This is a genomic window from Duganella sp. GW821-FHT07F09 (assembly GCF_059418705.1).
Window position 1 is genome coordinate 1 of the sequence record NZ_JBWKQJ010000002.1, and the last position, 230,686, is coordinate 230,686.

General features: G+C 64.3%; 195 protein-coding genes, 4 tRNA genes, 1 pseudogene and 2 riboswitches (1 of these 202 cut by a window edge). Of the genes and pseudogenes, 51 read left to right on the forward strand and 149 right to left on the reverse strand.

The window, feature by feature from the left end; genetic code table 11:
- Nucleotides 1-94 precede the first annotated feature (94 nt).
- From AC07P1_RS05065 to clpP, 5 genes are all read right to left on the reverse strand, one after another.
- Nucleotides 95-1,330 carry an ABC transporter permease gene (locus AC07P1_RS05065; protein WP_494694802.1) on the reverse strand — a complete coding sequence of 412 codons (1,236 nt, stop codon included), beginning with the start codon at nucleotides 1,328-1,330 and terminating at the stop codon, nucleotides 95-97.
- Nucleotides 1,327-2,559: an efflux RND transporter periplasmic adaptor subunit gene (locus AC07P1_RS05070; RefSeq protein WP_494694803.1), complete on the reverse strand. Its 1,233-nt coding sequence runs from the start codon at nucleotides 2,557-2,559 to the stop codon at nucleotides 1,327-1,329. The genes AC07P1_RS05065 and AC07P1_RS05070 overlap by 4 nt, the downstream gene beginning before the upstream one ends.
- A complete protein-coding gene (locus tag AC07P1_RS05075) occupies nucleotides 2,556-4,580 on the reverse strand; it encodes an HlyD family secretion protein (RefSeq protein WP_494694804.1) in 2,025 nt (674 codons plus the stop codon). The genes AC07P1_RS05070 and AC07P1_RS05075 overlap by 4 nt, the downstream gene beginning before the upstream one ends.
- Nucleotides 4,577-5,284 (reverse strand): ABC transporter ATP-binding protein, encoded by a 708-nt coding sequence (locus tag AC07P1_RS05080; protein WP_494694805.1) that lies wholly within the window; start codon nucleotides 5,282-5,284, stop codon nucleotides 4,577-4,579. Before AC07P1_RS05080 ends, AC07P1_RS05075 begins: the two co-directional genes overlap by 4 nt.
- A 66-nt stretch (nucleotides 5,285-5,350) precedes the next feature.
- A complete protein-coding gene (clpP, locus tag AC07P1_RS05085) occupies nucleotides 5,351-5,965 on the reverse strand; it encodes an ATP-dependent Clp endopeptidase proteolytic subunit ClpP (protein WP_494694806.1) in 615 nt (204 codons plus the stop codon).
- A gap of 159 nt (nucleotides 5,966-6,124) precedes the next feature.
- Between clpP and AC07P1_RS05090 the strand changes: the two genes are divergently transcribed.
- Complete coding sequence (locus tag AC07P1_RS05090; protein WP_494694807.1) at nucleotides 6,125-6,826, forward strand: sigma-70 family RNA polymerase sigma factor; 702 nt, start codon at nucleotides 6,125-6,127, stop codon at nucleotides 6,824-6,826.
- 72 nt (nucleotides 6,827-6,898) lie between these two features.
- Here AC07P1_RS05090 and AC07P1_RS05095 read toward each other — a convergent pair whose 3' ends face one another.
- The 8 genes from AC07P1_RS05095 to AC07P1_RS05130 form a co-directional block, all read right to left on the reverse strand.
- Entirely contained in the window at nucleotides 6,899-10,480 is a 3,582-nt protein-coding gene (locus tag AC07P1_RS05095) for a M1 family aminopeptidase (RefSeq protein WP_494694808.1), read from the reverse strand.
- Nucleotides 10,481-10,489: 9 nt separating this feature from the next.
- Nucleotides 10,490-11,389, reverse strand: coding sequence for an ABC transporter ATP-binding protein (locus AC07P1_RS05100; protein ID WP_494694809.1), 900 nt, complete (start codon nucleotides 11,387-11,389; stop codon nucleotides 10,490-10,492).
- 370 nt (nucleotides 11,390-11,759) lie between these two features.
- The gene (locus AC07P1_RS05105; protein ID WP_494694810.1) at nucleotides 11,760-12,659 is read right to left on the reverse strand and encodes a hypothetical protein; all 900 of its coding nucleotides are present in this window, start codon (nucleotides 12,657-12,659) and stop codon (nucleotides 11,760-11,762) included.
- A gap of 169 nt (nucleotides 12,660-12,828) precedes the next feature.
- On the reverse strand, nucleotides 12,829-14,832 hold the full coding sequence (locus tag AC07P1_RS05110; RefSeq protein WP_494694811.1) for an FAD/NAD(P)-binding protein: 2,004 nt from the start codon (nucleotides 14,830-14,832) through the stop codon (nucleotides 12,829-12,831).
- Nucleotides 14,833-14,905: 73 nt separating this feature from the next.
- Nucleotides 14,906-18,061 (reverse strand): efflux RND transporter permease subunit, encoded by a 3,156-nt coding sequence (locus AC07P1_RS05115; protein ID WP_494694812.1) that lies wholly within the window; start codon nucleotides 18,059-18,061, stop codon nucleotides 14,906-14,908.
- Between the two features lie 3 nt (nucleotides 18,062-18,064).
- Entirely contained in the window at nucleotides 18,065-19,237 is a 1,173-nt protein-coding gene (locus AC07P1_RS05120; protein WP_494694813.1) for an efflux RND transporter periplasmic adaptor subunit, read from the reverse strand.
- Between the two features lie 150 nt (nucleotides 19,238-19,387).
- Nucleotides 19,388-20,740 (reverse strand): ATP-binding protein, encoded by a 1,353-nt coding sequence (locus AC07P1_RS05125; protein WP_494694814.1) that lies wholly within the window; start codon nucleotides 20,738-20,740, stop codon nucleotides 19,388-19,390.
- Nucleotides 20,737-21,465, reverse strand: a complete 729-nt coding sequence (locus AC07P1_RS05130) for a response regulator (RefSeq protein WP_463453824.1) — start codon at nucleotides 21,463-21,465, stop codon at nucleotides 20,737-20,739. The genes AC07P1_RS05125 and AC07P1_RS05130 overlap by 4 nt, the downstream gene beginning before the upstream one ends.
- Nucleotides 21,466-21,707: 242 nt before the next feature.
- Between AC07P1_RS05130 and AC07P1_RS05135 the strand changes: the two genes are divergently transcribed.
- Nucleotides 21,708-22,184 (forward strand): Spy/CpxP family protein refolding chaperone, encoded by a 477-nt coding sequence (locus AC07P1_RS05135; protein ID WP_494694815.1) that lies wholly within the window; start codon nucleotides 21,708-21,710, stop codon nucleotides 22,182-22,184.
- 162 nt (nucleotides 22,185-22,346) lie between these two features.
- Here AC07P1_RS05135 and dsbD (AC07P1_RS05140) read toward each other — a convergent pair whose 3' ends face one another.
- Entirely contained in the window at nucleotides 22,347-24,245 is a 1,899-nt protein-coding gene (gene dsbD / locus AC07P1_RS05140; protein ID WP_494694816.1) for a protein-disulfide reductase DsbD, read from the reverse strand.
- A gap of 275 nt (nucleotides 24,246-24,520) precedes the next feature.
- Between dsbD (AC07P1_RS05140) and AC07P1_RS05145 the strand changes: the two genes are divergently transcribed.
- Nucleotides 24,521-26,197 carry a M28 family peptidase gene (locus AC07P1_RS05145; protein WP_494694817.1) on the forward strand — a complete coding sequence of 559 codons (1,677 nt, stop codon included), beginning with the start codon at nucleotides 24,521-24,523 and terminating at the stop codon, nucleotides 26,195-26,197.
- A 199-nt stretch (nucleotides 26,198-26,396) separates the two neighbouring features.
- On the opposite strand, the gene rplQ is transcribed toward AC07P1_RS05145, so the two are convergent.
- From rplQ to AC07P1_RS05305, 32 genes are all read right to left on the reverse strand, one after another.
- On the reverse strand, nucleotides 26,397-26,795 hold the full coding sequence (gene rplQ, locus AC07P1_RS05150) for a 50S ribosomal protein L17 (RefSeq protein WP_090325907.1): 399 nt from the start codon (nucleotides 26,793-26,795) through the stop codon (nucleotides 26,397-26,399).
- 242 nt (nucleotides 26,796-27,037) lie between these two features.
- Nucleotides 27,038-28,015 carry a DNA-directed RNA polymerase subunit alpha gene (locus AC07P1_RS05155; protein WP_008444343.1) on the reverse strand — a complete coding sequence of 326 codons (978 nt, stop codon included), beginning with the start codon at nucleotides 28,013-28,015 and terminating at the stop codon, nucleotides 27,038-27,040.
- Between the two features lie 109 nt (nucleotides 28,016-28,124).
- Entirely contained in the window at nucleotides 28,125-28,748 is a 624-nt protein-coding gene (rpsD, locus tag AC07P1_RS05160; RefSeq protein ID WP_363503864.1) for a 30S ribosomal protein S4, read from the reverse strand.
- A 235-nt stretch (nucleotides 28,749-28,983) separates the two neighbouring features.
- Nucleotides 28,984-29,388: a 30S ribosomal protein S11 gene (gene rpsK / locus AC07P1_RS05165; RefSeq protein ID WP_008444339.1), complete on the reverse strand. Its 405-nt coding sequence runs from the start codon at nucleotides 29,386-29,388 to the stop codon at nucleotides 28,984-28,986.
- A gap of 14 nt (nucleotides 29,389-29,402) precedes the next feature.
- On the reverse strand, nucleotides 29,403-29,768 hold the full coding sequence (rpsM, locus tag AC07P1_RS05170) for a 30S ribosomal protein S13 (RefSeq protein ID WP_019923475.1): 366 nt from the start codon (nucleotides 29,766-29,768) through the stop codon (nucleotides 29,403-29,405).
- Between the two features lie 27 nt (nucleotides 29,769-29,795).
- Entirely contained in the window at nucleotides 29,796-29,909 is a 114-nt protein-coding gene (gene rpmJ / locus AC07P1_RS05175) for a 50S ribosomal protein L36 (RefSeq protein ID WP_005663407.1), read from the reverse strand.
- 20 nt (nucleotides 29,910-29,929) lie between these two features.
- Nucleotides 29,930-30,148: a translation initiation factor IF-1 gene (infA, locus tag AC07P1_RS05180; protein WP_005663428.1), complete on the reverse strand. Its 219-nt coding sequence runs from the start codon at nucleotides 30,146-30,148 to the stop codon at nucleotides 29,930-29,932.
- An 18-nt stretch (nucleotides 30,149-30,166) separates the two neighbouring features.
- On the reverse strand, nucleotides 30,167-31,501 hold the full coding sequence (gene secY / locus AC07P1_RS05185) for a preprotein translocase subunit SecY (protein ID WP_494694818.1): 1,335 nt from the start codon (nucleotides 31,499-31,501) through the stop codon (nucleotides 30,167-30,169).
- A 32-nt stretch (nucleotides 31,502-31,533) separates the two neighbouring features.
- Nucleotides 31,534-31,965: a 50S ribosomal protein L15 gene (rplO, locus tag AC07P1_RS05190; RefSeq protein ID WP_090325894.1), complete on the reverse strand. Its 432-nt coding sequence runs from the start codon at nucleotides 31,963-31,965 to the stop codon at nucleotides 31,534-31,536.
- Between the two features lie 27 nt (nucleotides 31,966-31,992).
- Nucleotides 31,993-32,175: a 50S ribosomal protein L30 gene (rpmD, locus tag AC07P1_RS05195; RefSeq protein ID WP_090325890.1), complete on the reverse strand. Its 183-nt coding sequence runs from the start codon at nucleotides 32,173-32,175 to the stop codon at nucleotides 31,993-31,995.
- A gap of 10 nt (nucleotides 32,176-32,185) precedes the next feature.
- Nucleotides 32,186-32,704 carry a 30S ribosomal protein S5 gene (gene rpsE, locus AC07P1_RS05200; protein ID WP_026334874.1) on the reverse strand — a complete coding sequence of 173 codons (519 nt, stop codon included), beginning with the start codon at nucleotides 32,702-32,704 and terminating at the stop codon, nucleotides 32,186-32,188.
- Between the two features lie 9 nt (nucleotides 32,705-32,713).
- A complete protein-coding gene (gene rplR, locus AC07P1_RS05205; RefSeq protein ID WP_090325886.1) occupies nucleotides 32,714-33,076 on the reverse strand; it encodes a 50S ribosomal protein L18 in 363 nt (120 codons plus the stop codon).
- A gap of 13 nt (nucleotides 33,077-33,089) precedes the next feature.
- Nucleotides 33,090-33,623: a 50S ribosomal protein L6 gene (rplF, locus tag AC07P1_RS05210; RefSeq protein ID WP_494694819.1), complete on the reverse strand. Its 534-nt coding sequence runs from the start codon at nucleotides 33,621-33,623 to the stop codon at nucleotides 33,090-33,092.
- Between the two features lie 10 nt (nucleotides 33,624-33,633).
- Entirely contained in the window at nucleotides 33,634-34,029 is a 396-nt protein-coding gene (gene rpsH, locus AC07P1_RS05215) for a 30S ribosomal protein S8 (protein WP_008444325.1), read from the reverse strand.
- Between the two features lie 14 nt (nucleotides 34,030-34,043).
- Complete coding sequence (rpsN, locus tag AC07P1_RS05220) at nucleotides 34,044-34,349, reverse strand: 30S ribosomal protein S14 (RefSeq protein WP_008444324.1); 306 nt, start codon at nucleotides 34,347-34,349, stop codon at nucleotides 34,044-34,046.
- Between the two features lie 7 nt (nucleotides 34,350-34,356).
- The gene (rplE, locus tag AC07P1_RS05225) at nucleotides 34,357-34,896 is read right to left on the reverse strand and encodes a 50S ribosomal protein L5 (protein ID WP_090325878.1); all 540 of its coding nucleotides are present in this window, start codon (nucleotides 34,894-34,896) and stop codon (nucleotides 34,357-34,359) included.
- Between the two features lie 6 nt (nucleotides 34,897-34,902).
- Nucleotides 34,903-35,217, reverse strand: coding sequence for a 50S ribosomal protein L24 (gene rplX / locus AC07P1_RS05230; protein WP_090325875.1), 315 nt, complete (start codon nucleotides 35,215-35,217; stop codon nucleotides 34,903-34,905).
- 9 nt (nucleotides 35,218-35,226) lie between these two features.
- Nucleotides 35,227-35,595: a 50S ribosomal protein L14 gene (gene rplN, locus AC07P1_RS05235; RefSeq protein ID WP_008444317.1), complete on the reverse strand. Its 369-nt coding sequence runs from the start codon at nucleotides 35,593-35,595 to the stop codon at nucleotides 35,227-35,229.
- Nucleotides 35,596-35,861: 266 nt separating this feature from the next.
- On the reverse strand, nucleotides 35,862-36,134 hold the full coding sequence (rpsQ, locus tag AC07P1_RS05240; protein ID WP_090325872.1) for a 30S ribosomal protein S17: 273 nt from the start codon (nucleotides 36,132-36,134) through the stop codon (nucleotides 35,862-35,864).
- Nucleotides 36,131-36,322, reverse strand: coding sequence for a 50S ribosomal protein L29 (gene rpmC / locus AC07P1_RS05245; protein ID WP_090325867.1), 192 nt, complete (start codon nucleotides 36,320-36,322; stop codon nucleotides 36,131-36,133). The genes rpsQ and rpmC overlap by 4 nt, the downstream gene beginning before the upstream one ends.
- Before the next feature lie 12 nt (nucleotides 36,323-36,334).
- The gene (gene rplP, locus AC07P1_RS05250; protein ID WP_090325864.1) at nucleotides 36,335-36,754 is read right to left on the reverse strand and encodes a 50S ribosomal protein L16; all 420 of its coding nucleotides are present in this window, start codon (nucleotides 36,752-36,754) and stop codon (nucleotides 36,335-36,337) included.
- A 2-nt stretch (nucleotides 36,755-36,756) separates the two neighbouring features.
- Entirely contained in the window at nucleotides 36,757-37,575 is an 819-nt protein-coding gene (gene rpsC / locus AC07P1_RS05255) for a 30S ribosomal protein S3 (RefSeq protein WP_090325859.1), read from the reverse strand.
- Nucleotides 37,576-37,586: 11 nt separating this feature from the next.
- Complete coding sequence (gene rplV, locus AC07P1_RS05260; protein ID WP_176362469.1) at nucleotides 37,587-37,919, reverse strand: 50S ribosomal protein L22; 333 nt, start codon at nucleotides 37,917-37,919, stop codon at nucleotides 37,587-37,589.
- On the reverse strand, nucleotides 37,916-38,191 hold the full coding sequence (gene rpsS, locus AC07P1_RS05265) for a 30S ribosomal protein S19 (RefSeq protein ID WP_008444295.1): 276 nt from the start codon (nucleotides 38,189-38,191) through the stop codon (nucleotides 37,916-37,918). The genes rplV and rpsS overlap by 4 nt, the downstream gene beginning before the upstream one ends.
- Before the next feature lie 10 nt (nucleotides 38,192-38,201).
- Nucleotides 38,202-39,029, reverse strand: coding sequence for a 50S ribosomal protein L2 (gene rplB, locus AC07P1_RS05270; protein WP_090325854.1), 828 nt, complete (start codon nucleotides 39,027-39,029; stop codon nucleotides 38,202-38,204).
- On the reverse strand, nucleotides 39,029-39,343 hold the full coding sequence (gene rplW / locus AC07P1_RS05275; RefSeq protein WP_090325850.1) for a 50S ribosomal protein L23: 315 nt from the start codon (nucleotides 39,341-39,343) through the stop codon (nucleotides 39,029-39,031). Before rplW ends, rplB begins: the two co-directional genes overlap by 1 nt.
- Nucleotides 39,340-39,960, reverse strand: a complete 621-nt coding sequence (gene rplD, locus AC07P1_RS05280; RefSeq protein WP_090325845.1) for a 50S ribosomal protein L4 — start codon at nucleotides 39,958-39,960, stop codon at nucleotides 39,340-39,342. Before rplD ends, rplW begins: the two co-directional genes overlap by 4 nt.
- A gap of 3 nt (nucleotides 39,961-39,963) precedes the next feature.
- Complete coding sequence (gene rplC, locus AC07P1_RS05285) at nucleotides 39,964-40,620, reverse strand: 50S ribosomal protein L3 (protein WP_090325842.1); 657 nt, start codon at nucleotides 40,618-40,620, stop codon at nucleotides 39,964-39,966.
- Nucleotides 40,621-40,950: 330 nt separating this feature from the next.
- Complete coding sequence (relB, locus tag AC07P1_RS05290) at nucleotides 40,951-41,346, reverse strand: type II toxin-antitoxin system RelB family antitoxin (protein WP_494694820.1); 396 nt, start codon at nucleotides 41,344-41,346, stop codon at nucleotides 40,951-40,953.
- Between the two features lie 97 nt (nucleotides 41,347-41,443).
- On the reverse strand, nucleotides 41,444-42,289 hold the full coding sequence (locus AC07P1_RS05295; protein WP_494694821.1) for a DUF817 domain-containing protein: 846 nt from the start codon (nucleotides 42,287-42,289) through the stop codon (nucleotides 41,444-41,446).
- Nucleotides 42,290-42,642: 353 nt separating this feature from the next.
- The gene (locus AC07P1_RS05300; RefSeq protein WP_494694822.1) at nucleotides 42,643-43,638 is read right to left on the reverse strand and encodes a cupin-like domain-containing protein; all 996 of its coding nucleotides are present in this window, start codon (nucleotides 43,636-43,638) and stop codon (nucleotides 42,643-42,645) included.
- Nucleotides 43,639-43,709: 71 nt separating this feature from the next.
- Nucleotides 43,710-46,700: a TonB-dependent receptor gene (locus AC07P1_RS05305; RefSeq protein WP_494694823.1), complete on the reverse strand. Its 2,991-nt coding sequence runs from the start codon at nucleotides 46,698-46,700 to the stop codon at nucleotides 43,710-43,712.
- Between the two features lie 318 nt (nucleotides 46,701-47,018).
- On the opposite strand from AC07P1_RS05305, the gene AC07P1_RS05310 reads away from it, so the two are divergent.
- Nucleotides 47,019-48,263, forward strand: coding sequence for an ROK family transcriptional regulator (locus AC07P1_RS05310; RefSeq protein WP_494694824.1), 1,245 nt, complete (start codon nucleotides 47,019-47,021; stop codon nucleotides 48,261-48,263).
- Between the two features lie 92 nt (nucleotides 48,264-48,355).
- Here AC07P1_RS05310 and rpsJ read toward each other — a convergent pair whose 3' ends face one another.
- From rpsJ to rpsL, 5 genes are all read right to left on the reverse strand, one after another.
- Nucleotides 48,356-48,673, reverse strand: a complete 318-nt coding sequence (gene rpsJ / locus AC07P1_RS05315; RefSeq protein ID WP_005663509.1) for a 30S ribosomal protein S10 — start codon at nucleotides 48,671-48,673, stop codon at nucleotides 48,356-48,358.
- A 129-nt stretch (nucleotides 48,674-48,802) separates the two neighbouring features.
- Nucleotides 48,803-49,993 (reverse strand): elongation factor Tu, encoded by a 1,191-nt coding sequence (gene tuf, locus AC07P1_RS05320; protein ID WP_090325678.1) that lies wholly within the window; start codon nucleotides 49,991-49,993, stop codon nucleotides 48,803-48,805.
- A gap of 72 nt (nucleotides 49,994-50,065) precedes the next feature.
- Complete coding sequence (gene fusA, locus AC07P1_RS05325; protein ID WP_494694825.1) at nucleotides 50,066-52,171, reverse strand: elongation factor G; 2,106 nt, start codon at nucleotides 52,169-52,171, stop codon at nucleotides 50,066-50,068.
- Between the two features lie 114 nt (nucleotides 52,172-52,285).
- The gene (rpsG, locus tag AC07P1_RS05330; RefSeq protein WP_090325819.1) at nucleotides 52,286-52,756 is read right to left on the reverse strand and encodes a 30S ribosomal protein S7; all 471 of its coding nucleotides are present in this window, start codon (nucleotides 52,754-52,756) and stop codon (nucleotides 52,286-52,288) included.
- A 152-nt stretch (nucleotides 52,757-52,908) separates the two neighbouring features.
- Nucleotides 52,909-53,292 carry a 30S ribosomal protein S12 gene (rpsL, locus tag AC07P1_RS05335; protein ID WP_025603541.1) on the reverse strand — a complete coding sequence of 128 codons (384 nt, stop codon included), beginning with the start codon at nucleotides 53,290-53,292 and terminating at the stop codon, nucleotides 52,909-52,911.
- A gap of 290 nt (nucleotides 53,293-53,582) precedes the next feature.
- Here rpsL and AC07P1_RS05340 point away from each other — a divergent pair, with 290 nt between their 5' ends.
- Nucleotides 53,583-55,298 (forward strand): phosphoethanolamine transferase, encoded by a 1,716-nt coding sequence (locus AC07P1_RS05340; protein WP_494694826.1) that lies wholly within the window; start codon nucleotides 53,583-53,585, stop codon nucleotides 55,296-55,298.
- 199 nt (nucleotides 55,299-55,497) lie between these two features.
- On the opposite strand, the gene AC07P1_RS05345 is transcribed toward AC07P1_RS05340, so the two are convergent.
- The 5 genes from AC07P1_RS05345 to AC07P1_RS05365 all read right to left on the reverse strand — a co-directional run bounded on the left by AC07P1_RS05345 (nucleotide 55,498) and on the right by AC07P1_RS05365 (nucleotide 61,217).
- Complete coding sequence (locus tag AC07P1_RS05345; protein ID WP_494694827.1) at nucleotides 55,498-56,454, reverse strand: TIGR01777 family oxidoreductase; 957 nt, start codon at nucleotides 56,452-56,454, stop codon at nucleotides 55,498-55,500.
- A gap of 31 nt (nucleotides 56,455-56,485) precedes the next feature.
- A complete protein-coding gene (locus tag AC07P1_RS05350) occupies nucleotides 56,486-57,019 on the reverse strand; it encodes a GbsR/MarR family transcriptional regulator (RefSeq protein WP_494694828.1) in 534 nt (177 codons plus the stop codon).
- 92 nt (nucleotides 57,020-57,111) lie between these two features.
- A complete protein-coding gene (locus AC07P1_RS05355; RefSeq protein WP_494694829.1) occupies nucleotides 57,112-58,710 on the reverse strand; it encodes a methyl-accepting chemotaxis protein in 1,599 nt (532 codons plus the stop codon).
- A 153-nt stretch (nucleotides 58,711-58,863) separates the two neighbouring features.
- Nucleotides 58,864-59,469 carry a YdeI/OmpD-associated family protein gene (locus tag AC07P1_RS05360; RefSeq protein WP_494694830.1) on the reverse strand — a complete coding sequence of 202 codons (606 nt, stop codon included), beginning with the start codon at nucleotides 59,467-59,469 and terminating at the stop codon, nucleotides 58,864-58,866.
- Nucleotides 59,470-59,696: 227 nt separating this feature from the next.
- The gene (locus tag AC07P1_RS05365) at nucleotides 59,697-61,217 is read right to left on the reverse strand and encodes a MutS-related protein (RefSeq protein ID WP_494694831.1); all 1,521 of its coding nucleotides are present in this window, start codon (nucleotides 61,215-61,217) and stop codon (nucleotides 59,697-59,699) included.
- 295 nt (nucleotides 61,218-61,512) lie between these two features.
- Between AC07P1_RS05365 and AC07P1_RS05370 the strand changes: the two genes are divergently transcribed.
- The 8 genes from AC07P1_RS05370 to AC07P1_RS05405 all read left to right on the forward strand — a co-directional run bounded on the left by AC07P1_RS05370 (nucleotide 61,513) and on the right by AC07P1_RS05405 (nucleotide 72,439).
- Nucleotides 61,513-62,781, forward strand: a complete 1,269-nt coding sequence (locus tag AC07P1_RS05370; protein WP_494694832.1) for an efflux RND transporter periplasmic adaptor subunit — start codon at nucleotides 61,513-61,515, stop codon at nucleotides 62,779-62,781.
- Nucleotides 62,782-62,812: 31 nt separating this feature from the next.
- Nucleotides 62,813-63,556 carry an ABC transporter ATP-binding protein gene (locus tag AC07P1_RS05375; RefSeq protein ID WP_494694833.1) on the forward strand — a complete coding sequence of 248 codons (744 nt, stop codon included), beginning with the start codon at nucleotides 62,813-62,815 and terminating at the stop codon, nucleotides 63,554-63,556.
- Nucleotides 63,546-64,883 (forward strand): ABC transporter permease, encoded by a 1,338-nt coding sequence (locus AC07P1_RS05380; RefSeq protein ID WP_494694834.1) that lies wholly within the window; start codon nucleotides 63,546-63,548, stop codon nucleotides 64,881-64,883. The genes AC07P1_RS05375 and AC07P1_RS05380 overlap by 11 nt, the downstream gene beginning before the upstream one ends.
- Nucleotides 64,884-64,895: 12 nt before the next feature.
- Complete coding sequence (locus AC07P1_RS05385) at nucleotides 64,896-66,131, forward strand: FtsX-like permease family protein (protein WP_494694835.1); 1,236 nt, start codon at nucleotides 64,896-64,898, stop codon at nucleotides 66,129-66,131.
- 61 nt (nucleotides 66,132-66,192) lie between these two features.
- Nucleotides 66,193-67,539 (forward strand): sigma-54-dependent transcriptional regulator, encoded by a 1,347-nt coding sequence (locus tag AC07P1_RS05390; protein WP_494694836.1) that lies wholly within the window; start codon nucleotides 66,193-66,195, stop codon nucleotides 67,537-67,539.
- Between the two features lie 23 nt (nucleotides 67,540-67,562).
- Complete coding sequence (locus tag AC07P1_RS05395; protein WP_494694837.1) at nucleotides 67,563-68,906, forward strand: sensor histidine kinase; 1,344 nt, start codon at nucleotides 67,563-67,565, stop codon at nucleotides 68,904-68,906.
- 9 nt (nucleotides 68,907-68,915) lie between these two features.
- Complete coding sequence (locus AC07P1_RS05400; protein ID WP_494694838.1) at nucleotides 68,916-69,704, forward strand: spermine/spermidine synthase domain-containing protein; 789 nt, start codon at nucleotides 68,916-68,918, stop codon at nucleotides 69,702-69,704.
- Nucleotides 69,705-69,991: 287 nt separating this feature from the next.
- Nucleotides 69,992-72,439 carry a TonB-dependent receptor plug domain-containing protein gene (locus AC07P1_RS05405; protein WP_494694839.1) on the forward strand — a complete coding sequence of 816 codons (2,448 nt, stop codon included), beginning with the start codon at nucleotides 69,992-69,994 and terminating at the stop codon, nucleotides 72,437-72,439.
- 113 nt (nucleotides 72,440-72,552) lie between these two features.
- Here the strand turns inward: AC07P1_RS05405 and pdxR are convergent, their stop codons facing one another.
- Nucleotides 72,553-74,061 (reverse strand): MocR-like pyridoxine biosynthesis transcription factor PdxR, encoded by a 1,509-nt coding sequence (pdxR, locus tag AC07P1_RS05410; protein WP_494694840.1) that lies wholly within the window; start codon nucleotides 74,059-74,061, stop codon nucleotides 72,553-72,555.
- A gap of 81 nt (nucleotides 74,062-74,142) precedes the next feature.
- On the opposite strand from pdxR, the gene AC07P1_RS05415 reads away from it, so the two are divergent.
- Nucleotides 74,143-74,847, forward strand: a complete 705-nt coding sequence (locus AC07P1_RS05415) for a pyridoxamine 5'-phosphate oxidase family protein (RefSeq protein ID WP_494695363.1) — start codon at nucleotides 74,143-74,145, stop codon at nucleotides 74,845-74,847.
- Nucleotides 74,848-74,911: 64 nt separating this feature from the next.
- Here the strand turns inward: AC07P1_RS05415 and AC07P1_RS05420 are convergent, their stop codons facing one another.
- The 10 genes from AC07P1_RS05420 to AC07P1_RS05465 all read right to left on the reverse strand — a co-directional run bounded on the left by AC07P1_RS05420 (nucleotide 74,912) and on the right by AC07P1_RS05465 (nucleotide 88,531).
- Nucleotides 74,912-76,618: a hypothetical protein gene (locus tag AC07P1_RS05420; protein ID WP_494694841.1), complete on the reverse strand. Its 1,707-nt coding sequence runs from the start codon at nucleotides 76,616-76,618 to the stop codon at nucleotides 74,912-74,914.
- On the reverse strand, nucleotides 76,615-78,729 hold the full coding sequence (locus AC07P1_RS05425) for a hypothetical protein (RefSeq protein ID WP_494694842.1): 2,115 nt from the start codon (nucleotides 78,727-78,729) through the stop codon (nucleotides 76,615-76,617). Before AC07P1_RS05425 ends, AC07P1_RS05420 begins: the two co-directional genes overlap by 4 nt.
- Nucleotides 78,713-79,774 (reverse strand): hypothetical protein, encoded by a 1,062-nt coding sequence (locus tag AC07P1_RS05430; RefSeq protein ID WP_494694843.1) that lies wholly within the window; start codon nucleotides 79,772-79,774, stop codon nucleotides 78,713-78,715. Before AC07P1_RS05430 ends, AC07P1_RS05425 begins: the two co-directional genes overlap by 17 nt.
- Nucleotides 79,775-79,800: 26 nt before the next feature.
- Complete coding sequence (locus AC07P1_RS05435; RefSeq protein ID WP_494694844.1) at nucleotides 79,801-80,712, reverse strand: DUF58 domain-containing protein; 912 nt, start codon at nucleotides 80,710-80,712, stop codon at nucleotides 79,801-79,803.
- Nucleotides 80,712-81,707 carry an AAA family ATPase gene (locus AC07P1_RS05440; protein WP_494694845.1) on the reverse strand — a complete coding sequence of 332 codons (996 nt, stop codon included), beginning with the start codon at nucleotides 81,705-81,707 and terminating at the stop codon, nucleotides 80,712-80,714. Before AC07P1_RS05440 ends, AC07P1_RS05435 begins: the two co-directional genes overlap by 1 nt.
- 2 nt (nucleotides 81,708-81,709) lie before the next feature.
- Entirely contained in the window at nucleotides 81,710-82,330 is a 621-nt protein-coding gene (locus tag AC07P1_RS05445) for a DUF4159 domain-containing protein (protein WP_494694846.1), read from the reverse strand.
- 16 nt (nucleotides 82,331-82,346) lie between these two features.
- A complete protein-coding gene (locus AC07P1_RS05450) occupies nucleotides 82,347-83,684 on the reverse strand; it encodes a TldD/PmbA family protein (RefSeq protein WP_494694847.1) in 1,338 nt (445 codons plus the stop codon).
- A gap of 3 nt (nucleotides 83,685-83,687) precedes the next feature.
- Nucleotides 83,688-85,325: a TldD/PmbA family protein gene (locus AC07P1_RS05455; RefSeq protein ID WP_494694848.1), complete on the reverse strand. Its 1,638-nt coding sequence runs from the start codon at nucleotides 85,323-85,325 to the stop codon at nucleotides 83,688-83,690.
- Between the two features lie 212 nt (nucleotides 85,326-85,537).
- The gene (locus AC07P1_RS05460) at nucleotides 85,538-86,875 is read right to left on the reverse strand and encodes a TldD/PmbA family protein (RefSeq protein ID WP_494694849.1); all 1,338 of its coding nucleotides are present in this window, start codon (nucleotides 86,873-86,875) and stop codon (nucleotides 85,538-85,540) included.
- Between the two features lie 18 nt (nucleotides 86,876-86,893).
- Entirely contained in the window at nucleotides 86,894-88,531 is a 1,638-nt protein-coding gene (locus AC07P1_RS05465) for a TldD/PmbA family protein (protein WP_494694850.1), read from the reverse strand.
- Between the two features lie 453 nt (nucleotides 88,532-88,984).
- Here AC07P1_RS05465 and AC07P1_RS05470 point away from each other — a divergent pair, with 453 nt between their 5' ends.
- The gene (locus AC07P1_RS05470; protein WP_494694851.1) at nucleotides 88,985-89,806 is read left to right on the forward strand and encodes a class I SAM-dependent methyltransferase; all 822 of its coding nucleotides are present in this window, start codon (nucleotides 88,985-88,987) and stop codon (nucleotides 89,804-89,806) included.
- 13 nt (nucleotides 89,807-89,819) lie between these two features.
- Here the strand turns inward: AC07P1_RS05470 and AC07P1_RS05475 are convergent, their stop codons facing one another.
- Genes AC07P1_RS05475 through AC07P1_RS05525 form a run of 11 tightly spaced genes read right to left on the reverse strand, consistent with a single transcriptional unit; the run spans nucleotide 89,820 to nucleotide 100,683 of the window.
- Nucleotides 89,820-91,304 carry a methyl-accepting chemotaxis protein gene (locus AC07P1_RS05475; RefSeq protein WP_494694852.1) on the reverse strand — a complete coding sequence of 495 codons (1,485 nt, stop codon included), beginning with the start codon at nucleotides 91,302-91,304 and terminating at the stop codon, nucleotides 89,820-89,822.
- A 44-nt stretch (nucleotides 91,305-91,348) separates the two neighbouring features.
- Entirely contained in the window at nucleotides 91,349-91,849 is a 501-nt protein-coding gene (locus AC07P1_RS05480; protein ID WP_494694853.1) for a chemotaxis protein CheW, read from the reverse strand.
- A 12-nt stretch (nucleotides 91,850-91,861) separates the two neighbouring features.
- A complete protein-coding gene (locus AC07P1_RS05485) occupies nucleotides 91,862-93,550 on the reverse strand; it encodes a methyl-accepting chemotaxis protein (RefSeq protein WP_494694854.1) in 1,689 nt (562 codons plus the stop codon).
- A gap of 41 nt (nucleotides 93,551-93,591) precedes the next feature.
- Nucleotides 93,592-94,665 carry a protein-glutamate methylesterase/protein-glutamine glutaminase gene (locus tag AC07P1_RS05490; protein ID WP_494694855.1) on the reverse strand — a complete coding sequence of 358 codons (1,074 nt, stop codon included), beginning with the start codon at nucleotides 94,663-94,665 and terminating at the stop codon, nucleotides 93,592-93,594.
- Complete coding sequence (locus AC07P1_RS05495) at nucleotides 94,662-95,168, reverse strand: chemotaxis protein CheD (protein ID WP_494694856.1); 507 nt, start codon at nucleotides 95,166-95,168, stop codon at nucleotides 94,662-94,664. Before AC07P1_RS05495 ends, AC07P1_RS05490 begins: the two co-directional genes overlap by 4 nt.
- 8 nt (nucleotides 95,169-95,176) lie before the next feature.
- Nucleotides 95,177-95,983: a CheR family methyltransferase gene (locus AC07P1_RS05500; protein WP_494694857.1), complete on the reverse strand. Its 807-nt coding sequence runs from the start codon at nucleotides 95,981-95,983 to the stop codon at nucleotides 95,177-95,179.
- A 28-nt stretch (nucleotides 95,984-96,011) separates the two neighbouring features.
- Complete coding sequence (locus AC07P1_RS05505; protein WP_494694858.1) at nucleotides 96,012-96,611, reverse strand: chemotaxis protein CheW; 600 nt, start codon at nucleotides 96,609-96,611, stop codon at nucleotides 96,012-96,014.
- A gap of 15 nt (nucleotides 96,612-96,626) precedes the next feature.
- Nucleotides 96,627-98,828, reverse strand: a complete 2,202-nt coding sequence (locus AC07P1_RS05510; protein WP_494694859.1) for a chemotaxis protein CheA — start codon at nucleotides 98,826-98,828, stop codon at nucleotides 96,627-96,629.
- 19 nt (nucleotides 98,829-98,847) lie between these two features.
- Nucleotides 98,848-99,165 (reverse strand): STAS domain-containing protein, encoded by a 318-nt coding sequence (locus AC07P1_RS05515; protein WP_494694860.1) that lies wholly within the window; start codon nucleotides 99,163-99,165, stop codon nucleotides 98,848-98,850.
- Nucleotides 99,162-99,530: a response regulator gene (locus AC07P1_RS05520; RefSeq protein ID WP_090325726.1), complete on the reverse strand. Its 369-nt coding sequence runs from the start codon at nucleotides 99,528-99,530 to the stop codon at nucleotides 99,162-99,164. The genes AC07P1_RS05515 and AC07P1_RS05520 overlap by 4 nt, the downstream gene beginning before the upstream one ends.
- Before the next feature lie 28 nt (nucleotides 99,531-99,558).
- A complete protein-coding gene (locus tag AC07P1_RS05525; RefSeq protein ID WP_494694861.1) occupies nucleotides 99,559-100,683 on the reverse strand; it encodes a methyl-accepting chemotaxis protein in 1,125 nt (374 codons plus the stop codon).
- Nucleotides 100,684-100,976: 293 nt separating this feature from the next.
- On the opposite strand from AC07P1_RS05525, the gene aqpZ reads away from it, so the two are divergent.
- Nucleotides 100,977-101,714 (forward strand): aquaporin Z, encoded by a 738-nt coding sequence (gene aqpZ / locus AC07P1_RS05530; RefSeq protein ID WP_494695364.1) that lies wholly within the window; start codon nucleotides 100,977-100,979, stop codon nucleotides 101,712-101,714.
- A gap of 143 nt (nucleotides 101,715-101,857) precedes the next feature.
- A complete protein-coding gene (locus AC07P1_RS05535; protein ID WP_494694862.1) occupies nucleotides 101,858-102,487 on the forward strand; it encodes a Crp/Fnr family transcriptional regulator in 630 nt (209 codons plus the stop codon).
- 66 nt (nucleotides 102,488-102,553) lie between these two features.
- Here the strand turns inward: AC07P1_RS05535 and panD are convergent, their stop codons facing one another.
- The 3 genes from panD to AC07P1_RS05550 all read right to left on the reverse strand — a co-directional run bounded on the left by panD (nucleotide 102,554) and on the right by AC07P1_RS05550 (nucleotide 106,488).
- Nucleotides 102,554-102,913, reverse strand: a complete 360-nt coding sequence (panD, locus tag AC07P1_RS05540) for an aspartate 1-decarboxylase (RefSeq protein ID WP_090326118.1) — start codon at nucleotides 102,911-102,913, stop codon at nucleotides 102,554-102,556.
- 123 nt (nucleotides 102,914-103,036) lie between these two features.
- The gene (locus AC07P1_RS05545; protein ID WP_494694863.1) at nucleotides 103,037-104,641 is read right to left on the reverse strand and encodes a serine hydrolase; all 1,605 of its coding nucleotides are present in this window, start codon (nucleotides 104,639-104,641) and stop codon (nucleotides 103,037-103,039) included.
- Nucleotides 104,641-106,488, reverse strand: coding sequence for a M1 family metallopeptidase (locus AC07P1_RS05550; RefSeq protein WP_494694864.1), 1,848 nt, complete (start codon nucleotides 106,486-106,488; stop codon nucleotides 104,641-104,643). Before AC07P1_RS05550 ends, AC07P1_RS05545 begins: the two co-directional genes overlap by 1 nt.
- A gap of 106 nt (nucleotides 106,489-106,594) precedes the next feature.
- Nucleotides 106,595-106,780, forward strand: a riboswitch (yybP-ykoY riboswitch).
- A gap of 11 nt (nucleotides 106,781-106,791) precedes the next feature.
- On the opposite strand from AC07P1_RS05550, the gene AC07P1_RS05555 reads away from it, so the two are divergent.
- Nucleotides 106,792-107,367 (forward strand): TMEM165/GDT1 family protein, encoded by a 576-nt coding sequence (locus AC07P1_RS05555; RefSeq protein WP_494694865.1) that lies wholly within the window; start codon nucleotides 106,792-106,794, stop codon nucleotides 107,365-107,367.
- A 126-nt stretch (nucleotides 107,368-107,493) separates the two neighbouring features.
- On the opposite strand, the gene AC07P1_RS05560 is transcribed toward AC07P1_RS05555, so the two are convergent.
- The 3 genes from AC07P1_RS05560 to AC07P1_RS05570 form a co-directional block, all read right to left on the reverse strand.
- Nucleotides 107,494-109,236 (reverse strand): CehA/McbA family metallohydrolase, encoded by a 1,743-nt coding sequence (locus AC07P1_RS05560; protein WP_494694866.1) that lies wholly within the window; start codon nucleotides 109,234-109,236, stop codon nucleotides 107,494-107,496.
- A gap of 122 nt (nucleotides 109,237-109,358) precedes the next feature.
- The gene (locus tag AC07P1_RS05565) at nucleotides 109,359-118,151 is read right to left on the reverse strand and encodes a GH36-type glycosyl hydrolase domain-containing protein (RefSeq protein WP_494695365.1); all 8,793 of its coding nucleotides are present in this window, start codon (nucleotides 118,149-118,151) and stop codon (nucleotides 109,359-109,361) included.
- A 351-nt stretch (nucleotides 118,152-118,502) separates the two neighbouring features.
- A complete protein-coding gene (locus tag AC07P1_RS05570; RefSeq protein WP_494694867.1) occupies nucleotides 118,503-120,605 on the reverse strand; it encodes an aminotransferase class V-fold PLP-dependent enzyme in 2,103 nt (700 codons plus the stop codon).
- Nucleotides 120,606-120,822: 217 nt separating this feature from the next.
- On the opposite strand from AC07P1_RS05570, the gene AC07P1_RS05575 reads away from it, so the two are divergent.
- The 4 genes from AC07P1_RS05575 to AC07P1_RS05590 all read left to right on the forward strand — a co-directional run bounded on the left by AC07P1_RS05575 (nucleotide 120,823) and on the right by AC07P1_RS05590 (nucleotide 126,175).
- Nucleotides 120,823-121,311 carry an Lrp/AsnC family transcriptional regulator gene (locus AC07P1_RS05575; RefSeq protein WP_494694868.1) on the forward strand — a complete coding sequence of 163 codons (489 nt, stop codon included), beginning with the start codon at nucleotides 120,823-120,825 and terminating at the stop codon, nucleotides 121,309-121,311.
- Between the two features lie 68 nt (nucleotides 121,312-121,379).
- Nucleotides 121,380-122,552, forward strand: a complete 1,173-nt coding sequence (locus tag AC07P1_RS05580; RefSeq protein WP_494694869.1) for an HPP family protein — start codon at nucleotides 121,380-121,382, stop codon at nucleotides 122,550-122,552.
- A gap of 204 nt (nucleotides 122,553-122,756) precedes the next feature.
- Nucleotides 122,757-124,562: a DUF885 domain-containing protein gene (locus AC07P1_RS05585; RefSeq protein WP_494694870.1), complete on the forward strand. Its 1,806-nt coding sequence runs from the start codon at nucleotides 122,757-122,759 to the stop codon at nucleotides 124,560-124,562.
- A 194-nt stretch (nucleotides 124,563-124,756) separates the two neighbouring features.
- Nucleotides 124,757-126,175: a sensor histidine kinase gene (locus tag AC07P1_RS05590; protein WP_494694871.1), complete on the forward strand. Its 1,419-nt coding sequence runs from the start codon at nucleotides 124,757-124,759 to the stop codon at nucleotides 126,173-126,175.
- A gap of 22 nt (nucleotides 126,176-126,197) precedes the next feature.
- Here the strand turns inward: AC07P1_RS05590 and AC07P1_RS05595 are convergent, their stop codons facing one another.
- The 14 genes from AC07P1_RS05595 to AC07P1_RS05660 all read right to left on the reverse strand — a co-directional run bounded on the left by AC07P1_RS05595 (nucleotide 126,198) and on the right by AC07P1_RS05660 (nucleotide 141,296).
- Complete coding sequence (locus AC07P1_RS05595) at nucleotides 126,198-126,803, reverse strand: ArsR family transcriptional regulator (RefSeq protein ID WP_494694872.1); 606 nt, start codon at nucleotides 126,801-126,803, stop codon at nucleotides 126,198-126,200.
- Between the two features lie 360 nt (nucleotides 126,804-127,163).
- Nucleotides 127,164-131,396, reverse strand: coding sequence for a DNA-directed RNA polymerase subunit beta' (gene rpoC / locus AC07P1_RS05600; protein WP_494694873.1), 4,233 nt, complete (start codon nucleotides 131,394-131,396; stop codon nucleotides 127,164-127,166).
- Nucleotides 131,397-131,506: 110 nt separating this feature from the next.
- Nucleotides 131,507-135,613 (reverse strand): DNA-directed RNA polymerase subunit beta, encoded by a 4,107-nt coding sequence (gene rpoB, locus AC07P1_RS05605; RefSeq protein WP_494694874.1) that lies wholly within the window; start codon nucleotides 135,611-135,613, stop codon nucleotides 131,507-131,509.
- 297 nt (nucleotides 135,614-135,910) lie between these two features.
- Nucleotides 135,911-136,285, reverse strand: a complete 375-nt coding sequence (rplL, locus tag AC07P1_RS05610; RefSeq protein WP_090325689.1) for a 50S ribosomal protein L7/L12 — start codon at nucleotides 136,283-136,285, stop codon at nucleotides 135,911-135,913.
- 103 nt (nucleotides 136,286-136,388) lie between these two features.
- The gene (rplJ, locus tag AC07P1_RS05615; RefSeq protein WP_494694875.1) at nucleotides 136,389-136,922 is read right to left on the reverse strand and encodes a 50S ribosomal protein L10; all 534 of its coding nucleotides are present in this window, start codon (nucleotides 136,920-136,922) and stop codon (nucleotides 136,389-136,391) included.
- Nucleotides 136,923-137,183: 261 nt separating this feature from the next.
- A complete protein-coding gene (rplA, locus tag AC07P1_RS05620) occupies nucleotides 137,184-137,879 on the reverse strand; it encodes a 50S ribosomal protein L1 (RefSeq protein ID WP_090325687.1) in 696 nt (231 codons plus the stop codon).
- Nucleotides 137,880-137,881: 2 nt separating this feature from the next.
- Nucleotides 137,882-138,313, reverse strand: a complete 432-nt coding sequence (gene rplK, locus AC07P1_RS05625; protein WP_090325685.1) for a 50S ribosomal protein L11 — start codon at nucleotides 138,311-138,313, stop codon at nucleotides 137,882-137,884.
- 122 nt (nucleotides 138,314-138,435) lie between these two features.
- Complete coding sequence (nusG, locus tag AC07P1_RS05630; RefSeq protein ID WP_494694876.1) at nucleotides 138,436-139,065, reverse strand: transcription termination/antitermination protein NusG; 630 nt, start codon at nucleotides 139,063-139,065, stop codon at nucleotides 138,436-138,438.
- On the reverse strand, nucleotides 139,065-139,448 hold the full coding sequence (gene secE, locus AC07P1_RS05635; RefSeq protein ID WP_471708483.1) for a preprotein translocase subunit SecE: 384 nt from the start codon (nucleotides 139,446-139,448) through the stop codon (nucleotides 139,065-139,067). Before secE ends, nusG begins: the two co-directional genes overlap by 1 nt.
- A 35-nt stretch (nucleotides 139,449-139,483) precedes the next feature.
- Nucleotides 139,484-139,559: transfer RNA gene (locus tag AC07P1_RS05640), tRNA-Trp, on the reverse strand.
- Between the two features lie 66 nt (nucleotides 139,560-139,625).
- On the reverse strand, nucleotides 139,626-140,816 hold the full coding sequence (tuf, locus tag AC07P1_RS05645; RefSeq protein ID WP_090325678.1) for an elongation factor Tu: 1,191 nt from the start codon (nucleotides 140,814-140,816) through the stop codon (nucleotides 139,626-139,628).
- Nucleotides 140,817-140,960: 144 nt separating this feature from the next.
- Nucleotides 140,961-141,035: transfer RNA gene (locus AC07P1_RS05650), tRNA-Thr, on the reverse strand.
- A 54-nt stretch (nucleotides 141,036-141,089) separates the two neighbouring features.
- Nucleotides 141,090-141,163 (reverse strand) — tRNA-Gly (locus tag AC07P1_RS05655).
- A 48-nt stretch (nucleotides 141,164-141,211) separates the two neighbouring features.
- Nucleotides 141,212-141,296, reverse strand: a tRNA-Tyr gene (locus AC07P1_RS05660).
- Between the two features lie 219 nt (nucleotides 141,297-141,515).
- Here AC07P1_RS05660 and AC07P1_RS05665 point away from each other — a divergent pair.
- Entirely contained in the window at nucleotides 141,516-144,845 is a 3,330-nt protein-coding gene (locus tag AC07P1_RS05665) for a bifunctional diguanylate cyclase/phosphodiesterase (protein ID WP_494694877.1), read from the forward strand.
- Between the two features lie 53 nt (nucleotides 144,846-144,898).
- On the opposite strand, the gene AC07P1_RS05670 is transcribed toward AC07P1_RS05665, so the two are convergent.
- Nucleotides 144,899-146,482: a DUF3369 domain-containing protein gene (locus tag AC07P1_RS05670; protein ID WP_494694878.1), complete on the reverse strand. Its 1,584-nt coding sequence runs from the start codon at nucleotides 146,480-146,482 to the stop codon at nucleotides 144,899-144,901.
- A 278-nt stretch (nucleotides 146,483-146,760) separates the two neighbouring features.
- On the opposite strand from AC07P1_RS05670, the gene AC07P1_RS05675 reads away from it, so the two are divergent.
- Complete coding sequence (locus AC07P1_RS05675; RefSeq protein ID WP_363500857.1) at nucleotides 146,761-147,237, forward strand: chemotaxis protein CheW; 477 nt, start codon at nucleotides 146,761-146,763, stop codon at nucleotides 147,235-147,237.
- Here the strand turns inward: AC07P1_RS05675 and AC07P1_RS05680 are convergent.
- Together AC07P1_RS05680 and AC07P1_RS05685 are read right to left on the reverse strand one after the other, a co-directional pair.
- Entirely contained in the window at nucleotides 147,234-148,205 is a 972-nt protein-coding gene (locus AC07P1_RS05680; RefSeq protein ID WP_494694879.1) for a J domain-containing protein, read from the reverse strand. The genes AC07P1_RS05675 and AC07P1_RS05680 overlap by 4 nt on opposite strands.
- A gap of 162 nt (nucleotides 148,206-148,367) precedes the next feature.
- Nucleotides 148,368-149,519 (reverse strand): class I SAM-dependent methyltransferase, encoded by a 1,152-nt coding sequence (locus tag AC07P1_RS05685; protein WP_494694880.1) that lies wholly within the window; start codon nucleotides 149,517-149,519, stop codon nucleotides 148,368-148,370.
- A gap of 72 nt (nucleotides 149,520-149,591) precedes the next feature.
- On the opposite strand from AC07P1_RS05685, the gene AC07P1_RS05690 reads away from it, so the two are divergent.
- From AC07P1_RS05690 to ttcA, 3 genes are read left to right on the forward strand one after another with little or no spacing between them, the layout of a single operon-like run.
- Complete coding sequence (locus AC07P1_RS05690) at nucleotides 149,592-150,392, forward strand: SDR family oxidoreductase (RefSeq protein WP_494694881.1); 801 nt, start codon at nucleotides 149,592-149,594, stop codon at nucleotides 150,390-150,392.
- Nucleotides 150,393-150,426: 34 nt separating this feature from the next.
- Nucleotides 150,427-150,825: a dihydroneopterin aldolase gene (locus AC07P1_RS05695; protein ID WP_090325667.1), complete on the forward strand. Its 399-nt coding sequence runs from the start codon at nucleotides 150,427-150,429 to the stop codon at nucleotides 150,823-150,825.
- 1 nt (nucleotide 150,826) lies between these two features.
- Nucleotides 150,827-151,786, forward strand: a complete 960-nt coding sequence (ttcA, locus tag AC07P1_RS05700) for a tRNA 2-thiocytidine(32) synthetase TtcA (RefSeq protein ID WP_494694882.1) — start codon at nucleotides 150,827-150,829, stop codon at nucleotides 151,784-151,786.
- A gap of 256 nt (nucleotides 151,787-152,042) precedes the next feature.
- Here ttcA and AC07P1_RS05705 read toward each other — a convergent pair whose 3' ends face one another.
- The 3 genes from AC07P1_RS05705 to AC07P1_RS05715 form a co-directional block, all read right to left on the reverse strand.
- A complete protein-coding gene (locus tag AC07P1_RS05705; RefSeq protein WP_494694883.1) occupies nucleotides 152,043-153,824 on the reverse strand; it encodes a M14 family metallopeptidase in 1,782 nt (593 codons plus the stop codon).
- Nucleotides 153,825-153,906: 82 nt separating this feature from the next.
- Entirely contained in the window at nucleotides 153,907-155,388 is a 1,482-nt protein-coding gene (locus AC07P1_RS05710) for a S41 family peptidase (protein ID WP_494694884.1), read from the reverse strand.
- Nucleotides 155,389-155,448: 60 nt separating this feature from the next.
- Entirely contained in the window at nucleotides 155,449-156,360 is a 912-nt protein-coding gene (locus AC07P1_RS05715) for a LysR family transcriptional regulator (RefSeq protein ID WP_494694885.1), read from the reverse strand.
- A gap of 104 nt (nucleotides 156,361-156,464) precedes the next feature.
- Here AC07P1_RS05715 and AC07P1_RS05720 point away from each other — a divergent pair, with 104 nt between their 5' ends.
- Nucleotides 156,465-157,676, forward strand: a complete 1,212-nt coding sequence (locus AC07P1_RS05720) for an MFS transporter (RefSeq protein ID WP_494694886.1) — start codon at nucleotides 156,465-156,467, stop codon at nucleotides 157,674-157,676.
- A gap of 159 nt (nucleotides 157,677-157,835) precedes the next feature.
- Here the strand turns inward: AC07P1_RS05720 and AC07P1_RS05725 are convergent, their stop codons facing one another.
- The gene (locus AC07P1_RS05725; protein WP_494694887.1) at nucleotides 157,836-160,529 is read right to left on the reverse strand and encodes a TonB-dependent receptor plug domain-containing protein; all 2,694 of its coding nucleotides are present in this window, start codon (nucleotides 160,527-160,529) and stop codon (nucleotides 157,836-157,838) included.
- 161 nt (nucleotides 160,530-160,690) lie between these two features.
- Here AC07P1_RS05725 and AC07P1_RS05730 point away from each other — a divergent pair, with 161 nt between their 5' ends.
- Together AC07P1_RS05730 and AC07P1_RS05735 are read left to right on the forward strand one after the other, a co-directional pair.
- Nucleotides 160,691-161,422, forward strand: coding sequence for a 4Fe-4S dicluster domain-containing protein (locus AC07P1_RS05730; RefSeq protein WP_494694888.1), 732 nt, complete (start codon nucleotides 160,691-160,693; stop codon nucleotides 161,420-161,422).
- A 1-nt stretch (nucleotide 161,423) separates the two neighbouring features.
- The gene (locus AC07P1_RS05735) at nucleotides 161,424-164,057 is read left to right on the forward strand and encodes a molybdopterin-containing oxidoreductase family protein (RefSeq protein ID WP_494694889.1); all 2,634 of its coding nucleotides are present in this window, start codon (nucleotides 161,424-161,426) and stop codon (nucleotides 164,055-164,057) included.
- Nucleotides 164,058-164,174: 117 nt separating this feature from the next.
- Here AC07P1_RS05735 and AC07P1_RS05740 read toward each other — a convergent pair whose 3' ends face one another.
- On the reverse strand, nucleotides 164,175-167,750 hold the full coding sequence (locus tag AC07P1_RS05740) for an indolepyruvate ferredoxin oxidoreductase family protein (RefSeq protein ID WP_494694890.1): 3,576 nt from the start codon (nucleotides 167,748-167,750) through the stop codon (nucleotides 164,175-164,177).
- Nucleotides 167,751-167,880: 130 nt separating this feature from the next.
- Nucleotides 167,881-168,999 carry a 4-hydroxyphenylpyruvate dioxygenase gene (gene hppD / locus AC07P1_RS05745; protein ID WP_363500905.1) on the reverse strand — a complete coding sequence of 373 codons (1,119 nt, stop codon included), beginning with the start codon at nucleotides 168,997-168,999 and terminating at the stop codon, nucleotides 167,881-167,883.
- 125 nt (nucleotides 169,000-169,124) lie between these two features.
- Between hppD and AC07P1_RS05750 the strand changes: the two genes are divergently transcribed.
- Nucleotides 169,125-169,646, forward strand: coding sequence for an Lrp/AsnC family transcriptional regulator (locus AC07P1_RS05750; RefSeq protein ID WP_090325644.1), 522 nt, complete (start codon nucleotides 169,125-169,127; stop codon nucleotides 169,644-169,646).
- A gap of 151 nt (nucleotides 169,647-169,797) precedes the next feature.
- Here AC07P1_RS05750 and AC07P1_RS05755 read toward each other — a convergent pair whose 3' ends face one another.
- The 12 genes from AC07P1_RS05755 to AC07P1_RS05810 form a co-directional block, all read right to left on the reverse strand.
- Nucleotides 169,798-170,139, reverse strand: a complete 342-nt coding sequence (locus tag AC07P1_RS05755; protein WP_315220325.1) for a DMT family transporter — start codon at nucleotides 170,137-170,139, stop codon at nucleotides 169,798-169,800.
- Between the two features lie 313 nt (nucleotides 170,140-170,452).
- A complete protein-coding gene (gene dsbD / locus AC07P1_RS05760) occupies nucleotides 170,453-172,324 on the reverse strand; it encodes a protein-disulfide reductase DsbD (protein ID WP_494694891.1) in 1,872 nt (623 codons plus the stop codon).
- Nucleotides 172,321-173,220 carry an FAD:protein FMN transferase gene (locus AC07P1_RS05765; RefSeq protein ID WP_494694892.1) on the reverse strand — a complete coding sequence of 300 codons (900 nt, stop codon included), beginning with the start codon at nucleotides 173,218-173,220 and terminating at the stop codon, nucleotides 172,321-172,323. The genes dsbD (AC07P1_RS05760) and AC07P1_RS05765 overlap by 4 nt, the downstream gene beginning before the upstream one ends.
- Nucleotides 173,214-174,395, reverse strand: coding sequence for a DUF3570 domain-containing protein (locus tag AC07P1_RS05770; protein WP_494694893.1), 1,182 nt, complete (start codon nucleotides 174,393-174,395; stop codon nucleotides 173,214-173,216). Before AC07P1_RS05770 ends, AC07P1_RS05765 begins: the two co-directional genes overlap by 7 nt.
- Before the next feature lie 13 nt (nucleotides 174,396-174,408).
- Nucleotides 174,409-174,624 (reverse strand): DUF4266 domain-containing protein, encoded by a 216-nt coding sequence (locus tag AC07P1_RS05775; protein ID WP_090325633.1) that lies wholly within the window; start codon nucleotides 174,622-174,624, stop codon nucleotides 174,409-174,411.
- Complete coding sequence (locus AC07P1_RS05780; RefSeq protein ID WP_494694894.1) at nucleotides 174,621-175,115, reverse strand: TlpA family protein disulfide reductase; 495 nt, start codon at nucleotides 175,113-175,115, stop codon at nucleotides 174,621-174,623. Before AC07P1_RS05780 ends, AC07P1_RS05775 begins: the two co-directional genes overlap by 4 nt.
- A 12-nt stretch (nucleotides 175,116-175,127) precedes the next feature.
- Entirely contained in the window at nucleotides 175,128-177,278 is a 2,151-nt protein-coding gene (locus AC07P1_RS05785; protein ID WP_494694895.1) for a choice-of-anchor D domain-containing protein, read from the reverse strand.
- Nucleotides 177,279-177,320: 42 nt separating this feature from the next.
- Complete coding sequence (gene mrtJ, locus AC07P1_RS05790) at nucleotides 177,321-177,707, reverse strand: JDVT-CTERM system glutamic-type intramembrane protease MrtJ (RefSeq protein WP_494694896.1); 387 nt, start codon at nucleotides 177,705-177,707, stop codon at nucleotides 177,321-177,323.
- 95 nt (nucleotides 177,708-177,802) lie between these two features.
- A complete protein-coding gene (locus AC07P1_RS05795; protein ID WP_494694897.1) occupies nucleotides 177,803-178,480 on the reverse strand; it encodes a GNAT family N-acetyltransferase in 678 nt (225 codons plus the stop codon).
- Nucleotides 178,481-178,544: 64 nt separating this feature from the next.
- Complete coding sequence (locus AC07P1_RS05800) at nucleotides 178,545-179,843, reverse strand: multifunctional CCA addition/repair protein (protein ID WP_494695366.1); 1,299 nt, start codon at nucleotides 179,841-179,843, stop codon at nucleotides 178,545-178,547.
- A gap of 5 nt (nucleotides 179,844-179,848) precedes the next feature.
- Complete coding sequence (locus AC07P1_RS05805; RefSeq protein WP_494694898.1) at nucleotides 179,849-180,565, reverse strand: glutathione S-transferase family protein; 717 nt, start codon at nucleotides 180,563-180,565, stop codon at nucleotides 179,849-179,851.
- Between the two features lie 46 nt (nucleotides 180,566-180,611).
- On the reverse strand, nucleotides 180,612-182,606 hold the full coding sequence (locus tag AC07P1_RS05810; RefSeq protein WP_494694899.1) for a lytic transglycosylase domain-containing protein: 1,995 nt from the start codon (nucleotides 182,604-182,606) through the stop codon (nucleotides 180,612-180,614).
- Nucleotides 182,607-182,725: 119 nt separating this feature from the next.
- Here AC07P1_RS05810 and AC07P1_RS05815 point away from each other — a divergent pair, with 119 nt between their 5' ends.
- Nucleotides 182,726-183,268: a 5-formyltetrahydrofolate cyclo-ligase gene (locus AC07P1_RS05815; protein ID WP_494694900.1), complete on the forward strand. Its 543-nt coding sequence runs from the start codon at nucleotides 182,726-182,728 to the stop codon at nucleotides 183,266-183,268.
- Between the two features lie 210 nt (nucleotides 183,269-183,478).
- Here the strand turns inward: AC07P1_RS05815 and metF are convergent, their stop codons facing one another.
- From metF to metK, 4 genes are all read right to left on the reverse strand, one after another.
- Complete coding sequence (gene metF / locus AC07P1_RS05820) at nucleotides 183,479-184,306, reverse strand: methylenetetrahydrofolate reductase [NAD(P)H] (protein ID WP_494694901.1); 828 nt, start codon at nucleotides 184,304-184,306, stop codon at nucleotides 183,479-183,481.
- On the reverse strand, nucleotides 184,299-184,649 hold the full coding sequence (locus AC07P1_RS05825) for a phage holin family protein (RefSeq protein ID WP_494694902.1): 351 nt from the start codon (nucleotides 184,647-184,649) through the stop codon (nucleotides 184,299-184,301). Before AC07P1_RS05825 ends, metF begins: the two co-directional genes overlap by 8 nt.
- A gap of 78 nt (nucleotides 184,650-184,727) precedes the next feature.
- Nucleotides 184,728-186,155: an adenosylhomocysteinase gene (gene ahcY, locus AC07P1_RS05830; RefSeq protein WP_494694903.1), complete on the reverse strand. Its 1,428-nt coding sequence runs from the start codon at nucleotides 186,153-186,155 to the stop codon at nucleotides 184,728-184,730.
- 26 nt (nucleotides 186,156-186,181) lie between these two features.
- A riboswitch (S-adenosyl-L-homocysteine riboswitch) is annotated at nucleotides 186,182-186,249 on the reverse strand.
- A gap of 125 nt (nucleotides 186,250-186,374) precedes the next feature.
- Nucleotides 186,375-187,541: a methionine adenosyltransferase gene (gene metK / locus AC07P1_RS05835; protein WP_494694904.1), complete on the reverse strand. Its 1,167-nt coding sequence runs from the start codon at nucleotides 187,539-187,541 to the stop codon at nucleotides 186,375-186,377.
- A gap of 199 nt (nucleotides 187,542-187,740) precedes the next feature.
- On the opposite strand from metK, the gene AC07P1_RS05840 reads away from it, so the two are divergent.
- From AC07P1_RS05840 to dapF, 3 genes are read left to right on the forward strand one after another with little or no spacing between them, the layout of a single operon-like run.
- A complete protein-coding gene (locus AC07P1_RS05840) occupies nucleotides 187,741-188,595 on the forward strand; it encodes a lysophospholipid acyltransferase family protein (RefSeq protein ID WP_494694905.1) in 855 nt (284 codons plus the stop codon).
- The gene (locus tag AC07P1_RS05845; RefSeq protein ID WP_494694906.1) at nucleotides 188,592-189,470 is read left to right on the forward strand and encodes an LpxL/LpxP family acyltransferase; all 879 of its coding nucleotides are present in this window, start codon (nucleotides 188,592-188,594) and stop codon (nucleotides 189,468-189,470) included. Before AC07P1_RS05840 ends, AC07P1_RS05845 begins: the two co-directional genes overlap by 4 nt.
- A 10-nt stretch (nucleotides 189,471-189,480) precedes the next feature.
- Nucleotides 189,481-190,344 (forward strand): diaminopimelate epimerase, encoded by an 864-nt coding sequence (dapF, locus tag AC07P1_RS05850; RefSeq protein WP_494694907.1) that lies wholly within the window; start codon nucleotides 189,481-189,483, stop codon nucleotides 190,342-190,344.
- 224 nt (nucleotides 190,345-190,568) lie between these two features.
- Here dapF and AC07P1_RS05855 read toward each other — a convergent pair whose 3' ends face one another.
- Nucleotides 190,569-192,164: a tetratricopeptide repeat protein gene (locus tag AC07P1_RS05855; protein WP_494694908.1), complete on the reverse strand. Its 1,596-nt coding sequence runs from the start codon at nucleotides 192,162-192,164 to the stop codon at nucleotides 190,569-190,571.
- A gap of 462 nt (nucleotides 192,165-192,626) precedes the next feature.
- On the opposite strand from AC07P1_RS05855, the gene AC07P1_RS05860 reads away from it, so the two are divergent.
- From AC07P1_RS05860 to AC07P1_RS05900, 9 genes are all read left to right on the forward strand, one after another.
- Nucleotides 192,627-193,685: a porin gene (locus AC07P1_RS05860; RefSeq protein ID WP_494695367.1), complete on the forward strand. Its 1,059-nt coding sequence runs from the start codon at nucleotides 192,627-192,629 to the stop codon at nucleotides 193,683-193,685.
- Nucleotides 193,686-193,835: 150 nt separating this feature from the next.
- On the forward strand, nucleotides 193,836-194,504 hold the full coding sequence (locus tag AC07P1_RS05865) for a DUF484 family protein (protein ID WP_494694909.1): 669 nt from the start codon (nucleotides 193,836-193,838) through the stop codon (nucleotides 194,502-194,504).
- Nucleotides 194,505-194,521: 17 nt separating this feature from the next.
- Nucleotides 194,522-195,457: a tyrosine recombinase XerC gene (locus AC07P1_RS05870; protein WP_494694910.1), complete on the forward strand. Its 936-nt coding sequence runs from the start codon at nucleotides 194,522-194,524 to the stop codon at nucleotides 195,455-195,457.
- Nucleotides 195,458-195,621: 164 nt separating this feature from the next.
- The gene (locus AC07P1_RS05875) at nucleotides 195,622-196,701 is read left to right on the forward strand and encodes a CobW family GTP-binding protein (protein ID WP_494694911.1); all 1,080 of its coding nucleotides are present in this window, start codon (nucleotides 195,622-195,624) and stop codon (nucleotides 196,699-196,701) included.
- Nucleotides 196,702-196,812: 111 nt separating this feature from the next.
- On the forward strand, nucleotides 196,813-197,259 hold the full coding sequence (dksA, locus tag AC07P1_RS05880) for an RNA polymerase-binding protein DksA (RefSeq protein WP_090325594.1): 447 nt from the start codon (nucleotides 196,813-196,815) through the stop codon (nucleotides 197,257-197,259).
- A 165-nt stretch (nucleotides 197,260-197,424) separates the two neighbouring features.
- The gene (locus AC07P1_RS05885; RefSeq protein WP_494694912.1) at nucleotides 197,425-198,747 is read left to right on the forward strand and encodes an STAS domain-containing protein; all 1,323 of its coding nucleotides are present in this window, start codon (nucleotides 197,425-197,427) and stop codon (nucleotides 198,745-198,747) included.
- A 70-nt stretch (nucleotides 198,748-198,817) separates the two neighbouring features.
- Nucleotides 198,818-199,360, forward strand: a complete 543-nt coding sequence (gene hslV / locus AC07P1_RS05890) for an ATP-dependent protease subunit HslV (RefSeq protein WP_315220365.1) — start codon at nucleotides 198,818-198,820, stop codon at nucleotides 199,358-199,360.
- Nucleotides 199,357-200,697 carry an ATP-dependent protease ATPase subunit HslU gene (hslU, locus tag AC07P1_RS05895; protein WP_494694913.1) on the forward strand — a complete coding sequence of 447 codons (1,341 nt, stop codon included), beginning with the start codon at nucleotides 199,357-199,359 and terminating at the stop codon, nucleotides 200,695-200,697. The genes hslV and hslU overlap by 4 nt, the downstream gene beginning before the upstream one ends.
- A 14-nt stretch (nucleotides 200,698-200,711) precedes the next feature.
- A complete protein-coding gene (locus AC07P1_RS05900) occupies nucleotides 200,712-200,918 on the forward strand; it encodes a hypothetical protein (RefSeq protein ID WP_494694914.1) in 207 nt (68 codons plus the stop codon).
- A gap of 44 nt (nucleotides 200,919-200,962) precedes the next feature.
- Here the strand turns inward: AC07P1_RS05900 and AC07P1_RS05905 are convergent, their stop codons facing one another.
- A complete protein-coding gene (locus tag AC07P1_RS05905) occupies nucleotides 200,963-201,559 on the reverse strand; it encodes an outer membrane beta-barrel protein (protein ID WP_494694915.1) in 597 nt (198 codons plus the stop codon).
- A gap of 166 nt (nucleotides 201,560-201,725) precedes the next feature.
- On the opposite strand from AC07P1_RS05905, the gene AC07P1_RS05910 reads away from it, so the two are divergent.
- Complete coding sequence (locus AC07P1_RS05910; RefSeq protein WP_494694916.1) at nucleotides 201,726-202,508, forward strand: helix-turn-helix domain-containing protein; 783 nt, start codon at nucleotides 201,726-201,728, stop codon at nucleotides 202,506-202,508.
- Between the two features lie 357 nt (nucleotides 202,509-202,865).
- On the opposite strand, the gene AC07P1_RS05915 is transcribed toward AC07P1_RS05910, so the two are convergent.
- From AC07P1_RS05915 to gpmA, 21 genes and pseudogenes are all read right to left on the reverse strand, one after another.
- The gene (locus tag AC07P1_RS05915; protein WP_494694917.1) at nucleotides 202,866-203,171 is read right to left on the reverse strand and encodes a HigA family addiction module antitoxin; all 306 of its coding nucleotides are present in this window, start codon (nucleotides 203,169-203,171) and stop codon (nucleotides 202,866-202,868) included.
- Between the two features lie 40 nt (nucleotides 203,172-203,211).
- Nucleotides 203,212-203,481: a type II toxin-antitoxin system RelE/ParE family toxin gene (locus tag AC07P1_RS05920; RefSeq protein ID WP_494694918.1), complete on the reverse strand. Its 270-nt coding sequence runs from the start codon at nucleotides 203,479-203,481 to the stop codon at nucleotides 203,212-203,214.
- Between the two features lie 58 nt (nucleotides 203,482-203,539).
- A pseudogene (locus tag AC07P1_RS05925) lies at nucleotides 203,540-203,653 on the reverse strand (IS5/IS1182 family transposase); the annotation flags it as partial.
- A gap of 13 nt (nucleotides 203,654-203,666) precedes the next feature.
- The gene (locus AC07P1_RS05930) at nucleotides 203,667-205,940 is read right to left on the reverse strand and encodes a patatin-like phospholipase family protein (protein WP_494694919.1); all 2,274 of its coding nucleotides are present in this window, start codon (nucleotides 205,938-205,940) and stop codon (nucleotides 203,667-203,669) included.
- 9 nt (nucleotides 205,941-205,949) lie between these two features.
- Entirely contained in the window at nucleotides 205,950-206,618 is a 669-nt protein-coding gene (locus AC07P1_RS05935; RefSeq protein ID WP_494694920.1) for a type II secretion system protein N, read from the reverse strand.
- A gap of 26 nt (nucleotides 206,619-206,644) precedes the next feature.
- Nucleotides 206,645-207,865, reverse strand: coding sequence for a type II secretion system inner membrane protein GspF (gene gspF, locus AC07P1_RS05940; protein WP_494694921.1), 1,221 nt, complete (start codon nucleotides 207,863-207,865; stop codon nucleotides 206,645-206,647).
- Nucleotides 207,866-207,875: 10 nt separating this feature from the next.
- Nucleotides 207,876-209,297 (reverse strand): type II secretion system ATPase GspE, encoded by a 1,422-nt coding sequence (gene gspE, locus AC07P1_RS05945; RefSeq protein ID WP_315220376.1) that lies wholly within the window; start codon nucleotides 209,295-209,297, stop codon nucleotides 207,876-207,878.
- Between the two features lie 14 nt (nucleotides 209,298-209,311).
- Nucleotides 209,312-211,621 carry a type II secretion system secretin GspD gene (gspD, locus tag AC07P1_RS05950; protein WP_494694922.1) on the reverse strand — a complete coding sequence of 770 codons (2,310 nt, stop codon included), beginning with the start codon at nucleotides 211,619-211,621 and terminating at the stop codon, nucleotides 209,312-209,314.
- 126 nt (nucleotides 211,622-211,747) lie between these two features.
- Nucleotides 211,748-212,521 (reverse strand): type II secretion system protein N, encoded by a 774-nt coding sequence (locus AC07P1_RS05955; RefSeq protein WP_494694923.1) that lies wholly within the window; start codon nucleotides 212,519-212,521, stop codon nucleotides 211,748-211,750.
- Between the two features lie 28 nt (nucleotides 212,522-212,549).
- Nucleotides 212,550-213,062: a type II secretion system protein M gene (locus tag AC07P1_RS05960; RefSeq protein ID WP_315220381.1), complete on the reverse strand. Its 513-nt coding sequence runs from the start codon at nucleotides 213,060-213,062 to the stop codon at nucleotides 212,550-212,552.
- A 34-nt stretch (nucleotides 213,063-213,096) separates the two neighbouring features.
- Nucleotides 213,097-214,347, reverse strand: a complete 1,251-nt coding sequence (gene gspL, locus AC07P1_RS05965) for a type II secretion system protein GspL (RefSeq protein ID WP_494694924.1) — start codon at nucleotides 214,345-214,347, stop codon at nucleotides 213,097-213,099.
- Between the two features lie 37 nt (nucleotides 214,348-214,384).
- Nucleotides 214,385-215,410 carry a type II secretion system minor pseudopilin GspK gene (gene gspK, locus AC07P1_RS05970; RefSeq protein WP_494694925.1) on the reverse strand — a complete coding sequence of 342 codons (1,026 nt, stop codon included), beginning with the start codon at nucleotides 215,408-215,410 and terminating at the stop codon, nucleotides 214,385-214,387.
- Nucleotides 215,407-216,024, reverse strand: a complete 618-nt coding sequence (locus AC07P1_RS05975; RefSeq protein WP_494694926.1) for a PulJ/GspJ family protein — start codon at nucleotides 216,022-216,024, stop codon at nucleotides 215,407-215,409. The genes gspK and AC07P1_RS05975 overlap by 4 nt, the downstream gene beginning before the upstream one ends.
- Nucleotides 216,021-216,398, reverse strand: a complete 378-nt coding sequence (gene gspI, locus AC07P1_RS05980; RefSeq protein ID WP_494694927.1) for a type II secretion system minor pseudopilin GspI — start codon at nucleotides 216,396-216,398, stop codon at nucleotides 216,021-216,023. Before gspI ends, AC07P1_RS05975 begins: the two co-directional genes overlap by 4 nt.
- Nucleotides 216,399-216,409: 11 nt before the next feature.
- The gene (gene gspH, locus AC07P1_RS05985) at nucleotides 216,410-216,886 is read right to left on the reverse strand and encodes a type II secretion system minor pseudopilin GspH (protein ID WP_494694928.1); all 477 of its coding nucleotides are present in this window, start codon (nucleotides 216,884-216,886) and stop codon (nucleotides 216,410-216,412) included.
- Between the two features lie 20 nt (nucleotides 216,887-216,906).
- Entirely contained in the window at nucleotides 216,907-217,350 is a 444-nt protein-coding gene (gene gspG / locus AC07P1_RS05990) for a type II secretion system major pseudopilin GspG (protein ID WP_494694929.1), read from the reverse strand.
- A gap of 210 nt (nucleotides 217,351-217,560) precedes the next feature.
- Nucleotides 217,561-219,687, reverse strand: a complete 2,127-nt coding sequence (locus AC07P1_RS05995) for an amidohydrolase family protein (RefSeq protein ID WP_494694930.1) — start codon at nucleotides 219,685-219,687, stop codon at nucleotides 217,561-217,563.
- Nucleotides 219,688-219,723: 36 nt separating this feature from the next.
- Nucleotides 219,724-220,497: a HesA/MoeB/ThiF family protein gene (locus AC07P1_RS06000; protein ID WP_494694931.1), complete on the reverse strand. Its 774-nt coding sequence runs from the start codon at nucleotides 220,495-220,497 to the stop codon at nucleotides 219,724-219,726.
- A 45-nt stretch (nucleotides 220,498-220,542) separates the two neighbouring features.
- Nucleotides 220,543-222,141, reverse strand: a complete 1,599-nt coding sequence (locus tag AC07P1_RS06005) for a S41 family peptidase (RefSeq protein ID WP_494694932.1) — start codon at nucleotides 222,139-222,141, stop codon at nucleotides 220,543-220,545.
- A 14-nt stretch (nucleotides 222,142-222,155) separates the two neighbouring features.
- Nucleotides 222,156-223,715 carry a murein hydrolase activator EnvC family protein gene (locus tag AC07P1_RS06010; protein ID WP_494694933.1) on the reverse strand — a complete coding sequence of 520 codons (1,560 nt, stop codon included), beginning with the start codon at nucleotides 223,713-223,715 and terminating at the stop codon, nucleotides 222,156-222,158.
- Between the two features lies 1 nt (nucleotide 223,716).
- On the reverse strand, nucleotides 223,717-224,463 hold the full coding sequence (gpmA, locus tag AC07P1_RS06015; RefSeq protein WP_494694934.1) for a 2,3-diphosphoglycerate-dependent phosphoglycerate mutase: 747 nt from the start codon (nucleotides 224,461-224,463) through the stop codon (nucleotides 223,717-223,719).
- A gap of 108 nt (nucleotides 224,464-224,571) precedes the next feature.
- Here gpmA and AC07P1_RS06020 point away from each other — a divergent pair, with 108 nt between their 5' ends.
- The 5 genes from AC07P1_RS06020 to AC07P1_RS06040 all read left to right on the forward strand — a co-directional run bounded on the left by AC07P1_RS06020 (nucleotide 224,572) and on the right by AC07P1_RS06040 (nucleotide 227,592).
- The gene (locus tag AC07P1_RS06020) at nucleotides 224,572-225,027 is read left to right on the forward strand and encodes a rhodanese-like domain-containing protein (protein ID WP_494694935.1); all 456 of its coding nucleotides are present in this window, start codon (nucleotides 224,572-224,574) and stop codon (nucleotides 225,025-225,027) included.
- 15 nt (nucleotides 225,028-225,042) lie between these two features.
- Nucleotides 225,043-225,303: a glutaredoxin 3 gene (gene grxC / locus AC07P1_RS06025; protein ID WP_494694936.1), complete on the forward strand. Its 261-nt coding sequence runs from the start codon at nucleotides 225,043-225,045 to the stop codon at nucleotides 225,301-225,303.
- Between the two features lie 158 nt (nucleotides 225,304-225,461).
- Nucleotides 225,462-225,941 carry a protein-export chaperone SecB gene (secB, locus tag AC07P1_RS06030; RefSeq protein WP_494694937.1) on the forward strand — a complete coding sequence of 160 codons (480 nt, stop codon included), beginning with the start codon at nucleotides 225,462-225,464 and terminating at the stop codon, nucleotides 225,939-225,941.
- 115 nt (nucleotides 225,942-226,056) lie between these two features.
- Nucleotides 226,057-226,500, forward strand: a complete 444-nt coding sequence (locus AC07P1_RS06035; protein ID WP_494694938.1) for an SH3 domain-containing protein — start codon at nucleotides 226,057-226,059, stop codon at nucleotides 226,498-226,500.
- Nucleotides 226,501-226,548: 48 nt separating this feature from the next.
- The gene (locus tag AC07P1_RS06040; RefSeq protein WP_494694939.1) at nucleotides 226,549-227,592 is read left to right on the forward strand and encodes an NAD(P)H-dependent glycerol-3-phosphate dehydrogenase; all 1,044 of its coding nucleotides are present in this window, start codon (nucleotides 226,549-226,551) and stop codon (nucleotides 227,590-227,592) included.
- A gap of 143 nt (nucleotides 227,593-227,735) precedes the next feature.
- Here AC07P1_RS06040 and AC07P1_RS06045 read toward each other — a convergent pair whose 3' ends face one another.
- From AC07P1_RS06045 to mscL, 3 genes are read right to left on the reverse strand one after another with little or no spacing between them, the layout of a single operon-like run.
- Nucleotides 227,736-228,425, reverse strand: coding sequence for a DUF2461 domain-containing protein (locus AC07P1_RS06045; protein ID WP_494694940.1), 690 nt, complete (start codon nucleotides 228,423-228,425; stop codon nucleotides 227,736-227,738).
- Nucleotides 228,426-228,434: 9 nt separating this feature from the next.
- Complete coding sequence (locus tag AC07P1_RS06050) at nucleotides 228,435-229,610, reverse strand: Do family serine endopeptidase (RefSeq protein ID WP_494694941.1); 1,176 nt, start codon at nucleotides 229,608-229,610, stop codon at nucleotides 228,435-228,437.
- A 47-nt stretch (nucleotides 229,611-229,657) separates the two neighbouring features.
- Nucleotides 229,658-230,083 (reverse strand): large conductance mechanosensitive channel protein MscL, encoded by a 426-nt coding sequence (gene mscL / locus AC07P1_RS06055; protein WP_363499349.1) that lies wholly within the window; start codon nucleotides 230,081-230,083, stop codon nucleotides 229,658-229,660.
- Between the two features lie 370 nt (nucleotides 230,084-230,453).
- Here mscL and petA point away from each other — a divergent pair, with 370 nt between their 5' ends.
- Nucleotides 230,454-230,686, forward strand: the 5' portion of a protein-coding gene (gene petA / locus AC07P1_RS06060; RefSeq protein WP_090325520.1) for a ubiquinol-cytochrome c reductase iron-sulfur subunit. 376 nt of this gene lie beyond the right edge of the window; the window shows 233 of its 609 coding nt (coding positions 1-233); its start codon is at nucleotides 230,454-230,456; its stop codon lies off the right edge, out of view.

The window sequence follows — 230,686 nt, forward strand, 5'->3', positions numbered from 1 at the left end:
CGAAGTCAGCTCACCATCGCTCTTGATGAGCTGAGATCGTTGATCCCGACATTTAAAATTTGAGGGGAAGGCTCAGGACCTGACCCCGGTGTTTTTAGCCGTCGCTGCGCAGGGCGGCGATCGGGTCGAGGGCGGCGGCCTGGCGCGCGGGGAAGACGCCGAAGGCGAGTCCCACCGCTACGCACAGCAGCACCGCCGCGATCAGGCTGAACGGGGACCATGCCACCGACCAGCCGGCCAAGGCGGCGATGCTGTAGGCGGCCACCGCGCCCAGCATCACACCCAGCAGTGCGCCGCTGACGGCGATCACCAGCGCTTCGGCCAGGAATTGCTCGACCACGTCGCGACGGCGCGCGCCCAGCGCCCGCTTCAGGCCCACCTCGCGCCGCCGCTCCAGCACGTTGGCCAGCATAATGTTCATGATGCCGATGCCGCCCACCAGCAACGATACCGCCGCGATCGAACTCATGACGATGGCGAAGATGCGCTGCGTCTGCTGGTTCTGGCGATACAGGCCCATCGGCACGATCAGGTCGGTGTCGTCGGCGCCGCCGTGGCGCCGGACGATCAGCGCCTGCAGCACGCGCGCGGCCTGGTCCGGCGCGACCTTGCCGTCGAGCCGCACGCTGATGCCGTCGACCTCGTCCTCGATGCGCTTGAAGTTAAAGCGCGCCCTGCCCGTCTCCCAGGCCACGAACAGGCGCTCGTCGTCGAGCCCCAGCTTGACGCCTTCGAACTCGGACTTGCTTTGCGCGCGGTCCTCCAGCACGCCCACCACCTCCAGCCACACATGGGTGAGCTTGAGGTGGCGGCCGAGCGCGGGCTCATTGCCGAACAAGGTACGGGCAAGACGGGCCCCCAGCACGCACACCGGCGCCAGGGTGGCGCCGTCGGCAGGCGCCAGCCAGCGGCCGGTGGCCAGGCGCAGGCCGCCGTGCTCGGCGTAGGCCGGCGAGACGGCGTAGGCGCGCGCCGGCACCACGCGCTGGCCCAGCACCAGCTGGTCGACCTTGATTTCCTTTTTCATCGACACCGACACCGCGCCCGGCACCACCGACAACGCCGCCGCGCCGTCGGCGGCCGACAGTCCCAGCGAGCGCGTGCGGATATCCTTGAGCTGCTCGGGGTCGATGGCCTTGCTCTCGATGAGCACGTTGTCCAGCCCCAGCTCGGCCACCAGGCGCAGCGCCTCGCGCTTGCTGCCCTCGCCCACGGCCAGCATGGCGACGATGGCCGCTACGCCGAACACCATGCCCAGCAACGTCAGTCCGGTGCGCAGCTTGCGGCGCTGCAGTTCGGTGACCGCTTCCCGTATCAATGCCAGATTCATGATTTCTCCGTCGGCGCCGGCGGCAGCAGCACGATGCGCGCGCCGGCGGCGACGCCGCTTTTCAGTTCGCTGCGCACCGGGCCGCGTTGTCCCAGCTCGACCTTGCGGCGCGTCTGTTTGCCGCCCTCTTCCGTGTAGACGACATAGCCGGCGCCGTCCTGCACCAGCGCGATGTTGGGTACCGTCAGCGCGGCCGGCTGCGCCACCAGTTCCACCGTGCCGCGCAGGGCCTGGCCGGGCTTGAGGCCGAGCTTGCGCGCGGTGGCGGTGTCGATGGCCGCATCGAAGTCGCTGTACTTGACCGGCGATTCCTGCGAGGTGGTGCTGGCGTTGCTGCCGACGCGCGTGACTTTGAGCATGAGCTCGGTGCCGGTGCCGGCCAGGCGCACCCGCACCGGCAGCCCTGCCTTCAGCCCGAAGACCCGGCCCTCGGCCACGCTGAAATGGGCCACCAACTGGTTCAGGTCGGGCAGCGAGCCGAACTCCTGGCCCGCCACCTGGGTCGAACCGATCTCCGCCTTGGTGCCGTCCCACTTGGCTGTCAGCAGGAACACGCCGTCGTGCGGCGCCACCAGTTCCAGCGCGGCCAGGCTGTCGCGCTGTTGCGCGGCGGTCCGCACCACGCTGTCGCGTTGCGAATGCAGCACCGCGTCCTGCGCGGCCGCGCGCGCCTGCGCCTGCCCGCCCTTCCAGTCCAGGTAAGTGCGCTTGGTGGTCAGGAAGCCGACGTCGGCCAAGGCGTCCAGTATGTCGTTGCGGGGGAAGATGCTCAGGTCGACATTGGCGTAGCGCCGGCTCAGGCCCAGGTCGTCCTCGACCTTGGCGCGGTCGCCGGCCAGTTTGTCACGCTCGACGCTGGCGGCGCTCGCGCTGGTCTGCTCGGCCAGGGTCTTGCGCAGTAGTTCGAGTTCGGCCTGCGACAACTCCATGCGCGATTGCGGCGAGTCGAAGCGCGCCACGACCTGGCCCTTTTCCACGCTGCTGCCGTCGGCCACCATGTCGACCAGGATGCGCTGGCTCCAGTTGTTGCCGGGTACGTTGAGGGGGGTGCTGGCGGCGGCCTTGATCTCGCCGTCGACGGCCAGCGTCTCCAGCCACGGACGCGGCGCCAGCGTCTCGGCGGCGGTGCCGGATGACGCCGTGTCGCCGCCGCAGGCGGTCAACAAGACGCTCACCGAGAAGGCCACCGCCAAGGTTGTTGCCATCGGCTTGCGGGTGTCGCGCCTCATCGTTTGTTCCCCGCCGGACGGGCGGCGTCGGCGACCATTACCGCCTGCACCGCCGCACCCGGTTTAAGTCCGCTGGTGCCGCTGTCGAACTGCAATTCGACATCGCGCACGATGGTCGGCTGGGCGGTCGATTTGCCGTGGAAGGCGCGGCCCAAGCCGACCACGCGCGCGTTCAGCGTCTGGTTGCTGCCCGGTACCGTCACGCGTGCCGCCTGCCCCACACGTATCCGTGACGACAGCGCCTCCGGCACGTTGGCGGCGATGTACAACTTGTCCGGATCGGCCAAGGTGGCCACCGTCAGCCCCATCCAGACTTGGCTGCCGACGCTGAACTTCTGTCCGTCGAACCCGGTGCGGTAGACCACCAATCCCCTGCGCGGCGCCAGCACCTTCAGCGCCGCCTGCCCCTTGGCCAGCGCGGCGATCTGGGTCTGCTGCTGCGCGATCTCGGCCTGCAGGCCGGCGCGCTCGGCCTGGCGGGCGCGCATTTGCGCCTGATGCTGGGTCACCGCCAGCTTGGCCAGCTGGTTTTTCTCGCCCCGCTCGATCACCAGCTTGTCGTAGTCGACGCGCCGTATCAATTCCTTCGGCATGGTGGCCTTGCGCTCGGCCTTGTCGGCGTTGCTTTGCGCCTCCGCCACGGCCAGCTCGCCCGCGCGGTCGGCCTCGGTCTGGTCGAGCTTGAGCTTGTCGAGCGCGCGCAACTTTTCGTTAAGCGTGCCCTGCTGCGTGATCAGCCGGGTGGTGACGTCGTTCGATTCGAACTGCGCGATCTGCTGCCCGGCCTCGACCATCGTGCCCTCGGGCGCAATCTGCGCCAGCTTGTACTGCCAGACATGTGGGATGCTCGGCGGCGACACCGGCAGCGCGCCGCGCGAGGCGATCTCGCCCTCGACGGTGAGCGCCTCGTCCCCCGGCGGCGGCGCCGGCGGCGACGCCTTGGCCGCGTGCGGCTCGACCAGGGCGCTCATGCCCGCCACCAGCGGCAGGCCGTGCCCGTCCGGTAGCGCGATCTTGATGCGGAAGTAGCGGCCCAGCCCCCAGCTGGCGCGCGCTTCCGGCGCGCTGGTGATGGACTTGACCGTGCCGATGACCGCGGCGGTGGCGGTGGCCGGCAAGGCGTCGAAGCGCAGGCTCACCGACTGCCCCTCGGACAGGTAGGGCCGATCGGCCTCCAGCGCCCAGGCGGTGACGGCCATCTCGCCGTTGCCCAGCACCACGCCGGCGGCGTTGCCCGGCCAGGCCGACGAGCCCTCCTCGAAGCGTTGGCCCATCCATGGGCTGTAGCCGTGCACGACGACGCCGTCGCGCGTGGCGCGCACTTCCGATTGCGCCAGCTGGGCGATCTGGAACGCCAGGTTGATCTGCAGTTTCTTGACTTCCAGCTGGCCGTCCTCGCGGCGCCGGCCGACCGCCTCGCGCGCGCTGGCGTCGGCGTCGCGCTTGATCGCCAGGTCGCGCGTGGCGTTCCCGAACGCGGCCTGGTGGCGGTCGTAGTCCAGCACCGAGATCTGCGTCTTGGGCAGCGCCGCCTCGACCTTCGCCTTGGCCAGCGCGGCCTGCGCGGTGACCAACGCCTTCTCGGCCTCGACGGCGGCCACTTCCAGGGTCGCGGTTTCCTTTTCGGCGCGCGCGCGTGCCTGCTCCAGCTCGGTTTCGAGCCGGTCGATGTTGGCGGCGCCGCCGGTTTCGATGCGCAGCACCACGTCGCCGGCTTTGACGTGGGTGCCCTCGGCAACGAAATTGCGCAGGGTCAGCGGCGCCGAGTTCGACGGCGGCACGGTGATGGTTTGCGAGTCCAGCGCCTCGACCTCGCCGGTCAGCAGGACGGGACGGCGCTGGGGCGCGGCGGCGCCGCCGGCCGCGGTGGCGGCTTCGGCCTGGATGGGGGTAGCGGCCTTGCCCTTGGCGGGCGCGGACGCGGCGGCAGGGCCGGCCGCGCCGACATCCAGACCCAGCGCGGCGGCGACGGCCAGCGCCAGCAACGCCGCACCCGACAGCGCGACGGGGGCGCGCCTCACGCCCCGCCTTCGGCGATGCGGCCGTCGCGCAAATGGATGGTGCGCTGCGCGCCGGCGGCGATGGCCGGATCGTGGGTGACCAGCACCAAGGTCTGGCCGCCGGCGTGCAATTCGCGCAGCAGCTCCAGCACGTCGGCCGCGCTGCGCGAATCGAGGTTGCCGGTCGGCTCGTCGGCCAGCAGCAGGGCAGGCTGGTTCAACAGGGCGCGGGCGATGGCGGCGCGCTGCAACTGGCCGCCCGACAACTGGCCGGGCAAGTGGCCGATGCGCTGGCCCAGGCCGATGCGTTCGAGCAGCGCGACGGCGCGCTCGGCGGCGCCGGTGTCGGCGTGGCGGGCGTAGCGCTGCGGCAACAGCACGTTCTCGAGCACGGTCAGGCGCGGCAGCAGATGGAAGGACTGGAACACGAAGCCGATGCGGCGGTTGCGCACATCGGAGGCGGCGTCGTCGTCGAGGGCGCTGATCTCGTCCTGGGCCAGGCGATAGCGGCCGGTGTCCGGACGGTCGAGCGCGCCGAGCACGTTGAGCAAGGTCGACTTGCCCGAACCGGACGGCCCCATGATGGCAACAAACTCGCCGGGCGCCACCCGCAAGTCGATGCCGTCCAGCGCGTGGATCTCGTTACCGCCCTGGCGGTAGGTTTTGCGAATATTACTGAGCTCGATCATGCCGGGAAGTATCCCGGCGGCGCGATCTTTTGTCAATTCCTTAACTTGTCATATTTTGTAAGCTCCGGGGTCAGGTCCACCATTTCTACACGGACGCAGCGGTCAGTCGCCGTCGCGCGTCGCCAGCACGCGATCGATCAGGCCGTATTCCGCCCCCTGGCTGGCGGACATGAAATGATCGCGGTCCGAATCCTTTTCGATCCGCTCCAGCGTTTGCCCGGTGCGCTCGGCATAGATGGCGTTCAGCCGGTGGCGCAGGTACAGCACCTCGCGCGCCTGGATCTCGATGTCGGACGCCACGCCCTGCGATCCGCCGTGAGGCTGATGAATCATGATGCGGGCGTTGGGCAAGGCGTAGCGCTTGCCGATCGCGCCGGCCGCCAGCAGGAAGGAGCCCATGCTGGCGGCGAAGCCCGTGCACAAGGTGGACACGTCCGGCTTGATGAACTGCATGGTGTCGTAGACCGCCATGCCGGCATACACCGAGCCGCCGGGCGAATTGATGTACAGCGAAATATCCTTGTGCGGATCCTCCGATTCGAGGAACAGCAACTGCGCGACGATCAGGTTGGCCGATTGCTCGGTCACCTCGCCCACCAGGAAAATCACGCGTTCCTTCAGCAGGCGCGAGTAGATGTCGAAGGCGCGCTCGCCGCGTCCCGTCTGTTCGACGACGGTCGGCACCAAGCCCAGTGCAAGGGGGAAATTCGCTGTCATGATCGTCCTTTTGCGTTTGAAGTAATCACCAGGTTGATTACTGTCCGCTTGACGCCCGCGCCACCGCGCCGTGTGACGGGAAAAAAATATATAGTTGGCGTGTCACATCCGAACGGTGCCGGGCGTCATGTGGCACCAGCCCCATCACAGGAGATTCCGATGCCCCCCATTACCGACCCCGACGGCGCCATGTTCGAAACGCTGCGCCCGCGCCTGAAAGCGATCAGCCGCCGCATCGTCGGTAGCGAAGCGGAAGCCGAGGACGTCGTGCAGGATTGCTTTCTCAAATGGCAAGACGTCGAACAGGCGGCGTTGGCGACCCCGGCGGCCTGGCTGACCACCGTCGTGCAACACCAGTCGATCGACCGCCTGCGCAAGCGCGCGCGGGAGATGGCGGCGGCGCGCAATGCGATGGAACTGGCGCCGGAGGCGGCGCCGGTGCCGCCGGAGGATGGCCTGCTGCGGCGCGCCGAACTGGGCGAGGCGCTGGCCCGATTGCTGGCCCGCCTGTCGCCGTCCGAGCGCCTGGCGCTGGTGCTGCATGAAGTGCTGGAATGCGAACATGCCGATATCGCTGCCGCGCTCGGCACAACCACGGTGAACGCGCGCCAATACCTGGCGCGCGCAAGGCGGCGCTTGCGGGAGGCCGGCACGGAAGCGCCAGCCAGCGAAAAGCTGTGCCGCGAATTGATCCGCCGCTTCCAGGCGGCGATCAACGGCCGCGACGTGCCGGCGATGGTGACCTTGCTCGGCGACGAGCAGCCGGTGTCGGTGATCGCCTCGCCATTGCCGCGCATGCGCACCGGCGCCAGCGCCAACGACGCCTCGTACCATTCCCATCGCCCTGCCCTGGCCGCTTAAATCCGGCGATCCGGGGTCGGGTCCACCATGGACGCACGAGCACGTGTAGAAATGGTGGACCTGACCCCGGAGTTACTCAATAACAACTTCCTTGCGGTTGTCGCGCGAGACGCGGTCGATCATCTTGTTGTACGGGTCGACGCCAACGTCGAACGGCTGCTCCTTGACCGTGACCGTGACCACCGGCTCGCTGCCCACCAGTAGCCGTTTCTCCGTGAACAGCACCCGTTCCTCGCTTTCCTTGGCGCCCGGCGCGCGGGCGAACACGGCGATCTCGACCGGCTCGTCGTAGGCGCGCGGCGTTTCCTTGCCTTTGCCGTCAGCTTCCATCTTCGCCAGGTGCAGGGTCATCGTCACGTCCCACCGGCCGTCGGCGCGTTTCTTCGCCTTGGCGTCCGTTACGCGGTTGTCGTAGAAGACGATCTTCTCGAACAGGTCGGTGATCAGCGCTTGCTTGTCCTGCGGCGCTTCGGCGCGTATGTAGGCCAGCAACTCGCGGCTGGTGGTGTACGGCGCCTCCTGATACGCCTTGTCGCGCAGGAAGCGCTTGAGCGCGCGGTTGACGGCGTCCTCGCCGATCTCGTCGCGCAGGCGGTAGAACACTAGGCTGCCCTTGCGGTAGTGGATGTATTGCTGGTTCTCGACCCGGAACAGCGGCTGCTCTTCGATCAGCTCGCCGCCACGTTCGCGCAGGTAGCCGTCCAGCTCGAAGCGCAAGAAACGGCGCAGCTTGTCGCGGCCGTATTCTTTTTCCATCACCATCAGCGCCGAGTATTGCGCCAGCGATTCGATCAGCATGGTCGAGCCCTGGACGTTGGCGCCGATCACCTGGTGGCCCCACCACTGGTGCGCCACCTCATGCGCGGTGACGTAGTAGACGTAGTCGATGTCGTCCTTGTCGCGCAGGTCGGCGATGAAGCCGAGCGATTCCGAATACGGGATCGTGTTGGCGAACGATTGCGCGAAGCCCTGGTAGTTCGGGAACTCGAGGATGCGCACCTGCTTGTGCTGGTACGGCGTGAAATTGGCGTCGAAATAGTCGAGCGACTTTTGCGTCGACGTGATCATGCGGTCGACGTTGTAGACGTGCTTGCTGTCGTAGTAGACCTCGATCGGCAGGCCGCGCCATTCGCCCTTCCTGACGCTCCAGCGCGCCGACAGGTAGGCGAAGAAGTTGACCATCGGCCGGTCCATCTTGTAGTGGAAATAGCGGCGCCCGTCCCGCTCCCAGGTCTTCTGCAGATAGCCCGGCGCGATGGCGATCTGGTCGCCGCTGGTCGAGACCGTGGTCTCGAAATTGATCCAATCGGCCTCGCCGCCGAAGGCGGTGTTGGCGCGCGCCTTCTCGTCCTCCAGCTTGGCCATGCGCTGCGGTTCGCCCAGGCCGCGCTTGCGGCGCTCGTTGCGGTCCTTCAGCTCGTAATCGTCGCGGTAGCCGAAGTGCGGGAAGAACTCGCTGTTGTTGAAGAAGGTGCCGTTCAGGTTGACGCTGTCGGCCGCGCCGCTGTTGGTGAACCCCTCGTGGCGGACATCCACGGTGAAGCCGAGGTCGACACGCGCGCCCGGCGCCATCGGCTGTGCCAGCTTGATCACCTTGAAGCCGGCGATCTTATCGTCGAGCACCACCTGGTGCGGCGGCAGATTGGCGTAGCGGGTTTCGACGTCCGGATTGATCTGCAACCGCAGTTCCGTCAGCGGCAAGCCGGTTTTGTTTTCCAGCAGATAACGGCCACGGATCGCCACCCGGCGCTCGGCCGGATAGATGTCGACGTCGGCGCGCACGTCGGTGATGCGCGGCTGCGGCAGGTCCTTGTATTTGCGGTAGTTCTTCTCGTAGTCCGCCTGGCGGTCCATGGCGAGGTCCGATGGCACATACTTGTTGAGCACATTGGTGTTGTAGAAGATCCAGGCACCGGTGCCGACGAAGCCGGCCACGCTGAGCGCCAGCGCCAGGCCGGCGCCGCTTTTCAGGCGCGCGGCGGCCAGGCGCACGCGGGCGCGCCATGGCCGCGCCAGCCCGCGCACCCAGAACGCCTGCGCCAGGATCAGCGCAGACACCGTGAACAAACTCCAGTACAAGGCATACCACGACCAGCCCTTGAGGAAGTGGCCGTAGCCGTTCATGTCCGAGTAGCGCAGGCCCGGCAGCGCGCCGAAGTTGTACAGGTTATGGTTGAAGTGCATCACGCCCAGCACGATCTGCGACACCATCAGCAGGATCACCAGCAGGTAGCCGATGAACTTGTTGTTGGTGAGCACTTGCAGCGCCAGCGCGAACAGCCCCATCAGAACGAAGAAGGCGGACTCCAGCAGCACGCCCTTGACGTACAGGCCGATCTCGATCGGCGCGCCGCCCTTGAACAGCTGGAAGCCGGCCGCCGCCACCGCGCCGGCGAGCAGGAAGCCGAAGATGACGCCCACCAGCGCGACGCATTTGGCGACCAGCGGCGCCCAGTCCGGCACCGGCATGGCGTCACCGACGTCGGAAATCTTCACCTGGCGCTCCTTGAAGATCAATTCGCCGGCGTAGAAGGTCAGCACGATGATCAGCATGAAGTTGAAGGTGCCGCTCAGGGTCTGCAGCATCAGGTGCGTGACCGGATAGACGGCGGTGCCGAAGATGTTGTCGGCCTGGCTGGCGGCGCCGATGAAGTTGAGCACGCCGAACAGCAGCATCACCAGAAAGGGCACGCTCCTGAACACGCCCTTGGCGTCGAAGGCGAGGATGTGCCAGCACTGTATCCAGCCGGTGGAAGCGTGGAAGCGCGGCGCGATGCGCGGCAGCGCCACGGCCGGCGCCGACGCCGGCGCCACGGCGGCCGGCTTGGCCTTGCCGAACAGGCGGCGGCCGGTGCCGGCGCGTTGCGGCTTGAACAGGATCAGGGTGGCGATGAAGAAGACCGCCGCGACGCCCAGCCACAGCAGGCGGTTGGCCAGCAGGTAGCCGGTGAACGGCGGCAGGCCGGCATTGGCCTCGGCCGCCGAGAAGTAGCGGGTGGCGCGCCCGAAGGCGCGCACGCCGAACGGGTCGACCAGCACGGCGATCCATTCGTTGTTGATGTCGCGCGTGAAGGCGCCGGCGACGGCCCACAACACGAAGAAGCCCAGCACGCCCACGTAGACCAGCATCATCGAGCGGGTGGTGGCCGCCAGCAGCATCAGCAGCGCGCCGACGAACAGCAGGTTGGGGATGACGAAGAAGGCGAAGCTCCACAGGTAGGCCGCGCCCGGCAGCGGACCGACGCGGGCCTCGTCCACCCACGGCATCAGCGGGCCGAGCAGCATGCCGATGGCGATCAGCACGAAGATCGCCAGGCAGGCCACCAGGCCGGCGCTGAAGCGGCCGAGCAGGTATTGGTACTTGCGCATCGGCGTGGCGAACAGCATGTCGGAGATGCCGACCTCGCTGTCGCGCAGCACGGTGCCGGCGATGAAGATGGTGACGATGAACATCGAGATCACGGTGAACGTGCCCATGATCTGCGCCACGACCGTCGGCGCGTTGCGGTGGACGTTGCCGATGGCGCCGCCGACTTGGATGGCGTCGCTGGTGGTGGCGCCGAACGCCATCAGGCCGAGGATCAGGCCGCTGACCCACAGCAGCGGCTGCCGCAGTTGGTAACGCAGGTCGAATTTGAAGAATTCAAGCAACATGGCGTCTCCTTAAGCCGCGGCGGCCGACGGCGCGGCGGCGCGCGCGGCGTTGCGCACGTGCAGGAAGTAGACGTCCTCCAGGTCCGGCTCGACGGCGATGAAGCCGTCGTCCGGCTGGCTGTCGGCGTAGACGTTGATCTGCGGCTTGCCGCCGACCAGGCGCGTGTGCAGCACGTTGAAGCGCTGCTGGTATTCCGGCAACGCCTCGGCGCTGACGCTGCGGCGCCACACCTTGCTCTTGATGGTGTCGATGGCGGCCAGCGGCTCGCCCTGGCTGAGCACCTCGCCCTTGACGATGATGGCCATGCGCGGGCACAGGTCGGTGACGTCGGCCACGATGTGGGTCGACAGGATCACCACCACCTGCTCGCCGATCTTGGCCAGCAGGTTGAGGAAGCGGTTGCGCTCGTCCGGGTCGAGGCCGGCGGTCGGTTCGTCGACGATCACCAGGCGGGGCGAGCCGAGCAGCGCCTGGGCGATGCCGAAGCGCTGGCGCATGCCGCCCGAGTAGGTGCCGAGGTTGCGCTTGCGCGCTTCCCACAGGTTGGTTTGCTGCAGCAGCGCCTCGACCGCCTCCTTGCGCTCGCCGCGCGCGGTCAGGCCCTTGAGGACGGCGAAGTGGTTGAGCAGGGTTTCGGCGCTGACCTTCGGGTAGACGCCGAAGTCCTGCGGCAGGTAGCCGAGCTGGCGGCGCAGCGCCTCGGGCCGGGCCAGCACGTCGAGGCCGTTGAAATCGATGCTGCCGCTATCGGGATCTTGCAAGGTGGCGATGGTGCGCATCAGCGAGGACTTGCCGGCGCCGTTGGGGCCGAGCAGGCCGAACATGCCGTTGGGGATGTCGAGGCTGACGTTGTTGATCGCTTTGACGCCGTTGGCGTAGGTCTTGCTCAGCTGTTTGATCGATAGCATGGAACGCATTCTCCTGATAGGGACGGACCGGGTCCGTGGCAACCTTACTATAAGGTAAAGTTGCAAACTTGGCAGGATTTTGCGATGGGCGGCAGGTTTTGCGGATGGACGGGGGATTTCGTGCGCCGGGCGGTGTGGGTGCAAGGGGGCGGTGTCGGCGGCGCGTGGCGGATTACGGCGTGCCGCCTAATCCGCCCTACGTGTCTCCGCGAGGGATTTTGAGGCCGTGCCAACGACGCCCCGCGATTGTAGATCCGTGGCGGCGATCCGCCCGATTTGCGGGCACATGACGGTGATCCGCCACGGAGATACGTAGGGCGGATTAGCGCAGCGTAATCCGCCACCGCTCCGCCCACGGCCCATGCTTGATCTACGGCCGGTACTCGGGGAACATTTCCTTGAGCAGGAAGGCGGTCAATTCCTTCTCGTCTTCCTTGCGCGCGCTCATGTGGACGGTCTTGCCCAGGCGGCGCGATTCCCATTCGAAATCGCCCGGCTTTTCCTTGCGGATGATCTTGATCATTTCCTTGACCACGGCCGTTTCGATGTCGCGCTCGCCACCCTGCTCGACGTGGATCTGCTGCAGCCAGTTGCGCTTGAAGTTGGTGTTCCAGCCACGGAATTTCACGTCGGCGCTGTTGGAGCGCTTGTCGACCGAGAATACGCCGCCCGTGTCGTCCTTGTCCACGCCGCTGGAGCGGCCCTGGGCGCCGGCGATGTTGGCCTTGGCGATGCGCAGCGCGCGGTCGTTGGCGCTCTCCTCCGGCGCCGGTGGCGCCGGCTGCGGATTGTTGGCTTCGCGCGCGGCGCGGCGCTTGGCGATCATTTCCGACATGTCCGCCTCGGGCGGCGGCGTCATCGTCGCCTGCACCGGCGGCACATAGGTTTCCAGCTTGGGCTTGACGGCGGCCGGCGTCTCGCGCGCGACACTTTGCTTGCGCGGCGGCGGCGGCTTGCTGGCCTTGGCCACCTCGGTCTTGGGCTTGGGCGTCGGTTTCGGCGTCGGCTTGGTCGGCGTGATCGGCAGCGGCTGGATGTAGACCATCTGGCCCCCCTTGGGCGGCGCCGAAGTCTTGGTCTTTTCCGGCGCCGGCGCGATGAGGTAATACAACACGGCCAGCAGGTGCAGGGCGATCGAGATGCCGATGCCGATGCGGTTGCTCTTGGCCTTGCGGTCCCACGTGGCGGTCGGCTCCCCCGCCTGCGGCAGGGGTTGCCCGCAGGTTTCGCAATATCCGGTTGCGGAAAGTATATGGGAGTCGTGGTGCAAGATACCAAACCTTGTGCGTGAAAATGCGGCCATAGTGCCAGAGTCCCGATGGTTTGGAAACATCTGTTCAGGGCCATCATACCGCGCCGTTCAAATCGGTGCGCGTATCCCAAGGTTCCACTTTACAATTTTCACGTCTTGACGGGTGTTACCGTATGTATCCAGGCCTTTACAAAATGACATGGGGAGTGTCGTTCGCCGGGACGGATACGGCCACGGCGGGACGGCGGCCGGGGTTGCGGCGGGGATAGTCGGCCATCTGCGCGAACATGGCCGTCACGCACCGGTCGGCGTCCAGCACCTGGCGCGAGCGCAGCATCGGGCGCGGCAAGGCATGGGTGTAGTAATGACAACCCTCGACCGGATAGCCGAGCGCCCAGATGTTGCGCGCCGGTTCGCCCTGGACGTTGAGCGGCTGGCTGGCCTCGTCGATCTCGATGCCGCCGGGGTGGAACACGCCGTTGTAATAGGGCCGGACCAGGCCGCGTTTTAACACATTACGGATCAGTAAGGACTCGTCCGTTTCGGGGAAAAAGGCGTCCAGCCGGGCCACGACGAGCACGTCGATCGGCCGCCGCTCGGTGCCGTTGGCGAACTTCGTGCTCAGCACATAGGTGGAATCGTTCTCGTCGGTCTCGACCACGCTGTTGGGTCCCGAGACGATGTCGATGACACCGGCGTCGAGCAGCGCCAGCAGCTCTTCGTTGCGGCGCAGCGGCGGACCGAAGGCGGCGCGGTTGATGGCCGGATGGTAGACGTTGAGGAACTTGCGGTGCGAGGCCGGCGTGAGGCCGCCGTGCTCGATGGCGGCTTGCAAGGTGGCGCGCACGTCGCGCAGCACGTCGGTGGCGGCCTTGGTCGGACTGTCGATATTGCCCAGCCGCGCCTCTTGCAGATCGGCTTGCAGCCAGTCGGTGAAGAAACCGCGGAATTCGTCGAGGTTGGCGAACTGGCGCTCGCCCAGCGGAAACAGCAGCGCGTCGATCAGCGCCTCGTCGTCGGCGTCCGGCACGAAGGTCAGCGGGTCCGGCACCCGGGCATCCCCCGGCGAGGCGGCGTGGTCGGCGGCGCCGTCGACGCGCACACTGTTGGCCGGCAGCGCGGCGGTGCGCGCCAGGGTGTTGCGGTAGACCCAGGCCATTTCGCGTTTGAGCAGCGGCAGCAGCTCGCGGTCGAAATCGAGCTGGCGGCTGCCGCGCGTGGCCAGCGCCATGCGCCGCAGCGCCTCGACCGCGTCTTGTGTGAAGTAATGCGGCTGGTGGCGGCCGTCGAGCCCCTTCTGGTTGATGCCGCGCGCGGCGTAGGGCAGGCAGTTGCGCGAGCACAAGGTCAGTTTCGGTTCGCGCCCGGAGCGCTGGTAGCGCAGCACGCCCGGCCCGCCCTGCCCGTTCGGCTGGCCGTTCGGCTGGCGCACGAAGGCGCCGCCGCGCCCGACCGTGAGCTCGGCGATCACGTCGTGCGCGCTCAGGCCCAGGCCCTGGATCGCCACGCGCGCCTCGGGGCCGATGCGCGCCAGCTTGTCGAGCGGATAGACGTGGCGCACGAACGCCAGGCGGCTGTTGTAACGCGCGTGGTCCTGTGCGAACTTGGCCAGCCAGGCATCCAGATCGCTGGGCAGGTTGCGGCCGTGGCCGGTGGTCAGGAAGACGAAATCGCTGTGGACGATGAAGCCGCTTTCGAGCTCGATGGCGGTGCGGCCGTCCTGCTGCTGCCACAGGTCGTTGGCGCGCAGGCGGTGGTGCGTGAGCGTGACGCAGGCCGGCAAGGCGGCAACCACCTGCTGGTAGGCCCACGCCAGGTATTCGCCCAGCATGCTGCGCGGCAGGTAATCGGACTCGGTGATGCCGTCGCCGGCGCCCGCGATCCTGTGATAGCTGCCGCCGAAGCGGCGGTAGCCGCTCTGGCGCGCCCACGCCGTCAGCGACGGCGTGGCGCACAGCGGCGCGTGCTGCACCGCGCCGAGCGCGGGGAACATGGTGACCTGGCTGGCCACCGTGTTGATCAGCAGGTGCTGCGGCTGGCGCGTGGTGTGGACGCCGGGACCGCATTCGCCGGGCTCGATCAACACGATGTCGAGCAGCAGCTGGCGGCTGCCGGCGATCGCCGCGATGCGTTCGAGCACGCTGAGCCCGCGCGGCCCCATGCCCACGATGGTGACACTGTAGCGTTTCATTTCCGATCGCCTCTTTTTTCATAGCCAACTTGCCTATGATAAATAAACGACCCTCAAATTAACTTGTCTCCCGTCAATGCTTGACTATGTTCACGGCCTTCAGTGGTACGGCGTGCACACTTTCATGCTGGCCGACGACGGGGGCGTCCTCGCCGGCCAGCTCGGCGTCGCTCATCGGACCGGTGCCGCTGTACTTGTCGAGGAACAAGTAGATCACCGGCGTAATGTACAGCGTGATCACTTGCGAGAAGATCAAGCCGCCCACCACGGCCAGGCCCAGCGGCTGGCGCAGTTCGGCGCCGGCGCCCAGGCCCAGCGCGATCGGCAGCGCGCCCATCAGCGCGGCCAGGGTGGTCATCATGATCGGCCGGAAGCGCAGGATGCAGGCCTCGCGGATCGCCTCGGCCGGCGTGCGGCCCTCGTTGCGCTGCACGTGCAGCGCGAAGTCGATCATCATGATGGCGTTCTTCTTGACGATACCGATCAGCATCAGGATGCCGATGATGGCGATCATCGTCAGGTCCAGATTAAACAGGCGCAAGGTCAGCAAGGCGCCGACGGCGGCCGACGGCAGGCCGGCCAGGATGGTCAGCGGGTGGATATAGCTTTCATACAGCACGCCCAGCAGCACGTAGATGACGCCCAGCGCGGCCAGGATCAGGATCAGCTGGCTGCCCTGCGAGCTCTGGAACACCGCCGCGTCGCCGCCGTAGTTGGTGATGATCGACGGCGGCAGGCGCATGTCCACGCCCATCTGGTCGATCTTGGCGGTGGCCCTGCCCAGCGGCACGTCCGGCGCCAGGTTGAACGAGATCGTGATCGCCTGCAGCTGGCCCTGGTGGTTGACGGCGGTCGGGCCGATGGTACGCTCGACGCTGGCGATGCTCGACAGCTTGACCAGTTGGCCGGTCTTGTTGCGCACCGAGATCCTGGTCAGCGCGCTGTCGAACTGGCGGTCGGCGTCGGCCGCCTCCAGGATCACGTAGTAGCTGGCGGCCGGCGAGTAGATGGTCGACACCTGGCGCTCGCCGAAGGCGAGATACAGCGCGGTGCGGATGTCGCCGATCGCCACGCCGAGGTTGTTGGCCTTGTCGCGGTCGATCTTGAGCGACGCCTGCAAGCCCTTGTTCTGCGAATCGCTGGTGACGTCGCGGAAATCGGGATCGTTGCGCATCTGGTCCTGGTATTTCTGGGCCCAGTCGTTGAGCGCGCCCGGGCTGACCGATTGCAGGGTGTACTGGTAGCGGCTCTTGGACGGACGTCCGCCCAGCTGCAGGTTCTGCACCGGGCTCAGATACACGGCGATGCCGGGCACGGCCTTGGTGGCCTTGCGCAGGCTGTCGAGCACCTGCGGCATCTTCTGCCGCTCGCCGCGCGGCTTGAGCACCAGGAACATGCGCCCGCCGTTGCCGCCGCTGACGAAGGAGACCACGTCCTGCACGTTGGGGTCGGCGCGGATCACCGCCACCACGCGGTCCTGCAGCGCCATCAGCGCGGCCGACGAGATGTCCTCGGAGGCCTCGGTGTTGACGCGGATCTGGCCCAGGTCCTCCTCCGGGAAGAAGCCCTTCGGTATGGTGACGTACAGCACCGCCGTCAGCGCGAACGTGCCCAGCGCGGCCAGCAGCACGATCGGACGGTGGCGCAGCGCCATGTCCAAGGTGCGGGCGTAGCCGTTGCGCAGCCTGGTGAAGCCGGCCTCGAACCAGCGGCCGAGGAAGTTGCCCTTGTCGTGCTCGGGATCGATGGTGTCGGCCGGCAGCATGCGGCTGGCCAGCATCGGCACCAGCATCAGCGACACGGCCGCCGACACCAGCACCGACAGCGCGACGACGACGGCGAATTCATGGAACATCAGGCCGATCACGCCGGGCATGAAGAAGATCGGGATGAACACGGCCACCAGCGAGACCGAGATCGAGATGATGGTGAAGCCCATCTCCTTGGCGCCGATCAGCGACGCCTGCAAGGGCTTCTTGCCCATCTCGATGTGGCGCACGATGTTTTCCAGCACGACGATGGCGTCGTCGACCACCAGACCGACGGCCAGGGTGATGCCCAATAGCGAAACGTTGTCGAGGCTGTAACCGAAGGCGTACAGCAAGGCCAGCGCGCCCAGCAGCGAGATCGGCATCGTGATCGCCGGGATGAAGGTGGCGGCGGCGCGGCGCAGGAACAGGAAGATCACCATGACGACCAGGAAGATCGTCAGCAGCAGGGTCAGGTTGACGTCGTGGATGGCTTCGCGGATCGACACCGAGCGGTCGTTGACGAGGTTGATGCTGATCGATTCCGGCACCTGGTTCTTGAAGCGCGGCAGCAGCGCGCGCACGCCGTCGACCACCTGCACGGTGTTGGCGTCGGGCTGGCGCTGCACCAGCAGCACGATCGAGCGCTCGCCGTTGTAGCTGCCGGCGGTCTTGACCGACTGGAAGCTGTCCTCGACGGTGGCGACGTCCTTCAGGCGCACCGGCTCGCCGTTGCGGGTGGCGACGATCAGCTCGGCGAACTCGGACGCCTTCATCAGCTGGGCGTTGCCCTGGATCGTCAGGGTCTGGCTGGGGCCGTCGAGGATGCCCAGCGGCGTGTTGGCGTTGGCCGACTTGATCGCCTGCTGCAATTCGTCGAGCGTGAGGTCGCGCGCGTTCATCAGGTCCGACTTGGCGCGCACCCGCACGGCGAAGCGCTTCTGGCCGTTGACGGTGACCTGCGCCACGCCGGGCAGGGTCGACAGGCTGGGCGCGATCAGGTTCTCGGCGTAGTCGTTCAGCTCGGCCAGGGTCATCGACGGCGACGTCATCGTCATGAACAGCACCGGCGCGTCGGCCGGGTTGACCTTGCGGTAGGACGGCAGGTCGGTCATCTCGACCGGCAACTGGCGCTGGGCGCGCAGCAGCGCCGCCTGGACGTCGACCGCCGCCTCGTTGACGTTGACGCTGGGGTCGAACTCCAGGGTCAGCGAGGTGTTGCCCAGGGTGTTGGTGGAGGTGATCAGCGACAGGCCGGCGATGGTGGAGAACTGCTTTTCCAGCGGCAGCGCGACCGACGAGGCCATGGTGTCGGGCGAGGCGCCCGGCAGGTCGGCCGAGACGTTGATGACCGGCGTGTTATAGCTGGGCAGCGCGGCGACCGGGATGTAGAAGTACGACAGCACGCCCGCCAACACCAAGGTCAGCGACAGCAACACCACCATCACCGGGCGCCGTATGCATAACTCGGAAAGGTTCATCGCCTAGCCCTTCTGCTTCGCGTTGTCGACACCCGGGTCGGCCGGCTTGTCGGCCCCGGCGATCCGCACCTTGCCGCCCGGCCGCAGGTTTTGCTTGCCGTCGACGATGATTTTCTCGCTGCCGCTCAATCCGGACACGGCGGCGTTGTCGCCAAAGGAGTGCAGCCGCTTGATGTTGACCACTTTGGCGGATTGGTCACTATCAACCGCGTAGACGAAGGTGCCGCGGGTATTGCTGATGATAGCGTTTTGCGGGATCACCGTCGCGTCTTTTATCACGTGGGAGACCAGCTGGGCGTTGACGTACTGGCCCGGCCACAGGCTCGAACCCTTGTTGTCGAACTGCGCCTTGACGCGGATGACGCCGGCCACCGGATCGACCGTGTTGTCGATGAAGCTCAGGGCGCCGTTGATCTCCTTGTCCGAGCCGCCCAGGGTGACCTTGACCGGTACCTCGCCGCGCTGCTTGGCCTCCAGCAGCGCGCCCAGCGCCGACTCCGGCAGGGTGAAGGCGACGTTGATCGGATCGAGCTGGGTGACGGTGGTGAGCGAGGTCTCGAGCTGCACCAGGCTGCCCGGATAGACGTTGATGGCGCCGACCCGGCCCGTCATCGGCGCGCGGATCGAGGTGTAGCTGGCGTCGACGCCGACCGCGCGGGCGGCGGCGATGTCGGCCTCGAGCAGCGCGCGGGCCGAGTCGACCTGGCTCTTGAGCGTATCGACGGCGCCCTGGGCGACGAATTTCTGTTCCAGCAGGTCCATCGCGCGCTGGTACTGGCGCTCGGCGTCGGCCAGGGTGGCGCGGTCGCGCGCGACCTGGGCCTGCGCCTTTTGCACGTTGGCGCGCTGGCTGCGGTCGTCGAGCGAGAACATCAGCTCGCCGGATTTGACGAACTGCCCTTCCTTGATATGCACCTTGGAGATGGTGCTGGTCGTTTGCGGATGCAGGTCGACGGTGCTGACCGGTGTGACGGTGCCGTTCGCTTGCAGCACGACGGCGACATCCTGGCGCGTCGGCGCGACGACGCTGACCGTGGTCGGGCCCTGCGGGCCGTTGCCGTTCTTCGACTGGGCGCCGGTCTGGGCCGCGCCGGAGCCGCCGTGGGTCGCGTACCAGACGCCGCCGCCAAGGATCAGGATGGCGCCCACCACATATGCTAACGAAGATTTTTTCATTTTTTAAGCCAGGGTTTTACTGATGAAGTCACTGCCAAGATTATTGCCGCCGTGCATTATGGCGAAGCATTGTCGCATGGTTTTTGACCAAAACTCGCGCTTCTTCGCTACTCTGTGGCGTTTTTGCGTGAACTGAAAGCGCCGCGCGGCTCACCGCACGGCGTAGTACTCGGGCACGACCAGGGTGACCTCCAGCCCGCCGTCGGCGTGGTTGGCCAGCACCACGTTGGCGCCGTGCTGCTCGGCGATATTGCGGGCGATGGTCAGGCCCAGGCCGGTGCCGCCGGACTCGCGCGAGCGCGACGTCTCGATGCGGTAGAACGGCTCGAACACGCGCGCCATCTGGTCGTCGGGGATGCCGGGGCCGCCGTCGCGGATGCGGATGCGCGCCGCGCCCACCAGGCGCTCGACGGTGACGTTGGCGTGGTGGCCGTATTTGACGGCGTTGTCGATCAGGTTGACCAGGCAGCGGCGGATCGCCAGCGGCCGGCCCATCAGCGCCATGCCGGCCTTGCCGTTCAGCTCGACCGGCTGGCCGCTGTCGGTGGCGTCGCTGCAGACGCTGTCGAGCAGCGAGTCCAGGTCGAGCGCCTGCATGGTCTCGGTGGTGTCCATGCTGCGCGCCAGGTCCAGGCCTTCCTTGACCATTTGCTGCATGGCCGACAGGTCGTCGATCAGGCGCTGCTGCAGGTCGGCGTTGTCGACCTTTTCCAGCCGCAGGCGCAGGCGCGTGAGCGGCGTTTGCAGGTCGTGGGTGATGGCCGCCAGCATTTGCGTGCGCTGCATGATGTGCTGGCGGATGCGCGCCTGCATGGCGTTGAAGGCGGCGCTGGCCTGGCGGATCTCGGCCGCGCCGCTGAGCACCACCGGAGGATGGTTGATGTCGTTGCCCAGGTCCTTGGCGGCCTGCGCCAGCAGCTTGAGCGGACGCATGGTCATGCGCGTGACCAGGTAGGCCAGCACCGCGACGCTGAACAGGAAAGGCAGCAGCGCCAGCATCTCGCTGTACTCGGTGGCCGGCTTTTCGGGCGGCGGCAGGATCGACAGCTTGAGCAGCTGGCCGTCGCGCAGGCGCACGTACATCGCCTCGCAGGCGCCGCCCCATTGGGACGGCGCGAAGATGTAGCTCTGGCGCGGCTGGTAGCAGGCGGCCGGGTGTTCGGCCAGCGGCACCAGCTCGATGCCGCTGCCGAGGCGGTGCTGCAGGCGGGTGGAGAATTCGGTCGGGCCGATGGTCGGCGCCAGCGGCTCCTCGGGGCGCTGCAGCAGGATGGTGCCGCGCGTGGCCATGCGCAGATAGGTCTGGCGCGACGGTTCGGTGAGCGCCTCGGCGGTCGAGATCAGCTGCTCGGCGCGCTCCATCGCGTGGAAGTCGCGGTAGCGTTCGAACGCGCGGGTGCGCTCGCCAACGGCCAGCCACTGGGTCAGCGCCGCCGAGGCGATGATGCCGAGCAGCAGGACGGCGAAGACCCGGCCGGTCATCGAGCCGAGGAAGGCTTTCAAGGGTGCGGCTCCACGGTGACCTGGCCGGCCAGCACGTAGCCGCCGTTGCGCACGGTCTTGATGATCTGCGGCACGCGCGCGTCCTCGCCCAGCTTTTGCCGCAGGCGGCTGATCTGGATGTCGATCGAGCGGTCGAACGGGTCGGCGTCGCGGCCCTGGGTCAGGTTCAGCAGCTGGTCGCGGTTGAGCACGCGGTTCGGATGTTCGAGGAACACCTTGAGCAGGCGGAACTCGGCGCCCGACAGCATGATGACGATGCCGTCCGGGTTGAGCAGGTGGCGCGCGGTCAGGTCCAGGGTCCAGTTGGAAAAGCGCATCTGCTGCGCCTTGTCGGCGCCGCTGCCGCTGGGCATGGCGTTACTGCGGCGCAGGACGCTGCGGATGCGCGCCAGCAGCTCGCGCGGCTCGAACGGCTTGGGCAGGTAGTCGTCGGCGCCCATCTCGAGGCCGAGGATGCGGTCGAGCGGCTCGCCGCGCGCGGTCAGCATGATCACCGGCAGGGTCGACTGCGCGCGCAGCTTGCGGCACAGGGTCAGGCCGTCGTCGCCGGGCAGGTTGAGGTCGAGCACGACCAGGTCGGGTTTGGCTTCGTCGAGCATCTTCCACATGGCCACGCCGTCGGCGGCGCACAGCGCGCGGTAGCTGTTCGATTCCAGATAGTCGGCCAGCAGGGTACGGATGTCGCGATCGTCGTCGACGATGAGAATAGTAGATGTGGGTTCCATGCCTTAATTATCCTTAGTTCGGACGCGCCTGACCAATCACCAATTGTATCGTCTTGTATATGACCGGCAACGGCAGGCGGTGGCATCGGCGCCAGATAACAACGCGAAACATCTGGATACAAACACTATGACACGGGAAACGTCGTGGCAATCTTCGGCTGCGAAGATGGATTCAAGCGCGGCAACAAAATGCCGCGATACCGAATGAATCACTGAACTACTCATCGATAAAGGAAATGACCATGAACATACTTCGCAAAAGCATATTGATCGGCTTCACGGTGCTGGGCATGGCCGCCGCGCACGCCCAGGACACGGCGCCGGCCGCCGGCCCGGACAAGACCGCGAACATGGAGCAGCGCCGGGCCAAGATGTCGGAGATGTACGCCAAGCGCCAGGCGAAGCTGCACGACCAGCTGAAGCTGACGACGCAGCAGGAATCGGCCTGGGCCAGTTATCAGGCCGCGATCAAGCCGGCGGCGCCGGCCGGGCCGCGTCCGCAGCGCGGCGAGTTCGCCAAGCTGACGGCGCCTGAGCGTTTGAGCAAGATGATCGAAATGACCAAGCAGCGCGAAGCCAAGATGGAGGCCCACCTGACGGCGCTGACGGCGTTCTACGGGCAGCTGACGCCCGAGCAGAAAAAGGTGTTCGATGACCGCGCGATGGGCGGCAGGCACGGCGGCCACGGCCAGCGCGGCGGCTGGCGCCATCACGGCTAAGCAAGGCCACTGTCATCAATCGTCACGAGGAGACACGTAGGGCGGATTAGGCGGAACGCCGTAATCCGCCAATGCGTGCGCCGCCGAGACGCATGCATTGGCGGATTACGCTTCGCTAATCCGCCCTACGTGGATCCGCGCGAAACCACACGCCGCCACGATCTACGGGAACGCACGGGCCAGGGAATCGTGGAACTGGCTGGCGTTCTGATACCCGATCACGCGCGAGCCCGGCACCTCCCGCCCCTTGCCGTCGAACAGGATGATCCCCGGCGGGCCGAACAAACCGAAGCGCTTCAGCATGGCCTTGTCGTCGGCGTCGTTGGCCGTTACGTCCACCTGCAGCAGCACGGTGTCGGCCAGCTTGTCGCGCACCTTGGCGTCGACGAAGGTCAGCTTTTCCATCTCCTTGCACGACACGCACCAATCCGCATAGAAATCCAGCATGGCGGTCTTGCCGCCGGTTTGCGCAAGCACCGCGTCCAGCTGCGCCACCGTCTTGATCCTCTGGAACGCCAGCGGCGTATGCTGGTTGCCGGTCAAGTGCGCCAGCGGCGCCAGCGGATCGCGTCCGCCGCTGACCACGCCGACCAGTTGCGTCAGCCCCAGCACGGCGACCAGCACGCCCGCCGTCTTGCCGATCCATGCGCCGGAGTTGAGCAGCAGGTACATGCCGTAGCCGACCAGCAGCGCGGCCCAGCCCATCATCTGCACAGCCGCCGGCAGCACCGGCGACACCAGCCACCATGCCATCGCCAGCATCAGCACGCCGAAGAAGCGTTTGACCGAGTCCATCCACTTGCCCGCCTTCGGCAGCAAGGCGCCGGCCGAGACGCCGACCAGGATCAGCGGCACGCTCACGCCGACCGCCATGGCGAACAGCGCGGCGCCGCCGATGACGACGTCGCGCGTCTGGCTGATGTAGACCAGCGCGGCGGCCAGCGGCGCGGCCACGCACGGGCCGACGATCAAAGCCGAGATCGCGCCCATGACGAACACGCCGGCCAGCTTGCCCGACGATTGGCGATTCGAGACGCCGCTCAATTTCGATTGCAGCGCGGCCGGCACCTGCAGGTCGTAGTAGCCGAACATCGACAGCGACAGGATCGCCATCAGCACGGCGAACGTGCCCAGCACCCACGGGTTTTGCAACGCGGCGGACAAGCCCTCGCCCGCCAGGCCGGCGGCCACGCCCAGCGCGGTGTAGACGATGGCCATGCCCAGCGCGTAGGTGACCGACAGCAGCAGGCCGCGGCCGCGGTTGCTGCGGTCGCCCTCGCCGACGATGATCGACGACAGGATGGGCACCATCGGCAGCACGCAGGGCGTGAACGACAGGCCCAGGCCGAGCAAGGCGAACAGCGGCAGGATGGCCAGCAGGCTGCCGGTCTTGAGCGCGGCTTCCAGCCGGCCCGATTCGCCGACCGGCGCGGCCGCCACGGCGGGTGCCGGCGGCGCTGGCGGCACGATGTCCTCGGCGGTCGGCTTGGGGATGGTGTAGATGTTGACGCCGGGGCTGATGGCGGCCGGCTTGCCTTCGCCGATGGCCTGGGCCGTTGCGGTCGCCGGCGCCGCCGCCGGTTTCGCGGCGGGCGCGGCGTCGGCCTTGGCGCCCGGCGCGGCGGGCAACGGCACCGAGCCGCTGCCGGTCAATTGCGCCTTGTAGTCTTGCGGCGAGTAGCACAGACCTTTTTCGGAGCAGCCCTGCCCGCTGACCAGCAGGGTGAACGGGCCGTCGACGTCGACCGGTATCGTGATGGTGACGTTCTGGCGGTAGGTTTCGACGTCCTTCTCGAAGGTGGCGTCGTAGTGGACTTTGCCGGCCGGGATCAAAGGCGTGCCGAGCTTGGCGCCGACGGCGCTGAACTTGAACGGTTCGCGGTACATATAGTATCCGTCGGCGATCTGGAAGCTGACCGCGATCGTGTGGCCGTCGACCATGCGCGCGGAGAACTTGAACGCCAGCGCGGGATCGAGGAAGTCCTGGGCGCGGGCGGGGCCGGTCAACAGCACGGCGATCAGGGACAACAGCGTGGCAAAAAGACGGGCGAAACGGGACATGAAAACCTTCTATCAGCGGGGATGGTCGTTGAAGCAAGTGGGATAGTACACCGAGCGTGCATTTAACGCCCGCGTGCGGCCCGGGCCTCGTAAGTTTCGAGGAAACACGTAGGGCGGATTAGGCGAAGCCGTAATCGGCCATGCATGCGTCGCCGACGGCTCGGCGATGGCCGATTACGCTGCGCTAATCCGCCCTACGTGGAACACGGGGCTGATTTTACCGACCTCGCCGTTTTATGCGAAACTCGGCTTTTACCAATCTGGAGTCCACTCCGATGTCTACGCTTCGCCCCTTGCTGTTTTCCGCTTTGGCGCTGGCCGCCGTCCCGACCTTGGCGCAGGCGCCGGCCGAGGCGTTGGCCGCCGTGTCCGCCAAGGATTTACTGACCCACATCAAGACCCTGGCTTCCGACGAATTCGAGGGCCGCGCCCCGGGCTCGGTCGGCGAAGCGAAGACGGTGGCGTATCTGGAGCAGGAATTCAAAAAGCTGGGCCTGAAACCGGGCAATCCGAACGGCAGCTGGGTGCAGCCGGTACCGATGCGCGGCATGACACCGGCGCCGTCGTTCACCTACACGATCGGCGGCAAGACCGTGGCGCTCAGCTTTCCGGACGATTATGTCGCGCATTCGACCAGCCAACCGGCCAGTGTCGGCGTGGACAAGTCCGAGATCGTGTTCGTCGGCTACGGCGTGCAGGCGCCCGAGTACGGCTGGGACGATTACAAGGGCGTCGACGTGCGCGGCAAGACCATCCTGATGCTGATCAACGATCCGGCCGTGCCCGACCCGAAGAATCCGGCCGAGCTCGATCCGGCGATGTTCAAGGGCAAGGCGATGACCTATTACGGCCGCTGGACCTACAAATACGAGATCGCCGCCAAGCTGGGCGCGGCGGCGGCGATCATCATCCATGAAACCAAGCCGGCCGCCTATCCGTGGGACGTGGTGCGCAGCGGCGGCAACAGCGAGAACTTCAGCCTGCTACGCGACGGCCCCGATCCGGACGCGCCGGCGGTGCCGGGCTGGATTCAGCTGGACAAGGCCAAGGCGATGATGGCGGCCGCCGGTTACGATTTCGACAAGCTCAAGAAGCAGGCGCTGACCAAGGACTTCCGTCCCGTCAGCCTGAAAGGCACGGCCAGCTTCAAGATCGACAACACGGCGCGCACCGTCAACTCGAACAACGTGGTGGCGATGATCCCGGGCAGCGATCCTAAGCTGAAGGATGAGTTCGTCATCTACAGCGCCCACTGGGACCATCTGGGTATCGACGAGCGCTTGCCGGGGGAGCGGACCAGGCAGATCTATCACGGCGCGCTAGACAACGCCTCCGGCGTGGCCGCGCTGATGGAGATCGCCAAGGCCTACAAGGCGCTGCCGCCGGCGCAGGCGCCGAAGCGCTCGATCCTGTTCCTGGCGACCACCGCCGAGGAGCGCGGCCTGCTGGGGGCGAAATACTACGCCAGCCATCCGCTGTACCCGCTCAAGAAGACGGTGGCGAATATCAACATCGACGGCATCAACGCCTGGGGCAAGACGGCGCAGATCGAGAACGTGACGTCCGGGCATTCGAGCATCGATGGGTTGCTGGCCAAGTATGCCAAGACCCAGGGCCGGGTGATGGATGGCGATTCTCGGCCCGAGCTGGGTAGCTTCTACCGCGCCGACCAGCTGGAGTTCGCGCGCGCAGGCGTGCCGGTGCTGTACACCAAGGCGCGCAGCCGCTATCTGGACAAGCCGGAGAATTACGCGCGCGAGAAGGTCGACCATTACTTCACCAAGGATTACCACCAGGTGACCGACGATGTGCGCGACGATTGGGATTTCGGCGGCGGCGTGCAGGACATCCAGCTGCTGTTCCAGGTGGGCCTGGATATCGCGCAGGGCGTGACGCCGACGTGGAACGCCGGGTCGGAGTTCAAGGCGGCGGGCGACAAGCGGTTGAAGTAATCGGCGTCCCGCTTGCCGCGAGGTGATTTTCGTAGGGCGGATTAGGCGGCACGCCGTAATCCGCCATGAGCCGCCGACGGAGCTTGGCGGATTACGCTGCGCTAATCCGCCCTACGTGGTTTAGACGAAAACGAACGCCGCCATAAAAAAAGCCAGGCATCGCCTGGCTTTTTCCTTAGACACTACTCAACAGCGAAGATTACTCTTCAGCGGTTGGGGCGGCGTCGATGTCGGTGACTTCTGGACGGTCCATCAGCTCAACGTAAGCCATTGGAGCGTTGTCGCCAACACGGAAACCCATTTTCAGGATGCGCAGGTAGCCGCCGTTGCGGTTTGCGTAGCGTGGGCCCAGTTCTGCGAACAGCTTCAGAACCATTTCACGATCGCGCAGACGGGAGAACGCCAGACGCTTGTTTGCCAGGGTGTCGGTCTTGCCCAGGGTCAGGATCGGCTCGATCACGCGACGCAGTTCTTTCGCTTTTGGCAGCGTGGTTTTGATGGCTTCATGACGCAGCAGGGAAACGGTCATGTTGCGCAGCATTGCCAGACGGTGGGACGAGGTACGATTCAGTTTACGGAGGCCGTGACGGTGACGCATGGTACTTCCTTTCAGGTGTTTAAATCCGAGTTCTTCGATCGCTCACGTGTGACGGTGGGCGCGGACCGGTTCTAGGGATATACGCCCGCTACGACATGTAGCGGGCGGGTGCTGCAAAATGCAAATCAGTTGGCAACAGAGCAGAACATCGCTACGCGATGTCCAGCACTGTCGCCCAATCTAGTCAGTTGGTAACGGGGCAGAACATTGCTGCGCAATGTCCAGCACCGTCACCCAATCTGTTATTTTTCCAGCCCAGCAGGTGGCCAGTTTTCCAGCTTCATGCCCAGGGTCAGACCACGGGAAGCCAGAACTTCCTTGATTTCGTTCAGGGACTTGCGGCCCAGGTTCGGCGTCTTGAGCAGTTCGTTTTCCGAACGCTGGATCAGGTCGCCGATGTAGTAGATGTTTTCCGCTTTCAGGCAGTTAGCCGAACGCACGGTCAGTTCCAGATCGTCCACTGGACGCAGCAGGATCGGATCGACCAGCGGCGCGCGCGATGGCGCTTCGGCGGCGGCTTCGGTGCCTTCCAGGGCGGCGAACACGTTCAACTGGTCAACCAGGACGCGCGCCGATTGACGGATCGCTTCTTCCGGCGAGATGACGCCGTTGGTCTCGATGTTGATGATCAGCTTGTCCAGGTCGGTACGCTGTTCCACGCGAGCGGACTCGACGAAGTAGGAAACGCGGCGCACCGGCGAGAACGACGCATCCAGAATGATGCGGCCGATGGTTTTGTTGGTGTCTTCGGACAGGCGGCGGACGTTGCCCGGCACATAGCCGCGGCCTTTTTCAACCTTGATCTGCATGTCCAGTTTGCCGCCGGCGGTCAGGTGGGCGATCACGTGGTCCGGATTGATCAGTTCCACGTCGTGTGGCAGATCGATGTCCGAGGCCAGGATGGCGCCTTCGCCTTCCTTCTTCAGGGTCAAGGTGACGGAGTCACGGTTGTGGACTTTGAAGACCACGCCCTTGAGGTTCAGCAGCAGATCGACGACGTCTTCCTGCACGCCGTCGAGCGACGAGTATTCGTGTACAACGCCTGCGATCGTCACTTCGGTTGGCGCGTAGCCGACCATCGACGACAGCAGCACGCGGCGCAACGCATTACCCAATGTATGGCCATAGCCGCGTTCGAACGGCTCCATCACTACTTTAGCGTGGCCGGCGCCGAGCGCCTCTACATCGATAATACGTGGCTTCAACAGACTGTTTTGCATGTAAATGTCCTTTTCAATACCCTCGGCGCGTTAGGCCGATAAGGCTGATGGCATTAGTGAAAACGCCCGCTGTTCACAGCGGGCGGGTTTTTTACGGCTAGACTACAGATTAACGCGAGTACAGTTCGACGATCAGCGATTCGTTGACGTCGTTGGCGATCTCGTTGCGCTCTGGCAGGGACTTGAAGGTGCCTTCCATTTTCTTGGCATCGACCGACACCCAGCTAGGCATGCCGACTTGTTCAGCCAGCGACAGCGCTTCAACGATACGCACTTGCTTCTTCGACTTTTCGCGCACGGCAACAACGTCGCCGATCTTCACTGCGTACGAAGCGATGTTGACCACTTGGCCGTTCACGGTGAACGCTTTGTGCGATACCAGCTGACGCGCTTCGGCGCGGGTCGAGCCGAAGCCCATGCGGTATGCAACGTTGTCCAGGCGGGTTTCCAGCAGCTTCAGCAGGGTTTCGCCGGTGTTACCCTTGCGACGGTCCGCTTCGGCGAAGTAGCGACGGAACTGACGTTCCAGAACGCCGTACATACGCTTGACTTTTTGCTTTTCGCGCAGTTGGTTGCCGTAGTCCGAGGTGCGGGCACCCGACTTGACGCCGTGCTGGCCTGGTTTGACGTCCAGTTTGCACTTGCTGTCGAGCGAGCGGCGTGCGCTCTTCAGGAACAGGTCAGTACCTTCACGGCGGGAGAGTTTTGCTTTAGGTCCGATATAACGTGCCACGATGCTTCCTTTTTATAAATAATAACGCCCCAGCCACAGACGGGAATTCCCGGATTGCGGTTAGGCGCTAGTCTGATCCTCAGGGTGGGCCAGACGGTGGCTTAAATACGAATAACCCGCCGAAGGTGTTCGACAGGCGACAACAGCCGGGCAGTATAACCGTTTCCGGCTTTCTGCTCCAGCGATTTCTAACAGCGGGAAGGAGGCGAAGCGAACTTCGCCGCCGACCGCGCGATTAGATACGACGACGTTTTGGAGGACGGCAGCCGTTGTGCGGTACTGGGGTAACGTCCTGGATCTCGGTGATCTTGATGCCCAGGTTGTTCAGTGCGCGCACTGCGGATTCGCGACCAGGACCTGGGCCCTTGATACGCACTTCCAGGTTCTTCACGCCGCATTCAACAGCGACTTTACCAGCCGCTTCAGCCGCAACCTGCGCTGCGAACGGGGTCGATTTACGCGAACCCTTGAAGCCAGCGCCACCGGAGGTCGCCCACGACAGAGCGTTGCCCTGACGGTCGGTGATGGTGATGATGGTGTTGTTGAAGGAAGCGTGAACGTGCGCGATACCTTCGGCGACGTTCTTCTTGACCTTCTTGCGTACGCGCGCTGCTGCTGCGCTGCTTTGTTGCTTAGCCATGTGATTTCCCTAGATTATTTCTTGAGCGATTGAGCGGCTTTGCGCGGGCCCTTGCGGGTACGTGCATTGGTGCGGGTGCGCTGACCGCGGACCGGCAGGCCCTTACGGTGACGCATGCCGCGGTAGCAACCCAGATCCATCAAACGCTTGATGTTCATGGACAGTTCGCGGCGCAGATCGCCTTCGACGATGAATTTAGCTACTTCATCGCGCAGCTTTTCCAGCTCGCTGTCGTCCAGATCCTTGACCTTTTTATCGGTCGCAATACCCGTCGCGGCGCAGATGAACTTTGCGCGTGGGCGGCCTACACCGTAGATGGCCGTCAGGCCGATAACGGTGTGCTGATGATTTGGGATATTAACCCCTGCAATACGTGCCATTCGTTATTCCTCGATAAATAACGGTTATTAACCTTGACGCTGCTTGTGACGCGGTTCGACGCAGATTACGCGAACGACGCCCTTGCGCTTGATGATCTTGCAGTTGCGGCAGATCCGCTTGACTGAGGCGTTAACTTTCATTTTGCTCTCTCTTTGGTTAGTTACTTGGTCCGGAACACAATGCGTGCTCGGCTCAGATCGTAAGGTGTCAGTTCGACCGTCACCTTGTCGCCAGGAAGAATGCGGATATAGTTCATCCGCATTTTACCCGAAATATGCCCGAGCACCACGTGTCCGTTTTCCAGCTTTACTCGAAATGTTGCATTGGGGAGATTCTCAAGAATCTCGCCCTGCATCTGTATGACGTCGTCTTTTGCCATTCGGTATGTTTACCGCGCTTATCGCGTCGGAATTCCGCCTTTGAAATTTGCTTTGCGCAGCAGCGATTCATATTGCTGCGACATCACGTAGTTTTGTACCTGGGCCATGAAATCCATGGTCACAACCACAATAATCAACAGAGAAGTACCACCAAAATAGAACGGTACCTTCCACTCGGCTTGCATGAATTCCGGCAACAAACACACCAAAGTGATGTAGATGGCGCCAGCCAGTGTCAAACGTGTCAGGATCTTGTCGATGTAACGGGCAGTCTGCTCACCGGGACGTATCCCTGGCACAAAGGCCCCGCTCTTCTTCAAGTTATCCGCTGTTTCCTTGCTGTTGAAGACCAGCGCCGTATAGAAGAAACAGAAAAACACGATCGCAATGGCATACAACAGTGCGTGGATGGGCTCGCCTGGCCCCATCGATGCTGCCAAATCTTTCAGGAACCGGACGACAGGGTTGGCCGTGTCGGCGCCCTGTGTGAACCAGCCCACGATCGTTGCCGGGAACAAGATAATCGACGAAGCGAAAATCGGTGGGATCACGCCGGCCATGTTCAACTTCAATGGCAGGTGCGACGTTTGTCCACCGTAGATCTTGTTACCCACCTGGCGCTTGGCGTAGTTGACCAGGATCTTGCGCTGGCCACGTTCGACAAACACCACGAAGAACGTCACCGCCACCACCAGCACCATGATGATGATCGCCGAGAACGCGCCGATCGAACCGTTGCTCACCGAGGCACCCAAACCGCCCAGCGCGCTCGGCAGACCTGCCGCGATACCCGCGAAGATGATGATCGAAATGCCGTTGCCCAGACCGCGTTCGGTGATCTGCTCGCCGAGCCACATGACGAACATGGTGCCGGTCAGCAAGGTGACCACGGTCACGAAGCGGAACGCGTAGCCCGGATCCAGCACCAGGCCAGGTTGCGACTCCAGCGCCACGGCGATCGACAACGCCTGGAACAGCGCCAGCACGACCGTGAAATACCGGGTGTACTGGGTGATCTTGCGACGGCCCGATTCGCCCTCTTTCTTCAGCGCTTCCATCTGCGGCGACACGATCGACACCAGCTGCATGATGATCGAGGCCGAAATGTAAGGCGTGATACCCAGCGCAAAGACTGTGAAGCGCGCCAGAGCGCCACCGCTGAACATGTTCAACATGCCCAGGATGCCGCCCTCTTGCGACTTGAACAGCGCGGCCAATTGTACCGGATCGATCCCGGGAACCGGGATGTGAGCGCCGATACGATAAACCACCAATGCACCAAGCAAGAACCAGAGCCGGTTCCAAGGGAACCCGGCTGCCGCACTTTTAGCCAATTGTGGATTAGTCGCCAATTTTCGCTCCGATCAAGCTGTTAGCGGTCAACTCAGGCTACCGAGCCGCCGGCTGCTTCGATGGCCGCTTTCGCGCCAGCGGTCACTTTCAGGCCTTTGAGGTTCACCGCTTTGGTGATCTCGCCGGACAGAATGACGCGCACGTCGCGGGCCAGCACAGCCAGCACGCCGGCTTGCTTGAGCACCAGGATGTCGACGTCGCCGACCGGCAGGTTGTTCAGGTCGGACAGGCGCACTTCAGCTTTGAAGGTGGCGTTGAGCGACTTGAAACCGCGCTTAGGCAGACGGCGTTGCAGAGGCATCTGACCGCCTTCGAAACCGACTTTGTGGAAGCCGCCCGAACGCGATTTTTGACCCTTGTGACCACGGCCCGAGGTTTTACCCAGACCGGAGCCGATACCGCGGCCGACGCGACGCTTGTAGTGCTTGGCGCCATCGGCTGGTTGAATGGTATTCAGTTCCATGATTTCTCCGTGTGTAAGCCCGAGGGCTTACGCAACTACTTTAACGAGGTACGATACTTTGTTGATCATGCCGCGCACGGATGGGGTGTCTTGCAGCTCGGAGACCGAGTTGACACGACGCAGGCCCAGACCGCGGACGGTGGCACGGTGGTCTTCACGCGTGCCGATCAAGCCCTTGACCAATTGTACTTTGACGGTTTTGGTTGTCATAACGTTCACCTTAGCCCAGGATTTCTTCTACCGACTTGCCGCGTTTCGCAGCAATTTCAGCAGGAGTACTCATTTTTGCCAGACCATCCAGCGTTGCACGGACCAGGTTGTAAGGGTTGCTCGAGCCGGTGGATTTCGCCACGACGTCGGTCACGCCCATTACTTCGAAGATCGCGCGCATTGCGCCGCCGGCGATGACGCCGGTACCCGGTTTCGCAGGCGACATCATCACTTTCGATGCGCCGTGACGGCCGGTGACGGTGTGCTGCAGGGTGCCGTTTTTCAGGTTGACCTTGATCAGGTTGCGACGGGCTTCTTCCATTGCCTTCTGCACACCGACCGGTACCTCTTTCGACTTGCCCTTGCCCATGCCGATGCGGCCATCGCCGTCACCAACCACGGTCAGCGCGGCGAAACCCATGATACGACCACCCTTGACCACTTTGGTCACGCGGTTGATCGCGATCATTTTTTCGCGCATGCCGTCATCCGGCTTGTCGCTTGCCATTTTTGCTTGCATTTTTGCCATGATCGTTCCTTAGAACTTCAGACCGGCTTCGCGCGCGGCTTCTGCCAGCGCCTTCACACGGCCGTGGTAACGGAAACCGGAGCGGTCGAACGCGACTTCGGTAATCCCTGCTTTCAGTGCTTTCTCTGCGACGCGCTTGCCGACGATCGCGGCGGCGGCGGCATTGCCACCCTTGCCCGATTTGCCAGCCAGTTCGTTGCGCACTTCGACTTCTGCCGTGGAGGCCGATACCAGTACTTTGGCATCCGGCGAGATCAGGTTCGCGTAGATATGCAGGTTAGTGCGGTGTACCGACAGGCGGTTCACTTTCTGTTGCGCGATCTTGATCCGGGTTTGGCGTCCGCGGCGCAGACGTGATTCTTTCTTGTCCATCGTCAGCCCCTAGTTACTTCTTCTTGGTTTCTTTGATCTTAACCACTTCGTCCGCATAGCGAACGCCCTTGCCCTTGTAAGGCTCTGGGGAGCGGTAAGCGCGAACTTCAGCAGCCACTTGGCCCACTTGCTGACGGTCGATGCCTTTGATGACGATCTCCGTTGGCGTTGCGGTGGCGCAGGTGACGCCGGCTGGCATCGAGTGCACGACAGGGTGCGAGAAGCCCAGCGACAGATTCAGCTTGTCGCCCTGCGCTTGCGCCTTGTAACCCACACCGACCAGGTTCAGCTTTTTCTCGAAACCCTTGGTGACGCCGGTGACCATGTTGTTGACCAGGGCGCGCAGCGTGCCGGACATGGCATTGGCTTCGCGGCTGTCATCGGCCGGGACGAAATTGAGGGTTCCTTCTTTGTTTTCCACTTTGACCTGGCCGTTGAGGACCTGGGTCAAGACGCCCAGCGGGCCCTTGACAGTGATCGCCTGTGCGGAGATGGCGACATCAGCGCCAGCTGGCACAGCGATTGGCATTTTAGCTACACGAGACATGTCTAACTCCTTATGCGACGTAGCAAATAACTTCGCCGCCGACACCGGTAGCGCGTGCTTTGCGGTCCGTCATGACGCCTTGCGGAGTCGACACGATCGCCACACCCAAGCCATTCATCACAGTAGGGATCTCGTCCTTGCCCTTGTAGACGCGCAGGCCCGGACGGGACACGCGCTCAAGGCGCTCGATGACGGGACGGCCAACATAATACTTCAAACCGATTTTCAGTTCCGCTTTGCCACCAGCTTCGGCTACGGCGAAATCTTCAATGTAACCCTCGTCCTTGAGGACGTTGGCAATCGCAATTTTGACTTTCGACGATGGCATGGCCACGGTCGTTTTTTGCACGCCCTGGGCGTTACGAATGCGGGTCAGCATATCGGCGATAGGATCGCTCATACTCATTGCATATTCTCCTATTACCAGCTTGCTTTAGTCATACCCGGAATCTCACCACGCATGGCGAATTCACGGAGCTTGATACGGCCCAGACCGAATTTACGGAAAGTGCCGCGAGGACGACCGGTGACGGCGCAGCGGTTACGCTGGCGGGTCGGAGCCGAGTTACGTGGCAGCGCTTGCAGTTTCAGGCGCGCTTCGTAACGTTCTTCTTCCGACTTCGACTGGTCATCAATGATGGCCTTCAGCGAAGCGCGCTTGGCGGCGAATTTGTTCGCCAGGTCCACACGCTTTTGCTCACGGTTAATCAGTGCGAGTTTTGCCATGATCTTCTTAGTTCCTGAACGGGAATTTAAAGGCGGCGAGCAAAGCTTTGGCTTCGTCGTCGGTCTTGGCGGTGGTGGTAATCGAAATGTTCATACCACGCAGCGCATCGATCTTGTCGTACTCGATCTCAGGGAAGATGATCTGCTCTTTGACACCGATGTTATAGTTGCCGCGGCCATCGAACGAACGACCATTGACACCACGGAAATCGCGCACGCGCGGCAGGGCCACGGTGATGAAGCGATCGAGGAACTCGTACATGCGAGCGCCACGCAGGGTGACCATGGTACCGATCGGGTAGCCTTCACGGATTTTGAAACCCGCGATAGCTTTGCGCGACTTGGTCGTCACTGGCTTTTGGCCGGCGATCTTGGTCAGGTCGCCGACGGCGTGTTCGAGGACTTTCTTGTCCGCGATTGCCTCACCAACACCCATGTTCAGGGTGATCTTGGTCAGGCGTGGAACTTCCATCACCGACTTGTAACCGAATTTCGCGGTCAGGTCGGCGACGACTTTATCTTTGTAGAATTCTTGGAGACGTGCCATGATTTCTTAAGCCTTCACTACTTCGCCGGACGATTTGAAGATGCGGACTTTTTTGCCATCCACTTCTTTGAAACCGACACGGTCTGCCTTGCCACTAGCCGCGTTGAACAACGCGACGTTGGACACGTGAATCGGCATAGTCTTGTCGACGATACCACCTTGTACGCCAGTCATTGGGTTAGGCTTGGTCGCTTTTTTAGCGACGTTGACGCCTTCAACCACGACATGCTCCGCATCTACACGACGCGAAACGACGCCACGTTTGCCCTTGTCTTTCCCGGTCAGAACGATGACTTCGTCGTTTTTACGAATCTTATCCATTACGACTCCTTACAGGACTTCCGGTGCCAGGGACACGATCTTCATGAACTTTTCAGTGCGCAGCTCGCGCGTCACTGGTCCAAAAATACGGGTACCGATCGGTTCCAGCTTGGCGTTCAACAGAACGGCGGCATTGCCGTCGAACTTCACCAGGGAACCGTCTTGGCGGCGAACACCTTTAGCGGTGCGCACAACCACGGCGTTATAAATTTCACCTTTTTTGACACGGCCACGTGGCGCGGCGACTTTAACAGTCACTTTGATCACATCGCCAATGCCAGCATAACGGCGCTTGGAACCGCCCAATACCTTGATGCACATAACTTCTTTGGCACCGGTATTGTCGGCCACTTCGAGCCGGCTTTCAGTTTGAATCATAGTATTCTCTTTCCCAACTTAAGCCGAAGAATCCACACAATGCGGACCTGCGGTCAGTCTTGGTCCCGCCAGCGCGCCCATGCAGGGCCCGATGTTTGGGTGCTTGACCTTCGTACTGCGACCGACCGCACGGTTCTGCGTCTGTGGCCAGACACTTTGCGGCGTTACATGAACGAAGCCCGCAAGTATATAACACAACTCGCGGGCTTGCAAGAACTAATTGAACACCGCCCCCGACCCGTGTGGACCGGAGGCGACGGCTTCAATTAAACGATTTGCGCGGCTTGCACCACGCGCGTCACGGTCCATGCCTTCGTTTTGGAGATCGGACGACCTTCCACGATTTCCACCGTGTCACCGGTTTTCACCTGGTTGGTCTCGTCATGCGCGTGATACTTGTTCGAGCGCATGATGATCTTGCCGTACAAAGGATGCTTGACGTGACGTTCGATCAGAACGGTAACGGTTTTGTCCATTTTGTCGGACACCACTTTACCGACCAGCGTGCGCTTGAGCGGCTTGTTCACTGTTTCGGTCATTTGGCTTCCTTGGTGTTCATTACCGTTTTTACACGTGCGATGTCGCGACGTACCTTCTTGAGCTGCGAAGTGTTGCTCAGCTGCTGCGTCGCGATTTGCATGCGCAGGCCGAACTGGGCCTTCAACAGGTCAGTCAGCTCTTTTTGCAGAGCTACCTGGTCTTTGCCGCGGAGTTCAGATGCTTTCATATTTCACTCCTGTTATTGGCCGACTTGGCGGACCACGAAGGTCGTCGCCAGCGGCAGTTTGGCAGCGGCCAGGCGGAATGCTTCGCGCGCCAAGGTTTCGTCGACGCCGTCCATTTCGTACAGGACTTTGCCCGGACGGATTTCAGCGACGTAGTACTCTGGATTACCCTTACCGTTACCCATACGAACTTCGGCTGGCTTGTTCGAAATCGGTTTGTCCGGGAAGATGCGGATCCAGATACGGCCGCCACGTTTGATGTGGCGGGTCATGGCGCGACGAGCGGCTTCGATCTGGCGTGCCGTGATACGACCACGGGCGACGGCTTTCAGACCGAATTCACCGAACGACACCGAAGTGCCGGTGCCATGCGAAATGCCGGTGTTACGGCCTTTCTGCTCTTTACGATACTTCCTGCGTGCTGGTTGCAGCATGATTATTCTCCTGCTTTCTCGGCCGGCTTGGCGGCAGCGGCGCTACGAACGCGTGCTGCGCCCGGGGCGGCTGGTTTAGCACCGGCGCCGGCGCCGGCTGGGCGCGGACGGCCAGCTGGTTTGCCGTCGTCACGACGTGGGCCACGTGGCTTCTTCTCGTCCGGCGGGGTATCGATGACTGGTGCGTCGCCGTTCGGCGCGCGGTCACCCTTGTATACCCAGACCTTGACACCGATGATGCCGTAGGTGGTCGAAGCTTCGCTGGTGCCGTAGTCGATGTCGGCGCGCAGGGTGTGCAGTGGCACACGACCTTCGCGGTACCACTCTTTACGAGCGATTTCGATACCGTTCAAGCGGCCCGACGACATGATCTTGATGCCCAGGGCACCCAGACGCATGGCGTTTTGCATGGCGCGCTTCATCGCGCGGCGGAACATGATGCGCTTTTCCAGCTGCTGGGCGATCGAATCGGCGATCAGCTGCGAGTCGATTTCCGGCTTGCGGATTTCTTCGATGTTCACGTGGACAGGCACGCCCATGATCTTGGTCAGCGCCGACTTCAGTACTTCGATGTCTTCGCCTTTTTTACCAATGACCACGCCCGGACGCGAGCTGTAGATCGTGAAACGCGCGTTCTTGGCTGGACGCTCGATGACGATGCGGCCGACCGAAGCGTTCTTCAGCTTGGTCTTCAGGTAGGCGCGCGCCTTCAAGTCTTCGTTCAGCATCGAAGCGAAGTTGCTGTTGCCAGCATACCAACGCGAGGCCCAGTTACGGGTAACCGACAGGCGGAAGCCGGTTGGGTGGATTTTTTGACCCATGCTATAGCTCCTTAGTTGCCGACGGTCACGTAAATGTGACACGATTGCTTCGAAATGCGATCACCCCGGCCCTTAGCGCGTGCGGTGAAGCGCTTGAGGATCGGACCCTTTTCGACGTAGATCGTTTTCACGAACAATTCGTCGATGTCGGCGCCATCGTTGTGCTCGGCGTTGGCGATAGCCGACTCCAGCACTTTCTTGATGATGGTCGCGCCCTTTTTCGGGCTGAATTGCAGAATGTTGAGTGCAGCGTCAACTTTCTTGCCGCGGATCTGGTCGGCCACGAGGCGACCTTTCTGATCCGACAAGCGCACACCCTTGAGGATTGCTTTGGTTTCCATTATTTCTTCGCCTTCTTGTCAGCGGCATGGCCCTTGAACGTGCGGGTCAGCGCGAATTCACCGAGCTTGTGACCAACCATGTTCTCGGAGACGTACACCGGCACGTGCAGCTTGCCATTGTGGACGGCGATCGTCAGGCCGATGAAGTCAGGCATGATGGTCGAACGACGGGACCAGGTTTTGATTGGCTTTTTGTCTTTGGCCGCTTGCGCCGCTTCGACTTTTTTCACCAGGTGGGCGTCACAGAACGGCCCTTTTTTCAATGAACGAGTCATGTGCTACCCCTTATTTCTTGCCGCGGCGCGAGACGATCATGGAAGAAGTGCGCTTGTTGCTGCGGGTCTTCTTACCCTTCGTCTGTTGGCCCCAAGGCGACACTGGATGACGACCAGCTGCGGTTTTACCTTCACCACCACCGTGCGGGTGATCGACCGGGTTCATGACCACACCGCGAACGGTAGGACGAACACCGCGCCAGCGCATCGCACCGGCTTTACCAATCTTGCGCAGGCTGTGTTCGGCGTTGCCGACTTCACCCACGGTGGCACGGCACTCGATGTGCACGCGACGGACTTCACCCGAGCGCAGGCGGACCTGGGCGTAGGTGCCTTCGCGGGCCATCAGGACGACGCCGGCGCCGGCGGTACGGGCCATCTGGGCACCCTTACCTGGCAGCATTTCGACGCAGTGCATGACGGTACCGACCGGGATGTTACGGATCGGCAGGCAGTTACCCGACTTGATCGGCGCTTCCGAGCCGTTCATGACGGTGTCGCCCACGCTCATGCCCTTGGTGGCGATGATGTAGTGACGCTCGCCGTCGGCGTAGCACAGCAGGGCGATATTCGCGGTGCGGTTCGGATCGTATTCGATACGTTCCACTTTCGCTGGAATGCCATCCTTCTGACGCTTGAAGTCGATCAGGCGATAGTGTTGCTTGTGACCACCACCGATGTGACGGGTGGTGATGTGGCCGTTGTTGTTACGGCCGGCGGTCTTCGATTTTTTCTCAACCAGGGCTGCGAACGGACGGCCTTTGTACAGGTCCGGGTTCACAACCTTCACCATGCCGCGACGGCCTGGGGAGGTTGGCTTCATCTTAACGAGTGCCATTATTTAGCCTCCTCGGAGAAATTGATTTCCTGGCCAGGCTTCAGGCACACGAAAGCACGCTTGGTATGGTTGCGGCGGCCGGTGTGGGCACCGGAACGCTTCTGCTTACCTTCGCGGTTGACGGTCTGCACCGATTCCACTTCGACTTTGAACAGCAGTTCAACGGCGGCCTTGATTTCCGGCTTGGTCGCGTCGGTGGTGACACGGAACACGATCTGCTCGTTCTTTTCCGCGACCATGGTGGCCTTCTCGGAAATGACTGGAGCTACCAGCACCTTCATCAGGCGCTCTTCGCTAAATTTCAATGCGCTCATGCCAGCATCTCCTCAATCTTGGCCAATGCGGCCTTGGTCACTACAATCTTCTTGTAGAACACCAGCGACATTGGATCTGCGTGACGTGGCTCGACAACCAGAACGTTCGGCAGATTGCGCGAAGCCAGTTCCAGGTTTTCGTTGGCGACGTCGGTGATGATCAGTACCGAGTCAAAGCCCATGCCGGTCAGCTTTTGCGACAGCAGCTTGGTTTTTGGCGCTTCGATCGCGAAATCTTCGACCACAACCAGGCGCTCTTCGCGGGCCAGCTGGGACAGAATCGAGCAGATACCTGCGCGGTACATCTTCTTGTTCACTTTGTGGGTGAAGTTCTCGTCGGGCGAGTTCGGGAAGATGCGACCACCGCCGCGCCACAGTGGCGACGACGACATACCAGCACGAGCGCGGCCGGTGCCTTTTTGGCGCCATGGCTTCTTGGTCGTGTGGTGGACTTCTTCACGGTCTTTTTGCTTACGGTTGCCGCTGCGAGCATTGGCTTGGTAGGCGACGACGATCTGGTGGATCAGGGCTTCGTTGTAGTCGCGGCCGAAAATGGTGTCGGCGGCAGCTACGTTAGAGGCGGCTTGACCTTGAGCGTTCAAGAGCTTGAGTTCCATCGTTTAAGCTCCCTTCTTTGCTTTAACTTTGACAGCAGGCGATACGACAACCTGGCCATTTTTCGCGCCAGGAATCGCGCCCTTGACCAGCAGCAGCTGACGGTCGGCGTCGATACGGGCGATTTCGAGGTTCTGCACGGTGCGGGTGACGTCACCGAGGTGACCGGTCATGCGCTTACCAGGGAACACGCGGCCTGGATCTTGCGCCATACCGATGGAACCTGGAACGTTGTGCGAACGGGAGTTACCGTGGGTGGCACGGCCCGAAGCAAAGTGGTGACGCTTGATGGTACCGGCATAGCCTTTACCGATCGTGACACCTTGAACGTCGATCTTTTGACCGACTTCGAACAGCGAAGCGGCAACGACATCGCCGGCTTTCAATTCTGCTGCCTTGGTGGCGTCGACGCGGAACTCTTTCAACAGAGTACCGGCTTCAACACCAGCTTTAGCGTGGTGACCAGCAACAGCCTTCGTTACGCGGGAAGCGCGACGTTGACCGAATGCGACCTGAACTGCGGAGTAACCATCAGTTTCAGGAGTTTTGATTTGCGCAACACGGTTGTTCGATACGTCCAACACGGTGACAGGGATCGAGTCCCCTTCATCCGTGAAGATGCGCATCATACCAACCTTGCGACCGAGGAGGCCAAGGCTCATTTTTTCTCCAATTCCCACCTACGATTGGGCGGGGATATGTTGAACTACAAAATTAGTACGGACCAATAAAAGGTCGAATCCATACCGAAGCCGGCTAGTGTAGCGTGAAAAGGGGCTTGACGCAACAACTAAGTACGGGGTATGTCGGGTTTACGCGGAATTATTTGGGCGGTGTGGCGGGACGGCGCAAAGCGAGGCGGCATGCGGGTTGCGGCGGGGTCGCCTACGAGGCGCCTGGCTTCGGCCATTGTCTGGAAGTATGCAGTATCCGCAATACATACACGCGGTCACCCACCACCTTGTATACACACGACGGCTGGCACTGTAGCCTCAGCTTAATTTCAATGCCGCACGTATCTGACGCATTGCTTCCTCATGCGGGATCGGTGGGCTTGGGTCGTCCAACGCCTCTTGCACCTGGGCCCTGAACCAATCGTCATATTCCCCATCCACTTCGGTCAAGGGCGCATCCATCGGCCTGCCGGAGCCGTTACACACTACCTCAAAGTGTGCGACACCGAGTTCCCGCAATTCCAGTTCGACGTCGGTAAGAGTCGCAAATGCTGCTGGCAAGCCTTCGGGTGTGCTGCTGAGAGCGCGCACATCGGCGCGGGTATGAATGAAAATACGCCAATTGCCATTGGCTCCGACTACCGACAGGTCGCAATCCTCGTCCGAGTCCACCAGCGCGCGCATGTCCTTAAAATTAAAAGTATTCGCGTTCATAGCCTTCACTGATTCAAACCTACCGGCCTAGCCCGCGCGGCCCACTAGGGCGCGCGCCCCAAAGAAGCCATTATATGCCTGCATCGCGCGCGCGCGATCACGCCTCGGGAACGTGGATACGGGCCTTGATGTGCTTCAGATGGGCGACGATGGTGAAGGTCATCACCACCAGCAGCGACCACGAGCTCCATTTGCTGACGTGGACCGCCGACCACGCGCCCAGTTGGTTGGGATAGCGCCAGACGCCCCAGAACGTGCTGATGTTTTCGGCCAGCCAGATGAAAAAACCGGTCAGCACAAAGCCCAGCAGCAACGGCATCTGGCGATCACGGTCGAGCGGGCGGAACACCACCGTGGTGCGCGCGTACAGGCCCAGCGCGCAGGCGGCCAGATACCAGCGGTAGTCGCCGACGTAGTGATGGGTGAAGAAGTTGGCATATATAAGTAGCGCGATCAGCACCGCCATCCAGTACGGCGGATGATGACGAATCCGCAAGTCCAGCAAGCGCCACGCCTGGATGATGTAGCTGCCGACGGCGGCGTACATAAAGCCGGAGAACAGCGGCACGCCAAGCACCTTGGTGTAGGCGAAGTCCGGGTAGCTCCACGACTGGATGCTGCCCGACACCTTGAATACTTCCAACGCGAAGCCGACCACATGGAACAGGCAGACGGCCTTGAGCTCGTCCCACGTCTCCAGTCCGGCCCACACCATCCACACCTGGATCGCCAGCGCGGCGACCAGCAGCACGTCGTAGCGCGGCAGTCCGAGGATGCCGGCGCGCGGCACAAGAAACACGGCGGCGAAGAACAGCACGACAAATAGGCACGCACGCGCCTCCTTGATGCCGAAATAAAGGAACTCAATCAGAAAACGCGGAGCGCCACGCAGTGTGTGACGAGGCGAATTGTCGAGCAAATGCAGGTCTAGCGCGGCGAGCATGGCGTATCCGGTTGGGCGATTGACAACAGCCTACCGGCGCGGACAATTTCTGTCCAGAACCTCCCTTGATATACCGGGAAGCCACTCGATTTTTCGGCGTTTTACTAAAACCTACGATTGCCTACTATCTCCTGATAGACACCGCTACTTCGCTCTGCTGACTACTATCGGCGAACTAGATCACGCTAATCGGCGCTAATACTTAAGCGGGTCACTATTAGTATGATTTAGAGTCCAGCGCAGCAACTTTAGTAAGGAAAAGCGCGTCGTAGTACAGGTTAGCGAAGATTAGCGGCGCTTAGTAAATCCCGAATTTTTCAGGAGCTCCCCATGCCTGCCTACGCGCGAGCGTACTAACGATTCAAGCGCCTGAGGATCTGCGCCCGCAGCATGCGCGCGGCGTCGTCGTCGAGCGGCGCCAACGAGTGGCGCGCGGCCGGCGGGATGTGCGCCGCCTCGCCGCCGTCGCTGTCGAACACGTAGTGGCGGAAGATCTCCTTCCACGCGGCACGCTGGGCCGGCGGCAGGTCGCGCAGGGTCATCAAGGCCAGCGACAGGGTGCTGGCCGGCGTGTCCATCCAGTCCGGCGACTGGCGCCACCAGTAATTGATCAGGATATTAAAAGGCTCGAGCCCCTCGACGTGGTGCCACCACATGCTGGGGATGAACAGCGCATCGCCCGGCTCCAGCTCGGCCGATTGCGCGTGCCGCAGCGCCTCGGCGAACAGGGGAAAACGTTCGAAGTCCGGCCGAGCGAAGTCGACCAGGCTGACCGATTGCCCGGCCGGCGTGAAGTCGAGCGGCCCGACGTACAGGTTCTTCAACTGTTCGGGCGGGAACAGTTTAAAACGGCGGCGCCCGGCGGCCACGCAAGCCAGGTTGTCCGGCACGTCGTAGTGGGCCGGAATGCGGGTGCGGTTGCCGATCCAGATGCTGGCCAGCGGATCGCGCCCGCCCAGGTCGACATCGTTTTCGGCGCGCAGGCCCGGCAGGCAGGTGTCGACCGTGGTCGAACCGACATACAGCGTGGGCGGGTCGGCCGCGTCCAGGTGCGCGAGCAGCGCGTCGAGCACCTGGTCGAAGCGCACCATCTGCGACGTGAAATTAAAGCCGCTCAGGTCGTCGTTGTAAAAGATGCGTCCGCCCGTGCCCGGCGGGCTGTGGCTGGCCAGCACGGTGGCGTCGCGGTAAAACCGGCGCAGGTAGGCGTCGGCCGCCGCCGCGCCGCCGCGCGCGGCCCGCACCAGCGGCCAGTCGGCCATCAGGCCGCGCAGCACCAGCGGCACCGGCGAGGCCAATATCTCGTCGGACAGCGGCGCGCCGCCGTCCACTTCCACTATCGCTTGCATGCACTTCCCCAATGAAAAAGGCCGTCGCATCGCGACGGCCCGTGGCCCGACTACACGCTACCGTTCAAGCATCAGAACTTGTAGCGCGCGCCCAGCATGTAACGCGGACCGGCTTGCGTCACGTTCAGGGTCGAACGCTCGGTGCGGCCGAACTGGCGCTGGGTGGCGTTGGTCAGGTTGATGACCTCGGCCTGCAGGCTCAGCTTGTCGGTGACATTGTACCCAATGCTGACGTCGGTCTGACCGTACTTGTCGGTGTAGACCGGCGCCGGGCGGCCGCCGCCGGCATCGATGGTCGAGGCCAGGAAGCTGTCGCGCCAGTTGTAGGCCAACCGGATCGACCATTTCTGGTCTTCGTAGATACCCACCAGGTTGGCCGAATTGCTCAGCCCCAGGATCGCGAACTGATCTGCGGTGTTGGCGTCGTCGTACTTGGTCGGCGAGGTCACGTACGTGTAGTTGGCCTGCACGCCGAAGCCGCTGCGTCCGAACATGTGCTGCACGTTGATCTCGGCGCCCTTGACCGTGGCCGACTTCTGGTTGGCGTACGAGGTGAGCAGGAAAGGCATCAGCGGATCGGTCGCCAGGCCGGTGATCTTGCCATCGAGGTTGCCGTCCGACTTCACGCCGATGTACTGCACGCCCGGCTGGCCGCGGAAGTTGGTCAGGATGTAGTTGCGCAGGCAGTTGGTGTCCGCCGCCGAGCAACCGGCGTTGCGCGCCGCGGTGTAATACGCGCCGCCGACCGGCGTGTGCAGGTTGTAGAGCGGCGTCGACGTGGCCGTCTGGCCGGCGTAGTTGTCCATCTTCTTGTGGAAGCCGGCGATCGACAGCACGCTCTGCTGGTCGTAATACCATTCCCACGACAAGTCCAGATTCTTCGACTTGACCGGTTTCAGGGCCGGGTTGCCGACCGAGGCGGTGCCGCCGGTGAACACGTTGCCGATGGTGCCCAAGGTCAGGCCGCCCTGCATCTGGTCGTAGCGCGGCCGGCCGATGGTGGTGCCGACGCTGGCGCGCAGCTTCATGTCGGGACGCAGGTCGGCGTCGAAGTTCAGGCTCGGCAGCACGTTGTTGTAGCTGGCCTCCTGGGTGCTGTACGACTTGCCGGCGAATTTGAGCGGCAATTCATTCTGCGATTCCCACACCACGTCGGTGCCCACCAGCACTTGCGCCACCGAGGTGACCTTGGTGCGCTCCATGCGCAGGCCGATCGACGAGTGGAACGGGATGGCGGTATCCCAGTCGGTGCCGAACGACACATAACCGGAGGTCGTTTTTTCCTTCAGCTCGCGGTCGGTGTCGGCGCCGTCGAAATTCGGCAGGTAGGTCGACAGGCCGGTGGCCGCGGCCGTGGCGGCGCGCACCTTGCCGAAGTCGAAGGTGTAGAGCGAACCAAACAGCTCCGGCGCGTTGTGGCCGCCGAACTCCTTGAAGAACGAGCCGAGCGAATTGGCCTGGAACAGGCTGCCCGGATAGTCGGAGGCCTTGGAGGCGCCGCCCCAGCTGTTGTTCTGCACGTTCGAATAGGTCGAACGGTTGGTCGAGTCGGTGTAGCCGACGCCGAAGTTCAGCTCGGACGCCTCGAACAGCTTCAGGTTACCCTTGGTCTGCGCCTGGTTGATGGTGGCCTTCTGCCAGCTGTTGTGGAACCACGAACCGGTGGCCTGGATCGGCGCGGCGGCCAGGTTGGCCGCCGGCATGCTCACCACCGGCATCTCCTTGGTGAAGTCGACCATCGTGTTGCCGCGGCTGTAGCTGGCGTTCGACAGGTTGTTCTCGGTGCCCCATGGGCTGTCGGCGCCGGATTCGGCGTTCGAATGGTGGAGGTCGAGCTCCAGGCGCAGGTCGTTGCTGGCCTTCCACACGGTGTTGAAGCCGATCGACTTGTTCTTGGTCTTGGTCGCGTAGTCGCCGCCCACCACCGAGATGTCCTGCGGCGTGTTGTACGTCTCCATATAGGTCAGCGGAGTCTGCACCTTGCCGCCCGGCCAGCTGCTGGTCGAGGTCGGGGTCTGGCCGAACCACACGCTCAGCTCGTTGCGCTTGGTCTGGATCTTCTGTTCCGAATACGTCATGTCCAGGGTCGTGGTCAGTTCCTTGACCGGACGGAATTGCAGCACCAGCTGGCCGTTGGTGCGCTGGCGCGAGATGGCGTTGACGCCGTAGCCGAAGTTCTGCGGGATCAAATACAGATCGGTCGGACCCGGACGGTTGGTGATCTTTTCCGAGCCGGGCTGGCCAGGCTGCGGCAGGGTCGAGCCCTCGGTGGTGTCGGAACCGCGGTACGGACCCTGGTAGCCGTTGGCCAGGCCGGCGCGGTTGAAGCCGGAGTCGCGGCGCTGGTGGCTAGCGCTAACAGCGATGCCGAAGCGGCCGTCCTCGCTGGTGTTGCTGTAGATGCCCGAGAACTCGGGGGTGACGCTGCTGCCCTTGATCGAGCCGGGCAGTTCGTTGTTGGAGTCGTCCTTGACGGCCTTGGCGCCGATACTGGCGCGCATGCCCGGATTGTCCAGCGGACGCGCGGTCATCACGTTGATGGTGGCGCCGATGCCGCCGGACGGGCTGTCGGCGCGGCCGGTCTTGTAGACCTGCAGCTGCGAGATCGCTTCCGACGCCAGGTTGGAGAAGTCGAACGAGCGGCCCGACAGGTCGCTCAGGTCGGTGGTCGGCATCTGGCGGCCGTTGAGCAGCACCAGATTGAAGTCCGGACCCAGGCCGCGTACGGTGACCTTCTGGCCCTCGCCATTGCTGCGGTCGATCGACACGCCGGAGATGCGCTGCAGCGATTCGGCCAGGTTGGTGTCGGGGAATTTACCGATGTCGTCGGCGACGATGCCGTCGACGATGCCGTCGGCGTTGCGCTTCATGTTCATGGTCGACTGCATGCTGGCGCGGATGCCGGTCACGACCACTTTCGGGCCGTCGGCGCCGTCGCCCGGCACGCCGGCGGTCTGGGCAAACGCTGGAACGAACGTGGCGCAGGCGCCGGCAACTGCCAGGCAGATCAACCGGCGCTGGCTCAGCGGGGACTCTGAAAACGTTTTCAAATTTTTACGCACTTACATCTCCTTAATTATATTTATCGCTCCGACGTAATCGAGCAGGGCGTAACGTCGGAAGTGGCAACACTACAAACAACCGCAAAACTGTCGATTCATCAAATAACAAATGAATAAGGCCATGCCAGAATAAGAGTAAAAAAACCATTAGTCAATTGATCGAACGAATTACCGCGCCAAATTCGTGCGGTGTTGTAAAGAAGCCCCATTTACGCGCGCGCGGCGGACCTTGGGCGCGCCAAAATGGGGCGCGAAGCGCCCGCCGCCGCCCCGGCGGGCGTATGATCCCCGGCAGCCCCCACTTTGAAGACATGACCCATGATCGTCGCCGGCGACCAACAGTTGCTCAAACAAATCAACCGCATGGCGCTGGTGCGCCAGCTGTGCGGCGCGCCCGGCCTGTCGCGCGCCGCGCTGGCCGAGGCGGTCGGCCTGACCAAGTCCACCGTCAGCCTGCTGGTGCGCGAACTGCTCGACGAGGGCTGGCTCAGCGAAAGCGAACTGGTCGCCACTGGCGCCCTGGGCCGGCGCGCCACGCCGCTGCGCATCGACACCGGCCGCCTGGCGTTGCTGGGGGCCGACCTGGGCGTCGGCGGCGCGCGCGTGGTCGCCACCGACCTGCTCGGGACGGTGCTGGCCGAGCGCGCCCTGCCCTACCCCGACCTGTCCGACCCGGCCGCCTGTGTCGGCCTCATCGCCGGCGAGCTGGTGGCGATGACGGCGGCCGGCGGCCCGCTGGCCGGGCGCGCCATGCTCGGCCTGGGCATCGGCGTGCCCGGCGTGGTCGACGACACCACCGGCATGCTGCGCTACGCGCCCCACCTGGGCTGGCGCGACGTCGACGTGGTCGGCCAACTGCGCGCGCGCTGCGCCGCCACCGCGCTGGCCGGGCTGCCGCTGTTCATCCAGAACGAGGCCAATGTCGCCGCGCTGGCCGAACTCGAATTCGCCGGCGAGGTCGGCGCCGACCCGCTGATCTACCTGAGCATCGGCTACGGCGTCGGCGCCGGCATCGTCGTCAACGGCCGCCTGCTGACCGGGCTGTACGGCTTCGCCGGCGAGGTCGGCCACACCATCCTGCAGCAGGGCGGCCCGCCCTGCTCGTGCGGACGGCGCGGCTGCGCCGACGCGCTGATCGGCATGCGGGCGGTGACGGACCAGGTGTATGGCAAGCCGGGCAAGGCGGGCACCGTCGGGGATAGCGGGCCGGAGCGGCTCGAACGCCTGTTCGCCCAGGCCGAGGCGGACGAGGCGGACGCGTGCCGGGCGGTCGAGGCGGCCGGGCGCCACATGGGCGTGCTGCTCAACAACCTGTGGGTGGCGTTCGACCCGATGTGCATCGTCGTCGGCGGCGCCGCGCTGCGCCTCGGCGAGCGCTTCCTGGCTCCCGGGCGCGAAGTGCTGCGCGACTACGCCGAGGCCACGCAATTGCCGGCGCCGACCATCCGCACGCCGCACTTCGGCGCCAACGCCATCGCCATCGGCGGCGCGGCGATGGCGCGGCATCACCTGATGCGCCCGTTCGGCGGCCAGGGCGCCGGCTGGCAGTTGCCGGCGTCGTGACGTAAAAAAGCCGGGCGTGCTCGCGTTGGCGAACAGGCCCGGCTCTTAAAAACCGTGGGCGGGAACGACCCCGCCCACCGGTTCAATAACGATTACTGCAGTTTGATTTCGACATCAACGCCAGCTGGCAGGTCCAGCTTCATCAGCGCGTCAACGGTCTTGTCGGTTGGGTCGACGATGTCCATCAGGCGCTGGTGGGTGCGGATTTCGAACTGGTCGCGCGAGGTCTTGTTGACGTGCGGCGAACGCAGAACGTCGAAACGCTGGATGCGGGTTGGCAGTGGGACCGGACCCTTGACCACGGCGCCGGTGCGCTTGGCGGTGTCAACGATTTCCAGTGCGGACTGGTCGATCAGCTTGTAGTCGAAAGCCTTCAGGCGGATACGGATTTTCTGGTTTGGTGCGGACATGATTTTTCCTTGAAAAGAGCGAACTGGCAACTATGTAGCGCCAGCAATATTTAAAAGAACGAGTTGTAACGCGTAAGGGTCGACATGGTATCACACCATGCCGACCCTGTTTCAATCACGCAAAATTAATTAGGCGATGATTTTAGCAACAACACCCGCGCCGACGGTACGACCGCCTTCACGGATAGCGAAACGCAGGCCTTCTTCCATCGCGATCGGGTTGATCAGCTTGACGGTGATCGACACGTTGTCGCCTGGCATAACCATTTCTTTGTCCGCTGGCAGTTCGATCGAACCGGTCACGTCAGTCGTACGGAAGTAGAACTGTGGACGATAGTTGTTGAAGAACGGGGTGTGACGGCCGCCTTCATCTTTCGACAGCACATAGATCTCGCCGGTGAAGTGGTTGTGCGGCTTGATCGAACCTGGCTTGGCCAGAACCTGGCCACGCTGTACGTCTTCACGCTTGGTGCCGCGCAGCAGCAGACCGACGTTGTCGCCGGCTTGACCCTGGTCCAGCAGCTTGCGGAACATTTCCACGCCGGTGCAAGTGGTCTTGACGGTGTCGGTGATACCAACGATTTCGATCTCTTCGCCGACTTTGATGATGCCGCGCTCGATACGACCGGTCACAACGGTACCACGACCCGAGATCGAGAACACGTCTTCCACTGGCATCAGGAAGGCGCCATCGACTGCGCGCTCTGGCGTAGGGATGTAGCTGTCCAGTGCATCGGCCAGGCGCATGATCGCGTCAACGCCCATTTCGCCTTCTTTGCCTTCCAGCGCCATACGGGCCGAACCTTTGATGATAGGCACGTCGTCGCCTGGGAATTCGTATTTCGACAACAACTCGCGAACTTCCATTTCGACCAGTTCCAGCAGCTCTGCGTCGTCGACCAGGTCGCACTTGTTCAGGAACACGATGATGTATGGAACGCCAACTTGGCGGGCCAGCAGGATGTGCTCGCGGGTCTGTGGCATTGGGCCGTCAGCTGCGGAGCAAACCAGGATCGCGCCGTCCATCTGTGCCGCGCCGGTGATCATGTTTTTGATGTAGTCGGCGTGGCCTGGGCAGTCAACGTGCGCGTAGTGGCGGGCAGCGGTTTCGTACTCGACGTGCGCGGTGTTGATGGTGATGCCGCGTGCTTTTTCTTCCGGTGCCGCATCGATCTGGTCGTAGGCTTTCGCTTCGCCGCCGAATTTCTTCGACAGAACGGTAGCGATTGCAGCGGTCAGGGTGGTCTTGCCGTGGTCGACGTGGCCGATGGTGCCGACGTTGACGTGCGGCTTGGTCCGTTCGAATTTACCTTTTGCCATTTTATTCTTCCTTAGAACAATGTTTTAAATATGCGGGCGGGAGGATCTCCCCCACCCGCAAAAAGTCGAAAATTACTTAGCTTTAGCAGTGACGATCGCGTCGATAACGTGCTTAGGCGCTTCCGAGTAGTGCTTGAATTCCATCGTGTAGGTAGCACGACCTTGCGTTGCGGAACGCAGCGTGGTCGAGTAACCGAACATTTCGGACAGCGGCACTTCAGCTTTGATGATCTTGCCACCGCCGCCTGGGATCTCGTCCATGCCCTGCACCATACCGCGGCGGGACGACAGGTCGCCCATCACGGTACCGGCGTAGTCTTCCGGCGTTTCCACTTCCACAGCCATCATCGGCTCCAGAATAACCGGCGACGCCTTGCGGCAGCCTTCTTTGAACGCCATCGAAGCGGCCATCTGGAACGCGTTTTCGTTCGAGTCCACATCGTGGTACGAACCGAAGAACAGCGTGACCTTGACGTCGACCACCGGGTAGCCGGCCAGAACACCGGTATTCAGCGTACCGCGCACACCCTTTTCAACCGCAGGGATGTACTCGCGTGGAACCGTGCCGCCTTTGATGGCGTCAACGAATTCGAAACCTTTACCTGGTTCTTGCGGTTCGATCTTCAGCACCACGTGACCGTATTGACCACGACCACCCGACTGCTTGACGAACTTGCCTTCGGATTCTTCGCAGGTTTTGCGGATCGTTTCGCGGTACGCGACCTGTGGCTTGCCGACGGTCGCTTCCACGCCGAATTCGCGCTTCATGCGGTCGACGATAATTTCCAGGTGCAACTCGCCCATACCACCGATGATGGTCTGGCCCGACTCTTCGTCGGTCTTGACGCGGAACGACGGATCTTCCTGTGCCAGGCGGTTCAGTGCCAGACCCATTTTTTCCTGGTCGGCCTTGGTCTTTGGTTCCACGGCCTGTTGAATCACCGGCTCAGGGAAGACCATGCGCTCCAGAATGATGATCGAGGTCGGATCGCACAGGGTTTCGCCCGTGGTCACGTCTTTCAAACCAACGGCGGCGGCGATGTCGCCGGCGCGCACTTCCTTGATCTCTTCGCGCTGGTTCGCGTGCATCTGCAGAATACGACCCAGACGCTCTTTACGACCCTTGACCGAGTTGTACACGGTGTCGCCCGAATTGACGGCGCCCGAGTACACGCGGAAGAAGGCCAGCTGGCCGACGAACGGGTCGGTCATGATCTTGAACGCCAGCGCCGAGAACTTCTCTTCGTCGGACGGCTTGCGGGTGGTCGGCTGTTCGTCCTCGTCGGTACCGCCGACGTCTTCGATGTCCAGTGGCGACGGCAGGTATTCGATGACCGCGTCCAACATGGCTTGCACGCCCTTGTTCTTGAAAGCGGTACCGCACATCATCGGCACGATTTCCGAAGCGATGGTGCGATCGCGCAGCGCTTTCTTGATCTCGGCTTCGGACAGGTCGCCCTCTTCCAGGTACTTGTTCATCAGTTCTTCGGTCGCTTCGGCGGCGACTTCAACCATCTTCTCGCGCCACTCGGCGGCCGACGCTGCCAGCTCTTCCGGGATCTCGACGTAGTCGAACTTCATGCCCTGGGACGCTTCGTCCCACAGGATGGCTTTCATCTTGACCAGATCGATGACGCCTTTGAAGTTTTCTTCGGCGCCGATCGGGATCTGGATCAGGACCGGGTTCGCCTTCAGGCGAGCGCGCATCTGCTCGTAGACCTTGAAGAAGTTGGCGCCGGTACGGTCCATCTTGTTGACGAAGGCCAGACGTGGCACTTTGTACTTGTTAGCCTGACGCCATACGGTTTCCGACTGTGGCTGAACACCGCCCACTGCGCAGTAAACCATGCAAGCGCCGTCGAGCACGCGCATCGAACGTTCGACTTCAATGGTGAAGTCGACGTGGCCCGGGGTGTCGATGATGTTGATGTGGTGCTCGGGGAAATTGTTAGCCATCCCTTTCCAGAAGCAGGTGGTCGCGGCCGACGTGATGGTGATGCCGCGCTCTTGTTCCTGCTCCATCCAGTCCATGGTGGCGGCGCCATCGTGGACTTCACCGATCTTGTGGTTCACGCCCGTGTAGAACAGGACGCGTTCGGTGGTGGTGGTCTTACCTGCATCGATGTGAGCGGAGATACCGATATTGCGGTAGCGCTCGATGGGGGTCTTGCGGGCCATAGTTATTCCTAAATCTTTGAATGGACAAAACCGAGCACCATTTTTTGGATAAAAAATGAGCCCGGCCTCGAACAACAGATAACAGCCGGACCATGAAGGATCCGGCCGATTTTATTAGAAGCGGAAGTGCGAGAACGCCTTGTTCGCTTCAGCCATGCGGTGCACTTCATCGCGACGCTTCATCGCACCGCCACGGCCTTCGGCCGCTTCCATCAGCTCACCGCCGAGGCGTTGTGGCATGGATTTTTCGCTGCGCTTGTTCGCGGCTTCGCGCAACCAACGCATCGACAGGGCCATACGGCGCACTGGGCGTACTTCGACCGGCACCTGGTAGTTTGCACCACCGACGCGACGGGATTTGACTTCAACCAGCGGCTTGGCGTTGTTGATCGCGGTAGCGAACACTTCCAGCGGATCTTTGCCGGATTTCGAAGCGATGTGCTCGAAGGCACCGTAGATGATGTTTTCTGCGACCGATTTTTTACCGGACAGCATCAGAACGTTCACGAATTTGGCGACATCCGTGTTGCCGAATTTTGGATCCGGCAGAATTTCGCGCTTGGGTACTTCACGACGACGTGGCATATCAATTCCTTTCAATCTTCAGTTGAGGTGCGCAGATATGGGATTCGCACTCTCGCGGAGGGCCATCATAGCCATCCACTTACTCGACCAGTTGCGGTCGATTACATTCACTAAGCTAGTTGCCACCGAGCGAAAACTTTTTTTAATGCAGATTACTTCTTACCAGCCTTGGCGCGCTTGGTACCGTATTTCGAGCGGGCTTGCTTACGGTCTTTGACGCCCTGGGTATCCAGTGCACCGCGAACCATGTGGTAACGCACACCCGGCAAATCTTTTACGCGGCCGCCGCGCAGCAGGACAACGCTGTGCTCTTGCAAGTTGTGGCCTTCACCGCCGATGTACGAAATGACTTCGAAACCGTTGGTCAGACGCACTTTGGCGACTTTACGCAAAGCCGAGTTAGGCTTCTTAGGAGTGGTGGTGTACACACGGGTGCAAACACCACGTTTTTGCGGGCTGTTTTCCAGCGCCGGCGATTTGCTTTTCACGGTCAGAGCGACACGTGGATTGCGAATCAGTTGATTGATGGTTGGCATCGTTCTAAACCCAACTAAATAACAACGTTGAACACCCGGACAACATGTCCGGGGACTAAAACCTAGTCTCATCTAATGTGCAGCGGAGGCGCGAATAGCCACTCACAGGGAGCGGCCTGAAACAGCGTATACGATGCGCAGACTAAATAGAGAACTCGCGAGTATAGACGTGATCCGATGACCAGTCAAACTTTTTCGCGGCAACATGCGACGTGGCGGACCGCTAAAAACTGGCCCGGAAGCAAGGAAACGGCTGATAATGGCAAACATTAACACATCTTTCCTTTGGAATGCGCCGCCTCTTCTCCGTACCGTCCCCGACCCCGCTGTTACGCCTCGCCCCGCTGTTCGTGCTCGCCAGCTACCTGCTGTTGTCGCTGGTGCCGTGCGTGCCGTTGTTGCTTGGTCGACAAGTGCCGGACCTGGGGCGCATCCTCGCCGCCGAACTGCTGGCCTGGGTGGCGGTGTGGGCCGTGTTCCAGCGCCCCGCGTGGTTCCACTGGCTGCTGCTGCCGGCGCTGCTGGCGCTGCCGACGGAAACGTACCTGATCCTGTACTACGGCCAAGGCATCTCCACCCACCACCTGGGCATCATCGCCGAGAGCAGTCCAAAGGAGGCGATGGAATTCCTGGGCAACAAGCTCTGGCTGATGGCCGGCGTCATGCTCGCCGTGCTCGGCTGGTGGCTGGCGATCCAGCTGGCGGCCCGCCGCGGCCCGGCGCTGGCGTGGCGCGGCAAAAGCCGCTGGATCGCGCTCTCTATATTAGTGGTGTTGGGCGGACTGGCGGCCAACGGCCGCTCGCCGCTCAGTTTGAACGACTTCGCCTCGTCGTGGCCGCTGGGGTTGCCGGCGCGCGGGCTGGACTTCTACAAGGAGCGCCACTACCTGGCGCGCCTCGGCGAGCGCAGCAGCGCCTTCCATTTCCAGGCGCGCCAGCCGGAGGCCAACGAACGGCCGGAAATCGTCATCATGGTGCTGGGCGAATCGTCGCGCTATGACCGCTGGGGCATCAACGGCTACGCGCGCGACACCACGCCGCTGCTGCGCCGGGAACAGAACCTGGTGGCGCTGAGCGACGTCATCACGGCGGTGTCGGCGACGCGGCTATCGATCCCGGTCATCATCTCGCGCAAGCCGGCGATGCAAAGCCTGAAGGAAGGCTTCTCGGAGAAATCCTTCCTCACCGCCTACAAGGAGGCCGGTTTCAAGACCTGGTGGCTGTCGAACCAGATCTCGTTCGGCGAGTTCGACACGCCGGTGTCGGTGTTCGCCAAGGAAGCGGACGTGATCCAGTTCATGAACCTGGGCGGCTACAAAAGCCGCTCCAACCTCGACCAGATCCTGCTCGAACCGCTGCGGCACGCGATCGCCGACCCGGCGCCGAAAAAGCTGATCGTGCTGCACACCTTGGGCAGCCACTGGAACTACGGCCAGCGCTACCCCAAGGACTTCGACAAATGGCAACCGTCGCTGTACGGCATCGACAAGCCGGCGCACACCGACATCAAGATCAAGCCGGAGATGAACAACAGCTACGACAACTCGATCCTGTACACGGACTGGTTCCTGGCGCAGGTGATCGGCCAGCTCAAGGACACGGCGCAGCTGACATCGATGATGTACGTCGCCGACCACGGCCAAACCTTGTACGACGGCAGCTGCAACCTCGCCTTCCACGGCCACAACACGCAATTCGAATTCCACGTGCCGGCGCTGGTCTGGTATTCGGACGAATACAGGGAGCGCTACCCGGACAAGGTCAGGCAACTGCTACGCCACCGCAAGGCCAGGCTGGCGACGGAAAACATCTTCCACACCCTGCTCGACCTGGGCGACATCCAATACGACGACGAGCGGCTGGAATGGAGCTTCGTCAACAAGCGCTTCAAGCCGCACAAGCGCTACGTCGACAGCTACGGCTGGAGCAACTACGACAACGCCAGCTTCAAAGGCGACTGCCGCGAAGTGATAGACAAGGGCAAGCCGCTGAAACAAGAAAAGTGAGCACCATAAACTCCGGGGTCAGGTCCTAATGCCGCTAAGTTAAGTGATGTTCGTAGGGCGGATCAGGCGGAACGCCGTAATCCGCCAGGAGCCGCCGACGGAGCTTGGCGGATTACGCTGCGCTAATCCGCCCTACGTGATTTAGATGAACGCTTAACTTAGCGGCATTAGGACCTGACCCCGGAGTTAAGCCACGGAATTAAGCCAAGCTGCGCAGCGCGCCGTCCAACGTTGGGTGGCGGAACACGAAGCCCTCTCCCGTCAGCCGCTCAGGGAAGACGCGCTGGCCTTCGAGCAGCAGGTCGGCCTGCTCCCCCAGCGCCAGCCGCATCGGCCAGCCCGGCGTCGGGAATCCGTAGGGACGCTTCAGCACCGTTGCCGCCACGCGGCTGAATTGCGCCTGGCTGAGCACTTCCGGCGCGGTGAAGTTGTACGCGCCGCCAGCGCCGCCACGGCACAGGTGGGCGATGCCGCCTATCAGGTCGTCGACGTGGATCCACGACAGCCACTGCGTGCCGCCGCCCAGCGGCCCGCCCAGCCCCAGCTTGATCGGCAGCAGCATCATCGGCAGCGCGCCCTGCGTGCCCAGCACCAGCCCGAAACGCATGCGGGCCACACGCACGCCGTGCGCCTCCGCCGCCTGCGCGGCCTCTTCCCACTCGCGGCACAGATCGGACATGAACATCGGTTGCGGACCATCCTTCTCGGTCAGCACGGTGTCGTCGCCGCGCTTTTGTATGCCGTAGTAGCCGATGGCCGACGCCGACAACAACATGGCCGGCTTGTGCTCGGCGGTGGCGATCCAGTCGGCTAGCTTGCGCGTCAGGCCGACGCGGCTGGCGCGCAAGGTCGCGCGCCGCGCCGCCGTCCAGCGCCAGCCGAGGATGCGCGCACCGGCGAGGTTGATGACCACGTCAAACACGCGCGACGGCGGCAGCTCGCCCATGGCGGCGACGCACTCGACCCGTCCGTCAAACAGCGGGGCGGCGCGCTGCGGGTCGCGGCTGAGCACGGTGACACGGTGACCGTCGGCCAGCAATACCCTCACCAGCCGCTGCCCGATGAAGCCGGTCGCGCCGGTCACCAGAAAATTGCGCGGGGCGTCGCCGAAGCGCGCGGCCTGGTAGACGGTGTCGTCTGTGGAGCGAGTGGTCATGGGAGGGCCTTGTGGGTTGGTGGTCGTCGGATCAGCGCTCGTCGCCGCCCAGCAGGCGCGCGACCTTGCCGCCCATTTTCAGGAAGCGCTGCATGGTGGCCGGCGGCAGGTGCTTGTAGTCGCCGTAGGTGGCGGTGAGCATTTCAAGGAAAGCCAGCACCTGGTCCATCTTGACCTTGGTGGCCGGCTCCAGCGCCGGGTCGTGCTCCGCCTCGAGCGCGCATTCGCGCAGCACGGTCAGGGTCGGGTCGATCTCGCGCTTTTTACGCTCCTCGACGATGACGCGGAAGATTTCCCACACGTCCTGCAGGGCGACGAAGTGGTCGCGCCGGTCGCCGGCGAGGTGGGTGATGCGCACCAGCCCCCAGCTTTGCAGCTCCTTGAGGCTGTTGCTGACGTTGGAGCGCGCCACGGTCAGCGTCTCGGCGATCTCCTCGGCCGGCAGCGGCTGGTTCGACAGGAACAGCAGCGCGTGGATTTGCGCCACCGTGCGGTTGACGCCCCAGCGCGTGCCCATCTCGCCCCAGTGCAGGATGTATTTCTGGATGGTCGGCGCGAGGATCATGGAATTCTTTCATTTCTGTCGTTACAGAAATAATAGAATTCCCCGCGCCGGATGTCAAGCGGACATCCGCGCGCGACCCCGACAACCCCGGTTCAAGCCAGCGCCAGCCGCCGCCCGGCCGGACCCGCGGCAGCGCTGCCGGCGTCGATCTTAAAGATGCTGACCGTCTGCGCCAGCTCGCCGGCCTGGTCCTGCAGCGACTGCGTGGCGGCCGCCGCCTCCTCCACCAGCGCCGCGTTTTGCTGCGTGACCTGGTCCATCTGCGCGATCGCCTGGTTGACCTGGTCGATGCCCTCGCTCTGCTCGCGGCTGGCGATGGCGATCTCGCCGACGATCTGCGTGACCTGGTGGACGTTGCCCACCAGCGTGTTCATCGTCGTGCCGGCGCGCTCGACCAGATCGGTGCCCAGCTGGATGTTGGCCACCGATTTATCGATCAGCAGCTTGATCTCCTTGGCGGCGGCGGCCGAGCGCTGCGCCAGGTTGCGCACTTCGCTGGCGACCACGGCGAAACCGCGTCCCTGCTCGCCGGCGCGGGCCGCCTCGACCGCCGCGTTCAGCGCCAGGATGTTGGTCTGGAAGGCGATGCCGTCGATCACGCCCGTGATATCGACGATCTTGCGCGACGATTCGTTGATGTCGTTCATGGTCGTCACCACCTGGTGCATCACCTCGCCGCCCTGGGCGGCGGTGCTGGAGGCCTCCTCCACCAGCGAGCGCGCGTGCTGGGCGTTTTCCGAGTTCTGCTTGACGGTGCTGGTCAGTTCCTCGATCGACGCGGCGGTCTCCTCGAGCGAGCTGGCCTGCGTCTCGGTGCGCGACGACAGTTCCATGTTGCCCGCCGCCAGCTCCTGCGAACCGGTGTTGATCACCTCGGCGCCGCGCCGCACGCGCGACACGGTCGACAGCAAATCCTGCTGCATGCGCCGGATCGCCGCCAGCAGGCGCTGGATCTCGTTGTCGCCGGATTGGTCGATTTGGGCGGTCAGGTCGCCATGCGCGACCTCGTCGAGCAGCGCCACCGCGCGCTCGAGCGGACGCAGCACCACGGACTTGAGCAGCAGGTGCACGCCGACCACCAGCGCCAGCGCGGCGGCCAGGCCGAGCGCGACCAGCCACATGACCAGCGTGTATTCGCGCGCGCCGGCGTCCATCAGCCCGGTGATCTGCTCGTCGCTGAGCTTTTGGTACTTCTCCAGCTGGGCCGAGAAGGCGGCGCCGGTCGGCGTCAGCTCCTTGGTGTTGATCGCAGTGTAGGTGTCGGTGTCGTCCGCCGCCAGCGCGGCGGCGGCGCGCTCGAGCACGCGGGACTGGGCGCGGCCGGCCTCGATCAAGCCCGCCTTCAGTTGCGCGTCCTGGCCCGCATAGGAGGGCGCCTTTTCATACTTGTCGATGAAATCCAGCGTGCGCTGGTAGGATTTCCTGGCGCTGGCTAATGCCGAGTCGCGGTCTTCCTTGCTGCCACCCTCCTTGACGGTGGTATAGCCGCGCGTCAAGGCAGAGCGGGTGCGCGTCGTATCCTTGTAGGCGTCGTTGATGACGATGACCTGCGAGCCGATCTGGTGTACCGTCGCGATCGCGTGGTTCGACTGCTTCAACGCATAGATACCGAGCCCCGCTCCGATCACCAGCATGCCCGCAAATAACAGCAGCACACCCAACAAACTCGCCCGCACAGTCAGATTGTTCATCATTTCCCCACATTCATCGAATTATCATTGCCTCTTAGCAATAATGTGAATCCGAAATATACCAAGAAATTGACATTCGGGCGATGAAAAATGCGTTTCCCCACCCATAATGGTGTTGCGGCGGGGATAACCGGGACGTGGGGTGGTTTTAATTTAACAGTTCTTGTACTTCCAATGGCGCCGCTTGCCCTCGGCAATCCATTCCACCGCCTCCTCCAAGCGGCGCAGGCGGGTCACCTCGGTCTTGGCTTCCGTCAGCCAATCCACATACTCGCGCATGGCGCTGGGCGGGAAAGCGTTGAAATGTTCGACGGCGCCGGCTTTGCCTTCCAGCGCGGCGATGAAATAATCCGGCACCAGCAATTCGCGCGCCGCCGAGGGGCGGGCGCGCGGCGGCGCCTTGACGCCCTGCGCGTTCAGCGCCATCGCCTTTTTGATGTAGCCGGCCAGCGCCTTCTTGGCCGGCAAGTCCTTGACGGAGGTGAGGCGGCCGAACTGGCCCATCGCCTCGCGCCCCTTGTCATCCTCCTGCGCCACCAGCAGATCGCCCTTCCAAAAGCCGAACGCGCAGTGGGCCTTGAACGAGGCCATATTGCACAACATGCCGTGATACAGGAAGAACGGCATGCTCCATTTGATGGTCTCCTCCACCTCGGGGCAGGCGTCATGCACCATCTGGCGCAGGTGGTTGAGGATCGGCTGGGCGAAGTCGGCCGAGTTGGCGACGTACTCGTCGATGCGCGGGTCGAGGATGGGCATGCGGGGCTCCGGGATCAGGTGGCATGATCGATAAGAATACTCCAGCCGCCAGGCCGCACCGGAAGTTTAACGAGGAAAGTGCGCGTCTTCGGGCGGACGCCCGGCTCATTAATAGTGATAACGGCAGACCGCGACGCAGACGATGTCATCGGCTACCGCATAAACCAACCCCTGCTTTTTGTTGCTTGCTTTGGTTTTTTTCATTCCGGTGGTACACAGTAAGCGGTTTATTCCAGCACCGCCTCGCAATCGGTCGGATGGGCCATGTAGTCGCTGAGCCAGTCGTGGACGCGGTTGGCCTTGGCCGAGATGGCGGCGTCGAAGCCGCGGTCCGCCAGCAGCGCGATGCCGTTGGTTTCCTTCAGCACGCCGGGCGCCAGGCGCAGCTGCCCGTCCACGCGGCCGACGCACCACGGCGCCAGCGCCCCGCCCAGCAAAGGCGCCAGCACCAGGTTGTGCGACGAGACGATGACCCGGCCCGACGCCGACAGCGTATGCAGCACGGCGGCGGCGGCCGATATCGATTCCAGATGGTTCGTGCCCCTGAAGATCTCGTCGATAATGAAGATCGCCGGCGCCCGGTCGGCCAGCGCCAGCAGCTCCCGGGCACGGCGCAACTCGGCGATGTACAGGCTCTCGCCGCCTTCGAGCGCGTCCTCGTTCTGCATGCTGGAGTAAACCGGCAGCGACGGCGTGACGGCGGCGTCGGCGTAACTGAACCCGAAGGCGCGCGCCACGATCAGATTCAACCCCACGGTGCGCAGCAAGGTGCTCTTGCCGATGCCGTTCTGGCCGGAGATGAAGGCGCCCTGCCGTTCCAGCGAGAACGACAACGGCGCCGGCTCGGCCAGCAGCGGATGCACGGCATTCTCCAACGCCACGCCCTGCCCTTGCCCGGACCAGCAATACCGTGGCGTCTCGGTCAAATGCCGTGCCAGCGCCAGGTCGGCCTCCAGCGCCGCGACCCGCTGAAAACTCGCGCGCAGCAGATCGAGGTTGGCGCGCACAACCTCGCGGCTGGCGAAGTAGTGGCGGATGTTCATCAGCCAAAGCCAGTCGCCGTATTCGCGCACCCCCGGCATATGCGCCATCGGCGAGCGGCAGATGCCGCGATTGACCTTGCCGGCGCGCGCCGCGTCGTCGCGCAGGTCGGCCGTCATCGGGACGTCGATCTGCGACAGCAGCGTATGCGCGCGCAGCATCTGCTGCAGCGTCTTGAGGATGCGCCCCCATTCCGACGCCGCCTCGCTAAAGCGCATTTGCACCAGCGACAGCGCCAACCACAATCCCAAGGTCACGCCCCACAGCGGCAGGAAACCGCCGACCAGCGCCAGCGTGGCCGACAGCAGAAACGCCACCGGCAGCCAAGGTAAATAGCGCGCCCAGCGCGGCACCGGCGCCGGCGCCGCGCCGAACAAGGTCTCGCCGACTTCGCGGTCCGCGCGGCGCAGCCCCTCGCAGGCGGTGAGCAATCGCTGCCGCAGTCCGCCATCGTCCACCAGCGTCCGCACCCGCGCGGCGGATGCCGCGACCTGCGCGGCGCCGCCGTCCGGCGCGTGCAGGCGGCGGTGCAGCTCCTGCTGCCCGAGGATGCTGGTGCCGCGCGCCAGCTGCGCGCTGTATTGGGGCAGCAGCATATCGTCCCAGGTCTGCGCATCGAGCGCGCCGCCGTCCCCGTGCAAGGTGCGCTGGTAAAGCGCCACGTCGCTGGCGACATAGGGATAGTCGCCGATATCATCGGCCGGCATGGCGGGAAGCAAAAACCGGGTAAGCCTGTCGATCAAAGTCATGGGTAAGAAAATAATAGTTGAACCACGTAGGGCGGATTAGCGCAGCGTAATCCGCCAAGCTCCGCCGACGGCCTGTGGCGACAGCCCCGCATATGATTCCAATTGGCAAAATATCAACCGGCGCCGGACGCCACAGCGGACAAAACCCGGACACCCGGACAGCGGACAGACCAAGAATCCCGAGCAAATTCAACCACTTACAAATTGGCACGAATCCTGCAAAGCACCGCATATCTTTTTCTCGACGACCACCATGATCCGCGACACCTCCAGCCAAGACGCCGTCATCGCCGCCCCCAAGGGCCAAACGGCCAAGCGCCGCCTCGTCATCGCAGCCGCCTCGGTCGCGCTGCTGGCAACGGGATACTACCTGTTCCACACCTGGCGCGGCAGCGACCATTCGGTCAACATCTCGCGCCTGCGCATCGCCGAAGTCACGCGCGGCACCCTGATCCGCGACGCCGCCGTCAACGGCCGCATCGTCGCCGCCATCAGCCCCACCTTGTACTCGACGTCCCCGGCCACCGTCACGCTGAAGGCCGCCGCCGGCGACACCGTCAAAAAAGGCGACGTGCTGGCGGTGCTCGAATCACCCGACCTGTCGGACGCGCTCAAACGCGAACAATCGGCCTACGCGCAGATCGAGGCCGACGTCGAGCGCCAGAAAATCCTGGCCCGCAAACAAAAACTGCTGGCCCGGCGCGACGCCGACACCGCCGAAATCGACCGCCTGTCCGCCCAGCGCACGCTGGAGCGCTACGACGCCGTCGCCAACGACGGCATCGTCGCCAAGATCGACTACCAGAAGGCCAAGGACGCGTTGAACTCCGCCGATATCCGCGCCCGCCACGCCCGCCAGGCGGCCGAACTGGAAAGCGACAACGTGGCGCTGGAGCTGACCTCGAAGGTCAAACAGCTGGAACAGCAGCGCATGATCCTGTCCAACGCCCAGCGCCGCGTCGACGAGTTGACGGTGCGCGCGCCGGTCGACGGTTTCATCGGCACGCTGTCGGTCGCCAACCGCAGCGTGGTGCCGCTCAACACCCCGCTCATGACCCTGGTCGACCTGTCCAAACTGGAGGTCGAACTGGAGGTGCCCGAGACCTACGTCGCCGACATCGGCCTGGGCATGAGCGCCGAGATCAACGTCGGCACCGGCACCGCCACCGGCAAGCTGTCGGCGCTGTCGCCGGAGGTGGTCAAGAACCAGGTGCTGGCGCGGGTGCGCTTCAACGGCGCCCAGCCGGCCGGCCTGCGCCAGAACCAGCGCATCACCGCGCGCCTGCTGATCGACGAAAAACCCAACACGCTGATGGTGCAGCGCGGCCCGTTCGTCGAATCCGAGGGCGGCCGCTTCGCCTACGTGGTCCGCGACGGCATCGCCATACGCACGCCGATCAAGATGGGCGCCACCAGCGTCTCCGCCGTGGAGATCCTCGATGGCCTGAAACAAGGCGACAAGATCGTCATCGCCGGCAGCGAAACGTTCGAGAACGCCGCGCGCGTCTCGATCAACAACTAATTTACTCGACACCAGTCCAAAGGAATCCATTATGCTGCGCATGCAAAACCTGAGCAAAGTCTATCGCACCCACATGATCGAAACCCACGCGCTGCGCGGCTTCGAGATCAACGTCAAGCAGGGCGAATTCGTCACCGTCACCGGTCCGTCCGGTTCCGGCAAAACCAGCTTCCTCAACATCGCCGGCCTGCTGGAGGAATTCACCGATGGCGAGTACATCCTCGACGGCATCAACGTCAAGGGCATGGACGACAACGCGCGCTCGCGCCTGCGCAACGAAAAACTGGGCTTCATCTTCCAGGGCTTCAACCTGATTCCGGACCTGTCGTTGTTCGACAACGTCGACGTGCCGCTGCGCTACCGGGGCTTCAACGCCGCCGAGCGCAAGGAGCGCATCGAGGACGCGCTGTCCAAGGTCGGCCTGGCCTCGCGCATGAAGCACTATCCGGCCGAACTGTCCGGCGGCCAGCAGCAGCGCGTGGCGATCGCGCGCGCGCTGGCGGGCTCGCCCAAGCTGCTGCTGGCCGACGAACCGACCGGCAACCTCGATACGCAGATGGCGCGCGGCGTCATGGAACTGCTCGAGGAGATCAACGCCCAGGGCACCACCATCCTGATGGTCACGCACGATCCGGAACTGGCGGTGCGCTCGCAGCGCAATGTCCACATCATCGACGGCCAGGTTTCGGACCTGGTGCGCAAGGCGCCGTCGCTGTTCGATGCCAATGCCAACGCCCATGCCCACGGCGCCGACGGCAAGTCGCATGTCGCCTAAGGGGACCGCCATGTTCCAGTACTACTTCATGCTCGGCCTGCGCAGCCTGCGCCGCAATCCGGCGCTGACCGCGCTGATGGTGCTGACGCTGGCCATCGGCGTGGCAGCCAGCATCGCCACCCTGACCATCCTGCACGTGATGTCGGGCGATCCGATCCCCAGCAAGAGCGACCGCCTGTTCGTGCCGCTGGTCGACAACGGCCCGCTGGAGGGCTGGTCGCCCGCCGACGGTCCCAACGACAAGCAGATCAGCTACCGCGACGCCGTCAATCTCCTCAACAGCAAAGCCGGCGAGCGCCGCACGGCGATCTATGGCATCGCCGTGGCGATCGAGCCGGCGCGCAAGGACATCGGCGTCTTCAACGCCGGCGGCATCGCCCCGAGCGGCGATTTCTTCAACATGTTCGAGGCGCCCTTCCTGCACGGCCAGGGCTGGAGCCCGGCCGACGACAAGGCCGGCGCCGATGTCGTGGTCCTAAGCCGCAAGCTGTCCGAAAAACTGTACGGCGACGCCGATCCGGTCGGCCGGCGCATGACCATGGGCGGCTTCCAGTACCAGATCGTCGGCGTGCTCGATACCTGGAACGTGGTGCCGCGCTTCCACCGCGTGATCGGCGCCAGGGACGGCGCCTTCAGCGAGGAGGAGGAGCTGTACATCCCATTTAGTAGCGCGATCCGCCACGAGATGCAGCGCAACGGCAGCACCAGCTGCAGCGGCGATACCGGCCCCGGCTTCCAGGCCTTCCTGGACTCCGAGTGTACCTGGATCCAGTTCTGGTTCGAGACGCGCAGCGGCGCCGACCGCGCCGAACTGCAAAGCTTCCTCGACAGCTACGCCATCGAGCAGCGCAAGCTGGGACGGCTGAAGCGCAACGCCCCCAATATGCTCTACGACGTGCGCGAATGGCTCGACTACCTGAAGGTGGTGGCCAACGACAGCAAGCTGTCGGCCTGGCTGGCGTTCGGCTTCCTGGTCCTGTGCCTGGTCAACACCATCGGCCTGCTGCTGGCCAAGTTCTCGGTGCGCGCCGCCGAAGTGGGCATCCGCCGCGCGCTGGGCGCCTCGCGCCGCGAAATCTTCAACCAGTTCCTGATCGAGACCACGGTGGTCGGCCTGGCCGGCGGCGCGCTCGGCTTGCTGCTGGCGTTCGGCGCGCTGGCGCTGATCGCCATGCAGTCGAAGGCGCTGACGGCGGTGGCGCACATGGACTGGATCATGTTGCTGACCACCTTCGCGCTGGCCGTGCTGTCGGCCGTGCTGGCCGGGCTGCTGCCAACCTGGCGCGCCTGCCAGGTAACGCCGGCGCTGCAACTCAAATCCCAATAAACGAGGCCGCTCATGGAAATCCGTCCCATATTATCCGCGCTGTTGCGCAATAAAACAGGCCCAATCCTGGTGGCCGTGCAGGTGGCGCTCAGCCTCGCTATCCTGGCCAACGCGCTGCACATCGTACAGGTGCGCCAAGCCGTGTCGGCGCGCGCCAGCGGCATCGCCAACGAGCAGGACGTCCTGAGCCTGCAGATCCGCCACCTCAAATACGGCTCCCACCAAGACCAGTTGGCCGTGCAGCGCGCAGAAACGGCCACCCTGCGCGCGGTGCCGGGCGTGATGTCGGTGGGGTCCACCAGCCAGATGCCGCTGTCGCGCTCCGGCAACTACAGCAGCCTGGCGATCGACCGCAAGCAGCTCAAGACCACCGCCACGACGACCACCTATTTCAGCGCCGATTCGCTGATCAAGACCTGGGGCCTGCAACTGGTCGAGGGCCGCGACTTCGTGCCCGGCGAGGTGCCGGAAATCGATCAGAACACCAGCAGCGATTTCTCCAAGCTCGCCATCATCACACGGGCGCTGGGCGAGAAGCTGTGGCCGGGGCAGAGCAGCTTTGTCGGCAAGAGCTTCTTCTTCGGCACGGGCAACGACGCCAAAGAGGTGCGCGTGATCGGCGTGGTCGAGAAACTGCAAACCCCCGGCGCCCAGATCAAGGACGACGGCGAATACTCGACCCTGGTGCCGGTGCGCCTGACCGGCGACGACACGCACAACTACACCGTACGCGCCGAACCGGGCCAGTTGGACCGCGTCATCAAGGAGACGGCGGCGGCGCTGACGGCCGCCTCGCCGACGCCGGTGATCGTCAAGACCCGCAGCATGAACGAAATCCGCAACGCCCGCTATCGCGCCGACCAGGCGATGGCGTGGATGCTGGTGACGGTCAGCGTGCTGCTGTTGCTGATCACCGCCAGCGGCATCGTCGGCATGGCCAGCCTGTGGGTGACGCAGCGGCGCAAGCAGATCGGCGTGCGGCGCGCGCTCGGCGCCCGCCGGATCGACATCCTGCGCTACTTCGTCACCGAGAACATCATGATCACCAGCGCCGGCGTGGCGGCCGGCGTGCTGCTGGCGCTGGGCCTGAACCAGCTGCTGGTGAGCAAACTGGAGATGGCGCGCCTGCCCGGCGGCTATCTGCTGGCCGGCGCCGGCGTGTTCCTGGCGCTGGGCGTGGCCGCCGTCTACGGGCCGGCGTGGCGCGCCGCCACCATCTCGCCGGCGACGGCCACGCGCAGCGCGTGACAGCGGCCGGCAGATGGAGATCGCGGCACCCGGCATGGCGCGACAATGTTATGCTTGCGTCATGCCTACCGTACTGATAATTGACGACAACGCCGCCGTCGCCATCGCGCTCGAAGTGCTGTTCTCGCTGCACGACATCGAAGCGGTGCGCGCCGCCTCGCCCGAAGCCGGCCTGGCGCTGCTGGCGCGACAGCCGGTCGACCTGGTGATCCAGGATATGAACTTCAGCGCCGACACCACCTCCGGCGAAGAAGGCACGGCGCTGTTCCGCGCCATCCGCGAGCGCCACCCCGACCTGCCGGTGATCCTGCTGACCGCCTGGACCCACCTGGACGCGGCGGTCGACCTGGTCAAGGCCGGCGCCGCCGACTACCTGGCCAAGCCGTGGGACGACAACCGCCTGATCGCCACCGTCAACAACCTGATAGAACTTGGCCTGGCCAAGCGCGCGCTGCACCAACGGCTGCAAACGGAGCTGCGCCAGCGGCGCGAGCTCGAACGCGGCTACGACTTGTGCGGCATGGTGTGGCAGGACCCGGCCACCGAGCGCGTTGTGCACCTGGCCTGCCAGGTCGCGCGCGCCGACGTGCCGGTGCTGATCTCGGGCCCCAACGGCACCGGCAAGGAATGCATCGCCAACATCATCCAGGCCAATTCCTCGGTGCGCGACGGCCCCTTCGTGGTGCTCAACTGCGGCGCGCTGCCGGCCGAATTGATCGAGGCCGAATTGTTCGGCGCCGAGGCGGGCGCCTACACCGGCGCCTCCAAGGCGCGCGAGGGCAAGTTCGAGGCGGCCGACGGCGGCACGCTGTTCCTCGACGAAATCGGCAACCTGCCGCTGGCCGGACAAATGAAGCTGCTGCGCGTGCTGGAGACGGGCCGCTTCGAGCGCCTCGGCTCCAACCGCGAACGCCAGGTCAAGGTGCGCGTGGTCAGCGCCACCAACGCCGACCTGCAGGCGATGATCAAGGCCGGCAGCTTCCGCGAGGACCTGTTCTACCGCCTCAACGTGATCGAGCTGCGGTTGCCGCCGCTGTCCGGACGCCCGGCCGACATCCTGCCGCTGGCGCGCCATTTCCTTGGCGCGCACCAGAACCTGCAATTGCACCCGTCGGCGCAAGCGGCGCTGCTGGCCCACCCGTGGCCGGGCAATGTGCGCGAACTGAAAAACGTCATGGCGCGCGCCGGCCTGCTGGCCCAGGGCGACACCATCAAGGTCGGCGACCTCGGTCTGCCGGCGGCCGCCGCGACGACGATGGAGGAAAGCGTGCGCGAACCTGACCGCGACGCCATCGGCCTGGCCCTGAGCCGCGCCGGCGGCGTGGTGGCGCAGGCGGCGGCGGAACTGGGCTTGTCGCGCCAGGCGCTGTACCGCCGCATGGAACGGCTGGGCATCGCCCGCTCCTGATGGCGGCGCCCCCTTCAAGAGACATGCGCGGGAAAAGCCTGCGTCTTTCCCTGCTCACGCGCTGGACGGCGTTGATCGGCACCCTGCTCACGGTCGGCATCGTCATCGCGCTGGCCATGACCCACTTCTTCCCCGACAATCCCGGCCTGGTGCTGGCGGTATGCCTGCTATGCGTGCTGCCGATCTCCATCATCACCATCCGCTCCCAGCTCGAATACATGCTCTCGCTGTTCCGCGCGCTGACCGGCACCGTCACCAGCTACCGCGACGGCGACTTTTCCTTCAGCCTGCACTGGCCGCAGAACGATGAACTGAGCGACCTGGTTGCCGCGCACAACGCGCTGGGCGACGTGCTGCGCCAGCAGCGGCTCGACCTGGTGCAGCGCGAACTGCTGCTCGACACCATGGTGCAGAACACGCCGGTGGCGATGCTGCTTGTGAGCGAATCCGGCCCGGTGGTGTATGCCAACATCGCCGCGCGCCAGCTGCTCAACGAAGGCCGCAAGCTTGAGGGCCACCGCCTTGAAGACGTGCTGGCGAAGGCGTCGCCGGCGCTGGTGGAGGCGATGGCGCGCGGCGGCGACGGCCTGTTCACCACCAAGGACGGCGCCAAGGCTGACGACATCGACGAGGAAGAGGTCTACCACCTGGCGCGCCGCAGCTTCAATTTGAACGGGCGGCGCCACGAACTGCTGCTGCTGCGCCAACTGACCATGGAGCTGCGCCGGCAAGAAGTGCAAACGTGGAAAAAAGTCATCCGCGTGATCAGCCATGAGTTGAACAATTCGCTCGCGCCACTGACCTCGCTGGCCCATTCGGGCGCGGAACTGGTGCGGCGCGGCCAGACCGAGCGCCTGCCGCAGATCCTGGAGACGATCGAGGAGCGCACCCGCCACCTGGAAAGCTTCATCCTCGGCTACGCGCGCTTCGCCAAGCTGCCGGCGCCCCGGCTCGAGCCGCATCACTGGCCGGCGTTCCTGGCGCGGCTGTCGCAGCAGGTCGAGTTCGCGCTGGCGGGCGAACCGCCGGCCGAATCCTGCGCCTTCGACGCGGCGCAGCTGGAGCAGGCGCTACTCAACCTGCTCAAGAACGCCCACGAATCGGGCTCGCCGTCCGCGCAGGTCGGCCTGGAGGTGCGGCGCCTGCACGAGGCGGTGCGCATCGATGTTCTGGACCGGGGTCCCGGCATGAGCGACACGGTGCTGACCAACGCGCTGGTGCCGTTCTACTCCACCAAACGTAGCGGCACGGGACTGGGCCTGGCGCTGGCGCGCGAAATCGCCGAGGCACACGGCGGGCGCATCACCCTGGCCAACCGCGACGGCGGTGGGCTGGCGGTGACCATCATCCTGCCGCTGGCCTGTTAAACTGGCGGCATGTCTTCCAAGTCCGCCCCAAATTTCGCCCCCAACGCCGTCCGTTACGACCAGCCCGGCCATCCGCCGGCCACCATCACCGAATTCGAGGGCGTGCGCAGCCTGCACCTGGGTACCTCCTGGGTGCAGGGCGCCATGCGCCTGTCCAAGCCGGACAACATCGAGCTCGAATACGTGCAAATGATGATGATGTGGTTACTGTTCAACGACAGCCCGCGCCACATCGTCCAACTGGGACTGGGCAGCGCGGCGCTGACCAAATTCTGCCACCGCCGCCTGCCGCAGGCGCGCGTGACGGCGGTCGAACTCAATCCCAACGTCATCGCGATCTGCAACGCGCAATTCGGCCTGCCGTCGAACGACGAGCGCCTGAACGTGATCGAAATGAACGCGATGGATTTCGTGCTCGACCCGGCCAACCACGGCATGGTCGACGTGCTGCAGGTCGACCTGTACGACGAGGAGGCGCGCGGCCCGGTGCTCGACTCGCCCGAGTTCTACCAGGCCTGCCACGACTGCCTGCGCGACGGCGGCATCATGACCACCAACGTCTTCGGCGACTTTTCCAACTACGACAAGAATTTGCAAACGATGGAGCAGGTGTTCGACGCCGTGGTCTGGCTGCCCGAGGTCCACGACGCCAACATCGTGGTGATCGCCTTCAAGGAGTCGCCGGTGATCGATTTCGCGGTGCTGTACGAGCGCGCCGGCGCCATCAAAAAGACGCTGAACCTGCCCGCCAAATCCTGGGTCAACGGCCTTAAAGGGTGGATGCTGGACCAGCAATAGAGTTGTCTTGAAGGACGCACCGACTTAGCGCGTTTTTCGCCTATCGATATGCAAGCGCCTCATACCGATGCGGGCACGCCACAGTTTCGCACCGTTTTGCGGCGCGCAAGGTGCGGGCCGTCGGCCAGATTACGCCACATCCCTGCACAACGCGAGCAATATTAGCAATCGTACACATTGCGCAACAAGTTGGTGCATGCCGCGTTGCAGCCGTGCGACAGCTCAAGATAGTATTTTCTCAACGACCGCTACCAGCGGCGTCCCAACAAAAACAAAGAGAGAAATACATGACAAGAGCACTGACAGTAGCACCCCGGTTCAAGCGCACGCTGCTCGCCAGCGCCATCCTGCTGCTGGCGGCCGGTCCGGGCCTGGCGCAAACCCAGGCCGCCGCCGACGAGCAACTGGCCAAGGAGCAGACGGTCGTCGTCCTCGGCTCGCGCACGGTCGCCAAGACCGCGCTCGACACCTCGGCCCCGGTCGGCCTGATCGGCCTGAAGGACATGCAAACGGCCGGCCCGCTGGAACTGGGCAAACTGCTGCAAACGCTGGACCCGTCGTTCAACTTCTCGAGCACCTTCGTCAGCGACGGCACCGACAGCATCCGTCCGGCCACCCTGCGCTCGCTCGGGCCGGACCAGGTGCTGGTGCTCATTAACGGCAAGCGCCGCCACCAGCAGGCGCTGGTCAACGTCCAGCAAACCGTCGGACGCGGCTCGGCCGGCACCGACATCAACGCCATTCCGCTGGCGGCGATCCAGCGCATCGAGGTGCTGCGCGACGGCGCCGCCGCCCAATACGGCTCGGACGCCATCGCCGGCGTGATCAACATCGTGCTCAAGACGCAGACCAGCGAGACCTCGCTGAGCGGCACCGTCGGCACCACCTCCGAAGGCGACGGCGACCTGTACTCCGGCAGCGCCAACACCGGCTTCGCGCTGGGCCAGGACGGCGGCTTCCTCAACCTGACCGTCGAGGCGCGCAAGCGCGGCGAAACCAACCGCGCCGGCCCCGACTCGCTGCGCGTGGACCCGCCGCGCGTGACCCAGCACCTGGGCGACAGCAACACCCGCGACACCTACTTCTGGTGGAACGGCGCCATCCCGATCGACAAGAGCAGCGAGTTCTATGCCTTCGGCGGCCTGTCCAAGCGCAAGAGCGACTCGTTCGGCTTCTTCCGCTCGGCCGGCGACGCCCGCACCGTGCAGGCGGTCTACCCGAACGGCTTCCTGCCGGCGATCCACACCGACATCAAGGACGCCTCGTTCGCCTTCGGCTACCGCCGCGACCTGCCCAACGACTGGAAGGCCGACATCAGCATCAACCACGGCGCCAGCGAACTGGCGTTCCACGAATCGGACAGCTTGAACACCAGCTACTGGTACGAGCCGAAACCGGGCGGCGGCATCTACGCCGAATCGCCGCGCGAGGCCGACACCGGCACCCTGAAGTTCGACCAGACCACGATCAACGCCGACATCAAGGGCCCGGTCAAAATCGGCGATGCCAGCGTCTTCGTCGCCACCGGCTTCGAGTACCGCCGCGACAACTACCAGATCGTCGCCGGCGACCCGGTCTCCTACCAGTACGGCCGCACCAACAACCCGGCCATCGCCATCACCACGCCAAGCGGCGCGACGGCGGCGGCGGGCATCCAGGGCTTCCCCGGCTACACGCCGGCCACCGCCGTCGATTCGGGCCGCCACAACATCGCGCTGTTCCTCGACGCCGAACACAAGCCGCTGGAGAACCTGACCCTGGCCGGCGCCGTGCGCTTTGAAAAATACTCGGACTTCGGCAACACCACCACCGGTAAGCTGAGCGCCCGCTACGACCCGAGCAAGACGGTCGGCTTCCGCGGCAGCGTCTCGAGCGGCTTCCGCGCGCCGAGCGTGCAGCAGCGCTTCTACAGCTCCGTGTCGACCAACCTGAATAACGGCGTGCTGACCGAAACGCTGACCGCGCGCGAAGGCAGCTCGGTCACGCAGGCCTTCGGCATCGCCCCGCTGAAAGAGGAAACCTCGACTAGCGGCAGCGTCGGCATGGTGCTGCGCCCGGCCAAGAACATGTCGCTGACGGTCGACGCGTACCAGATCAAGATCAAGGACCGCATCGTCTTCTCCAGCGAAATCGCACCGGAGGCCGGCGGCGGCCCGATCACCAACATCCTGCGTCCGCTGGGCGTGGGCCAGGCGCAGTTCTTCACCAACGCGGTCGATACCCGCACGCGCGGCCTGGACGTCGTGGCCGAGCACACCACCAAGTTCGCGGCGTCGTCGCTGGTGCTGTCCGGTCAGCTGGGCTTCAACAAGACAGAGGTGAGCAAGCGCCATTCGACATCGACGGTGCTGACCGGCGAGCAGCTGTTCGACCAGGCGCAGGTGACCTTGATCGAACGCGGCCAGCCGCGCAAGCACCACGTGGTGGCGGCCGACTACACGGCCGGCGCGTGGAACGTCAACACCCGCGCCAACTACTACGGCGAAGTGCAGGCGCAAAGCTTCAGCCCCCTGCAAACGTGGGACGCCAAATGGCTGGTTGACGCGTCGGTGCGGTATGGCTTCAGCAAGCGCACCTTCCTCAGCGTCGGCGTGAACAACATGTTCAACGAACTGCCATCGGAATGGACCAACGGCGGCGACTTCCCGAAACTGGGCTTCACCCGCTGCTGGGAAACCTGCCCGATCGGCGTGAACGGCCGCTCGATGTACATCCGCATGGATACCGCGTTCTAAGCGAGGACACGGCAATTGCGCGACCCGGGAAACACGTAGGGCGGATTAGGCGGAACGCCGTAATCGGCCATGTATGCGCCGTCGGCGACTCATGCATGGCCGATTACGCTTCGCTAATCCGCCCTACGTGTAACAGTGGTGACTTTGCCTGCGCGGCCCTGCTCAAAAGCCGCCGTGTGCACAACCGCCGCCAGCCGCTTCACCAGCTCGTCCATCCGCTCCGCCGGCACCTGCGCGTAGCCGAGCATCAAACCCCGCCATCCCGACGTTCCCTGGGTATCGTGGCGGCTTAGCGCGTTGACCACGATCCCGTGCTCCAGCGCCTGCGCGCTGACCGCCAGATCATCCATCGCCTCGTCCCTGAAGCGCAGCGCCAGATGCATGCCGGCCGATCCCCCATGCACCGTCGCCACCGAACCCATATGCCGCTCCAGCGACACCACCAGCGCGTCGCGACGCTGCCGGTACAGCCTGCGCATGCGTCGCACATGCAACGCGAACTGCCCGCTGCGTAAGAATTCCGCCAGCGCCAGCTGCTCCGCCGTCCGCCCGCCCGCATGCGACTGCGCCCGCATCAGCGCGAACGCCGTCTCCAGCGCCTGCGGCACCACCACAAAAGCGATCCGCAGCGACGGGAACATGGTCTTGCTGAAGGTCCCCAGATACACCACCGGCGCATCCGGCGCCAGGCCCTGCATGGCCGACAGCGGCGCGCCATCGTGCCGGAACTCGCTGTCGTAATCGTCCTCGATGATCAGCGCGCCGGCGCCGCGCGCCGCCTCGATCAGCGCCAGACGGCGACGCAAACTGAGCACGCTGCCAACCGGATACTGGTGCGACGGCGTCGTATAGATCAGTCGCGGCGGCCGCAGCAACCAATCCTCCGGCGTCGGCGCGATGCCGTCGTCGTCCACTTCTATCCCCGCCACATTCAGCCCGGCGCCGCGCGACGCCGCCAGCGCGCCGCCATAGCCCGGACTCTCGATCCAGATCGTGTCGCCGGCGTCGGCCAGCGCGCGCAGGCACAAATCCAGGCTGCTCTGCGTGCCGTCCGTGATGAACACCTGGCCCGCATCGCAGACCACGCCGCGCGCCGCGCGCAGGTGGTCGGCGATGGCCTCGCGCAGCAACGGTTCGCCGGCCGGATCGCCGTAATTCAGCTGCGCCACCGCCAACGAACGCCATGCGCGTTCCAGCATGCGGCGCCACAAGGTCAACGGAAAATGGTCGAGCGCGGGCACGCCGGGAACGAATGCGCCCATCGTTTCGGCGGGACCGGACAAGGGCCGCAGTCCGCGCGCGCGTTGCGACAAGCCGGCTTGCGCCAACGCCTGTGGTGACGGCGACGGCTTGCGGTCCGCCGCGATCGTCGCCACCACTGTGCCACGCCGATCGGTGGTGACGAAGCCTTCGCTGGCCAACTGCTCGTACGCGTACAACACCGTGTTGCGCGCCAGTCCCAGCTCCTCGGCCAGTGCGCGCGAAGCGGCAAGCCGCGTGCCGGCGGCCAATGTGCCGCTGCGGATCGCCGCGCGCAGGCATTCGTGCAGCATACGCTGGCGCGGCCAGCCCCGGTGGCCGTGCTGCGCCGCATAGCCGGTGATTAACAGGGACATATCCATTCGTGGCTCCATCAAATTGCATATTTCTGGACCTTTTTACAGGGCCAGCAAGCCATTATATTGATGTTTCACTCATTTTGGATGGAGATCATGACCGCAGCAGCCAACCCCGCGCACCAAGCCACCGCCACCGCCCCGAGCGACCGCACCCGCGTGCGCCGTAGCGCCGAGAAGGCGAAGTACGACACAGACACCCTGCACGCCATCATCGACGACGCCTACCTGTGCCACATCGCCTTCAGCGACGCCAAAGGTTCGCATTGCATTCCGACCGCGTGCTGGCGCGAGGACGGGCATTTGTACATCCACGGCTCGAACGGCAGCCGGATGCTCAAGCGCCTGGTGGAAAGCGAGACCTGCGTGACGATCACGCATCTGGATGGCCTGGTGTTGGCGCGATCGGCCTTCAGCCATACGATGAACTATCGGTCGGCGATGATCTATGGCCGCTTCGAGGTGGTCACCGATGAAGCCGAGCGCCATCGCACGCTGGAAGCATTCATGGAAAAGCTGGCGCCGGGACGCCAGGCACAGGTCCGCCCGGGCAACGACAAGGAATACGCGGCCACCACCATCATGCGTATCTCGCTGGACGAAGCAGCGTGCAAGGTGCGCAGCGGCGGCCCGAGTGACGACGAGGAAGACATGCAATGGCCGGTTTGGGCGGGCGTGCTACCGTGGGCGCGAACCCCGATGGCGCCGCAACGGCATGCGGCCTGCACCATCGAAGCGCCGGACTATGTCCGCCAGTGGGAAGGTTGCGAGGAGACACGTAGGGCGGATTAGGCGGAACGCCGTAATCGGCCATTCATAAGCCGTCGGCGGCACATGCATGGCCGATTACGCTACGCTAATCCGCCCTACGTGGTTCCGCGTCGAACCTCGGGTCCCGGTACCAAAGCATCAGCATGCAGAAGGCAAACAGCAACGCGAACGGCGTCGGCGACAGCGATCGGTTCGTTGTTTCGGCTACGTCGGCCGTCCGCGCACGCGCCGCATACCGCGCGGTCGCCTCGCGCCGCAAGGAACGCTGCCACAACGGCCAATCGTCCGCAGCATAAACATACGTCATCCCCGGCACCGGCATGCCAGCGGCGCTAAAGCGCGTCCAGCCCGCGCGCTGCGGCCACCATGCGGCACAAAGCCCATCGGCTTTGTCCCCGCGCGCCTGCAAGGACAACCCCTGCCCACCATCGACACGCAGCAACGCCCCCGTATCCGCGCCCTGCGCGCACACCTCGCTGCGCAATCCGGTCACCGGCATCGTGTCGGGGAAGCGCCACTCCGCCTTTTGCACACCGGCCAACACCATCCGGTCCATGGCATCCTGCCACCACAACGTCAACGCCTGCGGCGCGTTGATCGCGTAACGATGCCACTCCGAAACGCCAACCCAGATCACGCGTCCCTGGCGCAAGTCGCGCTGCCACAACCACGCCTGCTTGCGATTGTCACGCGCCAGCACCGACCACTGGCCGCCACCGCGATCATCGGGATTGAGCGTCGCCGGCGGCATGACCAACGAAACACCCCCAGCGCTGAACTGGCGCTGGTCCTCCTTCTCCGTCGTCGGCGATTGCGGCTGAAGGCGCAACCCCAGCTCCCGCTGCCAGAATCCGGCATCGGCCGCATTCGCACCCAGAACCACCAGCGGCATGCCCTGCCCCGTCACGGCCAACAGCGCAGCGCGCGCCGATGGCGCCATCTTTTCCACATAAGCCGCATCAACGAACATGGCGTTCGGCGCGGTGAGCGGCTCGCGCGCGGTCTCACTACGGGCGATGGCCTTGCCCAGCGTGACGCTCCAATCGACGATCGCGCCGCTGTCGGACAGCAGCCGGTTCAACGCCCGCGCGTCGAACGACGCGGCATCGAAGCGCCCCTGGATTTGCAGCGGCACCGCCTCGGTCACCTGCAGCGGCACCGGTCCCTCCGCAATCGTCTTACCTTTGGCATCCAGCAGGCGAGCGCGCAGCACCATCGCCTCGGCCACCGGCGGCAGCCATTGAACGGACAATTGCGCGGCGGGCGCGCTGTCGGCCGCGATAGCGCCGGAATCGGCCAGCACCTGCCTGTTCTCGGCCAGCAGCTGCAAGCGCCATCCGCCTTGCGCATGCGGGCGACGAACGGCCAGCGTGAAAATACGTCCCAACGGCATCGTGCGCGGAAAGTCGAGCGACAGCAGATCCGCCTGGGCCGGTTTCCATTGCAGCGGCCTGGCAGGCAAATCCCGCCACTCCGCCTCGCGCAGTCCGTCGCCACTCAGGGCAATAGCGGCCGCGCCGGGCATGGCACGCGACGCCGCCTCGTCGATCCGGCCGTTGGCATCGGTGACAACCGCCAACGCGCCTCCTCCCCTGGACGGCAGGCGAATGTCTGCCAGCGCGGTCGCCAACGCCGCCGCGCCAACCGCCACCAGCAACGCATTGATCCACCGCCGCTTGCGTGCAAAAAGGACGGCGCTAACGAGACCGGCAGCCAGCGCCAGCGCGGGAACAGCCAGGGTGCCGGCATCGACAGTGGCGATATTCATGATGGAGACCACCGCGCCGCTCATCGTGCCTGCTCCTTGCCGCGCCAAGCCTGCGCGAACGGGCTATCGGCCGAGGACCGCGCCTGTAACAGCACCGGTGCGTCGGTCAACGTGCCGCGCAGCCAGGCGCGCAACTCGGCGCGACATGGCACGCAACCGTCCATCACGTCCTGGACCGCGCGCTGAGCACTCAGTTTCTGCTCTTGATCGGCAATGCGGGCGGCGATCGTGTCGCGCGCGGATTTGCTCCACAACGCCGGCAACGCGCCCTCCGTCGCCAAAGACCGCACCAGTTCCCGCACCTCGGCCGGAACGCTGTCGCTGGCCGCGCCCTGCGCGCGCTTGTAGCTCATCGCGCCGACGATGTCGCCGCTCATGCGCTTTTCCTCCTTCAACGCCGGCGGCACGAAGGCGGTGCGATGCAGATACACCCGCTCCGCCGCCTGCAACTCCTTGATCGCCTCCAGCGCCTTGTACTCGGGCGGAAGTGCCGGCTTGGGCGAGATCGCTCGCAGCGATTTTTCGGCATCCCACATCGCCGACAGCGCGCGCTTGAGCACCGCCTTGGTCTGCGGGTCGAAGATGGTGGCGTTGTCCTCCTGATCGTGGACATGGCCGAATTGATGCATCGCCGCTACCTCGCTGCCCATCTTTGCGGAACCGCCGCGATGCTCTTCTTCGGCGTGTCCGCCGGCTTTATGGTCATCCTCTTCGTGCTCGCCCTCGTGTTCATGCTCCTTGTCCTTGTGTTCCGCTCCCCCATGTCCATGGGCGTCGCCGAACAAGCTCGATTCTTCGCCGAGGAATTGACCGTAGCGCAGCCGCAGCGCGGCCTGGTCGGCGGCGATGCCTTCGCTGCGCGACCTTAGCGTGGCGACGGACATCTTGGGATTGGCCTGCAGATCGGCGACCAGCTGTTCGGTATCGATGATGATCTGGCGCTGGCTGCGCAGATTCTCCGGCTTGACCATGGAAGGCAGCGCCGTCGAGTCCAGGCTTTCGGCGTCGGGTCCGGGCAGGCGCAGCGTGTAGGTGGGCGATTGCGTGGTGTGCGGATTGTCCGGCGCGTTATCGGTGGCACGAACGAAGAAGTACAATTCATCGCCCGGCTCCATACCAAGTTCCGCCAACGTCCATTGTTTCTTCCAGCCGCGCGACTTGGGGTCCGCCGATTTCGGCAGCGGCACTTCGCGATCGGTGAAGCGGACATTTTCGCCGCTGCCGCGCGCCAGTGTCATGTGCAGGCTGGCACGTGATATCGCATAGTCGTCCTTTGCCAGAACGGATAGCTGAACGGCTTTCGCATCCTTGGGCAACAGGTGTATCAGCTCCGCCGGTTCGATGATCGTCACTTGCGGCGGCAGGTCGGGCGTGACGCGGATGTTGTACCGCGTGCCGGCGGCACCGCGCGTACGCCAGAACAGCGAATCCTCGACGCGCCTGGTCGCGCAATCGGCCGTGATGGGCAGCGCTTGCCCGTCACCCAACTCCACCACCGGTTGCGCGCCAGCGGGTTTGCGCACGCACCAGCGCACCTCGGAGTATTGTGGAATCTGGATGTCGCGTGCGGCGGTCTCGAATCCGGCGACGCCTGTGTAGGCCGGCGGCGTGACGCGCAAATACACCTCGCCATCGACAATCGGCTTGTTGGCGGGTGCCGCGGCCGCCGCTACGTTGGCGGTAGCGGGTTTCGCTTGAAAACCCCATGCCGCGCCCGCGGCGATCAGGCTTGCCACCAGCGGTGCGAAACCGAATCGCACGCGGGTATGCGCGATACGGCGATAGTCGTCGCCCGTCAGCACCTGTGCGAGGCGGGATTGCAGGCGTTGCTGCTGCAACCGCGCGATCGGCGTCTTCGCACCGGCGGCAAGCAGCATGCTGCTGTCCTCCAGCGCCGGGATCGCGGCGTTCAGCCATGACGGCCATTGATCCGCGAGCCGCCGGCGCAAGCGATAGATGTCGGCGGCGAGCCAAATCACCCAAATGACGATGGCCGCTAGTGCGATTGCGCGGGCGGCGGGCAGCAGGATGGCTGCAAGCGCCAACGGCGCCAGCGCGGCCAGCCATTGCGGCAGCCGGCGGCGCAGGACGGCGGCCCACAAGCGGCGGCGCAGGAAGTCAGTTTCGCCGTGCATGGGCAAGTATCCGTTCCAGTAAAAACAGCGCGAGCAAAACGTAGGCCAGCCAGACCGCGGGCCTGGCATCGATGATGGCCGACGACGAGGCGCGGGCCGTGGCCAGTGTCTGTGACGGCATTGGATACGCTGGCGCTGGCGCGGCGCTCAGCGACTGCCAGGCCTCGAAGAGGGCGCGCGCGGTGTCGGCGTCGCGTGGAGGGAATGCCTCCGACGTCCAAAGGCGGCCGCGCGGACTGTCCACATACTTCAACATCAGGCCATCGATGGCGACCGCGCCCGCATTTTTCAGCTCGGGAAACGCCGCCGTTTGCGCGGAGGCGGAAGGAATCCACCAATGCGGCGCGCGCCAGCCGGCGGGCGGCGCCCCACCCGGCACATCCCATACCAACAGCTTGGTGGCGGCATCCGGCGCGTCGGTTATCAAATAGCGGTTGCTGCCATCCCCGGCTTTATCGAACGCCGCGAACAGCGAACGCCAGGCGGCGTCGTTCGCGGATGCGGTGGACAGCACCACCGGATTCCGGACCACGCCCGGCAAGGCGGCTCGGGTCGTGGCAGGCATCGTTCGCACTTCCACCCGGTGGCCGAATCGCGGCGTACGCGCCGGCATGGCGATTTGCCCGGCTCGCGCGACGATCAGCAGCCTGCCATCCGGCCGCCAGTCACGCTCATGCTGGTGTAGCCACTGCAAGGCATCGGGCGGCAGGTCGATACGGGGCGCATCGGCGAAACCGGCGCTGCCGATCTCGCGCTCCGCCCATGCCTTGTCCACCCCCGCGTCGAGCAGTACCGTGTTGCCACGCCATGGGAAGATGGTGGCGGCCAGCCAGGCGATCACCGCCAGCAACAGCAGGCAGCGCACCAGCAGCAGGATGCGGTCGCGCCATTGCCAGACGCGCAGCTGCTCCGGCGCGGCGACAGGCAGAAAGCGCGCCGTCGCCAGCGGTTCCGCCTTTAAGCGCTGGCGCTTCTGGCGATGCCACCATATCGGCAACAGCAGTACCGGCAGTGCGAGCCACCAGAATGGATAAGAACTCAGCATCGGCTATCCATCACAATGTTCAATCTTCATTTGGCGCGCGCTCCCGCCAGCCGCAGCCAGCTACGCAGCACCGTGCCCAGTTCCTGCTCGATGCACGCCTCGTAGTGGACGATGTTGTGTTGTTTGCAGCTGCCCGCCACGCCGTCGAAGTGCGCGCGGCTTTGCTGCTTGTAGCCCTCGCGGTCCCGATTGCTCATGCGGTGCAAACCGTCGCTCCGTTCAGGATCGCGATAGCCGGCGCCGGACTTGAAAATGGCATCGACTTCCGCCTGCGTGCGCAGTGTCAGCAAACGCACGTCATGCCGCAGCTTGCGCAAGCGCAGCAGCGCCTCGCTCAACGGCGACGGCCAGTCGAGGAAGTCGCTGGCGGCGAAAATGAGACTCGGCGACCTGGCGAAATGCAGGTTCGCTTTCAGCACTTCCGCCGTGGGCAAGCCTCCATCCGGGCGAGCCTTCGACAGCTGCGCCAGCACGCGCTGCAACTGGCGCGGGCCGCGCGTCGCCTGTGTGAACTCGACCTTGCCTCCACTGCATACAACCAGACCAAAGGCGTCCCCCTGGCGCTGCGCGATCGCCGCCACGCAAGCGAGCACGGTGCGGGCGAACCACAACTTATCGACACCGTTGATCTCGCGGCTAGGCTCCGCCATCGAGGCGGTGGCGTCGAGCCACAACCAGGTGGCGACATGGCTATCCCGCTCCGCCTCGCGCACGTAGTAGCGGTCCGCGCGCGCCAGCAGCTTCCAGTCGACCCGGCGCCACTCGTCGCCCGGCGCGTAGGCGCGGTACTCGGAGAACTCGACGCCGGCGCCGCGTTCGCGGCCGGCGTGCAGGCCATGGCCAAGACCCGCCAGTACGTGACGGATCACCAGCTCCAAATCCTTGGTCTGGACCATCATCGCACTCGTGGCGTCGGCCGGCTTGGGGTTCGCTTGCATCAATCGGGGCGAATATGCTCGCGCAAGGCCAGCAAGATGTCGGCGATCGCCACGCCATCGGCTTCCGCCTCGAAGTTGCGGATCACGCGGTGGGCCAGCACCGGCAGCAGCATCTCGCCGATATCCTCGCGCGTGACGGCCAGCCGGCCGTGCATCAACGCGCGCGCCTTCGACGCCAGCACCAGCGCCTGCCCCGCGCGCGGTCCGGCACCCCAGCCGACGTGTTTCTTCACAGCCGGCACCGCGGTCAGCGCGGGCCGGGTGGCGCGCACCAGCCGCGTGGCATACGCCAGCAGGTGGTCGCCGATCTCGATATCGCGCACCAGCTGCTGGAGACGCAGCAGGGTCGCCACGTCCATCACCGGCTCGGCGTCCTTGAGGCCCGCGTTGGTGGTGGCCGACACCATCATGATCTCCTCCGCCTCGGTCGGATAGACCACGTCGATCCGCAACAGGAAACGGTCCAGTTGCGCTTCCGGCAGCGGGTAGGTGCCGGCCTGCTCGATCGGATTCTGCGTCGCCAGCACGAAGAATGGCTTGGGCAGCATGTGCGTCTGGCCGGCGAAGGTCACGCTGCGTTCCTGCATCGCCTCCAGCAGCGCCGATTGCGTTTTCGGCGGCGCGCGGTTGATCTCGTCGGCCAGCAGTACCTGCGTGAACACCGGGCCTTGCTGGAAGCGGAACTCGCGCTTGCGCGTGGCGTGATCCTCTTCCAGGATCTCGGTGCCGACGATATCGGACGGCATCAGGTCCGGTGTGAACTGCACGCGGTGGAAGTCCATCTCGGTCGCCTGCGACAGCGACTTGACCAGCAGGGTCTTGCCCAGTCCCGGGACACCCTCGACCAGCGCGTGGCCGCCGGCCAGCAGGCAGATGATCAACGAATCGATCACGCTCTCCTGGCCGATGATCACCTTCGACATGCTCGCCTTCAGCGCCGCCACCTTGGCGCTCAACGCGCCGATCTCACTTTCACTCCAGGCGATTGCGCCCATCTTTAAGCTCCCAACGCGTATTGAATGATATTGACCGCAAAGCGGGTGTTGTCGATCGCCAGAAAACGCTTGTTGCGGAAGTCGTAATCCCACTCGCAGCCGTAGTCCTTGTTGCTGTACAAAAGCCGCACGCGCCCGCCGACCTCCACCGCCTTCAGATAGTCGTGCACCAGATCGTCGCCCCAGCCGTTCAGCTCCACGCTGGTGTTGGGCGGTCCGTCGAACTTGAAAAAGCTCGAATATACCGGGTGGTTGTTGGGGATCTTCTGCAAGGCCCTCTTGCCGAAGATACTGGCGATCTCGCTCTCGAAGGACTTGGCGAACAGGCCGTCGATGTCGTGGTTGCAGTCGTCGACGAAAAGAAACCCGCCACCCTTGATGTAGCGCTCCAGGTTCTTGCGTTCGGCCGCCGTGAATTGCACCAGCTTGTGGCCGGCGAAATAGCAGAACGGCGCCTCCAGCATCTTGGGATCGGACAGCGCGACGATGCGCTCGACGGGATCGACCCGCAAGGTCGTGTACTCGACCAGCGAATTGAGCACGTTGCTCGGCATGCGGACATCCACATCCCAGTCGCCCGACTCGTAAGTCAGGCGGGTGAAGTAGAAATCGTAGTTGGCCACGCGCTGTCCTTATCCTTTACACCGCGTCCGACAACGAGGTGAAGTTGAAATCGCGAACCTTCATCGGCGGGATCATCATCTGGAAGCGCACTTCGTCGCCGCCGATGACGACCGGCTTACCCAGTTCATCGATGTTGTTCAACATCGTCACCGGACTTTCGTTGAAACGGAAGTTCTTGATCGGATGCTTGATCTTGCCGTTCTCGATGTAGAAGGTGCCGTCGCGCGTCAGACCGGTGAGCAGCAGCGATTGCGGATCGACCATGCGGATGTACCAGGTGCGCGTTACCAACACGCCCTTCTTGGTCGAAGCGATCAACTCCTCGGTGGACTTGCCGCCGCCGGACATGATCATGTTGCCGTGGCGGCCGAAGGTGCGCTTGCCCTGCTTTTGCGCCCAATACTGGGTGTAGTCCAGCGATTCGACCTTGCCGCCCTTGATGACGTCCGTGCGCTCGCGCGCCAGCATCGAGGCGTTGTCCCATGCAAGCACCGGCACATCGGTGTTCCAAGGATCGGCCCACAGGTTGACCTGCTCGTCGAACAGTTTCTCGCCAAGGCGATTGCCGCCGCCTTTCTTCGACAGGAAGCTGCGGCCCTCGTCGGCCTGCCGCGCATCGAAGGCGCCGAACATGCGTCCGATGATCTCCGACGTCGCCGCCGGTTCCAGGATCACCGTGTAGCGGCCCGGCTCCAGGGCTTTGGCGTCGACCGACTTCAGCGCTTTTTCGATCGCGACATCGGATGCTTCGCGCGCGTCGAATTTGGCGGCGTCGTTGGCCGAACGGGTCACCCATCCCGAACCGCGACCGTCCTCGGTGCGGGTGGTCACGGTGAAGCCAAGATTGGTCAGGGTCTGGTAGCCGAACACGCCGTTCGAATTGGCCACGGTTTCGAAACCGGTGGTGTCGCTGAAGAAGCCGGCGGCCACCAGCCCTTTCTTGCGGGCCGAGTTGATGCTCTGCGCGGCCACTTCGGCGCGGTACTCCGGGTCGATGGCGGCGGTGGCCGCGCTGTAGGTGTTCGAACTTTTGTACAACTGCGTTTTAATCGCCGGCACGAACTCCGGATTCTCCGGCGCCAGCCGCGCCACTTCCTCGGCGCGGCGCACGGCTTTTTCCAGCGACTTGTCATCGAACTCGTTGACCGACGCGGTACCCTGGCGCTTGCCGAAAGCGACGCTGACGGTCAGCTGCGTGTTCTCCACCAAGCCCGCCGTCGATACGCTGTTGCGCGCGTAACGGATATTGCCTCGGCGGTTGCCGCTGATCTGCACGCGGCACTCGTCGGCCTTGGACAGCGCCATCACCTTGTCGCAAACGCGCTTTGCTTCTTCCTGGTTCAGCATCTTCATGGTTTATCCTATCTTGCGGGCGGTGTTGATCACATTGATGCCGTTGAAGCGCGTGGTCGGAGACCCGTGCGAGACGCAGCTGACCTGGCTAGGCTGGCCTTTGCCGTCGAAGAACGAGCCGCCCATGCGCCAATCGCGCTCGTCGCACAACGCCGAGCAGGCGTTCCAGAATTCCTGGGTGTTGGACTGGTAGGCCACATCCTCCAGCGGATTGGTGATCTTGCCGTTCTTGATCTCGAAGTACAGCTGCCCGCCGAACTGAAAGTTGTAGCGCTGCTGGTCGATCGAGAAGGATCCCCGACCGAGGATATAGATGCCCTTCTTGACGTCCTTGATCATGTCGTCCGGCGTCAGCGGCTTCTTGCCTGCCTGTAGCGAGACGTTGGGCATGCGCTGGAACTGCACGCTGCTCCAGCTATCCGCGTACGAGCAGCCGTGCGATTCCTTTTCGCCGATGACGTGGGCCTGGTCGCGCGTGGCCTGGTAGTTGACCAGGATGCCATCCTTCATGATGTCCCAGCGCTTGGCCGGCACGCCTTCGTCGTCGTAGCCGACGCACGCCAGCGAACCTGGCGTGGTGCGGTCGGCCACGAAATTGACGCGTTCCGACCCGTACTTGAATTTCTTGCTTTGCCATTTATCCAGGGTGGCGAAGCTGGTGCCGGCGTAGTTGGCCTCGTAGCCCAGCACGCGATCGAGCTCGGTGGCGTGGCCGACCGACTCGTGGATGGTCAGGAACAGGTGCTCCGGCGACAGCACCAGATCGTATTTTCCCGGTTCGACCGATTTCGCCGTCAGCTTCTCCCTGGCCTGGCGTCCGGCGGCGCGCGCGTCCTCGATCAGATCGTAGGCGCCCTTGTACAGGGTGGTGACGCCGCCGGCGGCCTTGAATTTGTTCTCCGGCTTCGCGTCGAAGAACTCGTAGCCCATGCTGGCAGGCGACGACAGGCCGTCGCGGGTGCGGAAGCGGTTGGTGGCCTTGTCGACGGCGGTCGCGGTCAGCGGCGACCACAGACGGTGCATGTCCTGGTCGATGTAGGAGCCGTCGGTGGAGGCGAAGTACTTTTGCTGGTTCACCTGAAACAGCATCGACTGCATGAAGTTGGCGCCGGCGTCCATGCCGGCCTTGTTGGCCGCGATCAGCATCTCGGCCTTTTCCTTGATGGGCACCGTGCGCCAGTCCTTCTTGAACGGCGTGGCCCAGGCGACTTCGCCCACGCCCTTGACGGGGGCCAGCTGGACAGGCTCGGTTTGCAGCTTGGCGTTGGCGCGGGCGATGGCGACCGCCTGGCGCGCCGCTTCGGCCACCGAATCCATCGTCATGATGTTGGTGGAGCAGAAGCCGTACGCGCCGTTGGCGATCACGCGCACGCCGACGCCGGAGGATTCGGTGTTGACAATGTTTTCCACGTTCAGATCGCGCGTGGTGATGAACTGGTTCAGGTAGCGGCCGATGCGCACGTCGCAATAGCTGGCGCCAGCCTTGGTGGCGGCGTTCATCGCGGCGTCGGCCAGCGATTTTTTAAACTGCACCGCCATGGGGTTGAGCAGCTCCTCGGCCGCGATGGCGTTGCCGAAGACCGGGATCAGCAAGCTGCCGCCGGCGGCCGCGCCGACTTTTAGAAATGAACGACGTTCCACATGAACTCCTGAAAAAATATGATCGGGTGATCGGCCGTGCGCGCGCCGCACCGTAGTCGAGCAAACACGTGGGGCGGATTAGGCGGAACGCCGTAATCGGCCATGCATGCGCCGCCGGCGGCGCATGCATGGCCGATTACGCTGCGCTAATCCGCCCTACGTGGTTTCGCGCGATACACGCCGCGCCGGCGCATATCGCTTAACGCATCTTCTTACACCGCGTCCGACAAGGACGTGAAATTGAAATCGCGCACGCGCATCGCCGGGATCAGCAGCTGATAATCCGACTCGTCGCCCGACAGGATCTCCGGCTTGCCCAGTTCATCGATGTTGTTCAACATCGACACCGGACTTTCATTGAAGCGGAAGTTCTTGATCGGGTGCTTGATCTTGCCGTTCTCTATGTAGAAGGTGCCGTCGCGCGTCAGACCGGTCAACAGCACCGACTGAGGATCGACCATGCGGATATACCAGGTACGGGTGACCAATACGCCCTTCTTGGTGTTGGCGATCAGCTCCTCGGTGGACTTGTTGGTGCCCGCCATGATGATGTTGCCGGGTGCGCCGACCGCGCGCTTGCCCTGCTTCTTGGCCCAGTACATCGAGTAGTTCAGGGCATTGATCTTGCCGTCCTTGATCAACTCCTGATGCTCGCGCGCCAGCATGCTGCCGCTATCCCACGGAAGCACCGCCACGTTCTTGTCCCACGGGTCGGCCCAGACGTTGACCTGCTCGTCGAACAGCTTCTCGCCCATGCGGTTGCCGCCGCCCTTTTTCGACAGGAAGCTGCGCCCCTCGTCGGCCTGGCGCGCGTCGAAACCGCTGAACATGTAGGCTAGCAGGTCGGAAGTGGCGGCCGGTTCCAGGATGACCGTGTAACGGCCCGGCTCCAGCGCCTTGGCCTCGACCGACCGCAACGCCTTTTCGATCGCCACGTTGGACGCCTCGCGCGCATCGAAGATACCCGCATCGCCCACGCTGCGCTTGGCCCAGCCGGAACCGCGGCCGTCCTCGGTGCGCACGGTCACACTGAAGTCGACACCCGTATCGCGCTGGAAGCCGAACACGCCGTTCGAATTGGCGATGGCGGTGAATTTCGACGTATCGGTGAAGAAGCCCGCCGCCACCAGCTTGTTCTTCTTGCTGTTCTCGATGCTGTACGCCGCGACCTGCGCGCGGAATTCAGGGTCGATGTCGGCGGTCTTCTGGAAGAAGGTCTCGCTGGCCTTGTATTGCTGCTTGGTCGGTGTCGGCATGAACTCCGGGTTTTCCGGCGCCAGGCGGGCCAGGTCCTCGGCGCGGCGCACGGCCTTTTCCAGCGATTTGTCGTCCAGCTCATTGATGGTGGCGATGCCCTGCTTCTTGCCGAAGGCGACCGACACGATCAGCTGCGTGTCCTCGATCAAGCCGGCGGTCGACACGGCGTTGCGCGCGTAGCGGATATTGCCGGTGCGGCTGCCGCTCAGGTTCACTTCGCACTGGTCGGCCTTGGTCAGCGACAGCACCTTGTCGCAGATACGCTTGGTCTCTTCTTGACTCAAATTCTTCATATTCTCTGTTCTCCAGGCTTAGCCGATTTTGCGTGCGGTGTTGATGACGTTGATGCCGTTGAAGCGCGTGGTGCTGGAGCCGTGCGAGACCACCGACGACTGCGAAGGCTGGCCCTTGCCGTCGAAGAAGGAGCCGCCCATGCGCCAATCGCGCTCGTCGCACATGCCGGCGCAGGCGTTCCAGAATTCCTGGGTGTTGGACTGGTAGGCGACGTCTTCGAGCATCGGGCCGATCTTGCCGTTCTTGATTTCGTAGAACAGCTGGCCGCCGAACTGGAAGTTGTAGCGCTGCTGGTCGATCGAGAACGAGCCGTCGCCGACGATGTAGATACCCTTCTTGACGTCCTTGATCATCTCGTCGGGCGTCATCTTCTTCTTGCCCGCCTGGAGCGAGACGTTGGGCATGCGCTGGAACTGCACGCTGCTCCAGTTGTCGGCGTACGAGCAACCGTGCGATTCCTTTTCGCCGATGATGTGGGCCTGGTCGCGCGTGGCCTGATAGTTGACCAGGATGCCGTCCTTGATGATGTCCCAGCGTTTGCACTTGACGCCCTCGTCGTCGTAGCCGACGTTGGCCAGCGAGCCTGGCGTGGTTTTGTCGGCGACGATGTTGACGATGTCCGCGCCGTACTTGAACTTCTTGCTCTGCCACTTATCGAGCGTGGCGAAGCTGGTGCCGGCGAAGTTGGCTTCGTAGCCCAGCACCCGATCGAGTTCGGTCGGGTGGCCCACCGACTCGTGGATGGTCAGCCACATGTGCTCCGGCGACAGCACCAGGTCGTATTTGCCCGGTTCGACCGACTTGGCGGTGAGTTTTTGCTTGGCCTGTTTGCCGGCCGCGCGCGCATCCTCGATCAGATCGTAGGAGCCGGTGTACAAGGTGGTCACGCCGCCGGCGGCCTTGATCTTGTGCTCCGGGCGCGCATCCAGGTATTCGTAGCCCATGCCGACCGGCGCCGACAATCCCTGGCGCGAGCGGAACTTGTTGGTCGTCTTGTCGACGGCGGTGGCGAACACCGGCATCCACAGGCGGTGCAGGTCCTGGTCGATGTAGGAACCGTCGGTCGATGCGAAGTACTTCTGCTGGTTCACCTGGAACAGCAACGATTGCATGAAGCTCGCGCCGCCTTCCATGCCGGCCTTGTTGGCGGCGATCAGCAGCTCGGCCTTCTCCTTGATCGGGACAGTGCGCCAGTCCTTGACGATCGGCGTGGCCCACGACACTTCGCCCACGCCCTTGACGGGGGCCAGTTGAACGGGCTCGGTTTGCAGTTTGGCGTTGGCCTTGGCGATGGCCACCGCCTGCCGGGCCGCGGCGGCCACGCCGTCCGGCGTCATGTCGTTGGTGGCGGCGAAGCCGTAGGCGCCGCCGGCGATCACGCGCACGCCGACACCGGCCGATTCCGTGTTGACGACGTTTTCGACATTCAGGTCGCGGGTGGTGATGAACTGGTTCAGATAGCGGCCCACGCGCACGTCGCAGTACGAGGCGCCGGCCTGCGTGGCCGCCGTCATCGCGGTATCGGCCAGCATTTTCTTGAACTGCAGGGCGACCGGCGCGAGCAGCTCCTCGGCGGCGATCGCGCGACCGAAGGCGGGCAGCAGCATCGTGCCCAGGGCCAGACTACTAATATTGAGGAATGCACGTCGTTCCATCGTATCTCCAAACGTAAGGCAATGATTGTGGGCCAGCCGCCCAGGGTTCTGCTTAGCTTTTATTTGCTCTTCTAGCGAGTCCTACTCTTATAGCTCTTGCTTCTTTGCGTGACACCTGAATATCCGTCGCCGTTTTCGCAGGATTACCAATAGTAGCGCCGGATTAAGGATCGGGATAGGCAAAATGTATGCCATCCACCACAGCGAAACACTGTGTTACAAGAGTCCCCCGGCGGGGCGTCAAACGTGGGAAAAGTGTCCGCGAAAGTGTCCGCGAAGTGTCCGGCCGGTGTCCGCCAGTGTCCGCGCCAGGCGGAGCGGCGTCCAGCCGAAGGCGCGCCGCACTTCGGTGGTGCGGCCGTCGCAATTCGCTTGACCTCTTCGCATGCATGCCCGATGATCGCGCAGGGCGGGCGACCGCGCGCCGCCAACCGAACCCTCAGGAGAGTTTGCATGAAGAGTTATCTCGTGGCCGCCCTGGCCACCACCACGCTGTTCGCTGCAAGCGGCGCGATCGCCGCCACCGAAGCCGTCGACGCCAAACTGAAGGCCGCCATCGCCGCCAGCACCCGCACCCCTGCCAACGTGCAGCGCGACGTCTACCGCCACCCTTACGAGACGCTGTCGTTCTTCGGCATCCGCCCGAACATGACGGTGGTCGAGCTGGCGCCGGGCGCCGGCTGGTACACCGAAATCCTGGCGCCCTATCTGCGCGATAGCGGAAAGCTGATCGCCGCCGGCAACGACCTGGCCGCGCCGGACGAACGCGAACGCAAAAGCGCCGAACGCTTCATGGCGCGCCTGAACGCCAACCCGGTGTACAACAAGGTGGCGCTGGGCGTTTTCTCGCCGCCGCGCAAATATGAATTCGCGCCGGCCGGCAGCGTGGACATGGTGCTCACCTTCCGCAATATCCACAACTGGATACCGGCAGGTCCGGAAAATATGAAAGCGCTGTTCGCCAGCGTCTACACCAGCCTGAAACCGGGAGGCGTGTTCGGCGTGGTGGAGCATCGCCTGCCGGCCAACAAGACCCAAGACGAAACGGCCAGCAGCGGCTATATGCACGAGAAGTATGTGATCGGCCTGGCCGAGGCGGCGGGCTTCAAGCTGGCGGCCAAATCGGAAATCAACGCCAACCCGAAAGACACCGCCGACCACAAAGGCGGCGTCTGGGCGCTGCCGCCGACCTACGGCAACAAGGACGAGGACCGCGCGAAGTATCAGGCGATCGGCGAAAGCGACCGCATGACGCTGAAGTTCGTCAAGCCGTGATCATGTAACGGCATCAGAACCGGGTGAACTTGTTTTCATCCGGCGATCCGTGGGCGGCCACCGAGACAACCCGCGCCGGGCGTGCCACCGGCGCGGCCGCGCCGCCGCCTCCCTTGGTTGACGCGGCGCGGCGCACCGGCCCCCGCTCTTCGACCGCATAGCGTTTGAACACCGCCATCAATTGGCCCAGCTGCTCGGCCTGGGCGCTCATTTCCTCCGACGTCGCCGCCAGTTCCTCCGAGCTGGCCGCGTTGACCTGGGTGGTCTGGCTAAGCTGATTGACCGCGCTGTTAATCTGGCGCACGCCGGAACTCTGCTCTTCCGACGCCGCCGATATTTCCTGCACCAGATCCGACGTCTTGCGGATATTGGGCACCAGCGCATCGAACATCACGCCGGCCTGCTCGGCCAGATCGACGCTGTCGGCCGCCACCTTGCTGATCTCCTGCGCCGCCACCTGGCTGCGCTCGGCCAGCTTGCGCACCTCGGCCGCCACCACCGCGAAGCCCTTGCCGTGTTCGTGCGCGCGCGCCGCCTCGATGGCCGCGTTCAGCGCCAGCAGATTGGTTTGATAGGCGATATCGTCGATGATGCTGATCTTGCTGGCGATTTGACGCATCGCCGCCGCCGTCGCCTTGACCACCTCGCCGCCGCGCGTCGCGTCCACGGCGGCCTGCGTGGCGATGCCGTCGGTGATCTTCGCGTTCTCCGTGTTCTGCGCGATCGACGCCGTCATCTGCTCGATCGACGCGCTGGTTTCCTCGACGCCGGCGGCCTGCTCGCTGGCCGCCTGCGACAGCGACTGCGCCGTCGAACTGACTTCCTGCGACGCCCCGGCCAGGCCGGCGACCACCATCTGCACCTCGCGCACGATGCCCGACAGGCTGCGCGCCAGCCATACCGCAAGCACGCAGCCAAGTATGGCGATGACGATATCGACGGACAGGATCAGGCGCTTGGCCGAATCGGTCACCTCGGTCATCGCCGCCGATTCGCGGTCGGTCACGCTGTCGTTGAGCTTGAGCAGCTTGCGGAACGCGCCGGCGATGGCGGCGTCGGCGCCCTTGATGGATTTATCCATCTCCACCGGCGTCATGCCTTTGGCCTGCATCGCCTCCAGCTCCACCATGCTGTCGCCATAGGCCTTGACGCCGGCCGCCACTTCGCCCAACAGCACCTGTTCTTCCTCGCTGAGGGGCCCCACGGCCTTGTAGTTGGCCATTTCCTTGTCGATATTGGCCAGCGCGGCGCGGAACTGGGTGTTTTGCTCGCCGCCGCGCAGAATGTAGTTCTTGAATTGCTGGACGGCGTGGCCTTGCGAAATGACGCCTTCCAGCACCGCGTTCTTGCGCGCCAAGGTGACGCTCTCGAAACGCGCCCATTGGTCGTGCAGCGACGTCAGTTTGGCGAAGGCGATAATCCCCAGCACCACCACCAACAGCACGATGACGCCGAATCCGGCGTGCAGCCGGGTCTCCATTTTCATATGTTTGAACATGATGGTTCTCCAGGGTGGTGTGTTCGTGCGGACGCGGTGCGCGGCTACACGTGATCCAGGGCGGCGGGAGCGATGGCGGCCAGGTCGCCCACGGACGCCACCCGCCGCACGTCCAGCAGCAGAACGAAGCGGCCATTGACCTTGCCTATCCCCTGCAGCATCTCGGCGCGCACCTGCGCGCCCAGGCTGGGCGCCGGTTCCACCTCCGACGGCGGGATGTCGAGCACCGCGTTGACCGCGTCGACCAGGATGCCGATCACGAAGGCGCCGCCAGTGCTTCCATCGCCGTCGACTTCGACGACGATGATGCAGGTGCGTTTGCTCACCGCTACCGGCTCGCGCTCGAGCCGGCACGCCAGGTCGAGCACCGGCACCGCCGTGCCGCGCAGGTTGATCACGCCGCTGATACAAGGCGGCATTTGCGGCACGGGCGTCACGCCCGCGTACTCCAGTATCTCGCGCACGGCCAGGATGCCCATCGCGAACATGTCCTGGCCCAGCATAAAGCTGAGAAATTGCGGTTCGGCGCCTTGTACGTTGCTCATCATCGGCCTCGTTCAGAATTTAACGAAATGCGATTCGTCCGGATCGGCCATGTCCATCATCTGCTTGCTGCCGCCATGGCCGGGCCGTCCGCGCCCCGGCCCGGGCTTGGCCGGCCTGGCCGGCGCGCGGGCCGTGCGCAGCGGCCGCGAGGCGCCGGACAATTTGAAGAAGGACATGGTCTCCTGCAGTTGCTCGGCCTGGCCGCTCATCTCCTCGGCGGTGGCGGCCAGTTGTTCGGAGGCGGAGGCGTTCTGCTGCGTGGTCTGGCTCAATTGTGTGATGGCGGAATTGATCTGGCCCACGCCGGCCGATTGCTCCTCCGACGCCGCCGTGATCTCCTGCACCAGGTTGGAGGTGCGGCGGATGTTCGGCACCATTTCATCGAGCAGATTGCCGGCCTTCTCCGCCAGCTGCACGCTGCTGCTGGCCACCTGCTCGATTTCCTGCGCCGCGATCTGGCTGCGTTCGGCCAACTTGCGCACCTCGGCCGCCACCACCGCGAAGCCCTTGCCATGCTCGCCGGCGCGCGCGGCCTCGATCGCCGCGTTCAGCGCCAGCAGGTTGGTCTGGTAGGCGATATCGTCGATGATGCTGATCTTCTTGGCGATCTGCCGCATCGCCGCCACCGTCGACTTGACCGCGTCGCCGCCCTCCACCGCTTCGATCGCCGCCTTGCTGGCGATACCGTCGGTGACCTTGGCGTTCTCGGTGTTCTGCGAAATCGACGCCGTCATCTGCTCGACCGAGGCGCTGGTCTCCTCGGTGCCGGCGGCCTGCTCGCTGGCCGCCTGCGACAGCGACTGCGCCGTCGCGCTGACCTCCTCGGAGGCGCTGGCCAGCGACTCGGCGCCGTTGTTCACGTCCTGCACCACCTGCGAGAGCTTGTCGATCATGCCCTTCATCGCCGCCAGCAGGCTGGTGGTGTCGCCCGCCCTGACATGCACGTCGGCGCCAAGGTCGCCGTCGGCCACCTTGCGCACGATCTCCGCCGCGTAGGAAGGGTCGCCGCCAAGCTGGCGCATGATGCCGTTCAGGATAATCAACCCGATCGCCGCCAGCAACGCCAGCGCCACGCCGCCGCTGATATACATGCTGCTCGCTGCGGTTCTGGAGGCTTCATCGGCGTGTTTGACATCGTTATCGCCGTATTGAACATTCAACGCCACCAGTTTGTTGAGGCTCTCCTCCGCGGCTAGAAACGCCGGGCGGTTCTCCTGCAGCGTTTTGTGCAGGAGCGCGAACAGTTCCCTGCGCTTGCCGGTTTCCGCCCGCGCTATCTGGGCCGCGATATCGGTGATGGCCAGGTCGCGCGTCTTCCAGGTATCCCACTGCTTGACGAAGGTCTTCCACACCTCGGCCTCCTCCGGTTCCTGCGGCAAGGCGTCATAGGTTTTCCACGCCGTGTCGACGGTGCTCCAGGTGTCTTGCTTGCGCTTGACTTCGGCGGCGACATCGTTGGCGTCGTCGGGGAACATGCCCATCGCGTCGATGTAGCGGCTCGACGACCGCAGCGCCGTCTGGGCCTCGTTGATGACCATCAGGGCCCGTATGGAAGGCATGCGGTTCTTGCCCAATTCGTCGAGCATCGCCCCTTGCGCCTTCAAGCCGGAAAAGGCGATGAAGACCACAACCATAAGCGCCAGTATGGCCACTCCCAGCAATGCCAGGATCTTGGTCCTGACCGTCAAAGTTGAAAGCATGATGATTCCCTTCCTTCGAGATGCGATTTGATAAATGCAGGCTAATACGACAATTGCTGCAGGATTTCGCGATAAATCGCATTGAGTGCCACTGTTTTTTCGACGCCGCCGCGCTTGACGGCTTCCTTGGGCATGCCATACACCACGCAGCTCGCCTCGTCCTGCGCCACCGTGCGCGCGCCGGCCTTGAGCATCTCCAGCATGCCGGCGGCGCCGTCGTCGCCCATGCCGGTCATGATCACGCCCAGCGCGTTGGCGCCGGCCGCCCGAGCGGTGGAGCGGAACAGCACGTCGACCGACGGCCGGTGGCGGTTGACCAGCGGCCCGTCGACCACTTCGACGAAGTACTGGGCGCCGGTGCGGCGCAACAGCATATGCTTGCCGCCGGGCGCGATCAGCACCTGGCCCTGGAGCACGCGGTCGTTGTTGGCCGCCTCCTTGACGCGCACCTCGCACACGCTGTCGAGACGCGCGGCGAAGGCGGCGGTGAATTTTTCCGGCATGTGCTGCACCACCACGATGCCGGGGCACACGCGCGGCAGCGATGTCAGCACCTCCTCCAGCGCCTGTGTGCCGCCGGTGGAGGTGCCGATCGCCACCACGCGCTCGGTGGTGGCGGTCATCGGCCTGGCGTCGGCCGGCGGCAGCACCGCGTCCGCATTGAGCTTGGCGGCGACCGGCGCCGCCTGCGGCCGTCCCACCAGCTTGCCGACGCGCGCGCCGGACGCCGCCCGCACCGCCGACACCAGTTCGTCGGCGCTATCGTGCAGGAACTGCTTGAGGTCCAGGCGCGGCTTGGTGATGATGGCGACCGCGCCGGCGCCCAGCGCCTCGACCGACGTCTGCGCGCCCTTCTCCGTCAACGTCGAGCAGATCACCACCGGCGTCGGACGCTCGGCCATGATCTTGCGCAGGAAGGTGATGCCGTCCATCTTGGGCATTTCCACATCGAGCACGATCACGTCCGGCCACTGCACCTTCATGCGCTCCATCGCCAGCAACGGATTGGCCACGGCGTAGGTGACGGTGATACCCGGCGAGGCGTTGAGCAGGCCGCTGAGGACCTGCCGCACCACGGCCGAATCGTCGACGATCATGACGTTGATTGTACTCATGCGTTTTCCCTGATACGGGCAGCTTTCGGTTCCGGCGGAACCTGGCGGCTGAGTACATCGCCGCTGCGGATGGTGAAGATCAATTGGCGGTGTCCTTCGCCGAACAGGCTTTCGGACACCACGTGTATGCCGTTCTTGTGCAGCATCTCGCGCGCGAAGTCGCCGTTCTGCAGGCCGATGTCGCGCGCCTTGGGATTGCGCGGAAACATGGCGCCACCGCCGAAGATCTTGGCCTGGCACTGGCCGGGCGCCACGTCGAGGCGCGCCAGGCCGTCGAGCAGCAGGTGCATGGCGTCGTCGCCGTACATGCCCGGCTTGTCGTGCGCTTTGCGATGGGCGGTGCCCGGCAAGAGAAAGTGCGACATGGCGCCGATGCGGCGCGATGGATGCCACAGCGTGACGGAGACGCAGGACCCCAGCAGCGTTCGCACGCGATAGCGCTCGTCGCCGACGAAATAGTCGCCGGGCATGAGGAAAATATCGATGAGTTTCGAGTCGGGCATGGCGGCCGCTATGCCTTCCTGTAGACCGAAGGCGCCACGGCGGCCAAGGTGTCGTTGATGTCGTTCAGGGTTTCCGAATGGCCGATCAGGAAGTAGCCGCCGGGGCGTAGCTGCGCCAGCAGCCGGGCCACCACCTGGCGTTTGGTCTCCAGGTTAAAGTAGATCATCACGTTACGAAGGAAGATGACGTCGAAGCAGCCGATCTTGGGTAGCGGCGCGTTCAGGTTCACCTGCTGGAACTGGACCCGCTGGCGCAACGCGCGCTCGATCAGCATGGTGCCGGTCTCGCTGCCCTGGCCCTTGAGGCAAAAGCGCTTCAGGTAATCCTGCGGCATCTGGCTGGCGCGCTCCATCGGATAGTGGCCGCTGCGGGCGCGCTGCAGCACGCGCGTGCTGATGTCGGTGCCCAACACTTCCCAGGCGGCGTCGCCCAGCACGTCGGCCAGCACCATCGCGATGCTGTAGACCTCCTCGCCGCTGGAGCTGGCGGCGCTCCACACGCGCATCGTCTGCCGCCTCTCGCGTGCATCGAGTGCCAGCTCGCGCAGCAGCTGGAAGTGCTTGGGTTCGCGGAAAAAATAGGTTTCGTTGGTGGTCAGCAGATCGACCGCCATCTGCAGTTCGGCGGGGTCCGAGCGGCTTTCGAGCAGACGCAGATAATCGCTGTAGCTATCGAGCTGGTAATGCGCCAGGCGCTTGGCGAGGCGGCCGCTGACCAGCGCCTGCTTGCCGTTGGACATAGTGATGCCGGCGGCGTCGTAGATGAAGCGCTGGAACTGCGTGAACTCACGATCGGAAATGGCTACCAAAGGCATGATGCGTCACATTCAAAAACTGGAAAAATCAGGACAGCAGGGGGGAAGCAACGGCGGCGGCATCGTTGGCGCCGGCGCGGGCCATCTCCACCACCTCCTCGGTCGACAACACGCGGTCGATCTCCAGCAGGATGACGAACTTGCCATTGAACTTGCCGATGCCGGCGATGAAGTCGGGACGGATTCGGGTGCCGAACGAGGGCGCCGGCTCGATGTCGCCGGCGGCGATTTCCACCACCGCGTTGACGGCGTCGACCAGCATGCCCAACACCTGCTTGCCGTCGCCGCCGGCGCCCTCGACTTCGACGATGACGATGCAACTGCGCTTGGTGATGGCGCTGGCGCTGCGGCCGAAGCGCGCCGACAGGTCCATCACCGGCACCACCGCGCCGCGCAGGTTGATCACGCCGCGCACGCACGCCGGCATCATCGGCACCGTGGCCAGGCTGCCGTATTCGATGATCTCCTTGATGTGCAGGATGCCGACGGCGAACTGCTCCTCGCCCAGCATGAAGGTCAGGAACTGGCTGGGCAGCGCCGCCCCGCTTTGCAGCGCGACGATGGCGCTGCTGCCGTAGGTGACGATGTTGTGGGCGGCGTCGTTGGCCGACTGGTTAATCATATGCATAGTCTCCTTGATTCACTAGGCGGCCAGGGCCACCGTGCCTTTGCCGCCGACGGCCTGCATCAGCGAGGCCACGTCCAGGATCAGCGCCACCTCGCCGCTGCCCAAAATGGTCGAGCCGCTGATGCATTTGACTTCGCTGAACATGGGGCTGAGCGGCTTGATGACGGTCTGGAATTCACCCAGCAGGGTGTCGACCACCAGGCCGGCGCGGGTGGTGCCCAGCTTGAGCACCACGATGCTCTCGCGTCGCGTGGCCGCGCCGTCGATGCGGAACAGCGATCGCAGGCGGATGAACGGCAGCACCTGGCCGCGCAGATTGCAGTAGTCCTGTCCCGGCTCGGTGGCGAACTCGATGCACTCCTCGATCATGTCGAGCGGGATGACGAACACCGAGCCGCCCACCTGCACCAGGAAGCCGTCGATGATGGCCAGTGTCAGCGGCAGGCGCACGGTGACGGTGGTGCCGGCGCCCTCCCTGCTGCTAACGTCCACGCTGCCGCGCAGCGCCGTGATATTGCGCTTGACGACATCCATGCCGACGCCGCGCCCGGACAGGTTGGTGACCTTCTCCGCCGTCGAGAACCCGGCCTCGAAGATCAGGTTGTAGATTTCGCTGTCGCTCAGTTTGCGCTCCGGATCGACCAGCCCGCGCTCGACCGCCTTGGCCAGGATCTTCTCCTTGCGCAGGCCGCCGCCGTCGTCGCTCACCTCGATGACGATGCTGCCCGATTCGTGGAAGGCGTTCAGTTTGATCATGCCCTTGGCCGGCTTGCCGCTGGCGACGCGCACGTCGGCCGGCTCGATGCCATGGTCCATGGCGTTGCGCACCAGGTGCATCAGCGGGTCGCCGATCTTCTCCACCACCGTCTTGTCCAGCTCCGAATCCTCGCCGTCGACCATCAGGCCTATGTCCTTGCCCAACTCGCGCGCGACATCGTGCACCACGCGCTGGAAGCGGTTGAAGGTGGCGCCGATCTTGACCATGCGCAGTTCCAGCGCGGCGTCGCGCACTTCCTCGACCAGGCCCGACAAGGTCGACGTGCATTCCTGCAGGTCGGTGTTGTGGATCTGCTGGCCGATCATGCTGGCGCGGGCACCGGCGATGATCAACTCCCCCACCAGGTCGATCAGCCGATCGAGCTTGTCGGAATCGACGCGGATCGAGCGGCTCTCCTGCGCCTTCTGCTCGACCACTTGCTTTTGCTTGGCCAGCGCCGCCTCCACCACCACCGGCGGCACGTTGCCGGCGGCGACCAGGATGCTGCCCAGGCGCGGCGGCGGCGCTTCCTCGCCGCCCTTCGCCTCGTTGCTGGACTGCTGTTGCAGCGCGCCGGCGAGTTCGGACGCGGTCACGCTGCCGCACATGACCAGGATTTCGCCAAGGCGCGTTGGCAGTTCCGGCAGCGCGCGGATCAAATCGACGTACTGCGACACCTTGCTGTGCGGCGGGATGATGCGGATCTCGCAGTCGTCCTGCACGAACTCGAACACGCCGACGATGGCCTCGCGGTCGGCGTTGCTGTCGAAGGCGATCTCGAAGCCCAGATAGCACAGTTCGGCGTCCATCTCCTCGGCCGCCGGCAGGGCGTCGGGCACGGTGGCGATGCCGACGATCTTGCCCAGTTTGGCCAGGTAGCGCAGGAACGCGATCGGGTCCATGCCGTTCTGCAAAACGCCCCGGCCGAAGCGCAGCGAGATGTGCCAGTAGTCGCTGTCGCCGGCCACCTTGTCGATGCGCTCGACGCCGGGTTCCGACTGCACGGTCAGCGACTGCGACGATGCGGGAGCTTGGGAGGCCTGGGCCTGATCGGCCCCGCCATGGCCGCCCGACATGTGCCGGCGCAGCTGGTGCAGCAGCATCTCGCCCTCGGGCGCGGTGTCGGGATCGGCCTCCAGCCGGCCGGCGGCCAGCGCCTCGGTCATGCCGGACAAATAGTCGCAGCACGACAGCAGCAGCACGATCATTTCATCGTTGATCACCACGCGGCCGTCGCGCACCTCGTCGAGCAGGCTTTCCACCACGTGGGTGAAGGCGACGATGTGATCGAGGCTGAACAAGCCCGCCGAGCCCTTGATGGTGTGGGCGGCGCGGAAGATGGCGTTGATCGCCTCGCCCTGGTCGCCGGCGATGTCGATGTTGAGCAGCGCGTTCTCCATGTCCTCCAGGAGCTCGCGGCTTTCTGTGATGAAGGTCTGTAGCGCTTCGTCCAGGTTCATGACTGGCCCTCTGATGAAATTAGCTGTGGATCAGCAGGGCGTCGCCGAAGAAGGCGCCCAGGTTGAGCATCTCGACAATCTCGACCACGGCGGGGCTGTGGTTCAACAGGCGCAGTTCGCGCTTGTCGGCGGCCGCCGTGTTCTTGGCCAGCATCAGCACCTGCAGGCCCGCCGTATCGAGCTCGGTGACGCCGGACAGGTCCACTTCCAGCACGGGCGACTTGCGCAGCGCCTCCAGCAGCGTCACCTTTAGATCGGCGGCGCGGTAGATCGTCAGCTCGCCGTCGATGGCAAGGCGAGTGACCCCGGCAACCCCGGCGGCGGCGTCGGAACTCACGGCAGCACCAGCTTGGCCACGGCGCCGAGCAGCACTTCCGGCTTGAACGGCTTGACCACCCACGCCTTGGCGCCCGCGGCCTTGCCCTCCTCCTTCTTGCCCTCCTGCGATTCGGTGGTGAGCATGATCACCGGCGTGAAACGGTAGTTCGGCAGCTGCTTGAACTCCTTGACGAAGGTGATGCCGTCCATGTTGGGCATGTTCACGTCGCACACCACCAGATGGATTTTCTGGCCGGTGCATTTGGACAGCGCGTCGACACCGTCGCGGCCTTCGATGACATCGTAGCCCGCGCCCTTGAGCGCGATGCCCACCACCTGGCGCAAAGACGCGGAATCGTCGACCACCATAATCGTTTTTGCCATGGTTTATCTACCCTATCTACCTACTGGTTCAGAAAAAAGTGATCTCGTCGGCGGCGGCGGCAACCGGCGCGGCGTGCCTGGAGCCGCCATGCACCGCGTGCTCCTCGGCCATCGCGTAGGTCTTCTGCAGCTCGTGCAGCAATGGCGCCGGGTCGAGCGGCTCGAGCACGTGGTCGGCCTCGTAACGGCCGCGGTTCTCGCGCAGCAGCGACGGCAGCAGCTCCATGTTCTCGCGCACATGCGCCATCACCTGGCTGACGCGGTCCTGGAACTGCAGCTGCACCAGCGCCTGTCCCACCTCGCCCTGGATGCCGATGCTCTCCTGCTTGAGCAGGTCGGACGATTGCACCAGCGCGTCGGTCATGGTGCGGAAGTCGGCCAGCACGGTGTCGATCATGCCCTCGGCCGACGACATCGAACGGTTCTCGTGCTCGCTCGACTGCTCGGCCGCCTGGCTGGCGGCGAGGATGGCGCTGCTGATCAGGCCGACCCGGTTGGAGATGTTGCGGCCCGTCTCGGCCGAGCGGCTCGACAGGTTGCGCACCTCCTGCGCCACCACCGCGAAGCCGCGTCCCGCCGGCCCCGCGCGCGCCGCCTCGATCGCGGCGTTGAGCGCCAGCAGATTGGTTTGCGCGGCGATGCTGGCCACGCCTTCGGCCATGTCGCGCAGCTCGCGCGTGAAGCGTTCCAGGTCCTTGATCTGCGCGAGCATGGCCTGCTTGGACGTCATCGCCGATTTCATCGACGTCACCACGGAGCCAAGCTGCGACTCGCTGCGCGCGAACACCTCGGTCATCGACGGCGCGCCCTTGCCGCCGTCCAGGCTGGCGACGTGCAGCGCGTTGTCGAGCTTATCGACGATGTTGGAAAAGCGTCCGGCCAGGTCGGCGACGGCGTCCTCCATCTGCGTGCGGGAGTTCTCGATATGGCGGCACCAGATCGGCAGCACGGCGTCGCCGAAGCGTTCGCGCCCGTCGAGGTAATCGTCGACCATCGACGATCCGGCGCCGGCGCCGCCGTCCGCCTGGCCGAAGGCGCACCACGCGGCGGCGGCCAGCAGCAACGCGGCCCACAGCACCGTGTACCAGCCCCAAGCGCCCCACCCCGCGGCCATCGTTCCCACCGCACCGGCGCCGGCGAGCGCAAACGGCATCACGATGTTTCTGTCTAATACAAATGAGTTTGTCTTCACTAACCGCCACCCCGCTGAGCTCTCAAAAACGTCGCCGATGGGAACGCCTGAAGGTCCAACTCTATCGCACTTGAACCGCGTTTGTTCTCATAAAGTTTAAATCCGATAGGCCGATTGCAACTTCCTGTTGCACCCACGCAACCACGAACGGAGCCTTATAGAGACTAGCAAAACGGTACTTTCACGCATGCCGCGGCGGGCCGTCGACTCTCGACAATTTTTGACTTTCGATGTAGATTGGCAAAGTTGCATAGCTGCTATGGCAGCGTCGCACCCCCCACTTAAATCGAAGGAAGAATATGAAACAATATGGCGCGGAATTTTTTGGAACGTTTTGGCTGGTGCTCGGCGGCTGCGGCAGCGCCGTGCTGGCGGCCGCCTTCCCTGGTGTCGGCATCGGCCTGCTCGGCGTGTCGCTGGCGTTCGGCCTGACGGTGCTGACGATGGCGTACGCCATCGGCCACATCTCCGGCTGCCACCTCAACCCGGCGGTGTCGATCGGCCTGTGGGCCGGCGGCCGCTTCCCGGCCAATCAGCTGCTGCCGTATATCGTGGCGCAGGTGCTGGGCGCGATCGTCGCCGGCGGCGTGCTGTATGTAATCGCCACCGGCAAGGCCGGCTTCGACGTGGCGGGCGGCTTCGCCTCCAACGGCTACGGCGAGCACTCGCCGGGCGGCTACTCGCTGACGGCGGCGCTGGTGACCGAGGTGGTGATGACGATGATGTTCCTGCTGATCATACTGGGCGCCACCGACGAACGCGCGCCGAAGGGCTTCGCGCCGCTGCCGATCGGCTTTGCGCTGACGTTGATCCACTTGATCAGCATCCCGGTCACCAACACCTCGGTCAATCCCGCGCGCAGCACCGGCGTGGCGCTGTACGTCGGCGACTGGGCCACCACGCAGCTGTGGGCGTTCTGGGTCGCGCCTATCGTCGGCGCGCTGCTGGGCGCCGCCATCTACCGCTTCATCGGCAGACAAGACCCGCTGTAACATCCCCGGTCCGGACGCGGCGCGGCGCCCGGACCCGCTCCGCACCAGAATATCTGAAAGGGTTTACACTACGGGTTCGCACGGCATACACAAACCGGATCCGAAACCATCATTGCCGGTTGCTTCAGCCGCGCCATCGAAACATGAATCAGGCATTCTTAGAGCACAGGGCAAAGTACCGGGACGCCGTCACACAGCGCTACCGCGTGACCCCGGAAATGTACGACGAGGTTTCGCGCCTGCTGGCGCCGATCGCCGCGCCGGTCAGCATGCGCAAGGGCGAGTACCTGCAGCACATCGGCGTGCTGGCGCAAAGCGTGTACTGGCTGCACAGCGGCGTCGCCCGCACCGGTTTCCTCACCGACGCCGGCAACGAGGTGACCTTGTACTTCCGCACCGACGGCCAGGCCGCCGCCTCCCACGACGACCTGCTGCGCGCGAACCGCAACGAGCTGTCGCACAATTTCGTCATCGCCGAAACGGCGATCCACGGCTACCGCATCGACTGGGCCGCGCTGACCGATCTGGCCGGGCGCCACGGCGTGCTGCGCGACTATTATCTGAAGGCCTCCGAGCATGGCATCATCGACCAGGGCAAGCGGCTGTACCTGAGCGTGTGCCCGGCCCTGGGCCGGCTGGCGGCGTTCCGGCGCGACTATCCGGGCCTGGAGCACCGCATCTCGCAGAAGGTGGTGGCGTCCTTCCTCGGCGTCACGCCGCAATACATGTCGCATCTGCTGCGCCAGGACGCGGCCGAGAACAAACGCAACTAAACGACAACGGCGAGGCGAAAAAAAAAGCGCCCCGAAGGACGCTTTTTGCGAACCGCGGTAGCGGTCTTATTTCTTCATGCCGGTGATCTTGTTCTGCGCATCGACGAACACGATCTTCGGCTTGTAGTCGGCGATCTGCTCTTCGGTCATCGGCGCGTAGGTGCAGATGATCAGCAGGTCGCCCAGGTGCGCCTTGCGGGCCGCCGCGCCGTTCAGCGAGATCTCGCCGGTGCCGCGCAGGCCCGGAATCGCGTAGGTCGCGAAACGCTCGCCGTTGTTTACGTTATACAGATCGATATGCTCGTTCGGCAGAATATCGGCCGCCTCCAGCAGATCCATGTCGATACCGCAGGAACCCTCGTAGTTCAGATCCGCCTGCGTGACCGTAACCCGGTGCAGCTTGGCACGCAGCATAACTCGTTGCATAGACATCTTCTTCATCCCTCGATTAGTAATCATTCAAGCTTGCCAAAGTACCTTTGCGGGACTCGATGCAATGCGAGGGCGATATCATATCACTAGCCGGACTCATGCGGCTACTTGTGCCATTTACTTCGGCGAGGGCGTGAAGTTCAGGTCCCGGAAGTCGTAGCTGAAGTCCGTCTCGGAAGAAATGGGCTCCATCTTCATGCGCTCGATGCTGCCGTTCGGGTTCAGCGCGAACGTGACATAGGCGTCGGCGTTGAAGCTGCGCTCCTTCCAGCGGACGATGAAGGTGTCGTGCTGGAAGTGCTCCAGCTCCCCCGTCAGGTCCGGCGTGCGGGCGAAGCGCATCACGCGCTTGCCGCCTTCGGCGGCGATGGTGACCTTGCCGTACCACGGGTCTTCATACGCGCCGTCGTAGGACGCCAGCGGCAGCGACGGCGACGACCTGGCCGCGCGCGCCGTGTGCTCCTTGCCCAGCCGCTCCAGCTCCTCCTTGTGGGCCGCCGCCTCCTGCTCGGCGTACAGCTTGATCCAGTCGCTGGCCGGCACCTTCAGGTACTGGTCGAGGATGCGCCAGTACAGCGCCGCCATCGCCGGGCCGTTCTCGGCGTTGGTCAGGATCGCGATGCCCAGTTTTTCCTCGGGCACCATCAGCACCGTCGAATAAAAGCCCACCAGCGCGCCGCCGTGCATGGCGATCTTGCGGCCCTTGTAGTCGCGCAGGTTGAAGCCCAGGCCATAGGCGGCGAAATTGGGCTTGGTCGCCGCCAGCGCCGGTTTCGGTTCGCGGATGCGCATCGGCGTTTGCTGGGTCCACATCTCGGCCAGTTGTTTGGCGCTGATCAGCTGCTTGCCGTCCGGCGTCTTGCCGTCGTTGAGCAGTAGATTCATCCAGCGCGCCACGTCCCCGGCGCTGGTGTTGAGGCCCACCGCGCCGACCGCGTTCGGCACCGGGATCGGCCTGACCACGACCGGCTTGTCATTGACCTTGCTGTGCGGCGCCGCGTAGTCGGCGCTGGCCAGCATCGCGGCCACGCTGGTGGTGCTGCCGTCCATGCCCAGCGGCGCCAGGATGCGGTCGCGGATGGCGTCGCCCCAAGGCTTGCCGTCCTTCTCGGCGATGATTTTGCCGGCGACGATGTAGAGCAGGTTGTCGTAGGCGTAGCTGTTGCGGAAGCTGGTGGCCGGCTTGATATAGCGCAGCCGCGAGATGATCTCGTCGGTGCTGAAACTGGTGGTCGGCCACCATAGCAGATCGCCGGCGCCCAGACCAAGGCCGCTGCGGTGCGTGAGCAGGTCGCGCACCGTCATCGCGCCGGTGACGTAGGCATCGTACATCTGGAAGCCCGGCAGGTGCTTGGTGACCGGATCGTCCCAGGCGATCTTACCCTCGTCGACCAGCATCGCCAGCGCGGCGGCGGTGAAGGCCTTGGAGTTGGACGCCACTTCGAACAGCGTTTTGGCGTCGACCGGTTTGGGCTCGCCCAGCTTGCGCACGCCGTAGCCCTTGGCCGTGACGACCTTGCCGTCCTTGACGATGGCGATGGCCATGCCCGGCACGCCGAAGGTCTTGAGGGCGCGGTCGACGTCGGCGTCGAGGTTGAACGCGGGAACCGCCGCCGTGGAGGCGGCGGTCGTCGTCGCGGTGGTGCCGGCGTCCGGCGCGGCGAGCGCCGAGCCGAGTGCCGCCATCAACGCGACCGATACAAAAGTACGGGAGAACTTCATCATTTATTCAGTTTGAATTGTTTGTCGACCGAAGCCTGGGTCACGGGATGATAGTGGTCGCGCGCCTTGGCGTAGACGGCGCGCGCCCAGTCCTTGTCGGTCGGGTTTTTCAACAGCGCGGCATACAGCGGCACCACGAACTTCTGCCGGCCCACGCTCATGAGGAATTTGTTGAGCGGGTCGCGCACGTTGTAGCCCGCCTTGACGGAACCCAGGTAGAAGCGGTACGCGATTTCGTTGTTGCCGCTCTTGGCCAGGCCGAAAGCCTGGTCCAGCTCCTGCATCTGCGCGGCGGTGGCCTTGCCTTCGATGGCGTTCAGGAAGTGCATCCACTCGAGCGCGATCCAGCCCTTGCCGCCCAAATCGGCGGTCGGCAATTCGCCCTTGAGCCACGCGGCGCGCTGCGCATCCAGCGCGGCCAGGCGCGGCGAGACCGCACGCACGGCGGTGGCCGGAATACCGGAGGCGTACAGCCATTCATCCAGCTCCGCCTGCGGCATGTACTCGGGATGCGCGTCGAGCAGGTTTTTCTTCAGGTACTCGACGAATTCCTCGGTGGTGGCCGACTTGAACGCGTGCTGGTCGAACCAGCCGCGCAGGAAGGGATCGAACACCTCGCGTCCGGCGCGCTGCTCGATGGTGCGCAGGAACCACGCGCCCTTCGGATAAATCAGGCCGCCGTCGGCGTAGGTCGACGGATCGGTGTCCGGACCGCGCGTGGACAGCGCCTGCTTGGAGGCCGGCACGGTCAGCAGCGAGACCAGCGCCTCCTCCTGCTCGACCTGCAGGTTCATCTCGGCGATCTCGGGGCCGTAGATCTTTTCGACGATGCGGGTGGTGACGTAGGTGGTGAAGCCCTCGTTGAGCCACATGTGCTTCCAGGAGGCGTTGGTCACCAGGTTGCCGGACCACGAGTGCGCCAGTTCGTGCGCGATCAGGTCGACCAGGCTGCGGTCGCCCGCGATCATGGTCGGCGTGAGGAAGGTCAGGCGCGGATTTTCCATGCCGCCGTACGGGAACGACGGCGGCAGCACGATCATGTCGTAACGCTCCCACCGGTAAGGACCGTACAGGCTCTCGGCGGCGCTGATCATCTTCTCGGTGTCGGCCAGCTCGCTGGCGGCGGCCTCGATGCGGGCCGGTTCGGCGTAGACCGCCGAGCGCGGACCGAGCTTGCGCACCTCGATCTCGCCGATGGCGATGGCCAGCAGGTAGGAAGGAATCGGCTGCGCCATCTTGAACTTCCAGCCGCCGTCGCCGGTGGCGGCGGGGTCGTTGTCGGCGCTCATCAGCACGCGCAGTCCGGCCGGCGCGTCGATGCGGGCGCTGTAGGTGAAGCGCACTGCCGGCGTATCCTGCACCGGCGCCCACGAGCGGGCGTTGATGTCCTGCGACTGGCTGAACATGAACGGGCGCTTGCCCGACATGGTCTGCGCGGGCGACATCCACTGCAGCGCGGCGGCCGACGGCGCGGTGCGGTAGTAGACGCGCACCTTCTGCGGCTGGAACGGCAGCGCGATGCGCAGCGCCCGGCCCTTCTGCACATCGAGCTTGTCGAGCATGAAGGAGGCCGAGGTCCAGCGGCCGCTAGGATTGAGCACCTGCACCTTGGCGATAGAGAGTTCGTTCGTGTCGAGCACCAGGGTGCGGGCCGACTTGTCGATCCAGTTCAATGTCAGCTCGGCGTAGCCGCCCAGCGTCTTGCGGCCGAAATCGGCCTTCAGGTCCAGATACAGGTCGCTGGTGCGGACCTGATCGTAGCGCGCGTAGCTCAGCGGATCGGCGTGGGCGGCAAGCGACATCAGTGCGGTAAGCACCAACGCGGACAGTGTCTTCTTGATAGGCATGGTGATCTTTTCAATGTTGGTCTGAAGCGCGATGCAGAATATCACAGCCATGTAACAGGCATGTGTGCGGCCGCCAACGGGAGCGGTGAACGGCTGTGTTAAAATACGCGCCGTAATTGGGGAGTAGTCGGCTTGCGCCTCCCGGCGCAGGAACCTGTATCAACATAATCGGTCCGCAGACCGTGGTGCAGGTGGTTGAAAAACTTGACGAGACCATGATCGAGGGGCGGCCATGATGGGCCGGAGTCGCGCCTGGATCATTGGTTAATCGTTTCCGGCCCGCGTACCACTCACATCATCCCAATGGAAGCATTCCTCGTCTCCACAGGCATTGTCGCTCTCGCTGAAATCGGCGACAAAACCCAGCTGCTCGCTTTCGTCCTGGCCGCCAAATTCCGTCGTCCGCTGCCGATCATCGCCGCGATCTTCATTGCCACCATCGCCAACCACGCGTTCGCGGCGGCCATCGGCACCTGGATCACCGGCCTGCTGGGGCCAGACACCTTGCGCTGGGTGCTGGGCGCGTCGTTCCTGGCGATGGCCGTGTGGACCCTGGTGCCCGACAAGCTCGATGACGAGGACACACGCCTGGCCGGCTACGGCGTGTTCATGACCACGCTGATCGCCTTCTTCGTCGCCGAGATGGGCGACAAGACGCAGGTGGCCACGGTGGCGCTGGCGGCGCGCTACGACGCGCTGATCGCCGTCGTCTGCGGCACCACGCTCGGCATGATGATCGCCAACGTCCCGGCGGTCTACCTTGGCGACCGGATCGCCAACCGCGTCTCGCTCAAACTGGTGCACGGCATCGCCGCCGCCGTCTTCGCGCTGCTCGGCGTGGCGACCTTGCTGGGCGCCGGCGCCAGCCTCGGCGTCTAACCCCGGGGGGTCAGTGCCGACATTCGGACACGAGCTAAGCCATTGCAACGCCGTTTCGGATGGGGCCGTGTCCGAATGTCGGCACTGACCCCGCTGGACGAATGTCGGACCTGACCCCGCTGGGGGTTAGCGGGCTTGCGGGCCGTCCGCTGCGGCGCTGGCGGTGGCGCTCGTTTGCGTGACCCAGATCGGCGCCGACCACAAGATCTTGCCGTCGTTTTGCGTCACCTTGGCGTAGTAGAAATGCTCGCCGGCGGCCGGCGTGATGGTGGTGGTGGCCGTGGTCGAGAGCTGCGTCACCGTGCCGTTGCGGCCAGGGACGCCCTCGTACACGCGCACCGACGATACGGTTTTTCCGCCGGCGCTGGCGAAATTGGCCACCAGCTTGAGCGTGCCGCTGTTGGCGATGCGCTCACCCATCATGCGGCCGTTGCCGGTCAGGATCAGCTGCGACCCCTTGTCCATCGTCGCGTAGACGCGGCGCGCCTTGATGGCGGCGATCATGCTGGCCGATGTCAGCGCCGTGCCGTTGGGGATCAGCACCCCGGTGCGGTTGGTGTAGGACGCGCCCCAGTTGGCGCAGTGGTTGTCCTGGTTGGTGGAGAAGGCGACGTGAAAGCCCGCTTCCAGCGCCTTGTTGCACGCGCCCTCGTAGGTGCTGCGGCTGGTCTCCGTCTCGCTGGTGTTGGTCGAGAAGGCCGACGTGTTGAGCACTTCGCACATCGCCATCGCCTGGTCGCCGTCGGCCGTGTAACCGAGCGCGGTGCCATTGACGATGAACTGGCCGGAGCTCGACGGATGGTTGAACTGCCCCACCCAGCCGCGCTGGCGCATCAACGTGTACAAGGCGCCGTAGTCGTTCTTGGTGGTCTGGGTGTCGGCCAGCAGTTGGCCGCTGCCGTTGCTCTCCCAGCCCAGCAACTCGGTGGCGTTGAAGATGTTCAGATGGCCGCCGTTGTTGATCACGCCCCATTCCAGGCCATACATGCCGAGGAAGCCGGGGTTGGCGCTGTTGTAGTTGGCGGCCGCCGTCAGGCCCGATTGATAGAGCGCCTTCGCCACCGCCGGATCGGCCGTGGTCTTGGTGGCGTCGGAGCCGTCGTACATGTGATTGTGCTCGGACGCCATCAGGAAATCGAGGCCCTTCCCTTTTGCGTAGGCATAGGCGTCGGCCGGGCCGAACGCCGCGCTTTGCGGGTTCTGCGCGCCGGTGCAGCTCGACAGCGCGCCGCCGCCGTCGCTATGGTTGGTCTGGCTGTGCAGATTACCCAGGTAGATGGTGTACGGCAGCGAGGCCGTCGCCGCCACCGAGGTGGTGGTCGCGCCGTCGTCCGTTGACATGGCGTCGGTCGCGGCGGCGCCGGACTTGCCCTTGCCATCCACGCGCTGGCGCGAAATCGGCAGCGGCGCGAAGGCCGGCATGGCCTGCGCCACGCGCTTGCCGACGCCGATCTCCCAGCTTTGCTCGACCTCCTCGTCGCCGTCGCTGGCGCGCATCCGCACCTGATATACGCCGTCCGACAGGATCACGCCCTGGCCACGGCCGTCCCAGGCGACGCGGACGTCGACCTGCTTGTCCGCCAGCGCGCGGCTGCCCTTCCACTGCTGTACCGTCACGCCATCGGGACTGACCACCTCCAGCGTCCAGCTGACCGCCTTGGCCTGCTCCAGGAAAGGGTAATCGAACGACAGCGTGAACGTGCGCGCCTCCGGCAGTTCGGACGTGGCCTTGGCGTCGGCCAGGAACGGCGCGTGCAGCGTCGCCTCGAATTCCTGGTGGTCGGCCTTGGAGGCCTGCGCCCCGCCGGCAAAGCCGGCGGACAGCAATAGCGTGAACATCAACTTCGACAGCGGCGCGAACTTGTTCATGTCATCTTCTTTCAGCGGTTGGGAATCCTAAAATTCTGCCAACTATGCATGACGGCAATATGACCAACAAATTCGATTTTTATTGTCTATTCAGACATTCGCGCACTAAATTGAGTAAACGATTACAGTCGTTCCTCCCCGGGAATGGCAGGCCGCGCCGGCAACCGCAGTTCCACCTGGTGCGTCATGCCCGTGTCGACCAGCGCGATCGCCTGTTCCTGTTGCGGCACGCCGTCGACCGTCAACACCGGCACCGCGCCGGCGTCGCCATCATGCAGCACGCGGATCACGTACGACGATGTCTCGTAACGGTAGGTCAGCGTGAAGCTGTTCCAGCCGGCCGGCATGCGTGGCGACAGAGTCAGTTGCTGCGCGCCGCGCGTCAGACCAAGCAGGGACTCGATGATCAGACGGTACATCCAGCCCGAGGAGCCGGTGTACCAGCTCCAGCCGCCGCGCCCCACGTGCGGCGCAACGGCGTAGACGTCGGCCGTGACCACGTAAGGCTCGACCTTGTACTTGGCCGTGCCCTCCGCCGTCCCGCCGTGCATGACCGGATTGATCATGCGCGCCAGTTCCCAGGCCCGCTCCGTGTCGCCCAGGCGGGCGAACGCCATCGCGGTCCAGATTGCGGCGTGGGTGTACTGGCCGCCGTTCTCGCGCACACCCGGCACGTAACCACGGATGTAGCCGGGGTTGGGGCCGGCCTTGTCGAACGGTGGATCGAGCAATTGGATGATGCCCGAATCGCGCCGCACCAGGCGCTGGTTGACCTGCTCCATGGCGCCGCGCACGCGCGCCGGATCGGCGGCGCCGGACAGCACGCCCCAACTCTGCGAAATCGAATCGATCTGGCATTCCTCGTTGGTGTGGGAGCCGAGCGGCGTGCCGTCGTCGAAATAGGCGCGGCGGTACCACTCGCCGTCCCAGGCGTTCAATTCGACGTTGGCGGCCAGCTTCCTGGCCTCCTCGCGGCATTCGGATGCGAACACCGTGTCGTCCTTCATGTCGGCGACGTCGGCGAAGCGTTGCAGCACCTCGCACAGGAAGAAGGCCAGCCACACGCTCTCGCCCTTGCCATGCTCGCCCACCTTGTCCATGCCGTCGTTCCAGTCGCAGGAGCCGATCAGCGGCAGACCGTGTTCGCCGAAGCGCAGGCCGTGGCGGATCGCCTGCACGCAATGCTCGTACAGGGTGCCGCTCTGGCCCGAGCGGCTCGGCATGTCGTAGTAGGAATCCTCTTCCGGCTTGACGGCGCGCCCCTCCAGGTAAGGCAGGTTTTCCTCCAGCACGCTCATGTCGCCGGTGCTGGCGACATAGCGCCAGGCGCCCAGCGGCAGCCACAGATAATCGTCCGAGCAGTGCGTGCGCACGCCACGGTCCGACGGCGGATGCCACCAGTGCTGCACATCGCCCTCGAGGAACTGGTGGGCGCCGCACAGCAGCAACTGGTCGCGCAGCAGGTGCGGTTGCGTGTGGATGGTGGCCATCGCGTCCTGCAGCTGGTCGCGGAAGCCGAACGCGCCGCCGGACTGGTAGTAGCCGCTGCGCGCCCAGATGCGGCAGGCGATGGTCTGGTACATCAGCCAGCCGTTGGCGATGACGTCGAGCTCCGGTTCCGGCGTTTCGATGCGCACCGCGCCCAGGGTCTTTTCCCAGTGCGCGTGCACGGCGGCCAGGGCCTCCTGCGCGGCGCCGGCGCTGCGGTGTTTTTGCACCATGCTGCTGGCGTCGGCGTTGCGGCGGCCGGCCACGCCAAGCACGAAGACGATCTCGCGCTCCTGGCCCGGCAGCAGGTCGAACGGCGCCTGGATGGCGGCGCAGGCGTCGAGCCCCGCGCCGACCTTGCCCGACAGGCGCGCGCGGCGCAGCGCGGCCGGCGCGGCCAGCGAGCCGTTACGGCCCAGGAATTCGCCACGGTCGCCCGTGATCGAGCGCAGGCTGGCGTCGCAATTGAAGAAGGCGACGCGGCCGGTGAACTCGGTGTTGTACGGATTGCGGGCGAACATCGCGCCGCTGACCGCGTCGACCTCGGTGAGGATGTGCATGCCGGACTTGGAACGCATATCGCCCAGCACCCATTCGACATAGCCGGTGACGGTGAGCTTGCGCGCCACCAGCGTATCGTTGCGCACCTTGAGCACCGTGTACTTGATCGGCGCGTCGGTCGAGACGAAGGTCGTCATCTCGGTGGCTATGCCGTTCTCGCTATGTTCGAAAACGCTGTAGCCGAAGCCGTGGCGCGTGACGTAGTCGCCGGCGCCGCGCGCGGGCAGCGCGGCCGGCGACCAGAACTCGCCGGTCTGCTCGTCGCGCAGGTAGAACGCTTCGCCGCTGGCATCGCTGACCGGATCGTTGTGCCACGGCGTCAGGCGGTATTCATGCGCGTTCTCGTGCCAGGTGTAGGCCTGGCCGCTTTCCGAGATCACCGTGCCGAAGTGCGCATTGGCCATCACGTTGGACCACGGCGCCGGCGTGCGCTGGCCCTCGCTAGTGGTGATCACGTATTCGCGCCCGTCCGGCGTAAACCCGCCGATGCCGTTTTCCAGCATCAGCGCGCGCGCCGGGCGGGCGGCTGGCACGGTGGTGCCGTAGTCGCCGCGACCGTCCGCCAGCAACGGCGGCATGCGCATCGACTGCGGGCCGGGCCGCTTGATCTGCTCGGCCAGCGAACCGCGGCTGTCGCTGAGGATGGCGCGCGCCACCGACTGCAGCAGGATGCGGTCCTCGTTGGAGATCTGGTCGGCCAGGCGCACGAAGATGCCGCCCGGACGATCGACCGCCTGGGCGTCGATGCCGGAGGCGATCAATCCCATGATCTGTTCATGCAGTAGTTGCCGGTACCCCGACTGGTCCTCGTACCAGATCACCAGGTCGACCACCAGGCCTTTGAGGCGCCAGTAGGCGTGCGCCTGGACCATCTGGCGCACCAGATCGATGTTGGCGGGGTCCTTGATCTGCAGCAGCACGATCGGCAGGTCGCCGGAGATCGCGTACGCCCACAGGCCGGATTGGCCGCGCTGGTTCTTGACCAGCGTGCCGACGTCGGCGCGCAGCGCGGCGTTCGGATAGATGACCGAGTTGGCCAGGCGGCCGTACAGTTGCCCGTCCGCCTCGCTGGCGTTGAGCTGGCGCAGCACCACCTGGCTGTGGGTCCACGCCAGTTCGAACACGCGGTCGGCCAGGTGCCTGTCCTGGTATTTGTCGATCAGGTGCAGCGCGGCGTCGCGCTGCTCGGTCATGCCGGTGACGATATCGACGGTGGCCATCTGGTCCGGCTTGAGCGTGATGGTGTAACGGATCGCCACGACCGGATCGAGCACCGAACCTTCGGCGCCGCCCAGCGGGCCGCTTTCCAGCAGCGCGCGCGGCGCGGCGGCGGTGTTGCCTCGGCCAAGGAAGCGCGAACGGTCGGTCTCGAACGACACCTCGACCACCGGCGCGTCGTGCACCGTCATCGAATGCAGCATGTACGGCATGGCCTCGTTGCCGCCGCGCGGACGGCGCGTGCACAGGATCGCCTGCTGGGAGCGCAGGATCTCGGTTTGCACGAACAGCTTGCTGAAGGCCGGGTGGGCGGCATCGGCGGCGGCCGGCGCCATCACCACCTCGGCGTAGCTGGTCACCTCGATGGTGCGCACGCTGTCGCTCTTGTTGGTGATGCGGGTGCGGCGCAATTCGATGTCGTCTTCCGGCGAGACCACGATTTCCGTGTACAGGTCCAGGCCACGGTCGGAGCGGCGGAACTCGGCGCGTCCCTCCGAGAAGATCACTTCGTACTTGCGCGGATCGACCAGCGTCGGTTGATAGGTGGTGGACCAGAACTGGCCGTCGTCCAGGTCGCGCACGTAGCAGAAGTTGCCCCAGTTGTCGCGGGTACTGTCTTCGCGCCAGCGCGTCACGGCCAGGTCGCGCCAGCGGCTGTAGCTGCCGCCGGCGTTGGTGACCATGACGTGATAGCGGCCGTTCGATAGCAACTGGGTTTCCGGCACCGGTGTGCTGTGCTGGGTCAGCACGCGCATCGGCGCGGCCTGCTGGTCGGGCACGGTGGTGCGCAGCGCCGCCAGCTCGGTGGTGTTGGAATAGAAGGCGCCGGCCTGCGGGCTGCGTTCCTGCAGCACCAGCAAGGTCGATTGCAGCAGCGGATCGGATTCGAAGCGGCGCTGCATCGGCCGGTCGTGCAGCAGATAGCTGAGCGACAGCAGGCCCATACCCTGGTGGTGGACCATGAACGAGCGCACCACGGCGCAGCTCTGGCCGCGCGGCAGGCGCGAGGCGGTGTAGTCGATCGCCTCGAAGAAGCCGTAGCGGCCCATGAAGCCCAGGCCCGCCATCTTCTGCAGGTTCAGGCACGCCGCTTCCGGCTGCACCATCAGTCCCATCATGGTGGCGTAAGGCGCGATCACCAGGTCGTCGGCCAGGCCGCGCTTGAGGCCCAGGCCCGGAACGCCGAAGGCGCGGTACTGGTAATTGAGGTTGGCGTCGACGGTGTTGTAGCCGGACTCGGAAATCCCCCACGGCACGCCACGGCGTTTGCCGTAGTCGATCTGCGCGTCGATGACGGCGTTGTAGGTTTGGTCGAGCAAGGTGCTCGGGTAGTTCGGCATCACCAGCAGCGGCATCAGGTACTCGAACATCGAGCCGCTCCAGGACAGCAGCACCGGCTTGCCGGCGACGATGCACAACTGGCGGCCCAGCGCGAACCAGTGGTCCTGCGGCAGCTGCCCCTGGGCGATGGCGATGAAGCTGGCCAGGCGCACTTCCGACGCCAGCAAATCGTAGTAGCTGGCGTCGAGGCGGCGCTCGCTGACGTTAAAGCCGATCGCCAACAGGTTGGTGGTCGGGTTGTACAGGAATCCGTATTCCATCTGGGCGAAGGCGCAGCTGCGCTGCGCCAGTTCGGCCAGCACGCGCATGCGCTCGTGCGCGGCGGCGCTGCCCTGCTCAAGCAGTTGCGCCAGTTGTTGCTGGCGTTCGCGCTCGACCGGGGCCAGGTCGGTCACCGGAATGGCGGCGCTGGCATGGGACAGGCTGGCCAGTTCGCGCAAGGTCGGCACGCGCGTCATGCTGGTGTCGAACACGGTATCGGCCGACAGATTGACCCATGGCGTCAACAGCGCCAGCTCGTCGAGGGCGGCGTTGCTTTGCCGGACCAGCGAAGCGCTCCACATCGCGGCGTCGCTTTGCGGTTCGACCTGCGCGTGCAGCGCTTCGGCGGCTTGCGCGGCCAGCACCAGCCATCCGTTCAACTGCTGCAGATGGGTGGGGTCCGGCTTCGCGGCCAGTAGCGCCAGCAACGGCGCCAGATCCGGTGGCGTGGCGATGGATTCGGCGCCCTGGCTGGCGATGGGCGGCGCGACACCGTCGGTGGCGCCATCGGCGCTGGCGACGCTTACCACAGTGGCGCTGGCGGCCGGCGTGCCGGCGGTGGCGGCGTCGTTGAGCGTCTCTTCCAGCACGCGCGCGGTGGCCAGCATGCCGTCGATGATTTGAGGACCGAGGACCGGCTGGTCGAACATGCCGGTCAGGCCGGGCTGCAACGTCAGCAGGTGGCCCGCCAGGTTGCCGCTGTCGACCGTCGAAATGTAGATCGGGTGCAGCGGCTTGAGGGTTTGCGTGTCGTACCAGTTATAGAAGTGGCCCTGGTGGCGCTCCAGCTTATCCATCGCGTCCAGCGTGGCGCCGGTGCGCGCGATCAGCTGCGACACCGTGATGTAGCCGAAGTCGCAGGCGCTCAGGTTGGCCAGCAGCGCCATGCCGATATTGGTCGGCGAGGTGCGGTGGGCGATGACCTGCACCGGATGCTCCTGCATGTTATCGGGCGGCAGCCAGTTGTCGTCGGGGCCGACGAAGCGGTCGAAATAAGCCCAGGTGCGGCGCGCCAGTTTGTGCAGGAACACGTTCTGTTCCGGCGACAGCTGCGCGTCCTTGCGCTTGATCGGACGGCTGATCCAGTCCGCCACGGCCGGCGCCACCAGCCACGCCAGCAGGAACAGCGCGGCCGGCGCCAGGCTGGCGGGACGCCAACCGAGCAGCATGCCGCCGACGAACAGCGCCAGCACCGGCGCCGGCCACATTCTGATCCAGGTGCTGGCGTTGGCGCCGGTGCGCGACAGCGCCGACGCGCGCCACTCGAGCATGTGTTTATGCGACACCGTCATGCGGTAGACGCTGCGGACGATCGCGTCGAGGCTAAAGTAGGCCTCGTACGGCAGGAACACCAGCATCAACATCGCGTGCGAGAACTGCAGCCCGGTGCGGCGCATGGTGGCGCGCAGATGCTGGCTCCACAAGGTGTCCTTGGGCCGGTGCAGCACGTCGTGCAGCGCGCTGACAAACGGCGGCAGGAAGATCACGGTCAACACGGCGCCGGTCCACAGCCACGGGTCGGGCAGCCAGCGCCAGGCGACGATCAACGACAGCACCAGCGCGGGCGCGGTCAGGCTGCGGCGCAGGTTGTCGAACAGCTTCCAGCGCGACAGCAGCGACAGCGGATTTTTCTCGCGCTTGCGGCCGGGGCCGGGCACGCGGCCGAACAGCCACGAGATCAGCTGCCAGTCGCCGCGTATCCAGCGCTGGCGGCGGCTGACGTCATCGCTATAGCGGCTCGGATATTCCTCGTACAACTGGGCGTCGCTCAGCAAGCCGGCGCGCAGATAGCAGCCCTCCAACAGATCGTGGCTGAGCACCTGGTTGTCGGGCAGACGGTGTCCCAGCACCTGCTCGAAGACGTCGACATCGTAGATGCCCTTGCCGATGAAGGAGCCTTCCAGGAACACATCCTGGTAGACGTCGGAGACGGTGCGGGTGTACGGGTCGATACCCGGCTCGCCGCCGCACAGCTTTTCGTAGTGCGAGGCGTTCTCGCTTGGCAGGCTGACGGCCACGCGCGGTTGCAGGATGCCGTAGCCTTCGACCACGCAGCCACGCGCCGCGTCCACGCGCGGGCGGTTCAGCGGATGCATCATGGTGGCGATGAACTGCGCCGCCGCGTCGCGCGGCAGCTGGGTGTCGGTATCGAGGGTGATGACGTACTTGATGCTTTCGAGCCGGCTGATATCGCCGACGGCGACCGAGAACTTGTCGCGCGCGCCGCCGCGCAGGAAGCGGTTCAGGTCCTGCAGCTTGCCGCGTTTGCGTTCATAACCCATCCAGACGCCTTCCTGCGGATTCCACAGGCGCGGACGGTGCAGCAGCAGGAAAGGCGTGGCCGGTTCGCCGCTCGGATGGACGGCGTACTTGCGGTTGAGTTGTTCGATCCGGTGCTGCATCTGCTCCAGCAGCGCGGCGTCGCCGGGTAGCGTTTCGGCGGGGGCGTCGGCGAAATCGGTCAACAGGCAAAACACCAGGTTCGGATCGCGGTTGGCGAGGAAGCGCACTTCCAGCTGTTCGCACAGGTCTTCGATGTTGTCCTTGCTGTAGGCAAGCGTCGGCACCACGACCAACGCCCTGCCCTCGGCCGGAATGCCGTCGTCGAGGTCCATGCGCGGCAGCGGATTGGGACGGGTGATCTGCGTGGTCACCCAGTTGACGAGGCTCAGCGCCAGCTGGCTGCTGCCCAGCAGCGCCAGCACGCCCAGCGCCACCAGCACGATGCCGTTCACGCCATGGAAGGCGGCGCGTTCGAGCAGCAGCGCGGTGGCGACGAAGGTGATGGCGGCGATCGCGCCCAGGTAGGACGTCAGCGGCGAGGCGCCCGACGTGTGGCGGAACACTTCGCGCCACGGGCGGCGCATGCCGGTCTGTTTTTCCAGCGCGGCCAGGCCGTCGCCGATCAGATAGAAACCGACGTGGCTGTGGCGCTCGTCGCCGCTGTTGGCGTGCGCCACGGCCAGTTGCAAGGCATGCTGCGCCACTTCGACTTCCGACAGGCGCGAATGCTTGGAGATCTTCTCGACCGAATGGCGGTATTGGTCGCGGGTGGCGAACTCCATGCGGCCGTATACGCCGGCCGGGTCCTGGCGCAAGGTCTGTTCGACCACGCTCATGGTCTCGACGAACTCCTGCCAGTCCATGGTGCCGAGGAAGCGCAGGCTGCCGATGCTGTTGGCGATCGACACCTGTTCGGCCGCCTGCTGCTGGATCTCGGCCTGGATCTGCTGCTCGATGGTGTGGCCCGATTCGGCCAGGCGGTGCGTGATCCACGACAGCGCCAGGGTCAGCGCCGAGCTTTGTCCCTGCAGGCGGCGCGCCAGTTCGGCGACGAAGGCGCTGGTGATCGGCGGATTGGAGCGGGCCATGTCGGCCACCATCAAAATCAGGCCGCTCGGATTTTTTTCCACCACCTCGGTCATCTGGTCGGCCCAGCTGTTGGCCAGGTCGCGGTCGGCGCGGTTGTCGGCCACGCGCACGGCCACGCGGCGCAGGTTCTCGATCAGCGCCAGGCGCAGCATGATGGGGATGGCCCACAACTCGCCCAGCTTGAGCGGCGCGATTTCCTGGTAGGCGACGACGAAGCGGCACAGCGATTCGGGATCGACGCGGCCGTCGCCGTGCGAGATGATCTCCAGCGCGAGCTTGTAGACGCGCGGGCAACCTTCCGGCGCGCCCCGGCTCAGGCGCGGCAGCTCCTTGCTGTAATCCTTGGGCAGGTGGCGGCGGGCGATGCGGATCTGCTCTTCGATCAGGTAGAAGTTATCGAGCAGCCATTCGGAGGCGGGCGTGATCTGCCGACCGGCCTTGACGGCCTCGGTCAGTTCGTCGCAGGTTGCGTTGATGAAGTCGGCGTTTTCCGTCAGGCGCGACAGCAACTGGTCGGGACCGCCGCGCGTGCTCAGTTCGTGGTGCGCCGCCAGCGTTCTGCCGTGCGCGCCCATTTGCGCGGCGCTGAAGAGCTCGGCACGTAAGGGCAGGTCTTCGTCATCTTCGTCGGACACCAGGGAGGCCGTGGTCGATTCGCGGAAGCCGAGCGTCATCTCGGGCATCAGGGGATTGGTCTTTTTCAAGTTATACCTCGCTATGTTGCATGCGAGACGCGGCCGCGCTCCGGCTACGGGCGCGACGAATCTGCGAATGGGAAATTATGTGCTAAGGCATCGTACTTGGGCGCACGGCAGGGGACTGTACGCTGACGTACATACAGCCGCGAGTGTTGGGTCTGGAGCAAAAGAAAAGGGCCGTGGCGGCCCTTGGGGTGGCTTGCATTTTTGCGTAGTCTTCGCATCCGCCGCAAGCGGTGTTGGCGGCGCGTGGCGGATTACGGCGTTCCGCCTAATCCGCCCTACGTGTCTCCGTGACGCGCAGCGTGTTCGGCCAACTGCGTACAGTCACGCGGCCAACGCCAGGCCACCGCTGAGACTGTACGCCTGGTCGTGGCCGAGGCGGCGCAGGCATTGCGTGGCTTTCATGCTGCGGTTGCCGCTGCGGCAGAAAAATACCAGCGGCCGCTGCTCCTCGCGCAACCATACACTGGCTTGTCCCGCCAGGCGGCTCAACGGCACGCTATGCGCGACGCGGCCTCCCGGACCGGGCACGACGGTGGCGGCGAATTCATAAGCCTCGCGCACGTCGATCAACACCGCGTCCGGATGCGCGCTCAAAAACGCGTCGAGCTCGGCGCTATCGAGTTGCATGCCGGACTGCGCGACCAGTTGCGTCTCGGCAGTCAACATTGCCGACGAGCGCTTGGCCATACTCGCACAGAATTGATTTTGATCGTCGCGCGTTGGGCACAGCAAAGTGCGCGGACCGCTGACGGCCTCCATTGCCTGCTCGCGCGAGCCCGCGCTGAACGCGAAGCGAACAGCCGAGGCTGGCATGCGGTCGCCGTCGGCAACGCCCAGCAGATACGCGCGCGCCCCCTTGCCGGCGCCGACGGCCATGCTCACCAGCACTTGTGCGCCGAGCGTGATCGCGCGCGCGGGCGCGCCGCCCTCCAACGCCACCACCAGCGGCACCGGCGCGGCGGCCGGCCAACCGAATTCATCTACGGCACCGCCGGCATAATGATCGCCCAGCGCATCCACCAGCGACTGGCGGGCGGCGTCGGGCATGGTGCCGACGACGGCCAGCACGCGATAGTTCTGGCAGCGCACATACGAGGCGATGCGCGACGTCATCTCCGGCAACGGATCGATGACCACGCAAGCGCCGCTGGCCGCGTCCAGCACCAGCCAGCTGCACGCGCCTTCGACGCCCAGTTGCAGCAAGCCGTCGTGCGGCACGGCGGCGCTTTCGGATGGGATCAGGCAACTGGCGCGCAGCGCGGCGCCGCAGCGCTCGATGCGGGCACAGGCGGCGGCGATGGTCTGCTCGTCGGCCAACGGACCGAAGGACATGCGGATGGCGCCGGCGCTGCGCCACAACGGCACGCCCATCGCGTCGAGCACGTAGCTGGGCGCGGCCTTGGCCGAAGAGCAGGCGCTGCCGGCGCTGACGCGCACCTGGGCCGCGTCGAACACGTCCATCAACTCGCGGCTCGACAGGCCGGGCACGGAGAAGTTGAGCGTGGTCGGCAACGCCTTGTCGAACGGATTGTTGAACACCACGCCGGGCAAGGCCGCGCGCAGGCTGTCCGCCAGCCGCGCGCGGAAGCCCCACAGCTCGTCGTGGCTGCGGAAGGTGTCGCCACGTTCGAGCGCGGCCAGCACCACGCCCAGCGCGGCGATGCCGGCCATGTTCTCGGTGCCGGAACGCTGACCCGATTCCTGGCCGCCGCCCATGATCAGCGGCGTGAACGGCGCGCCGGCGCGCACGTACAACATGCCCACGCCCTTGGGCGCGTAAAGTTTGTGGCCGGAAAATGGCGCGTAGTCGATACGGGTGGCGGCGAGATTCAAACCCAGCTTGCCCAGCGCCTGCACGCAGTCGACCATCCAGTAGGCGGCCGTGCCGGTTTCCCTGATGACCGCCTCGATACCGTCGAGATCGCTGACGACGCCGGTTTCGTTGTTGGCGGCCATGGTGCAGATCAGCGCGGCCGAACCGGCCACCTGCCGCAGCAGCGCCAGATCGTGGGCGCCGTCGGCGTCTACCGGCAATTTATGCAGGGTCAGATTCAAGCCCAGCAAACGGTTCCAGTGCGCCAGGCTTTCCGGCACCGCCTTGTGTTCGGTGGCGCCATAGACCAGCAGGCTGCCGATGGCCTCGCCGCGCGCCTGGCGCTCGCGCAAGGCGACCAGCGCCGACAGCACCGAGGTCTGGATGCCTTCGGTGGCGCCGCTGTTGAACATCAGGCGGCCGTCGCCGACACCCAGCAGGCGCACCGCGCACGCACGCGTCTGGTCCAGCATGGCTTTGGCCTTGAGTCCGGTGGCGTGGGTGCTGCTCGGATTGCCGAAGCGTTGGCCCATGGCGTCGATGGCGGCGCCGATGGCCGCGGGCAGGACGGCGGTGGTGGCATTGCCGTCGAGGTAAATTTCAGTGGTCATGGTGTTCGCCGCGAAGAGGGATAGGTCAGCTGAACAGTTTACCCAAGCGCCAGGGTGAAAGTATGCCAAAATAGTCCGTCATTGTTCCACGTCTTAGCATGGGTATGCTTAACTATGGATCAATCCGGTAGAAATCAACTTTTCTTCCGTGGGGCCGAGCGATCCCTGATTCTGATAAAGTGCAGGATGTTCATTCTTCTTTTTCACCACATTCCACATGAATTCACTCGATAAATTCGACTGCGCCATCCTGGCGGCGCTGCAGGCCGACGGCACGCTCTCGATCGCCGCGCTCAGCGAGAAGGTCGGCCTGTCCAGCACGCCTTGCTGGAAACGGGTCAAGCGCCTGGAGGAGGAAGGCTATATCGAAAGCCGCGTCGCCATCGTCAACCGGCGCAAGGTCGGCTTGCCGGTGACGGTGTATGTCAGCGTGCGCACCGGCCAGCACGACGCCAAGTGGCTAGACCGCTTCGCCGCCGCCGTCATGGCCTTGCCGGAAGTGCAGGAATTCCACCGCATGAGCGGCGACGTCGACTACCTGCTCAAGGTCGTCACCACCGACATCGACGGCTACGACGCGTTTTACAAGCGCCTGATCAAGGTCGGCCAGCTCACCGGCGTGTCGTCGGCGTTCTCGATGGAACAGATCAAATACACGACGGCGCTGCCGCTGGAGCTGGTGTCCCACCACGAATCGCACCAATAAGGTGCAACGTGCGTGCATGAGCCGGCCCGGCATGGGATAATGCTCATTTAAAATACTCATTAAGCCCCATGCGCGCTTTCCTGGACCGTTGGCTGCCCAGCCCCACCACCGCCAGCGGCGCCGAACAGCTGCGTGCCGCCATCGGCGCCCTGTGCGGCCTGCTGGCCACCGCCGTCCTCAGCCACTTCCTGCTTGAGCCCAGCAGCGCCACCATCTTCATGGTCGCGCCGGTGGGCGCCTCGGCCGTGCTGTTGTTCGCGCTGCCCGCCAGCCCGCTGGCCCAGCCCTGGTCCGCCATCGGCGGCAACGTCGTCAGCGGACTGGTGGGCGCGGCCTGCGTGCGCTGGCTGGGCGACAGTCTGCCGCTGCCGGTGCTGTGCGGCGTGGCCGTCGGCGCGGCCATCGCCGCCATGTTCGCGTTGCGCTGCCTGCATCCCCCCGGCGGCGCGGTGGCGTTGACCACCGTCATCGGCGGCCCCGCCGTGCACGCGGCCGGTTTCGAATTCGCGCTGCTGACGGTATTGGTCAACACCGCGCTGCTGACGGGCATGGCCATCGTCTACAACAACTTGACCGGGCGCCGCTATCCGCACACGCAGCAGGCCGCCCATCCGAATCCGCACGGCACCGGGGACGCGGTGCCGACCGTGCGGCTGGGCTTCAAGCCCGAGGACCTGGACGCCGTGCTCAAGCAGCACGACCAGGTGCTCGACATCAGCCGCGACGATCTGGAATCGCTGTTCATGCAGACCGAGCAGCGCGCCTACCAGCGCCGCTTCGGCATCATCAATTGCGAGGACATCATGTCGCGCGACATCGTCAGCGCCGAGTTCGGCACCGACCTGGAGCAGGCGTGGCAGCTGATGCGGCGCCACCACGTGGCGGCCTTGCCGGTGCTCAACCGCGCGCGCAGGGTGATCGGCATCGTCACGCAAACCGACTTCCTCGACCATGGCGGCCTGGATAACTATGGCGACATCCGCCGGCAACTGCGGCGCTTCCTGCGCAAGAGCGGCGTCACGCACACGGAAAAAGCCGAGGTGGTCGGCCAGATCATGACGCACCACCCCACCACGGCGCAACTCGACACGCCCATCGTCGACCTGGTGCCGCTGATGGCCGACTCCGGCTTCCATCACATTCCGGTGGTTGACGCCGAGCAGCGCTTCGCCGGCATCATCACGCAGTCGGATCTGGTGGCGGCGCTATATGAGAGCCGTTTCGCGGAAGCTGCCGCGTAAGGTTAAAGCTTAGCGGATTAGCGCAGCGTAATCGGCCATTGCGTGCGCCGCCGGTCGCGCACGCATGGCCGATTACGGCGTTCCGCCTAATCCGCCCTACGTGGTTCTCGTGTCCGCCAGCTTGATACAATTTGTTTCTTGGCCGGTCGACGCTATGCCTTATGCTAGTCGCCGCCAGAGTTATCATTGATCAGGAAACAAAACATGAAGCATGCAACCCGTCTTGCCAGCGTCGCGGCCGCGCTCGCGCTGGTGTTCGTTCCAATTGGCAACAGCATCGCGGCCCCGGCGACCGCCGTGCCACGGGTTAGCGCCACGCCGGCGCACCAGGCGCTGCTCGCCATCGCCGACCAATACTACGACGCCGTCGCCCGCTACGAGCCGATCGGCGCCACCGAGAACGGCGACAACCGCTACGACGACCAGCTCGGCCTGAGCATCTCGCCGGGCAAGCGCGCGCTGCAGTTCAAGATGTACCGCGACTTCAGCAAGCGCCTCAAGACCATCAAGCGCGCCCACCTGAACGCCGAAGACCGCCTCAACCTCGACATCCTCGCCTACGAACTGCGCGGCCTGCTGGCCATGGAGCGCTTCCCCGAGCATCTGTTGCCGGTCACGCAGATGGACAGCGTACCGGTGGTGCTGGCCAACTACGCCGGCGGCGAGGCGTCGCAGCCGATCGCCACCGTCAAGGAATATGACGCCTACCTGAGCCGCATCTCGCAGATGCCGGCCTGGATCGACCAAGCCATCGCCAACATGCGCGAAGGCATGAAAAAAGGCATCACCCAGCCGAAGGCTATCATGGTCTCGGCGCTGCCTCAGTTCAAGAAGCTGGTCAGCGACACACCCGAAGCCAGCATCTTCTACACGCCGATCAAGAAACTGCCGGCCGGCTTCAGCGACGCCGACAAGCAGCGCCTGACGGCCGCCTACCGCAAGACCGTCGGCGACGACATCATGCCGGCGCTGGCCCGCCTGGCCACCTTCCTGGAAAAGGATTACCTGCCGGCCTGCCGCACCTCGACCGGCCTGGGCGCGCTGCCGGACGGCGCCGCCTGGTATCAGGCGCGCGTCGCCAACGCCACCACGACCACGCTCAAACCGGACGCGATCCACGCCATCGGCTTGCGCGAAGTGGCGCGCATCCAGCAGCAGTTCGCCGAGCTCGGCCCCAAGCTCGGCTACAACGGCCCGGCCAAGGGCCTGCCGGTGTGGGTCGCCGCGCAGGACAAGTTCCGCCCGTTCAAGACGGAGGCGGAAGTGCAGGCGGTGTTCCACAAGCTGAACGACGTGCTCGACACCAAGCTGCCGCAAATGTTCACCTTGATGCCCAAGGCCAAACTGGACCTGCGCCTGGAGCCTGAGCTGAGCCGCGCCACCGCGTCCGACCACTACACGGCGCCGGCCGGCGACGGCTCGCGTCCCGGCGTGTTCTGGTCGGTCGTCAACGATCCGACCAAGTACGGCAGCACCGGCATGACCACCCTGTTCCTGCACGAGGGCAAGCCGGGCCACCACTTCCACATCGCGCTGATGCAGGAACTGAACCTGCCCGACTTCCGCAAATACGGCGGCAACAACGCCTTCACCGAAGGCTGGGCGCTGTATTCCGAAACCCTGGGCAAGGAAATGGGCTTGTTCGACGATCCGGCGCAATACTTCGGCCATTTGAACGACGAGTTGCTGCGCGCCACCCGCCTGGTGGTCGACACCGGCATGCACGCGCAGGGCTGGACGCGCGAGCAAAGCATCCAGTACATGCACGACACCCTGGGCTACGACGACTACGCCAAGACCGAAACCGAACGCTACATGGCGTGGCCGGGCCAGGCGCTGGGCTACAAGATCGGTTCGCTCAAGATCGTCGAACTGCGCCACCGCGCGGAAGAGGCGCTGGGCGAGCGCTTCAGCCTGCCGAAGTTCCACGAAGTGGTGCTCGGCGACGGCACCGTGCCGCTGGCCCTGCTGGAGGAAAAGGTCGACCGCTGGATCGCGTCCCAGCGCTAAGTGCAAGGGCCGCCACGATGACGACATCGCGGCGGTCCCGCTTGCCGTGTTTTCACCGCATTTGTTACACGCTCCGCCAGCGTTGACACAAACATGCGCTACTTTGATCTATCGCAAGAACCCACCCGAAATACAAGCGCCCTCTTCCGGGTCGCGCAATACTTCGACTTTCATCAAGCCTGTCGAATGCGCACATGCACTCTCTCCTGCCCGCCATTGTCTCGCTACTCTTCCTGAGCTACGGGGCATACGTGTTGCACTCGCGGGGAGTGAGCCGGGTCAGTCTGACCTTATTTCTACTTTGCACCACCACCTTTTGCTGGCAGTTCTCGTGGGCGATTCTGTTCCAGATCCGCGACCCGGACGAGGCGCTCGCGGCGGCCAAGCTCGGCTATTTGCTGATCCTGTTCCTGCCGACCACCCTGTACCATTTCGTCGCCGAACTCACCGCCCAGCGCAGCGAACGCCGCTGGGTCGAACTGTCCTATCTGTTCGGCGGGCTACTGGGCGTGATCCTGCTGAGCAGCGACTGGCTCATCGCAGGCCTGTACGCTTACTTTTTCGGCTTTTATCCCAAGGCCGGTCCGCTGCACGTGTTGCACCTGCTGCACACGGTGCTCGTCGTCGGCCGCAGCCTGTGGCTGCTGTACCGCCGCCAGCAACTGGCCGTCTCGACCGAGAAGACCAGGTTGCGCTATTGCCTGGTCAGCATGCTGATTTACTTTTTCGCATCGGTCGATTATCTGTGCAACTACGGCGTGCAGTTTTATCCGCCGGGAGTGCTGTTCATCGCCGCCAGCCTCGGCCTGATCGCCCAGGCGATGGTCCGGCACAACCTGCTGGCCGACCCGATGGAGGTCGCCGCCTCGATCGCCCACGAGATGCGCACGCCGCTGGCCACCATCCGCAGCCAGTCGCGGGTGCTGGCCAAGTCGCTGCCGGAGCTGCTGGCCGGCTACCATCTGGCGGTCGAACACAAGCTGATCGAACCGACCTTGCAATCTGCGCAACTGAACTACCTCGGCAAGCTGACCCAGCACATCGACGCCGAGATCAGCCGCTCGAATTTCGTGGTCGACATGATGCTGGCCTCGGCGCGCGCCGGCATGCTCAGCCGTAGTGATTTTGCCAACCATTCGATCAAGAAATGCGTCGAGGAGGCGCTGGCCTGCTACCCGTTCGAAAGCTCGATGCGGGACAGGGTGGTGGTCAAGGGCGGACACGACTTCACGTTCTTCGGCTCGGACGTGCTGCTCGTCTACGTTTTATACAACCTGTTCAAGAACGCGTTGTACGCGATCAAATCGGCGGGGCGGGGAGAATTGGAGATCGCTTTCTTTATCGACGGCGCCGATAAAAAACTGCTGGTCACCGATACCGGCACCGGCATACCGGCCGATGTCCTGCCCCATGTTTTTGAACCGTTTTACAGCACTCGGCATAATGGCGGCGGCACGGGGATGGGGCTGGCGTTTTGCGAGCAAGTGATTACCGCGTTTGGCGGAAAGATTCACTGCGAATCCCAGGCCGGGCGATACACGCGGTTTTCTTTATCGTTCCCGCAAAGACAGGTTTCCGCCGCGTGGACGGATGAACAGGCGGTGAGGTATTAGATGGAATCTTAACCCGCGAAGATTAAATTGCCGCTTCCTCGTTGCTGACTTTTTCCAGATCGGATTCATCGCCCAGCACATAGATTTTCTGCTCGCGCAATACCTGCAGAATAAATGGCTGTTGCTCGCGCAGGCGACGCTTAAAATCGGGGATCGAATACAGGTTGGGATTGATTTTTCGGCGCAATAAGCGTTCGGCCACCGGCAGCCTGGATAATAACTCTCCGTAGCTGGTGTTATCCCCGATCAGCAACAACTCCACGGGCGTATCCATGCCCTCGTGCTCCTTGGCCGTCGCGCCATACACAAAGGCAACGTTCAATACATGCTGCAGCGGCGCCAGTGCCGAATTCAATACACTGACCAGGCCGAAGGTTTTCTTGACCAGGCTGCTTAATTCCCCGAACACGATGCAATCCTTGTTGGGTTTGAAACGGCGCACATTACCGATGCGTTCCGACGTGATGACACCGGACTCGTGCAGGCGTTTGAGCTCGCGCTGGGCCGATGCGCTGCCCAGTCCGGTCAGCCGCATGATCTCGTTCAAGTGGAAACCCTGATTGACACGTACAAAGAGCAAGCCCAGCAGTTTCTGCTGGGCGGGGGTGAAGAGGGCTTGAGCGATCATGAGCCAGATCTTAGCATGAACGAACTAATTGCTGGCGCAAACTCCGGGGTCAGGTCCACCAATGCTATACGGACTATACCGTGGGGCACGGCGCGCGTGCGCGCGGTTGGCGGTGTCGGCGGCGCTTGGCCGATTACGGCGTGCCGCCTAATCCGCCCTACGTGTCTCCGGGGTGGCGCGGCCGCCAGAGGCCCCAGGCGTATGTTTCAATTTATGTCGCTCGGGTTCTGGTTTTTTGCAGGCTTTAAATGTTTCGGTCTGCTCTTTTAAGTTATTTCACTAACGGTACCTAATATATTTCTTGGCTCGAATAAAAAAACGGCACCCGAGGGTGCCGTTCTATATTGCGCTTTATTTCTATTACGCTTCGCCGTCGTGCGGGGCAACCGTTTCGGTCGCTTCCACATCGCCGCCGGACATCGAGGCTTTTTCTGCCAGCAGCAGAGCTTGACGCTCTTCCACTTCCCACTGCTCTTTCTCTTTGCGAGCGCGGTGGAATGCCAGACCGGTGCCGCCTGGAATCAGACGACCAACGATGACGTTTTCTTTCAGACCGCGCAGACCATCGCGCTTGCCCATGATTGCGGCTTCCGTCAGAACGCGGGTGGTTTCCTGGAACGATGCGGCCGAGATAAACGAATCGGTCGACAGCGATGCCTTGGTAATACCCAGCAGAACGTTTTCGTAGGTTGCGGGGATCTTATTCTCCACATTCATACGGTCGTTTTCATCCAGCAGTTCCGAACGCTCAACCTGCTCGCCAACGATATAGTTGGTGTCGCCGGCATTAACGATCTGAACGCGACGCAGCATCTGACGCACAATGACTTCAATGTGCTTGTCGTTAATCTTAACGCCCTGCAGACGATAAACGTCCTGCACTTCGTCGACGATATAACGGGCCAGCGCTTCGATACCCAGCAGACGCAGAATGTCTTGTGGATCGGCCGGGCCGTCGACAATCATCTCGCCCTTGTTCACCACCTGGCCGTCGTGCACCAGCACTTGCTTGTCCTTGGTGATCAGGAACTCGTGCTTGTTGCCGTCCATGTCCGTGATTTCCAGACGCTGCTTACCTTTGGTTTCCTTACCGAATGCAACCGTACCGGTCACTTCAGCCAGCATACCCGCGTCCTTCGGCGAACGTGCTTCGAACAGCTCGGCAACGCGCGGCAGACCACCGGTAATATCGCGGGTCTTCTGCGATTCGGTCGGGATACGTGCCAGCACTTCGCCGACCGATACCGCCTGGCCGTCTTTGACCATGATCAGCGCGCCGACCTGGAAGCCGATCGCCACCGAGTGTTCGGTGCCGGCGATCTTGACTTCTTCGTTCGAGTCGTTCAACAGTTTGACCTGTGGACGCAGCGTTTTGGTCAACGAACCGCGACGTTTCGCATCGATGACGACCAAAGTCGACAGACCGGTCACTTCGTCGACCTGACGGGCAACGGTCACGCCTTCTTCGACGTTCTCGAAACGCACCACACCGGCGTACTCGGTGATGATCGGACGGGTCAGCGGATCCCAGGTCGCCAGGGCCGTACCGGCCTTGATGACCATGCCGTCCTTGACGATCAGGGTCGCGCCGTACGGCACCTTGTGACGCTCACGCTCACGGCCGTGGTCGTCGGTGATCAGCACTTCGCCCGAACGGGAAATGACGATTTGCGCGCCCTTGCCGTTGGTGACGTAACGCATCGTCGAGGTGAAACGGATGGTACCGTTCGACTTCGCTTCGACCGACGAGGCCACCGCCGCACGCGACGCCGCACCACCGATGTGGAACGTACGCATGGTCAGCTGGGTACCTGGTTCACCGATCGACTGCGCGGCGACCACACCGACGGCTTCGCCGGCGTTGACCAGCATGCCACGGCCCAGATCGCGGCCGTAGCACTTGGCGCACAGGCCGAAGCGCGTGTCGCACGTCAGCGGGGTGCGGACCTTGACTTCATCGATCGACAGACGCTCGATCTCTTCGACCATGTCCTCGTCCATCAGGGTGCCGGCTTCGTACAGCGTAGCCTGGGTTTCCGGATTGACGACGTCGTTGACCACCACGCGGCCGAGGATACGGTCGCGCAGCGCTTCGATAACCTCACCACCCTCGACCATCGCCTTCATCAAGGTGCCGTTGGTCGTGCCGCAATCATCTTCGATGACGACCAGATCCTGGGTCACGTCGACCAGACGACGGGTCAGGTAACCCGAGTTCGCGGTTTTCAGCGCCGTATCGGCCAGACCTTTACGAGCGCCGTGGGTCGAGATGAAGTACTGCAAAACGTTCAGACCTTCGCGGAAGTTCGCGGTGATCGGCGTTTCGATAATCGAACCGTCCGGTTTCGCCATCAGACCACGCATACCGGCCAGCTGGCGAATCTGCGCCGCCGAACCGCGGGCGCCCGAGTCGGCCATCATGTAAATCGCGTTGAACGATTCCTGGGTCGACTTGGTGCCGTCGCGCTTGATGACGTCTTCCACTTTCAGCTGGTCCATCATGGCCTTGCCGACTTCGTCCGAGGTCTTGCCCCAGATGTCGACGACCTTGTTGTAACGCTCGCCGGCGGTGACCAGACCCGAAGCGTACTGCTGCTCGATCTGTTTGACTTCGGATTCCGCGGCCGAAATCAGGGTCACTTTTTGTGGCGGTACCAGCATGTCGTCCACGCAGATCGAAATACCGGCACGGGTCGCCAGGCGGAAGCCCGACTGCATCAGTTGGTCGGCAAACACGACCGTCGCGCGCAGGCCGCACTTACGGAACGAGGTGTTGATCAGCTTGGAAATTTCTTTCTTTTTCAGCGCGCGGTTCAGCACCGAGAAAGGCAGGCCTTTCGGCAGGATTTCCGACAGGATGGCGCGGCCGATCGTGGTCTCGTAACGCGTCACGGTGCGGACGAATTCGCCCGTCGCCGGATCCTTTGGATGCTCGACGATACGCACGGTGATGCGGGTCGTCAGTTCCACTTCCTTGTTGTCGTAGGCACGGATGACTTCCGACACGTCCTGGAACAGCATGCCTTCGTTTTTCGCGTTGATCGCTTCGCGGGTCGCGTAGTACAGACCCAGCACGATATCCTGCGAAGGAACGATCGACGGTTCGCCGTTCGACGGGAACAGGATGTTGTTCGACGCCAGCATCAGCGTACGCGCTTCCATCTGCGCTTCGATCGACAGCGGAACGTGCACAGCCATCTGGTCACCGTCGAAGTCGGCGTTGAATGCCGCGCAGACGAGTGGGTGCAGTTGGATGGCCTTGCCTTCGATCAGGACCGGCTCGAAAGCCTGGATACCCAGACGGTGAAGGGTTGGCGCACGGTTCAGCATGATCGGGTGTTCGCGGATCACGTCTTCCAGGATGTCCCAGACGACCGGCTCTTGAATCTCGACCAGCTTTTTAGCGGCCTTGATCGTGGTAGCCAAGCCCATCAGTTCCAGCTTGTTGAAGATGAACGGTTTGAACAGCTCGAGGGCCATCAGCTTCGGCAGACCGCACTGGTGCAGTTTCAGCTGCGGACCCACCACGATGACCGAACGGCCCGAGTAGTCGACGCGCTTACCCAGCAAGTTCTGACGGAAACGACCGCCCTTACCTTTGATCATCTCTGCCAGCGATTTCAGCGGACGCTTGTTGGCGCCGGTCATCGCTTTGCCGCGACGGCCGTTGTCCAGCAGCGAGTCGACCGCTTCTTGCAGCATGCGCTTTTCGTTGCGCGTGATGATCTCTGGAGCACGCAGCTCCATCAGACGCTTCAGACGGTTGTTACGGTTGATCACGCGGCGATACAGATCGTTCAGATCCGAGGTCGCGAAACGGCCGCCGTCCAGCGGGACCAGCGGACGCAGTTCCGGCGGCAGCACCGGCAGCACTTCCATGATCATCCACTCAGGCTTGATGCCCGAACGCTGGAACGCTTCCAGCACTTTCAGACGCTTGGCGTATTTCTTGATCTTCGCTTCGGACTTCGATTCCTTCAGTTCCACGCGCAGGGTCTCGGCATCGCGGTGGATGTCGATCGAGCGCAGCAGTTCACGGATACCTTCGGCGCCCATGAAGGCGGTGAAGTCGTCGCCGTACTCTTCGTACTTGGCGGCGTAGTCGTCTTCCGACATGATCTGGCACTTCTTCAGCGGGGTCATGCCTGGATCGGTGACCACGTATGCTTCGAAATACAGCACGCGTTCGATGTCCCGCAGGGTCATGTCCAGGACCATGCCCAGACGCGACGGCAGCGATTTCAGGAACCAGATGTGGGCGGTCGGCGAGGCCAGCTCGATGTGGCCCATGCGCTCGCGGCGCACCTTGGCCAGCGTGACTTCAACGCCGCACTTTTCGCAGATCACACCGCGGTGCTTGAGGCGCTTGTACTTGCCGCACAGGCATTCGTAGTCCTTGATAGGACCAAAGATCTTGGCGCAGAACAGGCCGTCGCGCTCAGGCTTGAAGGTACGATAGTTGATGGTTTCCGGCTTTTTAACTTCGCCGTAGGACCACGAACGGATTTTTTCAGGCGAAGCGAGACCGATCTTGATCGCGTCAAAGGTCTCGTTCGTCTGTACTTGCTTGAATAGATCGAGCAGTGCTTTCATGTATCACTCCAGAGGTGATTAAACTTCTAATTCCTGAGACTACATCGCCCGGACTGGTTACCCAGCCGGGCTTTGCGTTTCTCAAACCAAACGACAGTGTTTCCTGTCTTTTAGTTTCGTTCGAGGTCGATATCGATACCCAGCGAACGGATTTCCTTGACCAGCACGTTGAACGATTCAGGCATACCGGCGTCGATCACGTGGTCGCCTTTGACCAGGTTTTCGTACACTTTGGTACGGCCGTTGACGTCATCGGACTTCACGGTCAACATCTCTTGCAGCACGTACGATGCGCCGTACGCTTCCAGTGCCCACACCTCCATCTCACCGAAGCGCTGGCCGCCGAACTGGGCTTTACCACCCAGCGGCTGCTGCGTCACCAGCGAGTACGGACCGGTCGAACGCGCGTGCATCTTGTCGTCGACCAAGTGGTGCAGTTTCAGCATGTGCATCACGCCAACGGTGACCTTGCGCTCGAACGCTTCGCCGGTGCGGCCGTCGTACATCGTGACCTGGTTCTTCGACGGGGTCATGCCCAGCTTCGTGGCGATCTCGTCAGGGTACGCCAAATCCAGCATGCGGCGGATTTCCGACTCGTGCGCGCCGTCGAACACCGGAGTGGCGAACGGAACACCCTTTTTCAGGTTGTTCGCCAGCTTCATGATCTCTTCGTCGTCGAACTGGTCCAGATCTTCCGGACGGCCGTTCTCGTTGTAGACGGTGGTCAGGAACTTGCGCATCTCTTCGACCTTGATCTGCTGTTGCAGCATCTCGCCGATACGGATACCCAGGCCTTTTGCCGCCCAACCAAGGTGGGTCTCGAGAATCTGACCCACGTTCATACGCGAAGGAACACCCAGCGGGTTCAGCACCACGTCCGCCGGCGTGCCGTCGGCCATGTATGGCATGTCTTCGACCGGCACGATACGGGAAACCACACCCTTGTTACCGTGGCGACCCGCCATCTTGTCGCCCGACTGCAGGCGGCGCTTAACGGCCAGATACACTTTGACCATTTTCTGCACGCCAGGTTGCAGCTCGTCGCCTTGCGTCAGCTTCTTGCGCTTCTCTTCGAAGGCCAGATCGAACTGGTGACGCTTCTCATTGATCGATTCCTTGATCGCTTCGAGGGCGGTGGCGGCCGTATCGTCGGCTGGACGGATGTCGAACCAGTGGTAACGGTCCAGATCATCCAGGTATTCCTTGGTGATCTTGGCGCCTTTGGCCAGCTTCTTCGGACCGCCGTTGACGACCTGGTTGATCAGCATTTTTTCCAGACGCTGGAAGGCGTCGCCCTCCACGATACGCATCTGGTCGTTCAAGTCGAGGCGGAAACGCTTCAGTTCATCGTCGATGATCTGTTGCGCGCGCTTGTCGCGGACGATGCCTTCGCGGGTGAACACTTGCACGTCGATGACGGTGCCGATCATGCCCGATGGCACGCGCAGCGAGGTGTCTTTGACGTCCGAAGCCTTCTCGCCGAAGATCGCGCGCAGCAGCTTCTCTTCCGGGGTCAGCTGGGTTTCGCCTTTAGGCGTCACTTTACCGACCAAGGTGTCACCGGCTTGCACTTCGGCGCCGATGTAAACGATACCGGACTCATCCAGACGAGCCAGCTGGTTCTCGGCCAGGTTCGAGATGTCGCGGGTGATTTCTTCCGCGCCCAGTTTGGTATCACGAGCAACGACGCTCAGTTCTTCGATGTGGATCGACGTGTAACGGTCGTCCTTGACGACGTTTTCCGAGATCAGGATCGAATCCTCGAAGTTCAGACCATTCCATGGCATGAAGGCCACGGTCATGTTCTGGCCCAGCGCCAATTCACCCAGGTCGGTCGATGCGCCGTCGGCGATCACGTCGCGCTTGGCCACACGGTCGCCCACCTTGACGATAGGACGCTGGTTGATGTTGGTGTTCTGGTTCGAACGGGTGTACTTGATCAGGTTGTAGATGTCGACACCGACTTCGCCGGCGGTTGCTTCGTCATCGTTCACGCGAATCACGACACGGCCCGCATCGATGTAGTCGACGATACCGCCGCGCAGGGCCTGCACGGTGGTGCCCGAGTCGACTGCCACGGTGCGTTCGATACCGGTACCGACCAGTGCTTTTTCAGGGCGCAGGCAAGGAACGGCCTGGCGCTGCATGTTGGCACCCATCAATGCGCGGTTCGCATCATCGTGTTCCAGGAATGGAATCAGCGACGCGGCGACGGACACGATCTGGCCTGGCGCGACGTCCATGTACTGGATGCGCTCCGGCGACACCAGAATGGTTTCGCCGGCTTCACGGGCCGAGACCAGCTCGTCGCTCAAGGTGCCTTCGGCACTGATGGTCGCGTTCGCCTGAGCGATGATGTAGCGGCCTTCTTCGATCGCCGACAAATAATCGATCTGGTCGGTGATCTTGGAACCTTCGACCTTGCGGTACGGGGTTTCCAGGAAGCCGTATTCGTTCAGGCGGGCGTACAGCGCCAGCGAGTTGATCAGGCCGATGTTCGGGCCTTCAGGCGTTTCGATCGGGCACACGCGGCCGTAGTGGGTCGGGTGCACGTCGCGCACCTCGAAGCCGGCGCGTTCGCGGGTCAGACCGCCAGGTCCCAGGGCGGAAACGCGGCGTTTGTGCGTGATTTCCGACAGCGGGTTGGTCTGGTCCATAAACTGCGACAGCTGCGACGAACCGAAGAATTCGCGGATCGCGGCCGAGATCGGCTTGCTGTTGATCAGGTCGTGCGGCATCAGGTTGTCCGCTTCGGCCTGGCCGAGGCGTTCCTTGACGGCGCGCTCGACGCGCACCAGGCCGGCGCGGAACTGGTTTTCGGCCAGTTCGCCGACGCAACGCACGCGGCGGTTACCCAGGTGATCGATATCGTCGACTTCGCCGCGGCCATTGCGCAGTTCCACCAGGATCTTGATCACGGCCAGCACGTCTTCGTTCGACAACGTCATGGCGCCGGTCAGTTCGTCGCGGCCGATGCGGCGGTTGAACTTCATGCGGCCGACGGCGGACAGGTCGTAGCGGTCGGCGCTGTAGAACAGGCCGTTGAACAGCGCTTCGACCGAGTCTTCCGTTGGCGGTTCGCCAGGACGCATCATGCGGTAGATCGCGACACGGGCGGCCATCTGGTCGGCGGTGTCGTCGATGCGCAGGGTTTGCGAAATGTAGGCGCCCTGGTCCAGATCGTTGGTGTACAACGTTTGGATTTCGCTGATGTTGGCTTCGCGCAGGCGGCCCAGCACGTCTTCGGTCAGCTCGTCGTTGGCGGACGCGACGACTTCGCCGGTCTCCGGATCAACGATGTTCTTGGCCAAGACGCGGCCCAGCAGGTAGTCTTCCGGCACGGAAATATGCTTGATGCCGTTCGATTCGATGTCGCGCACGTGCTTGGCGTTGATGCGCTTGTCCTTCAGCACCAAGGTCTTGCCTTCCTTGTTGACGATGTCGAAGCGGGCGACTTCGCCACGCAGACGCTCGGCAACGAATTCCATCTCCGCGCCTTCCGAACGCAGGTTGAAATTGTCGAAGACGAAGAAGTTCGCCAGGATTTGCTCGTGCGACATGCCGATAGCCTTCAGCAGTATCGTCACCGGCATTTTGCGGCGGCGGTCGACGCGGAAGAACAGGATGTCTTTCGGGTCGAACTCGAAGTCCAGCCACGAACCGCGGTAAGGAATGATACGCGCGGAGAACAGCAGTTTGCCCGACGAGTGGGTCTTGCCGCGGTCGTGCTCGAAGAACACGCCAGGGGAGCGATGCAGCTGCGAAACGATGACGCGCTCGGTACCGTTGATGACGAACGAACCGGTGGTCGTCATCAAAGGCAGTTCGCCCATGTAGACTTCCTGTTCCTTCATCTCTTTGACGACCGGCTTGGTCGGCGATTCCTTGTCCAGGATCACCAGACGCACCTTGGCGCGCAGCGGCGACGCGAACGTCAGACCACGCAGTTGGCATTCCTTGACGTCGAAGGCGGGATCGCCCAGGACATACGACAGGAATTCGAGACGCGCAAAGCCATTGTGCGAAACGATAGGGAATATCGAGGTAAAGGCCGACTGCAGGCCGTCGTTCTTGCGGGTCGACGGTGCGACGTCTTCCTGCAGGAAACTATGGTAGGACTCGAGCTGGGTAGCCAGCAGGAACGGAACGTGGTGAACGTTGGCGCGCTTCGCGAATGATTTGCGAATGCGTTTCTTCTCAGTAAATGAGTAGTGCATGGACACTCCGTGAGTGACAGAAAGGATAAAAAATTCAGGTTTTGCCAGTGCGCGGATGATCAATGTCAATCGATCCACAGCCACTTCAGCAACAATCTCGGCTGCATGTCACACAGACGAAACCTGAAATCTCTACCATTTCCAGCTGATTTGAATAAACTACTAACCACTGCAGCGTCGGACAATACGCTACAAATACGACGAGGACGACAAAGGAGCCAAAGCCGGATTTCCTCCCTTTCGAAAGGAAATCCGCAGCTTTGGCTCGAGGCGCTAACTAGCCGCCGTACAACTTGATTACTTCAGTTCAGCCTTGGCGCCAGCTTCTTCCAGCTTCTTCTTAGCGGCTTCAGCGTCAGCTTTCGACAGGGCTTCTTTGACGGTCTTAGGAGCGCCATCAACCACGTCTTTGGCTTCTTTCAGGCCCAGACCGGTGATTTCGCGAACTGCTTTAATGACGCCAACTTTGTTCGCGCCGATTTCGGTCAGAACAACGTTGAATTCGGTTTGCTCTTCAGCAACCGCGCCAGCTGCGGCGCCGCCAGCTGCTGGAGCTGCCATTGCTGCGGCCGAAACGCCGAATTTTTCTTCGAAAGCTTTGACCAGTTCGTTCAGGTCCATTACGGACATTTCGCTAACTGCTGCCAGGATGTCGTCTTTGCTAATTGCCATTTGAAACTCCAATAATTTATTGATTCGTTAGTACATCAGATTGGTACTTGAGAAAAACCCGCCCCGACCAAGGTGTTACCACCCCGCCGGGACACAGACGCTATTAAGCGGCTGGGGCTTCTTCTGTTGCAACTTCTGCAACAGGAGCGCCTTCGGATTTTTTCGCTGCCAGAGCAGCCAGACCACGTGCAAAGCCCGACACCGGAGCCAGCATAACGCCCAACAACTGCGAAATGAGGACTTCACGGCTAGGAATGCTCGCCAACGCGGTAACAGCTGCTTTATCCAGCTGTTTGCCTGCGTAGTTACCTGCGGTGATGACCAGTTTGTCGTTGGTTTTAGCGAAGTCAGCGATGACTTTAGCTGCTGCAACGGCATCGTCCGAGATCGAGTAGATCAACGGACCGGTCATGCTGTCTGCCAGGCTGGCGAACTGCGTGCCTTCGACGGAGCGACGAGCGAGCGTATTTTTCAACACACGCAGGTACACGCCTTGAGCGCGCGCTTTGGCACGAAGTTGCGTCAAGTGAGCAACCTGGATGCCACGATATTCGGCCACGACGATAGTTTGCGCAGTTGCTACTTTTGCGGAAACTTCGGCGACGACGGCCTTTTTGTCATTCAGATTGAGACCCACGGTCAACCTCCTTAAATGATGACGGGCGAAAAGCCTGCCATCGGTTCGAACAACGGCGTCCGAGGTTTAGGAGTCCAATGGACTACGAAACTTGATCGGGTACACCATCTGCGTTGGGCGGAAAATCCAATTAACCCGGCGCCTGCCTGCTGCGCTGAGCCCAACGGTCTTTGATTGTCTGGCCGCTACTGCAAGCAGTCTCGACCAGCCCAAAGAACTGCCCCATGCGACTGAGCCGCACGAGGACTTGATTTTTAAAACTTAGGCAGCCAGGGTAGCCTGGTCGACACGGACGCCAGCGCCCATGGTCGACGACAGGGAAACCTTGCGCAGGTAAACACCTTTGCTCGATGCCGGCTTGGCTTTGTTCAGCGCGTCGATCAGGGCAACCAGGTTGCTCTTCAGATCGGCGTCGGCGAACGATTTGCGGCCGATCGTTGCGTGGATGATACCGGCTTTGTCGGTACGGTACTGGACTTGACCGGCTTTCGCGTTTTTCACGGCGGTAGCGACGTCAGGGGTAACAGTGCCGACCTTCGGGTTAGGCATCAGGCCGCGCGGGCCCAGGATTTGACCCAGGGTACCGACGATACGCATGGTGTCTGGCGAAGCGATGACGATATCGAAAGGCATGTCGCCGGCTTTGACGCGCTCGGCCAGGTCTTCCATACCAACAACATCGGCGCCGGCGGCTTTAGCCTGCTCGGCTTTTTCGCCCGAAGCGAACACGGCGACGCGAACGGTCTTGCCGGTGCCGGCTGGCAGCACGACGGAACCGCGAACGACCTGGTCCGACTTCTTAGGATCCACGCCCAGCTGTACCGACACGTCGATCGATTCGTTGAACTTGGCGGTAGCCAGTTCTTTGATCAGAGCAACAGCATTGTCGAATGCATAGGTCTTGGTGCTATCAACTTTGGATTTGATAACTTTTGCGCGTTTGGACAGTTTTGCCATGATTACAGACCTTCCACCGTGATGCCCATCGAACGTGCGGAACCAGCGATGGTGCGTACAGCAGCATCCATGTCGGCAGCGGTCAGATCTGGGGTTTTCAATTTAGCGATTTCTTCAGCTTGAGCGCGGGTCAGCTTACCGACTTTGTCGGTATGTGGCTTCGGCGAACCTTTGGTGATACCCGAGTGTTTCTTGATCAGGTAGGTCGCTGGAGGCGTCTTCATCACGAAGGTGAACGACTTGTCGGCGAACGCGGTGATGACGACCGGAATCGGCATGCCTGGTTCCATACCCTGGGTCTGCGCGTTGAACGCTTTGCAGAATTCCATGATGTTCAGACCGCGCTGACCCAGCGCTGGACCGATCGGTGGGGATGGGTTTGCTTTACCAGCTGGCACTTGCAGCTTGATAAAACCAATGATTTTCTTTGCCATGATGGCTCCTATCTTGGGTATGAGTAGTAGCGCCCCGCCACGCGATCAATTGCGGGGCGGGGCTCCTCTGGTGCCAGATTGTCGGGGTTTTTACACCGTCGCCCGTTCTGGCGAACGGTTGTTTATACTTTTTCGACCTGGCCGAATTCGAGCTCGACTGGTGTGGCGCGGCCGAAGATGGTGACCGAGACGCGCACTTTCGATTTCTCGTAGTTGACTTCCTCGACGTTGCCGTTGAAGTCGGTGAACGGGCCATCCTTGATGCGGACTTGCTCGCCCACTTCGTACAGCACTTTTGGCCGTGGCTTCTCGACACCCTCTTGCATCTGCTGCATGATCTTGTCGATCTCGCGCGCTGGAATCGGGGTCGGCTTGTTCGATTTGCCGCCGATGAAGCCGGTCACCTTGTTGGTGTTTTTCACCAGGTGCCACGTCTCGTCGGTCATTTCCATCTCGACCAGGACGTAGCCCGGGAAGAAACGACGCTCGGTGACGGACTTTTGACCGTTCTTGACTTCGACCACTTCTTCGGTCGGCACCAGGATCTGGCCGAACTGGTCTTGCATGCCGGCGCGTTCGACGCGCTCGGTCAGCGCGCGCTGCACGCTTTTTTCCATACCGGAATACGCATGAACAACGTACCAGCGCTTGTTGCTCACCGGAACGCTTACCGGCGCCGCGACGGCTTCGGTCGCCGGCACGTCGCCGGTCACCGGTTCGCCTGCCGCATCATCTTGCACGTTTTCGTTCATTATTTTCGTATGCCCAGAATGAGATCGTACAACAGGAATTCCAACGTCTTATCCGTGCCCCACAGGAACAGCGCCATCACCAGCACGAAGGCAAAAACGATGCCCGTGATCTGGGTTGCTTCGCGACGGGTAGGCCAAACGACCTTTTTCGTCTCGCGTACGGCTTCTTTGGCGAAATTCAGGAAATCACGGCCAGTCGACGAAGTCCACAAGAGCAGAACGGCAAAAGCCAAACCAGCTACAAGTGCGCCTGCGCGTACGAGAGCTGGTTTGTCTGACAGGTAATAAAACCCCACCACGCCTGCGATTGCCACGGCTATTGCCAGTGCAACCTTAATCTTGTCATTCGACGTGCTGACGGTCTGCACGGATTGATTTGACATTTAATTTACTTTCGGTGCCCTGCACCTGAAAACGGTGGCAGGGACGGAGGGCATCGAACCCCCAACCTTCGGTTTTGGAGACCGACGCTCTGCCAATTGAGCTACGTCCCTACGTAAAACTACAAAGGATATCGATTATACCACCAGAGACGCCCCTGGTGGTAAGCCGGATATTCCTTAAGCGATGATCTTCGCAACAACACCTGCACCAACGGTACGGCCACCTTCGCGGATTGCGAAACGCAGGCCTTCTTCCATCGCGATCGGGTTGATCAGCTTGACGGTGATCGACACGTTGTCGCCTGGCATAACCATTTCTTTGTCCGCTGGCAGTTCGATCGAACCGGTCACGTCAGTCGTACGGAAGTAGAACTGTGGACGATAGTTGTTGAAGAACGGGGTGTGACGGCCGCCTTCATCTTTCGACAGGACATAGATCTCGCCGGTGAAGTGGTTGTGCGGCTTGATCGAACCTGGCTTGGCCAGAACCTGGCCACGCTGTACGTCTTCACGCTTGGTGCCGCGCAGCAGCAGACCGACGTTGTCGCCGGCTTGACCCTGGTCCAGCAGCTTGCGGAACATTTCCACGCCGGTGCAAGTGGTCTTGACGGTGTCGGTGATACCAACGATTTCGATCTCTTCGCCGACCTTGATGATGCCGCGCTCGATACGACCGGTCACAACGGTACCGCGACCCGAGATCGAGAACACGTCTTCCACTGGCATCAGGAAGGCGCCATCGACTGCGCGCTCTGGCGTAGGGATGTACGAATCCAGTGCATCGGCCAGGCGCATGATCGCGTCAACGCCCATTTCGCCTTCTTTGCCTTCCAGCGCCATACGGGCCGAACCTTTGATGATAGGCACGTCGTCGCCTGGGAATTCGTATTTCGACAACAACTCGCGAACTTCCATTTCGACCAGCTCCAGCAGCTCGGCGTCGTCGACCAGGTCGCACTTGTTCAGGAACACGATGATGTATGGAACGCCAACCTGGCGGGCCAGCAGGATGTGCTCGCGGGTCTGTGGCATTGGGCCGTCAGCTGCGGAGCAAACCAGGATCGCGCCGTCCATCTGTGCCGCGCCGGTGATCATGTTTTTGATGTAGTCGGCGTGGCCTGGGCAGTCAACGTGTGCGTAGTGGCGGGCAGCGGTTTCGTACTCGACGTGCGCGGTGTTGATGGTGATGCCGCGTGCTTTTTCTTCCGGAGCCGCATCGATCTGGTCGTATGCTTTAGCTTCGCCGCCGAATTTCTTCGACAGAACGGTTGCGATCGCAGCGGTCAGGGTGGTCTTGCCGTGGTCGACGTGGCCGATGGTGCCGACGTTGACGTGCGGCTTGGTCCGTTCGAATTTACCTTTTGCCATTTTAGACTCCTAACGATTTGGTGTGATTGCCCGGGCTCGCGCCCGACTGTCTGTGAATACTGCTGAATTTTTTGCTGAATTTGCTACTGCGATACTGCTATATATCTGCCGACGTGCTGCTTATTTCCTGTGCACTGCGAATTCTGGTGCCCTTTACGTGGATTGAACACGTGGCCTCTCCCTTACCAAGGGAGTGCTCTACCACTGAGCTAAAAGGGCTGATTGGGTACTGCCATTTGATGCCCTGCCTGCGCATCTGCATTGCAACAACACTGGAGCGGGTGAAGGGAATCGAACCCTCGTCGTAAGCTTGGAAGGCTTCTGCTCTACCATTGAGCTACACCCGCGAGGTATCGTTCATTTCACTTTTGCTACTCAGTCTCACCGCAACAACTTGGTGGAGGGGGCTGGATTCGAACCAGCGTACTCATAGAGAACAGATTTACAGTCTGTCGCCTTTAACCACTCGGCCACCCCTCCGCGAGGAACCGCAGAGTATGAAGCAATTACTTTGACCTGTCAACCCTCCAACAACGCTTGGACTGCGATATTTTGCGTCCCTGAGGATGAACCGTCTGCTTCGGGGCGAGATTTTAACTGGACCGCGTGCAAAAGTGCAAGTGTTGTTTTTACGTTGAATGATTTCCTATACAATCGGTCGCGGATCGGCCCGCCGATCGACCGCTTTTCGACCAATACATGCGACCGGGAGCCCCGCCGTTGAACACCACGCAGCCGAATTCCCCCGACCTTGGCCGACGCAATGCGGTGCTCGCCAACCTGGCCCTGCTGGCCGCCTATGTGATCGCCGGCCGCCTCGGCCTGCTATTGGCGCTGCCGCCCGGCTACGCCTCCCCGATCTTCCTTCCCGCCGGGATCGCCCTGGCCGCCTGCGCCGTCGGCGGCATGCGGCTGCTGCCGGCAGTGGCGCTCGGCTCGCTGTGCGTCAACCTCGTGCCGTCCTGGCAGGGCTTCAACGGCATCACCACGGCGGCCTTGCTTGGCGCCTTGTCGACCTCGGCCGGTGCCGCGCTGCAAGCCTGGGTGGGCGCCGGCCTGTTCCGCCGCCACATCGATCCGGCCATCGGCTCGGGGCGCGACGTGGTGCGCTTCATCCTGCTGGCCGCCGGCGTCACCGTGATTGCCTGCACCGTCTCGCTGTCGGGCATGCTGCTGGCCGGCGTGCTGCGCTGGGACGGCCTGGTGGGCGACTGGCTGGCCTGGTGGATGGGCGACACCATCGGCGTGCTGCTGGGCGCGCCGCTGACGTGGATCGCCATCGGCCGCCCGCGCGCGCTGTGGGAGCGCCGCCGCATGCTGGTGGGCCTGCCGCTGGTGCTGTCGGCGGCCGCCTTCATCGCCATCTACGTGCAGGCCGACAAATGGGAAAGCAACCAGCAGCTGCAAACCTTCCGCCTCAAGGCGCAGCAGACCGGCGACCTGCTGCAAGCGCAGTTTAGCGAACACGAGCGCTTCATCTACGCCATGGCCAAGGCGCTCAACGATCCCAGCCGCACCCTGGGCGCGGACGACTTCAGCAACCTGGCGCACGGCTATCTCGACCAGCGCCCCGAGCTGCTGTCGATGGCCTGGCTGATGCCGGTGGCCGGCGCCGACCGCGCCGCCTTCGAGTCGTGGGCGCGCCAGCACGTGGCGCCGTCGTTCGAAATCCGCGAGCGCTCGCTGAGCGGCGCCCTGCGCGGCGCGGCCCAGCGCCCGCGCTACTTCCCGGTCACCTTCGTCGAACCGGCCGAGGGACGCGACTACGTCGGCCTCGACTTCCTGTCCGAGGACCAGCGCCGCGCCGCGCTGGAACGGGCGATCCAGTCGGGCCAGCCGACGGCGACGGCGCCGCTGCAGTTCGCGCGCACCCTGCCCGGCCACGGCGTGCTGCTGCTGCAAACGGTGTATCCCAACAACGCCCAGCACCGGCCGGTCGGCTCGCTGCTGATCGCGCTGCAGTTCGACGCCTACCTCGACCAGGCGCTCAAGCGCTCCGAGTTCGAGCACTTTTTAGTGCGCTTCGAGGACATGGACGACGAGACCCCGGGCCGCACCTTGCGCGACAGCCTGCTGCGCGCGCCGGCGGCGGGCGACTTCCAGCACCAGTTGCACTTCGGCGGCCGCATCTACGAGCTGACCCTGGCGCCGACGCCGGCCTACCTGCAGCAGCAGCGCGGCTGGCAAAGCTGGACCGTGCTGACCTGCGGCCTGCTGCTGACCGGCTTGCTGGGCACCCTGATGCTGCTCATCAGCGGCGAACGGGCGCGCATCCAGGCGCAGGTCAAGGACAGCACGGCGCGCCTGCGAGAGCGCGAGGCGCGGCTGCAGGCGATCTTGAACAAGGCCGCCGACGCCATCCTCACCATCGACGGCGACGGCCTGCTGATGTCGGCCAACGCCGCCGCCGGGCGCCTGTTCGGCTACACGCCCGAGCAGATGACGCGCCTGCGGCTCGAGCGCCTGATCCCGGTCGGGGTCGGCGAGGCCGACGGCCTCGACGCGGCCGGCCTGCTGCGCATGATCGCCTGCGGCGTCACGCACGACTACACGCTGACCGGCTGGCGCAGCGACGGCGGCGAGTTCCCGCTGGCGATCTCGGTGAGCGAGGTCGAGCTGCCCGACGAGCACCTGTTCGTCGCCATCCTGCACGACCTCACCGAGCAGCGCATGGCGCAGGAGCGCATCCACCGCCTGGCCCACCACGACACCCTGACGGGGCTGGACAACCGCCTGTCGCTGAACCTGCGCCTGGAACAGTTGCTGGCGCAGGCGCGGCGCACCCACGGCGCGGCGGCGGTGCTGTTCATCGACCTCGATCACTTCAAGAAGATCAACGACACCCACGGCCACCAGACCGGCGACCTGCTGCTGGTCGCGGTGGCCCAGCGCCTGCGCGAGCTGCTGCGCGAAGTCGACATCATCGCCCGCCTCGGCGGCGACGAATTCATCGTCGTCACCTCCGGCGGCGTCACGCCGGACGCCGTCACCCACATCGCCGTGCGCATCGTCGAATCGCTCACCGAGCCCTACCCGCTCGAGGGCAAGACCATCCACAGCGGCGCCAGCGTGGGCGTGGCGATGTTCCCGTCCGACGGCGAGGACGCCAGCACCCTGATGCGCCACGCCGACACCGCGATGTATGCCGCCAAGAGCCAGGGGCGCGGCAACTTCCAGTTCTTCTCGGCCGAGATGAACGTCGCCACCCACGAGCGGCTGATGCTGGAGAACCGCCTGTGGCAGGCGCTCGAGCAGGAGGAGTTCGAGCTGTATCTGCAGCCGCAGGTGGAGCTGGCCACGCAGCGCATCATCGGCGCCGAGGCGCTGCTGCGCTGGCACCACCCGGAGCTGGGCATGGTGGGGCCGGACCGCTTCATCCCGATCGCCGAGGAGTCGGGCCTGATCCTGCCGCTGGGCGACTGGGTGCTCAGGCGCGCCACCGGCCTGCTGGCGGCGTGGCGCGGCACGCCGCTGGCGCATCTGCGGCTGGCGGTGAACCTGTCGGCGCGCCAGTGCCACGGCGCCGGCCTGCTGCCGCACCTGGACCATCTGCTGGCCAGCCAGGGCATCGATCCGGCGCTGCTGGAACTGGAGATCACCGAGTCGGCGGCGATGCAGGACCCGGAGCGCAGCCGCGCGCTGCTGGTCGAGCTGCGCTCGCGCGGCATCAAGGTGGCGATCGACGATTTCGGCACCGGCTATTCGTCGCTCAGTTATTTGAAGTTGTTCGACATCGACCGCATCAAGATCGACCGCGGCTTCGTCAAGGACATCGAGACCGATCCGGACGACGCGGTGATCGTCGCGGCGACCATCGCGCTGGCCCATTCGCTGGGGTTGGGCGTGGTGGCCGAGGGAGTGGAGACCGAGGCGCAGCGCGACTTCCTGCGCGCCAAACAGTGCGACGAGGCGCAGGGGTATTTGTTCGCGCGGCCGATGCCGGCCGCGCAATTCGAGGCGATGGCGACAAATGAGGACGAGCCGGATGCGGAACCACGGAGGCACGTAGGGCGGATTAGCGCAGCGTAATCCGCCATCCATGCGCCGTCGGTAGCGCGCCATGGCGGATTAAGGCGTTCCGCCTAATCCGGCGTGCGTCCTATGCTCGGATCGCGCTCGATCAGCTCCAGCAACGACGCCACCACCTCCGGATCGAACTGCTTGCCGGCGCGCTCGGTGATGTAGGTCATCACCTCGGTGTGCGGCCACGGTTCCTTGTACGGCCGCTCGTGCAGCAGCGAGTCGAACACGTCGACCACGGCGACGATGCGCGCGGCGACCGGTATCTCGGTGCCCTTGAGCTGGTTCGGATAACCGTTGCCGTCGAAATGCTCGTGGTGGCCGCCGGCGATCGCGGCGCCGTACGTCAGATAACTGACGCCGTCGACCATGCCGGCGGCGCGCTCCAGGATGGCGCGCCCCACCGCCGCGTGGGTTTGCATCTCGACGCGCTCCTCCGGCGTGTGCGGCCCCGGCTTGAGCAGGATGTGGTCCGGCGTGGCCACCTTGCCGACGTCGTGCAGGATGCTCGCCAGCCCGATCATCTCCAGCAGCTGCGGCGTGATCTCGTCGGGATAGGAGCCGCGTTCGGCCAGCCGCGCCGCCAGCGACGACGACAGCTGCTGCACGCGCCGCACATGGCCGCCGGTGCCGCTGTCGCGGAACTCGGCCAGGTCGGCCAGCGCCACCACGGTGGCCTCCTGCGCCTTGCGCAGTTGCCCGAACATGTACAGGTTGTCGAACGCCGCCGCGATGCGCTGGCAGAACACCTCCAGCAGGTCGCGCTGGATCTGCGCCAATGGCCACGGCGGCGTGACCGAGATGGCCACCTCGCGGTTCTCCTGCGTGTGGATGAACAGCACGTTGGCCGGATGATCGAACTGGCTTTTCTTTTCGGCGAAGGCCTTGGCGATGGTCGGCCACAGCGGGTGGCCGGTGGGCATCAGCTCGGACTCGCTCAGTTGCGCGTAGCCGCCGGTGGCCGCCACCACGCTGGTGACGCCGGTGTCGCCCTGCATCAGGCACAGCACGCCGTCGGAGCCGACGTCGAGGATCGCGCTGACCTGATTGAGGACGCCGGAGGCGAATTCGCGCAGCGAGTGGATCTGGTACAGATTGGTGGCGCCGGCCAGTATCTTGCCCAGGCCGATGCGGCTGCGTTCGAGCATGTTGAGGCTCTCGTACGCGCGCAACGCCGAGATCACGGTGGTGAACAGCTTCTGCGTGGTCAGCTCGGTCTTGGCCTTGTAGTCGTTGATGTCGTATTCGATGATGACGCGCTGCTCGGGCGCCTGGCCCGGCTGGCCGGTGCGCAGCACCACGCGCACGATGGCGTTGTGCAGCTCCTCGCGGATGCGGCGCGCCAGTATCAGGCCGGCGTCGTCGGTCTCCATGACCACGTCGAGCAGCACCAGCGCGATGTCGGGCGTGTCGCGCAGGATCTCGAACGCCTCGCGCCCGCTGTAGGCGGAGAACAGTTCGAGTTCGCGGCCCTTGAAGCTGACGTTGCGCAGCGCCAGCCGCGTGACGGCGTGGACGTCGACGTCGTCGTCGACGATCAGCACGCGCCATTGGCGCTGGTCCGGAGCGCCCGCGCCTCCCGGCGGCTGTACTTCCTCATCTTCCTCGATCAGCCAGTCGTCGTCTGAGGCGGTTGAATCTGTCATACACAATCTCCTGGAAGGTCCGGCGTCCGGCCGCGCCGTGTGCCTTAGCTTAGGCTAGCATAATCAGATTCCCCCCCTGTGACAAGCTCCGTGGAAGCGATAGCAACAGCGCGCCGCTTTTTACTAAACAGCATTTTTCGAACGCTCGTCACGGCGCCCCGACTCTGCTACCCTTGTGAGGCGGCCGCCACCGCCGATCAATATTTCAAGGACCACAACAAGGTGCCGGGACGGGCCGAACCAGGACACAAATCGACACACAACCAAGGACCATCGCCATGCAAGAAAACGCATCCGATATCGCCGGCAGGGAGTTCCTCGCCTTCACGCTCGGCTCCGAGGAATACGGCATCGACATCCTCAAGGTGCAGGAGATCCGCGGCTACGAGGCCGTCACCCGCATCGCCAACGCGCCGGAGTTCATCAAGGGCGTCATCAACCTGCGCGGCATCATCATCCCGGTGGTGGACATGCGCATCAAGTTCAACCTGGGCGAGCCGGTGTACGACCAGTTCACCGTCGTCATCATCCTCAACATCAACGGCCGCGTGGTCGGCATGGTGGTCGATTCGGTGTCGGACGTGACAACGTTGACGCCCGAGCAGGTCAAGCCGGCGCCGGAGATGGGCACCGCCTTCAGCTCCGACTACCTGATCGGCCTGGGCACCATCGACGAGCGCATGCTGATCCTGGTGAACATCGACAAACTGATGTCGAGCGAGGAAATGGGATTGATGGAGACGGCGGCGGGCTAGTTGCTCAGCGCCGGCGTGTCCGCCCCGGTGCGGGCGGCGGCGGTGCGGCTGGGCGCCGTGCCGGTGCCGGGACCGGCGCCGGAGCAGCCGCCGCGGCCGGCGCCGGGGTCGAGGTTCTGGTAGCGGATCTCATACTTGCCATTCGATAGTTTGTCGACCATCAGTTTGTCGTGCGCCTGCACGTAGGCGTAGCGCACATTGGCGCGCCGCTCGACATCGTAGACCTTGATGAACACCGCCGAGGCGTTGTTGGCGTTGTCGAGCATCAGCTGGATGTCGTCGCCGCGGTTGCCGATGGTGAAGCCCTCGATATAGCCGGAGTTGGCCGGCCACGGCTCGCCATTGGGCGCGACCAGGGTCTGGCTGTCGTTGTCGCAATCGGGCGTGACGCCGGGCAGCACGATCTGCGACATCGCCACCACCTTGACCGGGGCACCCTTGGGCGCCGGCGAGGTGTCTGCCTCCGGGTAGAACGGCCGCTGCCCGGCCCAGTCGTCGCGCTCGCGGGCGTCGGCCTTGGCCGCGCGCTGCGCCTCCGCCCTGGCGCCGCTGCTCACCTTGCCGCCCAGGGCCGCCTCCAGCAACGCCGATTCGGACGCCATCGTCCCGCCGATCCAGCCCACCACCAGGCAGCCGGCCAGCGCGGTCCACCACTTCCATTTGCGCAGCGGCGCCGGCAACGGTTGGGGGTCGTCGAGCGGCTCGGGATTCCAGCGGTCGGCGTCGTGGCGGTGCTTGTCGCCGCGCCCGTCCTCGTTGCGGGTGCTCTCGAGCCACTCGATCTCCCACTCCTCGGCGGCGATCCACTCGTCGTGCTCGCGGCGGCGCTGGGTGTCGGACAAGGTGTCGTAGGCGCTGTTGAGGATGGCCATGATGCGCGCAGCCTTTTCATCACCCGGATTTTTGTCCGGATGGTATTTCTGGCTGAGGGCCTTGTAGGCGGCACGTATGACTTCCTGAGGCGCCATGCGCGACACTTTCAGGTTGTCATAGTGAGTGTGTATCTTTCCCATTGTTCCAATATGGCGTTAAACCGGCGCTCGATCTTCCATCATAGCCGATCTTCGCCCGCCCATCCCACCGATCAGGCAGCGAATGGCTTTGCTTTTCCGGCCATTGTGCCATTTTGTCTACAAACGGTGACTGCGGTCATGCATTGTGATGGCGTCCGGCAACGTGACGTTCTTTCCTATCACCAAGACCTTGAACAGTTCGCCCATCTCGGCCGGCGACAGCAGTTTTTGCACGGCGCCCGCCCGCGGCAGGTAATTGCGCGTGTCGGACGGGTCCGTGCGCATCAGCAGTTCGCCGATGCCGGCGCCGATCAGGAAGCCGGCCTGGTTCAGATACGCCAGCACGCCGGCGCCGGCGTCCTGCGCCGCCAGCGCCATCGCCGTGAAGTCGACATGGGCGGTGATGTCCTGCAGGCCCGGATAATAGAACGGGTCCGGGTGCGCGTGGTGGCGGTAGTGGCACATCAGCGTGCCCGTGGCGCGCAGGCCCAGATAGTATTCGTGCGCCGGGAAACCGTAATCGAACAGGAAGGCGGCGTTGGCGCCGCCGTCGCGCAGCATGCGCCCCAGCGTCGCCATGAAGCCGCAGGCCACGCCGTGCACCTCGGTGACGTAACCGACCGGCAGGTCGGCGTGGCCGGCGATCTGGCGTTCGATCTGCGCCAGCAGCGCGTCGTCGGCCTGCGCCTCGAGCCAGTCGAAGCGGCCGTCGCGCACCGTCACGCGCAGCTCCTGCCAGCCTTCCGGGTGTTTGGTGACCAGGTGGACCGGCATGGCGTCGAGCACCTCGTTGCCGAAGACGACGCCGTCGAAGGCGTCCGGCAGCGCGTCGAGCCACTCCACCTGCGGGAAATCGCGCAGCCGCTCGCGCTGGCGCGCCCGCAGTTCGCCGGACAGCTCGACGATGAAATAGCGCTCGACGGCGGCGCCGTCGGCGGCCAGCGCGGTCAGGATGTCGAACGCCAGCTTGCCGGTGCCGGCGCCGAATTCGAGGATGCGTGGCGCGCTTTGGGCGATAATAGCGGCTGCGACACGCGCCAGCGCGGCGCCGAACAGCGGCGTCAGTTCCGGCGCGGTTGTAAAATCGCCATCTTTGCCAAGCTTGGCGGAGCCGCCGCTGTAGTAGCCCAGATCGGGCGCGTAAAGGGCCAGCTCCATGAAGCGGGCGAAGGAAATCGCGCCGTCATGGCGTGCGATGTCGGCGGCGATCAGGTTCTGCAGGGCGTGGGACGCGGCCAGCGCGTCGCTAGAAGGTACGGGTAGGGACATACCGGCATTGTAGCGAATCGGCGCCCGTGCGTGATAGTACGTGACGCCCACAACATTTTTTGAACAGCGACTATGACAACAACGCAGCACTCCTCCACCCAAACGCCGGAAGGCGCGCGCGTCGCCCTCGTGACCGGCGCCGGGCGCCGCATCGGCCGCGCCATCGCGCTCGGGCTGGCGCGCGCCGGCTGGGACGTGGCGGTGCACTACCGCGCCTCGGAGGACGAGGCGCGCCAGGTGGCGGCCGACATCGTCGCGCTAGGCCGACGCGCCGTCGCGCTGCAATGCGACCTGTCGGACGAGGCGGCCGTGCGCGAACTGCTGCCGCGCGCCATCGCCGCCCTCGGGCCGGTGCGCTGCGTGGTCAACAACGCCTCGCTGTTCGACTACGACAGCGCCGCCGATTTCACCGCCGCCCGGCTCGACGCCCACATGCGCGCCAACGTCGCCGCGCCCATCCTGCTGTCGCAGGCGCTGCACGCGGCGACGGTCGGCGGCGGCGGCGAGCCGGCCGCCGTCATCAATCTGCTCGATCAAAAACTGTACAATCTCAATCCTGATTTTTTGTCGTACACCCTGTCCAAGGCCGCGCTGCACACCGCCACCACGATGCTGGCGCAGCAGTTGGCGCCGGCGGTGCGGGTGGTCGGCATCGCGCCCGGCATCACGATGGTGTCCGGCGACCAGACCGAAGCCGGTTTCGCCAACGCGCACCGGCAAACCCCGCTGGGCCGTTCCAGCACCCCCGAGGACATCGCCGACAGCGTCGTCTACGCCGCCTCGGCGCGCGCCATGACCGGCACCACCTTGCTGGTCGACGGCGGCCAGCACCTGATGCCATTGCCGCGCGACGTGATGTTCCTCGCCAAATGAATCAATAGAATTTAAATCGAAAGAAGGTAATCCCATGTTGTCCGCCCTGTCCCACCCCAGTCTGACCGACTGCCGCCGCCTGTTCCTGCGCAACTACGAAGTGCTGATCAACATCGGCGTGTACGAATTCGAGAAAAAGGGCGAGCAGCGGCTGCTGATCAACGTCGACCTGTACATCCCGCTGGCGGTGTCGACGCCGACCCACGACCAGTTGGACGAGGTGGTCGATTACGACTTCATCCGCGACACCATCGCCAAGCTGATGGCGCGCGGCCACGTGCAGCTGCAGGAAAGCCTGTGCGACGACATCGTGCGCGCGATGCTGGACCACCCGCGCGTGCGCGCCGCCCGCGTCTCGACGATGAAGCCGGACGTGTACCCGGACTGCGAAGGCGTCGGCGTCGAGGTATTCAAGATCAAGGACAACGTCTGATATGAACGCCCCACTGCATCTCCCGCAAGAACACCACGCCACGGGCGCCGCGCAGGAGCGCGACCCGACAGATTCGCGCCGCTTCGAGCTGCTGCAAAAGAAGCTGCGCACGCAAACCGGCAAGGCGATCGTCGACTTCGACATGATCACCGAGGGCGACCTGGTGATGGTCTGCATGTCCGGCGGCAAGGACAGCTACACGATGCTCGACATCCTGATGCACCTGCGTAAAATCGCGCCGGTCAAGTTCGACCTGATCGCGGTCAACCTCGATCAAAAGCAGCCGGGTTTCCCGGAGCACGTGCTGCCGGAGTATTTCCAGAAGATCGGCGTGCCGTACAAGATCGTCGAGCAGGACACCTACAGCATCGTCACCGAGAAGATCGAGCCGGGCAAGACCACCTGCTCGCTGTGCTCGCGCCTGCGCCGGGGCATCCTGTACCGCACCGCCAAGGAGCTGGGCGCGACCAAGATCGCGCTGGGCCACCACCAGGGCGACATCCTCGAGACCTTCCTGCTCAATATGTTCTACGGCGGGACCATCAAGACCATGCCGGCCAAGCTGACCGCCGACGACGGCGAGAACGTGGTGATCCGCCCGCTGGCCTACTGCCGCGAGCAGGACATCGAAAAATACGCCGGCAAGATGGGCTTCCCCATCATCCCGTGCAACCTGTGCGGCTCGCAGCCGAATTTGCAGCGGCAGGCGATGAAGGAGATGCTGGCGACGTGGCAGCAGAAAAACCCGCTGTGGATCAAGAGCATGTTCACCGCGATGGGCAATATCAAGCCGTCGCACATGATGGACCGCGGGCTGTTCGACTTCAGCAAGAACGAAATGCGCGAAGCCGAAGGCGCCTTCAGCGGCGACATCCTGTTCGACAAGGACGAGAGCATCACGCTTGATGGCGTGAACGGCGCGTTCTCGATCCAGAGCGAAGTGCTCAAGCGCGGACAGTAAAAAACGGCAGCTTGTCATGACTGACAATCCGGATATGCTGTAAGGCGGGTGTGGCACCTGCGAGGTGCAAGCCCAAACCACACCATGCGGGAATGCGCCTTTTTCGCTGGTCTCTTTCGGTCTCTTTTTGTCTCTTTTTTACTCCTGTCTGCTTTAAAACAGACAGGAGACCGAAAGAGACCAAAACCGACCAAAAGAGACAGCCAAAAGAGACCGTTTCCCGCAGGGGCCATTTAGTCCACCGCCCCCTCCCCGCTTAAAACTTCTGCGCCGTGCGCATCACCGGATAGAGATTGAAGCGTTCGTCCCACGACGAATGGCGGCGGGCGAAGAACTCCAGGCGCGCCTCCTGGCTCTTGTTGAACTCCGCGTCGGTGTCGAGCTTTTTGCGGAACTCGGCGCGCAGCGCCGGATCGGCCTCCAACTGCTCGCGCGCGACATCCTCGGCCACATACTCCTCCATGTATTCCTTGCGCTCGAAGGCGTTATTGAACTCGCCCCAGGCCAGCAGCGAATCGGCGCCGCGCGGCTCGAGCATCGTCATCACCAGGCGCGCCTTGGGCTGCGCGATCGGCACGAACAGCGAACCCTTGGCCACGCTGCGGCGCTCGCGGCCCCAGTCGCCTTCCACCGCCAGCGATTGCCGGCCTTCGAACGATTGCGCGCCGAACTTGGTCTTGGTGGCGCGGAAGGTCTCCACCTCCGCCGCCATCTGGTCCGCGCCCAGCACCTTGAACGTGATGCCGTGCTGTTTCAGCTTGGCCGCCACCCTCGGGGCGTCGGCCAGCGGCACCAGATAGCCTCCCAGGGGCGCGGCCACCCGCAGATCGGGCACGATCTCGTCGCGCAACGGCACGGTCCACATCTGCGGCTTGCTTTCGTCATAGTGCGTCATCAGGCCGCCCGACACCTCCGAATGGCCACGCGTGTACTCGTAGCCGGGGAACTGGATGGTCTTTTTGTTGAACGTGGTGCGATAGCTGAGCGGCACCTCGGCGCCCGCCAGCGCCGCCGCCCGCGCGTCCGCCTCGCGCGCTGTCTTCAGCCACTGCTGGCCGTGCGCGCCGACCTGCGACAGCAGCGAGACGATGGTGTTGCGCGTGACACGCACGCGGGTCGGGTAGTCCTTCCACGAGTGCGTCTCGACCAGCATCGCGAAGCGGTTGCGCATCGGGAAATAGCCGGTCGAAAAGCGCGGCGCCGGCATGCTGTCGACAAAGCCGGACGTCGGATCGTCGTTCACCGCGAACGAGATGTAGTACGGCTTGGGGTCCGAGCCCTGCACCTTGAGGTCCGCCATCACGGCCGTTCGCAGCGCCAGGCCGGCCTGCTTGAGATCCTCGTCGCCGCCGTGCACCGGCTCGACCTGGATCGAGACGTCGGGCTGGAACTTGGCACCGTCGGTCACGTGCAGGTCGATGTAGGCCAGCGGGTCCCAGGCGTTCACCAGCGCCAGCATGGACTGCATCTCCGGCGCGTCGGCCTTGACGTAGTCGCGATTGAGATTGTAATTCTGCGCCGTCGTGCGCCAGCCCATTTCCACCGGACCGCGCTGGTTCGGCCGGTTCCATTTGCCGAAGCGCTCATGGCCGTCGACGTTGAACACCGGGACGAACAACAGCACCTGCTTGTCCAGGGCGCCCGGAGCGGCCTTGTTCTCCAGCGCCTCGCGCAGCGCCAGGAAGCCGGCGTCCTTGCCGTCGATCTCCCCGGCGTGGATGCCGCCCTGTACCAGCAGCACCGGCAGGCCGCGCTTTTTCGCCTGCTCGGCGGTCAGCGCGCCGGTGCGCGAGACGGCCAGCGCCAGCATCGGCCGCCCCTCCGGCGTGCGGCCGAATTCGAAGCACCGCACCTGTTTCGGATACGCCTTCTGGAAGCGCGCGCACAGCGCGACCACCTCGTCGTAACGGCCGGTGTTCTGGAAGCCGGACCGTTCGGCGATGGTGCTCAGGGCGGATGACGGGGCGGCGGCCAACGCGGCGCCGGTAGTGGTGGCGGCGGCGGTGGCAAAGGCAAGCAGTATGGCGGAACGAATCATGAACAGGCTTCCAGCGTGGGGTTGATCGACCGGTGCCTGCGCCGGCACCGGATACGCTGGAAATTATAGACGGCTTTGCGCGCTAACGATTGCGGATCGCTATTTCCCTGGCCTGGGGGCGGACCACGGTCATGGCGCCGGAAGCGACGGTGGCGGAGCGCGCGCGGTTCATCGCCGGCTGCGCGGGACAGATGCCGTTGGCGCGGTAGCTCAGCGCCGTCGACAGCAGCCGCTCGGAGGAATCGCCCAGGGCATGACCGAAATCGTCGCCCACCCGGCAGGTCGGCTGGAAGCCGTTGGCGTAGTCGCCGAAGCCCTTGTGGTTGGCGCCCTGCAGCTGGATCGCGAAATAGGTGGTGCCGCAGTTATCCGCCGGCACGAAACCATACGGTTTGCCGCAGGTTTCGCCGCCGATCAGATTGACTTCGACGTCGATGCCGCGCAAGCCGTTGATCACCGATTCGCTGGCCGAGCAGGTACCCGGCGTGGTCAGGATGGTGACGCGCTTGAGCCCCAGATACGGCAGCGCGGTGCCACCGGCCAGTGGCGAGCCCCTAAAGCCGAACGCCTTGTCCAGGAATGGTTGTGGCGGCTGCGGCGGCATCTTGTCGTTGTACTGCAGTCGCTCGAAGGCCTTGCCGCTGGACGCTTCCGGTCCGGCGATCATGTATGCCAGTTCGCTGGCCACGGCCAGGTAGCCGCCGCCGTTGTAGCGCATGTCGAGCACCAGATCGACGATGTCAGCCGACTTCAGGGTGGTGAACGCCTTCGCCAGCTCGCTCTCGGAGAGCTGGTTGTGGTCGTCGAACTGCAGGTAACCGACCTTGCCGGTCGGCGTGTCGATGGTCTTGACGTTTTGGACCGGTGGACTGGTCACCTGTTGCGCCGTCAGGTTGACCAGCAAACCAACGCCGGCGCGCGTGAGCGCCAGTTGGTGGGCCTGGCCGGCAGCGGTCGGGAACAGCCCGGCGTTGATCCGGTTCACGGAGGCGCCACTGTTATCGGTGACGGGCACGCCGTCGACGGACGTCAGGGCATCGCCCCGGCGCACGTCGGCCAGCGCCGCCGGCGATGCCGGTGCGACCGACGCCACGACCCAGTTGGACGCGCTTTCGTTGCTTACCCACGTGAGGCCGTAGCCCACTTCCGAACCGGAGCTGGACAACGCGTCCCACACGGCGGTCGGATAAGTGAAGTGGAAGCGATCCTTCGGCAAGCCGGAGGCGGTGACGGCCGAACTTTTATACACGTCGAAGAAGTCGACCGCGCGCGTGTAATTCTCCAGCCGCAGGTTAGTTGGCAGCTCGCGGTACCACAGATAGGTCTCGTCATAGAAGGACCGTAGCCATTTCAGCTCGTCCATCAGGGATCCGCGCACATCGACGGTGCCCGGGCGCGGATTCTCGCAGCGGTTGGCCAGCACGGTCCACTCGGAAGCGGTGGCCACTGGTGGTACGGCCGGCGCGGCGACGGCGGCGGGTGTGGCGCCGCCACCGCCGCCACCGCAGCCTGAGAGCAGCGCCAGCAAAGATGCGGCGGCTAACAGCGGGGAGTATTTTCTCATGCGCATATTATAGTCGCGCAGGCGATGGGAAATGTCATAGTGACTATCTTTTTTCGCAACTCACGCTTGCAGATCCGGATCGTCCCGGAACAAGGCCGCGATCCACGCCGCGAACACGCCCAGGCGGGGCGAGGCCATGCGGCCCTGCGGATACAGCAACGAGATCGGCATCGGCGTTGGCGGCATCTCGTGCAGCACCTCGACCAGCGCGCCGCTGGCCAGGTGGTGGCGCACCTGGTAGCGCGCCGCCTGGATCAGGCCCATGTCCTGCAGCGCGCAGATGATGTAGGCGTCCGGATCGTTGACCGCGATGGCGCCGCGCACCGGCATCGTCACGACGCTGCCGTCGGCGACGAAATCCCACTCGAACGGGCGGCCGGTGCGGCCGGAGAAATGCGTCACGCCGCGATGCGCGTGCAGATCCTCCAGCGTGCGCGGTACGCCATGCGCGGCCAGGTAGGCCGGCGAGGCGCACGTCAGGAACGCCATGCCGCCGATGCGCCGGCCGATCATCGATGAGTCCTGCAGGTCGCCCACGCGCAGCGAGCAGTCCAGGCCTTCGCGCGTCAAATCCTTCACCTGCTCGCTCAGGGAGACGACCAGATCGATCTCCGGATAATCGCGGCAAAAAGCGCCGATGTGCGGCATGACCAGATTGCGGCCGACGGCGCCGGGCAGCTCCACCCGCAGCCGGCCTTTGGGCCGGGCCGCGCTCTGGCCCCGGAAGGTGCCCTCGGCGTCGTCCACCGCCTGAAGGATGTCGAGGCATTTCTTGAAGTAGTCGGCGCCGTCCGGCGTCAGCGACAGTCGGCGCGTGGTCCGTTGCAGCAGCTGGGTGCCGAGGAAGGCCTCCAGCTTCTTGATCGTCGCCGTCAGCGCGGCGCGCGGCAGGTCCAGCGTCTCTGCCGCCTTCGTGTAGCTATTGGCCTCGACGATGCGCACAAATACCTGCATGGCCTTTAGACGATCCATGATTGTTCATATAAAGTGAAAAGTATAAGGGCATTATGCCCTAATTATCTTTAGGTCCGTTTTGCCTACACTAGGCTCATCGAAATTCCATTTCTGGAGCCATCATGAACAAAACCTCTGAAACCGACATCAGCCCCGGCATGGTGCTGCTGTTGGCGGCCGCGACGGGCCTGATCGTCGCCAACCTGTATTACGCGCAAACGCTGGTCGGCCCGATCAGCGCGGCCACCGGCCTGTCGGCGCAGGCGGCGGGACTGATCGTCACGTTGACGCAGATCGGCTACACCATCGGCCTGCTGTTCGTCGTGCCGCTGGGCGACCTGCTGGAAAACCGCCGCCTGATCGTCGGCGGCCTGCTGTTCACATCGGCCATGCTGGTGCTGGCCGCGTTCAGCACCAGCGCGTGGATGTTTTTAACGGCGGCGCTGGGCATCGGCCTGGGCTCGGTGGCGGCGCAGATCATCGTGCCGTTCGCCGCGCACCTGTCGAAGGAATCGACGCGCGGCCACACGGTGGGCAAGGTGGTCAGCGGCCTGCTGCTGGGGATCATGCTGGCGCGCCCGGTCGCCAGCCTGGTGGCCGACGCCAGCAACTGGCACGTGGTCTTCGGCGGCGCCGCGCTGATCGTGCTGGCGGTGGCGCTGGTGCTGCGCGCCAAACTGCCGCAGCGCGTGCCGGCGTCGAACATCACCTATCCGGCGCTGATGGCGTCGCTGTGGCACCTGTTCCTGCGCACGCCGCTGCTGCGCCGCCGCGCCGCGTACCACGCCGGCCTGTTTGGATCGTTCAGTTTATTCTGGACCGTCACGCCGCTGATGCTGGCCGGTCCGCTGTTCCACCTGTCGCAGACGGGCATCGCCATCTTCGCGCTGGTCGGCATGGCCGGCGCGGTGGCCTCGCCGATCGCCGGGCGCCTGGCCGACGCGGGCCACACCCTGATGGCGACCGCCGCCGCGCTGGCGCTGGGGGTGGTCGGCTTCGCGCTGCCGATGATCGCGCCGGAATCGCGCAACGTCGGCCTGGCGATACTGGTGGTCGCATCGATCGTCCTCGATATGGGCGTGGCGGCCAACCTGGTGCTCGGCCAGCGCGCCATCTTTACGTTGGGCGCGGAGGTGCGCAGCCGTTTGAACGGGGTGTATTTCGCGCTGTTCTTCGCCGGTGGCGCGCTCGGTTCGGCGCTGGGCGGCTGGATGTTCGCCACGCACGGCTGGCACGCGGCGCTGCTGACCGGCATGGCCTTCCCGGCCCTGGCCCTGGCGTATTGGGTGACGGAGTATGCGGGGCATGGCGCCGCGCGGCGCGAGGTGGCCTGAATGGGGACCGGGGCGGCGCGTGGCGGATTACGCTGCGCTAATCCGCCCTACGTGTCTGCGCGGTGACGCATATGACAGTCGCCTGCTTTCACCGAGAAGGTCGCGGACACGATAGGCACGTAGGGCGGATTAGGCGGAACGCCGTAATCCGCCACTGCGTTAGGAACCGAAATGGTAATTCAGCTCCACCCATCCTTGACGTCCGACCGGGCTGTAATTCCCGACCGGATAATACGGCCACCCGCCGCTGGTATCGCTCTTGACCTTGTTGAACAGGTTATTGACCGCCACCGAGATCGTGGTGCTCGGATTCAAACGATACACCACGCTGGCGTTGACCAGCGTGGTCGGCGTGAGATACGCCTCACCCGCGCCGTTGGGCACCTTGCTGTAGCGCTGCAGGAACAGCGTGTTCGACCACTTCTCCAGATTCCACGTCACGCTGGCATTGAGTTTGTCGCGCCAATCGGGATTGGTCAAATCATGCAGGTCGTCGTTCAACGGATCGCCTGAGAACTGGCGCGACTTCTTGTCCAACGTCTTGGAGTAATTCAGCTTCGAGACGAACAGGCCCCAGCCCGTGGTGCGCAACACATGCTTGACGCTGACATCGATGCCGTTCACGCTGGTGGACGCGGCGTTGATCGGATTGACCGTGATCCGGCGGATCTCGCCCGGCTTGTTGAGCGCGGTGAGCGGATTGCGTTCGATACGGGCGATGACGTCGGCGCACGTCGGCGACGTCAGGTCGCCGGCCATGCGGCAATCCGACTCGTCGCGCAGCAGCTTGTCGGCGCTCAGGTTGGTCACCAGATCGTCGATCTTGATGTTCCAGTAGTCGAGCGACACGTCGAAGTCGGCGCTCGGCGACCACACCAGGCCGAGGCCCGTCGAACGGCCCCGCTCCGCGCGCAGATCCTTGCTGCCGTTCTGCACGTAGTCCGATCCCGGCGAGACGTTGGCGAACTCGCAATCGGCCACCGGCTGGCCGGCCTGCGCGCAGCGGTAGTAGTCGGTGGTGGACGAATAGTAGCCGGTGCCGCGCGCCTTGAAGATATAGTTCATGTCCGGCGCCCGGAAGCTGGTGGCGTAGTTACCGCGCACCAGCACCTGCTTGACGGGACGCCATTCCAGGCCGCCGTTGTAGGTGGCCTTGCCGTCGTCGCGGCCGGCGTAGCTGTAATGGTCGTAGCGGCCGGCCAGGGTGGCCGACAACTGCGGCAGCAGCGGCACGTTCGCTTCCACGCCCAGCGCGTAGCGTTTGCGGGTGCCGGCGGTGACGTCGGCAGGTGGCGCCAGGTTGAAGTAGCCCTGGTTGATGCGGTCATCGGGCCGGTTCGAGAAACCCTGCTTGCCCACCTCCGCCACCGTCGCCAGTCTGACCGGGCCGGCCGGCAGCGCGAACACCTCGCCGTTGGCGGACACGCTGAGGGTATTGGTCCACGACTTGTCATCGCTGTGGGTGAAGCCGGTGATGCTGTCGAATTCGGCCGGCGTCAAACGGCGCGTCAGGCGCGACTGGTCGGGCGCGAAGATCGCCACGCCGTCGGCGTCGACGCCCAACTGCGGGCCGAGGAAGAAGCTGTCGATATTGGCCAGCGCGCGCGGCGCCTTGGCCTGGCTCTTGTAGAGCGACGCCGTGTAGGCCGCTTCGTACTGCCAACTGCCGGCCAGTTGCCCCTTGGCGCCGAACGACAGCGAACTGGCCTGGTCGTCCCAGGTGCGGTTGTAGCGATCGACGCCACCCATCTCCTCCGGCGAGATGTATTTGTTCCACGCCTCGTAGTTGCCGGTGTTCTGGTTGACGAAATAAGCGTCGGTGAGCGAGCGCGAAGTCCACGACGGGCCGCGCGTGTTGTTCGAGCTGCGATTCTGGCCATACAGCGCCTCGATGAACAAGGTGGTGGACGGCGAGAGCTCGTAGTTGGCGCTGCCGAACACATTCTGGCTGCTGTTCTTGGTCTGCGTGGTCCAGTAGGTCGGACCGACATTCGGGCTGGCGCAATAGCTGCCGGTCCTGGCGGTGTACTTGACGGCGCTGCCGTTGAAGACGTCGCCCAGGCCGGCGCAGGCGTCGCCCAGATCGACATAGCGTCCGCTGCTGACGTTGCGGCGGCCCAGGATGGACGTCGGCGCCACGCCGGTGCGGGTGCTCATGAAATCGCGGTCGCGGCTCCACAACGGATCGCGCTCCAGCAGTTCGATGCTGAACAGGGTATTGAGTTTGTCGAAGGCGTGGCCGCCGGTGAACTGCAGGCGCTTGTCGCCGCCGCCGCCGCGCGAGGTGCCACCGGCTTTCAGGTTGATATCGTAGCCGTCGGCCTGTTTTTTCAGGATGATGTTGACCACCCCTGCGATCGCGTCCGAGCCGTAGACGGCGGAGGCGCCGCCGCTGAGGATTTCGATGCGGTCGACGACGCTCGACGGGATGTTGGCCAGGTTGGTGAAATTGACCGTGCCTTCATAAGCGATCGGGAAGTCGGCCATGCGGCGGCCGTTGAGCAGCACCAGCGTGTGGTTCGGCCCCAGGCCGCGCAGGCTGATGGCGTTGGCCGACGGCGTGAAGGTGTTGCCGTAGTCGGCGCCCTGCGTGAAGCCGCTGTTCTGCGCCTGGTTGCTCAAGGCGTCGAAGACGTTGCGATAGCCTTGCTTGGTGATGTCGTCGCCGGTGATGACGGTGACGGAAGACGGGCCTTCGAGCGTGGCGCGCGGAATGCGCGAACCGGTGACGACGACTGCGGGCGGGCTCAGGGTCTCCGAGTCCGCCACCTGCGCGCTGGAGGAGCCGGCAGCGCCGCACAGCAGCGCGATAGCGCCTGCCGCCAGCGGGTTCAATTTAAATTTTGTTTGCACTGAAGTGATCCGGTAAAAGATGGGGATGCCATCTTATCAACCACCGAATCGGGAATGAACGAACGAATCCGCACAAGCTTATGCGTTATTTTGGTGCATGAAACGGAACTGCCACGCGACTGCTCTACAATTGCCCTTCGCGCACCTCACCGGGGACCTTCATGACCACATCCGCCAGCGCCGGCCCCAAATGGGGCATGGCCATCGATCTGGAACGCTGCATCGGCTGCCACGCCTGTTCGGTCGCCTGCAAAGTCGAAAACTCCGTCTCGCTCGGCCACTTCCGCACCAAGGTGTACTACTACGATTTCGCCGCGCTCAATCCGTACAACCAGCAGCCTACGACCAAACGCGCCTTCCTGCCGACGCTGTGCATGCAGTGCGAGGACGCGCCCTGCCTGGACGCCTGTCCCACCGACGCCATCGCGCGCGGCGCCGACGGCATCGTGCGCATCGACGATGCGGTCTGCGACCGTAGCCGCGACTGCATCAAGGCGTGCCCGTATGGCGCCATCCACATCGACCCGGTCGCCGAAGTGGCCGATAAATGCGATTTCTGTTCGCACCGGCTGGCCGCCGACATGGACCCGGCCTGCGTGGAGGTCTGTCCCGCCGAGGTCTTCGCGTTCGGCGATTTGAACGACCCGGCCAGCAAGGTCAGTCTGTTCCACGCAAAGCATAGGAAGCAGACGTCGCCCCTCAAGCCGGAGGAAAAAACCCGCCCGTTGGTGGAGTACCGGGGCCTGGGCGGCGTTGTGCCGCGCGCGATGGAGCGCAAGATCCCCAAAGGCCGCAGCCACGACCCGTTCTCGTACGAGGTCGAGACCTGGGACCAGCTCAAGTCCGAGTTCCCACCGGCCGCACCGCGCGCCAACAAACCACGGGGAGGCTGACATGGACCGTCGTGGATTCATCAAAAGCGGCATCGGCTCGATGGCCACCCTGGGTTTGGGCGAAACCATCCTGCTCACGCCCAACGCCGCCGGCGCCATGAACTACCGGCCGGTCGCCGATGGCGGCCAGCGCAAGGTCAAGAACGATTATCGCAGCGCCAAGCGCATCACCAGCGTATGCCTGAACTGCTCGACGGTGTGCGGCATCGAAGCCTTCGTCCAGGACGACAAGGTGATCAAAATTCGCGGCAATCCGCTCGACCCGAACATGGGCAGCTACATGACCTGCGCCAAGGGCCAGTCGGGACCGACGATCAACGACTACCCGGAACGGCTGTTGTATCCGCTAAAACGGGTGGGTGCGCGCGGCGAAGGCAAATGGCAGCGCATCAGCTGGGAGCAGGCCTATGCCGAAGTGGCCGAGCGCATCAAGGCCAGCATCGCCAGCGGCCATCCGGAGCGGGTCGCGCTGCACCAGGGCCGCTCGCGCATCGACGCCGAAATCAACCGCTTCCTGGGCGCGATCGGCACGCCGGTGCAACTGAACCACCGGGCCCTGTGCTCATCCAACAAGCGCGCCGCCAATTACGTTTCGCTCGGCGAAACCGACTGGGAATCGATCGACGCCGAACGCTGCAAATACTTCCTCAACTTCGGCGCCAATTTCTACGAGGCGCACCAGGGCGGCCTGCACCTGGTCAGCCGCGTGGTCAAGGCGCGCTTCGACCACGGCGCCAAACTGGTCACCTTCGATGTGCGCCTGTCCAACACGGCCGGGCGCAGCGACGAGTGGCACCAGCCCTTCCCCGGGACCGAGGGCGCAGTCGCGCTGGCGATGGCGCACGTGATCATCCGCGAAAACGAAATCGATCACGACTTCGTGGCCAAATTCGTCCAGCCCGGGCTTGAGACGATGCGGGCCTGGCTGGCCACCTGCACGCCGGCGTGGGCGGCCGAGCTGTCCGGCATCGCCGCGCGCGACATCGAGCGCCTGGCGCTGGAGTTCGCGCGCCGGCGGCCCGCCGTCGCCGCCTTCACCAACCGTGGCACCGGCGCCCACTACAACGGCTTCAATGCCGAACGCGCGGTGGTGATGCTCAACGCGCTGGTCGGCTCGATCGCCAAGCCGGGCGGTTACTGCTACGGGCTCGATGAAAAGCTATCGGCCGCGCGCTATCCGCAGCCGCAGCCGGTGCCGCCAGCGCCGAAGATCCGCACCGACCTGGAAGATCCGCCGGAATGGCCGCTGGCGAACCGCTGGCAGAAGATGAAGGTCGGCCAGATCGTTTACGACTACCTGCGCCAGGGCCGCGCAAAGCTGGACGTCTACATTAGCTATACACTGGGCTCGCCGATGACCTGGCCCGAGGGCCGCAGCACTACCGTCGAAGTGCTGCTGGACGAGAAGCTGATCCCGTTCCACGCCTGCTCGGACGTGGTGTATTCGGAGATGGCGCACTATGCGGACCTGATCCTGCCCGACGCCACCTATCTGGAGCGCTGGGGCATGGACATCCGCAACAACCTGGAGCTGACCCATTACGTCGCGCTGCGCCAGCCGCTGACGCCACCGCCGGGCGAGGCGCGCAGCTTCGCCGACGTGCTGTTCGAGATCGGCCGCCGGCTCGGCCCCGAACAGGCGAAGTACTTCCAGTTCGGCGGGCACGAGGACTTCGTGCGCGCGCAGTGCGCCAAGCTGCCGACGACGGGTCCGGACGGCCGGCAATTCAAGGACGGCTTCGAATATATGAAGCACTACGGCGTGTTTGTCGACCGTTCGCAACCCAAGCCTTACCAGGTCTACCAGAAGCCGTTGAGCGACAAGCAGCTGGACGGCAGCCGCACCGACGCCGGCACCGGCGTGATCTACCGGCCCAACGACAAAGGCAAGGAGGTCGCCGTGGGCGTGCGGATCGGCGACGCCGCGGTGCGGGGCTTCACCACGCCGTCGCGCAAGTTCGAGGTGCACGCGCCGGAGATCACGCAAGTGGCCAAGACGCTGGGCATCGTTGATGACGGCCTGCCGACGTTCGCGCAGATTCCGTCCCACCGCAATCTGCGGGCGGACCGCTTCATCCTGACCACGTTCAAGTGGAATGTGCACACACAAGCGCGCACCGCCTCGCAAAAGTACCTGACGGAGATCGTGCATGACAATCCGATGTGGATCAACGCCGGGGTGGCCAAGAAGATGGGCCTTAAGAGCGGCGATCTGGTGGAACTGACCACCTACAGGCCAAGTTCAGGGCCTGCCGACAAGGCCGAGCAGCAGGCCTATCGCGGCACCGGCGAGAAGATCGGGTCGGCGCGGATGCGGGTGTTCGTCACGCGCGGCATCCACCCGCGCGTGGTGGCGGTGTCCAATTCGGTCGGCTGGATCAGCGGCGGGCGGGCCAGCGAGGGGCGCAGCGGACGCCGGGTCGAGGTGGCCGCGCGCGGCATCGCGCCCGACGCGGCCAAGGGCTTCGGGCCGGCGCCGGCGCTGGACGATCTGAATGCGGGGGTTTGGTGGGACGAGAGGAACGGCGGCAAGGGCAACGGCGTCAACATCAACGCGCTGCTGCCGATCAACCCGCAGCCGCTGGTGGGCATGCAAGCCTGGTTCGATACCGTATGCTCGCTGCGTAAGGTGTAGGGCGGATTAGGCGGAACGCCGTAATCGGCCATGCATGCGCCGTTTGTGACGCATGCATTGGCCGATTACGCTTCGCTAATCCGCCCTACGTGTTTGAGAAGTGACTCACATTGTGAGTTAGGCGGCGTGCGTATGGTTATCAACCGGCACCGGCGCGACCGGCTTGCCGAAAGCGGCCAACAACGTCGCCTCCTTCTGCTTGGCCGACTTCAGGTGCCGCTCCTTCACGTGGCCGTAACCGCGAATATCCTCGGGGATGCTGGCGATGGCCACCGCCTGCGCCAGGTTCTCCGCCGTCAGCTTAGGCAGCAGCGAGGCCACCGTCTGGCGATACTCGCCGATCAACGCGCGCTCCATCTTGCGCTCGGCCGTGTAGCCGAAGACATCCAGCGCCGTGCCGCGCAAGCCTTTGAATTTGGCCAGCACGCCGAACGCCTTCATCATCCACGGGCCGAATTCCTGCTTGATCAACCGCCCCTGCGCGTCATGCTTGGCCAACAGCGGCGGCGCCAGGTGGAACTTGAGCTTGATGTCGCCCTCGAACATGCCGGCGATCTTCTGCTGGAACGCGCCGTCGGTGTACAGGCGCGCGACTTCATACTCGTCCTTGTACGCCATCAGCTTGTAGTAGTAGCGCGCCACGGCCTCACTCAAACGGGTCGACTTGCCCAGCTTCACTTCCTCGGCGCGCACCTGCTCGACAAACGCCTTGTACTGCTGCGCATAATCGGCGTTCTGGTAAGCGGTCAGCAGCTCGACGCGGCGGTTGACGATGTCGTCCAGGGTCTGGGTACGTTTGAACTCGATCACCTTCGCCGGCGTGGTCAACTTGGTGACCGAACCCAGATCATGCGCGGCCGTGCGGCCCCAATGGAAGGCGGCCTTGTTGAAGTTGACCGAGATCGCGTTCAACTCGATCGCCTTGATAATGGACGCTTCGCTCAGCGGCACATGGCCCTTCTGGAACGCATAGCCCAGCATGAACATGTTGGTGGCGATCGAATCGCCCATCAACGCGGTGGCGATCTGGCCGGCGTCGACGAAATCCACCAAGTCGTTACCGCAAGCGCGCACGATCTCGCCGCGCGAGCCGGCGTCCGGGAACTGCCAGTCCGGATTCTTGACAAAGGCGGCGGTGGACGAACCGGTCGAGTTGATCATCGCGTGCGTGCGGCCCTCACCCATGCGCGACAGGGCGTCGCGGCTGGCGGTGACGATCAAGTCGCAGCCGATCACCAGATCGGCGCTGCCGGTGCCGACGCGGGTCGAGTGCAAATCGGCCTGGTTGTCGGCCAGGCGCACATGCGACATCACCGGACCGCCCTTTTGCGCCAGTCCGCTCATGTCCAGCACGATGGCGCCCTTGCCTTCGACGTGCGCCGCCACCGCCAGGATCTGGCCGACGGTCACCACGCCGGTGCCGCCGATACCGGTGATCAGGATGCCGTACGGCGTGTCCGTCGACGGCAGCGACGGCATCGGCAACACAGCGGCAGGAGAGTCGCCGGTGGCCGCCTTCTTCGGCTTCTTCAGCGCCCCGCCTTCGACCGTCACGAAACTCGGACAGAAGCCGGTGGTGCAAGAGAAGTCCTTGTTGCACGACGACTGGTTGATCTGGCGCTTGCGCCCCAGCTCCGTCTCCAGCGGCTCCACCGACAGGCAGTTCGACTGCACCGAGCAGTCGCCGCAGCCTTCGCAGACGGCTTCGTTGATGACGGCGCGCTTGGCCGGATCGGGATATTCGTTGCGCTTCCGGCGGCGGCGCTTCTCGGACGCGCAGGTCTGGTCGTAGATCATCGCCGACACGCCCGGCTTGTCGCGCAGTTCGCGCTGCACGTCCATCAATTCGCTGCGGTGGCGCACGGTGACGCCTTCCGCCCATTTGTAATCGGACGGGTATTTTTCCGGTTCGTCGGTGACGACGATGATCGGCGTCACGCCTTCGGCCGCGATCTGGCGCGAGATCATGCCCGGGTCGAGCGGACCGTCGAAGGCCTGGCCGCCGGTCATGGCCACGGCGTCGTTGAACAGGATCTTGTAGGTGATATTGACCTTGGCCGCCACCGCCGCGCGGATCGCCAGTATCCCGGAGTGGAAGTAGGTGCCGTCGCCCAGGTTGGTGAAGACGTGCTTCTCGTTGGTGAACGGCGCCTGGCCGACCCAGGTCACGCCCTCCGCGCCCATGTGGGTGAAGGTCGACGTTTCGCGGTCCATCCACAGCACCATGTAATGGCAGCCGATGCCGGCCAGCGCGCGCGAGCCTTCCGGCACCTTGGTCGACGAATTGTGCGGGCAACCGGAGCAGAAGTACGGCGTGCGGTCGGTGTCCGGATTGGCCTTGGTCGGCAGCGTCTTCAACGCCAGCTCCTTCGCCTCAAGGAAGGCGACGCGCTGCTTGACGCGCTCCGCGACAGGATGGCCGTCGCAGTAGTGGGCGATGCGCGAGGCGATGGCGCGCGCGATCTGCGCCGGGTTCAATTCATAGGTTGCCGGCAGCAGCCAGTCGCCGTGCCCCGTCTTGCCCTTGTTGCTCCATTCGCCGGTGTCGTCGAACTTGCCGACCACGCGCGGACGCTGGCCGTCCGGCAGGTTGTACAGCTCCTCCTTGAGCGCGTACTCGAGGATCTGGCGCTTCTCTTCCACCACCAGGATCTCGTCGAGGCCCTTGGCGAATTCGTGCACGCCGTCCGCCTCCAACGGCCAGGTCATGCCGATCTTGTACAGGCGGATGCCGATGTCTGCGGCGGCCTGCTCGTCGATGCCCAGGTCGGCCAGCGCCTGGCGCGTGTCCAGGTACGATTTGCCGGCGGTGATGATGCCGATCTTCGGCTTCGGGCTGTCCCAGATGATCTTGTTGAGCTTATTGGCGCGCGCATAGGCCAGCGCGGCGTACCACTTGTAGCTGTTCATCCGCACTTCCATATCGAGCACGGTGTCGGGCCAGCGGATATTGAGGCCGCCGGCCGGTAGTTCGAAGTCGGTCGGTAGCTGGATCTGCACGCGGTCCGGGTCGAAGTCCACCACGGCGCCGGACTCGATGATGTCGGTCACGCACTTCATCGACACCCACAGGCCGGTGTAGCGGCTCATGGCCCAGGCATGCAGGCCGTAGTCGATGTACTCCTGCACCGACGACGGATACAGCACCGGGATGCCGCAGGCGTTGAGGATGTGGTCCGACTGGTGGGCGGTGGACGAGGATTTGGCCGCGTGGTCGTCGCCGGCCAGTACCAGCACGCCGCCGTGCTTCGCGGAGCCGGCGTTGTTGGCGTGTTTGAAGACATCGCCGCAGCGGTCGACGCCGGGGCCTTTGCCGTACCACATCGAGAAGACGCCGTCGTACTTGGCGTCCTTGAAAAGGTTGGTCTGCTGCGTGCCCCACACCGCCGTGGCGGCCAGGTCCTCGTTCATCCCGGGGTGGAACTTGACGTGATGGGCGTCGAGGTACTTCTTGGCCTTCATCGCCGTCATGTCGACGCTGGTGACCGGCGAGCCGCGATAGCCGGTGATGTAGCCGGCGGTGTTGAGGCCCGCCTTGAGGTCGCGTTCGCGCTGCATCATCGGCAGGCGGATCAGCGCCTGGGTGCCGGTCATGAAGGCGCGGCCGCGCTCCAGCGTCCATTTATCGTCCAGCGAAATGTCGTCCGAGTGGGTGCCCGGGTCCAGCAGCGTACCCTTGTGAGGTGCGTTCATTGATGTCTCCAATATTCTCTGAAATACTGAACGCGGCATGACCGGATAGGCCCCTGCCGCGCGATTGCCGGTGCTCCGTTCTATGCGGTGCTACCGGCGGTTTTTGCTGCGTTTTTTACTACTATATGCCTTAAGCTGGCGTTTTGCCCGGGTCTTGCAGCACGCCGCGCTTAATCTGATCCAATTCGATCGATTCGAACAACGCCCGGAAGTTACCCTCGCCGAAGCCCTGGTCGCCCTTGCGCTGGATGATCTCGAAGAAGATCGGGCCGATCACGTTCTGCGTGAAGATCTGCAGCAGCAGTTCGCGCTCGTTCTCGTTGCTGTGGCCATCGATCAGGATGCGCAGGCGGCGCAGGTCTTCCAGGCGCTCGCCATGGCCCGGCAGGCGGCGGTTGACCAGCTCATAGTAAGTCTCGATGGTGTCCTGGAAGGCGATGCCGGTCGTCTTCATCTTCTCGATCGAGGTGTAGATATCGTCGGTGCCCAGCGCGATGTGCTGGATGCCTTCGCCGTGATACTCGTCCAGATACTCGGCGATCTGCGATTTGTCGTCCGACGATTCGTTGATCGGGATGCGCACCTTGCCGCACGGGGAGGTCATGGCTTTCGACTTCAGGCCGGTCAGCTTGCCCTCGATGTCGAAGTAGCGCACTTCGCGGAAGTTGAACATCTTCTCGTAGAAGTCCGCCCATTCCTTCATGCGGCCGCGATGGACGTTGTTGGTCAGGTGGTCGATATAGGTCAGGCCATTGCCGACCGGGTTGGCGTCCGCGCCGGGGATGGCGACGAAGTCGACGTCGTAGATGCTGATGTCGCCGATGGCGCCCTGCTCTCCACTATTCTTGCCACGCCAGCGGTCGACCAGATAGATCAGCGAGTCGCCCACGCCCTTGATGGCGGGGATGTTCAGCTCCATCGGACCGGTCTTGTTGTCGAAGCCCCAGGCGCCCAGGTCCAGCGCGCGCTTGTAGGCGGCCGCCGCGTCCTGCACGCGGATGGCGATCGCGCACACGGACGGGCCGTGGTGGCGCGCGAAGCGTTGGGCGAACGAATCCTGCTCGGCGTTGATGATGAAGTTGATGCCGCCCTGGCGGTACAGCGTCACATCCTTGTGACGGTGGCGGGCGATGGCGGTGAAGCCCATGCGCTCGAACAGCGCGCCGAGCGCTTTCGGATCGGGGGCGGCGTATTCGACAAACTCGAAACCGTCGGTTCCCATCGGGTTGTCCCAAGGCTGGAATTGCATGCGTGTCTCCTCGTTAGAATAGCGCCAGTATAGTCCCGCCCACCGGGCATTAAATTGCAAACAATTCCCGCCCACGGCCATTTTGCGCAATAATATTGCCTCAACACTGAATTATCGAGGGATTTATGACCAAAATTGCGCTGGATAAAACCGACCGTAAGATTCTGTCCATCTTGCAGGCCGACGGCCGGCTGTCGAACCAGGACGTCGCCGAGCTGGTCGCGCTGTCGCCGTCGCCGTGCCTGCGCCGCATCAAGCGGCTGGAGGAAGCGGGCGTGATCCGCCAGTACGTGGCGCTGCTGGACCCGGACAAGATCGGCCTGGGGCTGCTGGCCTATGTGAACGTGCGGCTGGAGAAGCACAGCGACGCGGCCGCACACAGCAACGCGCGGGCGCTGGGCGCGCAGAACGCGCCGGCCTCGCCGCGCGCCGACTTCGCGGTCTCGGTCGAGCAGTGGCCGGAGGTGGTGGCTTGCTACGCGATGACGGGGGAGATGGATTACCTGCTGCGCGTGCATGTCGAGGACATGGACCACTTCTCGCGCTTCATGATGGCGACCTTGCTGCGCCACCCGGCGGTGCTGGACGTGAAATCGAGCTTCGCCCTGCAGCGCATCAAGGACACGACGGCCCTGCCGCTGGTGTAAGCCGGAGCGTAGCCGGTTATATCGCCGCCGCCAACCCGGCCAGTCCCACGCATACCAAAATAATGGTAATGCTGGCAGGGTCGGTTTTGTACCTTGGATTCTTGCATAATTTACGGTCAACCAGGAGATTGTCCGCGCTGTTACATGCGGGTTATTTTGTCAGCAGCACGCAGGAAACACATAGCAGCAACATGCCGATCACCTTATAGACGCTTAGCGCCTCCCCGAATATCAACCTCCCGGCGAACGCAATCAACGTCATGGTTACAATCGTCATCACCGGATAGGCAACGGTAATGTCGGTCTTGGCTAGTGCAAGACGGTATGCGCCAAAGCCGGCGACATAGCACGCCATCGCGCCGGCCAGCCAGTAGAGTTTGATAGCGATGCTTGGTTCGGAATGGCTGGCGGATATTTTTATCATCACCGTCGCGAGCGCGCTAAACAAACCGGCAACGGCGCACCAGATGTATCCTCCTAATATAAAAATCATTTGATCTCATCGAAGAGTGAGCGAAGGAAATCGCGAATTGAAAGGCGACGGCGCAGCAAGCGTAATAGTCGCCACGACGTGGAGTTTCTGCTTGAAAGCAGGTGGGATTTTACGCCATTTGCTCGCGGACCGGATTTTCGTCCGCCATGCTCTAAAAAGTACTTTTTTAGTGCAGGTCGAGCCGTGACCGTGGGGGACGGCCGGCTCCATGCGATGACGGGAGGATGGATTGCGTGCTGCGCACGCTGCTTCGATGGGCCCCGGGCGGTTAGCGGGCCTTGCCCGCTAACCGCCACATGGGATCAGGTGAACTTCAAGAGGTGAAGTGGCGGTTCAGGTGCTGCAGGAACGGCTCGGCCGCCAGGAAGCCGATCACGCGGCTGTTCGGAATCTCCTTGCCGCCGTTGAAGAAGATCAGGCCCGGTGGCCCGAACAATCCGAAACGCTTCATCAGCGCCTTGTCGTCGGCGTTGTTGGCGGTGACGTCCACTTGCAACAGCATCACCTCCTTCATCTTGCCGTTGACGGCCGGCTTGGAGAACGTGAACCGCTCCATTTCCTTGCACGCCACGCACCAGTCGGCGTAGAAGTCCAGCATCACCGGCTTGGTGCTGGTGGCCAGGATCTGATCCAGTTCGGCCAGCGTCTTGATGCGCGTGAAGTGCGCCTCGCCGCCGGCGGCGCCACCACCGGCGCCACCCTCGGCGCGGGCGACGGTCAGGTGGCCCAGCGGCTGCAGCACGTCGCGCCCGGCGCTGGCCGCCCCGGTCAGTTCGAACAGGCCGACCAGCAGGAAGGCCAGGCCCAGCGTCTTGCCGACATAGGCGCCCAACCCCGCGCCCTTCGGAATACCGTCGAACACGTGCAGGAACATGGCGCACAGCAGCGCGAACACGCCCCACATGACCATCATCACGGTCACCGAGAACACCGGCGTGACCATCCAGATGGCGACCGCGATCAGCAGCAGGCCGAAAAGTTTTTTGACGCCGTTCATCCAGGCGCCGGCGCGCGGCAGCAGGCTGCCGGCCGAGATACCCGTCAGCAGCAGCGGCACGCTCATGCCGACCGCCATCGAGAACAGCGCCCAGCCACCGGTCCAGACGTTGCGCGTCTGGCTGATGTAGAGCAGCGCGCCGGCCAGCGGACCGGCCACGCACGGGCCGACGATCAGCGCCGACAGGGCGCCCATGACGAACACGCCGGCGAATTTGCCACCGCCCATATTGCCGCTGGTGGAGCTCAGGCGACTTTGCAGGCTACTCGGCAGTTGCAGCTGGTAGACGTCGAACATCGACAACGCCAGCGTGAACAGCAAGGCGCCGAACGTCAGCAGCACCCACGGTTTTTGCAGCGCGGCGGCCAGTCCTTCCCCGGCCAGGCCGGCGCCGACGCCGAGCGAGGTGTAGACCAGCGCCATGCCAAGGCTGTACGCCAGCGCCAGCATGAAGCCGCGGCCACGCGAGACATTGCCTTCGCCGACGATGATCGACGATAGGATCGGGACCATCGGCAGCACGCATGGCGTGAAGGACAGCAGCAGGCCGAAGACCAGGAAGGCCAGGCCGATGCGCCACGCGCTGCCGCTTTGCAGCGTGCGCTGGGCCAGCGAGCTATCGTCTTCCGGAGCGGCGGCGGTGGGGGCGGCCGAAGCCGATGCCGCGGCGGATGCCGGGGAGACGGGAGCGGCGGCGGTCGCCGCGTCCAGGGCGGCCGGGTCGATCGGCGTCAGCTTGCCGGGCTTCCTCGGATCGACGCGGTAGCTTTGCTCCGCCGGCGAGTAACACAGGCCGGCGTCCGCGCAGCCCTGGTAACCGACCAGCAGCGTGTACGGCTCCTTGGCCGCGACGGGGAGATCGACCACCAGCGTGTCCTGGTAGGTTTCCATCTCCTTGTTGAAATTGGTGTCGAACTTGCGTATGCCGTTCGGCAGCACCGGCGCCGTCACCTGCGCGCCGTCGGCCGCGTTGAAGCTCAGACGATCGCGGTACAAGTGGTAGTCCTTGGCGATCTTCCACGTCAGCCGCACGGTCTTGGCGTCAAGCGCCTCGGCGCTCAGCTTGAAGGCCTGGTCCGGTTCGAGAAAATCGCCCGCCCGCACCTGGCTACCCGCAAACAGCGCGATGAGCGCCACCAGCATCGTCGCCAGCATCTGCAAACGCACCATCCATTTTTGTCGTTTCATGAGATATCCCTATACAACATCTGCCCCTGATCATCGACGGTCAAATAACCCATGTCGGAGGCGTTCAGAAAATTGATTCCGCCCTGCTGTTTCAGCATGGCGATCGTCGAACAACTACCGGCAGCTATCGCCATCGGCGCCATCACGCTCACCGAGCGCCAGTGCCGCACCGGCATGCCGGTGCGCGGATCGAGGATGTGGCAGTAACGCTGCCCATCCAGTTCAAAATAACGCTCGTAGTCGCCGCTGGTGGCCAGCGCCCCCTGGCTGATCGGAATACTGGCCACCACCGCGTCCGGATCGCGCGGGTCCTGTATGCCGATGCTCCAAGGGCGGCCGTCCAGCCGGGGGCCGATGAAGCGCATGTCGCCGCCCAGGTTCACATACCCGTGCCGCACGCCGGCCTCGATCAGCAAGGCCGCCGCGCGGTCGGCCGCGTATTCCTTGCCGAAGCCGCCGAAGTCGATTTCCATGCCGGCTTCGCGCAGATGGACTTGCTCACCCTCGCAGGCCACCTTTTGCCAACCGACCAGCGCCAGCAAAGGCTCCAGCACCTCCGCCGTCGGCACGCTCGGCCGGCGGAAATCCCAGGCCTTGCGCAGCACGCCGGAGGTGATGTCGAACAGTCCCTCGCTGGCGCCGTACAACGCGGCGGCGTAGGACATCAGCGCCATGGTCTCCTTGTCGCAAGCCACCGGCTCCCTGCCCGCCGCCGCGTTGACCCGCGAGACGATGCTGTCGGGCCGGTAGCGCGAATACTTCTCTTCGATCCTCCGCACCTCCGCCACGGCCTGCCGCGACAGCAGTTCGGCCGTGTGGGCGTCGGGCGCGGCCAGCCGAATCTCGCATCGGCTGGCCATCGCGTCGAACGCGGTGCGGTGGATCGCGTCTACCATTGCCGGTTGACCGCGATCTGGAAGGTCTGCGCCCGCAGCGTATCGAGTCCCGGGCTGCCGGAGTGGAAAGCGCGCCAGCTGCCGCGCTGCTGGTAGGCCGAGGCCTTGACGTCGACCGACCACAGCTTGTCGATCTGCTTGCTGACCTTGAGCCCCACGGTCACCGCGCCGAATCCCGACAGGCGCTGGTCCGCCGAAGACAAGCCCGGATTGGCGGCGTTGAAGCCCGGCGGGAACGGCGTGCCGAACACCGGATCGTAGACCGGGTCGTAGTAGAAGTCCGCCGCGCTTTGCGTGTAGAGGCGCACCTCCGGCGTCACGGTCCAGCCCTGCGACAGCGGCTGCACGTATTCCTGCGACAGCGTATGTCCGCGCACGCCGAAGCTGTCGCGATAATAGCGGTAAGAGGTGCGGCTGATGCCACCGGTCGATTCAACGTGGTGGTTCCAGCGCAGCAGCACGGTGTTCTCGTTGCGGCTGCGCGGACGGTTGTCGAAAGCCTTGTACGGATCGGAGAAGAAGCCACGGCCACGGTCGTGCGCCAAGGTCAGTTGCACCACGTCGTTCTTGGTCAGCACCTGGGTCACGCCGACCAACAGGTTGGTGGTGTTCTTTTTCTCGCCGACGACGGCGCCGCCGGTGGAATTGATCTCGTCGTTGGCGCGGCCGATGCCCGCCGACCACGTGGTGTTGCGGTCCTCGCTCTCGAAGGTGCCCTGCAGCGACAGCGCGCGCGACACGTAGTCATGCTCGGTCGAATAGCTGGCGCCGACCGACACGCTGCCGCGATCGAGGTAACGCTTGAGCGAGACGTCGCCGGCCTTGCGGTCGTCGCTCATGCGCGAGGCGCCGGAGACGGCCGTGTGGTAGCGCGGCGAGGCGCCCGACACGTCGTCGGTCACCGCCGAGGCGCTGATGCTCCAGACGCCGGCCACCGGCGCCATGATGGACACCGACGGCGCGTGCACGCGGATGCGGTCCATGTTGGACTGGCTATCGCGGTAGTCCAGATAGCCGATGCTGATCACGCCATTGGTCGGCGGCGCCTCCGCGTGGGCCTGCACGCCCGGCAGCATCAGCGCCGCCGCCAGGATCGAACCCGCCAGCGATGGCACCGGGGATGGCGACCTCGACGGCTGGCCGTCGTCATGCATGGTGATTTCTTTGCTCGTCATAGGAGATTCCATTTCAGTTGCAACCGCAGCCGCCACCACCGACACCGGCGCCGCCCGACGAGGACTCGCGGCTGGTGTAGATATGGTCGTCGTAACGGCTGAACAAACCGCCGTCGTTGAAGGTCATCTCGGGCTTGGCCAGCGTGCCTTTTTCCCAAGGCTGGACATTGCCGAACGAGGCGCAGCCGGACAGGCTGGCGGCCAGCGCCAGGGCGATCAGGGTTTTCATTTGGCGGCTCCCAATGCGGATTGAATCTTCGCTTCCAGCTCGGCGCGGTCGGCGTCGCGGAAGCCCGAGTGCTCCAGCAGGACCTTGCCGTCAGGCCCGATCAACACGCTGCTCGGCATGCCCTTGATGCCGTACTGGCGCGGGGTGGCGCCCTTCGGATCGAAGGCGATGGTGAACTTGGCCGGCGTCGTCGCCAGGAAGGTCTTGGCGTCCTCGCTCTTGGCGTCGACATTGATGCCGACGATCTGGAATCCGCGCGGGCCGTATTTGGCCTGCATCTCGTTCATCCACGGGAACGACTGGCGGCACGGGCCGCACCACGAGGCCCAAAAGTCCACGTACACCACCTTGCCGGTCAACTTCGCCAGCTGGACGGCGCCGTCCATGCCCTGCAGGTCGAACTGCGGCGCGGATGCGCCCTTCTCCAGCGCGAAGGCGGACGATGCGCTCAGCGCGGCGGCCAACAATATCGATATCGCTTTGATTTTCATAATGGCTCCAGGTTAGTTTTGATCGCCGGTACGGCTGCTGCCGCTGCGACGACGGCGCCACACGATCACGCCAAGCGACAGCATGGCCAGCAATGCCAGCATCGGATCGTTGACGCTTTGCGAGGCCGAGCAACCGCCGCCACCGGCGTTTTGCGGCGCGGCGTTGGACGGTGCGGCGTTGGCCTGGCCGTTCAGGGCGATGGTCCAGCTGCTGCCGGCCACGTTGGACTGGATCACGACGTTGCCGCTGTTGCCGCCGGCGTTGACCGGGGTGTAGCGCACCACCAGGTCGCAGGTGGCGCCGGGTTGCAAGGTGAACGGGAAGGCGGCGCAGCCGGTGCTGTCGGCGACGGCGGCGAACGGCCCGCTGAAGGTGGCGCTGGCCAGGGTCAGTGGCGCCGAGCCGCTGTTGGTCAAGGTGAAGCGACGGGTTGGAGCCGCCGCGCCGATCGTGACGGCGCCGAAGTCGAAGCTTTGCGGGTTCAGTCCCAGCGAAGGAGCGCTGACCGCGACCGCCACGCCGTTGCCGCTCAGCGGCAGCGTGAACTGGGCACCGGCGTCGGTCACCAGCAGCAGGCTTGCGCTGCGGGCGCCGGCCGCCGTCGGACGGAAGACGGTGGTGATGGTGCAGCTGGCGCCGGCGCTGACGGCGGCGTTGGCCGCGCAGGTGCCGCCGGTGACGAAATCGCCAGGCTGGCTGCCGCCCAGGGTCAGGGTCGAGATACGTACCGCCGCGCTGCCGGTGTTGTTCAAGGTCGTGGTGTGCTCGGCCGCGCTGGCGCCGACTTGCGTGTCGGCGAAGGCGATCGGGCCGGTCTCGGACAACACCGGGATGCCGACCGATTGCGTGGTGCCGCTGCCGGTGATGGCCACTTGCACGGCCGCCGCGTTGGAGGTCACGCCCAGGGTGGAGGTGACCGCGCCGTCGGCGGTCGGCGCGAAGCGCACCGGTACCGAGCAGCTGGCGCCGACGGCCAGGGTGGCGCCGCAGTCGCTGCCGGCGATGGTGAAGCTGCTCGATCCGGTCAGCGCGACGCGCGTGAAGGCGACGGCGACGTTACCGGTATTGGCCAGCACCACCGACTGCAAGGTGGCCGGGGAGCTGATGGTGCGCAGGCCGAAGGCCAGCGCGGACGGCGTGGCCGTCAGCGCCGGCGCGGCGGCCGAGGCGGTGCCCGACAGACCCACCGTGGCGTTGCCGTTGGCGGCGTTGGAGGCCAGGGTCAGGCTGGCGGCGAATGGGCCGGCGGCGGTGGGCGTGGCCAGTACCGTGACGGTGCAGCTGGCGGCGGCCGCCAATGGCGTGGCCACCGCGCAGCTACCGCCCAACGTGAAGATGTTGGCGTTGGCGCCGCCCAGCGCGATGGAGCTGAAGGTCAGCGGGGCTTGGCCGCTGTTGGTGACATTGATGGTGGAGACGGCCGACGCGGCGCCGGTCAACTGTGCGCCGAAGTCGACGCTCTGCGCCGACAACGCGATGGTCGCCTGCGGCGTGGCGTTGCCGGTGCCGCTCAGGGCCACGGCGCTGCTGCCGCCGGTGGCGTTATGGGTGATGGTCAGGGTGGCGGCGCGCGCGCCGGCCACCGTCGGACGGAAGCTGGCTTGCACGGTGCAGTTGGCGCCGGCCGCGATGGCCGCGCCGTTGGCGCAGGTGCCGCCGGCCAGCGTGTAGTCGCCGGCGGCCGCGCCGCCCAGCGAGATGTTGCCGATATTGAGGGCGGCGTTGCCGGTGTTGCTCAGGGTGGCGCTCAGCGGGGCGCTGGTCTGGCCGATGCTGGTGCCGGTGAAGGCCAGGCTGGACGGCGTCAGCGACGCGGCCGGCGCCGCCGTCACGTTCGGATTGCCGATATAGGCTGCGATGTCCGCCAGTTCGGCGGAGCTGAAGCGGCCGGCGAACTGGCCCATGCCGCCACCGGCGTTACGGGCGATGGCGGCGGCGATGACGGACGGCTGATTGGCGGCGCGCTGGATGTTACTGACGTTGTTGGCCGGTGAGGGGCCATGACAGGCGACGCAGGTGCCGCCGCCGCCGACGGGACCGTTCTGATACAGGGTCCGGCCGTTCAATGCGTTTTGCGCGTACGCCGATTGCGAAGCCAGTCCCAATAGCAGCGCCGCTGCCGCCGCGTGCCGCAGCCGGAATTCCCACGTTAAACCTGTCATGCCACTCTCCTGAAGTTGATCTTGAAATTGATCCAAATAGATCTATAAACCGCAGACAGAGATAGCAAAGGCATTGAACGCGCTGTGCATCAGCGCGCACCACCACCAGTTGCGGGTGCGCTGGTAGAGCAGCGCCAGCGCCAGCCCCGGTAGCAGCACCGCGACGGCGGCCTGCCAGCCGGAGCCCAGGTGCAGCAGGCCGAAAGCGGCCGTCGACACCAGCACCGGCCAGGCCCACCCAAGCTCCTGCCGCCGCGCCGAGCGCCGTATCAGCCACTCCTGCAGGCCGGCGCGGACCACGCACTCCTCCAGCAGCGGCGAAAGCACCAGCAGCCGCAGGCAAACACCCAGATCGGGCGCCCGCAACTGGGCGCCGCACAAGGCGTCCGCCGCCCATGGCATGGGCAGAAGTGAGGAAATCAGCGGCACGTTGGGAAGCCTGGTTACCGGTTTGCGTATCTTGTCTGACCGTTCATTCCAGGCCAGCCGGTAAAGGTTCTAACTATAGTGAGAGAAAATGCGATTTATTTTCGACCGGTCAAACGACCGAGCCATTTGGTGGCGAAGCGTTTGTTCGCCTTGAGGGTGTAGTCCAGGGTGGCGAATTGCTCGTCCAGCGCCTCCTGCAGCACGCTGGCGGGATTGGCCGGCGGCAGTTTGAGATAGGCGTCCGCCTCGCCGTAGTCGCGATGGATCTCCATGCCGGCTTTTTTCGCGATGTGCATCATCGTCTTGTTCGACGACAGGCAGTGCATATATAAGGTGTCGACGTCGTTGTTGCGACAGTGGATGGCGGCGCGCTCGAACAGCTTGGAGCCGACGCCCATGCCGCGCGCGCTCTTGCTGACCGAGACGCCGAATTCGGCCACCCGTTCCTTCTCGGTGACGGCGCTCCTGGACTCGTCGCGCGGGGCGAAGGCCAGATGGCCGACCGCGACCAGCTTGAACAGGCGGTTGTACACGCCGAACACCATGTCGCGCGAAAAATCGATGTGGTTGACGTACTTCTCGACCTGCTCGTCGGGCAGCATGGTGCCGAAGCGCAGCAGCCGGTCGCTGCTTTCCAGTTCGAGGAAGTGCTTGACCATGCGCCGGCGGTCGCGCTCCTGCAGCTCCTTGACGAGCACCGTCGGACGGTGTTTGCCGTCTTTGTGCTTGCCCCAGCGGCGCAGCGGATTTTGGAACAGATCAATGGAGTTCATAGTGGCGAAAAGACATCGTGCAGCAGCATGGTGCAGCGCAGCATCGACCCCATTGTACTCCTGTTTATGCGGGTCCACCGTCCGGGGCGGACGGTGGCAGCGGCATGCCAGAGGCATCCTCGCCTTCCACGTCGGCCGCCTTCAGCGCCACTTTGACGGCCCTCACCCGCGCGCTGTGCACGTATTCCGGTATGCGCTGGGGGTTGGCGGCGCTGGCCTGGGCGATCTCGCCGGCGTTGACGCCGCGCGCGGCCGCCAGCGCCGCCTCCAGATGCGCTAACTGCGGGAACGGCGCGTCGCGATAGCTGGCCGTGGGCCCGATGCGGCCGCGCGAATCGCACTCGGTCGCCAGCAGCATCTGCGAAAAGCGCGCCGGCTTGCGGAAGGCGTCGCAGCGTTCCAGCAGTTTGACGATGGTGTTGGGCCGCAGTTGCAACGCCCGGCCCACGTTGCCATGTTCACGCGCGGTCATCACCGCCAGGTCGCGGCACTCGGTCGGCACCTTGAGGCGCTTGCACACCTGCTCGACCAGTTTGACGCCAAGTTCCTCGTGGCCGTGGTGCGCCGGCCAGGTGGCCGACGGCGTCACGCCCTTGCCCAGGTCGTGCATCAAACAGGCGAAGCGGGTCGGCAGTTCCAGCCCCGCCCGCGCCGCGCAATCGATCACCTGCAGGATGTGGATGCCGGTGTCGATCTCGGGATGCCACTTCTCCGGCTGCGGCACGCCCCACAGCGCGTCGAGCTCCGGCAGGATGCGCGCCAGCGCGCCGCAGTCGCGCAGCACTTCCAGCATGCGCGAGGGCTTGTCTTCCATCAGCCCGCGCGACAGCTCCTGCCACACGCGCTCCGGCACGAGCGCGTCGACCTCGCCCTGCTCCGTCATCTGGCGCATCAGCGCATTGGTTTCCGGCGCCACGCGGAAGTCGCTGTAGCGGGCGGCGAAACGGGCCACGCGCAGGATGCGCACCGGGTCCTCGGCGAAGGCGTCGGAGACGTGGCGGAACACGCGCTGCTCGATGTCGCGGCGGCCGCCGAAAGGATCGGTCAGGGTGCCGTCGTCGGCGCGGGCGATGGCGTTGATGGTCAGGTCGCGCCGGATCAAATCCTCCTCCAGCGTGACATCGGGGGAGGTGTGGAACACGAAGCCCTTGTAGCCGGGCGCGGTCTTGCGCTCGGTGCGCGCCAGCGCGTACTCCTCCTGCGTCTTCGGATGCAGGAACACGGGGAAGTCCTTGCCGACCGGGCGGAAGCCCTGGGCCAGCATGTCGTCCGGCGTGGCGCCGACCACCACGTGGTCGTGGTCCTTGACCGGCAGGCCCAGCAACTCGTCGCGCACGGCGCCGCCGACTACATAAATCCGCATCATGGTCAGTCGGGCATCTCGGCGTCGTGCTTGGGCGCCGTTTCGGTTTCGGCCAGCGCCTCGGCCACCCAGCGCGCCACCGCCGGATGCGCCAGCACGCGCTGACAGTAGGCGTCCAGCGCCGGCGCCAGCGACACGCCGTAGGTGCGGAAGCGCATCACCACCGGCGCGTAGTAGGCGTCGGCGATCGAGAAGTCGCCGAACAGGAACTGGTGGTGGCCGAAGCGCGACAGGCACTCCTCCCAGATCTCGCTGATGCGGCCGATGTCCGCCTGCGTGCCGTTGGTGCGGCCCTTGCCGGGGAAGCTGGCGCGGATGTTCATCGACATCGACGTGCGCAGGTCGGCGAAGCCGGCGTGCATCTCGGCGCAGACCGAGCGCGCCATCGCGCGCGCGGCCACGTCCTGCGGCCACAGGTGCAGCTCCTGGAACTGCTCGGCCAGATACTCGCAGATCGCCAGGCTGTCCCAGATCGTCATTTCGCCGGCCAGCAGCACCGGCACGCGGCCGCTGGCCGAGTAGCCGCAGATGCGGTTGGCGGTGTCGGCCTGGTCGAGCAGCACGCGTACCTCCTGGAACGGGATGCCGAAGGCGGTCATCGCCACCCATGGCCGCATCGACCATGACGAATAATTCTTGTTGCCGATGATGAGCGTCAGGCCCGGCTCGCGCGCGGCGGTCAGGGTGTTCGACAGGCTGGGATCAAGTTTGGTGGTCTGCATGATGCGTCCGTAAATGGTGGTCAATGCGTGTGGTCTATGCGTGTGGTCAACGCGAGCCGTAGCTCGATTCCTGTTCTTCCTCGGGGGTGTAGGAGCGCGGCGCGACGGTGCCGATGCGCGCCTTCAGCGATTGCGGACGGCCCTCGAACAGCGCCGCGTAATAGGTGGCGTTCGACATCACGTTCTTGACGTAGGTGCGCGTCTCGTAGAACGGAATGGTCTCGATGAAGATGGCGCTGTCGATCGGCTTGGTCAGGGTGGCGCGCCAGCGGCGCGAGCGTCCCGGCCCGGCGTTGTAGGCGGCGGTGGCCAGCACCTCGGAGCCGTCCATGTTCCCCAGCACCATGTTCAGGTAGTTCGTGCCCAGCATGATGTTGGTGCGCACGTCGGTCAGCATGTCCTGCGCGAAGTCGGTCAGGCCCAGTTTCTTGGCCACCCAGCGCGCGGTCGACGGCATCACCTGCATCAGGCCCGACGCGCCCACGTGCGATTGCGCGCCGAGGATGAAGCGCGACTCCTGCCGCATCAAGCCATACACCCAGGCTTTGTCGAGGCCCAGTGTCTGCGTGGCCGGATGCATGACGTCGTGGTGCGGCGACGGGAAGCGCTGCGTGTAGTCGACCTGGATGCGGGTGCGGTCCGAGGTATTGACCATGCGGTCGAGGATCTCGTTCTGGCGCGCGAATTCGGCGGCGGCCAGGTAGCCGCGTTCGTCCAGGCCGCGCAGGCCCCAGTTCCATTCGCGCGTGCCCTCGAAGCGCAGACGCAGGCCGAAGAACTTGAGCGAACGCTGGAAATTGGGATTGGCGGCGATCGCCGCGATCTCGGCGGGGGTGATCGGCAATCCCGGCAGCGGGATGGTAATCAGGTTGCCGGTTTCCTCCAGCGCCAGCTGGCCGTAGAAGTTCGGCTGGTCCGAGATGCCGCGGAACAGCCGCTCGGCCTCGCCGGTCGGATGGCTGGTCACGCCGGCTTCGGCCATCAGCGCGCGACCCATCCAGTAGATCCACGCCGGATCGTCGCGCAGCGAGGCCGGCATCGCCTGGATGTTGGCCTTGACTTGGCGCCAGTCGCCGGCGCGCAGCGCGATACGGGTTTTCCACTGGATCTGGTCGATGGACAGCTTGGCGCCGTTCGAACGGCGCCAGTAGTCGGCGGTGTCGTCGGCCAGCGAATAGGACGATTGCAGCGCGATCGCCGCCCACCCTTCCTGGCGCTCCAGCGGCGTCAGTTGGGACGACGCCTTCTCCAGCGCCAGCGCCGCCAGCTTGACGCTGGTCTTCGCCATGCGGCCGACGGCCACCACGAAGATCTCATGTTCGGTGCGGCCGCTGCCCGGACCCTTGGCCAGTGCGAGGGCCGGCGTGTCGACCGCCTGCACCGCCTTTTTCTCCGGCCCGCCCAGCAGGGCGACGATGCGGCGCGCCTGCCCGGTGGCGTTGAATTCGCCGGCCAGGCGCAGTTGTTCATACAGGTCGCTGGCGTCGAACTGGCCGGTCTGGAACAGGGTCGCGATCAGGCCCGCGCACGGCTCGCCGTAGACGGCCGGGGATGTCAGCAGCGCGCGCGCCTCGTCGGCCACTTTCTGGCCTTTGAGCGCGCGCGATTGCAGCGCGTAGCATTTGACCTGGGTGTCGTCATTGAGCACGAACAGCGGCAGCTGCTCGTCGAAGGTGGCCCAGTCGCGTTTGCGGCCCAGGTCCAGCAGCCAGTCGTTGCGCAGGCGGTCGACGATGGCCTGGCCTTCGTAGCGCTTCATGAAATCGCGGATTTCCGCGTAGGGGACGTCCTTCAGGCGCGATTTAAGCCGATAATAATCGACGTACGAAGGAATGGAATAATTGGCGAGGCGGGCCGCGTAGAAATCCACCTTGGCCGCGTCGTCCTGGCGCACCGCGTCGCGCATCAGCAGGAAGGCATCGTCCTGCCGCTTGGTCTCGGCGCCGATATCCTCGGCGTGGGCCGGCGACATATACGACGGGTTGAACGCAACCCAGGCCACGACGACGACGCCGGCAATCCATTTCGAAGCGGAAATCAATGTGAAACTCTCTTTAAGCAGTGTACGAAGCGACAACCGAATCCATGACCGGCGATGAATCCATGACCAGCGACCCTAGAATACCACGTGCCGAGATCGAACGAATAGCCCCGGCCGCTATGCAAAAGGCCGATTTGCGCAAGCGGTTGCTGACCGCGCGGCGCGCGCTCGACCCGGCCGCGCGGGCGGCGTGGGACCATGCCATCGGCGCGCGCGTGATCGCGTGGTGGCGCGCGGCGCGGCCGGCCGCGCTGGGCGTGTATTGGCCGTTGCGCGACGAACCGGATCTGCAGGCCGCTTACGTGGAGCTGGAGCGTCTGGGCGCGCGGCTGCTGCTGCCGGTGGTGGTGGAAAAACACGCGGCGCTGGAGTTCGCGGACTGGCGCATCGGCGAGGCGATGGTCAAGGATGCGATGGGGGTGGCGGTGCCGGCGGATTTGCGGCTTGCGGCGGCGTACCCGCCGGCGTTGCTGGTGCCTTGTCTGGGATATAACCCGGAGGGTTATCGATTGGGCTATGGCGGCGGGTTTTACGACCGCACGCTGGCGCGGGCGCCGCGTCCGCAGACGGTGGGCATCGCCTACAGCTGCCTGGAGGTGAAGTTCGACGGCGACGCGCACGATGTGGCGCTGGACAGGATAATTACCGAAGTCGGTAACTGAAATGATCACGATAATCACGTAGGGCGGATTAGCGGGCGAGGCCCGCCAATCCGCCCCGGGGGCCCACCGAAGGAGGCGGCCTACCTGCCGGTAGGCCTTAAGAGGCGGATCGCCGTAATCGGCCGTGTATGGGCCGTCGACGGCGCATGCATGGCCGATTACGCTTCGCTAATCCGCCCTACGTGTTTCCGATGCGCGCTTCTACCCGCATCACACCAGGCGTTGCCACAAAGCCGTCGTCGCCGCGGCCTGGTTCATGCTGTAGAAGTGCAGGCCCGGCGCGCCGCCGGCCAGCAGGCGCTCGCACAACTGCGACACGACATCGAGGCCGAACGCCTTGATCGACGCGGTGTCGTCGCCGTAGCTGGCCAGCTTCAATCGCACCCAGCGCGGTATCTCGGCGCCGCACATGTCGGAGAAGCGCATCAGCTGCGTGTAGTTCGTGATCGGCATGATGCCGGCCACGATAGGCACGCTGATGCCCATCTTGCCGGTCTGTTCGACGAACTGGAAGTAGGCGTCGGCATTGTAGAAGTACTGCGTGATGGCGGCGTTGGCGCCGGCCTTCACCTTGCGCTCGAACGCCAGCAGGTCGTCCTGCGGCGACTTGGCCTGCGGGTGCACCTCGGGATAGGCCGCTACTTCGATGTGGAACCATTCGCCGGTCTCCTGGCGGATGAACTCCACCAGCTCGTTGGCGTAGCGGAATTCGCCGGACGCGCCGTAGCCGCTCGGCAGGTCGCCGCGCAGCGCGACGATGCGCTTGATGTTGTGCGACTTGAATTCGGCCAGGATGGCGCGGATCGATTCGCGCGTGCCGCCCACGCACGACAGGTGCGGCGCGGCGTCCTCGCCGGCGGCCAGGATCTCGACCACCGTGTCCAGCGTGCCGCGCTGCGTGCTGCCGCCGGCGCCAAAGGTCACCGAAAAATACTTGGGTTTCAGTTCGGACAGCTTGGCGCGCGTGACGCGCAGCTTTTCCGCCCCTTCCGCCGTCTTGGGCGGAAAGAATTCGATACTGAAATTATGATTAGCCATCTGAGTTCTTCAAAAGTAAGGTAGACAGAGCCCAGGAAATCACGCTGTACAGCAGTGCGCCACCGATCGCCGACAGGAAGCTGTCGACGTGGAAACCGTCGACGAATTGCGCCACCAGCCAGAACATGAAGCCGTTGATGACGAAGATAAACAGTCCCAGCGACAGCATGGTCACGGGCAAGGTCAACAGCAACAACACGGGGCGGATCAGCGTGTTTACAAGGGCCAGCACGAAAGCCGCGACGAGGGCTGCGCCTATGCTTGTGACATCGACAGAATGCATCAGGTAGGGAATTGCCAGCAGGGCAACCGCATTGATTAACCAGGTAAGGACCAAACGCATAACTAAGTCTCGCTGCAAAAAATATCTAGATAAAAACAAGGCCGGCAACAAATGCCGGCCCCGCCTCACACCGTCACATTAATAACGGTAGTGGTCCGGTTTGTACGGACCTTCCTGCGTCACGCCGATGTAGGCCGCTTGCTCTTCGGTCAGCACGGTCAGTTGCGCGTTCAGTTTCTTCAACTGCAGGCGCGCCACTTTCTCGTCCAGGTGCTTCGGCAGCACGTAGACGCCGACCGGGTACTTGTCGGTGTTGGCGAACAGCTCGATCTGGGCGATGGTCTGGTTGGCGAACGACGAGCTCATCACGTACGACGGATGGCCGGTGCCGCAACCCAGGTTCACCAGGCGGCCTTCGGCCAGCAGGATGATGCGCTTGCCCGACGGGAAGATCACGTGGTCGACTTGCGGCTTGATATTTTCCCAGGTGTACTTCTTGAGCGCGGCGACGTCGATCTCGTTGTCGAAGTGGCCGATGTTGCAGACGATGGCCTGGTCCTTCATGGCCAGCATGTGCTTCTCGGTCAGGATGTGATAGTTGCCGGTGCAGGTGACGAAGATGTCGCCGTGTTCGGCGGCGTAGTCCATGGTCACGACGCGGTAGCCTTCCATCGCCGCCTGCAGCGCGCAGATCGGATCGATTTCGGTGACCCACACCTGGGCCGACAGCGCGCGCATGGCCTGGGCCGAGCCCTTGCCGACGTCGCCATAGCCGGCGATGACGGCGACCTTGCCGGCGATCATGACGTCGGTGGCGCGCTTGATGCCGTCGACCAGCGACTCGCGGCAACCGTACAGGTTGTCGAACTTCGACTTGGTGACGGAGTCGTTGACGTTGATCGCCGGGAAGGCCAGCTTGCCCTCTTTGTGCATCTGGTACAGGCGGTGCACGCCGGTGGTGGTTTCCTCGGTCACGCCCATGATCTGCGGCAGACGCTTGGAGTACCAGGCCGGGTCGATCGCCAGGTGCGCCTTGATGGCGTTGAACAGGCAGATCTCTTCCTCCGAACCGGGCGCGGCCAGCACCGAGATGTCCTTCTCGGCGCGCGCGCCCAGGTGCAGCAGCAACGTGGCGTCGCCGCCGTCGTCGAGGATCATGTTCGAGTAGACGGCGTTGCCGGCGGCGTCGGCCGGCCATTCGAAGATGCGGTGGGTATAGTCCCAGTATTCGTCCAGGGTTTCGCCCTTGATGGCGAACACCGGGGTGCCGGCGGCGGCGATGGCGGCGGCGGCGTGGTCCTGGGTCGAGTAGATGTTGCACGACGCCCAACGCACCTTGGCGCCCAGCGCTTCGAGCGTCTGGATCAGTACGGCGGTCTGGATGGTCATGTGCAGCGAACCGGTGATGCGCGCGCCCTTGAGCGGCTGGGCGGCGGCGAATTCCTCGCGGATCGCCATCAGGCCGGGCATTTCGGTTTCGGCGATGCGGATTTCTTTGTCACCCCAGGAAGCCAGGGAAATATCGGCGACCAGGTAGTCTTGTGCGGATTTGAGTACGGCGTTCATCACGCCCTCCTTTCAGTTAGAAAAAAGTAACGTGAGCGCGGTTGCAGATTCCGAGCCTGGCAAAAATGAATTCGTCGCAGCGCTCCTCGGAAGGTGCATTTTAGCACCACCTTGGCGCGCAGCACAGGCGCCGCGCCAAATAAGCTGGGGCAACAGACGTTCATGCAACACTCAACTCCGGGTCGGGACCACCACCGGTGGGCCCGACCCGGAGTTGCTTTATTTCAGGCCGGCGGCGGCGCGCAGGATCGCGGCCTTGTCGGTGCGCTCCCACGTGAATTCCGGCTCTTCGCGGCCGAAGTGGCCGTAGGCGGCGGTTTTGGCGTAGATAGGACGCAGCAGGTCGAGCATCTGCACGATGCCTTTCGGACGCAGGTCGAAGTGCTCCATCACCAGCGCGGCGATCTTGTCGTCGGGGATGACGCCCGTGCCTTCGGTGTACACCGTGATGTTGATCGGACGCGCCACGCCGATGGCGTAGCTGACCTGCACCTGGCATTGGCGCGCCAGGCCGGCGGCGACCACGTTTTTGGCGACGTAACGCGCGGCGTAGGCGGCCGAACGGTCCACCTTCGTTGGATCCTTGCCGGAGAAGGCGCCGCCGCCGTGCGGGCTGGCGCCGCCGTAGGTGTCGACGATGATCTTGCGGCCGGTCAGGCCGCAGTCGCCCTGCGGGCCGCCGATGACGAAGCGGCCGGTCGGGTTGACCAGGTATTTGGTGTCGGTGAGCCATTCGCGCGGCAGCACCTGCTTGATGATCTCTTCGATCACCGCCTCTTCGATCTGCTTGTGCTGCATTTCCGGCGCGTGCTGGGTCGACAACACGACGGTGTCGACCGAGACCGGACGGCCGTTGACGTAGCGCAGCGTGACTTGCGATTTGGCATCCGGACGCAGCCATGGCAGGCGGCCGTCCTTGCGCAGCTGCGACTGGCGCTCGACCAGGCGGTGCGCGTAGTGGATGGCGGCCGGCATCAGCTCGGCGGTCTCGTCGCAGGCGTAGCCGAACATCAGGCCCTGGTCGCCGGCGCCTTGGTCGAGGTCGATACCGGCACCCTCGTCGACGCCCTGGGCGATGTCCGGCGACTGCTTGTCGTAGGCCACCAGCACCGCGCAACCGCGGTAGTCGATGCCGTAGTCGGTGTTGTCGTAGCCGATGCGCTTGATGGTTTCGCGCGCGACTTGAATATAATCAACGTTGGCGTGCGTGGTGATTTCGCCGGCCAGCACGACCAGGCCGGTGTTGCACAGCGTTTCGGCGGCGACGCGGGCCTTCGGGTCCTGCTCGAGGATGGCGTCCAGAATGGCATCCGAGATTTGGTCGGCGACCTTGTCCGGATGGCCTTCCGAGACGGATTCGGAAGTGAAAAGATAATCGTTTGACATCGCAAGCTCCTGATACTGGTTGAGAATGGTTGTCGCTCACCCAATACGGCTTGCGACGCTTTAGCGATATTTATATTCCGCTTCGCAAGTTGTCTGTTAACTCAGCGGTTACTGCATACGTGGTATTTTACGCTTCTTAAAAAATTTTTGGCTAGAGCAATAGCAGCCGGACACTCCTTGATATTGACGATTTAACTTCATGCTTGTTTATCTTTTCCGCTTTTTATCGATCTTTCCGCTGCCGTTGCTGCACGCGGTGGGCGCCGCGCTGGGCTGGCTGGTTTATCTGTGTTCTCCCTCGCATCGTCGGCGTATGCGCGAGAACATGGCCCTTGCGGGCTACTCGGGCCACCTGTCGGCGGCCATCGCCGAGGCCGGAAAAAGCATCGTCGAACTGCCATTCGTCTGGTGCGCGTCGCCCGGGCGGGTGTCGCGCCTGGCCCACGCCGAGAACTGGGAACTGGTGCAAACGGAGTTGGACGCGGGGCGCGGGATCGTGTTCCTGACGCCACACCTGGGCTGTTTCGAGATCGTCGCGCAGGAAATCGCGCTGCGCACCGAGCTGATGGTGATGTACCGCCCGCCGAAACAGGCGGCGCTCAAGCCGCTGGTCGAGGGCGCGCGCGCGCGCAAGAACCTGCTGTTGGCGCCGGCCAATATGTCGGGCGTGCGCATGCTGGCCAAGTTCCTTAAGAAAGGCAAGCCGATCGGCGTGCTGCCCGACCAGGTGCCGCAGGAGGGCGAAGGCGTGTGGGCCGATTTCTTCGGCCGCAGCGCCTACACGATGACGCTGCCGGCCAAACTGGCGCAGATGGGCGACGCCACCATCATCGTCACCTACGCCGAGCGCCTGCCCGGCGGCAAAGGCTTCGTGGTGCGCTTCGTGCCGTTCGACGGCTCCCTCGACGGCGACACGGCCGGGCAGGCGCGCGCCATCAACGCCGCCATGGAGCGCCTGATCGCCCGCAATCCCGAGCAATATTATTGGAGCTATAACCGCTACAAGGTGCCGGCCGGCATAGCCGCGCCGGTCGCGGCGGGGGGCCGGGCATGAAGCTGCTGCTGGGATTGATGTGGGTGCTGCACTGGCTGCCGCTGCCGCTGCTGGGCCGGATCGGCAAGCTGACCGGCAGCCTGTTGTTCATGACACTGCGCTCGCGCCGCCACATCGCGCTGACCAATCTGCGCCTGTGCATGCCGGAGTTGACCGAGGCCGAGCGGATCGACATCGCGCGCGGCCATTTCCAGGCGTACTCGCGCAGCGTGTGGGAGCGCGGCATCCTGTGGTGGGCCTCCGAGGCGCGCCTGAAGCGGCTGATCCATGTGGAGCCGGGCCCGGTGCCGGTGGAAGAGATGACGGCCAAGCCGACCATCCTGCTGTGCCCGCACTTCGTTTGCCTGGACGTGGCCGGCGCCTCGATCGCGATGGTGGCCAGCGCCTCGTCGATGTATGTGCAGCAAAAGAACACCGCCTTCGACCAGGTGCTGCGCGCCGGCCGCGCCCGCTTCAAGCCGGTCAAGCTGTTCACCCGCCAGGACGGCATCAAGCCCATCCTGCGGGCGCTGCGCGACAAGCTGCCCTACTTCATGCTGCCGGACATGGACTTCGGCGAAAAGGATGCCGAGTTCGTGCCGTTCTTCGGCATCCAGGCGGCCACGCTGACGGCGACGGCGCGCATCGCCGCCACCACCGGCGCCCAGGTGATGCCGGTGATCGCCACCTTCCTGCCCGACTATCAAGGTTATCGTGTGAAGTTCTATCCGGTGTGGGACAATTACCCGGGTCCCGACATGGTAGCCGCCACCCGCCGCATGAACGCGTTCATCGAGGAGCGCGTGCGCGAGGCGCCGTCGGAGTATTTCTGGACGCATAAGCGCTTCAAGACGCGGCCCAACGGCGAGCCTTCGCTATACCAAACTTCCAAGTAGAAGACTGACGATGAAACTCAAATTCACCAAAATGCACGGTGCCGGCAATGACTTCGTGGTCATCGACGGCATCAACCAGAAGATCGACCTGACGGCGGCGCAATGGAAGCTGCTGGGCGACCGCCGCTTCGGCATCGGCGCCGACCAGATCCTGCTGGTGGAAAAGCCGACCCAGCCGGGCTGCGATTTCCGCTACCGCATCTTCAACGCCGACGGCGGCGAGGTGGAACAGTGCGGCAACGGTTCGCGCGCGTTCGTCAAGTTCGTCTCGGAAAAAGGCTTGACCGACCAGCGCAGCATCACCGTCGAGACCAAGGCCGGCGTGATCGCGCCGCGGCTGGAGGCCGACGGCAGCATCACCGTGGACATGGGGCCGCCGGTGCTCGACCCTGCGCGCGTGCCGTTCGACGCCGAAGGCTTGCAGGGTGAACGCCAGGGCGCCGCCACCTTGTGGCCGCTGGTGCTGGAGCTGGCCGGCGCCAAGGAAAGCGTGCTGATCTCGGCCGTATCGATGGGCAATCCGCACGCGGTGCAGGTGGTCGACGACGTCGACGCGGCGCCGGTGGAACTGACCGGACCGCTGATCGAGCACCATCCGCGTTTCCCGAACCGGGTCAACGCCGGCTTCATGCAGATCGTCGATCGCGGCCACATCAAGCTGCGCGTGTTCGAGCGCGGCGTCGGCGAGACCTTGGCCTGCGGCACCGGCGCCTGCGCGGCGGCGGTGGCCGGCATCGCGCGCGGCCTGCTCGACAGCCCGGTGCGGGTCGACGCGCGCGGCGGCCAACTGTCGATCAGCTGGGCGGGCGAAGGCCAGCCGGTGCTGCTGACCGGCCCGGCCGTGACGGTGTTCGAAGGCGAGATGGAAATTTGATTCAAACCGCGATGCCTGAATGACGGCGAAGACTTTTATTGGGACCGCGACGCCCGATGACTGCGGAGACACATGACTGAACGTGGAGATACGTAGGGCGGATTAGCGCAGCGTAATCGGCCATGGATGCGCCGCCGGCGGCTCGGAGATGGCCGATTACGGCGTTCCGCCTAATCCGCCCTACGTGTCTCCGCGGTTACGCGCAAGTCCCTTGTCGTAGCAGCCTACGCGGCCAGCAAATCATCGCCGCCGGCGGCCGGCAACCACGTCTTGAGCCGGTACAAGCGCTGGCGGTAATTGCCCTCCGGGCCATCCGGACCGCCGTCGATCGCGTCGAACAAGCGGCTGATGCGGTCCAGCGCCTGGCGCTCGCGCGCGGTGCGCAGCAAAATCAAGCGCCGCTTGCTACGCCCGTAACTGGCGCGGATATCGACCACCAGGCAATGCCCCTGGTCGGCCGCCTTGACATCGAGCAGCAGCGCTTCGGCCCGGCTCAATCCAAACAACTCCGCCAGTTCCAGCCGTGCCGCCAGCAACGGCTGGCTGACCGTCAGCTCGCGCGTGACGCAGCCGGCGATGCTTTCCGTCCAGCCCGACTCCTTGGGCGACTGCGCGATCCGCTTCAATGCCGCGTCCGCCTCGTCGCACCCCTGCGCCGCCGCCTTCTGCAGCCAGTAGACCGCGCGCACGTCGCTGCTCTCGTCGTTGCGGCGGTTGCGCCAGGCGTACATACCGCATTCGAGCTGGGCGCCACAGTGGCCCATCTCCGCCGCCCGCTCCAGATAGGACAGTGCCTCGGCCACGCAGCGCTGCGAGAACTCCGGTTTCAGATAAATGCGCGACAACGCGAACCAGGCGTCGGCCAAGCCCTGCTCGCCCGCCAGGGTCAGCCAGCGTATCGCCCGCTTGAAGTTGACGGCGGCGATGCCCCTGGTTTGCCGCTTGCCGTCGCTGTCCATGCGCGCGAACCACAGGCCCAGCGCCAGCTGCGCGCAGCGCTCGCCGCCATGCGCGGCCAGTTCGCGGCATTGCCGCAGTTCGGCTTCGTACTCCGGCGCGCTGCCGAGCAGGCTGGCGCAGCGCGAAAGCAAAGTCAGCTGTTGCGGGCCGAGCGGCCAGTCCGCCGTCCGCGCCGCCTCGGCGTCGCCCGGCGCGCCGGCCAGCAGCTTGCGCAGCGGCGGCATCGCGCGTTGTAAAAACGCGTCACGGTCGCCGTGCCAGGCCTCGTCGAGCATCGCGTAGTGGGCCGGCGCCATGCCGTGGTCGAGCGTGTGCGCATGCCATGGCTGGCGCCCGCCGGCCCGGTGTGCCGGCGGGCGCGGGCCGCGTACGGCGCGCGCGGACGGCGACGCCGACACCTGCGCCGCGTTGGCCGCCGGCGCGCCGCCCTGCTGGGCCAGCAGCCATTGCGCCTCCACCGAGCCGGAACGGGCTGCGGTGTCGAGCGCCTGCAGCGCTTTGTCGCGCAGCTGGGCCTGTTGCGGCACAAGGGAGGCATCGTTCTGCGCGGGCTGGTTCAGCACCAGTTGCGCGAGCACCACACCGGCCTGCTCGACACCGGCGTCGTACGCGCGGTCGTACCAGGGCAGCACGGCTGGAAGGCAATGTTGGGCGTGTTCGTAGGGGACGTGGCTGCCGATCAGCATCCAGGCTTCATCCTGGTCCTGCAGCGCGGCGCGGTTGAGCCAGTGCAGCGCCGTCGGCAAGCTCAACGGAAGACTGGCGCCACCAAACAGATACAGCTTCCCCAACGCTAACTGGCAGACCGCGTCTCCCGCGCGGGCGCCCCGTATGATCCCTAACTCTTCTCGATTTGCCATCGTCTCACTATGAATGTGATTTATCGAAGCGGGCGGTGCGTCGGCGTCGTTGCAAGGCGGGCCGGATCACCATGAGACTCCAAGTGTAGCGTGCCATCGACGCCACACCCTAGACATAATGCGCGGCCGCTTGATCTGCCACAAGCTCGAACCCCCTGCCGCCCCTGTACGCTGGAACTGTTTTGATGCTTTCATGAAAAGAAATAATGCACCAATAGCAGGTTAGACCCTGTGACGACCGAGGCCAAGAGCGCGGCTTGTGGGCTACCGATCAAGCGTTTCGAAAATACAACAAGAAGCCGCGATTCACCTGCTTTTGGCACAAACAAGCCGCCATAGTCGACCATTCCAACGCGTTTGTCCCGGTGAGCCTTTAAGGTTCGATCCAACCGGGGAGAGATGAAGCGGCCGGACAGCATTAGACCTTTGTACGAATTACTCTAAAAAGGAATAACTCAAATGATCAAAAAATCTTTAGTGACCGTGGCACTCATGGGCGCGTTCGGCGCTGCATCCGCGCAATCGTCCGTCGCCATTTATGGCACTCTGGATGCTGGCCTTTCCAAACGCACCAACTCCGGCAACACCTCCACCATGGTTGGCAAGCGCGACAACAATAAACTGGGTTTCCGCGGCGTCGAAGACCTCGGCAACGGCCTCAAGGCCCTGTTCCAGCTGGAGATCCGCTATGAGCCGGACACCGGCGTCATCGAAAACACCACCCGCCCGCTGTTCCAGGGCCAGAGCCGGGTCGGCCTGCAGGGCGGCTTCGGCACCGTGCGCATCGGCCGCGGCCTGACCGCGTTCCAGGAAACCAGCACCGCCTTCGAGCCATGGAGCGGCATGCCGGCCACCGCCGGCTACCAGACCGACCTGCAAGTGGCCGGCTACACCAGCGATCCGCTGAGCGCGGCCGGCAATTCCGCCAACCGCTTCTCCAACGCCGTGTTCTACAACACGCCCGTGATCGGCGGCATCTTCCAGCTGAACGCCACCGTGGCCTCCAAGGAAGCCAACAACAACCCGGTCATCATTGGCCGCGGCACCGCGCTGGCGCCGCAGTTCCCGGCCAATAGCAAGGCCGCCGCAGTGCCTTACTCGCTCAGCGCCACCGCCACCAGCGGCCCGTTCGCCGCTTACGGCGCTTACGAGCGCAACGCCGTCGACACCAAGCTGTGGTCGGTCGGCGCGTCGTTCAAACCGATCCCGGCCTTGAAACTGATGGGCTCCTATCAGAAGCAGGACCAGGAAGAGAGCGTGCTGATCAATCCTGAAACCAAGGCATGGCTGATCGGCGCCAACTACACGATCGGCCCAGGCATGATACGCGCCGGTTACGGCCAGAAAAAACCTGACAACCAGACCAACAATCCGAACATCGCCAAGACCAAACAGGTCTCGGTCGGTTACGACTACAACCTGTCGGCCCGCACCTATCTGTACGTCGATGCGGCCCGCAAAAAAATCACCCCTGCCGCGACGTTTAATTTCTACAGTCTCGGCATACATCACAACTTCTAAACCTCGCGGTCGGCAAGAACCGCTGGTGTGACGTTGGGGATACGGACAAGGGCGACCTTGTCCGTTTTTTTTCGCGCGCTTTTCGTTTAGTACAAAGCCGCGCGTCGGTTAAAATGTATAACTAGCCCCAACCTTGCAGATAGAGTACCCATGACCGTCCCACTGGATTCCACACTTGTCGCGCAGTACCTGACAGACCACCCGCACTTCTTCGAAGAACACGCTGACTTGCTCGGTGAAATCAAACTGGCCAGCCCCATCACCGGCCGCGCCGTCTCGCTGCAGGAGCGGCAGATGGAAGTGATGCGTGACAAGTACAAGGCGCTGGAACTGCGCATGAGCAACCTGATGCGCCTCGCTTCCGAAAACGAAGCCATCGCCAACAAGTTCCACCGCTGGACCAAGGTGCTGCTGGAAGCCGAAGATGTGGGTTCCATGCCACACTCGGTCGTCAGCGGCCTGAAGTCGGCCTTCGACGTGCCGCAGGTCACCTTGCGCATCTGGGACACCGAGTCCGAGTACGACGGCGAATGGTTCGTCAAAGGCGTGTCGGAAGACGCGCGCATCTTCGCCAACAGCCTGATGGCGCCGTATTGCGGCACCAACAAGGACTTCGAAGCGGTGCGCTGGCTCGACGACGCCTCCGGCATCACCTCGACCGTGATCATCCCGCTGCGCAAGCCGGGCAACAAGAACGCCTTCGGCCTGCTGATCCTGGGCTCGGCCGATCCGGCCCGCTTCACCTCGCTGATGGCGACCGACTTCCTGGTCCACATCGGCGAAACCTCCAGCACCGCGCTGGCCTGGCTGCTGGCCTAAGGCACGGCAGCGACACCATGGGCGCCGAACCGGACAGCAAGCCAGCCTGGATCGACGCCTATCTCGGCTATTTGCGCACCGAGCGCAAGTTGTCGGCGCACACCACCGCCGCCTACGCGCGCGACCTGCGGGAACTGGCCGCGCTGTCGGACGGTCACGACTGGCCGGCGATCGACCATTTCCTGATCCGCCGGCTGACCGCCAAACTGCACGCAAACGACCTCGATCCGCGCTCTATCGCGCGCAAACTCTCCAGTTGGCGCGGATTTTTCGGCTGGCTGGGCGAGCGCATCGCGCTCTCGGCCAATCCGGTTCAGGGCGTGCGCGCGCCCAAACGCGCCAAGACATTGCCGCGCGCGCTGTCGGTCGACGACGCGGTGCGGCTGGTGGCGCCATCCACGCCGCGCGCCGGTACCGGCACCGAACCGGCCGACCTGTGCAACCGCGCCATGTTCGAACTGTTGTATTCGAGCGGCCTGCGGGTGTCCGAACTGGCCGGCCTCGACCTGACAGCCGGCAAGGACGCGCTGGGCTGGGTCGACCTCGACAACCGCGAAGTGATCGTCACCGGCAAGGGCAACAAGCGCCGCGTGGTGCCGGTGGGCGCCGCCGCGCTCGAGGCGCTGGCGGCGTGGCTCGCCGTGCGCCCGGCGCCGGTCGACGGCGGCGACGCGCTGTTTGTCAGCACCCGGGGCACCCGCGTCTCGCCACGCGTCATCCAGCAGCGTTTGCAGGCCCACGGCGTGGCCAGCGGCGCGCCGGTGCACGTGCACCCGCACATGCTGCGCCATTCCTTCGCCTCGCACGTGCTGCAATCGTCGGGCGACCTGCGGGCGGTACAGGAAATGCTGGGTCATTCGAGCATCAGCTCGACGCAGGTCTACACGGCCCTCGATTTCCAGCATCTGGCCGAGGTGTACGACAAGGCCCACCCGCGCGCCAAGGTGAAATAAAGAGCGGGAAGAGAGGCGCCTAACGTGTAAATCCGGCCCGTGCTGACGCCGCTCAATCGGACCAATTGCTGGCACAATTGAAATTCCGGCATAATCGGCCGATTGCATTTTTGCAGTTGAGCCCCATATAGGGTTCCCGACCACCAGACTCAGGCTGCTTGACCATGGAACTGATCCCCACCACCATCCTGACCGGCTTCCTTGGCGCCGGCAAGACCACGTTGCTCAACCGCATCTTGCAAGAACAGCACGGCATGCGCATCGCCGTCATCGAAAATGAGTTCGGGCAGGAAAACATCGACAACGAAATCCTGGTCCAGGATAGCGGCGAACAGATCGTCGAAATGAACAATGGCTGCATCTGCTGCACGGTGCGCGGCGACCTGATCGTGGCGCTGACCGGCCTGGCGCAAAAACGCGCCGCCGGCGAACTGCACTTCGACCGCGTCGTCATCGAGACCACAGGCCTGGCCAATCCGGGCCCGGTGGCGCAGACCTTCTTCGTCGACGAGGAAGTGGGCACTCACTATATGCTGGACGCAGTGGTCACCGTGGTCGACGCGCGCCACGCCATGGACCAGCTGGACCAGCACGAGGAAGCGCAGCGCCAGGTGGGGTTCGCCGACAAGATGCTGCTGTCCAAAACCGACCTGGTCACCGGGGACGAGCTGGCCACCTTGACCGCCCGCCTCAAGCGCATCAATCCGCGCGCGCCGATCGGCAAGGCCGATTTCGGCCGCGCCCCGCTGACGGACGTGCTGGACCTCAAAGGCTTCAACCTGAACGACAAGCTGGAGCTGGACCCCGATTTCCTGACGACCGACCAGGTCCACGACGACGACCACGTGCACGACGAGCACTGCGGCCACGATCATGGCCACGGGCACGGCCATGAAGGCCACGGTCACGACGGCCACGACCACAACCACCATCACGGCCACCACAGCGACGACATCGCCGCGTTTGTGTTCAAAAGTACACGCCCGTTCGACACCGCCAAGCTGGACGAATTCCTCGGCGGGCTGGTAAACGTCTATGGTCCTCGCATGCTGCGCTACAAAGGCGTATTGTTGATGCAGGGCGCCGATCGCAAGGTGGTGTTCCAGGGCGTGCACCAGATTATGGGCAGCGATCTGGGCGCGAAATGGGGAGAAAACGACGTTCGCGGCAGCAAAATGGTGTTTATAGGTAAAAATCTGCCAAAAGACATCTTTATTAGCGGTTTGGAACAATGTCTGGTATAAACTATCCGGGTTTTGTGGGGATGGTAATTTGTCACTAAGTTGTCACCAAGTTGCCACGAAATCCGGGCTGATTAATTTGAAAACTCTGTCGTATCGAAGGTAAGCGAAGTTATGACCAAAACTAATAAATCGACCCCCGCCGCCGCCGACCGCGTCCTGACCGAAGAAGAAATTCTGAAGATGGATGAAAAGGATTACATGAATCCGGCGCAAATGGCATTTTTCAAAGCAAAGCTGCAAGCCCTTGAGAAGGAGCTGCTGAAAAACGCCGGCGAAACCACCGAACACCTGCGCGAAACCGTGCTCGTACCGGACCCGGCCGACCGCGCCACGATCGAAGAGGAACACGCGCTGGAACTGCGCACCCGCGACCGCGAGCGCAAACTGCTGAAGAAAGTCCAGCAGTCGATCGTCGCCATCGACGGTGGCGACTACGGCTGGTGCGAGGAAACCGGCGAGCCGATCGGCATCCCGCGCCTGATCGCCCGTCCGACCGCCACGCTGTCGCTGGAAGCGCAACAGCGCCGCGAACTGAAGCAGAAACTGTACGGCGACTGACACCGCCGGCCGGCCCCTTGCGGTCGGCCGTCGCCAGCCTGTCCGGAGAGCACGCGCCCGCCGCGTGCTTTTTTACGTGCTTTTGCACACCCTTCCCATCCGTAACACGAAAATCGCTTTCCCTTCCGCTACACTACGCTGACGCCCGACGACAACGAGGAAAGCGTGGGACTGTTTTCGCTATTCAAAAAACCCGATCAACCGCGCCCGGACGGGGCGCCGGACCCGCTTGGCGACGAGGCCGCCGCGCGGCTGGCCGCCAACAGCGAAACCGCGCGCCAGCACCAACAGGCGCGCCAGCGCGAGATCGCCCGCGCCACCGCCATGAAAATCGACGCCATCGAATCGGCGATGGCGTTCGACATCTTCAACGAGCCGGAGCCGGCCTGGGGTAGCCAGCGCCAGCGCCCGGGCCGGGCCGGCGGCGCTGGCGGCGGCCCCGACACCGAGGCGCTGGCCGACCTCCCCACCACCCTGCTGCTGCGCGACGACGACCTGCCCGAGGCGGCCGTGGCGGCGCAGTCCGCGCCGGTGGTCGAGGAAATCGCCATCCTCTATGCCAACGGCCAAAGCGCGGCGGCCGCGCAGATGCTGACAGACAGCGTGGGCGCCAGCCAGGACCGCACCGTCTGGTGGATGCTGTTCGACCTGTACCAGGTCGGCGGCCAGCAGGAGCGCTTCGACAACCTGTCGATCGACTACGTCAGCACCTTCGAAACCTCGCCGCCGCCGTGGCGCGCGCCGGCCGACCCGGCGGCCGCCTCGCCCGGCTGGGCCGGCGTGACGCCCACCACCACCTTCAGCGGCGTGCTCGGCGAACAGATCGCCGGCCGGCTCGAAGACCTGCTGCGGCTGGCCGACGCGCACCCGGTGCTGCGGCTGGAATTTCATCGCGTCATCGACATCGAGGCGTCCGCCTGCTGGCTGCTGCTCGACACCCTGCGCCGGCTGCAGGCCCTCCAGCGCGAACTGATCCTGGTGGGCGCGGCCGAACTGGCCGCACAGATCCGCGCCGGCATCGCCATCGGCCGCCCCGACGACACCGAGGGCCCGTGGCTGCTATTGCTCGAACTGCTGCAACTGCTGAACCGCGAAAAGGAATTCGAGGAAACCGGCATGGACTATTGCGTCACCTTCGAGGTGTCGCCGCCATCGTTTGTCGCCCCGCACAAGGTGGCGATGGCGCCGGCCCAGCGGCTGCCCGCCTCGCCGGACCGCTTCATGTTGCCTTCGGTCATAGAAAACCAGCTCGGCCCGCTGCTGCCCGCCATCAAGCACTATGCCGGCCAGTACCAGACCATCGTGTTCGATTGCTCGCGGCTGCTGCGCATCGACTACCCGGCCGCCATCGGCCTGCACGCCTGCCTGCAGCCGCTCGCCGCCGACGGCCGCAAAATCGAATTCCGCGACGTGAACCATCTGGTCACGGCCCTGTTAAGATTGCTCGGTTACGGCGACATCGCCCGGCTCTACCCGCACAAGTACTAACTTGCAATTCCGGTTTCCAGCCCCACTTTTCAAGTCTTGAAGCAGTTCGCGTCATTACTCTGAGGTCAATATGGAACAATTTCACGGTACCACCATCCTGTGCGTGCGCCGCGGCAAAGACGTCGCCCTCGGCGGCGACGGCCAGGTCACGCTGGGCAACATCGTCATGAAGGGCACGGCCCGCAAAGTGCGCAAGGTCTACCAGGGCAAGGTCCTGGTCGGCTTCGCCGGCGGCACCGCCGACGCCTTCACCCTGCTCGACCGCTTTGAAGGCAAGCTGGAAAAACACCAGGGCAATCTGCTGCGCGCCTCCGTCGAGCTGGCCAAGGACTGGCGCACCGACCGCGTGCTGCGCCGCCTGGAGGCGATGCTGCTGGTGGCCGACCACGAATCGACCCTGGTCATCACCGGCAACGGCGACGTGCTCGAGCCCGAGGACGGCATCGGCGCCATCGGCTCGGGCGGCACCTATGCCCAGTCCGCCGCCAAGGCTTTGGTGGAAAACACGGAACTGTCGCCCGCCGAAATCGTCAAAAAGTCACTGACCATCGCGGGTGAGTTGTGCATCTACACCAACTTGAATCACATCGTTGAAACACTGGAACCAGCATGAACATGACTCCCCATGAAATCGTCGGCGAACTCGACAAACACGTAGTCGGCCAGGGCAAGGCCAAGAAGGCGGTCGCCATCGCGCTGCGCAACCGCTGGCGCCGCCAGCAGGTCGAGGAGCCGCTGCGCCACGAGATCACACCCAAGAACATCCTGATGATCGGCCCGACCGGCGTCGGCAAGACCGAGATCGCGCGCCGCCTGGCCAAGCTGGCCGACGCGCCATTCATCAAGATCGAGGCCACCAAGTTCACCGAGGTCGGCTATGTGGGCCGCGACGTCGACACCATCATCCGCGACCTGATCGATATCGGCATCAAGCAGACCCGCTCGGCCGAGATGGCCAAGGTGCGCACCCGCGCCGAGGACGCCGCCGAGGACCGCGTGATCGACATCCTGCTGCCGCCGGCGCGCGACTTCGGCTTCCACCAGTCGACGCCGTCGGACACGCCGCAGGCCGGCGACGCCACGCGCCAGACCTTCCGCAAGCGCCTGCGCCAGGGCGAGCTGGACGACAAGGAGATCGAGATCGAACTGGCCGAGACCGGCCCGCAGATGGAGATCATGGCCCCGCCGGGCATGGAGGAAATGACCGAGCAGATCAAGTCGATGTTCTCCGGCATCGGCGGCGCGCGCAAGAAGGCGCGCAAGGTCAAGATCAAGGAGGCGATGAAGTTCCTCATCGACGAGGAGGCCGCCAAACTGGTCAACGACGACGAGATGAAGCAGAAGGCGATCCAGAACGTCGAGCAGAACGGCATCGTCTTCCTCGACGAGATCGACAAGATCGCCTCGCGCTCGGAAGTGGGCGGCGCCGACGTCTCGCGCGCCGGCGTGCAGCGCGACCTGCTGCCGCTGGTCGAGGGCACCACCGTCAACACCAAGTACGGCATGATACGCACCGACCACATCCTGTTCATCGCGTCGGGCGCCTTCCACTTGGCCAAGCCGTCCGACCTGATCCCGGAGCTGCAGGGCCGCTTCCCGATCCGGGTCGAACTGGAGTCGCTGTCGATCGCCGATTTCGAGCGCATCCTCACCAGCACCGACGCCTGCCTGACCAAGCAGTACGAGGCGCTGCTGGCGACCGAGAACGTCAAGATCGAGTTCTCGCCGGAAGGCATCACGCGCCTGGCGGAGATCGCCTACTCGGTCAACGAGCGCACCGAGAACATCGGCGCGCGGCGCCTGTACACGGTGATGGAAAAGCTGCTGGAGGAACTGTCGTTCACCGCCAGCGAAGACGGCGGCAAGGCCATCACCATCGACGCTGCCTACGTCAACGAGCGACTCGACGCGCTGGCGGTCAACGAAGACCTGTCGCGCTACGTGTTGTAAGCGGGGGGCCGGCGATGGCGAACAAGGCCTTGTCGACGCGGCAGAAGATGACGATCCGTGTGGAGCCGTCGCAGAAGCCGCCGCGCAACCCGGTCGCGCTGGCGGCCAAGGCGCGCGCCGGCGGCGCCGGTCCGCACGCCAAACCGGCGGCGGCCGAACGCCAGGCCGCCAAGCGGCTGCTGGCCAAGGCCCGGCTGAAGCCGGACCCGGACGAGCAGTAAAACCGTCAGCGGGCGCCGGTGGTGGCGCCCGCTCTCGGGTGATCTTAGAAGTTGTATTTGAGGCCGGCGCTCACCACCGCCGGATCGCTCTTGCTGTAGCTGTCGAGCTTGATCGGCATGTAGTTCACGTCCACCGTGGCGGAAACGTTCCGACTGAGCTTGTAGGCCGCGCCCACGCCGGCGATGACGTTGGCCGTGTCGCGGCTCCAGCTGTATGCGTTCGGGGTGTCATAGCTGTTCTTGGCGCGCGTGTATGTCGCGCCCAGCCTGCTGGTCAGCGACCAGTTGTCATTCAATTTCAGGGCGGTGGTCCAGCTCAGGGCGACACCGTTGGCCCGCGTCTTGATGCCCGAAATATAATAAGCCGGGTACAAGCCATAACCGTCCTCCTTCAGCTTGGTCGTGAACAGCATCAATTCCAGCGCGTGCACCTGCTGCAAGTCGAACGCCACGCTGCTGCCCATCGTCAGGCCGCCGTACACGCGGGCGAGCGGCCTGGTATTGCCGTTGGCGACCACGGCGCCGATGTCGGCGCCGAGGTAGCCGGGAGAGACAGGCGCGGCATCGGCCGCCTGGACGTCGGACAAGCTGGACAGCGCGGCAATCATGCCCGCGCACAGGGTTTTGATCATGGTGGACATAGGTTTCCTGGATTGAAGTGGTTCGGGGCGCCGTCCCTTCTACGAGGGACAGCGGACGCAGTGTGGCCCACATCCGCGCGTTGTCCTATTTGAATGTTCCAGGAATCACTTTTCAGCACAGCAAGTACCGTGCTACGATACCTTTGTTTTTTTACTAAGGGCATCCATGAGTTCACCGGAATTGCTGTTGCAGGTACTGCGAACCCAGATGCGGACCGCCGGCGTCACCTACAAAATGCTCGCCGAGCGCATCGCCATGAGCGAGTCGAGCGTCAAGCGCATGTTCGGCCAGCAGGACATGTCGCTGTCGCGGCTGGCGCAGATCTGCAAGGCGGCCGGGGTGGCGATGGAGGACGTGCTGCGCGGCGCCGCCGACGCCACGCCGCAGGCCGACGCGCTGACCTTGACCCAGGAAAAATCGCTGCTGGCGCAGCCGCATCTGCTGCTGATGGCGATCTGCTGCCTCGGCCACTGGACCCTGGAGCAGGTGCTGGAAACCTACGACCTGACGGAACCCGAATGCATCATGCTGCTGGCCGAGCTGGACCGGCTAGGCGTGATCGAACTCAAGCCGATGAACCGCTACCGCCTGCGCGTATCGAACGCGTTCCGCTGGCTGCCGGACGGCCCGGTGCAGCAATTTTTCCGCGAGCACGCGGTGGCCGACTACTTCGGCGGCAGCTTCGACGGCGCCGGCGAGACCTTGCTGTGCCTGCCCGCGCGGCTGTCGCTGCCCAGCGCGCAGGAACTGGTGGGCCGCATCCAGCAACTGGCCGGCGAGCTGGCGCGCCTGCACCAGGGCGACCGCAAGCTGGCGCCGCAGGAGCGCGACGGCTTCACCCTGCTGGTCGGCTTCCGCTCATGGGAATTCGCCGCCTTCACGGCATTGCGGCGGGCACCGGCAAAACCCCAACCCCACCCCGCTGTCGCCAAACCTGGCGCCATCTGAACCACGTAGGGTGGATTAGCGCAGCGTAATCCACCATGCCGGCCCGCCGACGGCTTCAGGCCGACGAACATTTACGCTTTCCGACAGCTGAATTCTTCAGCCTAGCCCCGACAATAATAATGGCATCCCACAATCGACCGTCGTCGCCCACGACGCGGGCTACGACGAACCATGGTTGTAACGCATGGGTACCCGCCTTCTTGGCAAGCACCTGCGCGAGCGCATCGGCACCATCACGCGCATGAACACCAAAACCTACTCGCTCATCTGCGATGGCGAACAGTGGCGGTCTCGCCGGCGCTACTGCGCAAGATCATCGATCTTTAAGCACCGGAATGACGAGCTGGTCGCCAAAGGTCAAGCCGCGCGAGCGAGAGGCTTGATAGCCTTCGCGATGGCCTTTCCAGCGGAGATTTCGGCGACACGAAGATCATAGGCACTTTGAAGATTCAACCAACCTTGCGCTTCGCTCCCAAAATAGCGTTCCAGACGTAGGGCCGTATCCGCGCTCACGCCCCGCTGGCCTTTGGTGATTTCGCTGAGGCGAGAGTAAGGGACATGCAGGGCCAACGCCACCGCGCGCACGCTGACGCCCATGGGCTTGATGTAGTCTTCCACCAGAATTTCGCCGGGGTGGACCGGACGCATACCATTCTTGAGCATGATGAACTCCGTTTTTCGTTCCGTGCCTCTAGATCGTCGTCTATTGAGGATCTTCAATCAGCACATCGTAGGGACCCTTGTCACCCCATTTGAAAGTAAGACGCCATTGGTCGTTAATCCGGACATGCCACGCGCCGTTGTATTCCTTCAAGTCGTTACCTGGAGGAGCTTTCATAAAGCTCACCGAAGGCGCGGCATCAAGCTGGGTCAATTTCCGCTCGGCGACGCTCTTGATGTTGGCAAATCGGCGACACTTGCCTGTCGTGAACAGGGCTCTTGTGTCATCGCACGCGAAGGATTGAATTGACATGGGAAGACGTTACCTGTTAACCGGTTAACAGTCAATATCCCTTCACCTTACAAACAGCGACCTCGATGGCGCGGATCTCCAGTGTGCTGGCGTCGATTCCCAAGTGCACCTTGCGCCATTGGCGGCGGTAGTCGGCGCCATGCTTTTTGGTCTTCCACTCCCCTTCATTAATCATCCAGGAAGCATCACCAAATCGGCCCGAGGAACAGATACATGCTACTGTCGCCCGACTTGGTGGCGCCGGAGCCGAAGTACAGCGGCCCGAAACGCGTGTCGACCGCCACGAAGCCGCTGGCGGCCTGCTTCAGCGATCCCAGTTTGAGCGGGTTGTCCGGCCCGTAGGCGGCGCCGCTCTCCAGCGAAAAGCCCAGCCGCACGTCGCCGCCCAGCGCGGTCGGCATGACGCCGATCCGTTTGGCCATGACCACGCGGCCCAGCACCGTGCGGCTGCCCAGCACCGAATCGGTGGTGGTGCCAGACAGCCGCAGGAAGCCACCCAAGGTCGATTGCGCCGCGCCGCCCTGGTTGCGCGCCCACTCGCCATACACATGGCCGGCCCAGCTGCCGAAGCTGAACGCCTTCAACCACTGCACGCTCTGCCGCGCCGGCACCGGGCCGTCGCGCCCGCGCGTCATCAGCCGTTGCAATTCGACGTTGAACAAGGTGCCGCGCGTCGGGAACGCCACCGTGTCCAGGCTGTCGATATTGAACGACAGCACGCCGACATTTTGCGACTCGCGCACCTCGCCCGGCTCGTGCGGGATGGTGCGCTGGGACGTGACGGTCTGGCGCACCGCCGTGTAGCGCAGGTCGCCCCAGTTGCCGAGCTGGCGGCCCAGCGCCACCGACACGCTCTTGGCGTTGTAGCCGAAGCGCGCCTGGCGAAAGCCGGAGGCATCGAACACGTCGAACGCGGACGAGCCGTACTGCAACTCGGGCGCGATATACCATTGCGACCCAGCCCCCAGCGGCTGCCACCACTGCGTGCCAATGACGCGCTCGGTGCCCACGCGCGCGACCGTGCGCAGCTCCGCGCCCCAGTCGTTGAGCGAGGACGCCACGTGCATGACCTTGAGCTCGTAGGCGTTGTTGTCGGTGAAGTCGCTGTTCAGTTCCAGGCCCACCCTCAGGCGGCTGCTCGCCCAGTCGGCCTCGGTCGGCTTGATCAGTACGCTGCGGCCGTCCTGGTCGTCGCGGATCTCGGTCTCCACGCGCGCCAGGTCGCCGCGTCCGAACAATTGGTTGCCGGCGCGCTGCGCCTGTTCGCTGGTGATCATTTGCCCGACCTTGAGCCCCGATTGCACGGCCAGCGCCTGCGGGTTGATGCGTCCGCTCGGCGCCACCTCCAGCTTGGCCAGCCGCACCGGCTGGTCGATCGGCACCGGCGCCGACAGGCGGGCGGTTTCATACGCGGCGTACTGCGTCTCCGGCAGCGCCAGTTGCACCAATCTGTCGCTCATGGACCGCACCGCCGCCTCGCCCTCCTTCATCGCCCGGTCGTGGCTGCCGAAATCGAGGAAACCGATGCCGCCCAGGTCCGGCGCCAGCAAAATGTCGCCGGGCCGCAGCTCCTTGAGCGAGCGCTGGACGTTCTGCTCGGTCAGGATCTGCAACATCTGCTGCGCGACGCTGACCGCGCTGACCAGTTCCTTCTCCTGCGCCAGCGGGGTGCCGACGTTGACCGCGATGATGATGTCGGCGCCCATCTCGCGCGCCACGTCTACCGGCAGGTTGCGCACCAGGCCGCCGTCGACCAGCAAGCGCTGGTTCACGCGCACCGGCGCGAACACGCCGGGCACCGCCAGCGAGGCGCGCATCGCCAGGAACAGCGGCGTGTCGCGCAGCTCCACCAGCTCGCCGGTGACCAGGTCCGAGGCCACCGAGCGGAACGGCAACTGCAGCAGGTCGACCGGTTTGTCGCGCGCGCCGTGCGGCAGCACCCGCGTCAGCGCCAGCTCCAGCGCCTCGTTGCCGGCGGCGGCCGGCGGCAGGGTCACGCCGTCCATGCGGGCGCCCAGCTCGATGCGCGACGGCAGCAGCAAATCCTCTTCGCGGCGGCGGTACACCAGCTGGTCGCGCGGCGGACGGTCCGCCACCACCGCGTTCCAGTCGGTGCGGCGCACCAGCTGCTCCAGCTGCTCGACCGAGCTGCCGGCGGCGAAAGCGCCGCCGACCACGCTGCCCATGCTGGTGCCGACGACGAAATCGACCGGGATGCGCAACTCCTGCAACGCCCGCAGCACGCCGATGTGGGCGAAGCCGCGCGCGCCGCCGCCCGACAGCACCAGCGCGATCTTGGGACGCGACTTGGCGGCGGCATCGGCGGCCGGCGGCGCGATGGCCGGGGCCACCGAGGCGGCGTTCGGATGGACCGGCGTCTGCGCCGACGCGCCGAAACAGGCGATGGACAAGAAAAAGCCGCAGCAAACTGCTGCGGCCAGGGAGCGGGCGATAGCCATAAGCCTCTCTTACTGTTGACGGTCGAAGCCGGGAACGGGCGCGATGGTGGTCGACGACGTGCTGGATCGTGGCGGATTCTGCTGCTGTTGCTGTTGTTGCTGTTGTTGCTGCGGTGTCGGCTGCCCCGGTTGCATCGCGGGCGTCGGCTGCATGGCGGGCGGTGGCTGCATCGCCGGCTGTGGCGCCGGCGCGGGCGGCGGTGGCGATCCCTGGAAGCCCTGCTGCCCCGGTTGCATAGCCTGATACGGCTGGCCGCCGGCCGGTCCCGGCGAACTGCTGGCGCCGGCGTCGCTCGGCAAATCGATGCGCTTGATGGCGCCGCCCTCGGACAGCAGCACATACTTCGGATGCACCTCCTTGACGGTCACGCCCGGCACCACTTCCTTGCCGATGCCCAGCGCCAGCGCCGGCTTGTTGTCGACGGCCAGGATGGCGGCGCTGCCGACGCCGCGCGAGGCGACCACGCCCTTGAGCTGGTAGTTGCTGGCGGCGGCGACCGAGATCTGCCCGCCGAACAGGCCCTTGGCGGCGTCCAGGTTGAGCGCCACCGGCGGTGGTGGCGGCGGCGCGGCGATCGCGCGCTGCGGCGGCTTGAACAACTGCAAGCCCCAATACGCCAGCGACGCCGACAGCAGCACCACGGCCAGCACGCTGCCGGCCAGGGGCAAACGCTTCATAGATTCATGCTTCATAACTTCCCTTGTCAGCGTACCAGCTGATTGATTTCGATGATGGGCATCAGCACGGCCAGCACGATCAGCAGCACCACCACGCCCATCGCCAGGATCAGCGCCGGCTCCAGCAGGCCGGCGATGGTCAGCGTGCGGCGCTCCAGATCGGACTCCTGCGCGGCGGCCGCGCGGTCCAGCATGGCCGGCAGCTCGCCGGTGATCTCGCCGGCGCGGATCATGTGGATCAGCATCGGCGGAAAGTGCTTTTGCGCCGACAGCGAGCGCGCCAGGCTCACGCCCTCGCGCACGGCGTCGCTGGCCTCCTCGACCAGCTCCTTCATCGCGACATTGGACAGGGTATCGCGGCTGGTTTCCAGCGCGCGCAAAATCGGCACGCCGGAGCCGGTGGTGATCGCCAAGGTGCTGGCGAAGCGCGCAGTGTTCAGGCTGCGCTCGAACTTGCCGTACAGCGGCGCCGTCAGCAGCCAGGTGTGCCAGCGCCGTTTCAGCGCCGGATTTTGCAACGCCCGGCGCCACATGAACCACGCGCCCACCAGCAGGACCGCCACCACGATGCCATAGTTGCGCACGAAGTCGGACACGGCCAGCATGATGATGGTCAGCACCGGCAGCTTTTGCTTGGTGTTGGCGAACACCGAGACGATCTGCGGGACCACGTAGGTCAACAGGAAGATCACGATCGAGAACGCCACCACGGTGACGATGGCAGGATAGGTAAAGGCCAGCCGCACCTTTTGCACCAGCGCGTTGCGGCGCTCGATGTAGTCGGCCAGGCGCGACAGCACCCGCGACAACTGGCCGATCTGCTCGCCCGAGGCGACCAGCGCGCGGTAGATCTCGGCGAAGTCGCGCGGATGGCGTCCCAGCACGTCCGACAGCGCGGCGCCGCCGATCACCTCCGAGCGGATCGAGGCGATCAGGTCGCGCATGTACGGACGCTCGGCCTGCTCCAGCAGCGCGGTGAAGGCTTGCTCCAGCGGCAGGCCGGCCTCCAGCAGGCTGGCCAGCTGGCGCGTGAACAGCGCCAGCTCGGTGGTCGACAGGCGTTCGCCGAAGCCGCGGCTCTTGGCCACGCCGGCGGCGTCGACCTGGGCGGCGATGGCGTCGACCTTGAGCGGCACCAGCCCCAAGGTGCGCAGCTCGGAGCGCGCCGAGCGCGCGCTGTCGGAGTTGAGCACGCCCTTTTTGGTGGCGCCGCCGGCGTCGACGGCTTCATAGCGGAATGCGGGCATCGTTGTCGGCCTAGTCTTTGGTCACGCGCAGCAACTCGGCCTGCGTGGTGATGCCGGCGGCCAGCCAACGCTCGCCGTCGTCGCGCATGGTTTGCATGCCGCTGCCGATGGCGGCGGCCTTCACTTCGGCCTCCGAGGCGCGGTTGTGGATCTGGGCGCGGATCTGCTCCGTCGTCTCCAGGAATTCGTAGACGCCGACCCGACCCTGGTAACCGGTGTGGCCGCAGTGCTCGCAGCCGACCGCGTGCCACAGCTGGCCGTCGAAGGTCTTGCAGTGGCCGCACAGCTTGCGCACCAGCCGCTGCGCCAGCACGCCAAGCAACGACGACGACAGCAGGAACGGTTCGATCCCCATGTCGAGCAGGCGGGTGACGGCGGCGGCCGCGTCGTTGGTGTGCAGCGTCGCCAGCACCAGGTGGCCGGTCAGCGAGGCCTGCACGGCGATCTGCGCCGTTTCCAGGTCGCGGATCTCGCCGATCATGATCACGTCCGGGTCTTGGCGCAGGATCGCGCGCAGCGCCTTGGCGAAGGTCATGTCGATGCGCGGGTTGACCTGGGTCTGGCCGACGCCGTTCAGGTCGTATTCGATCGGGTCTTCCACCGTCATGATGTTGGTGGTGGCCGCGTTCAGCAGCGACAACGCCGCGTACAGGGTGGTGGTCTTGCCCGAGCCGGTCGGCCCGGTCACCAGCACGATGCCGTGCGGCTGGTTGATCAGCGCGTCGAACTTGGGCAGCATGGTCTCGCTCATGCCCAGGTGGTTCAGGTCGAGGCGGCCCGCCTCCTTGTCCAGCAGACGCAGCACGGCGCGCTCGCCGTGCCCGGTCGGCAGGGTCGAGACGCGCACGTCGACCGGCTTGCCGCCGATGCGCAGGGTGATGCGGCCGTCCTGCGGCAGGCGCTTCTCGGCGATGTCGAGCTGCGCCATGATCTTGATACGCGAGATCAGCGAGCCGTGGATCGCCTTGCGCGGGCGCACGATGTCGCGCAGCGAACCGTCGACGCGGAAGCGCACCACCGAGGTTTGCTCGAACGGCTCGATGTGGATGTCGGAGGCGCTGTCGCGCAGCGCCTGCGTCAGCAGCGCGTTGATCATGCGGATCACCGGGGCGTCGTCGGACGATTCGAGCAAATCCTCGATCGCCGGCACGTCCTGCAACAGCTTGGTCAGATCGAGCTCGGCGTCGAACTCGTCGGCCACCATCGAGGCGTTGCCGCCGGCGCTGGCGTAGGCGGTGGCGATGGCCGTCTCGAGGTCGGCGCGCGTCATGCTCTTGAGCTGGATGCGGCCGAAACGGCGCGACACCTCGGCGATGGCGGCCGGCGCCGTGGCGCCGCACACCATGACGTCCACCGTGTGCTCGGCGGCGTCGCTCTGCTGCGCCAGTACGACGAAGTCGCGGGCGAAGGCGTAGGGGAGAAGATTACTCATGGCTGTGGTTCATCTCACTGCGCGGGTTGTTGCTGTTGCTGCTGCGGTTGTTGCTGCTGCGGCTGCAGGTTCTCGGCGCGGCCCGGCACGCGTGGAATCGGCGCCGGCGGGATCGGCTTGGCGACGACGCCGCCTCCGCTCAGCACGCCGTTTTGCAGCGGCGGCAGCACCGGCTGGCCCAGATCCTCGACCAACACGCTTTGCGGCGGCTTGATCGCCTCCTGCGACGAGCGCATGTAGTCGTAGCGGTCCGTCGCCAGGCTGGTGCTCTGCTCCTGGTTGCGGATCACGACCGGACGCAAGAACACCATCAGGTTGGTCTTCTTGCGGCTGCGCGTCTGGTACTTGAACAGGTTGCCGATGACGGGAATGTCGCCCAGGCCGCGCGTCTTGTCGGTGCTGTCGCCCTCGGTGTCCTCGATCAGGCCGCCGAGCACGATGATCTGGCCGTCGTCGGCGATCACGTTATTCTCGATCACGCGCTTGTTGATGGTGATGCCGGCCGTGGCCGTCAACGTCGATTTGTCGACGCTCGACGTCTCGTGATAGATCGCCAGCTTGATGGTACCGCCTTCGGAAATCTGCGGGCGCACTTTCAACGTCAGGCCAACTTCCTTGCGGTCGATGGTCTGGAACGGGTTGCTATTGGTGCCGGACGTGGTGGTGAACTGGCCGGTCAGGATCGGCACGTTCTGGCCCACCGAGATCGTCGCCAGCTCGTTGTCGAGCGTGATCATGTTCGGCGTCGACAACACGTTGGCGTTGCCGTCGGACTCCAGCGAGCGCGCCAGCAAGCCCAGGCCCAGGCCGCCGGCGACCTGCTTGAACAGGCCCACCGTCAGGCCCGAACCCGGCAGGGTCGGCGTGGTGGTCGACGACGAGCCGTTGAGCAAGGACAGGGCGACGTTGCCGATGTTGTTGTTACTGCCGCCGATGGACGATTGTTGCAGGCCGCCCAGGCGGTACTTGCTGTCGGAGTTGCCGGTGGCGCCCAGCCATTGCACGCCGAACTCGGACGCCTTGTCGGACGTCACTTCGACGATCAGCGACTCGATGTAGACCTGGGCGCGGCGCACGTCGAGCTGGTCGATGACGGCGCGCAGGTTGCGGTAGATCGATTCCGGCGCCGTGATGATCAGCGTGTTGGTGGTGGCGTCGGCCTGGATGTAGCCGGCCTGGCCGCCGCCCTGCTGTTGCTGCGAATTGTTGTTGCCTGTCAGCAGAGGATTGGTCGGGCCGGTGCTGCCGCCGCTGGCCGAACTGCCGCTGCTCTGGCCGCCGAAGCCGCCGGTGTTGCTGCTCTGGCCGCCCATGCCCTGGTTGCCCTGGCCGGTGTTGCCGGTGCCCGTGCCGCCCTGCTGGTTGGTCGACGAAGTGTCGCCCGACACCAGCGCGCGCAGGGTCTGCGCCAGCTTGGTGGCCTCGGCGTTTTTCAGGTAGACCACGTGCACGTTGCCCAGCTCCTGGGTCGGCTGGTCGAGCTTGGCGATGAGCGACTTAGCCAGGTTGGAACGGGCCGCCGACGGCGCGCGCAGGATCAGGGAGTTGGTGCGCGGATCGGCCAGCACGCTGACTCGGCCGGCGTCGCCGCCGCCGGCGCCCGGCGCCCCACCGCCGCCGCTCGCGTCCATCAGCTTGTTGACCATCGAAGCCAGGTCGCTGGCGATGGCGTAGCGCACCGGAATCACGTCGAGGTCGGCCACGGCCGGCGCGTCGAGCGCGGAGATGATCTTGGCCAGGCGCTTGAGGTTGTCCGCGTAGTCGGTGATCACCACCGTGTTGTTGCCGGGGTTGGCGTTGATGGTGTTGTTGGGCGAGATCAAAGGACGCAGCACGGTGACCACGTTGCCGGCCGACTCGTAGTTCAGGTGGAAGATCTGGCTGACGATCTGGTCGCCCTTGATCTGCGTCGGCGCCGAGCCGATCTGGGTCGGACCCGATTGCAGCTTGGCGTCCGCCTCCGGCACCACCTTGGCGTAGCCGTCGCCGCTGACGACGGCGTAGCCCTGCAGGCGCAGCGCCGAGGTCAGCAGGCTGAACGCCTGCGATTTGCTGATCGACTTTTCCGACACCAGGGTGATCGTGCCCTTGACCCTCGGGTCGATGACGAAGGTGATGTTGGTGTAGTGGCCGACGGCCTTGATGACCGACTCGATGTCGGCGCCGACAAAGTTCAGCGCGGCGTCATCGGCGGCGGCGTGGGCAAGGGCCGGCCACAGCAGCCCGGTGGTCGGCGCGGCGCCGAGCACACAGCACAGCATCGCACCCGCGCTCAGGCGGCGCAGCGCGGGAAGATTGGATTTGCTCACGGACTGTTTTTTCATTGTCTGAACTTTGTATCTAGTGTTATTGTGACCACGATTGAAACTAATAATGACGACGTCGGCGGCTCATGGCCGCTCATTGGCAACTCGCGCGCTGCGCGCTAATCCGCCCTACGAAAAACATCACTAACGGACCTCCAGCGCGATGACGTTGCGGTCGCTGCCGGGACGGCGCTGGCCAAGCAAATTCAACAGATTGGCCAAGGTGTCCTCGTATCCCTTTGCCGCCTCCGCCTGCCCGGAAAACTGCAGGCGGCCATTATTCAGGTTGCCGCGACCGCTCAGCAACAGCGGCCCCTTGACCGAATCGAGCGTCAAGGCCGCCTGCTGGCCGCGCCAATCGAGCGCCAGCGTGTAGCTGCCCAGCGGGCTGATCGGCGCAAGCCGCGACGACATGTCCGTCATCTCCAGCGTGGTGCGGCCGTTGACGGCGACCTGGCGGTCCTGCAGCGCCAGCTCCAACGCGGTCCACGACAGGCGCATGATGCCGCTCGGCGCCAGCGTGTTGAGCGGCGCGCCCAGTCCGGCCAGGCCCTGCGCCGGCAACAGCAGCGCCGACGGACTCAATTGCCACTGCGACCAGTTGCCGCGGAACGTCACCGGCTGCGCCAGCGCTTCGCTGTTTTCCAGCCGCAAATCGACCATGCCGACCAGCGCCAGCGGCGAGATCTTCCAGCTGAAACGCCCCGGCAGCAACGGCGTGACGGGCCGGTTGCCGCCGGCCGCGCCGCCGATGAACGCCGAGCCGCGCCACAGCGTACCCTGCGCGTCGCCCAAGGTCAAACGGCCGCCGGTGCGCTGCTCGACGATGGAGCCGAGCCACGTGGCCGGGAAAAACACCGCCAGGGTCACCAGCACGCTGAGCGCGATGGTCAGCAACCATAGCACGGCGCGCTTCATGCATGGCCTTTTTGCGCAAGCCGCACGCTCATCGCGCGCCCTGGCGCAAAGTCAGGGTGGCGTTGACCATGCCGGCCGTGTCCTGGGCCGTGAAATTGGCGTCCTGGACGGCGATGCGGCTTTCGTTGCGCACCGCGTCCAGCCAGACGACGATGCCGGCGAAGGCCACGTTGTTGAGCTGGACCTTGGCGTACTCGCCGGTGATGTTGACCGACTGCGCCGTCATACCGCGCGCGGTCAGGCCGGCCGTCAGGCTGTCGCGCGTCATCGGCGTCGGCTCGATGGTGTTCTGGCCGCGCAGCGCGGCCGCCTCCAGCGCCATCGCCTGCAACTCGGCGGCCTGCTGGCGCAGCACCGGCAATTCCTTGCTCAGTTTCTCGCGGCCCTCGAGCGCCGGCGACAGCAGCACCCCGTAAAACAGGCCCAGCACGACCACCACGGCGCCTATGGCCAGCAGGCGGCGCTCCTGCTCGGTGCGCGCCAGCCAGAAGGCCGACGCGCGGGCGCGGTAGTCCTGTATCGTTTGATCGAGTTTGCTCATGCCGTTGTGCTCATGGTTCTATTCATTGTGATGCTCATGGTTTGCCCGGGCCGGTGCTGGCGACGCGGATTTGCCAGGTGCCCGGATTGGCTTCCGTCAATTCGAGCTTGCGGGCCTGCAACGCGCTGCGAATTTGCGTCATGGCGGCGGCGTCGACGGTATTGGGTTTGACCTTCACCTGAAGAGCGCGTTCCCTATAATCCAAACTAGCGATCACATCGCGCTTGGGCAGCACGCTCAGCGCCTCGGCCACGTTGGCGCTCATGGCGATGAAGCCGTCGGGCGCGGGCTGGCCGTCGTCGGCCTTGGCCAGCGAAATGTTCTTGCGCATTTGCGCGGCCGGATCGAGGATCACCGTCTCCTTCGGGTAGGCCGCCTTGAAGGTTTGCATCATGGCCTGGCGCACTTCGTTGGCTTCGCGCTTGAGGCGCATCCATTCGATATTCAGGCCGACCACGTTGACCAGCACCGCCAGCGCGGCGATGCGCAGCGGCCAGCGCCAGCGTTGCCATTCGCGCGCCGAGGCGCCGGCCGCGCCCAGCGCCGGTGCCAGGTCCAGCCCGGCCGAGCGCGACGCCGCCACCCAATGCTGCCAATGGTCCTCGGCCAGGCTGATGCCGTGCGGCGCCGTGGCGGCGTCGGCCATCAGCGGCGCGAACTGCTGCGTTTGCTCCTGCGACAGGTACAAGGTGACCGGCTCGTCGCCGGCCATCGCGCGCAAGGTGTGCAGCGCCGCCACCGGCTCGGCCGGCAACGCCAGGCCCATGCCGTCGTGCTGCGAGCGGCGCAGGATCAGCTCATAGCCGGCATCGCTCAAGCTCAATGCGGCCGAGACCGATCCGGGCTGGAACGGCAGGCAAAGCTGCATCGGCAGCACCGAGACGCTGTGCGCGCCCTGCGCCAGCAGCGCCTTGACCAGCACCTCCAGCCAGGCGCGCTGCACCACCGCGACGGTGCGCACGCCGTCGGCGTCGGCCGCGCCGGCCGCCAGCACGCAATCGGCCGTGTCGCCCAGCACTTGTTCCTCGACCAACGCCGGCAACGCCGCCTTCAGGCGCGAGGCCGACAGCGGCGGCGCCTTCACGCGCAGCAAGGTCGCGTCCGACGCGGCCAGCATCAGCACCACGCGGCGCGAGGCGGCGATCAGGTCCCCCAGATTGCCCAGCGGCGACGTGCCCTGCCGCTCCAGATGACCGCCGTCGCCGACCAGCGCGAACGGGCAGGTCTGGGCGGCGCCGCTGTCGACGCTGGCCTTGGCCGGATAGCGGATAAATAATGTACTCAAAGGGTCTCGCTTTCGTTGATCGCTCTAAATCGCTGCTCTAGTTTTCCCGTATCCAAACCACCGTGGTGAGGCCCGTCTGCGCCCGCGACAGCAACGACACCGTGTCCAGCGCCGCGCGGTCCAGCTTGACCTGGCTGAAGGCCAGGAAATAATCGCTGCGGATGGCCACCTCCACCGCCGTCTGGCGCTGCGCCGCGCCCATCTGCGGTTGCCCCGTGAAATTGGTCATATCCCGATAATAAGCGCCCTTGCGCGTATTGACCATGGCCGCCGCGTCGCCCAGGGACAGGCCAGGCACCAGCGCCGCGATCAGCTCCGGCGGCGCGGTGTTCACGTTGACCTTGGTCGGCTGCGGCAGCACGATGACGAACTCGCGCAACCGCTCGATCGATTGCGGCGTGAAGCCGCTGACCGCCAGCAAATCCTCCAGCCGGACAAAACCCATCGGCTCGACGCTGCCCGATACCGGCACGGTACCGGCCGGCGCGCCGGGGGTGCCGGTGACGGGTGGGCCCGAACCGGGCGTACCCGTCGTCGGCGCGGTCTGGACCGGCTGCGTCATCGCCACCTGCATCGCCACCTGTTGCGCCAGATTCGGGTCTAATTGAAGATTTGTCAAGAGGCGTTGGAACACGCCGATCTGTGCTTTGTCCGGAACCCGCGCCGTGGCCAGGTTGGCCAAATTGTAGCGCGACTGCGCATCGACGATCTTGCCCGACAGGGTGGCGTTGAAATCCTCGCCCTCCTGGCGCTCGCGCTCGACGTAATCGTCAAGCCGCGTCTCTTCCAGCGGGGTCGACCAGATGCCGTTCAGGCGCGTGAAGCTCGACGAGTCGAGGAAGTCCTGGAACAGGATCAGGCGGCTCAAATCCAGCGCGCCGCGCACGATCCAGCGGGTTTGCAGTTGCAGCCGCTGGTTTTCCATCGAGCGCACCTGCACCTGCTGTTGCCAGAACAGGCTGGTGACGATGGTCACGGCCAGGGTCGTCAGCAGCAACGCCGTGATGACCGCCACGCCGCGCTGGCGCGCCGGTGCGCGGTGTCTGCGCGCCGGCCGCGTCACAGCGCCCCCAGCAGGAAGGATTTGACCATCGGCACTTCCTGGCCCTGTAAGGCCAGCGACACTTCGAGCCCGGTCGGTGCGTTGCCCGAGCCGCCCGTGGTCATCCCGCCCGCCGGGCGCCATTCGGTGTTGATCCAGTAGCGCGCGCCCATCGACAGCACGTCGGACTGCAGCGCGACGCTGGCGGCGGTGTCGGTGTCGTTGAGCGCCGCCTGCCATAGCGCGTCGAGCTGCAACAGGTCGCGCGTGGCGTTCGATTCGCGCCGCGTCAGCACGCCGTCGCGCACGCGGTAGGCCACCACCTGCAGCCGGGTCGGCTCGTTTTCCGTCATCACCACCCGCACGAAGGTCAGGCGGTCGTTATCGGCCAGCATGTAGGGGCGGTTGTTCACCAGGGTTGCCGTGGCCAGGCTGGCGCAATCGCTCTGTAATTGAGCGAACGCCAGTTGCAGGCCGCGCGTCTGCTCCATCTTGGCCGTCAGCGACTCGCGCGAGCGGATGATGCCGTCCAGGCCGCGCCAGCCCAGCACGGCGACGATGGCCAGGATGGAAATGGCCACCAGCAATTCGATCAGCGTGAAGCCACCGCGCCGCCGTGAATGGATGCGCGTCATGAGTTCAACACCAGTTGGACCAGCTTGATGATGCGGCGTTCCGGGTTCGCCTGGTCGTAGACGCTAACCTCGACGCGGCGGAAGCGCGGATTCGGGCTAGCGATGACTTCCTCCTGGCACATCAGCTTCATGTCGCCCTGCGGGCATTCGAAGGTTTGCTTGCCGACCGCCGGGAATGTCTTGGACAGGCGCAGCTGCACCAGCCGGTTCTCGGCCGACCAGGTTGCCATCATGGCGCCGCGCAAGCCGTTGCTGTTCTGGGTCAGGCTGCCGACCGCGCGCAGCGAGGCGCCCAGCGCGGTGCCGACGATGACCAGCGCCACCAGCACTTCGAGCAGCGTGAAGCCTTGATTTTTGGGGAAAGGTCGGCGCATCGTGTTTATGGTCAATCCACCGTGAAATGGCCGATGCCGTCGGCGCGGATGGCCACGCTGCTGCCGCCGCCCGTCATCGTCAGCACGAACGGCTTGTCGACCGGTTCGCGGCCGAAGATGATGCGCAGGTTGTTGTCGTTCTGGGCGTTCGACGGCGGATCGAGCATCAAGCTCACCGGGCCCTGCTTGAACTCGCGTTCGCGCAGCAGGTCGTCCTGTACCGCCAGGTCCCATTGCTTGTCGTTGCGGATCAGGAAGCGGTAGCCGTCCGGTCCGGCCTCGAAGGCGATCTGGCGGTTGCGCACGATCGCCTCGTCGCGCGCCAGTTGCAGCAGCAGCGCGATGCGTTGCGCGTCCTGCAACATGGCCTGCTTCTGCCCGGGCATCGCGCTGAGCGAGACGATGCCCAGTGTGATGCCCAGGATGACCATCACCACCAGCAATTCAATCAGCGTGAAGCCTCGGCTCGGCCGGCGCGCGGCGCGCATGATGGGGTATCTCCGTGCGATCAGTTATCCCAGGAGCCGATGTCGGCGTCGTCGCCGGTGCCGCCCGGGGCACCGTCGGCGCCCAGCGAGTACACATCGATCTCGCCCTTGATGCCCGGCGACAGGAACTGGTACGGCGCGCCCCAAGGATCCTTCGGCATTTTTTCCAGATAGCCGCCGGTCTTCCAGCCGTTGGCGGCCGGGCCGCTGGTCGGCTTGGTCAGCAGCGCCTGCAGGCCCTGCTCGGTGGTCGGATAGCGCTGGTTGTCCAGCTTGTAGAGCTTGAGCGCCTGCATGACGGTGGCGATGTCGACCTTGGCGGCGGCCACTTTCGATTCACCGGTGCGGCTCAGCAGCTTGGGCACGACCAGCGCCGCCAGCACACCCATGATGACCACCACCACCATGATTTCGATCAGCGTGAAACCGCGCGCGGCGCGACGTTGATGTGTTGCTTTTTTCATAATTTACTACCAAATTAAAGTGAGTGCAGAGTATAAGGCCGAAACAGCGGTATCAGAGCAAGCAGAGGCGTGATTTTTGCGCCCCGGGGCTTAAACATGCCTTAACAATCGGCGGTTTTAACCAGCTTTTACCAGCTTGTCATCGGCAGGTCATGGCATTGTCACACCATTGTCATGCCGGGCCTTTTTAAGGACCCGGCGGCCAACGCTTTAATCGTGCTTGCGGGCGGTCGCCTCGATGCGGTTGCGGGCGCCATCGTTGCCGCCGCCGTGCGCGTGATCGACCTCGGCAACCGCCGGGGCGCTCTTGGCCACCTGCGGTGCTTCCTTGACGAACGGGGCGATGCCCAGCGCCGTGTCGATCTCGCTCGGGTAGATCACATAGCCGCGCGTGATCACCGCCGACACCTTGCGCACGTCCTTGATGTCCTTGGTCGGGTCGCCGTCCACCAGCACCAGGTCGGCCAGCTTGCCCGGGGTGATGCTGCCGCGATCGTTGCTGGTGCGGGTGTAGCGCGCGCCGTTGCGCGTGGCCACCTGCAGGGCCTGGGCCGGCGTCAAGCCCGCCTTGACCAGCAGCGCCAGCTCCGAATGCAAGGTGAAGCCGGCGATGTCGTCGGTGCCGGCCACGATCGGCACGCCGGCGCGGTACATGATGCCGACGAAGTCGACCATCTTGGCGTAGGACTTCTCGTAGCGCTTGAGCTGCTCGGCACCGTCGATCTTCATGGTGCCGACGGAGAAGCCGCGCGCCACGTCCGGTGGCATGTTGGCGGCGAAGGCGGCGTAGGGCTCGTTGATGTCGCCGTCGCGCTGCTTGAGGAAGGCGAACGTCGCCATCGTCGGGTCGATGGCGATTTGCTTCTTGGCCAACTGGGCGACGAAATCCTTGACCGGCTTGGAGTTGAAGTCAAGATCGGCCACCTTCTCGGCCGGCAGCACGAAGCGGTTCAGGTTGCGCGTTTCCGTGTCGGGCTTGACGAAGAAGTTCAGCAGCACCTGGTTGATGTGCTGGATTTCGTCGTAGCCGGCGTCGAGCGCCTGCTGCGCGCGCAGGCCGGCCGGTACGTGGCCGGAGACGCGCATGCCGCGCGTGTGGGCATAGGCGACCGTGTCCTTCAGGATATCTTTCGGGAAGGAGTTGTAGATCTTCAACTGCGGATAACCGCGCTGCGCGTACCAGTCGATCGCGTCCTTGGCGCCTTGCAGGTCCTTGACGGTGAAGCCGCCGCTGGCGCTGTACTGGCTCTCGCCCTCAAGGAAGCCGGCCGGCACCACTTGCGGTCCGAGCAGCTTGCCGTCGGTGGTTTCGTCGAGCATCGCCTGCATCTGGGCGTTGTCGTTGCCCATGTCGCGCACGCTGGTGACGCCGGCCGAGATGTTGAGCGCGCCGGACCAGCGGTCGACGTGGCCGTGCATGTCGAACAGACCCGGCAGCACGATGCGGCCGCCGGCGTCGATGGTGTTGGCGGCGTCGCGCGCCGGCGAGCCGGCCGGCTGCACCGAGGTGATGCGGCCGCGCAGGATGTAGATGTCCGACGGCGCGCCGACGGTGGCCTTGTCGCTGTCGAACACGCGCGCGTTCTTGACCAGGGTCAGGCCCGGCAGCGGATGCTGCAATTTGGTGGCGACATCGGCCAGCATCTTGCTCTCGGCGGCTTTCTGGCGCTTGGCCAGTTCCGGGATGACGTTCTGCCAGCCTTCTTCCAGCGCGTTCATGAAGCCGGGAATGATGACCGCGAACAGGCGCGGCTTGGCGCCGGTGGTGGCCCACATGAACGACGGCGACAGGCCGATGCCGGTTTGCGCCAGCAGTTGCACGGTTTGCTTTTGGCCGGAGGCGCTGGTGATCTCCAGCGAGTCCAGCTTGGTCTGCGACAAGGTGCCCGACGGCAGCAACGGCAGCTTGTTGTCGGGCGCGGCGGCCAGCGCGGTGATGGCGGTGGAGATCACCTCGAAGGAGCTATTCAGCGGCACATAGGCGGCCGGGCCGGCGATGGTTTTCTTGCCCTGCTCCGAGGTCGATTTCCATTCGGCCTGGTCGCCCTTGCGCTCGAAGCGTTCGTCGACCACGGCGCCGAAGGTGGAATTTCCTTTGACGGCGTATTCGGTCATGGTGCCGTCGGCGCCGATGCGGAATTGCTCGGTCAGCTCGGGGCCGCGACCATTGTTCTTATAGATGAACCGCACCTTGGTCAGCCCGTCGTCCTGCTGCTCGACCACCTGCTCACCCATCTGCTTACCGCTTTCGGTGTAGATCAGATATTTGGTAGTGCTGGCGGCCTGCGCGCTGAAGGCGGCGGCCAATGCCAACGGAAGTACGGCGAGTCGGTTCATCAGCAAGGTTTTCTCCTGGTAGGGGTTTGGCGGATTCTACGTTGTATTTTTCGTTGTCATTTTAACCGCTGCGCATACCGGGCAGGCGTCATTTCTGCCGACGCCGATGCTGGTCCATTCCATGTTCAGGCCGTCGAGCATCAACAACCGTCCGGCCAGCGAATTGCCCACGCCCATCAGCAGCTTGAGCGCCTCGGCCGCCTGCATGGCGCCCACCACGCCCACCAGCGGCGCGAACACGCCCATGGTGGAACAGGCGACGTCCTCGAACTGCTGATCCTGCGGGAACAGGCAGGAGTAGCAAGGGTTGCTTGCCTTGCGGGGATCGAACACGCTGATCTGGCCGTCGAAGCGGATCACCGCGCCGGACACCAGCGGCTTGCCCAGCGCCACGCAGGCGCGGTTGACGGCGTGGCGGGTGGCGAAGTTGTCGGTGCAGTCGAGCACGACGTCGGCCCCGGCCACCAATTCGGCCAGGCGGGCGTCGTCGGCCCGCTCGTTGAGCGCGCTGACGACGATGCCGGGATTAATCTGCTGCAAGGTGATGCGCGCCGACGCGGCCTTGGGCTGGCCGACCCGCGCCGTGGTGTGGGCGATCTGGCGTTGCAGGTTGGTCAGGTCGACGGTGTCGTCGTCGACCAGCGTGATGTGGCCGACGCCGGCCGAGGCCAGGTACAGTGCCGCCGGCGAGCCGAGGCCGCCGGCGCCGATCACCAGCGCGTGGGCGGCCAACAGCTTTTGCTGGCCTTCGATGCCGATTTCGTCGAGCAGGATGTGGCGCGAGTAGCGCAGCAGTTGCGAATCGTCCATGGTCTCAACCGGCGGCCGGGCCGCCATTCGGTTAGTGCTATTCGGTTATTCGGCGGCCGGCTGTTTCGAGGCTGGCTTGCCGTCGCCGGCTTTGGATTTGGCTTCGGGCTTGGCGGCCGGCTTGTTCACCGGCTTGGTGGACGGCTTGCTATCCGGCTTCAGGTCGGACTTGACGTCCGGGCTGCTATCCGACTTGATCTCGCCGACGCCGTCACCGCCGGCCGCCGCACCCGCCTCCACCTTCGACAGTTTGACCGGCAAGCCCTTGAAGTGGTTCAGCGCCTGCGCCAGCTGGAAGTCGTCCTTGGTGCCGAATTCAACCGGTTTGGATTTCTTCGCCAGCGAGGCCAGGCGCTGCGCGTCCTCCAGGCCGTCGCGCTGGACGTTCAGGGCCTTCTGCGCGATGCTCTCGCCCTCGGGGTCCTTATCGTTGCCCAAATGCTTTTGCAGATCGGCCTCGCGCATGCGCAGGCTGTTCAAGCCGTCGCCGTCGGCGGTCTCGTCGACCATCAGGTCCGGCACGATGCCGCGCGCCTGGATCGAGCGGTTTTGCGGCGTGTAATAGCGCGCCGTGGTCAGTTTGACGGCGGTGTCGGCCGTCAGCTGGCGCAGCGTCTGCACCGAACCCTTGCCGAAGGTCTGCGTGCCCATGATGGTGGCGCGCTTGTAATCCTGCAGCGCGCCGGCGACGATTTCCGATGCCGAGGCCGAACCGGCGTTGACCAGCACCACCATCGGCACGTCCTTCAGGCCGGCCGGCAGCTTGGCCAGCGGATCGGTCTTGGAGCGCGGCGCGTAGAACTCGGGGCGGCCGTAAAAGGTTTCCTTGGACGACATCAGTTGTCCGTTGGTCGAGACGATCACGGCGTCCTTGGGCAGGAAGGCGGCCGACACGCCGATCGCGCCCGGCACCAGGCCGCCCGGATCGTTGCGCAGGTCCAGCACCAGGCCCTTGATGTGCGGGTCTTGCGCGTACAGGGCGGTGATTTGCTTGGCCATGTCGTCCAGGGTTGGTTCCTGGAATTGCGAGATGCGCACCCAGGCGTAGCCCGGTTCGACGATCTTGGTCTTGACGCTTTGCACGCGGATTTCCTCGCGCGTGATGGTCATGACGATGGGCTTGTCCTCGTCCTTGCGGCTGATGGTGACGGCCACCTTGGAACCGGGCTCGCCGCGCATCTTCTTGACGCTTTCGTCGAGCGACATGTTCTTGATCGGCGTGCCGTCGATGCGGGTGATCAGGTCGCCCGTCTTGATGCCGGCCTTGAAGGCGGGCGTGTCCTCGATCGGCGAGACGACCTTGATGTAGCCGTCCTCCATGCCGACTTCGACGCCGATGCCGACGAATTTGCCGGCGACGGTCTCTTTCATTTCGCGGAAGGCTTTTTTGTCCAGGTAGACCGAATGCGGGTCCAGCGAGGACACCATGCCGGAAATGGCGTCGGTGACGAGTTTCTTGTCGTCGACGTTTTCGACGTAGTCGGTCTTGATCAGGCCGAACACGTCCGACAGCTGGCGCAATTCCTCCAGCGGCAACGGGGTGCCGCCGGCTTTCTGCGCGATGGCGGGAAACTGCAACGAGGCGGTGACACCGGCGATGGCGCCGAGTCCGATCAAAGCGATGCTCTTAAACTTGTTGCCCATTTTCTCCGCGAACCTTAAAACTTGACCCAGCCAGCCGGATCGAATGCCGTGCCCTGATGGCGAAGCTCGAAGTATAGCCCTGATTCCTCGTTGCCGCCGCTGTTGCCCGCGCTCGCTATCGGGTCGCCCGATTTGACGATGTCGCCCGCCCTTTTCAGCAACGACTGATTATTACCGTAAATACTCATGTACTGGCCGCCGTGGTCGACGATGATCAGGTTGCCGAAGCCGCGCAGCCATTCGGCGAACACCACCCTGCCGCCGGCGACGGCACGCACGTCGGCCCCTTCGGCGGCGCGGATGAAGACACCCTTCCAGCTCGGCCCCTGGCCGCGCTTGCTGCCGAACTTGGCCGCGACCTGGCCGCTGACCGGCGAGCGCATCTGGCCTTTGAGGCTGGCGAAGGCGCCGGCCGGCGCGGCGGGCGCCAGCGCGATGTCCGCGGCGCGGGCCGGCGGACGGGCCGGTTCCTCGACCGGTGCCGGCGTCGGCGCCGGCTCGGGCTTGACCGCGACTTTTGGTTCGTCGGCGTCGATCGGGTCGGGCTTGGCAGGCACCGGCGGTTTCGCTGGCTGTGCTGGCTGCGCCGGCTTGATCGTGCCGGATTTGTTGGCGTTGGCCTTGGCCAGACGCTCGCGCTCGGCCTGCGCGGCGGCGGCGGCCTTGGCGCGCGCTTGGGCCTGGGCCAGCAACTGCGCCTTTTTCTCGGCGTCGGCCTTGGCCTTGGCGGCGGCGCGGGCGGCCGCCAGCTGTTCCTGGCGCTTTTTCTCGGCGGCGGCGGCGATCGCCTGCTCCTCGATCAGCTTGTTCAGCTTGTCGACCAGGCCGCTGATGCGCTGCTCGTCGCGTTCGACGTTGCCCGCCTCCTTGCGCTGGGCCACCAGCTTTTGCGACAAGGTCGACAGCAAGGCGGCGCGGCGCGTCTTTTCCTGTTCCAGCTTGGTTTTCTGCTGCCTTTGTTCCTGCGCGATCTCGGCCAGCTCGTCGTTGGCGTTTTGCGCGTCGGCCTGGTTATCCTCGACGGCCTTGAGGTTGGCGCGCAGCGCGTCCAGCAGACGCGCCTGTGCCTGCGACACGTAGGCCATCATCTGCAGATCGCGGTTGATGCGGTTGGGGTTGTCCCCGGACAGCAATAATTTAATGCGGTCTTCATTGCCGGCGACATAGTGCTCGCGCAGCAGCTTGGCCAGCTGCTGCTTTTGCAGCGCGACCGTGGCCGTCAGCCGTTCGCGCTCGGCGGTCAGCTGTTGCAACTTGCCCTGGGTATCGCCGAGCTCCTGCTGCAGGTCGCGCAGCGCGCGGTTGGCGTCCGAAATCGCCTGTTCCGACTCGGCCAGGGTATCGGCCGCGTCGTCCTTGGCGCTTTCGGTCTTGCTGATGTCCTTTTTGAGCGCCGACAGCTTTTGCTGCAAGCCGGCGCGCTCGGCCTCGGCCAACGCCTTCTGCTTGCTGCGCTCGGTCGGTTTGCTGGAGCGGGCGGTCTGGGCTTGGGCGCCCAGGGACGTTATCAACAGCAAGGCCGCGCCGGTGACGGCGGCGGCCTTGCGCCAACCTTTCAATGAAGAATAAGACAAATTACTTGGCCTTGCCCTGGTTGGCGACGGCGGCTTGTGCGGCCGCGATGGCGTCGGCGTCGCCGAGGTAGTAGTGGCGGATCGGCTTCAGGTCGGCATCGAGCTCGTAGACCAGCGGCTGGCCGTTAGGGATATTCAAGCCGACGATGTCGTTGTCGCTGATGCCGTCAAGCATCTTGATCAGCGCGCGCAGGCTGTTGCCGTGGGCCGAGACGATGATCTTCTTGCCGGCGCGGATGGCCGGGGCGATTTCCTCGTCCCAAGCCGGCATCACGCGCGCCACGGTGTCCTTCAGGCATTCGGTCAGCGGAATCTGCGACTTGTCCAGGCCGGCGTAGCGCGGGTCGTTGAACGAGGCGCGGTCGTCGTTCTCTTCCAGCGGCGGCGGCGGCGTGTCGTAGCTGCGGCGCCATACCAGCACCTGCTCGTCGCCGTACTTGGCGGCGGTCTCGCCCTTGTCGAGGCCCTGCAGCGCGCCGTAGTGGCGCTCGTTCAGGCGCCAGTCGTTCTTGATCGGCAGGTACATCATATCCATCTCGTCGAGCGACAGCCACAAGGTGCGGATGGCGCGCTTGAGCACCGAGGTGTAGGCCAGGTCGAAGGTGAAGCCCGATTCCTTGAGCACCTTGCCGGCGGCCTTGGCTTCGGCCACGCCTTTTTCGGTCAGGTCGACATCGGTCCAGCCGGTGAAGCGGTTCGACAGGTTCCAGGTGGATTCGCCATGGCGCATGAATACGATTTTGTACATGTGGACTATCTTCAAAAAAGGAGTGAATCGGAGGGATTACCAGTGCTTTAAGAACTCTTCCAGCTTCTATTTTATAATGCGCGGATTAAGTTAAACCATTGGAACCCCGTGAAATTCTTCATTGACAATATTTTCATCATCGCCGTCGTCGTTCTGTCCGGCGGCGCGCTGCTGTGGCCGCTGCTGACCCAGCGCGGCAAACGGGCCACCCCGCAAGACGTGACGATGTTGATTAATCGTAGCAAAGCCACCATTGTAGACGTACGCGACGCGAAAGAATTCGCCAACGGTTCCCTACCGGACGCGAAGAACATTCCACTGGCCGAACTGGACCAGCGGATCGGCGAACTGGACAAGTTCAAGAGCAAGAGCGTGGTGGTGGTTTGCCAATCCGGCGCCCGTGCCTCGTCCGCTGCGGCTAAACTGTCCAAAGCCGGCTTCACCGACGTGGTGAACCTGGAAGGTGGCATTGCTGCATGGCAAAAAGCCGGTCTGCCGCTGGCCAAGCCGTCGGCGACATCGGCTAAGCCATCGGTGACCCTGGCCAAGCCGCAGGCAAAATAATTGGAAGGAAGCATCATGACGACCGAAGTGATCATGTACACCACCGCCGTGTGCCCGTACTGCACCCGCGCCGAGCGCCTGCTCGAATCGAAGGGCGTGACCGAGCTGAAGAAAATCCGCGTCGACCTCGACCCGGAGCAGCGGATGCTGATGATGCAAAAAACCGGCCGCCGCACCGTGCCGCAAATCTACATCGGCGACAAGCATGTCGGCGGTTTCGACGATTTGTATGCGCTCGATCAAGCCGGCGGTCTGTCACCCTTGTTAAATGGCTAACTGACTCCAAATACAACGAGCGGGCGGAAATCCTTTGCATCGATAGTGGTTTTGATACAATTGCCCTCGCGTTTGATTTGGGCTTTTATTCGGCCATCCCAAGCCAACATCATCTGAGCGGCCCGTGCCGCTCGTTTTCACTATAACGAAAGCGTTCCATGTCTGAAGAAAACCTGCAACCAGTATTCCAAATCCAACGCGTCTACCTGAAAGACATGTCGCTGGAGCAACCGAATTCCCCAGCTATCTTCCTGGAACAGGAAGCGCCGACCATCGAAGTAGCCCTGGACGTGGGCGCCGAGCCGCTGGCCGACGGCATCTTCGAATCGACCGTCACCATCACCGTGACCGCCAAAGTCAAAGACAAGGTCGCTTTCCTGGTCGAAGGCAAGCAAGCCGGTATCTTCGAAGCCCGCAACATCCCTGCCGATCAACTCGATCCGCTGCTGGGCATCGGTTGCCCGAACATCGTCTACCCTTACCTGCGCGCCAACATCGCCGACGTGATCACCCGTGCCGGTTTCCCGCCAGTGCACCTGGCCGAGATCAACTTCGAAGTGTTCTACCAGCAGCGCCTGCAAGCCGTGGCCGACGCCGCCGCAGCAGCGCCAGCCGCCGACAGCGCCACCACGCATTAATTAGTCGGAGACATTCCGCTGTTATACTGTAGCAACGTCGCCGGGCGCTCGTCCGGCGGCTGTTTCACCCGACTAGCCGCGCCCCGCGCGCTGTCCTCCATCAGCAAGGTAAGCCATGACATTTCCCCGTTTGATCGCAGGTTTGAGCCTGATGCTGGCCGCCGCGGGCAGCCACGCGTTCGACTTCAAAACGGTAGGCGCCGCGCCCGTGGTGCTGTACGACGCCCCGTCGACCAAGGGCGGCAAACTGTTTGTCGTGCCGCGCGGCGCGCCGCTCGAAGTGGTGCTGGCCTACGGCGAATGGCTCAAGGTGCGCGACGTCAACGGCGAAATGGCCTGGACCGAGGCCAAGGGCCTGACCGCCAAGCGCAATGTGATCGCGCGCGTGGCCAACCTGAAGGTCCGCGCCACGCCGGATGATGCCGCCGCCGCCGTCTTCACCGCCGACAAGGGCGTGTTGATGGAAGTGACCGAAGTGGCCGCCGGCGGCTGGATCAAGGTGCGTCACCGCGACGGCCTGGTCGGTTACGTCAAGAATGCCGAGATCTGGGGCATATAATCCCAGGATCTGAACAACGGCCCATACATTGGCGCCGAACGGGATCCCATGCTAGATAATCAAACCAAACAAGCGGCGCCCGGCGTGCGCAAGGTGACCGTGCTCGGCGCGGGCGCCTGGGGCACCGCCGTCGCCATCGCGCTGGCCCAGCGCCACGACGTGCTGCTGTGGGGCCGCAACAGCGCCGCCCTGCAAGCCATGGGCGAGGCCCGTGAGAACACCGAATACCTTCCCGGCCATCCTTTCCCCGACCGTTTGCAAGTCGCCGCCGGCTTCGACGCCGCGCTGGCGCATGCGGCCGGCGCCGACGGCCTGCTGATCGCCGCCTGCCCGGTGGCGGGCCTGCGTCCGCTGCTGGAGCAACTCAAGCCGCACGCGGTGTCGCATGTGGTGTGGCTGTGCAAGGGCTTCGAATACGGCACCGGCCTGCTGCCGCATCAAATCGTGCGTGAAGTGCTGGGCGACGGCGTCGCCGGCGGCGCTTTGTCGGGACCTTCGTTCGCGCAGGAAGTGGCGCGCGGGCTGCCGTGCGCGTTGACCATCGCCTCAAGCTCGGCGGCGCTGCGCGATTGCGTCGTGACGGCCGTCCACGGCGGCAATATCCGCGTGTATTCCAGCGAGGATCTGGTTGGCGTGGAGGTCGGCGGCGCGGTCAAGAACGTGCTGGCGATCGCCACCGGCGTCGCCGACGGGCTGGGACTGGGATTGAACGCCCGGGCGGCGCTGATCACGCGCGGGTTGGCGGAGATCACCCGCCTGGGCACCGCACTGGGCGGGCAGACCGAGACGTTCATGGGGCTGACCGGCATGGGCGACTTGATTTTGACCTGCACCGGCGATCTGTCGCGCAACCGGCGCGTAGGCCTGGGGTTGGCGCAGGGCAAGGCGCTGGAAACCATCGTGCAGGAGCTGGGGCACGTGGCCGAAGGCGTGCCGTGCTCGAAGGCGGTGCGCGAGCTGGCGGCCAGGATGGGCGTCGACATGCCGATCACAAACGCCGTGGCCGGCGTGCTGTTCGACGGCGACCAGCCGCAGGCGATGGTGGCCAGATTGCTGTCGCGCGATCCGCGCGATGAAAAGGTCAAACGCTGACCACAGAAATTCGTGATACCACGGAGACACGTAGGGCGGATTAGCGAAGCGTAATCCGCCATGCATGCGTTTCGACGGCTCACGCATTGGCGGATTACGGCGTTCCGCCTAATCCGCCCTACGTGTCTCCGTGGTTAATCCAATTACTCGTCCACGGTTTCTTCTTTTGCTGCACGCATCCACTGCACCAGCGGGAACGCGTCCTTCAATCCGTTGACGATCAACGGCACCAGCAACTCCGGCTTGTTCATCGGCACGTCGATCTCGGTCCACACGAAGAAACTCTTCAGCTTGATGTACTCGATGTGCTCGTGATCGGCGTCGAAGCCCTTCGGTGGCCGCATCAGCTTGCCCTCGTCGCGGATATCGCCAAACGTCAGGCGCAGCTTCTTGTTCTTCAGTACCTTCTTAAACCCGGCGGCATCGTCGACCATGTGCTGGCGCAGCGCCTTCAAGCGTCCCGCCGGCGGCATGTACTCGCCCGCGCCGAACAGCAGCCTGCCCTGCCCGTCGATCTGCATGTAGTACGTCGGCCCGCCGGTCTGGCTCGGCCGGCGCATGTCGTTCGGCGCCACCGCCGCCGAGAAGCGCGTCTTGTACGGGCTCTTGTCATGCGCGAAACGCACGTCGCGGTTGATGCGGAACATCGCCTTCTTCGGATTGCTGAACTTGACCGCCGGATCGAACTTGCCGACCCCGGCAATCATCTCGGTGACCACCTGCAGGAATTCTTCGCGCAGAATGTCGTAGCGCGGCTTGTTCATGATGAACCACGGACGGTTGTTATTGTCAGCCAGTTCTTTGAGGAATTGAGTCAGGTCGCGTAAATGCATGGGTTGGGTTTACTTTATTTTGGCGCTGGCCGGACGCTTGCCGACCGTGACGTCGATCGTCGCTTCGCGGCTCTTGCGCAAGATCGTCATTTTAGCTTTTTCGCCCGGAGTCAGTTGGGCGATGAGGTTGAGCATGCCGTTGGTGTCGGTGACCGGCTTGCCGTCAACCGTCAGCAGGATGTCGCCCGGCTTGATGCCGCCCTTGTCGGCCGGGCCGTGGCGCACCACGCCGGCGATGATGGCGCCGCTCTGGCGCTTGAGACCGAAACTGCTGGCCATCTCCGGCGTGATCTCCTGCGTTTCCACGCCAATCCAGCCGCGCACCACGTGGCCGGACTTGATGATCGCCTCCATCACCGTCTTGGCGGTCGATACCGGAATGGCGAAGCCGATGCCGACCGAGCCGCCGCTTTGCGAATAAATCGCCGAGTTGATGCCCAGCAGGTTGCCGGTGACGTCGACCAGCGCCCCGCCCGAGTTGCCGAAGTTGATCGCGGCGTCGGTCTGGATGAAGTTCTCGAAATGGTTGATGTGCAGGTTGTTGCGCCCCAGCGCGGAGATGATGCCCATCGTCACCGTCTGGCCGACGCCGAACGGATTGCCGATCGCCAGCACCACATCCCCCACCTGCGCCTGCTCGGCCTGCCCCAGTACGATCACCGGTAACTTGTCGAGCGCGATCTTGATGACGGCCAGGTCGGTCTCCGGATCGGTGCCGACCACCTTGGCGGCGGCCTTGCGGCCGTCGGCCAGCACGACCTCGATCTCGTCGGCGGCTTCGACCACGTGGTTGTTGGTCAGGATGTAACCCTCGGCCGAGACGATGACGCCGGAGCCGAGGCTGGCCTCGTCGTCGTCGCCCTCGCCGTCGCGGTCACGGTCGCCGAAGAATTTTTTGAAGAAGGGGTCGCGCAGCAGCGGATGCTTGCGGTGCTTGGGCTTTTTGCTGGTGATGATGTTGACCACGGCCGGCATCGCGCGCCCGGCCGCCGCCCGGTAAGAACCGACGGCCGACGCCGGCGCCTTGCCGGGTCCCGCCTCCATCATCACGGCCGGCCGCTCCGGGCTGCCCATCTGCTGCAGGCGCACGGGCGCGCCGCCCTGCGGCCCCACGGCCGCATAAACAAAGTACAGCGCCAAAACGACGGTCACCGTTTGCGCAAACAATAACCAGAGTCGTCGCATAGCTTGCATCTGCCGCCCGGCGGGCGGCGTCCCGTGGTTATTCCTGATTATTTCTTGAGGGCGTCGCGGATTTCGCGCAGCAACACGATGTCCTCGGCGGGCGGGGCCGGCGGCGGCGTCACGACCGGATGCTCGCGCAGGTTGCGCGCGCGGTTCATCAACCGCACCATCTGGAAGATGACGAAGGCCAGGATGATGAAGTTGAGCAGGATCGTGGCGAAGTTGCCGTAGGCAAACACCGCGCCCAGCTTCTTGGCTTCCGCCAGGCTCAGGCCGGCCGCCTGGCCGTTCAGGCCGATGTAGTAGTTGGCGAAGTCGAGCCCGCCGAACAGCTTGCTGATCGGCGGCATGATGATGTCGGTCACCAGCGAATCGACGATCTTGCCGAAGGCGCCGCCGATGATCACGCCAACGGCGAGGTCGACCACATTGCCCTTCATCGCGAATTCTTTAAATTCTTGCATCATTGCCATTTCTATATCCTCGACATGTGGTCATTTGTGAACAAAACCGCGTGTGGATCATACTATTTTTTCAATTAGATTCCAAACACGCTTGCCGTTCGCGCATTTGGACAGCGATTTACGTTATAAGTTTGACCTATATCAATTGGCAAAACGGCCGGGCGCCCTCATAGGGCAGAGTCCGCTAAAAATCAAGCCCAAAATGGTGCGCAAATCGCCCAAATTGGGGTTACGGCAACGTTTTTGCTTTAATTCGCTACACGGTTACCTTATAATTTAAGGTTGCTAGAAGCTACATTCGTGCTTCATCAAGTTTTCAGTTTTCAGGTTTGTTCGCGGTTTCCAGATTTTGTTCGCACTTTGACTGATTGGGGTTTGTATGAGTAACGAAAAGCAGGTCGATTCCGGCCGTCGCGGTTTGCTCGTCGCAACAGGCGCGGCGGGTGGTGTAGTGGGTCTGGCAACCGCGGGGGCGCTGGTGAGCACCTTCCAGCCGTCGGAACGGGCGAAAGCCGCCGGCGCGCCGGTCGAGGTGGACATCTCGGCGCTCAACCCCGGGGAAATGACAACGGTCGAATGGCGCGGCAAGCCGGTCTGGATCTTGAAGCGCAC

Bases quoted from the DNA above. Each gene is read 5' to 3' on its own strand.
- AC07P1_RS05065 (WP_494694802.1), bottom strand. From the start codon at position 1,330: ATGAATCTGGCATTGATACGGGAAGCGGTCACCGAACTGCAGCGCCGC.
- AC07P1_RS05070 (WP_494694803.1), bottom strand. From the start codon at position 2,559: ATGAGGCGCGACACCCGCAAGCCGATGGCAACAACCTTGGCGGTGGCC.
- clpP (WP_494694806.1), bottom strand. From the start codon at position 5,965: ATGACAGCGAATTTCCCCCTTGCACTGGGCTTGGTGCCGACCGTCGTC.
- AC07P1_RS05090 (WP_494694807.1), top strand. From the start codon at position 6,125: ATGCCCCCCATTACCGACCCCGACGGCGCCATGTTCGAAACGCTGCGC.
- AC07P1_RS05095 (WP_494694808.1), bottom strand. From the start codon at position 10,480: ATGTTGCTTGAATTCTTCAAATTCGACCTGCGTTACCAACTGCGGCAG.
- AC07P1_RS05100 (WP_494694809.1), bottom strand. From the start codon at position 11,389: ATGCTATCGATCAAACAGCTGAGCAAGACCTACGCCAACGGCGTCAAA.
- AC07P1_RS05110 (WP_494694811.1), bottom strand. From the start codon at position 14,832: ATGAAACGCTACAGTGTCACCATCGTGGGCATGGGGCCGCGCGGGCTC.
- AC07P1_RS05115 (WP_494694812.1), bottom strand. From the start codon at position 18,061: ATGAACCTTTCCGAGTTATGCATACGGCGCCCGGTGATGGTGGTGTTG.
- AC07P1_RS05120 (WP_494694813.1), bottom strand. From the start codon at position 19,237: ATGAAAAAATCTTCGTTAGCATATGTGGTGGGCGCCATCCTGATCCTT.
- AC07P1_RS05130 (WP_463453824.1), bottom strand. From the start codon at position 21,465: ATGGAACCCACATCTACTATTCTCATCGTCGACGACGATCGCGACATC.
- AC07P1_RS05135 (WP_494694815.1), top strand. From the start codon at position 21,708: ATGAACATACTTCGCAAAAGCATATTGATCGGCTTCACGGTGCTGGGC.
- dsbD (WP_494694816.1), bottom strand. From the start codon at position 24,245: ATGTCCCGTTTCGCCCGTCTTTTTGCCACGCTGTTGTCCCTGATCGCC.
- AC07P1_RS05145 (WP_494694817.1), top strand. From the start codon at position 24,521: ATGTCTACGCTTCGCCCCTTGCTGTTTTCCGCTTTGGCGCTGGCCGCC.
- rplQ (WP_090325907.1), bottom strand. From the start codon at position 26,795: ATGCGTCACCGTCACGGCCTCCGTAAACTGAATCGTACCTCGTCCCAC.
- AC07P1_RS05155 (WP_008444343.1), bottom strand. From the start codon at position 28,015: ATGCAAAACAGTCTGTTGAAGCCACGTATTATCGATGTAGAGGCGCTC.
- rpsK (WP_008444339.1), bottom strand. From the start codon at position 29,388: ATGGCTAAGCAACAAAGCAGCGCAGCAGCAGCGCGCGTACGCAAGAAG.
- rpsM (WP_019923475.1), bottom strand. From the start codon at position 29,768: ATGGCACGTATTGCAGGGGTTAATATCCCAAATCATCAGCACACCGTT.
- rpmJ (WP_005663407.1), bottom strand. From the start codon at position 29,909: ATGAAAGTTAACGCCTCAGTCAAGCGGATCTGCCGCAACTGCAAGATC.
- infA (WP_005663428.1), bottom strand. From the start codon at position 30,148: ATGGCAAAAGACGACGTCATACAGATGCAGGGCGAGATTCTTGAGAAT.
- rplO (WP_090325894.1), bottom strand. From the start codon at position 31,965: ATGGAACTGAATACCATTCAACCAGCCGATGGCGCCAAGCACTACAAG.
- rpmD (WP_090325890.1), bottom strand. From the start codon at position 32,175: ATGACAACCAAAACCGTCAAAGTACAATTGGTCAAGGGCTTGATCGGC.
- rpsE (WP_026334874.1), bottom strand. From the start codon at position 32,704: ATGGCAAAAATGCAAGCAAAAATGGCAAGCGACAAGCCGGATGACGGC.
- rplR (WP_090325886.1), bottom strand. From the start codon at position 33,076: ATGGACAAGAAAGAATCACGTCTGCGCCGCGGACGCCAAACCCGGATC.
- rplF (WP_494694819.1), bottom strand. From the start codon at position 33,623: ATGTCTCGTGTAGCTAAAATGCCAATCGCTGTGCCAGCTGGCGCTGAT.
- rpsH (WP_008444325.1), bottom strand. From the start codon at position 34,029: ATGAGTATGAGCGATCCTATCGCCGATATGCTGACCCGCATTCGTAAC.
- rpsN (WP_008444324.1), bottom strand. From the start codon at position 34,349: ATGGCAAAACTCGCACTGATTAACCGTGAGCAAAAGCGTGTGGACCTG.
- rplE (WP_090325878.1), bottom strand. From the start codon at position 34,896: ATGGCACGTCTCCAAGAATTCTACAAAGATAAAGTCGTCGCCGACCTG.
- rplX (WP_090325875.1), bottom strand. From the start codon at position 35,217: ATGGATAAGATTCGTAAAAACGACGAAGTCATCGTTCTGACCGGGAAA.
- rplN (WP_008444317.1), bottom strand. From the start codon at position 35,595: ATGATTCAAACTGAAAGCCGGCTCGAAGTGGCCGACAATACCGGTGCC.
- rpsQ (WP_090325872.1), bottom strand. From the start codon at position 36,134: ATGACCGAAACAGTGAACAAGCCGCTCAAGCGCACGCTGGTCGGTAAA.
- rpmC (WP_090325867.1), bottom strand. From the start codon at position 36,322: ATGAAAGCATCTGAACTCCGCGGCAAAGACCAGGTAGCTCTGCAAAAA.
- rplP (WP_090325864.1), bottom strand. From the start codon at position 36,754: ATGCTGCAACCAGCACGCAGGAAGTATCGTAAAGAGCAGAAAGGCCGT.
- rpsC (WP_090325859.1), bottom strand. From the start codon at position 37,575: ATGGGTCAAAAAATCCACCCAACCGGCTTCCGCCTGTCGGTTACCCGT.
- rpsS (WP_008444295.1), bottom strand. From the start codon at position 38,191: ATGACTCGTTCATTGAAAAAAGGGCCGTTCTGTGACGCCCACCTGGTG.
- rplB (WP_090325854.1), bottom strand. From the start codon at position 39,029: ATGGCACTCGTTAAGATGAAGCCAACCTCCCCAGGCCGTCGCGGCATG.
- rplW (WP_090325850.1), bottom strand. From the start codon at position 39,343: ATGAGCGCATTGAAATTTAGCGAAGAGCGCCTGATGAAGGTGCTGGTA.
- rplD (WP_090325845.1), bottom strand. From the start codon at position 39,960: ATGGAACTCAAGCTCTTGAACGCTCAAGGTCAAGCCGCCTCTAACGTA.
- rplC (WP_090325842.1), bottom strand. From the start codon at position 40,620: ATGAGCCTTGGCCTCCTCGGTCGCAAGGTTGGTATGATGCGCATCTTC.
- relB (WP_494694820.1), bottom strand. From the start codon at position 41,346: ATGAACGCGAATACTTTTAATTTTAAGGACATGCGCGCGCTGGTGGAC.
- AC07P1_RS05295 (WP_494694821.1), bottom strand. From the start codon at position 42,289: ATGCTCGCCGCGCTAGACCTGCATTTGCTCGACAATTCGCCTCGTCAC.
- AC07P1_RS05300 (WP_494694822.1), bottom strand. From the start codon at position 43,638: ATGCAAGCGATAGTGGAAGTGGACGGCGGCGCGCCGCTGTCCGACGAG.
- AC07P1_RS05310 (WP_494694824.1), top strand. From the start codon at position 47,019: ATGATCGTCGCCGGCGACCAACAGTTGCTCAAACAAATCAACCGCATG.
- rpsJ (WP_005663509.1), bottom strand. From the start codon at position 48,673: ATGTCCGCACCAAACCAGAAAATCCGTATCCGCCTGAAGGCTTTCGAC.
- tuf (WP_090325678.1), bottom strand. From the start codon at position 49,993: ATGGCAAAAGGTAAATTCGAACGGACCAAGCCGCACGTCAACGTCGGC.
- fusA (WP_494694825.1), bottom strand. From the start codon at position 52,171: ATGGCCCGCAAGACCCCCATCGAGCGCTACCGCAATATCGGTATCTCC.
- rpsG (WP_090325819.1), bottom strand. From the start codon at position 52,756: ATGCCACGTCGTCGTGAAGTACCCAAGCGCGAAATTCTGCCGGATCCA.
- rpsL (WP_025603541.1), bottom strand. From the start codon at position 53,292: ATGCCAACCATCAATCAACTGATTCGCAATCCACGTGTCGCTCTGACC.
- AC07P1_RS05340 (WP_494694826.1), top strand. From the start codon at position 53,583: ATGCGCCGCCTCTTCTCCGTACCGTCCCCGACCCCGCTGTTACGCCTC.
- AC07P1_RS05345 (WP_494694827.1), bottom strand. From the start codon at position 56,454: ATGACCACTCGCTCCACAGACGACACCGTCTACCAGGCCGCGCGCTTC.
- AC07P1_RS05350 (WP_494694828.1), bottom strand. From the start codon at position 57,019: ATGATCCTCGCGCCGACCATCCAGAAATACATCCTGCACTGGGGCGAG.
- AC07P1_RS05355 (WP_494694829.1), bottom strand. From the start codon at position 58,710: ATGAACAATCTGACTGTGCGGGCGAGTTTGTTGGGTGTGCTGCTGTTA.
- AC07P1_RS05360 (WP_494694830.1), bottom strand. From the start codon at position 59,469: ATGCCCATCCTCGACCCGCGCATCGACGAGTACGTCGCCAACTCGGCC.
- AC07P1_RS05365 (WP_494694831.1), bottom strand. From the start codon at position 61,217: ATGCCGGCCGATGATATCGGCGACTATCCCTATGTCGCCAGCGACGTG.
- AC07P1_RS05370 (WP_494694832.1), top strand. From the start codon at position 61,513: ATGATCCGCGACACCTCCAGCCAAGACGCCGTCATCGCCGCCCCCAAG.
- AC07P1_RS05375 (WP_494694833.1), top strand. From the start codon at position 62,813: ATGCTGCGCATGCAAAACCTGAGCAAAGTCTATCGCACCCACATGATC.
- AC07P1_RS05380 (WP_494694834.1), top strand. From the start codon at position 63,546: ATGTCGCCTAAGGGGACCGCCATGTTCCAGTACTACTTCATGCTCGGC.
- AC07P1_RS05385 (WP_494694835.1), top strand. From the start codon at position 64,896: ATGGAAATCCGTCCCATATTATCCGCGCTGTTGCGCAATAAAACAGGC.
- AC07P1_RS05390 (WP_494694836.1), top strand. From the start codon at position 66,193: ATGCCTACCGTACTGATAATTGACGACAACGCCGCCGTCGCCATCGCG.
- AC07P1_RS05395 (WP_494694837.1), top strand. From the start codon at position 67,563: ATGCGCGGGAAAAGCCTGCGTCTTTCCCTGCTCACGCGCTGGACGGCG.
- AC07P1_RS05400 (WP_494694838.1), top strand. From the start codon at position 68,916: ATGTCTTCCAAGTCCGCCCCAAATTTCGCCCCCAACGCCGTCCGTTAC.
- AC07P1_RS05405 (WP_494694839.1), top strand. From the start codon at position 69,992: ATGACAAGAGCACTGACAGTAGCACCCCGGTTCAAGCGCACGCTGCTC.
- pdxR (WP_494694840.1), bottom strand. From the start codon at position 74,061: ATGGATATGTCCCTGTTAATCACCGGCTATGCGGCGCAGCACGGCCAC.
- AC07P1_RS05415 (WP_494695363.1), top strand. From the start codon at position 74,143: ATGGAGATCATGACCGCAGCAGCCAACCCCGCGCACCAAGCCACCGCC.
- AC07P1_RS05420 (WP_494694841.1), bottom strand. From the start codon at position 76,618: ATGAGCGGCGCGGTGGTCTCCATCATGAATATCGCCACTGTCGATGCC.
- AC07P1_RS05425 (WP_494694842.1), bottom strand. From the start codon at position 78,729: ATGCACGGCGAAACTGACTTCCTGCGCCGCCGCTTGTGGGCCGCCGTC.
- AC07P1_RS05430 (WP_494694843.1), bottom strand. From the start codon at position 79,774: ATGCTGAGTTCTTATCCATTCTGGTGGCTCGCACTGCCGGTACTGCTG.
- AC07P1_RS05435 (WP_494694844.1), bottom strand. From the start codon at position 80,712: ATGCAAGCGAACCCCAAGCCGGCCGACGCCACGAGTGCGATGATGGTC.
- AC07P1_RS05440 (WP_494694845.1), bottom strand. From the start codon at position 81,707: ATGGGCGCAATCGCCTGGAGTGAAAGTGAGATCGGCGCGTTGAGCGCC.
- AC07P1_RS05450 (WP_494694847.1), bottom strand. From the start codon at position 83,684: ATGAAGATGCTGAACCAGGAAGAAGCAAAGCGCGTTTGCGACAAGGTG.
- AC07P1_RS05460 (WP_494694849.1), bottom strand. From the start codon at position 86,875: ATGAAGAATTTGAGTCAAGAAGAGACCAAGCGTATCTGCGACAAGGTG.
- AC07P1_RS05465 (WP_494694850.1), bottom strand. From the start codon at position 88,531: ATGGAACGACGTGCATTCCTCAATATTAGTAGTCTGGCCCTGGGCACG.
- AC07P1_RS05470 (WP_494694851.1), top strand. From the start codon at position 88,985: ATGAAGAGTTATCTCGTGGCCGCCCTGGCCACCACCACGCTGTTCGCT.
- AC07P1_RS05475 (WP_494694852.1), bottom strand. From the start codon at position 91,304: ATGTTCAAACATATGAAAATGGAGACCCGGCTGCACGCCGGATTCGGC.
- AC07P1_RS05480 (WP_494694853.1), bottom strand. From the start codon at position 91,849: ATGAGCAACGTACAAGGCGCCGAACCGCAATTTCTCAGCTTTATGCTG.
- AC07P1_RS05485 (WP_494694854.1), bottom strand. From the start codon at position 93,550: ATGCTTTCAACTTTGACGGTCAGGACCAAGATCCTGGCATTGCTGGGA.
- AC07P1_RS05490 (WP_494694855.1), bottom strand. From the start codon at position 94,665: ATGAGTACAATCAACGTCATGATCGTCGACGATTCGGCCGTGGTGCGG.
- AC07P1_RS05495 (WP_494694856.1), bottom strand. From the start codon at position 95,168: ATGCCCGACTCGAAACTCATCGATATTTTCCTCATGCCCGGCGACTAT.
- AC07P1_RS05500 (WP_494694857.1), bottom strand. From the start codon at position 95,983: ATGCCTTTGGTAGCCATTTCCGATCGTGAGTTCACGCAGTTCCAGCGC.
- AC07P1_RS05505 (WP_494694858.1), bottom strand. From the start codon at position 96,611: ATGCATATGATTAACCAGTCGGCCAACGACGCCGCCCACAACATCGTC.
- AC07P1_RS05510 (WP_494694859.1), bottom strand. From the start codon at position 98,828: ATGAACCTGGACGAAGCGCTACAGACCTTCATCACAGAAAGCCGCGAG.
- AC07P1_RS05520 (WP_090325726.1), bottom strand. From the start codon at position 99,530: ATGGCAAAAACGATTATGGTGGTCGACGATTCCGCGTCTTTGCGCCAG.
- AC07P1_RS05525 (WP_494694861.1), bottom strand. From the start codon at position 100,683: ATGCCGTTTGCGCTCGCCGGCGCCGGTGCGGTGGGAACGATGGCCGCG.
- AC07P1_RS05535 (WP_494694862.1), top strand. From the start codon at position 101,858: ATGAATCAGGCATTCTTAGAGCACAGGGCAAAGTACCGGGACGCCGTC.
- panD (WP_090326118.1), bottom strand. From the start codon at position 102,913: ATGCAACGAGTTATGCTGCGTGCCAAGCTGCACCGGGTTACGGTCACG.
- AC07P1_RS05545 (WP_494694863.1), bottom strand. From the start codon at position 104,641: ATGAAGTTCTCCCGTACTTTTGTATCGGTCGCGTTGATGGCGGCACTC.
- AC07P1_RS05550 (WP_494694864.1), bottom strand. From the start codon at position 106,488: ATGCCTATCAAGAAGACACTGTCCGCGTTGGTGCTTACCGCACTGATG.
- AC07P1_RS05555 (WP_494694865.1), top strand. From the start codon at position 106,792: ATGGAAGCATTCCTCGTCTCCACAGGCATTGTCGCTCTCGCTGAAATC.
- AC07P1_RS05560 (WP_494694866.1), bottom strand. From the start codon at position 109,236: ATGAACAAGTTCGCGCCGCTGTCGAAGTTGATGTTCACGCTATTGCTG.
- AC07P1_RS05565 (WP_494695365.1), bottom strand. From the start codon at position 118,151: ATGACGCTCGGCTTCCGCGAATCGACCACGGCCTCCCTGGTGTCCGAC.
- AC07P1_RS05570 (WP_494694867.1), bottom strand. From the start codon at position 120,605: ATGACCACTGAAATTTACCTCGACGGCAATGCCACCACCGCCGTCCTG.
- AC07P1_RS05575 (WP_494694868.1), top strand. From the start codon at position 120,823: ATGAATTCACTCGATAAATTCGACTGCGCCATCCTGGCGGCGCTGCAG.
- AC07P1_RS05580 (WP_494694869.1), top strand. From the start codon at position 121,380: ATGCGCGCTTTCCTGGACCGTTGGCTGCCCAGCCCCACCACCGCCAGC.
- AC07P1_RS05585 (WP_494694870.1), top strand. From the start codon at position 122,757: ATGAAGCATGCAACCCGTCTTGCCAGCGTCGCGGCCGCGCTCGCGCTG.
- AC07P1_RS05590 (WP_494694871.1), top strand. From the start codon at position 124,757: ATGCACTCTCTCCTGCCCGCCATTGTCTCGCTACTCTTCCTGAGCTAC.
- AC07P1_RS05595 (WP_494694872.1), bottom strand. From the start codon at position 126,803: ATGATCGCTCAAGCCCTCTTCACCCCCGCCCAGCAGAAACTGCTGGGC.
- rpoC (WP_494694873.1), bottom strand. From the start codon at position 131,396: ATGAAAGCACTGCTCGATCTATTCAAGCAAGTACAGACGAACGAGACC.
- rpoB (WP_494694874.1), bottom strand. From the start codon at position 135,613: ATGCACTACTCATTTACTGAGAAGAAACGCATTCGCAAATCATTCGCG.
- rplL (WP_090325689.1), bottom strand. From the start codon at position 136,285: ATGGCAATTAGCAAAGACGACATCCTGGCAGCAGTTAGCGAAATGTCC.
- rplA (WP_090325687.1), bottom strand. From the start codon at position 137,879: ATGGCAAAACTGTCCAAACGCGCAAAAGTTATCAAATCCAAAGTTGAT.
- rplK (WP_090325685.1), bottom strand. From the start codon at position 138,313: ATGGCAAAGAAAATCATTGGTTTTATCAAGCTGCAAGTGCCAGCTGGT.
- nusG (WP_494694876.1), bottom strand. From the start codon at position 139,065: ATGAACGAAAACGTGCAAGATGATGCGGCAGGCGAACCGGTGACCGGC.
- secE (WP_471708483.1), bottom strand. From the start codon at position 139,448: ATGTCAAATCAATCCGTGCAGACCGTCAGCACGTCGAATGACAAGATT.
- tuf (WP_090325678.1), bottom strand. From the start codon at position 140,816: ATGGCAAAAGGTAAATTCGAACGGACCAAGCCGCACGTCAACGTCGGC.
- AC07P1_RS05665 (WP_494694877.1), top strand. From the start codon at position 141,516: ATGCGACCGGGAGCCCCGCCGTTGAACACCACGCAGCCGAATTCCCCC.
- AC07P1_RS05670 (WP_494694878.1), bottom strand. From the start codon at position 146,482: ATGACAGATTCAACCGCCTCAGACGACGACTGGCTGATCGAGGAAGAT.
- AC07P1_RS05675 (WP_363500857.1), top strand. From the start codon at position 146,761: ATGCAAGAAAACGCATCCGATATCGCCGGCAGGGAGTTCCTCGCCTTC.
- AC07P1_RS05680 (WP_494694879.1), bottom strand. From the start codon at position 148,205: ATGGCGCCTCAGGAAGTCATACGTGCCGCCTACAAGGCCCTCAGCCAG.
- AC07P1_RS05685 (WP_494694880.1), bottom strand. From the start codon at position 149,519: ATGTCCCTACCCGTACCTTCTAGCGACGCGCTGGCCGCGTCCCACGCC.
- AC07P1_RS05690 (WP_494694881.1), top strand. From the start codon at position 149,592: ATGACAACAACGCAGCACTCCTCCACCCAAACGCCGGAAGGCGCGCGC.
- AC07P1_RS05695 (WP_090325667.1), top strand. From the start codon at position 150,427: ATGTTGTCCGCCCTGTCCCACCCCAGTCTGACCGACTGCCGCCGCCTG.
- ttcA (WP_494694882.1), top strand. From the start codon at position 150,827: ATGAACGCCCCACTGCATCTCCCGCAAGAACACCACGCCACGGGCGCC.
- AC07P1_RS05705 (WP_494694883.1), bottom strand. From the start codon at position 153,824: ATGATTCGTTCCGCCATACTGCTTGCCTTTGCCACCGCCGCCGCCACC.
- AC07P1_RS05710 (WP_494694884.1), bottom strand. From the start codon at position 155,388: ATGAGAAAATACTCCCCGCTGTTAGCCGCCGCATCTTTGCTGGCGCTG.
- AC07P1_RS05715 (WP_494694885.1), bottom strand. From the start codon at position 156,360: ATGGATCGTCTAAAGGCCATGCAGGTATTTGTGCGCATCGTCGAGGCC.
- AC07P1_RS05720 (WP_494694886.1), top strand. From the start codon at position 156,465: ATGAACAAAACCTCTGAAACCGACATCAGCCCCGGCATGGTGCTGCTG.
- AC07P1_RS05730 (WP_494694888.1), top strand. From the start codon at position 160,691: ATGACCACATCCGCCAGCGCCGGCCCCAAATGGGGCATGGCCATCGAT.
- AC07P1_RS05735 (WP_494694889.1), top strand. From the start codon at position 161,424: ATGGACCGTCGTGGATTCATCAAAAGCGGCATCGGCTCGATGGCCACC.
- AC07P1_RS05740 (WP_494694890.1), bottom strand. From the start codon at position 167,750: ATGAACGCACCTCACAAGGGTACGCTGCTGGACCCGGGCACCCACTCG.
- hppD (WP_363500905.1), bottom strand. From the start codon at position 168,999: ATGCAATTCCAGCCTTGGGACAACCCGATGGGAACCGACGGTTTCGAG.
- AC07P1_RS05750 (WP_090325644.1), top strand. From the start codon at position 169,125: ATGACCAAAATTGCGCTGGATAAAACCGACCGTAAGATTCTGTCCATC.
- AC07P1_RS05755 (WP_315220325.1), bottom strand. From the start codon at position 170,139: ATGATTTTTATATTAGGAGGATACATCTGGTGCGCCGTTGCCGGTTTG.
- dsbD (WP_494694891.1), bottom strand. From the start codon at position 172,324: ATGAAACGACAAAAATGGATGGTGCGTTTGCAGATGCTGGCGACGATG.
- AC07P1_RS05765 (WP_494694892.1), bottom strand. From the start codon at position 173,220: ATGGTAGACGCGATCCACCGCACCGCGTTCGACGCGATGGCCAGCCGA.
- AC07P1_RS05770 (WP_494694893.1), bottom strand. From the start codon at position 174,395: ATGACGAGCAAAGAAATCACCATGCATGACGACGGCCAGCCGTCGAGG.
- AC07P1_RS05775 (WP_090325633.1), bottom strand. From the start codon at position 174,624: ATGAAAACCCTGATCGCCCTGGCGCTGGCCGCCAGCCTGTCCGGCTGC.
- AC07P1_RS05780 (WP_494694894.1), bottom strand. From the start codon at position 175,115: ATGAAAATCAAAGCGATATCGATATTGTTGGCCGCCGCGCTGAGCGCA.
- AC07P1_RS05785 (WP_494694895.1), bottom strand. From the start codon at position 177,278: ATGACAGGTTTAACGTGGGAATTCCGGCTGCGGCACGCGGCGGCAGCG.
- AC07P1_RS05795 (WP_494694897.1), bottom strand. From the start codon at position 178,480: ATGAACTCCATTGATCTGTTCCAAAATCCGCTGCGCCGCTGGGGCAAG.
- AC07P1_RS05800 (WP_494695366.1), bottom strand. From the start codon at position 179,843: ATGCGGATTTATGTAGTCGGCGGCGCCGTGCGCGACGAGTTGCTGGGC.
- AC07P1_RS05805 (WP_494694898.1), bottom strand. From the start codon at position 180,565: ATGCAGACCACCAAACTTGATCCCAGCCTGTCGAACACCCTGACCGCC.
- AC07P1_RS05815 (WP_494694900.1), top strand. From the start codon at position 182,726: ATGCAAAAGGCCGATTTGCGCAAGCGGTTGCTGACCGCGCGGCGCGCG.
- metF (WP_494694901.1), bottom strand. From the start codon at position 184,306: ATGGCTAATCATAATTTCAGTATCGAATTCTTTCCGCCCAAGACGGCG.
- AC07P1_RS05825 (WP_494694902.1), bottom strand. From the start codon at position 184,649: ATGCGTTTGGTCCTTACCTGGTTAATCAATGCGGTTGCCCTGCTGGCA.
- ahcY (WP_494694903.1), bottom strand. From the start codon at position 186,155: ATGAACGCCGTACTCAAATCCGCACAAGACTACCTGGTCGCCGATATT.
- metK (WP_494694904.1), bottom strand. From the start codon at position 187,541: ATGTCAAACGATTATCTTTTCACTTCCGAATCCGTCTCGGAAGGCCAT.
- AC07P1_RS05840 (WP_494694905.1), top strand. From the start codon at position 187,741: ATGCTTGTTTATCTTTTCCGCTTTTTATCGATCTTTCCGCTGCCGTTG.
- AC07P1_RS05845 (WP_494694906.1), top strand. From the start codon at position 188,592: ATGAAGCTGCTGCTGGGATTGATGTGGGTGCTGCACTGGCTGCCGCTG.
- dapF (WP_494694907.1), top strand. From the start codon at position 189,481: ATGAAACTCAAATTCACCAAAATGCACGGTGCCGGCAATGACTTCGTG.
- AC07P1_RS05855 (WP_494694908.1), bottom strand. From the start codon at position 192,164: ATGGCAAATCGAGAAGAGTTAGGGATCATACGGGGCGCCCGCGCGGGA.
- AC07P1_RS05865 (WP_494694909.1), top strand. From the start codon at position 193,836: ATGACCGTCCCACTGGATTCCACACTTGTCGCGCAGTACCTGACAGAC.
- AC07P1_RS05870 (WP_494694910.1), top strand. From the start codon at position 194,522: ATGGGCGCCGAACCGGACAGCAAGCCAGCCTGGATCGACGCCTATCTC.
- AC07P1_RS05875 (WP_494694911.1), top strand. From the start codon at position 195,622: ATGGAACTGATCCCCACCACCATCCTGACCGGCTTCCTTGGCGCCGGC.
- dksA (WP_090325594.1), top strand. From the start codon at position 196,813: ATGACCAAAACTAATAAATCGACCCCCGCCGCCGCCGACCGCGTCCTG.
- hslV (WP_315220365.1), top strand. From the start codon at position 198,818: ATGGAACAATTTCACGGTACCACCATCCTGTGCGTGCGCCGCGGCAAA.
- hslU (WP_494694913.1), top strand. From the start codon at position 199,357: ATGAACATGACTCCCCATGAAATCGTCGGCGAACTCGACAAACACGTA.
- AC07P1_RS05900 (WP_494694914.1), top strand. From the start codon at position 200,712: ATGGCGAACAAGGCCTTGTCGACGCGGCAGAAGATGACGATCCGTGTG.
- AC07P1_RS05905 (WP_494694915.1), bottom strand. From the start codon at position 201,559: ATGTCCACCATGATCAAAACCCTGTGCGCGGGCATGATTGCCGCGCTG.
- AC07P1_RS05910 (WP_494694916.1), top strand. From the start codon at position 201,726: ATGAGTTCACCGGAATTGCTGTTGCAGGTACTGCGAACCCAGATGCGG.
- AC07P1_RS05915 (WP_494694917.1), bottom strand. From the start codon at position 203,171: ATGCTCAAGAATGGTATGCGTCCGGTCCACCCCGGCGAAATTCTGGTG.
- AC07P1_RS05920 (WP_494694918.1), bottom strand. From the start codon at position 203,481: ATGTCAATTCAATCCTTCGCGTGCGATGACACAAGAGCCCTGTTCACG.
- AC07P1_RS05930 (WP_494694919.1), bottom strand. From the start codon at position 205,940: ATGGCTATCGCCCGCTCCCTGGCCGCAGCAGTTTGCTGCGGCTTTTTC.
- AC07P1_RS05935 (WP_494694920.1), bottom strand. From the start codon at position 206,618: ATGAAGCGTTTGCCCCTGGCCGGCAGCGTGCTGGCCGTGGTGCTGCTG.
- gspF (WP_494694921.1), bottom strand. From the start codon at position 207,865: ATGCCCGCATTCCGCTATGAAGCCGTCGACGCCGGCGGCGCCACCAAA.
- gspE (WP_315220376.1), bottom strand. From the start codon at position 209,297: ATGAGTAATCTTCTCCCCTACGCCTTCGCCCGCGACTTCGTCGTACTG.
- gspD (WP_494694922.1), bottom strand. From the start codon at position 211,621: ATGAAAAAACAGTCCGTGAGCAAATCCAATCTTCCCGCGCTGCGCCGC.
- AC07P1_RS05955 (WP_494694923.1), bottom strand. From the start codon at position 212,521: ATGAAGCGCGCCGTGCTATGGTTGCTGACCATCGCGCTCAGCGTGCTG.
- AC07P1_RS05960 (WP_315220381.1), bottom strand. From the start codon at position 213,062: ATGAGCAAACTCGATCAAACGATACAGGACTACCGCGCCCGCGCGTCG.
- AC07P1_RS05975 (WP_494694926.1), bottom strand. From the start codon at position 216,024: ATGACGCGCATCCATTCACGGCGGCGCGGTGGCTTCACGCTGATCGAA.
- gspI (WP_494694927.1), bottom strand. From the start codon at position 216,398: ATGCGCCGACCTTTCCCCAAAAATCAAGGCTTCACGCTGCTCGAAGTG.
- gspH (WP_494694928.1), bottom strand. From the start codon at position 216,886: ATGCGCGCCGCGCGCCGGCCGAGCCGAGGCTTCACGCTGATTGAATTG.
- gspG (WP_494694929.1), bottom strand. From the start codon at position 217,350: ATGAAAAAAGCAACACATCAACGTCGCGCCGCGCGCGGTTTCACGCTG.
- AC07P1_RS05995 (WP_494694930.1), bottom strand. From the start codon at position 219,687: ATGAACCGACTCGCCGTACTTCCGTTGGCATTGGCCGCCGCCTTCAGC.
- AC07P1_RS06000 (WP_494694931.1), bottom strand. From the start codon at position 220,497: ATGGACGATTCGCAACTGCTGCGCTACTCGCGCCACATCCTGCTCGAC.
- AC07P1_RS06005 (WP_494694932.1), bottom strand. From the start codon at position 222,141: ATGGGCAACAAGTTTAAGAGCATCGCTTTGATCGGACTCGGCGCCATC.
- gpmA (WP_494694934.1), bottom strand. From the start codon at position 224,463: ATGTACAAAATCGTATTCATGCGCCATGGCGAATCCACCTGGAACCTG.
- grxC (WP_494694936.1), top strand. From the start codon at position 225,043: ATGACGACCGAAGTGATCATGTACACCACCGCCGTGTGCCCGTACTGC.
- secB (WP_494694937.1), top strand. From the start codon at position 225,462: ATGTCTGAAGAAAACCTGCAACCAGTATTCCAAATCCAACGCGTCTAC.
- AC07P1_RS06035 (WP_494694938.1), top strand. From the start codon at position 226,057: ATGACATTTCCCCGTTTGATCGCAGGTTTGAGCCTGATGCTGGCCGCC.
- AC07P1_RS06040 (WP_494694939.1), top strand. From the start codon at position 226,549: ATGCTAGATAATCAAACCAAACAAGCGGCGCCCGGCGTGCGCAAGGTG.
- AC07P1_RS06045 (WP_494694940.1), bottom strand. From the start codon at position 228,425: ATGCATTTACGCGACCTGACTCAATTCCTCAAAGAACTGGCTGACAAT.
- AC07P1_RS06050 (WP_494694941.1), bottom strand. From the start codon at position 229,610: ATGCGACGACTCTGGTTATTGTTTGCGCAAACGGTGACCGTCGTTTTG.
- mscL (WP_363499349.1), bottom strand. From the start codon at position 230,083: ATGGCAATGATGCAAGAATTTAAAGAATTCGCGATGAAGGGCAATGTG.